This window comes from Escherichia sp. TW09308, from assembly GCF_000208565.1.
In the GTDB taxonomy this organism is placed as follows: domain Bacteria; phylum Pseudomonadota; class Gammaproteobacteria; order Enterobacterales; family Enterobacteriaceae; genus Escherichia; species Escherichia marmotae.
Genome location: NZ_AEME01000001.1, coordinates 3,449,814 through 3,679,618 on the forward strand (window position 1 = coordinate 3,449,814; position 229,805 = coordinate 3,679,618).

The 229,805-nt window shown below is 51.4% G+C and carries 224 protein-coding genes, 5 tRNA genes and 14 pseudogenes (1 of these 243 only partly in view); 119 read left to right on the plus strand and 124 right to left on the minus strand.

Features of this window, described 5'->3' with window-relative positions:
- Positions 1-128 precede the first annotated feature (128 nt).
- From essD to ESM_RS0116435, 5 genes are all read left to right on the plus strand, one after another.
- On the plus strand, positions 129-344 hold the full coding sequence (gene essD, locus ESM_RS0116415) for a phage lysis protein EssD (protein ID WP_000839582.1): 216 nt from the start codon (positions 129-131) through the stop codon (positions 342-344).
- Positions 344-841, plus strand: coding sequence for a lysozyme RrrD (gene rrrD / locus ESM_RS0116420; protein ID WP_001135309.1), 498 nt, complete (start codon positions 344-346; stop codon positions 839-841). Before essD ends, rrrD begins: the two co-directional genes overlap by 1 nt.
- Positions 838-1,296 (plus strand): lysis protein, encoded by a 459-nt coding sequence (locus ESM_RS0116425; protein WP_001082731.1) that lies wholly within the window; start codon positions 838-840, stop codon positions 1,294-1,296. Before rrrD ends, ESM_RS0116425 begins: the two co-directional genes overlap by 4 nt.
- 201 nt (positions 1,297-1,497) lie before the next feature.
- Positions 1,498-1,995 carry a KilA-N domain-containing protein gene (locus tag ESM_RS0116430; RefSeq protein WP_000839225.1) on the plus strand — a complete coding sequence of 166 codons (498 nt, stop codon included), beginning with the start codon at positions 1,498-1,500 and terminating at the stop codon, positions 1,993-1,995.
- Positions 1,992-2,267 carry a hypothetical protein gene (locus tag ESM_RS0116435; RefSeq protein ID WP_001283922.1) on the plus strand — a complete coding sequence of 92 codons (276 nt, stop codon included), beginning with the start codon at positions 1,992-1,994 and terminating at the stop codon, positions 2,265-2,267. Before ESM_RS0116430 ends, ESM_RS0116435 begins: the two co-directional genes overlap by 4 nt.
- A 588-nt stretch (positions 2,268-2,855) precedes the next feature.
- On the opposite strand, the gene ESM_RS0116440 is transcribed toward ESM_RS0116435, so the two are convergent.
- Both ESM_RS0116440 and ESM_RS01000000125115 read right to left on the minus strand, forming a co-directional pair.
- Entirely contained in the window at positions 2,856-3,266 is a 411-nt protein-coding gene (locus ESM_RS0116440; RefSeq protein ID WP_000079508.1) for a DUF1398 domain-containing protein, read from the minus strand.
- A gap of 57 nt (positions 3,267-3,323) precedes the next feature.
- On the minus strand, positions 3,324-3,557 hold the full coding sequence (locus ESM_RS01000000125115; protein ID WP_001331705.1) for a YlcI/YnfO family protein: 234 nt from the start codon (positions 3,555-3,557) through the stop codon (positions 3,324-3,326).
- A 388-nt stretch (positions 3,558-3,945) separates the two neighbouring features.
- Here ESM_RS01000000125115 and ESM_RS0116455 point away from each other — a divergent pair, with 388 nt between their 5' ends.
- The 18 genes and pseudogenes from ESM_RS0116455 to ESM_RS0116540 form a co-directional block, all read left to right on the plus strand.
- Positions 3,946-4,491: a DNA-packaging protein gene (locus ESM_RS0116455; RefSeq protein ID WP_000453587.1), complete on the plus strand. Its 546-nt coding sequence runs from the start codon at positions 3,946-3,948 to the stop codon at positions 4,489-4,491.
- Positions 4,466-6,391 (plus strand): phage terminase large subunit family protein, encoded by a 1,926-nt coding sequence (locus ESM_RS0116460; RefSeq protein ID WP_001027307.1) that lies wholly within the window; start codon positions 4,466-4,468, stop codon positions 6,389-6,391. The genes ESM_RS0116455 and ESM_RS0116460 overlap by 26 nt, the downstream gene beginning before the upstream one ends.
- Positions 6,388-6,594, plus strand: a complete 207-nt coding sequence (locus ESM_RS0116465; protein ID WP_000198149.1) for a phage head-tail joining protein — start codon at positions 6,388-6,390, stop codon at positions 6,592-6,594. Before ESM_RS0116460 ends, ESM_RS0116465 begins: the two co-directional genes overlap by 4 nt.
- A complete protein-coding gene (locus ESM_RS0116470) occupies positions 6,591-8,192 on the plus strand; it encodes a phage portal protein (RefSeq protein WP_010379329.1) in 1,602 nt (533 codons plus the stop codon). The genes ESM_RS0116465 and ESM_RS0116470 overlap by 4 nt, the downstream gene beginning before the upstream one ends.
- The gene (locus ESM_RS0116475) at positions 8,173-9,492 is read left to right on the plus strand and encodes a S49 family peptidase (RefSeq protein ID WP_000123305.1); all 1,320 of its coding nucleotides are present in this window, start codon (positions 8,173-8,175) and stop codon (positions 9,490-9,492) included. Before ESM_RS0116470 ends, ESM_RS0116475 begins: the two co-directional genes overlap by 20 nt.
- Positions 9,493-9,501: 9 nt before the next feature.
- Positions 9,502-9,834: a head decoration protein gene (locus tag ESM_RS0116480; protein WP_001299443.1), complete on the plus strand. Its 333-nt coding sequence runs from the start codon at positions 9,502-9,504 to the stop codon at positions 9,832-9,834.
- Between the two features lie 55 nt (positions 9,835-9,889).
- Positions 9,890-10,915: a major capsid protein gene (locus ESM_RS0116485; RefSeq protein WP_000063216.1), complete on the plus strand. Its 1,026-nt coding sequence runs from the start codon at positions 9,890-9,892 to the stop codon at positions 10,913-10,915.
- 41 nt (positions 10,916-10,956) lie between these two features.
- Positions 10,957-11,352, plus strand: coding sequence for a DNA-packaging protein FI (locus tag ESM_RS0116490; RefSeq protein ID WP_000158917.1), 396 nt, complete (start codon positions 10,957-10,959; stop codon positions 11,350-11,352).
- A gap of 11 nt (positions 11,353-11,363) precedes the next feature.
- Positions 11,364-11,717 (plus strand): head-tail joining protein, encoded by a 354-nt coding sequence (locus ESM_RS0116495; RefSeq protein WP_000753001.1) that lies wholly within the window; start codon positions 11,364-11,366, stop codon positions 11,715-11,717.
- Between the two features lie 11 nt (positions 11,718-11,728).
- Positions 11,729-12,307, plus strand: coding sequence for a phage tail protein (locus ESM_RS0116500; RefSeq protein WP_000975067.1), 579 nt, complete (start codon positions 11,729-11,731; stop codon positions 12,305-12,307).
- Positions 12,304-12,699, plus strand: coding sequence for a phage minor tail U family protein (locus ESM_RS0116505; RefSeq protein WP_000683106.1), 396 nt, complete (start codon positions 12,304-12,306; stop codon positions 12,697-12,699). Before ESM_RS0116500 ends, ESM_RS0116505 begins: the two co-directional genes overlap by 4 nt.
- Before the next feature lie 7 nt (positions 12,700-12,706).
- Positions 12,707-13,447: pseudogene (locus tag ESM_RS01000000125130) on the plus strand (phage tail protein).
- A 15-nt stretch (positions 13,448-13,462) separates the two neighbouring features.
- On the plus strand, positions 13,463-13,885 hold the full coding sequence (gpG, locus tag ESM_RS0116515) for a phage tail assembly chaperone G (protein WP_000479155.1): 423 nt from the start codon (positions 13,463-13,465) through the stop codon (positions 13,883-13,885).
- Entirely contained in the window at positions 13,867-14,301 is a 435-nt protein-coding gene (locus tag ESM_RS0116520; RefSeq protein ID WP_000459457.1) for a phage tail assembly protein T, read from the plus strand. The genes gpG and ESM_RS0116520 overlap by 19 nt, the downstream gene beginning before the upstream one ends.
- Complete coding sequence (locus ESM_RS0116525) at positions 14,294-16,855, plus strand: phage tail tape measure protein (RefSeq protein WP_000840339.1); 2,562 nt, start codon at positions 14,294-14,296, stop codon at positions 16,853-16,855. The genes ESM_RS0116520 and ESM_RS0116525 overlap by 8 nt, the downstream gene beginning before the upstream one ends.
- Positions 16,852-17,181, plus strand: a complete 330-nt coding sequence (locus tag ESM_RS0116530; protein WP_000847332.1) for a phage tail protein — start codon at positions 16,852-16,854, stop codon at positions 17,179-17,181. Before ESM_RS0116525 ends, ESM_RS0116530 begins: the two co-directional genes overlap by 4 nt.
- Positions 17,181-17,879 carry a phage minor tail protein L gene (locus ESM_RS0116535; protein WP_001152574.1) on the plus strand — a complete coding sequence of 233 codons (699 nt, stop codon included), beginning with the start codon at positions 17,181-17,183 and terminating at the stop codon, positions 17,877-17,879. Before ESM_RS0116530 ends, ESM_RS0116535 begins: the two co-directional genes overlap by 1 nt.
- Positions 17,880-17,884: 5 nt before the next feature.
- Positions 17,885-18,172 (plus strand): annotated as a pseudogene (locus ESM_RS0116540) (C40 family peptidase); the annotation flags it as partial.
- 16 nt (positions 18,173-18,188) lie between these two features.
- On the opposite strand, the gene ybbP reads toward ESM_RS0116540, so the two are convergent.
- Complete coding sequence (gene ybbP / locus ESM_RS0116545; protein WP_000561802.1) at positions 18,189-20,603, minus strand: putative ABC transporter permease subunit YbbP; 2,415 nt, start codon at positions 20,601-20,603, stop codon at positions 18,189-18,191.
- On the minus strand, positions 20,600-21,286 hold the full coding sequence (ybbA, locus tag ESM_RS0116550; RefSeq protein WP_001515917.1) for a putative ABC transporter ATP-binding protein YbbA: 687 nt from the start codon (positions 21,284-21,286) through the stop codon (positions 20,600-20,602). The genes ybbP and ybbA overlap by 4 nt, the downstream gene beginning before the upstream one ends.
- Between ybbA and tesA the strand changes: the two genes are divergently transcribed.
- The 3 genes from tesA to cnoX are packed head-to-tail and all read left to right on the plus strand — an operon-like array spanning position 21,257 to position 23,594.
- Positions 21,257-21,880, plus strand: a complete 624-nt coding sequence (tesA, locus tag ESM_RS0116555; protein WP_024191847.1) for a multifunctional acyl-CoA thioesterase I/protease I/lysophospholipase L1 — start codon at positions 21,257-21,259, stop codon at positions 21,878-21,880. The genes ybbA and tesA overlap by 30 nt on opposite strands.
- On the plus strand, positions 21,870-22,679 hold the full coding sequence (gene ybbO, locus ESM_RS0116560; protein ID WP_000148946.1) for an NADP(+)-dependent aldehyde reductase: 810 nt from the start codon (positions 21,870-21,872) through the stop codon (positions 22,677-22,679). Before tesA ends, ybbO begins: the two co-directional genes overlap by 11 nt.
- Positions 22,680-22,739: 60 nt before the next feature.
- Positions 22,740-23,594: a chaperedoxin gene (cnoX, locus tag ESM_RS0116565; RefSeq protein ID WP_001515914.1), complete on the plus strand. Its 855-nt coding sequence runs from the start codon at positions 22,740-22,742 to the stop codon at positions 23,592-23,594.
- 75 nt (positions 23,595-23,669) lie between these two features.
- On the opposite strand, the gene fetB is transcribed toward cnoX, so the two are convergent.
- A complete protein-coding gene (gene fetB, locus ESM_RS0116570; RefSeq protein ID WP_010379356.1) occupies positions 23,670-24,449 on the minus strand; it encodes an iron efflux ABC transporter permease subunit FetB in 780 nt (259 codons plus the stop codon).
- On the minus strand, positions 24,436-25,113 hold the full coding sequence (gene fetA / locus ESM_RS0116575) for an iron efflux ABC transporter ATP-binding subunit FetA (RefSeq protein WP_001114841.1): 678 nt from the start codon (positions 25,111-25,113) through the stop codon (positions 24,436-24,438). The genes fetB and fetA overlap by 14 nt, the downstream gene beginning before the upstream one ends.
- 145 nt (positions 25,114-25,258) lie before the next feature.
- Between fetA and ESM_RS0116580 the strand changes: the two genes are divergently transcribed.
- Complete coding sequence (locus ESM_RS0116580; protein ID WP_000904499.1) at positions 25,259-26,176, plus strand: SPFH domain-containing protein; 918 nt, start codon at positions 25,259-25,261, stop codon at positions 26,174-26,176.
- Positions 26,173-26,631: an NfeD family protein gene (locus ESM_RS0116585; protein WP_000561077.1), complete on the plus strand. Its 459-nt coding sequence runs from the start codon at positions 26,173-26,175 to the stop codon at positions 26,629-26,631. The genes ESM_RS0116580 and ESM_RS0116585 overlap by 4 nt, the downstream gene beginning before the upstream one ends.
- Positions 26,632-26,835: 204 nt before the next feature.
- On the opposite strand, the gene ESM_RS0116590 is transcribed toward ESM_RS0116585, so the two are convergent.
- Positions 26,836-27,198: a hypothetical protein gene (locus ESM_RS0116590; protein WP_001001646.1), complete on the minus strand. Its 363-nt coding sequence runs from the start codon at positions 27,196-27,198 to the stop codon at positions 26,836-26,838.
- A gap of 485 nt (positions 27,199-27,683) precedes the next feature.
- Here ESM_RS0116590 and ESM_RS0116595 point away from each other — a divergent pair, with 485 nt between their 5' ends.
- Genes ESM_RS0116595 through ESM_RS0116605 form a run of 3 tightly spaced genes read left to right on the plus strand, consistent with a single transcriptional unit; the run spans position 27,684 to position 29,618 of the window.
- Positions 27,684-28,943 (plus strand): YadA C-terminal domain-containing protein, encoded by a 1,260-nt coding sequence (locus ESM_RS0116595; protein WP_237708220.1) that lies wholly within the window; start codon positions 27,684-27,686, stop codon positions 28,941-28,943.
- Positions 28,944-28,995: 52 nt separating this feature from the next.
- Positions 28,996-29,418: a hypothetical protein gene (locus ESM_RS0116600; RefSeq protein ID WP_010379366.1), complete on the plus strand. Its 423-nt coding sequence runs from the start codon at positions 28,996-28,998 to the stop codon at positions 29,416-29,418.
- Positions 29,415-29,618, plus strand: a complete 204-nt coding sequence (locus ESM_RS0116605) for a hypothetical protein (RefSeq protein WP_000787079.1) — start codon at positions 29,415-29,417, stop codon at positions 29,616-29,618. Before ESM_RS0116600 ends, ESM_RS0116605 begins: the two co-directional genes overlap by 4 nt.
- Before the next feature lie 4 nt (positions 29,619-29,622).
- Here the strand turns inward: ESM_RS0116605 and cueR are convergent, their stop codons facing one another.
- The 4 genes and pseudogenes from cueR to ESM_RS1000000127880 all read right to left on the minus strand — a co-directional run.
- The gene (gene cueR, locus ESM_RS0116610) at positions 29,623-30,030 is read right to left on the minus strand and encodes a Cu(I)-responsive transcriptional regulator (protein WP_001026744.1); all 408 of its coding nucleotides are present in this window, start codon (positions 30,028-30,030) and stop codon (positions 29,623-29,625) included.
- Positions 30,027-31,202: an HlyD family type I secretion periplasmic adaptor subunit gene (locus tag ESM_RS0116615; RefSeq protein WP_001014334.1), complete on the minus strand. Its 1,176-nt coding sequence runs from the start codon at positions 31,200-31,202 to the stop codon at positions 30,027-30,029. The genes cueR and ESM_RS0116615 overlap by 4 nt, the downstream gene beginning before the upstream one ends.
- A pseudogene (locus ESM_RS01000000125135) lies at positions 31,199-33,360 on the minus strand (type I secretion system permease/ATPase). The gene ESM_RS0116615 and the pseudogene ESM_RS01000000125135 overlap by 4 nt, the downstream one beginning before the upstream one ends.
- 3 nt (positions 33,361-33,363) lie before the next feature.
- Positions 33,364-40,787: pseudogene (locus ESM_RS1000000127880) on the minus strand (Ig-like domain-containing protein); the annotation flags it as partial.
- A 217-nt stretch (positions 40,788-41,004) separates the two neighbouring features.
- Here ESM_RS1000000127880 and ESM_RS0116635 point away from each other — a divergent pair.
- Positions 41,005-41,439: an ECs1072 family phage-associated protein gene (locus ESM_RS0116635; protein ID WP_000016390.1), complete on the plus strand. Its 435-nt coding sequence runs from the start codon at positions 41,005-41,007 to the stop codon at positions 41,437-41,439.
- Here ESM_RS0116635 and ESM_RS0116640 read toward each other — a convergent pair.
- Both ESM_RS0116640 and ESM_RS0116645 read right to left on the minus strand, forming a co-directional pair.
- Complete coding sequence (locus ESM_RS0116640; protein WP_000549623.1) at positions 41,411-41,617, minus strand: hypothetical protein; 207 nt, start codon at positions 41,615-41,617, stop codon at positions 41,411-41,413. The two genes, ESM_RS0116635 and ESM_RS0116640, sit on opposite strands and share 29 nt — an antisense overlap.
- A gap of 234 nt (positions 41,618-41,851) precedes the next feature.
- Positions 41,852-42,526 carry a LexA family protein gene (locus ESM_RS0116645; RefSeq protein WP_000848750.1) on the minus strand — a complete coding sequence of 225 codons (675 nt, stop codon included), beginning with the start codon at positions 42,524-42,526 and terminating at the stop codon, positions 41,852-41,854.
- Positions 42,527-42,616: 90 nt separating this feature from the next.
- On the opposite strand from ESM_RS0116645, the gene ESM_RS0116650 reads away from it, so the two are divergent.
- The 11 genes and pseudogenes from ESM_RS0116650 (at position 42,617) to ESM_RS0116700 (ending at position 49,280) form a co-directional block, all read left to right on the plus strand.
- Positions 42,617-42,817, plus strand: coding sequence for a YdaS family helix-turn-helix protein (locus tag ESM_RS0116650; protein ID WP_000649477.1), 201 nt, complete (start codon positions 42,617-42,619; stop codon positions 42,815-42,817).
- A gap of 43 nt (positions 42,818-42,860) precedes the next feature.
- Entirely contained in the window at positions 42,861-43,412 is a 552-nt protein-coding gene (gene ymfL / locus ESM_RS0116655) for a protein YmfL (protein WP_000515826.1), read from the plus strand.
- 175 nt (positions 43,413-43,587) lie between these two features.
- On the plus strand, positions 43,588-43,767 hold the full coding sequence (locus tag ESM_RS1000000127005) for a DUF4222 domain-containing protein (RefSeq protein ID WP_001250269.1): 180 nt from the start codon (positions 43,588-43,590) through the stop codon (positions 43,765-43,767).
- Complete coding sequence (locus tag ESM_RS0116665) at positions 43,757-44,698, plus strand: helix-turn-helix domain-containing protein (RefSeq protein WP_000104968.1); 942 nt, start codon at positions 43,757-43,759, stop codon at positions 44,696-44,698. The genes ESM_RS1000000127005 and ESM_RS0116665 overlap by 11 nt, the downstream gene beginning before the upstream one ends.
- A complete protein-coding gene (locus ESM_RS0116670) occupies positions 44,695-45,189 on the plus strand; it encodes a PerC family transcriptional regulator (RefSeq protein ID WP_001332382.1) in 495 nt (164 codons plus the stop codon). Before ESM_RS0116665 ends, ESM_RS0116670 begins: the two co-directional genes overlap by 4 nt.
- A complete protein-coding gene (locus tag ESM_RS0116675) occupies positions 45,189-45,515 on the plus strand; it encodes a LexA family transcriptional regulator (RefSeq protein ID WP_000210145.1) in 327 nt (108 codons plus the stop codon). Before ESM_RS0116670 ends, ESM_RS0116675 begins: the two co-directional genes overlap by 1 nt.
- Complete coding sequence (locus tag ESM_RS0116680; RefSeq protein WP_000767113.1) at positions 45,512-45,901, plus strand: RusA family crossover junction endodeoxyribonuclease; 390 nt, start codon at positions 45,512-45,514, stop codon at positions 45,899-45,901. Before ESM_RS0116675 ends, ESM_RS0116680 begins: the two co-directional genes overlap by 4 nt.
- Before the next feature lie 19 nt (positions 45,902-45,920).
- Positions 45,921-46,157: pseudogene (locus ESM_RS01000000125145) on the plus strand (KilA-N domain-containing protein); the annotation flags it as partial.
- Positions 46,147-46,476, plus strand: a pseudogene (locus ESM_RS01000000125150) (hypothetical protein); the annotation flags it as partial. The pseudogenes ESM_RS01000000125145 and ESM_RS01000000125150, both read left to right, overlap by 11 nt.
- A gap of 135 nt (positions 46,477-46,611) precedes the next feature.
- Positions 46,612-46,932, plus strand: coding sequence for a DUF5375 domain-containing protein (locus tag ESM_RS0116695; protein WP_000856729.1), 321 nt, complete (start codon positions 46,612-46,614; stop codon positions 46,930-46,932).
- Positions 46,933-46,946: 14 nt separating this feature from the next.
- The gene (locus tag ESM_RS0116700; protein ID WP_000783691.1) at positions 46,947-49,280 is read left to right on the plus strand and encodes a primase-helicase zinc-binding domain-containing protein; all 2,334 of its coding nucleotides are present in this window, start codon (positions 46,947-46,949) and stop codon (positions 49,278-49,280) included.
- 364 nt (positions 49,281-49,644) lie between these two features.
- On the opposite strand, the gene pbpG is transcribed toward ESM_RS0116700, so the two are convergent.
- Both pbpG and ESM_RS0116710 read right to left on the minus strand, forming a co-directional pair.
- The gene (gene pbpG, locus ESM_RS0116705) at positions 49,645-50,574 is read right to left on the minus strand and encodes a D-alanyl-D-alanine endopeptidase (protein ID WP_001516701.1); all 930 of its coding nucleotides are present in this window, start codon (positions 50,572-50,574) and stop codon (positions 49,645-49,647) included.
- A gap of 173 nt (positions 50,575-50,747) precedes the next feature.
- Positions 50,748-51,335: a Yip1 family protein gene (locus ESM_RS0116710; protein ID WP_010379386.1), complete on the minus strand. Its 588-nt coding sequence runs from the start codon at positions 51,333-51,335 to the stop codon at positions 50,748-50,750.
- A gap of 169 nt (positions 51,336-51,504) precedes the next feature.
- On the opposite strand from ESM_RS0116710, the gene ESM_RS0116715 reads away from it, so the two are divergent.
- On the plus strand, positions 51,505-52,074 hold the full coding sequence (locus ESM_RS0116715; protein WP_000365434.1) for a DedA family protein: 570 nt from the start codon (positions 51,505-51,507) through the stop codon (positions 52,072-52,074).
- Positions 52,075-52,100: 26 nt separating this feature from the next.
- On the opposite strand, the gene mdtQ is transcribed toward ESM_RS0116715, so the two are convergent.
- Positions 52,101-53,540, minus strand: a complete 1,440-nt coding sequence (gene mdtQ / locus ESM_RS0116720) for a multidrug resistance outer membrane protein MdtQ (protein WP_001078174.1) — start codon at positions 53,538-53,540, stop codon at positions 52,101-52,103.
- 223 nt (positions 53,541-53,763) lie between these two features.
- Between mdtQ and yohP the strand changes: the two genes are divergently transcribed.
- Positions 53,764-53,847, plus strand: a complete 84-nt coding sequence (gene yohP / locus ESM_RS1000000129140; protein ID WP_000691708.1) for a small membrane protein YohP — start codon at positions 53,764-53,766, stop codon at positions 53,845-53,847.
- Between the two features lie 180 nt (positions 53,848-54,027).
- Here the strand turns inward: yohP and dusC are convergent, their stop codons facing one another.
- Entirely contained in the window at positions 54,028-54,975 is a 948-nt protein-coding gene (gene dusC / locus ESM_RS0116730) for a tRNA dihydrouridine(16) synthase DusC (protein ID WP_001264859.1), read from the minus strand.
- A gap of 273 nt (positions 54,976-55,248) precedes the next feature.
- Between dusC and ESM_RS0116735 the strand changes: the two genes are divergently transcribed.
- The 7 genes from ESM_RS0116735 (at position 55,249) to preA (ending at position 61,180) form a co-directional block, all read left to right on the plus strand.
- Positions 55,249-55,647: a CidA/LrgA family protein gene (locus tag ESM_RS0116735; RefSeq protein WP_001516704.1), complete on the plus strand. Its 399-nt coding sequence runs from the start codon at positions 55,249-55,251 to the stop codon at positions 55,645-55,647.
- Positions 55,644-56,339, plus strand: a complete 696-nt coding sequence (locus tag ESM_RS0116740; RefSeq protein WP_000968214.1) for a CidB/LrgB family autolysis modulator — start codon at positions 55,644-55,646, stop codon at positions 56,337-56,339. The genes ESM_RS0116735 and ESM_RS0116740 overlap by 4 nt, the downstream gene beginning before the upstream one ends.
- A 129-nt stretch (positions 56,340-56,468) precedes the next feature.
- Entirely contained in the window at positions 56,469-57,353 is an 885-nt protein-coding gene (gene cdd, locus ESM_RS0116745; RefSeq protein WP_000553575.1) for a cytidine deaminase, read from the plus strand.
- 201 nt (positions 57,354-57,554) lie between these two features.
- Entirely contained in the window at positions 57,555-58,274 is a 720-nt protein-coding gene (gene sanA, locus ESM_RS0116750; protein ID WP_000920076.1) for an outer membrane permeability protein SanA, read from the plus strand.
- A 2-nt stretch (positions 58,275-58,276) separates the two neighbouring features.
- Positions 58,277-58,516 carry a DUF2542 family protein gene (locus ESM_RS0116755; RefSeq protein WP_000383084.1) on the plus strand — a complete coding sequence of 80 codons (240 nt, stop codon included), beginning with the start codon at positions 58,277-58,279 and terminating at the stop codon, positions 58,514-58,516.
- A gap of 196 nt (positions 58,517-58,712) precedes the next feature.
- A complete protein-coding gene (locus ESM_RS0116760) occupies positions 58,713-59,951 on the plus strand; it encodes an NAD(P)-dependent oxidoreductase (RefSeq protein ID WP_001136301.1) in 1,239 nt (412 codons plus the stop codon).
- A complete protein-coding gene (gene preA, locus ESM_RS0116765) occupies positions 59,945-61,180 on the plus strand; it encodes an NAD-dependent dihydropyrimidine dehydrogenase subunit PreA (RefSeq protein ID WP_000956081.1) in 1,236 nt (411 codons plus the stop codon). The genes ESM_RS0116760 and preA overlap by 7 nt, the downstream gene beginning before the upstream one ends.
- 104 nt (positions 61,181-61,284) lie before the next feature.
- Here the strand turns inward: preA and mglC are convergent, their stop codons facing one another.
- The 6 genes from mglC to folE form a co-directional block, all read right to left on the minus strand.
- Positions 61,285-62,295: a galactose/methyl galactoside ABC transporter permease MglC gene (gene mglC / locus ESM_RS0116770; RefSeq protein ID WP_001275110.1), complete on the minus strand. Its 1,011-nt coding sequence runs from the start codon at positions 62,293-62,295 to the stop codon at positions 61,285-61,287.
- 15 nt (positions 62,296-62,310) lie between these two features.
- Entirely contained in the window at positions 62,311-63,831 is a 1,521-nt protein-coding gene (mglA, locus tag ESM_RS0116775; RefSeq protein WP_000255047.1) for a galactose/methyl galactoside ABC transporter ATP-binding protein MglA, read from the minus strand.
- 60 nt (positions 63,832-63,891) lie between these two features.
- The gene (mglB, locus tag ESM_RS0116780; RefSeq protein WP_001036961.1) at positions 63,892-64,890 is read right to left on the minus strand and encodes a galactose/glucose ABC transporter substrate-binding protein MglB; all 999 of its coding nucleotides are present in this window, start codon (positions 64,888-64,890) and stop codon (positions 63,892-63,894) included.
- A gap of 278 nt (positions 64,891-65,168) precedes the next feature.
- Positions 65,169-66,209 carry an HTH-type transcriptional regulator GalS gene (gene galS, locus ESM_RS0116790; protein ID WP_000628623.1) on the minus strand — a complete coding sequence of 347 codons (1,041 nt, stop codon included), beginning with the start codon at positions 66,207-66,209 and terminating at the stop codon, positions 65,169-65,171.
- Positions 66,210-66,350: 141 nt separating this feature from the next.
- Positions 66,351-67,508 carry a DUF418 domain-containing protein YeiB gene (gene yeiB / locus ESM_RS0116795; protein WP_000440941.1) on the minus strand — a complete coding sequence of 386 codons (1,158 nt, stop codon included), beginning with the start codon at positions 67,506-67,508 and terminating at the stop codon, positions 66,351-66,353.
- A gap of 16 nt (positions 67,509-67,524) precedes the next feature.
- A complete protein-coding gene (gene folE / locus ESM_RS0116800; RefSeq protein WP_001139613.1) occupies positions 67,525-68,193 on the minus strand; it encodes a GTP cyclohydrolase I FolE in 669 nt (222 codons plus the stop codon).
- Positions 68,194-68,450: 257 nt separating this feature from the next.
- On the opposite strand from folE, the gene yeiG reads away from it, so the two are divergent.
- Positions 68,451-69,287 (plus strand): S-formylglutathione hydrolase, encoded by an 837-nt coding sequence (gene yeiG, locus ESM_RS0116805; RefSeq protein ID WP_000425472.1) that lies wholly within the window; start codon positions 68,451-68,453, stop codon positions 69,285-69,287.
- Between the two features lie 31 nt (positions 69,288-69,318).
- Here the strand turns inward: yeiG and cirA are convergent, their stop codons facing one another.
- From cirA to yieE, 3 genes are all read right to left on the minus strand, one after another.
- Positions 69,319-71,310, minus strand: coding sequence for a catecholate siderophore receptor CirA (gene cirA / locus ESM_RS0116810; RefSeq protein WP_000489220.1), 1,992 nt, complete (start codon positions 71,308-71,310; stop codon positions 69,319-69,321).
- A 291-nt stretch (positions 71,311-71,601) separates the two neighbouring features.
- Positions 71,602-73,071 (minus strand): lysine-specific permease, encoded by a 1,470-nt coding sequence (gene lysP / locus ESM_RS0116815; protein WP_000253267.1) that lies wholly within the window; start codon positions 73,069-73,071, stop codon positions 71,602-71,604.
- 205 nt (positions 73,072-73,276) lie between these two features.
- A complete protein-coding gene (gene yieE, locus ESM_RS0116820; RefSeq protein WP_000548304.1) occupies positions 73,277-74,158 on the minus strand; it encodes a DNA-binding transcriptional regulator YeiE in 882 nt (293 codons plus the stop codon).
- A gap of 98 nt (positions 74,159-74,256) precedes the next feature.
- Between yieE and ESM_RS0116825 the strand changes: the two genes are divergently transcribed.
- The 3 genes from ESM_RS0116825 (at position 74,257) to ESM_RS0116835 (ending at position 77,328) form a co-directional block, all read left to right on the plus strand.
- The gene (locus ESM_RS0116825) at positions 74,257-75,306 is read left to right on the plus strand and encodes a YeiH family protein (RefSeq protein ID WP_000182053.1); all 1,050 of its coding nucleotides are present in this window, start codon (positions 74,257-74,259) and stop codon (positions 75,304-75,306) included.
- Positions 75,307-75,379: 73 nt separating this feature from the next.
- Positions 75,380-76,237: a deoxyribonuclease IV gene (nfo, locus tag ESM_RS0116830; protein ID WP_000873880.1), complete on the plus strand. Its 858-nt coding sequence runs from the start codon at positions 75,380-75,382 to the stop codon at positions 76,235-76,237.
- A gap of 2 nt (positions 76,238-76,239) precedes the next feature.
- Complete coding sequence (locus ESM_RS0116835) at positions 76,240-77,328, plus strand: sugar kinase (protein ID WP_001064961.1); 1,089 nt, start codon at positions 76,240-76,242, stop codon at positions 77,326-77,328.
- Positions 77,329-77,434: 106 nt separating this feature from the next.
- On the opposite strand, the gene ESM_RS0116840 is transcribed toward ESM_RS0116835, so the two are convergent.
- On the minus strand, positions 77,435-78,685 hold the full coding sequence (locus ESM_RS0116840; protein ID WP_000382959.1) for a NupC/NupG family nucleoside CNT transporter: 1,251 nt from the start codon (positions 78,683-78,685) through the stop codon (positions 77,435-77,437).
- Between the two features lie 99 nt (positions 78,686-78,784).
- On the minus strand, positions 78,785-79,726 hold the full coding sequence (gene rihB, locus ESM_RS0116845) for a ribosylpyrimidine nucleosidase (RefSeq protein WP_000415437.1): 942 nt from the start codon (positions 79,724-79,726) through the stop codon (positions 78,785-78,787).
- A gap of 129 nt (positions 79,727-79,855) precedes the next feature.
- Here rihB and ESM_RS0116850 point away from each other — a divergent pair, with 129 nt between their 5' ends.
- Positions 79,856-80,554: a transcriptional regulator YeiL gene (locus tag ESM_RS0116850; protein ID WP_000658566.1), complete on the plus strand. Its 699-nt coding sequence runs from the start codon at positions 79,856-79,858 to the stop codon at positions 80,552-80,554.
- Positions 80,555-80,625: 71 nt separating this feature from the next.
- Here the strand turns inward: ESM_RS0116850 and ESM_RS0116855 are convergent, their stop codons facing one another.
- The 6 genes from ESM_RS0116855 to fruB all read right to left on the minus strand — a co-directional run bounded on the left by ESM_RS0116855 (position 80,626) and on the right by fruB (position 87,958).
- Positions 80,626-81,798 (minus strand): NupC/NupG family nucleoside CNT transporter, encoded by a 1,173-nt coding sequence (locus ESM_RS0116855; protein ID WP_010379405.1) that lies wholly within the window; start codon positions 81,796-81,798, stop codon positions 80,626-80,628.
- A 92-nt stretch (positions 81,799-81,890) separates the two neighbouring features.
- Complete coding sequence (gene psuG / locus ESM_RS0116860; protein WP_001292482.1) at positions 81,891-82,829, minus strand: pseudouridine-5'-phosphate glycosidase; 939 nt, start codon at positions 82,827-82,829, stop codon at positions 81,891-81,893.
- Positions 82,817-83,758, minus strand: a complete 942-nt coding sequence (locus ESM_RS0116865) for a pseudouridine kinase (protein ID WP_001208187.1) — start codon at positions 83,756-83,758, stop codon at positions 82,817-82,819. The genes psuG and ESM_RS0116865 overlap by 13 nt, the downstream gene beginning before the upstream one ends.
- A 423-nt stretch (positions 83,759-84,181) precedes the next feature.
- Positions 84,182-85,873 (minus strand): PTS fructose transporter subunit IIBC, encoded by a 1,692-nt coding sequence (fruA, locus tag ESM_RS0116870; RefSeq protein ID WP_000854437.1) that lies wholly within the window; start codon positions 85,871-85,873, stop codon positions 84,182-84,184.
- A gap of 16 nt (positions 85,874-85,889) precedes the next feature.
- Positions 85,890-86,828 (minus strand): 1-phosphofructokinase, encoded by a 939-nt coding sequence (gene fruK, locus ESM_RS0116875; protein ID WP_000091270.1) that lies wholly within the window; start codon positions 86,826-86,828, stop codon positions 85,890-85,892.
- On the minus strand, positions 86,828-87,958 hold the full coding sequence (gene fruB / locus ESM_RS0116880; protein ID WP_000487268.1) for a fused PTS fructose transporter subunit IIA/HPr protein: 1,131 nt from the start codon (positions 87,956-87,958) through the stop codon (positions 86,828-86,830). The genes fruK and fruB overlap by 1 nt, the downstream gene beginning before the upstream one ends.
- 367 nt (positions 87,959-88,325) lie before the next feature.
- Here fruB and setB point away from each other — a divergent pair, with 367 nt between their 5' ends.
- On the plus strand, positions 88,326-89,507 hold the full coding sequence (gene setB, locus ESM_RS0116885; RefSeq protein WP_000551958.1) for a sugar efflux transporter SetB: 1,182 nt from the start codon (positions 88,326-88,328) through the stop codon (positions 89,505-89,507).
- On the opposite strand, the gene ESM_RS0116890 is transcribed toward setB, so the two are convergent.
- Positions 89,504-89,758 carry a YkgJ family cysteine cluster protein gene (locus ESM_RS0116890; RefSeq protein ID WP_010379410.1) on the minus strand — a complete coding sequence of 85 codons (255 nt, stop codon included), beginning with the start codon at positions 89,756-89,758 and terminating at the stop codon, positions 89,504-89,506. The genes setB and ESM_RS0116890 overlap by 4 nt on opposite strands.
- Before the next feature lie 154 nt (positions 89,759-89,912).
- On the opposite strand from ESM_RS0116890, the gene yeiP reads away from it, so the two are divergent.
- The 10 genes from yeiP to yejF all read left to right on the plus strand — a co-directional run bounded on the left by yeiP (position 89,913) and on the right by yejF (position 102,355).
- Positions 89,913-90,485, plus strand: coding sequence for an elongation factor P-like protein YeiP (gene yeiP / locus ESM_RS0116895; RefSeq protein ID WP_001136827.1), 573 nt, complete (start codon positions 89,913-89,915; stop codon positions 90,483-90,485).
- 221 nt (positions 90,486-90,706) lie between these two features.
- On the plus strand, positions 90,707-92,173 hold the full coding sequence (locus tag ESM_RS0116905; RefSeq protein ID WP_010379413.1) for a mannitol dehydrogenase family protein: 1,467 nt from the start codon (positions 90,707-90,709) through the stop codon (positions 92,171-92,173).
- A 118-nt stretch (positions 92,174-92,291) separates the two neighbouring features.
- Positions 92,292-93,278 (plus strand): zinc-binding GTPase YeiR, encoded by a 987-nt coding sequence (gene yeiR / locus ESM_RS0116910; protein ID WP_000198840.1) that lies wholly within the window; start codon positions 92,292-92,294, stop codon positions 93,276-93,278.
- Positions 93,279-93,316: 38 nt separating this feature from the next.
- Positions 93,317-94,021 carry a phosphatase PAP2 family protein gene (locus ESM_RS0116915; protein ID WP_010379417.1) on the plus strand — a complete coding sequence of 235 codons (705 nt, stop codon included), beginning with the start codon at positions 93,317-93,319 and terminating at the stop codon, positions 94,019-94,021.
- A 421-nt stretch (positions 94,022-94,442) separates the two neighbouring features.
- Positions 94,443-95,009, plus strand: coding sequence for a bifunctional murein DD-endopeptidase/murein LD-carboxypeptidase (gene mepS, locus ESM_RS0116920; protein WP_000241011.1), 567 nt, complete (start codon positions 94,443-94,445; stop codon positions 95,007-95,009).
- A gap of 182 nt (positions 95,010-95,191) precedes the next feature.
- Positions 95,192-96,748, plus strand: coding sequence for a cyclic di-GMP phosphodiesterase (locus tag ESM_RS0116925; RefSeq protein ID WP_000470617.1), 1,557 nt, complete (start codon positions 95,192-95,194; stop codon positions 96,746-96,748).
- 81 nt (positions 96,749-96,829) lie between these two features.
- On the plus strand, positions 96,830-98,644 hold the full coding sequence (locus ESM_RS0116930; protein WP_010379418.1) for an extracellular solute-binding protein: 1,815 nt from the start codon (positions 96,830-96,832) through the stop codon (positions 98,642-98,644).
- Positions 98,645-99,739 carry a microcin C ABC transporter permease YejB gene (locus tag ESM_RS0116935; RefSeq protein WP_000501591.1) on the plus strand — a complete coding sequence of 365 codons (1,095 nt, stop codon included), beginning with the start codon at positions 98,645-98,647 and terminating at the stop codon, positions 99,737-99,739. It begins immediately after the preceding gene.
- Entirely contained in the window at positions 99,739-100,764 is a 1,026-nt protein-coding gene (locus ESM_RS0116940; RefSeq protein ID WP_001135897.1) for an ABC transporter permease, read from the plus strand. Before ESM_RS0116935 ends, ESM_RS0116940 begins: the two co-directional genes overlap by 1 nt.
- A 1-nt stretch (position 100,765) precedes the next feature.
- Entirely contained in the window at positions 100,766-102,355 is a 1,590-nt protein-coding gene (yejF, locus tag ESM_RS0116945) for a microcin C ABC transporter ATP-binding protein YejF (protein ID WP_000194945.1), read from the plus strand.
- Between the two features lie 3 nt (positions 102,356-102,358).
- Here the strand turns inward: yejF and ESM_RS0116950 are convergent, their stop codons facing one another.
- The 3 genes from ESM_RS0116950 to rsuA form a co-directional block, all read right to left on the minus strand.
- Positions 102,359-102,703 (minus strand): YejG family protein, encoded by a 345-nt coding sequence (locus ESM_RS0116950; RefSeq protein ID WP_000202798.1) that lies wholly within the window; start codon positions 102,701-102,703, stop codon positions 102,359-102,361.
- Between the two features lie 332 nt (positions 102,704-103,035).
- Positions 103,036-104,226: a multidrug efflux MFS transporter Bcr gene (bcr, locus tag ESM_RS0116955; RefSeq protein WP_000213385.1), complete on the minus strand. Its 1,191-nt coding sequence runs from the start codon at positions 104,224-104,226 to the stop codon at positions 103,036-103,038.
- Between the two features lie 27 nt (positions 104,227-104,253).
- Positions 104,254-104,949: a 16S rRNA pseudouridine(516) synthase RsuA gene (gene rsuA / locus ESM_RS0116960; RefSeq protein ID WP_001234858.1), complete on the minus strand. Its 696-nt coding sequence runs from the start codon at positions 104,947-104,949 to the stop codon at positions 104,254-104,256.
- Between the two features lie 148 nt (positions 104,950-105,097).
- Here rsuA and ESM_RS0116965 point away from each other — a divergent pair, with 148 nt between their 5' ends.
- Both ESM_RS0116965 and rplY read left to right on the plus strand, forming a co-directional pair.
- The gene (locus ESM_RS0116965; protein WP_000578097.1) at positions 105,098-106,858 is read left to right on the plus strand and encodes a DEAD/DEAH box helicase; all 1,761 of its coding nucleotides are present in this window, start codon (positions 105,098-105,100) and stop codon (positions 106,856-106,858) included.
- 124 nt (positions 106,859-106,982) lie between these two features.
- Positions 106,983-107,267, plus strand: a complete 285-nt coding sequence (gene rplY, locus ESM_RS0116970; RefSeq protein ID WP_000494188.1) for a 50S ribosomal protein L25 — start codon at positions 106,983-106,985, stop codon at positions 107,265-107,267.
- 163 nt (positions 107,268-107,430) lie between these two features.
- Here rplY and yejK read toward each other — a convergent pair whose 3' ends face one another.
- Positions 107,431-108,438, minus strand: a complete 1,008-nt coding sequence (gene yejK, locus ESM_RS0116975) for a nucleoid-associated protein YejK (protein WP_000050774.1) — start codon at positions 108,436-108,438, stop codon at positions 107,431-107,433.
- Positions 108,439-108,619: 181 nt separating this feature from the next.
- Between yejK and ESM_RS0116985 the strand changes: the two genes are divergently transcribed.
- The 4 genes from ESM_RS0116985 (at position 108,620) to narP (ending at position 111,607) form a co-directional block, all read left to right on the plus strand.
- On the plus strand, positions 108,620-108,847 hold the full coding sequence (locus tag ESM_RS0116985; protein ID WP_001135667.1) for a YejL family protein: 228 nt from the start codon (positions 108,620-108,622) through the stop codon (positions 108,845-108,847).
- Between the two features lie 19 nt (positions 108,848-108,866).
- The gene (yejM, locus tag ESM_RS0116990; protein ID WP_000256124.1) at positions 108,867-110,627 is read left to right on the plus strand and encodes an LPS biosynthesis-modulating metalloenzyme YejM; all 1,761 of its coding nucleotides are present in this window, start codon (positions 108,867-108,869) and stop codon (positions 110,625-110,627) included.
- A gap of 74 nt (positions 110,628-110,701) precedes the next feature.
- Positions 110,702-110,778: transfer RNA gene (locus ESM_RS0116995), tRNA-Pro, on the plus strand.
- A gap of 181 nt (positions 110,779-110,959) precedes the next feature.
- Positions 110,960-111,607, plus strand: a complete 648-nt coding sequence (gene narP, locus ESM_RS0117000; protein ID WP_001516729.1) for a nitrate/nitrite response regulator protein NarP — start codon at positions 110,960-110,962, stop codon at positions 111,605-111,607.
- A 34-nt stretch (positions 111,608-111,641) separates the two neighbouring features.
- Here narP and ccmH read toward each other — a convergent pair whose 3' ends face one another.
- The 15 genes from ccmH to napF are packed head-to-tail and all read right to left on the minus strand — an operon-like array spanning position 111,642 to position 123,781.
- Positions 111,642-112,694, minus strand: coding sequence for a cytochrome c-type biogenesis thiol:disulfide oxidoreductase CcmH (ccmH, locus tag ESM_RS0117005; RefSeq protein ID WP_001211603.1), 1,053 nt, complete (start codon positions 112,692-112,694; stop codon positions 111,642-111,644).
- Positions 112,691-113,248 (minus strand): thiol:disulfide interchange protein DsbE, encoded by a 558-nt coding sequence (dsbE, locus tag ESM_RS0117010; protein ID WP_000824445.1) that lies wholly within the window; start codon positions 113,246-113,248, stop codon positions 112,691-112,693. Before dsbE ends, ccmH begins: the two co-directional genes overlap by 4 nt.
- Positions 113,245-115,188, minus strand: a complete 1,944-nt coding sequence (gene ccmF / locus ESM_RS0117015) for a cytochrome c-type biogenesis heme lyase CcmF (RefSeq protein ID WP_000982437.1) — start codon at positions 115,186-115,188, stop codon at positions 113,245-113,247. The genes dsbE and ccmF overlap by 4 nt, the downstream gene beginning before the upstream one ends.
- Complete coding sequence (ccmE, locus tag ESM_RS0117020) at positions 115,185-115,664, minus strand: cytochrome c maturation protein CcmE (RefSeq protein WP_001026411.1); 480 nt, start codon at positions 115,662-115,664, stop codon at positions 115,185-115,187. Before ccmE ends, ccmF begins: the two co-directional genes overlap by 4 nt.
- Positions 115,661-115,870 (minus strand): heme exporter protein CcmD, encoded by a 210-nt coding sequence (ccmD, locus tag ESM_RS0117025; RefSeq protein ID WP_000186540.1) that lies wholly within the window; start codon positions 115,868-115,870, stop codon positions 115,661-115,663. Before ccmD ends, ccmE begins: the two co-directional genes overlap by 4 nt.
- The gene (gene ccmC, locus ESM_RS0117030) at positions 115,867-116,604 is read right to left on the minus strand and encodes a heme exporter protein CcmC (protein WP_010379429.1); all 738 of its coding nucleotides are present in this window, start codon (positions 116,602-116,604) and stop codon (positions 115,867-115,869) included. Before ccmC ends, ccmD begins: the two co-directional genes overlap by 4 nt.
- A gap of 41 nt (positions 116,605-116,645) precedes the next feature.
- Positions 116,646-117,308 (minus strand): heme exporter protein CcmB, encoded by a 663-nt coding sequence (gene ccmB / locus ESM_RS0117035; RefSeq protein WP_000971724.1) that lies wholly within the window; start codon positions 117,306-117,308, stop codon positions 116,646-116,648.
- Positions 117,305-117,928, minus strand: a complete 624-nt coding sequence (ccmA, locus tag ESM_RS0117040; RefSeq protein WP_000525579.1) for a cytochrome c biogenesis heme-transporting ATPase CcmA — start codon at positions 117,926-117,928, stop codon at positions 117,305-117,307. Before ccmA ends, ccmB begins: the two co-directional genes overlap by 4 nt.
- A gap of 12 nt (positions 117,929-117,940) precedes the next feature.
- Positions 117,941-118,543, minus strand: coding sequence for a cytochrome c-type protein NapC (gene napC, locus ESM_RS0117045; RefSeq protein WP_000528371.1), 603 nt, complete (start codon positions 118,541-118,543; stop codon positions 117,941-117,943).
- 9 nt (positions 118,544-118,552) lie between these two features.
- A complete protein-coding gene (napB, locus tag ESM_RS0117050; protein WP_000835174.1) occupies positions 118,553-119,002 on the minus strand; it encodes a nitrate reductase cytochrome c-type subunit in 450 nt (149 codons plus the stop codon).
- Entirely contained in the window at positions 118,999-119,862 is an 864-nt protein-coding gene (gene napH, locus ESM_RS0117055) for a quinol dehydrogenase ferredoxin subunit NapH (protein WP_000013486.1), read from the minus strand. Before napH ends, napB begins: the two co-directional genes overlap by 4 nt.
- Positions 119,849-120,544 (minus strand): ferredoxin-type protein NapG, encoded by a 696-nt coding sequence (gene napG, locus ESM_RS0117060; RefSeq protein ID WP_000091299.1) that lies wholly within the window; start codon positions 120,542-120,544, stop codon positions 119,849-119,851. Before napG ends, napH begins: the two co-directional genes overlap by 14 nt.
- A 6-nt stretch (positions 120,545-120,550) precedes the next feature.
- Positions 120,551-123,037 carry a periplasmic nitrate reductase subunit alpha gene (gene napA, locus ESM_RS0117065; protein WP_000778071.1) on the minus strand — a complete coding sequence of 829 codons (2,487 nt, stop codon included), beginning with the start codon at positions 123,035-123,037 and terminating at the stop codon, positions 120,551-120,553.
- Positions 123,034-123,297, minus strand: coding sequence for a chaperone NapD (gene napD, locus ESM_RS0117070; RefSeq protein WP_000557372.1), 264 nt, complete (start codon positions 123,295-123,297; stop codon positions 123,034-123,036). Before napD ends, napA begins: the two co-directional genes overlap by 4 nt.
- Positions 123,287-123,781, minus strand: a complete 495-nt coding sequence (napF, locus tag ESM_RS0117075) for a ferredoxin-type protein NapF (RefSeq protein ID WP_000687310.1) — start codon at positions 123,779-123,781, stop codon at positions 123,287-123,289. Before napF ends, napD begins: the two co-directional genes overlap by 11 nt.
- 108 nt (positions 123,782-123,889) lie before the next feature.
- Between napF and ESM_RS1000000129420 the strand changes: the two are divergent.
- Both ESM_RS1000000129420 and eco read left to right on the plus strand, forming a co-directional pair.
- A pseudogene (locus ESM_RS1000000129420) lies at positions 123,890-123,988 on the plus strand (hypothetical protein); the annotation flags it as partial.
- Between the two features lie 199 nt (positions 123,989-124,187).
- Positions 124,188-124,685 carry a serine protease inhibitor ecotin gene (gene eco, locus ESM_RS0117080; RefSeq protein ID WP_000849208.1) on the plus strand — a complete coding sequence of 166 codons (498 nt, stop codon included), beginning with the start codon at positions 124,188-124,190 and terminating at the stop codon, positions 124,683-124,685.
- A gap of 1 nt (position 124,686) precedes the next feature.
- Here the strand turns inward: eco and coaA are convergent, their stop codons facing one another.
- On the minus strand, positions 124,687-125,637 hold the full coding sequence (gene coaA, locus ESM_RS0117085; RefSeq protein ID WP_000023077.1) for a type I pantothenate kinase: 951 nt from the start codon (positions 125,635-125,637) through the stop codon (positions 124,687-124,689).
- 361 nt (positions 125,638-125,998) lie between these two features.
- On the opposite strand from coaA, the gene ESM_RS0117090 reads away from it, so the two are divergent.
- The 6 genes and pseudogenes from ESM_RS0117090 to faeH all read left to right on the plus strand — a co-directional run.
- A tRNA-Thr gene (locus tag ESM_RS0117090) sits at positions 125,999-126,074 on the plus strand.
- An 8-nt stretch (positions 126,075-126,082) separates the two neighbouring features.
- Positions 126,083-126,167 (plus strand) — tRNA-Tyr (locus ESM_RS0117095).
- A 115-nt stretch (positions 126,168-126,282) separates the two neighbouring features.
- Positions 126,283-126,357 (plus strand) — tRNA-Gly (locus ESM_RS0117100).
- Positions 126,358-126,363: 6 nt separating this feature from the next.
- A tRNA-Thr gene (locus tag ESM_RS0117105) sits at positions 126,364-126,439 on the plus strand.
- 178 nt (positions 126,440-126,617) lie between these two features.
- On the plus strand, positions 126,618-127,421 hold the full coding sequence (locus tag ESM_RS0117110) for a hypothetical protein (RefSeq protein WP_000751754.1): 804 nt from the start codon (positions 126,618-126,620) through the stop codon (positions 127,419-127,421).
- A 224-nt stretch (positions 127,422-127,645) separates the two neighbouring features.
- Positions 127,646-128,359, plus strand: a pseudogene (faeH, locus tag ESM_RS0117115) (F4 (K88) fimbria minor subunit FaeH); the annotation flags it as partial.
- A 60-nt stretch (positions 128,360-128,419) separates the two neighbouring features.
- Here the strand turns inward: faeH and istB are convergent.
- From istB to phoB, 5 genes and pseudogenes are all read right to left on the minus strand, one after another.
- Complete coding sequence (gene istB, locus ESM_RS0117120; RefSeq protein ID WP_000544828.1) at positions 128,420-129,217, minus strand: IS21-like element IS21 family helper ATPase IstB; 798 nt, start codon at positions 129,215-129,217, stop codon at positions 128,420-128,422.
- The gene (istA, locus tag ESM_RS0117125; protein ID WP_000952339.1) at positions 129,217-130,389 is read right to left on the minus strand and encodes an IS21-like element IS21 family transposase; all 1,173 of its coding nucleotides are present in this window, start codon (positions 130,387-130,389) and stop codon (positions 129,217-129,219) included. The genes istB and istA overlap by 1 nt, the downstream gene beginning before the upstream one ends.
- A gap of 82 nt (positions 130,390-130,471) precedes the next feature.
- A pseudogene (locus ESM_RS0117130) lies at positions 130,472-130,759 on the minus strand (branched-chain amino acid transport system II carrier protein); the annotation flags it as partial.
- Positions 130,760-131,165: 406 nt separating this feature from the next.
- A complete protein-coding gene (phoR, locus tag ESM_RS0117135) occupies positions 131,166-132,461 on the minus strand; it encodes a phosphate regulon sensor histidine kinase PhoR (protein ID WP_000893630.1) in 1,296 nt (431 codons plus the stop codon).
- 57 nt (positions 132,462-132,518) lie between these two features.
- A complete protein-coding gene (phoB, locus tag ESM_RS0117140; protein ID WP_000113928.1) occupies positions 132,519-133,208 on the minus strand; it encodes a phosphate response regulator transcription factor PhoB in 690 nt (229 codons plus the stop codon).
- Positions 133,209-133,397: 189 nt separating this feature from the next.
- On the opposite strand from phoB, the gene sbcD reads away from it, so the two are divergent.
- From sbcD to araJ, 3 genes are all read left to right on the plus strand, one after another.
- Positions 133,398-134,600 (plus strand): exonuclease subunit SbcD, encoded by a 1,203-nt coding sequence (sbcD, locus tag ESM_RS0117145; RefSeq protein ID WP_001221330.1) that lies wholly within the window; start codon positions 133,398-133,400, stop codon positions 134,598-134,600.
- Positions 134,597-137,740 carry an exonuclease subunit SbcC gene (gene sbcC, locus ESM_RS0117150; RefSeq protein WP_000698971.1) on the plus strand — a complete coding sequence of 1,048 codons (3,144 nt, stop codon included), beginning with the start codon at positions 134,597-134,599 and terminating at the stop codon, positions 137,738-137,740. Before sbcD ends, sbcC begins: the two co-directional genes overlap by 4 nt.
- A gap of 125 nt (positions 137,741-137,865) precedes the next feature.
- The gene (gene araJ, locus ESM_RS0117155) at positions 137,866-139,050 is read left to right on the plus strand and encodes an MFS transporter AraJ (RefSeq protein WP_010379446.1); all 1,185 of its coding nucleotides are present in this window, start codon (positions 137,866-137,868) and stop codon (positions 139,048-139,050) included.
- 178 nt (positions 139,051-139,228) lie between these two features.
- Here the strand turns inward: araJ and mak are convergent, their stop codons facing one another.
- Complete coding sequence (gene mak, locus ESM_RS0117160; RefSeq protein ID WP_001219347.1) at positions 139,229-140,137, minus strand: fructokinase; 909 nt, start codon at positions 140,135-140,137, stop codon at positions 139,229-139,231.
- Positions 140,138-140,261: 124 nt separating this feature from the next.
- Here mak and rdgC point away from each other — a divergent pair, with 124 nt between their 5' ends.
- Complete coding sequence (gene rdgC / locus ESM_RS0117165) at positions 140,262-141,173, plus strand: recombination-associated protein RdgC (protein WP_010379449.1); 912 nt, start codon at positions 140,262-140,264, stop codon at positions 141,171-141,173.
- 357 nt (positions 141,174-141,530) lie between these two features.
- Here the strand turns inward: rdgC and ppnP are convergent, their stop codons facing one another.
- The 5 genes from ppnP to ESM_RS0117190 all read right to left on the minus strand — a co-directional run bounded on the left by ppnP (position 141,531) and on the right by ESM_RS0117190 (position 144,228).
- Positions 141,531-141,815: a pyrimidine/purine nucleoside phosphorylase gene (ppnP, locus tag ESM_RS0117170; RefSeq protein ID WP_000941942.1), complete on the minus strand. Its 285-nt coding sequence runs from the start codon at positions 141,813-141,815 to the stop codon at positions 141,531-141,533.
- 71 nt (positions 141,816-141,886) lie between these two features.
- Positions 141,887-142,564 (minus strand): AroM family protein, encoded by a 678-nt coding sequence (locus ESM_RS0117175; RefSeq protein WP_001276430.1) that lies wholly within the window; start codon positions 142,562-142,564, stop codon positions 141,887-141,889.
- Between the two features lie 257 nt (positions 142,565-142,821).
- Positions 142,822-143,013, minus strand: a complete 192-nt coding sequence (gene yaiA, locus ESM_RS0117180) for a protein YaiA (protein WP_001142443.1) — start codon at positions 143,011-143,013, stop codon at positions 142,822-142,824.
- 49 nt (positions 143,014-143,062) lie between these two features.
- Positions 143,063-143,587, minus strand: coding sequence for a shikimate kinase AroL (aroL, locus tag ESM_RS0117185; protein ID WP_000193402.1), 525 nt, complete (start codon positions 143,585-143,587; stop codon positions 143,063-143,065).
- A 182-nt stretch (positions 143,588-143,769) separates the two neighbouring features.
- Positions 143,770-144,228 carry a YaiI/YqxD family protein gene (locus ESM_RS0117190; protein ID WP_000158170.1) on the minus strand — a complete coding sequence of 153 codons (459 nt, stop codon included), beginning with the start codon at positions 144,226-144,228 and terminating at the stop codon, positions 143,770-143,772.
- Between the two features lie 121 nt (positions 144,229-144,349).
- Between ESM_RS0117190 and proC the strand changes: the two genes are divergently transcribed.
- Complete coding sequence (gene proC, locus ESM_RS0117195) at positions 144,350-145,159, plus strand: pyrroline-5-carboxylate reductase (RefSeq protein WP_000412183.1); 810 nt, start codon at positions 144,350-144,352, stop codon at positions 145,157-145,159.
- Positions 145,160-145,175: 16 nt separating this feature from the next.
- Here proC and adrA read toward each other — a convergent pair whose 3' ends face one another.
- The 4 genes from adrA to iraP all read right to left on the minus strand — a co-directional run bounded on the left by adrA (position 145,176) and on the right by iraP (position 148,609).
- A complete protein-coding gene (gene adrA / locus ESM_RS0117200) occupies positions 145,176-146,291 on the minus strand; it encodes a diguanylate cyclase AdrA (protein WP_000484071.1) in 1,116 nt (371 codons plus the stop codon).
- A gap of 101 nt (positions 146,292-146,392) precedes the next feature.
- On the minus strand, positions 146,393-146,713 hold the full coding sequence (gene psiF / locus ESM_RS0117205; RefSeq protein WP_000705171.1) for a phosphate starvation-inducible protein PsiF: 321 nt from the start codon (positions 146,711-146,713) through the stop codon (positions 146,393-146,395).
- A gap of 121 nt (positions 146,714-146,834) precedes the next feature.
- Entirely contained in the window at positions 146,835-148,247 is a 1,413-nt protein-coding gene (gene phoA / locus ESM_RS0117210) for an alkaline phosphatase (RefSeq protein WP_000814409.1), read from the minus strand.
- Positions 148,248-148,348: 101 nt separating this feature from the next.
- The gene (gene iraP, locus ESM_RS0117215) at positions 148,349-148,609 is read right to left on the minus strand and encodes an anti-adapter protein IraP (protein WP_000792967.1); all 261 of its coding nucleotides are present in this window, start codon (positions 148,607-148,609) and stop codon (positions 148,349-148,351) included.
- Between the two features lie 460 nt (positions 148,610-149,069).
- Between iraP and ddlA the strand changes: the two genes are divergently transcribed.
- Positions 149,070-150,164: a D-alanine--D-alanine ligase gene (gene ddlA, locus ESM_RS0117220; protein ID WP_000413695.1), complete on the plus strand. Its 1,095-nt coding sequence runs from the start codon at positions 149,070-149,072 to the stop codon at positions 150,162-150,164.
- 203 nt (positions 150,165-150,367) lie between these two features.
- Here ddlA and ESM_RS1000000128505 read toward each other — a convergent pair whose 3' ends face one another.
- Positions 150,368-150,580, minus strand: a complete 213-nt coding sequence (locus ESM_RS1000000128505; protein WP_001515864.1) for a DUF2754 domain-containing protein — start codon at positions 150,578-150,580, stop codon at positions 150,368-150,370.
- 258 nt (positions 150,581-150,838) lie between these two features.
- Between ESM_RS1000000128505 and ESM_RS0117230 the strand changes: the two genes are divergently transcribed.
- On the plus strand, positions 150,839-151,147 hold the full coding sequence (locus ESM_RS0117230) for a DUF2755 family protein (protein WP_000763136.1): 309 nt from the start codon (positions 150,839-150,841) through the stop codon (positions 151,145-151,147).
- Positions 151,148-151,204: 57 nt separating this feature from the next.
- Here ESM_RS0117230 and yaiW read toward each other — a convergent pair whose 3' ends face one another.
- Together yaiW and sbmA are read right to left on the minus strand one after the other, a co-directional pair.
- Entirely contained in the window at positions 151,205-152,299 is a 1,095-nt protein-coding gene (yaiW, locus tag ESM_RS0117235) for a surface-exposed outer membrane lipoprotein YaiW (protein WP_000077454.1), read from the minus strand.
- A 12-nt stretch (positions 152,300-152,311) separates the two neighbouring features.
- A complete protein-coding gene (gene sbmA, locus ESM_RS0117240; protein WP_000477031.1) occupies positions 152,312-153,532 on the minus strand; it encodes a peptide antibiotic transporter SbmA in 1,221 nt (406 codons plus the stop codon).
- A 351-nt stretch (positions 153,533-153,883) separates the two neighbouring features.
- Between sbmA and ampH the strand changes: the two genes are divergently transcribed.
- Complete coding sequence (gene ampH / locus ESM_RS0117245; RefSeq protein WP_000830760.1) at positions 153,884-155,041, plus strand: D-alanyl-D-alanine-carboxypeptidase/endopeptidase AmpH; 1,158 nt, start codon at positions 153,884-153,886, stop codon at positions 155,039-155,041.
- Here ampH and iprA read toward each other — a convergent pair whose 3' ends face one another.
- Together iprA and ehaB are read right to left on the minus strand one after the other, a co-directional pair.
- The gene (iprA, locus tag ESM_RS0117250) at positions 155,042-155,665 is read right to left on the minus strand and encodes a hydrogen peroxide resistance inhibitor IprA (protein WP_010379475.1); all 624 of its coding nucleotides are present in this window, start codon (positions 155,663-155,665) and stop codon (positions 155,042-155,044) included.
- An 85-nt stretch (positions 155,666-155,750) separates the two neighbouring features.
- Positions 155,751-158,699 carry an autotransporter adhesin EhaB gene (gene ehaB / locus ESM_RS0117255; RefSeq protein WP_000556449.1) on the minus strand — a complete coding sequence of 983 codons (2,949 nt, stop codon included), beginning with the start codon at positions 158,697-158,699 and terminating at the stop codon, positions 155,751-155,753.
- 527 nt (positions 158,700-159,226) lie between these two features.
- Here ehaB and hemB point away from each other — a divergent pair.
- Positions 159,227-160,201, plus strand: coding sequence for a porphobilinogen synthase (gene hemB / locus ESM_RS0117260; protein ID WP_001515859.1), 975 nt, complete (start codon positions 159,227-159,229; stop codon positions 160,199-160,201).
- A 40-nt stretch (positions 160,202-160,241) separates the two neighbouring features.
- On the opposite strand, the gene tauD is transcribed toward hemB, so the two are convergent.
- Genes tauD through tauA form a run of 4 tightly spaced genes read right to left on the minus strand, consistent with a single transcriptional unit; the run spans position 160,242 to position 163,656 of the window.
- The gene (gene tauD, locus ESM_RS0117265; protein ID WP_000004076.1) at positions 160,242-161,093 is read right to left on the minus strand and encodes a taurine dioxygenase; all 852 of its coding nucleotides are present in this window, start codon (positions 161,091-161,093) and stop codon (positions 160,242-160,244) included.
- Positions 161,090-161,917, minus strand: a complete 828-nt coding sequence (tauC, locus tag ESM_RS0117270) for a taurine ABC transporter permease TauC (RefSeq protein ID WP_000117704.1) — start codon at positions 161,915-161,917, stop codon at positions 161,090-161,092. Before tauC ends, tauD begins: the two co-directional genes overlap by 4 nt.
- Positions 161,914-162,681 (minus strand): taurine ABC transporter ATP-binding subunit, encoded by a 768-nt coding sequence (gene tauB, locus ESM_RS0117275; RefSeq protein WP_000939336.1) that lies wholly within the window; start codon positions 162,679-162,681, stop codon positions 161,914-161,916. The genes tauC and tauB overlap by 4 nt, the downstream gene beginning before the upstream one ends.
- 12 nt (positions 162,682-162,693) lie before the next feature.
- Positions 162,694-163,656 (minus strand): taurine ABC transporter substrate-binding protein, encoded by a 963-nt coding sequence (gene tauA / locus ESM_RS0117280; protein WP_000156046.1) that lies wholly within the window; start codon positions 163,654-163,656, stop codon positions 162,694-162,696.
- Positions 163,657-164,263: 607 nt separating this feature from the next.
- Between tauA and ESM_RS1000000129680 the strand changes: the two are divergent.
- A pseudogene (locus tag ESM_RS1000000129680) lies at positions 164,264-164,689 on the plus strand (PIG-L deacetylase family protein); the annotation flags it as partial.
- Between the two features lie 177 nt (positions 164,690-164,866).
- On the opposite strand, the gene ESM_RS1000000129685 reads toward ESM_RS1000000129680, so the two are convergent.
- Complete coding sequence (locus ESM_RS1000000129685; RefSeq protein WP_420842033.1) at positions 164,867-164,935, minus strand: hypothetical protein; 69 nt, start codon at positions 164,933-164,935, stop codon at positions 164,867-164,869.
- A gap of 24 nt (positions 164,936-164,959) precedes the next feature.
- Between ESM_RS1000000129685 and ESM_RS0117290 the strand changes: the two genes are divergently transcribed.
- From ESM_RS0117290 to frmA, 5 genes are all read left to right on the plus strand, one after another.
- Positions 164,960-166,156 carry a glycosyltransferase gene (locus tag ESM_RS0117290; RefSeq protein ID WP_000860451.1) on the plus strand — a complete coding sequence of 399 codons (1,197 nt, stop codon included), beginning with the start codon at positions 164,960-164,962 and terminating at the stop codon, positions 166,154-166,156.
- The gene (locus ESM_RS0117295; RefSeq protein ID WP_232015672.1) at positions 166,122-166,715 is read left to right on the plus strand and encodes an acetyltransferase; all 594 of its coding nucleotides are present in this window, start codon (positions 166,122-166,124) and stop codon (positions 166,713-166,715) included. The genes ESM_RS0117290 and ESM_RS0117295 overlap by 35 nt, the downstream gene beginning before the upstream one ends.
- Position 166,716: 1 nt before the next feature.
- Positions 166,717-167,490, plus strand: a complete 774-nt coding sequence (locus ESM_RS0117300) for a YaiO family outer membrane beta-barrel protein (RefSeq protein ID WP_000596077.1) — start codon at positions 166,717-166,719, stop codon at positions 167,488-167,490.
- Positions 167,491-167,687: 197 nt separating this feature from the next.
- On the plus strand, positions 167,688-167,963 hold the full coding sequence (gene frmR / locus ESM_RS0117305) for a formaldehyde-responsive transcriptional repressor FrmR (RefSeq protein ID WP_001515852.1): 276 nt from the start codon (positions 167,688-167,690) through the stop codon (positions 167,961-167,963).
- Between the two features lie 35 nt (positions 167,964-167,998).
- Entirely contained in the window at positions 167,999-169,108 is a 1,110-nt protein-coding gene (gene frmA, locus ESM_RS0117310) for an S-(hydroxymethyl)glutathione dehydrogenase (protein ID WP_000842111.1), read from the plus strand.
- Positions 169,109-169,275: 167 nt separating this feature from the next.
- Here frmA and ESM_RS0117315 read toward each other — a convergent pair whose 3' ends face one another.
- From ESM_RS0117315 to ESM_RS0117350, 8 genes are all read right to left on the minus strand, one after another.
- Positions 169,276-169,815 (minus strand): DUF2058 domain-containing protein, encoded by a 540-nt coding sequence (locus ESM_RS0117315; protein ID WP_010379484.1) that lies wholly within the window; start codon positions 169,813-169,815, stop codon positions 169,276-169,278.
- A 100-nt stretch (positions 169,816-169,915) separates the two neighbouring features.
- The gene (gene mhpT, locus ESM_RS0117320) at positions 169,916-171,127 is read right to left on the minus strand and encodes a 3-(3-hydroxy-phenyl)propionate transporter MhpT (protein WP_024257695.1); all 1,212 of its coding nucleotides are present in this window, start codon (positions 171,125-171,127) and stop codon (positions 169,916-169,918) included.
- Positions 171,128-171,341: 214 nt separating this feature from the next.
- The gene (gene mhpE / locus ESM_RS0117325) at positions 171,342-172,355 is read right to left on the minus strand and encodes a 4-hydroxy-2-oxovalerate aldolase (protein WP_001013520.1); all 1,014 of its coding nucleotides are present in this window, start codon (positions 172,353-172,355) and stop codon (positions 171,342-171,344) included.
- Complete coding sequence (mhpF, locus tag ESM_RS0117330) at positions 172,352-173,302, minus strand: acetaldehyde dehydrogenase (protein WP_000044307.1); 951 nt, start codon at positions 173,300-173,302, stop codon at positions 172,352-172,354. Before mhpF ends, mhpE begins: the two co-directional genes overlap by 4 nt.
- Positions 173,299-174,108, minus strand: a complete 810-nt coding sequence (gene mhpD, locus ESM_RS0117335) for a 2-keto-4-pentenoate hydratase (RefSeq protein WP_000160746.1) — start codon at positions 174,106-174,108, stop codon at positions 173,299-173,301. The genes mhpF and mhpD overlap by 4 nt, the downstream gene beginning before the upstream one ends.
- Positions 174,109-174,117: 9 nt before the next feature.
- The gene (mhpC, locus tag ESM_RS0117340) at positions 174,118-174,984 is read right to left on the minus strand and encodes a 2-hydroxy-6-oxonona-2,4-dienedioate hydrolase (protein ID WP_000121912.1); all 867 of its coding nucleotides are present in this window, start codon (positions 174,982-174,984) and stop codon (positions 174,118-174,120) included.
- A 17-nt stretch (positions 174,985-175,001) separates the two neighbouring features.
- Positions 175,002-175,946, minus strand: a complete 945-nt coding sequence (gene mhpB / locus ESM_RS0117345) for a 2,3-dihydroxyphenylpropionate/2,3-dihydroxicinnamic acid 1,2-dioxygenase (RefSeq protein WP_000543454.1) — start codon at positions 175,944-175,946, stop codon at positions 175,002-175,004.
- Position 175,947: 1 nt separating this feature from the next.
- Positions 175,948-177,612: a bifunctional 3-(3-hydroxy-phenyl)propionate/3-hydroxycinnamic acid hydroxylase gene (locus ESM_RS0117350; RefSeq protein ID WP_001007397.1), complete on the minus strand. Its 1,665-nt coding sequence runs from the start codon at positions 177,610-177,612 to the stop codon at positions 175,948-175,950.
- Between the two features lie 190 nt (positions 177,613-177,802).
- Here ESM_RS0117350 and ESM_RS0117355 point away from each other — a divergent pair, with 190 nt between their 5' ends.
- From ESM_RS0117355 to lacA, 7 genes are all read left to right on the plus strand, one after another.
- Complete coding sequence (locus ESM_RS0117355) at positions 177,803-178,636, plus strand: DNA-binding transcriptional regulator (RefSeq protein ID WP_001168073.1); 834 nt, start codon at positions 177,803-177,805, stop codon at positions 178,634-178,636.
- Positions 178,637-178,750: 114 nt separating this feature from the next.
- Positions 178,751-179,527: an MBL fold metallo-hydrolase gene (locus ESM_RS0117360; RefSeq protein ID WP_000705450.1), complete on the plus strand. Its 777-nt coding sequence runs from the start codon at positions 178,751-178,753 to the stop codon at positions 179,525-179,527.
- A 19-nt stretch (positions 179,528-179,546) separates the two neighbouring features.
- Positions 179,547-180,500, plus strand: a complete 954-nt coding sequence (locus tag ESM_RS0117365) for a GlxA family transcriptional regulator (protein WP_001247693.1) — start codon at positions 179,547-179,549, stop codon at positions 180,498-180,500.
- 36 nt (positions 180,501-180,536) lie between these two features.
- Positions 180,537-181,619 (plus strand): LacI family DNA-binding transcriptional regulator, encoded by a 1,083-nt coding sequence (locus ESM_RS0117370; RefSeq protein WP_000805867.1) that lies wholly within the window; start codon positions 180,537-180,539, stop codon positions 181,617-181,619.
- 122 nt (positions 181,620-181,741) lie between these two features.
- Entirely contained in the window at positions 181,742-184,816 is a 3,075-nt protein-coding gene (locus ESM_RS0117375; RefSeq protein WP_000177966.1) for a beta-galactosidase, read from the plus strand.
- 51 nt (positions 184,817-184,867) lie between these two features.
- Positions 184,868-186,121: a lactose permease gene (gene lacY, locus ESM_RS0117380; RefSeq protein WP_000499565.1), complete on the plus strand. Its 1,254-nt coding sequence runs from the start codon at positions 184,868-184,870 to the stop codon at positions 186,119-186,121.
- Positions 186,122-186,186: 65 nt separating this feature from the next.
- Positions 186,187-186,792 carry a galactoside O-acetyltransferase gene (gene lacA / locus ESM_RS0117385; RefSeq protein ID WP_001515838.1) on the plus strand — a complete coding sequence of 202 codons (606 nt, stop codon included), beginning with the start codon at positions 186,187-186,189 and terminating at the stop codon, positions 186,790-186,792.
- A 90-nt stretch (positions 186,793-186,882) separates the two neighbouring features.
- Here lacA and codA read toward each other — a convergent pair whose 3' ends face one another.
- Both codA and codB read right to left on the minus strand, forming a co-directional pair.
- Positions 186,883-188,166, minus strand: a complete 1,284-nt coding sequence (codA, locus tag ESM_RS0117390; RefSeq protein WP_010379490.1) for a cytosine/isoguanine deaminase — start codon at positions 188,164-188,166, stop codon at positions 186,883-186,885.
- Positions 188,156-189,415: a cytosine permease gene (gene codB, locus ESM_RS0117395; RefSeq protein WP_000076244.1), complete on the minus strand. Its 1,260-nt coding sequence runs from the start codon at positions 189,413-189,415 to the stop codon at positions 188,156-188,158. Before codB ends, codA begins: the two co-directional genes overlap by 11 nt.
- A gap of 100 nt (positions 189,416-189,515) precedes the next feature.
- On the opposite strand from codB, the gene ESM_RS1000000128720 reads away from it, so the two are divergent.
- Entirely contained in the window at positions 189,516-189,665 is a 150-nt protein-coding gene (locus tag ESM_RS1000000128720) for a hypothetical protein (protein ID WP_157944864.1), read from the plus strand.
- An 80-nt stretch (positions 189,666-189,745) separates the two neighbouring features.
- Here the strand turns inward: ESM_RS1000000128720 and prpE are convergent, their stop codons facing one another.
- The 4 genes from prpE to prpB all read right to left on the minus strand — a co-directional run bounded on the left by prpE (position 189,746) and on the right by prpB (position 195,644).
- Positions 189,746-191,632, minus strand: coding sequence for a propionate--CoA ligase (prpE, locus tag ESM_RS0117405; protein WP_000010243.1), 1,887 nt, complete (start codon positions 191,630-191,632; stop codon positions 189,746-189,748).
- A 39-nt stretch (positions 191,633-191,671) separates the two neighbouring features.
- Positions 191,672-193,123: a bifunctional 2-methylcitrate dehydratase/aconitate hydratase gene (locus ESM_RS0117410; RefSeq protein WP_001275887.1), complete on the minus strand. Its 1,452-nt coding sequence runs from the start codon at positions 193,121-193,123 to the stop codon at positions 191,672-191,674.
- 33 nt (positions 193,124-193,156) lie between these two features.
- Positions 193,157-194,326: a bifunctional 2-methylcitrate synthase/citrate synthase gene (gene prpC, locus ESM_RS0117415; protein ID WP_001285922.1), complete on the minus strand. Its 1,170-nt coding sequence runs from the start codon at positions 194,324-194,326 to the stop codon at positions 193,157-193,159.
- 427 nt (positions 194,327-194,753) lie between these two features.
- The gene (prpB, locus tag ESM_RS0117420; RefSeq protein WP_000052213.1) at positions 194,754-195,644 is read right to left on the minus strand and encodes a methylisocitrate lyase; all 891 of its coding nucleotides are present in this window, start codon (positions 195,642-195,644) and stop codon (positions 194,754-194,756) included.
- A 236-nt stretch (positions 195,645-195,880) separates the two neighbouring features.
- Between prpB and prpR the strand changes: the two genes are divergently transcribed.
- Entirely contained in the window at positions 195,881-197,467 is a 1,587-nt protein-coding gene (gene prpR / locus ESM_RS0117425; protein ID WP_000941013.1) for a propionate catabolism operon regulatory protein PrpR, read from the plus strand.
- A 110-nt stretch (positions 197,468-197,577) separates the two neighbouring features.
- Here prpR and yahO read toward each other — a convergent pair whose 3' ends face one another.
- Positions 197,578-197,853: a DUF1471 family periplasmic protein YahO gene (gene yahO / locus ESM_RS0117430; RefSeq protein ID WP_000848012.1), complete on the minus strand. Its 276-nt coding sequence runs from the start codon at positions 197,851-197,853 to the stop codon at positions 197,578-197,580.
- A gap of 582 nt (positions 197,854-198,435) precedes the next feature.
- Here yahO and ESM_RS1000000128835 point away from each other — a divergent pair.
- Both ESM_RS1000000128835 and ESM_RS1000000128840 read left to right on the plus strand, forming a co-directional pair.
- Positions 198,436-199,986: pseudogene (locus ESM_RS1000000128835) on the plus strand (autotransporter outer membrane beta-barrel domain-containing protein); the annotation flags it as partial.
- A gap of 30 nt (positions 199,987-200,016) precedes the next feature.
- Positions 200,017-201,084, plus strand: a pseudogene (locus ESM_RS1000000128840) (IS4-like element IS4 family transposase); the annotation flags it as partial.
- A gap of 14 nt (positions 201,085-201,098) precedes the next feature.
- Here ESM_RS1000000128840 and ESM_RS01000000125195 read toward each other — a convergent pair.
- The 7 genes and pseudogenes from ESM_RS01000000125195 to rluE all read right to left on the minus strand — a co-directional run.
- Positions 201,099-201,776: pseudogene (locus ESM_RS01000000125195) on the minus strand (two-component system sensor histidine kinase PhoQ); the annotation flags it as partial.
- Positions 201,776-202,447 carry a two-component system response regulator PhoP gene (gene phoP, locus ESM_RS0117445; RefSeq protein ID WP_001265481.1) on the minus strand — a complete coding sequence of 224 codons (672 nt, stop codon included), beginning with the start codon at positions 202,445-202,447 and terminating at the stop codon, positions 201,776-201,778. The gene phoP and the pseudogene ESM_RS01000000125195, both read right to left, overlap by 1 nt.
- Positions 202,448-202,606: 159 nt before the next feature.
- On the minus strand, positions 202,607-203,977 hold the full coding sequence (purB, locus tag ESM_RS0117450) for an adenylosuccinate lyase (protein WP_000423722.1): 1,371 nt from the start codon (positions 203,975-203,977) through the stop codon (positions 202,607-202,609).
- A 3-nt stretch (positions 203,978-203,980) separates the two neighbouring features.
- Positions 203,981-204,622, minus strand: coding sequence for a high frequency lysogenization protein HflD (gene hflD, locus ESM_RS0117455; RefSeq protein WP_001516208.1), 642 nt, complete (start codon positions 204,620-204,622; stop codon positions 203,981-203,983).
- Between the two features lie 34 nt (positions 204,623-204,656).
- Complete coding sequence (mnmA, locus tag ESM_RS0117460) at positions 204,657-205,763, minus strand: tRNA 2-thiouridine(34) synthase MnmA (protein ID WP_001516209.1); 1,107 nt, start codon at positions 205,761-205,763, stop codon at positions 204,657-204,659.
- A gap of 53 nt (positions 205,764-205,816) precedes the next feature.
- Positions 205,817-206,278 (minus strand): phosphatase NudJ, encoded by a 462-nt coding sequence (gene nudJ / locus ESM_RS0117465; RefSeq protein ID WP_000476079.1) that lies wholly within the window; start codon positions 206,276-206,278, stop codon positions 205,817-205,819.
- Positions 206,279-206,287: 9 nt separating this feature from the next.
- Complete coding sequence (rluE, locus tag ESM_RS0117470) at positions 206,288-206,941, minus strand: 23S rRNA pseudouridine(2457) synthase RluE (protein WP_001248718.1); 654 nt, start codon at positions 206,939-206,941, stop codon at positions 206,288-206,290.
- 171 nt (positions 206,942-207,112) lie between these two features.
- Here rluE and icd point away from each other — a divergent pair, with 171 nt between their 5' ends.
- On the plus strand, positions 207,113-208,363 hold the full coding sequence (gene icd, locus ESM_RS0117475; RefSeq protein ID WP_000444487.1) for an NADP-dependent isocitrate dehydrogenase: 1,251 nt from the start codon (positions 207,113-207,115) through the stop codon (positions 208,361-208,363).
- 113 nt (positions 208,364-208,476) lie between these two features.
- On the opposite strand, the gene ESM_RS0117480 is transcribed toward icd, so the two are convergent.
- From ESM_RS0117480 to ESM_RS0117550, 15 genes are all read right to left on the minus strand, one after another.
- Positions 208,477-209,619, minus strand: a complete 1,143-nt coding sequence (locus tag ESM_RS0117480; RefSeq protein ID WP_000741339.1) for a site-specific integrase — start codon at positions 209,617-209,619, stop codon at positions 208,477-208,479.
- A complete protein-coding gene (locus ESM_RS0117485) occupies positions 209,609-209,845 on the minus strand; it encodes an excisionase (RefSeq protein WP_000088653.1) in 237 nt (78 codons plus the stop codon). Before ESM_RS0117485 ends, ESM_RS0117480 begins: the two co-directional genes overlap by 11 nt.
- Before the next feature lie 139 nt (positions 209,846-209,984).
- Positions 209,985-210,224 (minus strand): DUF4222 domain-containing protein, encoded by a 240-nt coding sequence (locus tag ESM_RS0117490; protein WP_000490217.1) that lies wholly within the window; start codon positions 210,222-210,224, stop codon positions 209,985-209,987.
- Positions 210,202-210,534, minus strand: a complete 333-nt coding sequence (locus ESM_RS0117495; protein ID WP_000002140.1) for an ASCH domain-containing protein — start codon at positions 210,532-210,534, stop codon at positions 210,202-210,204. Before ESM_RS0117495 ends, ESM_RS0117490 begins: the two co-directional genes overlap by 23 nt.
- Positions 210,534-210,755 carry a TraR/DksA family transcriptional regulator gene (locus tag ESM_RS0117500; RefSeq protein WP_000763374.1) on the minus strand — a complete coding sequence of 74 codons (222 nt, stop codon included), beginning with the start codon at positions 210,753-210,755 and terminating at the stop codon, positions 210,534-210,536. The genes ESM_RS0117495 and ESM_RS0117500 overlap by 1 nt, the downstream gene beginning before the upstream one ends.
- A gap of 98 nt (positions 210,756-210,853) precedes the next feature.
- The gene (locus ESM_RS0117510) at positions 210,854-211,069 is read right to left on the minus strand and encodes a hypothetical protein (protein WP_000188880.1); all 216 of its coding nucleotides are present in this window, start codon (positions 211,067-211,069) and stop codon (positions 210,854-210,856) included.
- Between the two features lie 76 nt (positions 211,070-211,145).
- Positions 211,146-211,337: a DUF1382 family protein gene (locus tag ESM_RS0117515; protein ID WP_000548537.1), complete on the minus strand. Its 192-nt coding sequence runs from the start codon at positions 211,335-211,337 to the stop codon at positions 211,146-211,148.
- Positions 211,310-211,492, minus strand: a complete 183-nt coding sequence (locus ESM_RS01000000125205; RefSeq protein ID WP_000149539.1) for a DUF1317 domain-containing protein — start codon at positions 211,490-211,492, stop codon at positions 211,310-211,312. Before ESM_RS01000000125205 ends, ESM_RS0117515 begins: the two co-directional genes overlap by 28 nt.
- Positions 211,489-212,169 (minus strand): lambda exonuclease family protein, encoded by a 681-nt coding sequence (locus ESM_RS0117520; protein WP_000186789.1) that lies wholly within the window; start codon positions 212,167-212,169, stop codon positions 211,489-211,491. The genes ESM_RS01000000125205 and ESM_RS0117520 overlap by 4 nt, the downstream gene beginning before the upstream one ends.
- Positions 212,166-212,951: a phage recombination protein Bet gene (bet, locus tag ESM_RS0117525; RefSeq protein WP_000100847.1), complete on the minus strand. Its 786-nt coding sequence runs from the start codon at positions 212,949-212,951 to the stop codon at positions 212,166-212,168. Before bet ends, ESM_RS0117520 begins: the two co-directional genes overlap by 4 nt.
- A 5-nt stretch (positions 212,952-212,956) precedes the next feature.
- A complete protein-coding gene (locus ESM_RS01000000125210) occupies positions 212,957-213,253 on the minus strand; it encodes a host-nuclease inhibitor Gam family protein (RefSeq protein WP_000995439.1) in 297 nt (98 codons plus the stop codon).
- Between the two features lie 74 nt (positions 213,254-213,327).
- Entirely contained in the window at positions 213,328-213,534 is a 207-nt protein-coding gene (locus ESM_RS0117535; protein WP_000233576.1) for a phage encoded cell division inhibitor protein, read from the minus strand.
- Between the two features lie 483 nt (positions 213,535-214,017).
- A complete protein-coding gene (locus ESM_RS0117540; RefSeq protein ID WP_000933177.1) occupies positions 214,018-214,899 on the minus strand; it encodes a hypothetical protein in 882 nt (293 codons plus the stop codon).
- The gene (locus ESM_RS0117545; protein ID WP_000621692.1) at positions 214,886-215,650 is read right to left on the minus strand and encodes a hypothetical protein; all 765 of its coding nucleotides are present in this window, start codon (positions 215,648-215,650) and stop codon (positions 214,886-214,888) included. The genes ESM_RS0117540 and ESM_RS0117545 overlap by 14 nt, the downstream gene beginning before the upstream one ends.
- 120 nt (positions 215,651-215,770) lie before the next feature.
- Positions 215,771-216,463, minus strand: a complete 693-nt coding sequence (locus tag ESM_RS0117550; protein WP_000712399.1) for an XRE family transcriptional regulator — start codon at positions 216,461-216,463, stop codon at positions 215,771-215,773.
- A 111-nt stretch (positions 216,464-216,574) separates the two neighbouring features.
- Between ESM_RS0117550 and ESM_RS01000000125215 the strand changes: the two genes are divergently transcribed.
- From ESM_RS01000000125215 to ESM_RS1000000129530, 10 genes and pseudogenes are all read left to right on the plus strand, one after another.
- The gene (locus ESM_RS01000000125215) at positions 216,575-216,802 is read left to right on the plus strand and encodes a helix-turn-helix domain-containing protein (protein WP_000182697.1); all 228 of its coding nucleotides are present in this window, start codon (positions 216,575-216,577) and stop codon (positions 216,800-216,802) included.
- 30 nt (positions 216,803-216,832) lie between these two features.
- Positions 216,833-217,372, plus strand: coding sequence for a toxin YdaT domain-containing protein (locus ESM_RS0117555; protein WP_001182904.1), 540 nt, complete (start codon positions 216,833-216,835; stop codon positions 217,370-217,372).
- The gene (locus ESM_RS01000000125220) at positions 217,369-218,388 is read left to right on the plus strand and encodes a replication protein (protein WP_000147879.1); all 1,020 of its coding nucleotides are present in this window, start codon (positions 217,369-217,371) and stop codon (positions 218,386-218,388) included. Before ESM_RS0117555 ends, ESM_RS01000000125220 begins: the two co-directional genes overlap by 4 nt.
- Positions 218,385-219,086, plus strand: coding sequence for a replication protein P (locus tag ESM_RS0117565; protein ID WP_000788889.1), 702 nt, complete (start codon positions 218,385-218,387; stop codon positions 219,084-219,086). The genes ESM_RS01000000125220 and ESM_RS0117565 overlap by 4 nt, the downstream gene beginning before the upstream one ends.
- Positions 219,083-219,385, plus strand: a complete 303-nt coding sequence (locus ESM_RS0117570; protein WP_000145915.1) for a protein ren — start codon at positions 219,083-219,085, stop codon at positions 219,383-219,385. Before ESM_RS0117565 ends, ESM_RS0117570 begins: the two co-directional genes overlap by 4 nt.
- 67 nt (positions 219,386-219,452) lie before the next feature.
- Positions 219,453-219,785, plus strand: a complete 333-nt coding sequence (gene emrE, locus ESM_RS0117575; RefSeq protein WP_001070451.1) for a multidrug efflux SMR transporter EmrE — start codon at positions 219,453-219,455, stop codon at positions 219,783-219,785.
- Positions 219,786-219,832: 47 nt separating this feature from the next.
- A complete protein-coding gene (gene ylcJ / locus ESM_RS1000000128510) occupies positions 219,833-219,982 on the plus strand; it encodes a protein YlcJ (protein WP_001299444.1) in 150 nt (49 codons plus the stop codon).
- Positions 219,983-220,039: 57 nt separating this feature from the next.
- Entirely contained in the window at positions 220,040-221,566 is a 1,527-nt protein-coding gene (locus ESM_RS0117580; RefSeq protein WP_000709082.1) for a recombinase family protein, read from the plus strand.
- Positions 221,567-222,030: 464 nt separating this feature from the next.
- Positions 222,031-222,447, plus strand: a pseudogene (gene ybcL / locus ESM_RS1000000127100) (Raf kinase inhibitor-like protein YbcL); the annotation flags it as partial.
- A 41-nt stretch (positions 222,448-222,488) separates the two neighbouring features.
- Complete coding sequence (locus ESM_RS1000000129530) at positions 222,489-222,620, plus strand: hypothetical protein (RefSeq protein ID WP_032195848.1); 132 nt, start codon at positions 222,489-222,491, stop codon at positions 222,618-222,620.
- Between the two features lie 43 nt (positions 222,621-222,663).
- Here the strand turns inward: ESM_RS1000000129530 and ESM_RS0117590 are convergent, their stop codons facing one another.
- From ESM_RS0117590 to traI, 7 genes are all read right to left on the minus strand, one after another.
- A complete protein-coding gene (locus tag ESM_RS0117590) occupies positions 222,664-222,918 on the minus strand; it encodes a replication regulatory protein RepA (RefSeq protein WP_000083830.1) in 255 nt (84 codons plus the stop codon).
- Between the two features lie 284 nt (positions 222,919-223,202).
- The gene (locus tag ESM_RS1000000127110) at positions 223,203-223,409 is read right to left on the minus strand and encodes a Hok/Gef family protein (protein ID WP_001558272.1); all 207 of its coding nucleotides are present in this window, start codon (positions 223,407-223,409) and stop codon (positions 223,203-223,205) included.
- A 656-nt stretch (positions 223,410-224,065) separates the two neighbouring features.
- Positions 224,066-224,665 carry a PIN domain-containing protein gene (locus ESM_RS0117605; protein WP_001141975.1) on the minus strand — a complete coding sequence of 200 codons (600 nt, stop codon included), beginning with the start codon at positions 224,663-224,665 and terminating at the stop codon, positions 224,066-224,068.
- A 384-nt stretch (positions 224,666-225,049) separates the two neighbouring features.
- Positions 225,050-225,259, minus strand: a complete 210-nt coding sequence (locus ESM_RS1000000127120) for an ANR family transcriptional regulator (RefSeq protein WP_071985600.1) — start codon at positions 225,257-225,259, stop codon at positions 225,050-225,052.
- Between the two features lie 137 nt (positions 225,260-225,396).
- On the minus strand, positions 225,397-225,954 hold the full coding sequence (locus tag ESM_RS0117615; protein WP_000139379.1) for a fertility inhibition protein FinO: 558 nt from the start codon (positions 225,952-225,954) through the stop codon (positions 225,397-225,399).
- Between the two features lie 74 nt (positions 225,955-226,028).
- The gene (traX, locus tag ESM_RS0117620) at positions 226,029-226,787 is read right to left on the minus strand and encodes a type-F conjugative transfer system pilin acetylase TraX (RefSeq protein WP_000431204.1); all 759 of its coding nucleotides are present in this window, start codon (positions 226,785-226,787) and stop codon (positions 226,029-226,031) included.
- Positions 226,787-229,805, minus strand: partial view of a conjugative transfer relaxase/helicase TraI gene (traI, locus tag ESM_RS0117625; protein ID WP_000948642.1) — the 3' portion only. Its footprint extends 2,198 nt past the window's final position; 3,019 of the gene's 5,217 nt are visible here — the last part of the coding sequence; its start codon lies off the right edge, out of view; its stop codon occupies positions 226,787-226,789. The genes traX and traI overlap by 1 nt, the downstream gene beginning before the upstream one ends.

The following is a 229,805-nucleotide window of genomic DNA, read 5'->3' on the forward strand; positions in this document are numbered from 1 at the left end:
TACGCCAGAATAATCGCTGGCGTTTTTCTTTTTGAATAGATGTTCAAGCCTTACGCTAATGTAACTTCTATACCTTTCCTCTTCGTTCCGAACCGTGTACACCATCCGTTATTTGCGGAGGTGAGGCTATGAAATCCATGGATAAGTTAACAACGGGCATTGCCTACGGCACCTCCGCAGGCAGTGCTGGCTACTGGTTTTTACAGCTGCTCGATAAAGTCACGCCCTCACAGTGGGCAGCAATAGGTGTGCTGGGTAGCCTGGTATTTGGCCTGCTGACGTACCTGACAAACCTTTATTTCAAGATTAAAGAAGATAAGCGCAAGGCTGCGAGAGGTGAATAATGCCTCCATCATTACGAAAAGTCGTTGCTGCTGCTATTGGTGGCGGAGCAATTGCTATAGCATCAGTGTTAATCACTGGCCCAAGTGGTAACGATGGTCTGGAAGGTGTCAGCTACATACCATACAAAGATATTGTTGGTGTATGGACTGTATGTCACGGGCATACAGGAAAAGACATCATGCTCGGTAAAACGTATACCAAAGCAGAATGCAAAGCCCTCCTGAATAAAGACCTTGCCACGGTCGCCAGACAAATTAACCCGTACATAAAAGTTGATATACCGGAAACAATGCGCGGCGCTCTTTACTCGTTCGTTTACAACGTGGGCGCTGGCAATTTCAGAACATCGACGCTTCTTCGCAAAATAAACCAGGGCGATATCAAAGGCACATGTGATCAGCTACGTCGCTGGACATATGCTGGCGGTAAGCAATGGAAAGGTCTCATGACTCGTCGTGAGATTGAGCGTGAAATCTGTTTGTGGGGTCAGCAATGAACAGAGTAACCGCGATTATCTCCGCTCTGGTTATCTGCATCATCGTCTGCCTGTCATTGGCTGTTAATCATTACCGTGATAACGCAATCGCCTACAAAGAGCAGCGCGATAACAAGGCCAGTGAACTGGAGAAGGCGAACGCCACCATCGCTGACATGCGGAAGCGTCAACGTGATGTAGCAGAACTCGACGCAAGATACACAAAGGAGCTTGCTGATGCTAACGCGACTATCGAAAGTCTCCGTGCTGATGTTTCTGCTGGGCGTAAGCGCCTGCAAGTCGCCGCCACCTGTGCAAAGTCAACGACCGGAGCCAGCGGCATGGGCGATGGAGAAAGCCCAGGACTTACAGCAGATGCTGAACTCAATTATTACCGTCTCCGAAGTGGAATCGACAAGATAACCGCGCAGGTTAACTACCTGCAGGAATACATCAGGACGCAATGCCTGAAATAATTTTTTTGCAAATCACAAAGTCCATTTAATGAGCCTCGCGATGCGGGGCTTTTTGCAATAAATGCGTACCGCAACGCATGTTTTTTACACCGAACCTGCCCCTTTGGAATGGGCCTTTGAGGATACCAGTTAGTGCTGGCGAGCCTCGGTGGGCTGGTTTCCTGTGCGGCAAAGGTTCATTTCAAAGAGTAGGTACACGCTATGAAATCATTAACCCTCTTCAATCAACCAATTCGTATCGGTGAAGATGGCATGATCTGCCTCACTGATATGTGGAAAGCCAGTGGTAAAAGTGAATCTGAATCGCCTTACCACTACCTGCGAAACAAGCAGACCAAAGAGTTCTTAGCCGAGCTGGAGAAAAACCACGAATCTGTGGTTTTTACTGAGCGCGGTGTACACGGTGGAACATATGGCGGGAAGTTTGTTGCTTACGATTATGCGGCTTGGTTAAACCCCGGGTTCAAGTACGCGGCCTATAAAGTCCTCGATGACTACTTCACCGGAGAACTTCAGCATCGCAACAGCTTAAGTGCGCAGCTCAACATGAAATGTCATGAGTTTGACCAGAAGAAAGACATGGCGAGCTTCTGCGGACAAGGGCTGGCAGCATGGCGCTATACGAAGCCAGTGTTGGTCGCTGAGATTAACTCCCTGGCTAACCAGCTGCAGATTACGATCCCCGGGCTTCCGGGATGAGTGATCGGGTTATTGAATGCGCCTCCAGAGCGGGGCGCGACTTCTCAGAGTTCATGAAAGGCGAGAAGGGCATGATGGAAGCATTGGCCTCGGTGGATGAGTTTGGCGAGCAGCTGCGCCTCAACGGCTGTGTCAATCATCACTTTGTTAGCTACATGATGCGGAACTCGATCATGCAGGCATTCATGGACATGGCAAAAGCCGAGAGGAAAGAAGAGCGCCGGCGTAAGCGAGCGGAAGCAAAAGCAAAAGCAAAAGCAAAAGTGAAGTAGCCATTACAAAGCCCATTTACGGGTGGGCTTGATAATGAAACCGGAATTTATTCTGGGCCACCAGTTAACGGCAGTACCACGAAACAACCCAAGCCAGTAAGTGGAGAAATAACACCGGCAGCCACTGAAAGATGAACCTCCTGCCTTATGGCAAAAAAGATTCTTTGTGGTGGCGGACTGATGGAAAGACATCCTAATTTCAGCCAAACATTGAAGGAGTTGTTATGTCAGCAGAAGGTTTCAATAACCCATCAAAATTCCGGGATGAGTGGGATAGCAGCGTAAAGAGTAAGTGATGCCATCACAAAAGCCATTCCCTACAGAGTGGCTTTGATAATGGCTTATACCCTACACGGGATAACTTAACTGATATCCCTTTTAAAGGATAAAGGTATTCAAGCCTGACACATCATGCGCTGTATCGTCGCCGTATTCCCGTATTAACAGAGACCGTAGCCCGACGGGGAATTCCTTCTGCGTGAGTGTGCGGGAATAATCAAAAACGATGCACACCGGGGTTACCGGGTACACATATTTCATCATGCCAGCGAGTCCGGTTCTGGCGCGGAAGAAACCGGACGTTATGATTTAGTGCGGAAATATTTGTGTAGTGTTCTGAATGTTCTCAGTAAATAGTAATGAATTATCAAAGGTATAGTAATACCTTTTGTTTTCGTGGATATTTGTAATCCATCTGAAAACCCCTGCTGTAGCAAGATTTTTCCTGTATTCGTAAAATGATAACTCTCCTGATTTGAATCCTTTTAAGGTGGCTTCTATAAGGCATTTATTTTTTGAAAATCTTACATTTACAACCTTACCCTGTCCTTTTATTAAAACCGTATTATCGTTTTCAAGAACAAGATGAATATTCTCTGTGGCTAAATAGTAAATGTAATGTGAGACATTGTGACGTTTTAGTTCAGAATAAAACCAGTGATAGTTTAAATTATTTCGCACTTTATCGAATATTTGTTTAAAAATGGCAACCTGAGCCATTGTAGTACCTTCCATGTGATATGATGGGGCGTAGTCTGCACGATTATCTAAATTGCTTCAATCTGGTCTGACCTGTTTTCTGAGCAATTCAGTAATGTCACTCTTTTCTTTGTTTGCTTCAGGCGAAACTCTTTTTTCTGAGCACAGTCTCCGGCGGCAGGCTTCAATGACCCAGGCTGAGAAATTCCCGGACCCTTTTTGAACAAGAGCGATGTTAATTTGTTCAATCATTTGGTTAGGAAAGCGGATGTTGCGGGTTGTTGTTCTGCGGGTTCTGTTCTTCGTTGACATGAGGTTGCCCTGTATTCAGTGTCGCTGATTTGTATTGTCTGAAGTTGTTTTTACGTTAAGTTGATGCAGATCAATTAATACGATACCTGCGTCATAATTGATTATTTGACGTGGTTTGATGGCGTAGATGCACGTTGTGACATGTAGATGATAATTATTATCATTTTGCGGGTCCTTTCCGGCGATCCGACAGGTTACGGGGCGGCGACCTCGCGGGTTTTCGCTATTTATGAAAATTTTCCGGTTTAAGGCGTTTCCGTTCTTCTTCGTCGTAACTTAATGTTTTTATTTAAAATACCCCCTGAAAAGAAAGGAAACGACAGGTGCTGAAAACGAACTTTTGGGCCTCTGTCGTTTCCTTTCTCTGTTTTTGTCCGTGGAATGAACAATGGAAGTCAACAAAAAGCAGCTGGCTGACATTTTCGGTGCGAGCATCCGTACCATTCAGAACTGGCAGGAGCAGGGAATGCCCGTTCTGCGAGGTGGCGGGAAGGGTAATGAGGTGCTTTATGACTCTGCCGCCGTCATAAAATGGTATGCCGAAAGGGATGCTGAAATTGAGAACGAAAAGCTGCGCCGGGAGGTTGAAGAACTGCGGCAGGCCAGCGAGACAGATCTGCAGCCAGGGACTATTGAGTACGAACGCCATCGACTTACGCGTGCGCAGGCCGACGCACAGGAGCTGAAAAATGCCAGAGACTCCGCTGAAGTGGTGGAAACCGCATTCTGTACTTTCGTGCTGTCGCGGATCGCAGGTGAAATTGCCAGTATTCTCGACGGGATCCCCCTGTCGGTGCAGCGGCGTTTTCCGGAACTGGAAAACCGACATGTTGATTTCCTGAAACGGGATATCATCAAAGCCATGAACAAAGCAGCCGCGCTGGATGAACTGATACCGGGGTTGCTGAGTGAATATATCGAACAGTCAGGTTAACAGGCTGCGGCATTTTGTCCGCGCCGGGCTTCGCTCACTGTTCCGGCCGGAGCCACAGACCGCCGTTGAATGGGCGGATGCCAATTACTATCTCCCGAAAGAATCCGCATACCAGGAAGGGCGCTGGGAAACACTGCCCTTTCAGCGGGCCATCATGAATGCGATGGGCAGCGACTACATCCGTGAGGTGAATGTGGTGAAGTCTGCCCGTGTTGGTTATTCCAAAATGCTGCTGGGTGTTTATGCCTACTTCATAGAGCATAAGCAGCGCAACACCCTTATCTGGTTGCCGACGGATGGTGATGCCGAGAACTTTATGAAAACCCACGTTGAGCCGACCATCCGCGATATTCCGTCGCTGCTGGCGCTGGCCCCGTGGTATGGCAAAAAGCACCGGGATAACACGCTCACCATGAAGCGTTTCACCAATGGGCGTGGCTTCTGGTGCCTGGGCGGTAAAGCGGCAAAAAACTACCGTGAAAAGTCAGTGGATGTGGCGGGTTATGATGAACTTGCTGCCTTTGATGAGGATATTGAACAGGAAGGCTCTCCGACGTTCCTGGGCGATAAGCGTATTGAAGGCTCTGTCTGGCCAAAGTCCATCCGTGGCTCCACGCCCAAAGTGAGAGGCACCTGCCAGATTGAGCGTGCAGCCAGTGAATCCCCGCATTTTATGCGTTTTCATGTTGCCTGCCCGCACTGCGGGGAGGAGCAGTATCTTAAATTTGGCGACAAAGAGACGCCGTTTGGCCTCAAATGGACGCCGGATGACCCCTCCAGCGTGTTTTATCTCTGCGAGCATAATGCCTGCGTCATCCGCCAGCAGGAGCTGGACTTTACTGATGCCCGTTATATCTGCGAAAAGACCGGGATCTGGACCCGTGATGGCATTCTCTGGTTTTCGTCATCCGGTGAAGAGATTGAGCCGCCGGACAGTGTGACCTTTCACATCTGGACGGCGTACAGCCCGTTCACCACCTGGGTGCAGATTGTCAAAGACTGGATGAAGACGAAAGGGGATACGGGAAAACGTAAAACCTTCGTGAACACCACGCTCGGTGAGACATGGGAAGCGAAAATCGGCGAACGTCCGGATGCTGAGGTGATGGCGGAGCGGAAAGAGCATTATTCAGCGCCCGTTCCTGACCGTGTGGCTTACCTGACTGCCGGTATCGACTCCCAGCTGGATCGCTACGAAATGCGCGTATGGGGATGGGGGCCGGGTGAGGAAAGCTGGCTGATTGACCGGCAGATTATTATGGGCCGCCACGATGATGAACAGACGCTGCTGCGTGTGGATGAGGCCATCAATAAAACCTATATCCGCCGGAATGGTGCAGAAATGTCGGTATCCCGTATCTGCTGGGATACTGGCGGGATTGACCCGACCATTGTGTATGAACGCTCGAAAAAGCATGGGCTGTTCCGGGTGATCCCCATTAAAGGGGCATCCGTCTACGGAAAGCCTGTGGCCAGCATGCCACGTAAGCGAAACAAAAACGGGGTTTACCTTACCGAAATTGGTACGGATACCGCGAAAGAGCAGATTTATAACCGCTTCACACTGACGCCGGAAGGGGATGAACCGCTTCCCGGTGCCGTTCACTTCCCGAATAACCCGGATATTTTTGATCTGACCGAAGCGCAGCAGCTGACTGCTGAAGAGCAGGTCGAAAAATGGGTGGATGGCAGGAAAAAAATACTGTGGGACAGCAAAAAGCGACGCAATGAGGCGCTCGACTGCTTCGTTTATGCGCTGGCGGCGCTGCGCATCAGTATTTCCCGCTGGCAGCTGGATCTCAGTGCACTGCTGGCGAGCCTGCAGGAAGAGGATGGTGCAGCAACCAACAAGAAAACACTGGCAGATTACGCCCGTGCCTTATCCGGAGAGGATGAATGACGCGACAGGAAGAACTTGCCGCTGCCCGTGCGGCACTGCATGACCTGATGACAGGTAAACGGGTGGCAACGGTACAGAAAGACGGACGGCGAGTGGAGTTTACGGCCACTTCCGTGTCTGACCTGAAAAAATACATTGCGGAGCTGGAAGTGCAGACCGGCATGACACAGCGACGCAGGGGACCTGCAGGATTTTATGTATGAAAACGTCCACCATTCCCACCCTTCTGGGGCCGGACGGCATGACATCGCTGCGTGAATATGCCGGTTATCACGGCGGTGGCAGCGGATTTGGTGGGCAGTTGCGGGCGTGGAACCCACCGGGTGAAAGTGTGGATGCAGCCCTGCTGCCCAACTTTACCCGTGGCAATGCCCGCGCAGACGATCTGGTACGCAATAACGGCTATGCCGCCAACGCCATCCAGTTGCATCAGGATCATATCGTCGGGTCTTTTTTCCGGCTCAGTCATCGCCCAAGCTGGCGCTATCTGGGCATCGGGGAGGAAGAAGCCCGTGCCTTTTCCCGCGAGGTTGAAGCGGCATGGAAAGAGTTTGCCGAGGATGACTGCTGCTGCATTGACGTTGAGCGAAAACGCACGTTTACCATGATGATTCGGGAAGGTGTGGCCATGCACGCCTTTAACGGTGAACTGTTCGTTCAGGCCACCTGGGATACCAGTCCCTCGCGACTGTTCCGGACACAGTTCCGGATGGTCAGCCCGAAGCGTATCAGCAACCCGAACAATACCGGCGACAGCCGGAACTGCCGTGCCGGTGTGCAGATTAATGACAGCGGCGCGGCGCTGGGATATTACGTCAGCGAGGACGGCTATCCTGGCTGGATGCCGCAGAAATGGACATGGATACCCCGTGAGTTACCCGGCGGGCGCGCCTCGTTCATTCACGTTTTTGAACCCGTGGAGGACGGGCAGACCCGCGGTGCAAATGTGTTTTACAGCGTGATGGAGCAGATGAAGATGCTCGACACGCTGCAGAACACGCAGCTGCAGAGCGCCATTGTGAAGGCGATGTATGCCGCCACCATTGAGAGTGAGCTGGATACGCAGTCAGCGATGGATTTTATTCTGGGCGCGAACAGTCAGGAGCAGCGGGACAGGCTGACCGGCTGGATTGGTGAAATTGCCGCGTATTACGCCGCAGCACCGGTCCGGCTGGGAGGCGCAAAAGTGCCGCACCTGATGCCGGGGGACTCACTGAACCTGCAGACGGCTCAGGACACGGATAACGGCTACTCCGTGTTTGAGCAGTCACTGTTGCGGTATATCGCTGCCGGGCTGGGTGTCTCGTATGAGCAACTTTCCCGGAATTACGCCCAGATGAGCTACTCCACGGCACGGGCCAGTGCGAACGAGTCGTGGGCGTACTTTATGGGGCGGCGAAAATTCGTCGCATCCCGTCAGGCGAGCCAGATGTTTCTGTGCTGGCTGGAAGAGGCCATCGTTCGCCGCGTGGTGACGTTACCTTCAAAAGCGCGCTTCAGTTTTCAGGAAGCCCGCAGTGCCTGGGGGAACTGCGACTGGATAGGCTCCGGTCGTATGGCCATCGATGGTCTGAAAGAAGTTCAGGAAGCGGTGATGCTGATAGAAGCCGGACTGAGCACCTACGAGAAAGAGTGCGCGAAACGCGGTGACGACTATCAGGAAATTTTTGCCCAGCAGGTCCGTGAAACGATGGAGCGCCGCGCAGCCGGTCTTAAACCGCCCGCCTGGGCGGCTGCAGCATTTGAATCCGGGCTGCGACAATCAACAGAGGAGGAGAAGAGTGACAGCAGAGCTGCGTAATCTCCCGCATATTGCCAGCATGGCCTTTAATGAGCCGCTGATGCTTGAACCCGCCTATGCGCGGGTTTTCTTTTGTGCGCTTGCAGGCCAGCTTGGGATCAGCCGCCTGACGGATGCGGTGTCCGGCGACAGCCTGACTGCCCAGGAGGCACTCGCGACGCTGGCATTATCCGGTGATGATGACGGACCACGACAGGCCCGCAGTTATCAGGTCATGAACGGCATCGCCGTGCTGCCGGTGTCCGGCACGCTGGTCAGCCGGACGCGGGCGCTGCAGCCGTACTCGGGGATGACCGGTTACAACGGCATTATCGCCCGTCTGCAACAGGCTGCCAGCGACCCGATGGTGGACGGCATTCTGCTCGATATGGACACGCCAGGCGGAATGGTGGCGGGGGCATTTGACTGCGCTGACATCATCGCCCGTGTGCGTGACATAAAACCGGTATGGGCGCTTGCCAACGACATGAACTGCAGTGCAGGTCAGCTGCTTGCCAGCGCCGCCTCCCGGCGTCTGGTCACGCAGACCGCCCGGACAGGCTCCATCGGCGTCATGATGGCTCACAGTAATTACGGTGCTGCCCTGGAGAAACAGGGTGTGGAAATCACGCTGATTTACAGCGGCAGCCATAAGGTGGATGGCAATCCCTACAGCCATCTTCCGGATGACGTCCGGGAGACACTGCAGTCCCGGATGGACGCAACCCGCCAGATGTTTGCGCAGAAGGTGTCGGCATATACCGGCCTGTCTGTGCAGGCTGTGCTGGATACCGAGGCTGCAGTGTACAGCGGTCAGGAGGCCATTGATGCCGGACTGGCTGATGAACTTGTTAACAGCACCGATGCGATCACCGTCATGCGTGATGCACTGGATGCGCGTAAATCCCGTCTCTCAGGAGGGCGAATGACCAAAGAGACTCAATCAACAACTGTTTCAGCCACTGCTTCGCAGGCTGACGTTACTGACGTGGTGCCAGCGACGGAGGGCGAAAACGCCAGCGCGGCGCAGCCGGACGTGAACGCGCAGATCACCGCTGCGGTTGCGGCAGAAAACAGCCGCATTATGGGGATCCTCAACTGTGAGGAGGCTCACGGACGCGAAGAACAGGCCCGCGTGCTGGCAGAAACCCCCGGTATGACCGTGGAAACGGCCCGCCGCATTCTGGCCGCAGCACCACAGAGTGCACAGGCGCGCAGTGACACTGCGCTGGATCGTCTGATGCAGGGGGCACCGGCACCGCTGGCTGCAGGTAACCCGGCATCTGATGCCGTTAACGATTTGCTGAACACACCAGTGTAAGGGATGTTTATGACGAGCAAAGAAACCTTTACCCATTACCAGCCGCTGGGCAACAGTGACCCGGCTCATACCGCAACCGCGCCCGGCGGATTGAGTGCGAAAGCGCCTGCAATGACCCCGCTGATGCTGGACACCTCCACCCGTAAGCTGGTTGCGTGGGATGGCACCACCGACGGTGCTGCCGTTGGCATTCTTGCAGTTGCTGCTGACCAGACCAGCACCACACTGACGTTCTACAAGTCCGGCACGTTCCGTTATGAGGATGTGCTCTGGCCGGAGGCTGCCAGCGACGAGACGAAAAAACGGACCGCGTTTGCCGGAACGGCAATCAGCATCGTTTAACCTTACCCTTCATCACTAAAGGCCGCCTGTGCGGCTTTTTTTACGGGATTTTTTTATGTCGATGTACACAACCGCCCAGCTGCTGGCGGCAAATGAGAAGAAATTTAAGTTTGATCCGCTGTTTCTGCGTCTCTTTTTCCGTGAGAGCTATCCCTTCACCACGGAGAAAGTCTATCTCTCACAAATTCCGGGACTGGTAAACATGGCGCTGTACGTTTCGCCGATTGTTTCCGGTGAGGTTATCCGCTCCCGTGGCGGCTCCACCTCTGAATTTACACCGGGATATGTCAAGCCCAAGCATGAGGTGAATCCGCAGATGACCCTGCGTCGCCTGCCGGATGAAGATCCACAGAATCTGGCGGACCCGGCTTACCGCCGCCGTCGCATCATCCTGCAGAACATGCGAGACGAAGAGCTGGCCATTGCTCAGGTCGAAGAGATGCAGGCAGTTTCTGCCGTGCTTAAGGGCAAATACACCATGACCGGTGAAGCCTTCGATCCGGTTGAAGTGGATATGGGGCGCAGTGAGGCAAATAACATCACGCAGTCCGGCGGTACGGAGTGGAGCAAGCGTGACAAGTCCACGTATGACCCGACCGACGATATCGAAGCCTACGCGCTGAACGCCAGCGGTGTGGTGAATATCATCGTGTTTGATCCGAAAGGCTGGGCGCTGTTCCGTTCCTTCAAAGCCGTCAAGGAGAAGCTGGATACCCGTCGCGGCTCTAATTCCGAGCTGGAGACAGCGGTAAAAGACCTGGGCGAAGCGGTGTCCTATAAGGGGATGTATGGCGATACGGCGATCGTCGTGTATTCCGGACAGTACGTGGAAAACGACGTCAAAAAGAACTTCCTTCCGGACAACACGATGGTGCTGGGGAACACTCAGGCACGCGGTCTGCGCACCTATGGCTGCATTCAGGATGCGGACGCACAGCGCGAAGGTATTAACGCCTCTGCCCGCTACCCGAAAAACTGGGTGACCACCGGCGATCCGGCGCGTGAGTTCACCATGATTCAGTCAGCACCGCTGATGCTGCTGGCTGACCCTGATGCGTTCGTGTCCGTACAACTGGCGTAATCATGGCCCTTCGGGGCCATTTTCTCTCTGTGGAGGAGTCCATGACGAAAGATGAACTGATTGCCCGTCTCCGGTCGCTGGGTGAGCAACTGAACCGTGATGTCAGCCTGACGGGGACGAAAGAAGAACTGGCGCTCCGTGTGGCAGAGCTGGAAGAAGAGCTTGATGACACGGGCGACACTGCCGGTCAGGATACCCCTCTCAGCCCGGAAAATGTGCTGACCGGACATGAAAATGAGGTTGTATCAGCGCAGCCGGATACCGTGACTGATACGGCTGATCTGGTCACGGTTGTGGCACTGGTGACGCTGCATACTGATGCACTTCACGCCACGCGGGATGAGGCTGTGGCATTTGTGCTGCCGGGAACGGCGTTTCGTGTCTCTGTCGTTGTGGCAGCCGAAATGACAGAACGTGGCCTGGCCAGAATGCAATAACGGGAGGCGCTGTGGCTGATTTCGATAACCTGTTCGATGCTGCCATTGCCCGCGCCGATGAAACGATACGCGGGTACATGGGAACGTCAGCCACCATGACATCCGGTGAGCAGTCCGGCGCAGTAATACGTGGTGTTTTTGATGACCCTGAAAATATCAGCTATGCCGGACAGGGCGTGCGCGTTGAAGGCTCCAGCCCGTCCCTGTTTGTCCGGACTGATGATGTGCGGCAACTGCGGCGTGGAGACACGCTGACCATCGGTGAGGAAAACTTCTGGGTAGATCGGGTTACGCCGGATGATGGCGGAAGCTGTCATCTCTGGCTTGGGCGGGGGGTACCGCCTGCCGTTAACCGTCGCCGCTGAAAGGGGGATGTATGGCCATAAAAGGTCTTGAGCAGGCCGTTGAAAACCTCAGCCGTATCAGCAAAACGGCGGTGCCTGGTGCCGCCGCAATGGCCATTAACCGCGTTGCTTCATCCGCGATATCGCAGTCGGCGTCACAGGTTGCCCGTGAGACAAAGGTGCGCCGGAAACTGGTAAAGGAAAGGGCCAGGCTGAAAAGGGCCACGGTCAAAAATCCGCAGGCCAGAATCAAAGTTAACCGGGGGGATTTGCCCGTAATCAAGCTGGGTAACGCGCGGGTTGTCCTGTCCCGACGCAGGCGTCGTAAAAAGGGGCAGCGTTCAGCCCTGAAAGGTGGCGGCAGCGTGCTTGTGGTGGGAAACCGTCGTATTCCCGGCGCGTTTATTCAGCAACTGAAAAACGGCCGGTGGCATGTTATGCAGCGTGTGGCCGGGAAAAACCGTTACCCCATTGATGTAGTGAAAATCCCGATGGCGGTGCCGCTGACCACGGCGTTTAAACAGAATATTGAACGGATACGGCGTGAACGTCTTCCGAAAGAGCTGGGCTATGCGCTGCAGCATCAACTGAGAATGGTAATAAAGCGATGAAACATACTGAACTCCGTGCAGCCGTACTGGATGCACTGGAGAAGCATGACACCGGGGCGACGTTTTTTGATGGTCGCCCCGCTGTTTTTGATGAGGCGGATTTTCCGGCAGTTGCCGTTTATCTCACCGGCGCTGAATACACGGGCGAAGAGCTGGACAGCGATACCTGGCAGGCGGAGCTGCATATCGAAGTTTTCCTGCCTGCTCAGGTGCCGGATTCAGAGCTGGATGCGTGGATGGAGTCCCGGATTTATCCGGTGATGAGTGATATCCCGGCACTGTCAGATTTGATCACCAGTATGGTGGCCAGCGGCTATGACTACCGGCGCGACGATGATGCGGGCCTGTGGAGTTCAGCCGATATGACTTATGTCATTACCTATGAAATGTGAGGACGATATGCCTGTACCAAATCCAGCAATACCGGTGAAAGGGGCCGGGACCACCCTGTGGGTTTATAAGGGGAACGGTGACCCTTATGCGAACCCGCTTTCAGACGTTGACTGGTCGCGTCTGGCTAAAGTTAAAGACCTGACGCCCGGCGAACTGACCGCTGAGTCCTATGACGACAGCTATCTCGATGATGAAGATGCAGACTGGACCGCGACCGGGCAGGGGCAGAAATCTGCCGGAGATACCAGCTTCACGCTGGCGTGGATGCCCGGAGAGCAGGGGCAGCAGGCGCTGCTGGCGTGGTTTAATGAAGGCGATACCCGTGCCTATAAAATCCGCTTCCCGAACGGCACGGTCGATGTGTTCCGTGGCTGGGTCAGCAGTATCGGTAAGGCGGTGACGGCGAAGGAAGTGATCACCCGTACGGTGAAAGTCACCAATGTGGGACGTCCGTCGATGGCAGAAGATCGCAGCACGGTAACAGCGGCAACCGGTATGACCGTGACGCCAGCCAGCGCTTCCGTAGTGAAAGGGAAGAGCACCACGCTGACCGTGGCATTCCAGCCGGAAGGACGCAACCGACAAGAGCTTCCGTGCAGTGTCAGCGGATAAACAAAAGCCACCGTGTCGGTCAGTGGTATGACCATCACCGTGAATGGCGTTGCTGCAGGTAAGGTCAACATTCCGGTCGTATCCGGTAATGGTGAGTTTGCTGCGGTTGCAGAAATCACCGTCACCGCCAGTTAATCCGGAGAGTCAGAGATGTTCCTGAAAACCGAATCATTTGAACATAACGGTGTGACCGTCACGCTTTCTGAACTGTCAGCCCTGCAGCGTATTGAGCATCTCGCCCTGATGAAACGGCAGGCAGAACAGGCGGAGTCAGACAGCAACCGGAAGTTTACTGTGGAAGACGCCATCAGAACCGGCGCGTTTCTGGTGGCGATGTCCCTGTGGCATAACCATCCGCAGAAGACGCAGATGCCGTCCATGAATGAAGCCGTTAAACAGATTGAGCAGGAAGTGCTTACCACCTGGCCCACGGAGGCAATTTCTCATGCTGAAAACGTGGTGTACCGGCTGTCTGGTATGTATGAGTTTGTTGTGAATAATACCCCTGAACAGACAGAGGACGCCGGGCCTGCAGAGCCTGTTTCTGCGGGAAAGTGTTCGACGGTGAGCTGAGTTTTGCCCTGAAACTGGCGCGTGAGATGGGGCGACCCGACTGGCGTGCCATGCTTGCCGGGATGTCATCCACGGAGTATGCCGACTGGCACCGCTTTTACAGTACCCATTATTTTCATGATGTTCTGCTGGATATGCACTTTTCCGGGCTGACGTACACCGTGCTCAGCCTGTTTTTCAGCGATCCGGATATGCATCCGCTGGATTTCAGTCTGCTGAACCGGCGCGAGGCTGACGAAGAGCCTGAAGATGATGTGCTGATGCAGAAAGCGGCAGGGCTTGCCGGAGGCGTTCGTTTTGGCCCGGACGGGAATGAAGTTATCCCCGCTTCCCCGGATGTGGCGGACATGACGGAGGATGACGTAATGCTGATGACAGTATCAGAAGGGATCGCAGGAGGAGTCCGGTATGGCTGAACCGGTAGGCGATCTGGTCGTTGATTTAAGTCTGGATGCGGCCAGATTTGACGAGCAGATGGCCAGAGTCAGGCGTCATTTTTCCGGTACGGAAACTGATGCGAAAAAAACAGCGGCAGTCGTTGAACAGTCGCTGAGCCGACAGGCGCTGGCTGCACAGAAAGCGGGGATTTCCGTCGGACAGTATAAAGCCGCCATGCGTATGCTTCCTGCACAGTTCACCGACGTGGCCACGCAGCTTGCAGGCGGGCAAAGTCCGTGGCTGATCCTGCTGCAACAGGGTGGTCAGGTTAAGGACTCCTTCGGCGGGATGATCCCCATGTTCAGGGGGCTTGCCGGTGCGATCACCCTGCCGATGGTCGGGGCCACCTCGCTGGCGGTGGCGACCGGTGCGCTGGCGTATGCCTGGTATCAGGGCAACTCAACCCTGTCCGATTTCAACAAAACGCTGGTCCTTTCCGGCAATCAGGCGGGACTGACGGCAGATCGTATTCTGGTCCTGTCCAGAGCCGGGCAGGCGGCAGGGCTGACGTTTAACCAGACCAGCGAGTCACTCAGCGCACTGGTTAAGGCGGGGGTAAGCGGTGAGGCTCAGATTGCGTCCATCAGCCAGAGTGTGGCGCGTTTCTCCTCTGCATCCGGTGTGGAGGTGGACAAGGTCGCTGAAGCCTTCGGGAAGCTGACCACAGACCCGACGTCGGGGTTGACGGCGATGGCACGCCAGTTCCATAACGTGACGGCGGAACAGATTGCGTATGTTGCTCAGTTGCAGCGTTCCGGCGATGAAGCCGGGGCATTGCAGGCGGCGAACGAGGCCGCAACGAAAGGGTTTGATGACCAGACCCGACGCCTGAAAGAGAACATGGGCACGCTGGAAACCTGGGCAGACAGGACAGCACGGGCATTCAAATCCATGTGGGATGCGGTGCTGGATATTGGTCGTCCTGATACCGCTCAGGAGATGCTGATTAAGGCAGAGGCTGCGTTTAAGAAAGCGGACGACATCTGGAATCTGCGCAAGGATGATTATTTTGTTAACGATGAAGCGCGGGCGCGTTACTGGGATGACCGTGAAAAGGCCCGTCTTGCGCTTAAAGCCGCCCGAAAGAAGGCTGAACAGCAGAGTCAACAGGACAAAAATGCGCAGCAGCAGAGCGATACCGAAGCGTCACGGCTGAAATATACCGAAGAGGCGCAGAAGGCTTACGAACGGCTGCAGACACCGCTGGAGAAATATACCGCCCGTCAGGAAGAACTGAACAAGGCACTGAAAGACGGGAAAATCCTGCAGGCAGATTACAACACGCTGATGGCGGCGGCGAAAAAGGATTATGAAGCGACGCTGAAAAAGCCGAAACAGTCCGGCGTGAAGGTGTCTGCGGGCGATCGTCAGGAAGACAGTGCTCATGCTGCCCTGCTGACGCTTCAGGCAGAACTCCGGACGCTGGAGAAGCATGCCGGAGCGAATGAGAAAATCAGCCAGCAGCGCCGGGATTTGTGGAAGGCGGAAAATCAGTTCGCGGTACTGGAGGAGGCGGCACAACGTCGCCAGCTATCCGCACAGGAGAAATCCCTGCTGGCGCATAAAGATGAGACGCTGGAGTACAAACGCCAGCTGGCTGTACTTGGCGATAAGGTCACGTATCAGGAGCACCTGAATGCGCTGGCGCAGCAGGCGGATAAGTTCGCACAGCAACAACGGGCAAAACGGGCAGCCATTGAGGCGAAAAACCGGGGGCTTACTGACCGGCAGGCAGCGCGGGAAGCCACAGAACAGCGCCTGAAGGAACAGTATGGCGATAATTCGCTGGCGCTGAATAACGTCATGTCAGAGCAGAAAAAGACCTGGGCGGCTGAAGACCAGCTTCGCGGGAGCTGGATGGCAGGCCTCAAGTCCGGCTGGAGTGAGTGGGAAGAGAGCGCCACGGACAGTATGTCGCAGGTTAAAAGTGCAGCCACGCAGACCTTTGATGGTATTGCGCAGAATATGGCGGCGATGCTGACCGGCAGTGAACAGAACTGGCGCAGCTTCACCCGCTCCGTGCTGTCCATGATGACAGAAATTCTGCTTAAGCAGGCAATGGTGGGGATTGTCGGGAGTATCGGCAGCGCCATTGGCGGGGCTGTTGGTGGCGGCGCATCAGCGTCAGGCGGTACAGCCATTCAGGCAGCTGCGGCGAAATTCCATTTTGCGACCGGAGGATTTACGGGAACCGGCGGCAAATATGAGCCAGCGGGGATTGTTCACCGTGGTGAATTTGTCTTCACTAAGGAGGCAACCAGCCGGATTGGCGTGGGGAATCTCTACCGGCTGATGCGCGGCTATGCCACCGGCGGTTATGTCGGTACACCGGGCAGCATGGCGGACAGCCGCTCGCAGGCGTCCGGGAAGTTTGAGCAGAATAACCATGTGGTGATTAACAACGACGGCACGAACGGTCAGATAGGGCCACAGGCGCTGAAGGCGGTTTATGACGTAGCCCGTAAGGCGGCAATGGATGTTGTGACCGGGCAGATGCGCGATGGTGGTCTGTTCTCCGGAGGTGGACGATGAAAACCTTCCGCTGGAAAGTGAAACCCGGTATGGATGTGGCTTCGGCCCCTTCCGTAAGAAAGGTGCGCTTTGGTGATGGCTATTCTCAGCGAGCGCCTGCCGGGCTGAATGCCGACCTGAAAACGTACAGCGTGACGCTTTCTGTTCCCCGTTGGGAGGCCACGGCGCTTGAGTCGTTTCTGGCTGAGCACGGGGGCTGGAAATCCTTTCTGTGGACGCCGCCTTATGAGTGGCGGCAGATAAAGGTGACCTGCGCAAAATGGTCGTCGCGGGTCAGTATGCTGCGTGTTGAGTTCAGCGCAGAGTTTGAACAGGTGGTGAACTGATGCAGGATATCCGGCAGGAAACACTGAATGAATGCACCCGTGCGGAGCAGTCGGCCAGCGTGGTGCTCTGGGAAATCGATCTGACAGAGGTCGGTGGAGAACGTTATTTTTTCTGTAATGAGCAGAACGAAAAAGGTGAGCCGGTCACCTGGCAGGGGCGACAGTATCAGCCGTATCCCATTCAGGGGAGCGGTTTTGAACTGAATGGCAAAGGCACCAGTACGCGCCCCACGCTGACGGTCTCTAACCTGCACGGCATGGTCACCGGTATGGCGGAAGACCTGCAGAGTCTGGTCGGCGGAACGGTGGTCCGGCGTAAGGTTTACGCCCGTTTTCTGGATGCGGTGAACTTCGTTAACGGAAACAGCGACGCCGATCCGGAGCAGGAGGTGATCAGCCGCTGGCGCATCGAACAGTGCAGCGAACTGAGCGCGGTGAGTGCCTCTTTTGTACTGTCCACGCCGACTGAAACGGATGGTGCTGTTTTTCCGGGGCGCATCATGCTGGCTAATACCTGCACCTGGACCTATCGCGGTGATGAGTGCGGTTATCACGGTCCGGCTGTCGCGGATGAATATGACCAGCCGACGTCCGATATCACGAAGGATAAATGCAGCAAATGCCTGAGTGGCTGTAAGTTTCGCAATAACGTCGGCAACTTTGGCGGCTTCCTTTCCATTAACAAACTTTCGCAGTAAATCCCATGACACAGACAGAATCAGCGATTCTGGCGCACGCCCGGCGATGTGCGCCAGCGGAGTCGTGCGGCTTCGTGGTAAGAACGCCGGAGGGGGAAAGATATTTTCCCTGCGTGAATATCTCCGGTGAGCCGGAGGAGTATTTCCGGATGTCGCCGGAGGACTGGCTGCAGGCAGAGATGCAGGGTGAGATTGTGGCGCTGGTCCACAGCCATCCCGGTGGTCTGCCCTGGCTGAGTGAAGCCGACCGGCGGCTGCAGGTGCAGAGTGATTTACCGTGGTGGCTGGTCTGCCATCTAACGCCTCTCATCACCCCGTAAACTGCCTGAACAGTGCCTTCCCCTTAACCAGTCGCGCACCCAGCCAGCCGCCGCACAGGGAAAGAAGCAACGCACCGCTGCACGGCAGCACAATCCACAATCGCCAGTCTGGCTCCCACGGGAAATCAAACACTTTCGCCTGCAACACCGCCAGCGCCGTTTCCGCGCCGATTGCGGCTACCAGGCCGGAAACAAACCCGAGCATGGCAAACTCACACCACAATGTTGTGCGCAGCAGCTTTTTGCCCGCGCCGAGTGTGCGCCACACCACCAATTCCTGATGCCGCTGACGCATTCCCACCTGCACCTGTGCCAGCAACAGCAACATACCGCAGGCAGTGACCAGCACCACCATCACTTCCAGCGCCCGACTTACCTGCTCCAGCACCTGGCCGACCTGTTTTAAGATCGCACCAATGTCCAACAGGCTAATGGTCGGGAACTGGCGGTTGAGTTGCGTCAACATGCCGTTGCCGTTCTCCCAACGGAAACTGGTGAGCCAGCTTTGCGGTTGCCCGTCCAGTGCCCCTTCAGGGAAAATAAAATAGAAATTCGGACGCAGACTTTCCCAGTCCACTTTGCGCAGGCTGGTAACTTTGGCGCGAAACTCCTGGGTGTCACCCATAAAGGTGACGGTATCGCCCAGACCAACGTTCAGGCGTTTTGCCAGCCCCTCTTCCATCGACACTTCATCGGCTTTTGGCGGCCAGCTACCGGCGACAATCGGGTTATGATCCGGCCGCGTATTTTGCCAGGTGAGATTCAGCTCGCGATTAAGCGCTTCATCCTCATTGCCTTCTGTCGCTTTGCCATTGATTGCCGTCAGCCGCGCCCGCACCACCGGATAAAACGATTCCGGGACTATCTGATATTCCGCGAGGAACGCTTTTAGCGGCGTTACCTGTTCCGTGGCGATGTTGATTAAAAAGTAGTTCGGGCTTTCTGGCGGCAACTGCTGCTGCCAGCGGTCAAGCAGATCGCCACGCAACACCAGCAGCAGTGCCAGCAGCATAAAGGAGAGCGAAAATGCCGAAAGCTGGCTTAACGTTGACCACGGCTGACGTAACAGGCGGCTAACCGCCAGGCGCAGAGGCAGCGATTTCAGCGTCATACTGCGTAATACATTGAGCAGCATCCAGCCCAGCACACCGCACAGCAAAGCCAGCACTATCGCGCCCGCCAGCACCGCCCACAGCAGCATACTGCCACCCATCAGCCCGGCGAGCAGCAGCACAACCACCACACTGACAATCGGCAGATAAAACTTCAGCGGCCAGACGTTGGCGACCACATCATTACGTAATACGCGTAAAGGCTGCGTTGCCAGCAACAGTCGGTACGGTCGCAGCCCCACCAGCAACGAGATAACCGTCATGGTGCCGAGCGCCCACAACCACGGCCAGAAGCTGGCAGGCGGCAGCGCGGCGGGCAGAACAGGCTTAAGCAAAACCATCAACACGCTTTCGAACAACAGGCCAATCGCTCCACCGGTAACGGCTGAAAGTATCAGTACCATCAGCCACTGACCGACGATTAACTTACGCAGTTGCGCCCGCCCAGCCCCCAGCGTTTTGAGGATCGCCACCAGATCGTAGCGGCTGCGGCAATAATGATTCATCGCCACCGCGACCGCCGCCACCGCCAGCAGCAAGGTCAGCAACGCCGAAAGCAGCAGGAACTGTTGCGAGCGTTCCATCGAACGCCCCAGCGCACCTTCGTCTTGTTCCAGACCGTACCAGCGTTGTTCGGGTTTAAGCTGGGGTAACAACCATTTCTCATAGCCGTCGAGCTGGTTCTCGTTGCCGCCGAATTTATAACGCCAGGTGACCCGACTTCCCGGCTGTATGGCTCCTGTTTTATCGACATCTGCCAGATTCATCATCAGGCGTGGGGCTATCTGGAAGGGATTAAAACCGGAATCCGGCTCCTGAATCACTTCTCCGGCAATGCGCAACGTGGCATCACCCACGTCGATGGTATCGCCCGTTTTCAAATTCAGGAGCGCCATCAGCCGTGGAGCCAGCAATACGCTGCCCGGTTGCGGTTTTAGTCCAGAAGGATTGGTCTGTAGCTCGCCATACATCGGGTAGATATCATCAACCGCTTTGACGTTCGCCAGTTGCGGCGTGTCACCCGCAAAGGTCATGGTGGCAAAGGTAAGCTGCTTGCCGACTTTCAGGCCGCGCTTTTGCGCCTCTTCCAGCCACGCTGGCGGTACTTCGCGCGAACTGCGCAACGCCCGATCGCCCGCCATAAACTCACGGCTTTGCTGGCTTAAACCTTTCTCCATCCGATCGCTGATATTGCCCAGCGCCAGCACGCAGGCCACCGCCAGGCTTAACGCCAGCCAGACAATCAACAGCGACGGCGAGCGCCATTCGCGCCAGAACCAACGTGCAATCATGCTTCCTCCTGCAACTGTCCGTTCACCAGCCGTAAGCAGCGGTCGCAGCGTGCCGCCAGTTGCAGGTCGTGGGTCACCATAATCAGGGTGGTGCCATGCTCACGGTTGAGGGAAAACAGCAGGTCGGCAATTTTATCGCCCGTCTGGCGGTCAAGGTTGCCGGTGGGTTCATCGGCAAACAGCACATCAGGCCGACCGTTAAAAGCTCGCGCCAGCGCCACCCGTTGCTGTTCTCCACCGGAAAGCTGTGCCGGAAGATGATCAAGACGTTTACCCAGCCCCAACTGTTCGAGCAACGCTTTCGCACCGTTACGACTTTCCGCGCTACTCTCACCGCGCAGCAGCGCCGGAAGTTCGACATTTTCCAGTGCATTAAGGGTAGGAATTAACATAAATGACTGAAAAACAAAGCCGACATGCTTCGCGCGTAACGTTGCCCGCGCTTCTTCATCCATAGTATGTAGCGGTTGCCCCACCAGATTCACTTCACCACTACTACCGTCATCCAGCCCGGCGAGGATCGCCAGTAAGGTTGACTTACCCGACCCTGACTCGCCCACCAGCGCGATGGTTTCGCCGCGTTTGACAACCAGCTCAACTCCGGTGAGGATGGAGAGTTCATGCTCCCCCTGACCGACGGACTTCTTAAGATGATGAACTTCAACAATGTTTTCCGCTGGCATTTGCCCTTCCTGTTCCTGGTCCTGTTAACTTTCCGTGCCGCCGCAGCGGACACGTTATTAATTCTGGGTGATAGCCTGAGCGCCGGGTATCGAATGTCTGCCAGCGCGGCCTGGCCTGCCTTGTTGAATGATAAGTGGCAGAGTAAAACGTCGGTAGTCAACGCCAGCATCAGCGGCGACACCTCGCAACAAGGGCTGGCGCGCCTTCCGGCTCTGCTGAAACAGCATCAGCCGCGCTGGGTGCTGGTTGAACTGGGCGGCAATGACGGTTTGCGTGGTTTTCAGCCGCAGCAAACGGAGCAGACGCTGCGCCAGATTTTGCAGGATGTCAAAACCGCCAACGCTGAACCATTGTTAATGCAAATACGTCTGCCTGCAAACTATGGTCGCCGTTATAATGAAGCCTTTAGCGCCATTTATCCCAAACTCGCCAAAGAGTTCGATGTCCCGCTGCTGCCCTTTTTTATGGAAGAGGTCTACCTCAAACCACAATGGATGCAGGATGACGGTATTCATCCCAACCGCGACGCCCAGCCGTTTATTGCCGACTGGATGGCGAAGCAGTTGCAGCCTTTAGTAAATCATGACTCATAAAGCAACGGAGATCCTGACAGGTAAAGTTATGCAAAAATCGGTCTTAATTACCGGATGTTCCAGTGGAATTGGCCTGGAAAGCGCGCTCGAATTAAAACGCCAGGGTTTTCATGTACTGGCAGGTTGCCGGAAACCGGATGATGTTGAGCGCATGAACAATATGGGATTAACCGGCGTGTTGATCGATCTGGATTCACCGGAAAGTGTTGATCGCGCAGCCGACGAAGTGATCGCCCTGACCGATAATTGTCTGTATGGGATCTTTAACAATGCCGGTTTCGGCGTGTATGGCCCCCTTTCCACCATCAGCCGCACGCAGATGGAACAGCAGTTTTCCGCCAACTTTTTCGGCGCACATCAGCTCACCATGCGTCTGTTACCCGCCATGTTGCCGCATGGTGAAGGGCGTATTGTCATGACCTCATCGGTGATGGGATTAATCTCCACGCCGGGTCGCGGCGCTTATGCGGCCAGCAAATATGCGCTGGAGGCGTGGTCAGACGCGCTGCGCATGGAACTGCGCCACAGCGGAATCAAGGTCAGCCTGATTGAGCCAGGCCCTATTCGTACTCGTTTCACCGACAACGTCAACCAGACGCAAAGCGATCAACCGGTCGAAAACCCCGGCATTGCCGCCCGTTTTACATTGGGGCCGGAAGCAGTTGTGGCTAAAGTGCGCCATGCTTTTATCAGCGAGAAGCCCAAAATGCGCTATCCGGTGACGCTGGTTACCTGGGCGGTAATGGTGCTTAAACGCCTGCTGCCGGGGCGCGTGATGGACAAAATATTGCAGGGGTGAGTTGAAGCGCGCGCTTAAGCCCCCATGTCAAAGAAAATATCGACAACAGAGAGTGACTCCATGTCCGTACAAAATATTGTCAACATTAACGAATCTAACCTGCAACAGGTTCTTGAACAGTCGATGACCACGCCGGTACTGTTCTATTTTTGGTCTGAACGTAGCCAGCACTGTTTGCAGTTAACCCCGATTCTGGAAAGCCTCGCGGCGCAGTACAACGGGCAATTTATTCTGGCGAAGCTGGATTGTGACGCGGAGCAGATGATTGCTTCCCAGTTTGGTCTGCGCGCTATTCCGACCGTGTATCTGTTCCAGAACGGTCAGCCGGTAGACGGCTTCCAGGGGCCGCAGCCGGAAGAAGCGATCCGCGCCCTGCTGGATAAAGTGCTGCCGCGCGAAGAAGAACTGAAAGCGCAGCAGGCGATGCAACTGATGCAGGAAGGAAATTACACCGACGCACTGCCGCTGCTGAAAGACGCCTGGCAGTTGTCGAATCAGAACGGGGAAATCGGTCTGCTACTGGCAGAAACGCTGATTGCACTGAACCGTTCAGAAGATGCAGAAGCGGTGCTGAAAACCATCCCGTTGCAGGATCAGGACACCCGCTACCAGGGGCTGGTGGCGCAAATCGAACTGCTGAAGCAGGCGGCTGATACGCCGGAAATTCAACAGTTGCAACAACAGGTGGCAGAGAATCCAGAAGATGCTGCACTGGCGACGCAACTGGCGCTGCAACTGCATCAGGTTGGGCGCAATGAAGAGGCGCTGGAGTTACTGTTTGGGCATCTGCGTAAAGATTTAACCGCCGCAGACGGTCAGACACGTAAGACGTTCCAGGAGATCCTCGCCGCACTAGGTACAGGTGATGCGCTGGCGTCGAAATATCGCCGTCAGTTGTATGCGTTGTTGTATTGATATTTCGTTGAGATGCGACGCTTGCCCGGATTTGTAGGCATGATAAGACGCGCCAGCGTCGCATCAGCCATCGCATTATTTATTCTTCAATTGCGCCACCACCAACTGGTGGCGCGAATTATAAAACTTACGATAAGTTAAATAGCAGGCAATAATGGTCGACAGACTGGCGGTCGAGAGCAACATAAAAGTCACCATAATCTGATATTTAATCGCCTTCACCGGATCAATCCCGGCAAATATCAACCCGGACATCATTCCCGGCAAACTCACTAAGCCAACCGTTTTTGCTGAATCGACCGTCGGAATTAAAGCCGCGCGAATACTGTCGCGTATTAATATTGCAGACGCCTGCTTCGGCGTCGCACCAAGACTCAATTTTTCCTGGATTTGCTGCTGTTCGCTGATAAACCGCTGCCCGAGATTGTTATAACACAGCCCCACAGCAACCATCGCATTACCAGCAATCATCCCGGCGATAGGGATCACCTGCATCGGGATAAACTCAATCGAACCCGATAAAATCAGCACCGCCAGAGTAATTCCCGCCCCCACCGTAATGGCAATAAACGACGAAACAAAGGCTTTAGTAATATATTTGCTCCGTTTTTGCGCATTCCACGCCGCATTAAAGCAGATAAATAACACCATCAATAATGTCAGGCTGGCATCATCAACACTGAATATATATTTCAGTACATAGCCAACGATGAACAGTTGGAATATCGCCCGCCCGACGCTCCAGAGAATATCTTTCTCCAGCGCCAGTTTTTCTTTATGGCTAATTAAGATTGCCACCACCACCAGCATTAATGCCAGCGCCAACGACTCGTTAGTAATATTATGCGTGTTCATAGCGTTCTTCCTGCATTTCTCCGGCATTCGGTTGCAGCATAATTACCTTATCCGCATGATTAATTTCATCTTTGTCGTGTGTCACCCACAGCACAGCAATATTTTGCTCGCGTACATAACGGTGGATCATCTCATTGACGTTACGTTTGTTGCTTTCGTCCAGCGCGCTGGTAATTTCGTCGAGTAATAATACCTTCGGCATAAATTGCAGATTGCGAATCAACGAGATGCGCTGTTTTTCACCACCGGAAAGCTCGGAGACATTTTTAGTCAGGATGGTATCCGGCAAAGCAAAGCGTTCGAAAAAATCGAGAAAAATGGCCGGATCAGGCTGCTGGTTACGGATCTGCCAGGGAAAAATCAGGTTATCGTATACTGTGTCGCCAAACAGAGTCGGCGTCTGGGCACAGTAAGAAACTTGTTGGCGGTAGATTTCCGGCTTTAGTGTGCTGACATCCTCGCCTTCAAACAGTAACGTTCCGCTGGTCGGACTGATTAATGAAGCAACTATTTTTAGCAGCGTACTTTTGCCGCAACCGGAAGGGCCGGTAATTAACTTAAATTCGCCAGCTCGCAGCGAAAAATTAATGTTATTAAGAATCTTCGTATCACCCGCCAGATATCCGACGTTGTGTAACTGAAGCAAAAGACTATTTTCCGGCATTACCCATCCCTTTTTCTGATTTTTACTAAAAACAGTTTATCCTCCACAGTAATAAGGGGGAACTCCCTTTCAGTAATCAGGTATAATTTGTTTAATCAAGCAGCAACTTTGCTCATTATGGACGGTACAACAGGAGGTTTTTCCGATGCTTATCTTTATCCCGATTCTTATTTTTGTCGCGCTGGTGATTGTTGGCGCAGGCGTCAAAATCGTGCCGCAGGGCTATCAGTGGACGGTGGAACGTTTTGGCCGCTATACCAAAACATTGCAACCGGGGCTAAGCCTGGTGGTGCCGTTTATGGATCGCATTGGTCGCAAGATCAATATGATGGAACAAGTACTCGACATTCCTTCCCAGGAAGTTATCTCGAAAGATAACGCCAACGTGACTATCGACGCAGTCTGTTTTATTCAGGTGATTGATGCCCCACGCGCAGCTTATGAGGTCAGCAATCTGGAGCTGGCAATCATTAACCTGACCATGACCAACATCCGTACCGTACTGGGTTCGATGGAACTGGATGAAATGCTCTCCCAGCGCGATAGCATTAACTCGCGCCTGCTGCATATTGTCGATGAAGCCACTAACCCGTGGGGGATAAAAGTCACCCGCATCGAAATTCGTGATGTACGCCCACCGGCAGAGCTGATCTCTTCGATGAACGCGCAGATGAAAGCGGAACGTACCAAACGCGCTTACATCCTTGAAGCGGAAGGGATACGCCAGGCGGAAATTCTCAAAGCGGAAGGTGAAAAACAATCGCAAATCCTGAAAGCGGAAGGCGAACGTCAGTCGGCTTTTTTACAGGCCGAAGCGCGTGAACGTTCCGCCGAAGCGGAAGCCCGCGCCACCCAAATGGTGTCTGAAGCCATTGCCTCTGGCGATATTCAGGCGGTGAACTACTTCGTGGCGCAGAAATACACCGAAGCGTTACAGCAGATCGGGTCGTCCAGTAACAGCAAAGTGGTAATGATGCCATTAGACGCCAGTAGTCTGATGGGGTCGATTGCCGGGATTGCCGAACTGGTGAAAGACAGCGCCAGCGAGCGGGCTAAATCATGATCGCGTTGCTGGTAGTCCACCCGCATATTTTCTGGCTGAGTCTCGGTGGTTTGCTGCTGGCGGCCGAGATGCTGGGCGGCAATGGTTATCTGCTGTGGAGCGGTGTCGCGGCGGTGATTACTGGTCTGGTGGTCTGGCTACTGCCGCTGGGTTGGGAATGGCAAGGGGTGATGTTTGCTGTTCTGACGTTACTCGCCGCCTGGCTGTGGTGGAAATGGCTGTCGCGGCGGGTACGCGAACAAAAGCACAGCGATAGTCATCTAAACCAACGCGGACAACAGTTAATTGGTCGTCGTTTTGTGCTGGAAACGCCGCTGGTCAACGGGCGTGGCCATATGCGCGTTGGCGACAGTTCATGGCCGGTCAGCGCCAGCGAAGATTTAGGTGCAGGCACGCATGTTGAGGTGATTGCGATTGAAGGGATAACGTTGATCATCCGTGCGGTCATCGCCTGATGCGACGCTGACGCGTCTTATCAGGCCTACAAAAATATGCCCGAATCGTAGGCCGGATAAGGCGTTTACTCCGCATCCGGCAGTCGTGCACCGACGCCTGATGCGACGCTGACGCGTCTTATCATGCCTACAAATCTGTGCCTAAATCGTAGGCCGGATAAGGCGTTTACGCCGCATCCGGCATATAGCCGAGTAGAGGCAAAATTACTCTTCCCGGCCTTTACTCATACTTTTTTGGTCTTCATCCGGATAGTGTTTTTTTAGATATTCCAGGACGTTTTTATTGACCTTATGTTGGGTATACACCCACCCTTTCCAGTAATCAGGCTGGTCCAGGTACACTTCTGGCGGAATGGTAAAATCAGAAAGCGTTAACCATTCGGCTAACAGATCGGGGTTTCTCTTCTGGATCAACTGCAACAGCATGATCAGCGACATAGCAGAGGCAGGAGCCGTACTATCGCCGCTTAAATACTTCCACACCGTGGAACGATTCGAACGAAAAAGGATGGGGAGTAGCGCCCTGTCCAGATTCATTTCATTAAAAATCTTCTCAAATTCATTCATTTAATTTCCTTGCCTGGCGTAAACCTCTTAAAAATTGAGATTTATCAAAGAAACGCATTCTAGCACACATCAGGAACCTCTTCACGTTTAGCCCAGAAACGGAATTTATTTCGCTTATAAAAACAAGTCGTTACTCTTTTTTACAAGGAAATAGCACGAAATGAACTTCATAATTATTTATATAAGAAACAACCAATGTTTCTTTTGGCTAGTGTTTACGCTTACATCGCATAAAAATGCGCTTTACATCACACAAATGGCGGCGTAGATTTCGTTCAAATTGCAACGCATATTATTTCTTATAGAAACAATATTTGTTTTCTTTAGAACAATAAACGTGACTTACTTTGATCGAGAAAAAATGCATGAAATCTGTAAAGTTGTCTTTACTGGCTGTTGTTGTTGCTACCGCGGTAAGTCCATCTGCGTTTGCGGGTGATACTGTTGAGGCAGCAGCGACAGAATTAGCGGCAATCCAGCCAGGAATGTCGCAAATGGAAATTGATCAGAAAATTGGTCGATTTTTAGAAAGGACAGGGAACAGTGCTGCTACACAAAATTATCTAATTGCACATAATTACAAAACTACAACGCCTCAGAAAGCCGATGATACAGCCGCCTCTCCCGTACAGCCCACCAGTACGCTGAACCCGATAACCAATCAAGCGCAGCTCGACCGCGACAACGGGCAGGATACCGCCATTCAGAACGCGCAGCACACAGCCAACTGGGCATCGCTGAAAGCCGATGACGCACATCATGCCATTATGGTGGCGCAGACGGATATTGATGCTAATAAAGTCGCCATTGCTGACACCCGCAATGATGTCTCGGTCGTGCAGTCAGATGTCAGCACCTTGAAAGGCGATGTCGTACATGCTCAGTCAGCGGCTGACCATGCCAACATTAACGCCAACACCGCACTGATGAACGGCGTCAAACTTTCTGGTGCCGTGACTGAAAACAAAAACAATATCGAGCAGAACCGTAACGATATTGCCGTTCAGCAGCAACAACTCGGCAAAACCCAGAAAACCGTTGCCGACACTGGCGATGTACAGACTGCCGCCCGTTATCAGAGCATGATCGACGCCAGACAGACAGCCGCTACCGATGCACAGCAGCAACAACTCGACACTACACAAAAAACGGTTTCCGCACTTGGAGATGCCCGCACCAGCGCACATTATCAGGAGATGGTTAACGCCAGGCTGGCCGCACAAAATGACGCTAATACACGTACCACAGCAGAACAAAAACAAAGAATAGATACCCTCACAACCAACCAGGCAACGCAGCAGCATATCGACAGCGTGCAATACGGGGAGCAAATTCAGCGTCTGGCACAAGACTCAACCCAAACACATGAACAAATTGACAGCCTGACACAAGACGTAACCCAAACGCATCAGCAGTTAACAAATACCCAAAAACGTGTCGCAGATAACAGCCAACAAATCAATTCACTCAATAACAATTTCAGTTCGTTGAAACATGAGGTGGAAGATAACCGTAAAGAAGCTAATGCAGGTATCGCGTCAGCCGTCGCTATTGCTTCACAGCCTCAGGTTAAGACAGGTGATTTTATGATGGTGTCTGCCGGAGCGGGTACATTTAATAATGAATCTGCGGTATCTGTCGGTGCTTCGTTTAACGCTGGAATTCATACAGTAATTAAAGCGGGTGTCTCTGCAGACACACAATCTGATTTCGGCGCGGGTGTCGGCGTGGGATATTCTTTCTAAATTTTATAGCGATTTCTTATTCGCAATATTTCTCAATTCTTTAAGGTTAATAATGATGAATAGCACCATTAAATCGTTTTCCCTGCTGACTATTATCTTACTGGCTGGCTGTAGCTCCTCCACTTCCCGTATCGCAGATTGCCAGGCGCAGGGCGTCAGCCATAACACCTGTTATCTTGCAGAACAGCAGCGCCAGGCGGCTATTTTAAGTGCATCCGAGGCGCAGGCTTATAAAAACGCAGAAGCCGCACAACACGCCCAGGCCGCTAAAAAATCCATTTATAAAGGTTTTGGTCTCACCTTTAGAATGAGCAGTAAAAACTTTGCTTATCTCAATGATTCATTATGCGCGATTGATGAAGATAATAAAGATGCCACCGTATACCAGTCTGGTCTTTATAACGTGATTGTTTATCACCATACAGGGAAAGTCGCATTAATGAAGGAAGGCCAGTTTGTGGGCTATTTAAAATGAAGAATGAAAAAAAACCAACTCTGATGCATATTATGATTATTGGTGCATTTATCTTTGCGTTCTTACAAGTTGTTTTATTAGCCTCCCTGGTTCACGCTGTTAATGCCAGCAACGCAATCCAGGAAGGTTTATTTCAGTCGGGACGCATTATGGTAGAAAGTTTGCAGCATATTCTTTCTGTGCAAACGGGGATTAACTGATTTTTCACCCCGCCCGATGATGGCAGCAGCCGGAGAGATTTTCGATAATCGGGCAATCGGCGCTGTCATCGCCGGGGCAGGCGTTTGCCAGCGCCAGCAACTGGTCGCGCATGGCTTGCAATTCCTCAATATGCCGTTCGATCTCCGCCACTTTCTCCAGCGTGCGCCGTTTTACGTCGGCGCTGTGTCGCTGCGGATCGTTAAACAGGTTCACCAGCTCTCCGCTCTCTTCCAGGTTAAAGCCCACCTGGCGCGCCTGGCGCAGTAACGTCAGTTCGTTGAGATGTTGCTGCGTGTAGGTGCGATAGCCGTTTTCGCTGCGCATTGGCGGTGTCACCAATCCCTTCTCTTCATAGAAGCGGATGGCTTTGCTGGTCAGGCCGGTAATTTTTGCCACATCGCTAATGTTCATCGTTCGCGCAACGCCTCCTGTGCTTTGTTAAAGGGTTTCAACAGATAATCCAGCACGCTCTTTTTGCCCGTGCGGATATCTACTGTCGCGACCATACCTGGGAATATCGGAAACTGTTGTTTATGTTTATTTTCCAGATGGTTGCTGAAGGTGCGAATGTACACCCGATAGTAATAAACATCGCGCCGCACTTCATCCTGAATGGTGTCCGGTGAGATCACCGCCACTTCTCCTGGCAAGCCGCCGTAGATGGAGTAATCGTAAGCGGTTATTTTCACCAGCGATTTTTGCCCCGGATGGATAAATGCCACATCGCGCGGGGAGATTTTTGCCTCAATCAGCAGTTGCTCATCCAGCGGCACGATAGTCATCAGTTTACCACCGGGGGCGATGACGCCGCCAACTGTGGTAACGTCAATGTCCTGGACAATGCCACGTACCGGCGCGGTAAAGTTGAGCCTGGTGAGAGAATCTTCCCGCCCACGGATCACCGAGCGCTGGGTTTCCACTTCCGCATTGGCTTTTGCTAACTCTTCCCGCGCCTGAACGTAATACTGTGTACGCACATCGTTAAGTTTGTTTTCCAGTTCATTAGCCTGGCGCTGTAAACGCAGCACTTCCACGTTGCTCGCCGCCCCTTGTTTCACCAGCGGCTGGGTCATTGCCAGTTCACGATTGACCAGACTAATCCCTTGCGTCAGTCCGGTGGTGGCTTTGCTTAACCCTTCACGGCGGGTGTTGTATAACGCCGTTTCGGATTCGATAAGTTCGGGAAATTTATTCAGTTCGTCAGGGAACACCAGCGGTTTATTGCTGACTTCCGCCCGCAACCGCGCCGAGGTTGCCAGCGCTGCGTACAGCCGCGACATCGCTTCCTGTACGTCGGATTCAGTTTTGGTGCGGTTAAGCTGCGCCAGTGGCTGACCCTGTTCGACAATATCGCCCACCTTCACGTCGAGATGATACAAAATGCCGCCTTCCAGCGACTGCACCACCTGTTCGCGCCCGGAAGGTTCTACGGTGCCGCTGCCGGTAGTCACTTCATCAAGCTGGAAATACCACGCCCAGCCGAGAAAACAGAGCAGCATCACTGCGGTAACGCGAACTGCCAGCGCCGATCGCGGCAGATGCGGTTCATTAAGGCCACGGTTGTATTGCATTTGTCCGTTCATGCGGCAGACCCCTTATTCTTCTCCTGTAACACCACGCGTCGCGCCGTGGGTTCGCCCTGCTCACGCAAAATGGCCTCTTTCGCACCGTCCATGACAATCCGCCCCTGATCCATCACGATTATCCTGTCCACCAGTTGCAGCATCGCCGTGCGGTGAGTGGCGATGACCAGCGTGCGATGGCCAATCCACTGTTTCAGTTGTTCGATTAAGTGCGCTTCCGCCATTCATCCAGCGAGGCGCTGGGTTCGTCGAGCAGGACAATATTGGGTTGAGAGATGAGGAGCCGCGCCAGCAGCAGCGTTTGCCGCTGACCGCCAGAAAGGCCAAATCCCCCTTCCTGAATCATGTAGTTGAGGCCGTTTTTCTGCTTCTGCACAAAAGGCAGCGCCCCGCTGAGGATTAACGCGCGTTCGATATCTTCATCGCTGGCCTCTGGCATCCCCATGGTGAGGTTTTCCCGCAGCGAGCCGAAGAACAGTCGCCCGGTCTGGCTGAGTAGCCCCATGTCGCGACGCAAATCCGCCGGATCAAGCTGCCCGATGCTGATGTTATCCAGCAGCACCTGCCCCTGCTGGGCGATACGCATTCCGGCGAGCATTTGCAGCAGCGTCGATTTACCCGCGCCGTTGCGCCCGAGAATGGCGATTTTCTCTCCGGCCTGAATGTTGAGTTTGCCGATTGCCACATCGGCAATCTTCTCTTCTTCGTCGTAATAAAACACCGCGTTGCTGAACTGATAATTACCGTGCAGCACCGCTTTATGCACCAGTTTGCCGTGTTCCGGCTGATCCACCGGGCGCTTCATCAGTTCATCGAGGCCATTACGCGCCACTTTCGCCTGCTGCCAGCGCGACAGCACGCCGGATATCTGCGACAGCGGCGCAATGGTGCGCGAAGCCAGGATCGTCGTCCCGACCAGTGCGCCGGTGGTCATGTCGCCGTTCATCACCATAAAGCAGCCCACCAACAGCACCACCACGTAAACGATGGACTGCACTTCCTGAGTCCAGGTAAGCAGCAACCCGGTGAGAAAGCGTTGCTTCATGCTGATGGACGAGGCCACGTCGTTGGTGTGGTTCCACTGATTCTGGAAACGCTGTTCGGCGCGCAACAGTTTAATGTCTTCAATCGACTGCACGGCTTCCACCAGCGTCGCGTTGCGTACCGCCGATTCGCGCATCCCTTCGTTCGCCAGCCGCGCTAACGGGCGTTGTACCAGCAGGCCGGGGATCACCAGCAACGGCAGCGCCAACAAAACCACCAGCACCAGCCAGCCGCCAATCATCCACAGAATAAAGACAAACAGCAGAAAGAACGGCAGGTCTGCCACCGCGCCGATGGTGGTGGAAGTAATAAGCTCCCGCACCGATTCCAGTTCACGGATCTGCGAGATAAACGAGCCGGTGGATTTCGAACGCACGTTATTTTTCAGCCGTAATGCGTGGCCAAAAACGCGATCCGAAATACGCAGATCCGCCCGCTTGCCAATCACATCGGAAAGATGTGTGCGCACCATGCGCATACAAAACTCAAACAGGATCGCCATCATCACCCCGGCGAACAGCACCCATAGCGTCGGGTACGACTGCGCCGGAACCACGCGGTCGTAAACCTGCATCGAGAAAATCATCGCCGCCAGCGCCAGCACGTTCGCCACCAGTGACGCCAGCATAATATCGCCGTAGCGCCGCCAGTCTTTCAGCGACAGATTCCAGAACCAGTTCGCCTGATACGGGCGAATATAGTCATCTACCCGCGCATCAGGGATGGCGCTAAGTGGTCGCAGCAGCGCCAGTTCGACGATTTTGTCTTCAACATCCGCGACGTTAAGCGTAGTTTCCAGCCCTTCGTCACCGCTGAACTGAATGCTGATATTGTCGTGGTTGTCGCGCCGGGTGATCACGCCGACCTGCTGATTATCAAACACTGCAATCAACGGCAGCCGCCAGGGGTTAAGCGAATCGGCGGAAAACTCGACCAGCCGCAGCCCCATCCCCAACTGCCGCGCCATGTCGGTGAGTAACTCCTCCCGTTTACTGTCGCGCTCCCAGTTGACGGTCGCGCGCACGTTCTCCTGAGAAAAATCAAGTCGATAATAGCGCGCCACGGCGATCATCGCCTCCAGCCAGGCTTCCACGGACTGGGCATTTTTTTTCATTATCTACACCACCATCAATTGATGATTCGCCAGCAAAGTGGCAAGGTCGGTATGCACGCCCGTCAGCGTGACCACGTTAGCTGTCGCAAAGCCGCCGCCCGTGCCGTCGCGGTCGATCTGCACGATGGTGTCGCTGCCGCTCTGGGTAACTTTGACAAAATCACCGATGTTTCCGGCCTGTGCATCCAGCGTCGCCACACCGTTGACGTAGCTGGCTTTGCCGTTTCCGGTGTAGCCGCTACCCTGTAACAGTTCACGAATATCAATGCGATCGGTGTCGGCGGTACCTTCCCATGTCCCTACCGTAAAGCCATTCACCACGTCCGAACCGTTGCCGCCGGTGGCGTCGCTGGCGTTGAGCAGTTTATAGAGCAAGGTGTCGTGACCGCCGTTGCCGATATTGAGCGTGTCGTTACCGCCGCGCCCTTCCAGTTGGTTATCGCCTGTGCTGCCGGTCAGGGTGTCGTTAAAATTCGATCCAGAAATGCCTTCGATATTGGTAAATGTCGAGGTGTTAAAACCGGTGGCCTGCGCGGCGGTGCTGCTTAAGTTAGCGGTCACGCCCACCGTCGAAAGCCGGAAATCAACCACGTCCATCCCGCCGTTCGCCAGCCAGGTTCCGGTGCCGGAGCTGTACACCCAGCCGCCGGAGCCGTCGTAAGTGTCGGTGCCTGCGGTGGCGAAGAAAGTGTCGTTATAGCCGGTGCCGACAAATTTGCCGTTGTTGCTCGCAGTGCCTGCTTCGGCGCTGAGATCGTAAGCATGGGTAGCATCAGTGGCATGTAAACCGCCCCAGGTGGTGTTTACCGTCTGGTCGATATTGCTGGCGGTGGCACCGGTGGATTTGATCAACACCGCGTTGTAGGTTTCTCCGGCATTCAGCCCGTAGAAATTGACCAGCGCCGAGGTGTCGTTAACCCCCATCCCCGACTGCGGGTTGATGATTTGCGTGGCGACCAGCACACCCGCCGAGTTGTACAGCTTCACGGTGTTACCGTAATAGACGTTAATACCGTTGGGATCGGTAATACGCAGGTGCAGCGAAGTGCCGTAGCTCACCGTGTTGGTGTTACGGATCAGGAACACGCTGCCCGACTGTTTGGTCACCAGTACATCCACCGCGCCATCCCAGTCGTAGTCCATTGCCGCCACACCGCTGGTGGTGCCACTCTGGCTGCCGCCGAGTACCGACTGTGTCCAGTTGCTGGCACCGCCAACGTTGGTGTAAAGATACGACTGTCCGGTCTGGGCAATACGGGCGATATCCATTAACCCGTCATGATCCCAGTCCACCGCTACGCTGAACTGGCTGGCATAGGTTGTGCCCGTTGCGCCCACCGCAACCGGACTCCCCAGTACGCCGTTGGTGTTGAATAACAGCGAGCCGAAGTTTGCCCTCCCCTGACTGGCAGGCAGGAAGAGATCCATATCGCCGTCACCATCGAAATCTGCCCAGGTCATGGAGACAGACGTCGAGTTACCACCGCTGCCTGCAACGCTGAGGAAGGTGTTGATAGTGTTCTGCCCCCAGACAAACGTGCCGTTGCCCTGGCTGATGAGCGATGAAAGGGTGTAGAAGTTATTCAGGTTGAAGGTGTGTTGAACCAGATCTACCCTGCCGTCATTGTTAAGATCGACGCCGGAACCTTCGTTAAGTGAAAGATAGCCGTTTACCAACCCGCCGACCGTGGCGCTCCCGCCGTTGTTGGCGGTGGTGGAGTTGCCTACCAGGGTGCCCGCGTTATTCCACAGGAAGGTGTTGGAGTCCGGCCCGCCAGCGTCGCCAATCCAGAAATCGAGATAGCCGTCGCCCTCTTTATCAAACGCCACAATCGAGCCATACCACGTCAGCGTGCCAACGTTCACCTGAATCGCGCTGGAAAAGGTGCCGTCGCCGTTATTGGTAAAGCCGTTGATATAGCCCGTACCGTAGTCATCGCGGGTAATAAACAGATCGCCCGTGCCGTTGCGGTCGTAATCGGCAATGGAACTGGTGGCGTAGTTGTTGCCGCTTTGCACCAGCGTCAGTGCGGTCTTCGACCAGGTGAGCGGATCGGTTGATTGCATAATTTGCTGGTTCGCCAGCACCGTCCACATCCCGTGGTTGTCGAGGCCGTAGGTCAGCCCCCAGGCGGTTGTTTTATTGGCGGTCGTCCAGGCTGGCGTGTAATCAATTGCCGCGTTGACCGTCACCGTGCCGTTGCTGACGTTAGCGGTGTTGCCGTTGCCCGCCGAGCTTTTCACCTGCGCGGTGACGTTATAAGCGGTTGCGGACGCTGCCAGTGCATCGGTATCCGGCAGTTGCACATACCAGGTATTGTGTGCCGGGTCGACTACCACCGCGCCGCCCGGCTGCGAGGTGTAGGTTTTGCCGTTGATCACCACTTCGACGTACTGCCCGCTGGCAAGCGCAGCGGTGATTACGCCGCTGATAATCGGCGTGGTGTCACGCGTGGTTTGGTTGGTGATTTGCGCCAGCGTGGTCGGAATAGAGGTATCCACCGTCAGAACAAAATCACTGGAGGAGGTGATATTCCCTGCCAGATCCACCACTCGCGCACTGTAGGTGTACGCGCCACTGACCAGACCGCTGTCGCTGTAAGTCCAGTTCAGTGCGCCGACCATCGTCACCGCGCCTAACAGCAGGCCATTGCGGTAGAGATAAACCACTTCGCCGCTGGCCAGCGGGCCGGAGAGCACGCCGTTCAGCAGCGGCGTGGTGTCGTCGGTGGCCTGCGAACTGCTTAACGTCCCCTGACGCTGCCCGACATCATCGGTATACGACACAATAGTCGGCGTGGCGGTGGGGTTAATCGTATCGACCACCACCGTTTTCGACACCACCGGGCCGGTATTCCCCGCCAGATCCAGCACCCGCACCTGATAAACGTAGCTGCCATCGGTCAGCGTGCGGCTGTCGGTGTAAGTCCACTGCGTGCCGTTGGTGGTGAGCGTGGTCCAGGTCGCGCCGCCGTCGAGGCTAATCTGCGCCACTTCGCCGCTGGCAAGCCCCGCCCCCAGCGAACCGGTCAGCGTGAGCGTGGTATCACTGGTGATAAAGTCGGTGGCCGAACTCCCCGTGTCGGTGCTGATGCTGGCGATGGTCAACACCTGCGCCGGATTAACGGTATCAATCTGCGCCGTCTGGCTGCCCGTTGCGCCGACGTTGCCTGCCAGATCGACCACCCGCACCTGCCAGGTGGTGGTGCCGTTGGTCAGCGTGCGCCCGTCAACGTAACTCCAGTTAAGGCCGTCTGCGGCAACGATCACGTTCACCCAGGTTGCGCCGTTGTCGGTGCTGATTTGCGCGAACTCGTTAGCACCGAGCGCCGCGCCCAGTACGCCGCGCACGGTAAGCGTGGTGTCGCTGGTAATAAAATCGCTGCTGCTGGCTCCGGTGTCATCGCTGATGCCGGTAATGGTGATGCTTTTTGCCGCTTCCGGGCTGGTGGTGTCAACCACCACGTTTTGCGTCGCGGTCTGCCCGACGTTTCCCGCCAGATCCACCACCCGCACCGTGTAGTTCCAGGTGCCGTCGGTCAGTGTGCGACCATCGGCATAGCTCCAGTTGGTGCCGATAACGGTTAAAGTGGCCCAGGTAACGCCGCCGTCGAGGCTGATTTGCGCCCGTTCATCGGCGGCAAGCGTTGCGCCGAGCGTCCCGCGCACGGTCAGTGTGGTGTCGCGGGTAACAAAATCGCTGCTGCTTAAACCGGTGTCATCGCTAATGCCCGCAATGGTGATGGTTTTGCTCGCCAGCGGCGCGCTGGTGTCCACGGTGACTATCTGGCTGGCGGTCGCGCCGATATTTCCGGCGGTGTCGATAACCCGCACCTGGTAGTTGTAGTTGCCGTCGGTCAGCGTGCGCCCGTCAAGGTACGTCCAGGTCAAACCGCTTACCGACAGGTTCTGCCAGGTGGTGCCGCCGTCGATGCTGATTTGTGCGAACTCACCGGCAGAAAGCGTCGCCCCCAGCGTGCCGCTCACCGCAAGCGTCGTGTCGCTGGTGACAAAATCGTTAGTGATCAAGCCGGTATCGGTGGTGATCGCGCTAATGGCGATGGTTTTCACCGCTGGATCTGGGGCGATGGTATCGATCACCACGTTCTGGCTGTCGGTCGCGCCGACATTGCCCGCCGCATCAATGACCCGCACCTGATAGAGATAGTTACCATCGGTCAGCGTGCGGCTGTCGTTGTAGCGCCAGGTCGTGCCGGTCACAGTGAGCGTGCTCCAGGTTACCCCGCCGTCGATACTGATTTGCGCCGTCTCGTTACTGGCAAGCGCAGCGGTCAGCGAGCCGTTGACCGCCACCGGGCTGACGCTGGTGATAAAGTCGCTGGCGCTAAGGCCTGTGTCGGCTTGCAGGGAATCGATATTAATGCCCATCGCCGGGGCGCTGAGATCGACGGTAATGGTGTGATTGCTGCTGCCGGTATTGCCGATAGAGTTGCTCACCGAGGCGTTAATCACGTAGGCGTTGCCATCTGCCAGCGCAGTGACATCGGCGCTGCCGAGGGTGTAGCTCCAGCTACCGCCGGTCTGCACGGTGGTGGTGTAGGTTTTACCGTTTAAGGTCAGGGTCAGCGTCTGCCCGACTGGGGCGGTGGTGGTGCCGCTGATCACCAAAGACGAGCCGTGTTCCGCTGCATTCACCACATCATCGCCCGCAAAGGTGTTAATAGTGACGGTAGGCACATCGCCGTTCAACGTCACGCCACGGCTGGCGCGGGGTTTCCGGCCTGATCGGCGACCGTCGCGCTGATGGTGTAGCTGCCGTCGCTTAATCCGGCAAACTGCTGCGCCGGAATAAAAACGGACCAGCTTCCGCCGCTGCCGACCGTGGCGGTCCAGGTTTGCCCGTTAAAGGTGACGGTCACCGTCTGGCCCACTTCGGCGGTGGTGGTGCCGCTGATGGTTTGTCCTGCAAGCTGCTCGGCGTTGTTGATAATATCGTCGCCCGCCACCGTGGCGATGGTGATCGTCGGCGCAACGGTGTCGACAGTCAGTGCGTGCGTGGTCTGTCCGGGGTTACCGGCGCGGTCGTTCACGCTGGCGGTAATGGTCTGTGCGCCCTGCCCAAGTGTTGCCAGATCTGCCGCTGGCACGTTCAGCGCCCAGGTGCCATTGGCGGCAACCGTGGCGGTGTAGGTTTTACCGCCAAAGGTCACGGTGACCGTCTGTCCCACTTCCGCGCTGGTCGAGCCGTTAAGGGTTAACGGCTGCTGCTGTTCAGCGGCGTTGAGTCGGTCGTCCGTCGAAACGGTATTAATGCTGATCACCGGCGCGGTGAGATCTACCGCCACGCTGCGCGAAGCCGTAGCGCTGTTTCCGGCGCTGTCCTGGGCGGAGGCGCTGACCGTGTAGCTGGTGCCATCGGCTAGTGCGGCGACGTCTGCCGCAGGCACATTCACGCTCCAGCTCCCGTTGCTTTGAATGGTGGCGCTATAACCTTTGCCGTTAAGCAACACGGTGACTACGGTGCCAGTGGCAAAGTTCGTTCCGGTGCCACTCAGGGTCAGCGCACTGCCTGCTTCGGCGGCGTTAATGAGGTTATCGCCGCTGATGGTACTGACCGAAAGTGACACCGCCGCCGTATTCACCTGCACGTTGTGCGTCTGGGTGCTGCTGTTGCCTGCGCTGTCGGTGATGGTGGCGCTGATGGTTACCGTGCCGTCCGCAAGGCCGGAAATCACGCTGGCAGGCACGCCGACGCTCCAGTTGCCACTGGCATCGGTGCTGGTGACATACTGCTGCCCGGCGATGGTCACCACCAGGCGGTCGCCCGCTACCGCGCCCGTAGCGGTGCCGCTGATAATCTGCGCCTGAGTGTGTTCAACGTTGTTAATCACATCATCGCCCGCCACGGTATTAAAGCTAATCACCGGCGCGGTGGTATCGACGGTTACGCCTTTGCTGGCGCTGCCAGGATTACCCGCCAGATCGCTGACCGTGGCAGTCAGAGTGTAACCATTATTAGCAAGCGTGGTTAAGGCGCTGGCAGGCAGCGTTAAGCTCCAGCTACCATCCGCCTGCACCGTGGTCTGGTAGGTAGTGCCGTTAAGCGTGACGGTCAACGTTTGCCCCGCTTCCGCCGTACTGGTGCCGGAAACCGTTACGCCCGCCGCCGCTTCGCTGGCATTGATGATGTTATCGCTGGCAATGGTGTTGATGGTCACCATTGGCACGGCGCTATCGACGCTGTATTCATGCGTTGCCGTGGCGCTGTTGCCGTTGACGTTAGTCACCCGCACCAGGGCGCTGGCATCGCCATCACGCAGAGCCGCCATATCCGCGGCCGGAACGGTGGTGCTCCAGCTACCGTTTGCCGCCACCGTGGCGCTGTAAGTTTTGCCGCCAAAGGTAACGGTAACGATTTGCCCCGCTTCGACGCCGGAGGTGCTGCCGGAGAGCGTTAACGCCGCGCCTTTTTCGGCGGCGTTAATCACATCATCGCTGGTGATGGCGTTAATGCTGATGGCAACGGCGGTGAGATCAACGGTGACCGGATGGGTAATGCTGGTCTGGGTTCCGGCACTGTTCGCGCCGCTAACGCTAATGTTCAGCGCTCCCGCAGGCCAGTTGCTGACATCCGCCGCCGGAACGCCGACGCTCCAGTTGCCGTTCGCCAGCACCGTTGCAGCGTAAGTTTGATTATTAATCACCACCGTCAGCGCCGTGCCTGCGGCAAAGCCGGAGCTGCTGCCGGAAATCACCTGCGCCTGACCATGTTCGATGATATTGACCACATCATCGCCTGCAACGGTGTCGACTCGCAGACCTGGCAGACTGGCGTCAATGGTGATATCGCGCGTGCCGCTGCCGGTGTTGCCAACAGCGTTGGTGACCGAGGCGTTAACGGTTAACTCACCGTTACCCAGCGCCTGCCAGTCGGCGGCAGGCACGCTCACGTTCCAGCTTAAATCTGGCTGGACGGTGACGCTGTAGGTTTTGCCGCCCAGCGTAACGGTGACGGTGCTGCCCGCCGCCGCACCGGTTACCTGGCCGCTGATAGTTTGTGCACTGCCTGCTTCAGCGGCGTTGATAATGTCGTCCGTTGCCACCGGATTAATGGTTACGCCCGGCAGCGCGGTATTGACCTGCACGTTATGGCTGGCGGTGCTGCTGTTGCCCTGGGCGTTGGTGACGCTCGCCGTCACGCTGTAGGTGGCTTCGCCCAGCGCACTGACCGCCGAGGCGGGCACGGTAACGCTCCAGTTGCCGGAGGCATCGGTGGTGGCGCTGTAGTTTTGTCCATTCAGCGTAACGGTGATCGCCGTGCCCGCAGGTTGATCGCTGGTGCCGGAAAGCGCCAGATTCGATCCTTTTTCAGTGGCGTTGATCACGTCATCGCCCGCGATGGTGTTGATGCCAATCACTGGCGCGGTGAGGCTGACGGTCACGGTGCGGCTGGCGTCGTCGCTGTTACCCGCCCGATCGCTGACGCTGGCGGTGATGGTCTGTGCACCGCTACCCAGCGCCGTCACATCCGCCGCCGGTACAGGCTAAGAATTCTCTCTGGTTGAAAATACTTAGCTGTTATGTGCCTGCTTTTAGCCACATCAGGCGAGGTGGACCTGGTTATTCCCCAACAACAAGGATTCGGTTAATCTGGTTATCCCCAACAACGCAAAAGGAAAAGAAATGTCCGGTAATATCTATACGCTGTACAAATCCCACTGTGAAAATGTTGGAAAGTATCGGGGCATTGAAATCAGTGGGGTAGTGTCATCAGTCGAAATAAGCAAAGTTGAATCAAGGGCAACATTACTTACTCTTTTGGACCTTGTCTTACATGAGCACCGGAAGAAATTCGGCACTCCCTATAATCAGTTGAATGGGAAAAAGGCTCTGGTTCACCTTATTCTGATGAAGCATCACTGGATGCCAAAACAGATTAATGAGATGAAATTTGATGAACTTCTTCTTTCAATTCAGGATGAACTCACACTTGATAAAATAAGCGTAACCGCCCAGAAATTTTTAGATTATCGAGACTGGAGATCACAAATTCATCACTTTGATGATTTTGACGAAAATGAATGGGAGCCTAATTTGTCTGCACAATATCTAAAGTAACATCCTGTGATAAAACCGTGATTTCCTGATCCAGTTTTTTTAAGGAGTCTATTGTTTCCTGTCGATAAGACAGCACTTCACGAAGCTGGTTTATAGCTGCCAGCTTCTTTGTCATCCACTCATAAATTTCCTCATCTGTGTAGCCAGGCGCGACGATTTTGGGTTCTGTTTTGTGCATTTCACATCTCCTCAAGTTATCAGTTACTTGTTGATGGGGACCAGATTGTTAAAGAGCGAAGCGTCCGGTAGGGCGCTTTTTTGTTGCTAACGAATCATCCTGGACTTCATATGCCCCAGGCGGCTACTTCGTGGGCGTCCTGCCTGTTCGTTGTTTCGCTTGGGTACATTATGTATCTCATAGGTACATTGTCAAGTATAAAAAAACCTGCCGAAGCAGGTTCATAAACATTGATTAGGCTTTGATTTTGTATCTTCTTGGTTTTCCTGAGAAAATCACTGTACCAATTATAGAGCAATTACCGTTGATCTTAATGTAAGGCTCAGGCCAGTTTGGGTTTAACGCTTTGAGATAACGCTGTGTCCCATCTTCTATCAACCTTTTGAAGGTGGTTTCACCTGTATCGTGCATCAATGCAATAACGTCGTCACCGTGGCAGGCAGGTACTTCAGGATCGACAAAAATCATGTCTCCCGGGCGGTACTCATCAATCATTGAATCACCTATCACCCGCAAGATATAAGTCATTTCCCCGCAGGGTACAGGGCAGGGATATGTTTCTGCTGTGCTCAAATCAACCTCAGAATATCCAACTTCTTTCCATGCTCCGGCCTGTACCCATGATATGACAGGGACTAATGTGATTTGTTTATTAGTGATTGAAACATCAGGTTGTTTTGTGATGTTCGTTGTCTGGTGTTCTTGATCGAGCCATCCGACAGGCAGGTCGAAACATTTTTCGATGTGTCGTGCCATGCTGTCACCGATATTTTTAGTAGCACCATCTCCCATAAACCTGCTGGTCTGGGTTGGCTCGCGATCAATCATAGTGGCAAAGGAAGAATTCCCGCCAACACCATCTCTCAGTTTTCTGGCGTTAGACCGCCGGATGTCATGGATTGTTTTCATAACGAAATTAAAACCCTTGTACCGTTAAGGTACAAGTATCTTGAAGGTTCATTTCAATCATGTAATATGTACACCGGAGGTACATATTGTATGAAAGCGTATTGGGACTCTTTAACCAAAGAACAGCAGGGCGAGTTGGCCGGAAAAGTTGGCTCAACACCTGGCTACTTACGGCTGGTTTTCAATGGTTATAAAAAAGCCAGTTTTGTGCTGGCTAAAAAACTTGAGCAATGCACGTCAGGTGCAATTACGAAATCTGACTTAAGACCGGATATCTATCCGAAAGATTAGCAGAACACTTTCAATTTTTAACCACAGAACGATGAGGCTAATCGTGGGTAAGCATCACTGGAAAATAGAAAAACAGCCTGAGTGGTACGTGAAAGCTGTCAGAAAAACTATCGCGGCGTTGCCGGGTGGTTACGCTGAAGCGGCTGACTGGCTCGATGTAACAGAAAACGCTTTATTCAACCGCCTTCGTGCAGATGGCGATCAGATTTTCCCGCTGGGATGGGCAATGGTTTTACAGCGTGCTGGTGGCACTCACTTCATTGCTGATGCTGTGGCGCAGTCTGCAAATGGCGTCTTTGTGTCTCTTCCTGACATCGAGGATGTGGACAACGCCGATATCAACCAACGCCTGCTGGAGGTCATTGAACAGATCGGCAGTTATTCAAAACAGATTCGTTCAGCAATTGAAGACGGTGTAGTGGAACCGCATGAGAAGACAGCAATTAATGACGAGCTGTACCTCTCAATTTCGAAGCTGCAGGAGCATGCAGCACTGGTCTACAAAATTTTTTGCATTTCAGAAAGTAATGACGCCCGCGAGTGTGCAGCTCCGGGCGCCGTGGCGTGTCGTGACTGTGGAGAAACTAACGCATGAACAGTTTAACAACACACTACCGTCGCTCGCAACTGATTGCACTTCCTGTACCGGGTGGAAAAGCGAAGGTGGAGTATTGCTATGCAGTAAATGTACCAGGTGACAGGGAAATTGTAACCCACAGCTTTGCAGAGTGGGCTGTGGGTGATTTCAACCGGCAGAAGGAGACAGTCCTTTGCGACAAGTTAACCGCTGGTTCAAAGATCACTACGGAGTGCCCGTCAGAGTCATTCGTTGGGAGCCGGAAACACAACGTGTTATCTACCTCCGCGAAGGCTATGAGCATGAATGCTTCAGTCCGCTCGAACAGTTTCGTCGTAAATTCAGGGAAATAGAGGTCGGTCATGAGCACTAAATTAACCGGCTATGTATGGGATGGTTGCGCTGCGTCAGGCATGAAATTATCCAGCGTGGCAATTATGGCCCGCCTGGCTGATTTCAGTAATGACGAAGGTGTGTGCTGGCCATCAATTGAAACCATTGCCCGCCAGATTGGTGCGGGGATGAGTACCGTCAGAACGGCTATCGCACGGCTGGAAGCAGAAGGCTGGTTAACGCGTAAGGCGCGTCGCCAGGGTAACCGCAATGCGTCGAATGTTTATCAGCTTAACGTTGCGAAGCTTCAGGCTGCGGCTTTTTCTCAACTGTCAGATTCTGACCCGTCAAAATCTGACGCATCAAAATCTGACCCGTCAAAATTTGATGCGTCGAAATCTGGCAAAAAAGCGGGTTTTCACCCGTCAGAATCTGGCGGGGATCCGTCAGTAAAATCAAAACATGATCCGTCAGATAAAAAAACTTCTCGTCCGGACGCTTCGCAACCGGACACGCAGACGGCTGAACAGGAGTTTTTAACTCGCCATCCTGATGCGGTTGTATTCAGCCCTAAAAAGCGCCAGTGGGGAACGCAGGATGATTTGACCTGCGCACAGTGGCTCTGGAAGAAAATAATCGCCCTGTACGAGCAGGCTGCCGAATGTGACGGCGAGGTGGTTCGTCCCAAAGAACCGAACTGGACAGCCTGGGCAAACGAAATTCGCCTGATGTGTGTACAGGATGGGCGTACTCACAAACAAATCTGCGAGATGTACAGCCGTGTCAGCCGCGATCCGTTCTGGTGCCGTAACGTGCTCAGCCCGTCGAAGCTGCGGGAAAAATGGGATGAGCTTTCCCTGCGCTTATCGCCGTCCGTCAGCACGTACACCGAAAAACGCGAGGACCCGTACTTCAAAGCCAGTTACGACAACGTGGACTACAGCCAGATCCCGGTAGGATTCAGAGGGTGATCATGAGTCTGTTAAATGACGTTCAGAAATTCATTGAAGCCCATCCGGGGTGTACTTCCGGAGACATTGCGGATGCTTTTGCAGGTTACTCACGGCAGCGCGTTCTGCAGTCTGCAAGCAAGTTACGTCAGAGTGGGCGTGTGGCTCACCGTTGTGAAGGGGATACACGCAGACATTTCCCGCGCCTGACTGAGAGAGCGCAGGAGCCGGAACCACAACCAGTTCGTGAAACCAGACCTGTGCGCAATTTCTATGTCGGCACTAACGATCCCCGGGTGATTTTGTGCCTGACCCGCCAGGCTGAAGAACTGGAGTCAAGGGGCTTATACCGTCGTGCTGCAACCGTGTGGATGGCGGCATTCCGTGAAAGCCACTCCCAGCCAGAACGAAACAATTTTCTGGCGCGTCGTGAGCGGTGCTTACGGAAAAGCAGCAAGCGCGCTGCATCGGGTGAAGAGTGGTATCTGTCAGGGAATTACGTGGGGGCGTAATGACGACGTTAACTCAATGCCAGCAGCAGGTGCTGGATATGCTGATTTCTTATCAGAAAGAGCGTGGCTTTCCGCCAACCAATCAGGAGGTGGCAACCATGCTGGGATACCGTTCGGTGAATGCAGCGGTGGAGCATCTTCGCGCACTGGAGAAAAAAGGTGTCATCACGATAAAGCGTGGCGTGGCCCGGGGTATCACTCTTCATACCGCGGTGGAGGACGACGACAGCGAGGCGGTCGGGATTATCCGCGCACTGCTTGCCGGTGAGGCAAACGCCAGGCTGCGTGCAGCCCACTGGTTACATGAGAGGGGCCTGAAAGTATGAAGCTAATACTGCCTTTTCCGCCCAGCGTGAACACGTACTGGCGACACCCCAACAAAGGGGCGTTTGCAGGTAAGAGCCTGATAAGCGCGGCGGGGCGCAAATTCCAGAGCGCGGCGTGTGCAGCAATAGTTGAGCAGTTACGTCGTCTGCCAAAACCAACGTCGGCACCTGCTTCAGTGGAGATCGTGTTGTTTCCTCCGGATAACCGGATCCGCGATCTGGACAACTATAACAAGGCGCTGTTTGACGCCCTGACCCACGCGGGTGTGTGGGAAGACGACAGTCAGGTGAAAAGAATGCTGGTGGAGTGGGGACCGGTTATCCCGGAAGGGAAGGTCGAGATCACTATCAGTAAGTACGAGAAAACGGCGGGTGCAGCCGCCTGATCAAGAGGAGAAACGAAGTATGAATAATCTGATGGTCATTGATGGTATTGAAGTTCGTCGTGATGCTTATGGGCGTTACAGCCTGAACGATCTGCATCGCGCAGCAGTAGCATCTGGTGCAAATGCCAGAACCAAGGAGCCAGGAAAGTTTCTTTCCAGCCAACAAACTGTTGAACTTGTTCATGAATTGACCAACACCCAGAATTTGGGTGTTGACCCGGTGAGTGTGATTCATGGGGGAAATGAACGGGGAACGCCGTAAATTCAGTATCCTTGTGCGTATCCTCGCTGACGGGCGCACCACAGACATCCCGCTGGGGCGTTTTCTGCGGGAATTTACCTGTGACCGTCCTGACCTGTTTAAACGCAGCCCCGTAAACCGGCATGCGGTACTGAAAGAAATGGCCGGAGACCCGGAATTACAGAAATGGCGGGAGAAATATCTGGATATTTACCCGCAGGACCCTGTTCCGGTCAGCCGGGCGGCACCGGTGGCGCGGGAATGGCGGGAAATTCCCCGCACGGAGCCTGACCCGGAAATCACCCCGGATAACAGTTACCGCAATTATCTGTAATTAAAAAACGACACCCGAAAAATTAAATGTGCGTATTCGCGCAGGGATACGCACGTCTTCAGGAGACGCAGATATGCCTTATCAGTTAATGCAACCGGCACGGAATGCAGTCATCTGTCACAGGGAGGAAAGCAAATGAAAACCCCCTTACCGCCCGTCTTACGCGCAGCCCTTTACCGTCGCGCTGTCGCCTGTGCCTGGCTGACCGTGTGCGAACGTCAGCACCGCTACCCGCATCTCACCCTTGAATCACTGGAGGCGGCCATCGCCGCTGAGCTGGAAGGCTTTTATCTGCGCCAGCACGGTGAGGAAAAAGGGCGTCAGATAGCCTGTGCCCTGCTGGAAGATTTAATGGAATCCGGCCCCCTGAAGGCCGCGCCGTCGCTGTCCTTTCTCGGGCTGGTTGTGATGGATGAACTCTGTGCCCGTCACATAAAAGCGCCGGTACTGCACTGAAGGAGAACAACACCATGAAAATGAACGTAACCGCCACCGTCAGCCATGCACTCGGCCACTGGCCGCGTATTCTCCCGGCGCTGGGGATTCAGGTGCTGAAAAACCGTCATCAGCCCTGTCCGGTCTGTGGCGGGAGTGACCGCTTCCGTTTTGATGACAGGGAGGGGCGCGGCACCTGGTACTGCAATCAGTGTGGTGCCGGTGACGGCCTGAAACTGGTTGAAAAGGTGTTTGGTGTTTCCCCGTCCGACGCGGCCACAAAGGTGGCTGCCGTGACCGGCAGTCTGCCCCCGGCTGACCCGGCAGTGACGGCCGCCGCCGTTGCTGAAACAGAAGCCGCCCGGAAGAACGCCGCCGCACTGGCACAAACCCTGATGGCGAAAACCCGTCCCGGAACCGGTAACGCCTACCTGACCCGCAAGGGCTTTCCCGGCCGGGAATGCCGGATGCTGACCGGCACACACAGAGCCGGTGGCGTGAGCTGGCGCGCCGGTGACCTTGTGGTGCCACTGTATGACGACAGCGGCGAACTGGTTAACCTTCAGTTAATCAGTGCTGACGGCCGTAAGCGCACCCTGAAAGGCGGACAGGTCAGGGGCACCTGTCACATCCTTGAAGGACAGAATCAGGCCGGAAAACGTCTGTGGATAGCGGAGGGATACGCGACCGCACTTACCGTACATCACCTGACCGGTGAAACGGTGATGGTGGCGCTTTCTTCCGTGAACCTCCTTTCTCTGGCCAGCCTTGCCCGGCAGAAGCATCCGGCCTGTCAGATTGTCCTTGCCGCAGACCGTGACCTCAGCGGTGACGGCCAGAAAAAAGCCGCCGCAGCCGCAGATGCGTGTGAAGGTGTTGTTGCCCTGCCGCCGGTCTTCGGTGACTGGAATGATGCCTTCACGCAGTACGGCGGGGAAGCCACCCGTAAGGCCATTTATGATGCCATCCGGCCACCGGCTGAAAGCCCGTTCGACACCATGAGCGAAGCGGAGTTTTCCGCCATGAGTACCAGCGAAAAGGCCATGCGTATCTATGAGCATTACGGCGAGGCGCTCGCGGTCGATGCCAACGGCCAGCTTCTGTCCCGCTATGAAAATGGTGTCTGGAAGGTGCTGCCGCCACAGGACTTTGCCCGGGATGTGGCCGGGCTGTTTCAGCGGCTGCGCGCGCCGTTCTCCTCCGGGAAGGTGGCCTCCGTGGTGGACACCCTGAAGCTGATTATTCCGCAGCAGGAAGCCCCCTCCCGCTGCCTGATTGGCTTTCGTAACGGCGTGCTCGACACGCAGAACGGCACGTTCCACCCGCACAGTCCGTCACACTGGATGCGTACCCTGTGCGATGTGGATTTCACCCCGCCGGTGGAAGGGGAAACGCTGGAAACCCACGCCCCCGCGTTCTGGCGCTGGCTTGACCGTGCCGCCGGTGGCCGTGCGGAAAAACGCGACGTGATTCTGGCCGCACTGTTTATGGTGCTGGCAAACCGCTATGACTGGCAGCTCTTTCTGGAGGTGACCGGTCCCGGCGGCAGCGGCAAAAGTATCATGGCCGAAATAGCCACCCTGCTGGCCGGGGAGGATAACGCCACGTCGGCCACCATCGAGACGCTGGAATCCCCGCGTGAACGTGCCGCGTTAACTGGCTTCTCACTGATACGCCTGCCGGACCAGGAAAAATGGAGCGGCGACGGAGCCGGACTCAAGGCCATCACCGGCGGCGATGCGGTGTCCGTTGACCCGAAATACCGGGATGCGTACTCCACGCACATCCCGGCGGTGATTCTGGCCGTGAACAATAACCCGATGCGCTTCACCGACCGCAGCGGCGGCGTGTCACGCCGGCGGGTGATTATTCACTTCCCGGAACAGATAGCCCCGCAGGAGCGCGACCCGCAGCTTAAGGACAAAATCACCCGCGAGCTGGCGGTCATCGTGCGTCACCTGATGCAGAAGTTCAGCGACCCGATGCTCGCCCGGTCACTGCTTCAGTCCCAGCAGAACTCAGACGAGGCGCTGAACATCAAACGGGATGCCGACCCGACGTTTGATTTTATCGGCTATCTGGAAACCCTGCCGCAGACCAGCGGCATGTATATGGGGAACGCCAGTATCATCCCGCGTAATTACCGTAAATACCTCTATCACGCCTATCTGGCCTACATGGAGGCAAACGGCTACCGGAATGTACTCAGTCTGAAAATGTTCGGGCTGGGGCTGCCGGTGATGCTGAAGGAATACGGGCTGAATTACGAGAAGCGCCATACCAAACAGGGGATACAGACCAACCTGACGCTGAAAGAGGAAAGCTACGGCGACTGGCTGCCAAAATGTGACGACCCTACAACAGCCTGACCCACCTGACCGGCATCTGCCGGTCTTTTTTTATCCCGACATCCCCCGAAGGTGAACAATCCACTGTTCACCCTTCACCGTATATTCACCCGTTATCACACTGAAATTAAAAGAGAAAAACGAAAGGTGAACAGTGTGAACAATCAAATCAAAAAAAACTTTTTTCTTCCTGAGTGATTTCAGTACGGGGGATTAATCACCGGTATGAGTCACACCGGCAGAATGCCGGAGGTGAAGAATCGAATGTTCACCCTTCACCCATTATTCACCACCTATCACTCTGAAATAAAAGGAGAAAAAAGAAAGGTGAACAGTGTGAACAGTTCTTTCGAAAAAAAATTTTTTTCCTTCATCCTGCCTACCCTTAATCGTTCTGAGCCATCTGCCCAGCCGCCATCTGGGCGGCTTTTTGTTTTTTATAGCTCAACGCCGCTGCCGGAACAGGCATCACTTTGCCGGTTTCAATCCACGTGCGTAAACGACTCGCATCGGCAAAATGGGTATATTTGCCAAATGCATCCATCACCACCAACGCCACCGGTTTATTATTGAAGACCGTACGCATTACCAGGCAATGCCCCGCCGCATTAGTAAAACCGGTTTTGGTTAACTGGATATTCCAGTTATCGCGATACACCAGGTGGTTAGTATTACGGAATGGCAAGGTATAAGCCGGGTTTGAGAAGGTCGCCATCTCTTCGCGAGTGGTACTTAACTGACCAATCAACGGATACTGTTTGGTGGCAATCAGCAGTTTGGTTAAATCACGGGCAGTTGAAACGTTATGCACCGACAATCCAGTCGGTTCAACGAAGCGCGTGTTGTTCATTCCGAGAGATTTCGCTTTCGCATTCATCGCATTAATAAATGCGTTATAGCCACCAGGATAATGGTGCGCCAGGCTTGCCGCTGCGCGGTTTTCTGAAGACATCAGCGCCAACAACAGCATCTCTTTGCGGCTGATTTCGCTGTTCAGTCGCACGCGCGAATAAACGCCTTTCATCTCTGGCGTCTGGCTGATATCCACTTTCAGTTTTTCATCCAGCGGCAATCGTGCGTCAAGCACCACCATCGCAGTCATTAATTTGGTAATTGAAGCAATCGGACGCACCAAATCCGGGTGGTTCGAATAGATCACTTTGTTGGTATTGAGATCAACAATCATCGCACTACCGGAGGCAATTTCCGGCTGCGAAGCTGTAGTCGCGGCTGCCGTTTTGGCAACGGCCTGAGGCGCAAAAGGCACAGCCAGCATCAGGGCCAGGCTAAATAAAGAAACTCGAAATTTCGGCATGATGAGCATTCAGATAGTGGTTCACGCGCATGGGTTGCGCACCGCCGGAGTAAGGATTTACTGAGGCTGGCGAGGCCATCATAACGAGCAAAAAGTGCGATCGTCAAAGGAGAATCGTGAGGAAATGCTGCATTGCTGATATTTACGCCAGCAATGCAGCACAAAAGAACTTTCTAGAACAGGCGATAACCGTAACCCCACAGAATAACGGTAATGGCGAGCAGCACTTCCAGCACCAGTACGCCAATCGCCAGTGTCGAACTGGAGAAGCTAAGACCTTCCTCTTTGTTGATATTCAGAAAGCTTGGAATACCGAGATAAAGCAGATAGCCGGTGTAAAACAGCGCCACCGTTCCCACCAGCGCACACAGCCAGACCAACGGGTAAAGCGCCACCAGGCCACTTAAAAACAGCGGTGTTGCAACGTAGCCCGCGAAAACCATACAGTGCGCAAGCGACGGGCGCTGTGGGTAATTGCGTGCCATCCACCAGATGACTCGTCCCATCACTGCCACCCCAGCCAGCATAACGCCATAAAACAAGACAGCCAGCGCCAGTCCGGTAAACCAGGATAACTTCAGGATAGTGCCATCGCCAAAATTCCAGCCGATTTGTGTAGTGCCAATAAAGGCGCAGATCACCGGGATCGCCGCCATCAGCAGAACGTGGTGGGTGTAGTGATGAGAAATCGTTTCGTTTTCACGATTAATCACCTGCATTTCACGATCGGGATGGGAAAACAGTCCCCAGACATGGCTCATACCGCCCCCTTGTTGTGAGTTCATGAACCTGACAGTTCAAGTATAAGTCAGCTTGTGGTTGTTTTTTGTTCTGACGCAAAATTTGCGTCGCGTGATAAAACGCCTTCTCCTGCGTAAACAATTCACAGGGTGTATGCTTACAGACAATCAAACGGAGACAGACCGACCTATGGATCTCAATACACTCATCTCACAATATGGTTATGCCGCGCTGGTGCTCGGTAGTCTGGCAGAGGGTGAAACCGTGACATTGCTGGGAGGCGTTGCGGCACATCAGGGATTATTAAAATTCCCACTGGTGGTTCTTTCTGTGGCGCTTGGCGGCATGATTGGCGACCAGGTGCTTTATCTGTGCGGACGGCGATTTGGCGGCAAACTGTTACGCCGTTTATCAAAACATCAGGACAAAATTGAGCGCGCACAAAAGCTGATCCAGCGCCATCCTTATCTGTTTGTCATCGGCACGCGTTTTATGTACGGCTTTCGGGTGATTGGCCCAACGCTAATCGGTGCCAGCCAGCTCCCACCGAAAATCTTTCTGCCACTGAATATTCTCGGCGCGCTGGCCTGGGCGCTGATTTTTACCGCTATTGGTTACGCGGGAGGCCAGGTGATTGCGCCGTGGCTGCACAATCTCGATCAGCATTTGAAACACTGGATTTGGTTGATTCTGGTCGTGGTTCTGGTGGTTGGCGTGCGCTGGTGGCTGAAACGGCGTGGGAAGAGAAACGCTGGATAAACCTAACGTCCCCACAGGCATACTCATCAGCTACGTTTATAACCACCACCCAGCGCACCGGTGAGCTGAATGGACGCATCCAGCCATTGCCCTTGCAAAAGCAGACCGTTCGCCCGTTCACGGAGCGCCGGGATTCGGGCTTCGCTGATGCGAGAACCTGCGATGATACCTGCGTTAAAACGCGCCTGCGCCAGACCAACTACCCGCAGGGCATCGCGCTCAATTTGCGCCTGATGCTGATTTTTCTCCGCCAGTGTCTGAACCTGAGTTGCTGCCCGCGCCACGTCATTCACCGCTTCAACCACCGCTTTGTTGTAACTGGCGATCGACAAATTGCTTTCGGCTTTCACAATATCAAGGTTGGCGTTAAGACGACCACTATCGAAAATAGGTAGCGTCAGACCTGCCGTAACGCCCATTTGCTGCGCAGAATGACGGAACAAATCGCTTAAGTGCAGCGCATCTTGTTGCAGAAAGGCCATCAGGTTGATGTCGGGGTAAAAAGCAGCTTTTGCCGCATCGATGGTGCTTAAGGATGATGCAACGTACCAGTGTGCCGCCTGTAAGTCTGCCCGGCGAGCCAGCAAAGAATAGCCCAGGTCGTCAGGAAGTTTGCTTTCCACTTTGGGCAGCGCAACCGGATGCAGTTTTAAGGCGTTCGTCTGGCTGTTAGTCAGCGCAGTTAGCCGCGCCTCAATAATTTTCATTTTCCCCGCGACATCGTTGAGCTGTTGCCGGGTTTTGCTGGCATTGATATCGGTTTCGACACCTTCAACCGACGAGGTAATGCCGCGCAGATATAACTGGCGGTCGGTCGCGATAATCGTGTTCTGCTCTTTTTCGATTTGCTGCAAGACAGTGTTTAAAGCTGCCAGGGTTTGCCACTCCCAGTACAAACGAGCCACACTGCCTGCCAGCAATTGCCGGGTCTGCTCGCGTTCTGCCGCCTGCGCTTTTACCGTACCGAGGCGCGCAGTCACTTCCGCCCGATTCTTTCCCCAGATATCGAGATGCCAGCCCGCCATTAAACCAAAGGTGCCGTTGGTGTACCAGGGGCCGGTAGTGCCTGCGGCAGGATCGTCCAGGGCAAACGGCCCCATTAACCCTTCTGCCGACATTTTTTGCCGTTCCATATCCGCAGAAAAATCGAGCTGTGGACCATCCTGGGCGGCGACGGCCTTCGCCTGTGCTTCAGCCAGTTGAATGCGCTGTTCAGCAACCTGCATATCCGGCGCGTTCTGTATGGCATTATTAATTAAGGAAGTGAGTTGATTATCGTGATATTCCAGCCACCACTGACTGTCCGGCCAGCCGTTTTTCAGAGATACCGGTAATGCGGTGTCAACATGTGTGGCGGGCGTTTGCTGGCTTAAAGCCTGGCGTGTTTCATGCATAGGCGCACACCCGGCCAGAGTAAGTAACAACGGAAAACAGGCGATTGCCGGATAAAAGGAATCACGATTCATGGGGGAGTAATCAGGTAAGAAAAGGTGCGCAGAGATTACCGTGTGTTGCGATATATTTTTTAGTTTCGCGTGGCAATACATCAGTGGCAATAAAGCGACATATTCAGAAAAATATAAAGTAAGTGAATGATATTCTCCGATTTATCTTAATTCTTTATGAATGGCGGCAAAGGGTTTTGTTTTTTCCTATACTTATTTAGCACTCACAAATAAAGGAACGCCAATGAAAATTATACTCTGGGCAGTATTGATTATTTTCCTGATTGGGCTACTGGTGGTGACTGGCGTATTTAAGATGATATTTTAAAATTAATTAATGTCATCAGCTCCGAAAATAACGAGGATATTTCAGTCTCTCATCCTGTTGCGCCCCTGTCATGTACATTGCTTCATATAATCACTGGCGCAAGGAGCACGCAGGGGGTGGATAATCACCTCCTCCCCCTGCCCCCCGGCTTATCCCTTATGGCTATCGGGTCGATGATTTTTAGAGTTTTTCTATATCAATCGCCTGAATAGCCCTTGCAATATCAGGGGAATTATTCAACACCCGAACATGATGAAATAAATCCGTTGCTTCATCATATTCTTTACGCAAATAACTCAACCACTGCTTAATCCGTGCGACGTGATATAACCCGGTATCGCCCTGTTTTTCCAGACGGGTATATTTTTGCAGCAATGCAACGACCTCCGGCCACGGCATCCGCGGTTCGTTATATTTCACCACTCGGCTCAGGTTAGGAATATTAAGCGCCCCACGCCCAATCATCACCGCGTCACAACCGCTGATAGCTATACATTGTTGCGCACTCTGCCAGTCCCAGATTTCTCCGTTGGCAATAACCGGAATGGCCAATCGCTGACGAATATCGCCTATCGCCTGCCAGTCGATATGCTCCGCACGGTAACCCTGCTCCTTTGTCCGCCCATGAACGACCAGTTCCGTAGCCCCAGCCTGCTGGACAGCATCGGCAATTTCAAACTTCTTATCACCGCTGTCCCAACCAAGCCGCACTTTCACACTGACGGGTAAATGCGCCGGTACAGCTTCGCGCATCGCTTTTGCACCCTGATAGATAAGTTCAGGATCTTTGAGTAACGTTGCCCCGCCGCCACTGCCGTTAACCGTTTTCGACGGGCAACCGCAGTTGAGATCCACACCCCAGGAACCCAACTCCACCGCACGGGCGGCGTTCTCTGCTAACCATTGCGGGAACTGACCCAGCAGTTGTACCCGCACCAGTGTCCCGGAAGGCGTTCGACTGGCGTTTTGCAGCTCAGGACAAATGCGATGAAAAACTTTTACCGGCAGCAGTTGATCCACCACGCGGACAAATTCGGTGATGCACAGATCGTAGTCGTTAACTTCGGTCAGTAATTCACGCACCAGGGAGTCAAGCACACCCTCCATCGGTGCCAGTAACACACGCATATCATCACCCGCAAAAAAATGAGGCGCTATGGTAGCGCCTCCGGTCAACGGATTAAAGGTCTGCAGAGAGGGATTGCTGCAAACTACAATCCCTCTCTATGCTTGATGTATGGCTGGCGCGCTTTCTGATCTGCAAAAGTATGGTATGCCTGAGTTCGCTGCTCACATCGTCATGCCCTGGCGCGAAAAATAAGCGATGTTTTCTTAATGTGATCGGTAGCACATTTTACAGATTAATTGTATGATGAATCCATCTCATCTGGGGTGTTGATTATGAGTAAGACACTGAACATTATCTGGCAATATTTACGCGCTTTTGTCCTGATTTATGCCTGCCTGTATGCAGGCATTTTCATTGCTTCCCTGCTACCGGTAACCATTCCGGGCAGCATCATCGGGATGCTAATCCTGTTTGTCCTGCTGGCCTTGCAAATTCTTCCGGCGAAGTGGGTCAATCCGGGGTGTTACGTACTGATTCGCTATATGGCACTGTTGTTTGTGCCAATTGGCGTAGGCGTAATGCAATATTTTGATTTGCTACGCGCACAGTTTGGCCCGGTGGTGGTTTCCTGTGCCATTAGTACGCTGGTGGTTTTTCTGGTGGTGAGCTGGAGTTCGCACCTGGTACACGGTGAACGTAAAGTCATAGGTCAGAAAGGATCAGAAAAATGATGGCGAATATCTGGTGGTCATTACCGCTGACATTGATTGTCTTTTTTGCCGCCCGCAAACTGGCAACACGGTATAAGTTTCCGTTGCTTAACCCGTTGCTGGTGGCAATGGTGGTGATCATTCCTTTTTTAATGCTGACCGGCATCTCTTACGACAGCTACTTTAAAGGTAGCGAAGTGTTAAACGATCTGTTGCAACCGGCGGTGGTCGCACTGGCCTATCCTTTATATGAACAACTGCACCAGATCCGCGCGCGCTGGAAATCCATCATCACTATCTGTTTTATCGGTAGCGTGGTCGCGATGGTGACGGGGACTTGCGTAGCATTGTTGATGGGCGCTTCACCGGAAATCGCTGCATCAATATTACCGAAATCGGTTACCACACCAATTGCGATGGCCGTTGGTGGCAGTATTGGCGGTATTCCGGCAATCAGCGCGGTTTGTGTGATTTTTGTCGGTATTTTGGGTGCGGTGTTTGGTCATACGCTACTCAATGCGATGCGTATTCGTACCAAAGCAGCGCGTGGCCTGGCGATGGGGACGGCCTCTCACGCCCTCGGAACAGCGCGCTGTGCCGAGCTGGATTATCAGGAAGGCGCATTTAGTTCGCTGGCGTTGGTGTTATGCGGGATTATTACCTCGCTGGTTGCACCATTTCTTTTCCCGATTATTCTGGCAGTAATGGGCTAAAATTTGCGATGCGTCGCGCATTTTTGATGTAAGTTTCACGCGTTGCATAATTAATGAGATTCAGATCACATATAAAGCCATAATGGGTTCGTAAACTGTTATCCCATTACATGATTATGAGGCAACGCCATGCATCCACGTTTTCAAACTGCTTTTGCCCAACTTGCGGATAACTTGCAATCTGCACTGGAACCCATTCTGGCAGATAAGTATTTCCCCGCGTTGTTGACCAGAGAGCAGGTCTCTTCGCTGAAGAGCGCAACGGGGCTGGACGAAGACGCGCTGGCTTTCGCACTGCTACCACTGGCGGCGGCCTGTGCCCGCACGCCATTGTCGAATTTTAATGTTGGTGCCATTGCGCGCGGCGTGAGTGGAACCTGGTATTTTGGTGCCAATATGGAATTTATTGGCGCAACAATGCAGCAAACCGTTCATGCCGAACAAAGCGCAATCAGCCACGCCTGGCTGAGCGGTGAGAAAGCGCTCGCGGCCATCACCGTTAACTACACACCTTGTGGTCACTGCCGTCAGTTTATGAACGAACTGAACAGCGGGCTGGATCTACGCATTCATCTGCCGGGCCGCGAAGCGCATGCGCTGCGTGACTATTTGCCGGATGCCTTTGGGCCGAAAGATCTGGAGATTAAGACACTGCTGATGGACGAGCAGGATCACGGCTATGCGCTGACTGGCGATGCGCTTTCTCAGGCGGCAATTGCCGCGGCCAACCGTTCGCACATGCCTTACAGCAAGTCTCCAAGCGGCGTGGCGCTGGAATGCAAAGACGGTCGTATTTTCAGTGGTAGCTATGCTGAAAACGCCGCATTCAACCCAACTCTACCGCCGTTGCAGGGCGCATTAATTCTGTTAAATCTCAAAGGTTATGATTACCCGGATATTCAGCGGGCGATTCTGGCAGAAAAAGCCGATGCGCCGCTGGTTCAGTGGGATGCAACCTCGGCAACGCTGAAAGCTCTCGGTTGTCACAATATCGACCGCGTGCTTCTCGCTTAAGCCCGGTGCCGGATGCGGCGTGAACGCCTGATCCGGCCTACAGAGTGCAAAATTTCGTAGGCCGGATAAGCGTAGCGCATCCGGCATTTCTACTCACCTTGGTGTCGAAAATCCCGGCAAACAGTTTGCCGTTTCTTGCGCAAAGCCCACAGGTAAAGTAGCCTGATTGAAATTCCCCAAGATCAAGATCGAGTTTTCAGCATGTTAAAGCGCGTGTTCTACAGCCTGTTAGTCCTGATCGGCTTGCTGCTGTTGACAGTGCTCGGCCTCGACCGCTGGATGAGCTGGAAAACTGCGCCTTATATCTACGATGAATTGCAGGATCTCCCCTACCGCCAGGTCGGCGTGGTACTTGGCACGGCAAAATATTATCGTACTGGGGTGATTAATCAGTATTACCGCTACCGTATTCAGGGGGCAATAAATGCCTATAACAGCGGTAAGGTGAATTATCTATTACTTAGCGGTGATAACGCATTACAGAGTTATAACGAACCGATGACCATGCGCAAAGATTTAATTGCCGCTGGCGTCGATCCGGCTGATATTGTTCTCGACTACGCCGGTTTTCGTACCCTGGATTCCATCGTGCGTACACGCAAGGTGTTCGATACCAACGACTTCATTATTATTACTCAGCGCTTCCACTGTGAGCGGGCATTATTTATCGCTCTGCATATGGGTATTCAGGCGCAGTGTTATGCCGTACCGTCACCAAAAGATATGTGGTCAGTACGTATTCGCGAATTTGCTGCCCGCTTCGGTGCGCTGGCTGACCTTTATATTTTTAAACGTGAACCGCGCTTTTTAGGACCACTGGTCCCTATTCCGGCAATGCACCAGGTGCCCGAAGATGCGCAGGGTTATCCCGCCGTCACGCCAGAACAGTTACTTGAATTACAAAAGAAACAAGGAAAGTAGTTATGGATGTTCAGCAGTTTTTTGTCATTGCCGTTTTTTTCCTTATCCCGGTATTTTGTTTTCGCGAAGCATGGAAAGGCTGGCGTGCTGGCGCAATTGATAAACGGGTTAAAAATGTGCCGGAACCGGTATATGTCTGGCGTGAAAAAAATCCCGGTCTCTTCTTTGCTTATATAGTGGCGTATAGCGGCTTCGGTATTTTATCCATCGGTATGATTATTTATCTTATTTTTTACCGATAATATTATTTCTCGCCCACTGTTAACTATTGAGAATAATTATTATTTCCCCCGCTAAGCTGCGGATATAACATTCTGAACCGCAGCTATTTGTGAATCTTTTCACAGTTTAAATTCCCCCGCACGCTTAGCCTTAATATCAGCACGTTATATTTACTATACGTTCGCCTTAATTACCCATAGCATTAAGGAAGATCACATGCCGCAACAAAATTATCTGGATGAACTCGCTCCGGCTTTTACGCCTTTACTGGCGATTAAAGAAGCCTCTCGTTGTTTATTATGCCACGACGCCCCTTGCAGCCAGGCGTGCCCGGCGCAAACCGATCCGGGAAAATTTATTCGCTCAATCTATTTTCGTAATTTTAAAGGCGCTGCCGAGACTATTCGCGAAAATAATGCCCTCGGTGCCGTTTGTGCCAGAGTGTGCCCCACAGAAAAATTATGCCAGAACGGTTGTACCCGCGCAGGTGTCGATGATCCGATTGATATTGCTCGCTTACAGCGTTTTGTTACTGATTTCGAACAACAAACCGGAATGGAAATTTATCAACCGGGCAGTAAGACGCTTGGTAAAGTAGCGGTTATCGGTGCTGGCCCTGCTGGGCTGCAGGCCAGCGTGACGCTAACCAACCTGGGTTACGACGTCACGGTTTACGAAAAAGAAGTACAACCAGGCGGCTGGTTGCGTAACGGCATTCCACAATTCCGTTTGCCGCAGTCGGTGCTGGATGCGGAAATCACCCGTATCGAAAAAATGGGTGTAACTATTAAGTGCAACTGTGAAATTGGCAAAACGCTCTCGCTGGAGCAACTGAAAGCAGAAAACCGCGCGGTACTGGTAACCGTGGGGTTATCGCGTGGTTCCACCCTGCCGCTGTTTGAGCATAGCGACGTTGAGATTGCCGTCGATTTCCTGCAACGCGCACGCCTGGCACAAGGCGATATCAGCATTCCACAAAGCGCATTAATTATTGGCGGCGGCGATGTCGCGATGGACGTTGCCAGTACGCTGAAAGTTCTCGGTTGTCCGGCGGTGACCTGCGTGGCGCGTGAAGAGTTAGATGTGTTTCCGGCAAGCAAGAAAGAGTTCACCGGTGCTCAGAAATTGGGGGTATCGATTATCGATGGCTTTACGCCTGTGGCGGTAGATGGCAATAAAGTGACGTTTAAACATGTTCGTTTACCGGGCGAGCTGACGATGGCGGCAGACAAAATTATTCTCGCCATCGGTCAACATGCCGAACTTACCGCTTTTGCTACACTGGAACCCCAACGTAATACCATCGAAACGAAAAATTACCAGACCCGTGACCCGCAACTGTTTGCCGCTGGCGATATTGTTGAGGGTGATAAAACCGTGGTCTATGCCGTGAAGACCGGGAAAGAAGCCGCCGAGGCGATCCATCACTATTTAGAGGGAGCTTGCTCATGTTAACGAAAGATCTTTCTATTACCTTTTGCGGCGTGAAGTTTCCCAACCCGTTCTGCCTCTCTTCTTCGCCAGTAGGCAATTGCTATGAGATGTGTGCCAAAGCCTACGACACCGGCTGGGGCGGCGTGGTATTCAAAACTATCGGCTTTTTTATCGCTAACGAGGTTTCGCCACGTTTTGATCATCTGGTGAAAGAAGATACCGGTTTTATTGGCTTCAAAAATATGGAGCAGATTGCCGAACATCCGCTGGAAGAGAATCTGACCGCTCTGCGTCGGCTGAAAGAGGATTACCCGGACAAAGTGCTGATCGCCTCGATCATGGGAGAAAATGAGCAACAATGGGAAGATCTGGCGCGTCTGGTGCAAGAAGCTGGCGCGGATATGATCGAATGTAATTTCTCCTGCCCGCAGATGACTTCTCATGCGATGGGTAGCGATGTCGGGCAAAGCCCGGAACTGGTAGAGAAATATTGTCGGGCGGTGAAACGTGGTTCAACGCTGCCGATGCTGGCGAAGATGACGCCGAATATCGGTGATATGTGCGAAGTGGCGCTGGCGGCTAAGCGTGGCGGTGCAGATGGCATTGCAGCGATTAACACCGTTAAATCCATCACCAATATCGATCTGAATCAGAAAATCGGTATGCCGATCGTTAACGGTAAATCGAGTATTTCCGGTTATTCCGGTAAAGCGGTGAAACCGATCGCCCTGCGCTTTATTCAGCAAATGCGCACGCATCCGGAGCTGCGCGATTTCCCGATCAGCGGTATTGGCGGCATTGAAACCTGGGAAGACGCGGCAGAGTTTTTATTGCTCGGCGCGGCTACACTGCAGGTGACCACCGGAATTATGCAGTACGGTTATCGGATTGTGGAAGATATGGCGAGCGGGTTATCGCATTATCTTGCCGATCAGGGATTTGACTCGTTACAGGAGATGGTGGGTCTGGCGAATCACAATATTGTCCCGGCGGAAGATTTAGACCGCAGTTATATCGTCTATCCCCATATCAATCTTGATAAGTGTGTCGGCTGCGGGCGCTGTTATATTTCCTGCTACGACGGTGGTCACCAGGCGATGGAATGGGATGAGAAAACACGCACGCCACATTGTAATACTGAGAAATGCGTCGGTTGTTTGCTTTGCGGTCATGTTTGCCCGGTTAGCTGTATTGATCTCGGGGAAGTGAAGTTTAAGAAGGGAGAGAAAGAACATCCGGTAACGTTGTAGGACGGATAGTAGGACGGATAAGACGCACCAGCGTCGCATCCGACATTTGACACCAACTGCCGGATGCGGCGTAAACGTCGCATCCGGTAATGCCCAAATTCACATCACTTCTTACGCGCGTACTTCAGGGAATCCAGCGCCACGGCGAAGATAATGATCGCCCCTTTGATGATGTACTGCCAGTACGGGTTGACGCCGATATAGGTCAGACCGTAGTTGATGACCGTAAAGATAATGACCCCGGTCACCACGCCAATGACCGTACCCACGCCGCCGCTAAACGATACACCGCCCACCACGCACGCCGCGATAGCATCCAGTTCATACATAAAGCCGAGGTTGTTGGTGGCGGAGCCGATACGTCCGGCTTCTAACATCCCACCAAAGGCATAGAACACGCCAGACAACGCATAAATCATCAGCAGATTCAGGCCGACGTTAACACCAGAAACTTTCGCCGCTTCCGGGTTGCCGCCAATAGCAAAAATATTCTTGCCGAAACGGGTTTTGTTCCACAGCACCCAGACAAACGCCACGGCAATCAGCGCGTAGAAGGTGATGTAAGATAGCCGGAAACTCCCCAGCGCAATAAACCCCTGGGCAAAGGTGGAGAAGCCGCTATCAAAACCGGAAATCGGTGACGCACCAACAAAGTCGTAATAGAGCGAGTTGATACCGTAGACGATAATCATCGTGCCGAGCGTGGTAATGAACGGCGTCACGTTGAGGTAAGCGATAATCAGACCGTTGATCAAACCGATAACCGCGCCAATGGCACAGACTATCAGAATAACCAGCGCAATCGGCATGGTCGCCATTTCGGGGAATACTTTGTTGGCGTTATCCATCGATTGTAACAAGGTAGCCGCCACCACCGCCGCCAGCCCTACCTGACGACCAGCAGAAAGGTCAGTTCCCTGGGTGACAATTAACCCTGCCACGCCGAGCGCGATAATAATACGCACCGATGATTGGGTAAGAATATTACTTAAGTTCAACAGACTTAAGAATGTTGGGTCCTGGAAAATAATAATAGCCAGCAAAACTAAAAGAACGACGTAAATACCACCTTCTTTCAGGTAAGTAAGAAAACTTTTCTTATTTAACGCACTCATGGGAAGCCCCTAATCTTAAAGGTGCAAAGACGCAAGACGCAGAATTTCGTTTTGCGTTGTTGTTTTTGTATCGACAATGCCGGAAACGAGACCATTGCTCATTACCAGAATACGGTCCGTTATCCCTAACAACTCTGGCATTTCAGAGGAGATAATAATTATCCCCTTGCCTTTTTTCGCCAGCTCGGCAATTAATTGATAAATTTCAAACTTCGCGCCAACATCAATGCCACGCGTCGGTTCGTCGAGCATTAATATTTCCGGTTGCGTTAGCAGCCAGCGCCCAATAATGACTTTTTGCTGATTACCGCCGGAGAGTGAACCAATTTGCGTACGATGACCCGGCGTTTTTACCCTCATCGAATCAATGACCCACTGGGTGTCGCTTTTCATCCGCGAATTATCCAGCAGCCCCACTTTGTTTTTGTAGTTGCGAATATTAGAAATTAACGAGTTAAAGCCAATATCCAGGTAAGCATAAATCCCCGTTGAGCGGCGCTCTTCGGTGACCAGCGCGAACCCATGGTTAATGGCTTCGTTGGCATTATGGTTATTAATCTTTTTGCCGTGCAGTGTAATGGTGCCGGAAGATTTCTCACGGATCCCAAACAAGGTTTCGACAATATCGGTACGTTTCGCACCTACCAGCCCGGCAATACCGAGGATCTCCCCTTTATGCAGATCAAACGAGACATCGCGAATTGACGGCTGACGCAGTGACGTCAGGTTACGCACTTCAAGGATCACTTCGCCAGGTTTGTTTTGCTTATCCGGGAAACGCTGATTAAGAGAACGGCCAACCATCATGGCGATGATCTTGTCCATCGTCAGCCCCGCCAGCGGCTCGGTAGCGATCCACTGTCCGTCGCGCAGTACGGTGACTTCATCACATAACTGGAATATCTCTTCCATTTTATGCGAGATATAGACAATACCGCAGCCGCGTTCTTTTAATTTACGAATAATGGTAAACAGATGATTGACTTCTTTTTCAGTTAATGAAGAAGTTGGTTCATCCATAATGACTATTTTCGCGTTATAGGAAAATGCTTTGGCGATTTCAATCATCTGCATTTGTGAAACGGACAACGTACCAACGCGCGCACGCGGATCGATATCAATATCCAGTTCGTCAAATATCGCTTTGGTTTCGCGGTACATTTTATCCTGGTCGACAAACATCCCTTTGGTGGGATATCGCCCCAACCACATGTTGTCCATGACCGAACGCTGTAATACCAGGTTTAACTCCTGGTGTACCATCGAAATACCATTTTCCAGGGCTTCTTTGGCTGAGTGAAAATCGATTTCCTTACCCTGGAATAAAATAGTGCCGGAGTCTTTTTGATAGATACCAAACAGGCATTTTAATAATGTCGATTTTCCTGCGCCATTCTCCCCCATTAACGCATGAATGGAGTGTGGTCGCACTTTTAAATTAACGTTATCAAGTGCCTTAACGCCGGGAAAAGACTTGTTGATACCGCTCATTTCCAACAAGTATTCTCCTGATGACGGAGTCGTTGAGCTGACCATATAATTTTACCTTGTTGGCCATACAATAAGGGCGCAGTGAATGACTGCGCCCAATCAGTCTTATTTCTTGCTGAATTCAGCCAGATTGTCTTTATCTACGCCAACATAAGGAACGCGGACAACTTTATTGTCGATTTTCCAGTTGGTGCCGTCAGCGGCTCCCTTGCCATCAGCCAGATTTTTCGCCAGATCAAAGGTCGCTTTCGCCTGGTTGTTAGCATCGTTCAGCACGGTGCCAGCCAGTGCACCAGATTTCACCAGTGCCAGAGCTTCTGGCAGCGCATCGACGCCAAACACCGGAATGCTGGACTTGTTGTGTGCTTTCAGAGCTTCAACCGCGCCCATTGCCATCGCATCGTTGTTTGCGATAACCACTTCGATTTTGTTGGCGTTCGGGCCAGACAGCCAGGCGTCCATCTTATCTTTCGCCTGAGCGGTATCCCACATTGCGGTATCTAACTGTAACTGTTCAGTTTTAATGCCTTTGTCGTTTAGCTCTTTGATGACATACGTAGTGCGCGCTTCTGCATCCGGATGACCCGGTTCGCCTTTCAGCAGTACGAACTGAATCTGACCGTCTTTGTTGAGATCCCAACCCTGATTCGCCGCCCAGTGTTTAGCAATCAAATCGCCCTGAATAATCCCGGATTCTTTCGAATCGGTGCCAACGTAGTAGGCTTTGTCGTAACTATCCAGCGCCTTACGGGAAGGTTCTTTATTGAAGAAAACGATTGGCACGTTTTGTCCGCGCGCTTTCTCAATCACCGTACCCGCAGCAGCCGGGTCAACCAGGTTGATTGCCAGCGCCTTCACCCCTTTCGCCAACAGCACGTCAATCTGATCGTTCTGCTTGGACTGATCATTCTGTGAATCATTCATCAGCAACTGGACGTCTGGCGCGGCTTTCGCATCTTGTTCGATAGCCTTACGCACTACAGACATAAAGTTATCGTCATATTTATAAATCGTCACACCAATACGGGTATCAGCAGCGTGTGCAGCGGCACCGAATAACATGCTGGCCATCACAGCAGACAGGGTTAACACCTTCTTATTCATGGTATCTCCGGTTTTTCTTATGCAGGGTAGTGCTTGAGATAAATGCTCGGCGGGGCAGTATGGTTAATGAAGTGTTACTGAACGCCGAAGCTCACGTTTTAAAATTCGTTCTTCCATGTCCGGTAACGCTCCAGAAAACAGCTTTAATTGTTGTTATGACGCTATACCTCGATAAAAGTGAATTTCCACTGTTACACATAGGTTACAACGTTAAAACGGTGCAATCATAACTACTGCATTGTTAACATACTGTGAAATCACTCACAGATTGAAAGCGGTTACATCGCGTGATTTGTTGAGTTAGTGATCGCCGCCGCATTCTGGCGTATAGCAACAGAATGACGACGCACTAACGTCGGCATAAAACAGTGACTGGCACGCAGATCAATGTTGCCTGCGGCCCCCTGTAATGCCAGTTCGGTGGCCATTTTCGCCATTGAAGCAATGGGATAACGTACGGTTGTTAACTGCGGGTCGGTGTAACGGGCGATGGGGATATCATCAAAACCGATGATCGAGAGATGTAACGGGATAGCAATACCATTGTCTTTTAACGCTGTCAGTGCGCCAGCGGCCATATTGTCGTTATAGGCGAACACCGCGGTGAGTTGCAGATTACGCCCCAGCAGTTCAACCATCGCAGCTTCGCCGCCGGGCATATCTGGCGTACCGGTGCCGATCCAACTCTCTGGCGGAACAATATCCTGCTCTTTCAGCGCGCTCATCCAACCGGCTTTGCGCATCGCGTCATCTTCAATACCGTGGCTGGAAGAAAGATAACCGATACGCTGATGACCGTTATTCAGTAACATGCGCGTCGCCATTCGGGCACCGCTGATATTATCCAGGCAGACGCAGCGATGGGCGTAACCCGGCACAACGCGATTGATTAACACCATGCCGGGAATGTTGTCCATAAACTGCACCAGTTCGTCGTCACTTAACGCTTTTGAGTGAACGATCAACGCATTACAACGCTGGCGGATTAACACCTCAATGGCGTGCCGCTCTTTTTCCGCTTCATGATAGCTATTGCCGATTAGCACATATTTCTGGTGTTGCTGGGCGACAAGATCAACGGCTTTCACCAGCGCACCGAAAAAGGCGTCGGAGACATCCATCACTACCACGCCAATAGTCTCGCTCACCTGAGTTGCCAGCGCCTGGGCATTGGCGTTTGGTCGGTAGTCCAACTCGCTCACTGCTTTCATAACCGCTTCACGCGTGTCCGCACTTACCAGAGCGCTGTTATTTAGCACCCGGGAAACCGTTGCCACAGAGACGCCAGCCTGACGCGCTACATCACGAATGGTGATCATATTCACTACCTGTTGTGAGATTGCAGTAAGTTACTGCTTGCTGGCGGCTATTTTGTCAGCACTGAATACAGGACTTCGTGAATCGAGTCACAGCAATGGAAACGGTTACAACCATTTTGTTAATGAATGTGATCCAGATCGTTATCTGGATGTTTTGGATAATGCAGGTCCGGCAGCGCGCAAGGTTAACTGACGCCATAACCATTCTACCGGCCCCTGGCGGAAGTAACGCAACCAGATAACAGAGAAGAGAATATTCGCCAGCCATACTGGAATAACAAACACCAGCAGTTCCAGACGGTCAAACTGCATAAACAAACCGAGGTGGTAAAACAGTGTGGTACAAATCAGCGTTTGCAGCAGGTAGTTGGTCAGCGCCATCCGCCCAACGCAAGCAATCGCCAGCACCAGCTTAAAGCGGCTTAATTGCGGCCAAAAGCCGAACAGTAACGAGGCATAGCCAATCGCCTGAAATGGCGCACTCAGTTCTCGTGGCATCTGGAGTAAGAAGGCGCACCAGCGATATGCCCAGTCCAGCCGCCATTGTAGTGCGATAGCAGGAAGGTTAATCATCACCCCAATTGCCACCAGCACAAAACCGGTACGGCGATAGTGGCGCAGGCTGTACTGCCCTTTCAGCCAACCACTACGCATCAATGCCGCGCCAATCAACATCATCCCCGCCAGTTGCCAGCCATACTGCGCTCCCAAGGCCAGCAAACTGTTCCCTACCCCGTCGGCGCGGTTACTGATGGCTTCAACGCCGCCGTGAAGTTTCCAGTATTTTTCATACAAAATGGCGGATGCATCCGGTGTCCAGGCACGGCTGGTCTGGCTATCGGAAATCACCCCCAACAACAGCAAAACACCAAGCCCTATCAGATAAAGCATGACGCCGGTGTTAAACAGGCTTTTTACCGATGGCGCATCGCGCACCAGTCGCCAACTGATTAAGCCCACCAACCCGTAAGCCAGCAGGATATCGCCGTCCCAGAATAATAAACCGTGAATAAAGCCCAGCAAGACCAGCAGTGTTAGACGTGACTGGATCCAACGTCTGCCACGCGGCAGCAACATTTGCAGACCGGCACCAAACAGCAACGCAAAAAGCGTGAGGAATTTCACCTGGCCGATAAGATCGAGAAAAGCCCAGCTCCAGGCATCCTGCGGTGTAATGGTGCCGTACCAGGCGGGATTGAGATAAGCCGCCTTTGGGAGTCCAAAGGCGCTAATGTTGAGAAGCAGGATCCCCAGAATGGCGACGCCGCGAACAAAATCGAGCGTGACGTTGCGCTCCATGGTTCCTGCCTTTTAATCAGTTGTGATGACGCACAGCGCGCAAAAATTCGTGGCGTGTATTCTGACTGGATTTGAACAAACCACCGAGGGAAGTCGTTGTCGTGGCGCTGGTCGCGTCGCGAATACCACGCGCTTTTACGCAGTAATGCACCGCGTCGATAGAGACCGCCACGTTATTGGTGCCCAGCAGCGTTTGTAGCGCAATGAGAATTTGCTGGGTCAGACGTTCCTGTACCTGCGGACGCTGGGCAAAGAACTGCACAATGCGGTTAATTTTCGACAGGCCGATGACCGAATCTTTCGGGATGTAGGCCACCGTCGCTTTGCCATCAATAGTGACAAAATGGTGTTCACAAGTGCTGGTCAGGGTGATATCGCGCACGGTGACCATTTCATCGACCTTCATTTTATTTTCAATGAGGGTGATTTTCGGGAAGTTGGCGTAATCCAGACCGGAGAAAATTTCATCGACATACATTTTGGCGATGCGATGCGGCGTTTCCATCAAACTGTCATCAGCCAGGTCGAGATTCAATAACTGCATGATTTCGGTCATATGACCGGCAATAAGGCTTTTGCGCGTTTCGTTATCCATTTCATGCACGGGCGGGCGTAGCGGTGTTTCAAGTCCTCGCGCAACCAACGCTTCATGAACCAGGGCCGCTTCTTTACTGAGTGATGGCATTTATGATTTCTCCTGCAGGTGTGACGCCTCCGCCCTGCGTGGGGGCAAAGTTATTAAGCTGATTCGCAGCCTGATTATTGTGCGTGAGGTGGCGCACATAATCCAGTATTCACAGCGATAATTATTGTAATTGCCGCTGCCTTTCAGCCGTAGATGTTAAAACATCGTTATGCATATGCGGAAGTGAAAGTTACTCACAACACACTGAATAAACGGTATGATGAAAAAATTGCAAACAACATAACAAGGAGCCACGCATGGAAATGCTCGAAGAGCATCGCTGTTTTGAAGGCTGGCAGCAACGCTGGCGACATGACTCCAGTACCTTAAACTGCCCGATGACGTTCAGTATCTTTCTCCCACCGCCCCGCGATAACGCCCCGCCGCCGGTGCTGTACTGGCTTTCAGGCTTAACCTGTAATGATGAAAACTTCGCCACCAAAGCAGGTGCCCAGCGCGTGGCGGCAGAACTGGGGATTGTACTGGTAATGCCAGACACCAGCCCGCGTGGCGAACATGTTGCCAATGACGACGGCTATGATTTAGGCCAGGGTGCCGGGTTTTATCTTAACGCCACGCAACCGCCGTGGGCGGCACATTACCGGATGTATGATTATCTGCGTGATGAATTACCAGCACTGATTCAGTCGCAATTTAACGTCAGCAATCGCTGCGCCATCAGCGGCCATTCGATGGGAGGTCATGGTGCTCTGATTATGGCGCTGAAAAATCCGGGCAAATATACCAGCGTTTCCGCCTTTGCGCCGATTGTGAATCCGTGCAGCGTTCCGTGGGGAATCAAAGCATTTAGCACCTATCTGGGTGAGGATAAAAATGACTGGGTGGCATGGGACAGTTGTGCGCTGATGTACGCCAGCAATGCGCAGGATGCGATCCCGACGCTGATTGATCAGGGTGATAACGATCAGTTTCTTGCCGACCAGTTACAACCCGCCGTGTTGGCAGAAGCCGCGCGCCAGAAAGCGTGGCCGATGACGCTGCGTATTCAGCCGGGTTATGATCACAGCTATTACTTCATTGCTTCTTTTATAGAGGATCATCTGCGCTTCCATGCGCAGTATTTACTGAAGTGACAGTCCGCCCGGTTCGCCGGGCATCTTCTCATCAGAAGCGATAATCCACCGCCATAAAGTAACGACGTCCGTCTTCGTTATAGCTGTAGTCATCACGGCTGAGATCTTTATCTGTCAGGTTCAGCACGCCCGCGCGCAGTTTGACGTCTTTGGTCACCTGCCATGCCGCACCGGTATTCCAGATCGTATAGCCACCCGGCGTTTTAGCCGTATCGCTATCGGCACGTTTCTGCCCGGTATAATGAGCAGAAACATAGAATGACCAGTCTTCCAGCACCAGTGGTTTCCAGTCCAGCGTACCGTTGGCGGTATGGAACGGCAGATCGGAAAGCGGTTTGTTTTCACCATTGCTGACATCACGACCATCGTTATAGGTGTAGTTGAGTGACAGTTTCCATTCGTCACTGAACGGGATTTTCAACTCGGTTTCCACGCCCTGAATGCGCGCTTTGTTAACGTTGTAGTAGCTGAATACCGGTACACGTCGACCATTAGCCCCGGTTTCAAAACCTACAAAGTTCTGGTAGCCCGGTGCAGCGTTGACGTCGGACGTGCGGCTGATACTGATGCGATCTTTCACATCGTTACGGAAAACAGTCACGCTGGATTCAACGCCTTCCAGCCAGCCTTCTTCCCCCATGTAGTAAAGCCCCAGCTCCCAACTTTCGCTGGTTTCTGGCTTCAGATCCGGGCTACCAACAATCTTACATGCGCCACGGCAGGAATTAGTCGTCCAGTCAGGGCTAAGTTGCAGTAAAGAAGGTGCTTTAAAAGCCGTCGCCCAGCCGCCTTTCACCGTTACGGTATCGGTGGCGTTATAGACCAGATAGGCACGCGGGCTCCAGTGATCGCCGTAGGTTTCGTGATCGTCCATACGCACGCCGGTCGTCAGCGCCAGCGGCTCGAAGATCCGCCATTCGTCTTCCACAAACAGTGCATACTGGCTGGCAGATGTTTTGGTGCTGGTGCCGCCGGTCAGGTTTACCGCATCGCTAAGTTTGTCGTGACGCCATTCACCGCCGACCGTGACAAACTGATTAATCGCCGTCAGCGGTAACGTGTATTTGCCATCAACAGTATTACTTTCTGAGGTAATCGGGCTGCTGTTACCAGGGTTTTTGTTTTCGACTTTCTCGCCATAGTATTTCAGCTCACTGGTGCCATAATCCCAGCGACCATTATGGCTGACAGAGTAGTTCTGGCGTTCCAGGCGGTTTTTGTCCAGCGAGTCGGAATCACGATCCTGACGGTCGAAACCGTAACCAGCGGTAAAATCGTGATTTTGATTCGGCGTCCAGGCAAATTCGACATTGCCATCGCGGCTGGAGAATCCTTCAATGCGCGGCGTTTCTCCGCTATCGGTGGTGGTTGAGTTCTGCGGGTCATCCTTTTCACGTTTCGCCAGGCTGCCGTAGGCTTTCATTCCCAGCACGCCGTCAATTAGTGGCCCACTGGTAAAAAACTGACCGTTGTAGGTGTCGCCGCGATCGCGATGCTCCTGAATGGTGGTATCGACCGTAACGGTTCCTGACCATTTCTGGCCAATTTTTTTGGTGATAATGTTGACCACCCCGCCGAGCGCATCAGAACCATATAACGAGGACATCGGGCCACGTACCACTTCAATACGTTCGATGGAATCAACCGGGATCCAATTCAGATCGAAGTCATTATGACGGAAGACAGCATTGCGGGAGTTCACGCGTTTACCATCGACAAGAATCAGGGTATAGCTGCTGTCCAGACCACGAATGCTGACGCCCTTGCGATTGTCCCCTTCGTTAGTCAGTTGTACGCCTGGCACTTCTTTGAGGACATCTTTCAGGTTCTGTACCGGTTTACGCTGCAAGTCTTCCTGGGTAATGACGCTGATACTGGCAGGTGCGTCTTTGAGGTTTTGTTCAACGGAAGAGGCGGTGACAACCATCGTTTCGCCATCATCATCAACCGCTAACACAGGCCATGCACAAGAAATCGCGGACAAACACAGCCCGACCCGTACGAAGGGGTTCAACCTAAACATTCCATATCTCCATGAGGTAACTACGAAAATAAAATGGGTTATCGCTCACATCTTCTTCACGTCCTCTTGCGCACGGCAGCATCGCAGTGGACTTTTTTTGTATGCAGGTGATCATCCCAGAGCGCCTGAACAGCCTCTGATTTGTCAGCCTTTTTCATTTCGCGTAACAATAATGCAAACGATAACAATTATCAATTCAATTGTTAAATTTTATATACTTATGATTTATATGGGAAATAGAATTGAAAAAGCCCTCTCAGGTGAGAGGGCTTAATAAGGAAGAGATAACGCTTATTTATTGTCGTTCTGTGGGAACTTCATTTCGCTGTAACGCACGAAGTGAGTTCCTTTAATCAACTTGTAACCAAACCAGATGGCCAGGAACAGCGGGATACCGATATACGTTGCCGCTACGCCGCCCCAGTCGATGGTATCTTTCAGGAACGCTTCGTAGTTCTGGCCCAGAGTGATAATCAGGCACAGCACAAAGGCGAAGATCGGTCCCAGCGGGAAGAAGCCCGAACGATACGGCAGGTCGTTAATATCGTGTCCCTGCAATACATAGCCGCGACGGAAACGATAGTGACTGATAGCAATCCCCAGCCAGGCGATAAAGCCGGTCATCCCGGAGGTATTCAGCAGCCACAGATACACCGTCTGGTTACCAAACATGGAGGTCAGGAAGCACAGACCGGCAATCACCGTCGTGGCATATAGCGCATTACGTGGTACACCGCCGCGCGACAGTTTAGAGAAAATACGCGGCGCTTTGCCATCGCACGCCAGGGTGTACAGCATACGGGTAGACGCGTACATACCGGAGTTACCCGCTGACAGTACTGCTGTCAGAATAACCGCGTTCATCACCGCCGCCGCAGAAAGCAGTCCTGCGTGCTGGAACACCAGCGTGAACGGGCTGACGCTGATGTCTTTCACATCATTGCGTAACAGACTTGGATCGGTGTACGGAATGATCAAGCTGATGATCAGGATCGCAAATACATAGAACAGCAGAATTCGCCAGAACACCTGACGTACCGCACGCGGAATATTTTTCCCCGGCTCTTCAGATTCACCCGCCGCAATACCAATCAGTTCGGTTCCCTGGAAGGAGAAGCCGACAATCATCGCCACACCGATCATCGCCGCAAAACCACCGGCAAACGGTGCCTCGCCTATCGTCCAGTTACTCCAGCCAGCAGGCTGTGCACCTTTGAAGATACCGAAAATCATCATCACGCCAACGGCGATAAAGATAATCACGGTCGTAACTTTGATCAGTGAGAACCAGTACTCCGCTTCACCAAAGCCTCTGACCGAAATGTAATTCAGCAGGAAGATAACGCCGAGGAACAGCGCACTCCAGATCCAACCAGGGACATCCGGGAACCACCAGCTCATTACCAACTGCGCGGCCACCAGATCAACAGCGATAGTTACCGCCCAGTTGTACCAGTAGTTCCAGCCCAGCGCGAAGCCAAAGCCCTCTTCTACATAGTTCTGACCGTAAGTCGCAAACGAACCAGAAACTGGCATATACGCCGCCAGTTCGCCAAGACTGGTCATCAGGAAGTAGACCATCAGGCCAATCAAAATATACGAGAGCAGCGCCCCGCCCGGACCTGCCTGAGAAATCGTTGCACCAGAGGCAACAAAAAGACCCGTACCGATGGAGCCACCAATGGCAATCATCGTCAGGTGACGCGCCTTTAATTCACGGCGTAAGCCCGGCGCTTCTGTGGTTTTAGTTTCGGAAACCATACGAAAATGCTATCCATCATTAAAAATGAGGCGCGATTGTAGCAGACGATTTGCAATCCTTCCGATAGAAATGCGCTTTTATAAGAGACCTTCATGATCGCCCAGGAATTATAAGTAAAGCAGCCAATCTCTTTTCTGGCGAATACCTGACGCTGGCGCTACGTCACGAAATCGACACAGCGCCAGCATATTCCTGTACAGCAACTTAACGCGGTAAATTGGCAGGATTGCAGTAGTCCAGAAAGCGCATTAACGCGTTGGAAAGGTGTTTTTGCCGATGATGAATACGCCACAGCGTGCGCATCAGGCGCGGCAGCGGGACAGCAACTTCACGTAAAGAGCCAGCCTGTAATTGCTCTTCAATCACCCGTCGCGACAGGCAGCTAATCCCCAGTCCGTGACGCACCGCATGTTTGATGGCCTCGGAGTTTCCCAACTCCATCGCCATCTCAAACTTCGGCAGATGCGACAGTAACAGGTAGTCGACAATCTCCCGCGTACCAGAACCGCGTTCACGCAGGATCCACGGTGCGGCAGCAAGCTGTTCTAAGGTGACCGGACCATGAGCAAGCGGCGAGGTTGGCGAGGCGAAAACCACCAGTTCGTCTTCCAGCCAGGGTTCAGAAATGATTTCAGTGCTGTGGCACGGCCCTTCAATAAAGCCAATATCAACGCGGAAATCCAGCACCGCCTGCATCACGTCCTGGCTGTTACCAACGCTAAGTTCAATCGGCAACTGCGGGTAATCATGGCGATAACGGGCGATAACAGCGGGTAAAATGTAATTGCCGATGGTGCTACTGGCATAGACACGAATCGCGCCGTTGTCTTCGCGAAACAGTTGTTCAATTTCAACAGCCTGTTCCAGCAGCGCCAGCGCGCGCGGATAAAGCAGCCGTCCGTGTTCATTAACAACCAGTCTTTTCCCCACGCGATCAAACAGTTGCACGCCAAGCTGCCCTTCCAGGTCGGTCAAGGCTGCGCTCACTGCTGATTGCGACAACGCCAGCATCACCGACGCCTGGGTGGTGGATCCACTTTTCAATACTTCTGCAAAAACTTCCAACTGTCGGAGGGTGATGTGCATAGTCGCTTACCACTTATAAAGATTAATTATAAATATATAATCAATTTTATTTTTAAACCAGTTAGACGTAACCTTATGCCCGGTTAAAGGAGAGGGTTATGACGAATATCACCTTACAGAAACAACATCGTACACTGTGGCATTTTATTCCGGGGTTAGCCCTGAGTGCAGTTATCACCGGGGTCGCCCTGTGGGGTGGTTCCATTCCCGCCGTTGCGGGTGCCGGGTTTAGTGCCCTCACCCTCGCAATCTTGTTGGGGATGGTTTTAGGCAACACCATCTATCCGCACATCTGGAAAAGCTGTGACGGTGGCGTGCTGTTTGCCAAGCAATATTTATTACGTCTGGGTATCATTCTTTATGGCTTCCGTCTGACGTTCTCGCAAATTGCCGATGTCGGTATCAGTGGGATCATCATTGACGTGCTGACGCTGTCCAGTACCTTCCTGCTGGCTTGCTTCCTGGGGCAGAAAGTGTTTGGCCTGGATAAGCACACCAGTTGGTTGATTGGTGCCGGTAGCAGTATTTGTGGTGCCGCTGCGGTACTGGCAACTGAGCCGGTAGTGAAAGCGGAAGCCAGTAAAGTAACCGTGGCTGTTGCAACCGTTGTTATCTTCGGGACCGTCGCGATTTTCCTCTACCCGGCGATATATCCGCTGATGTCTCAATGGTTTAGCCCGGAAACTTTCGGTATCTACATTGGTTCTACTGTGCACGAAGTGGCGCAGGTGGTGGCGGCAGGTCATGCCATCAGCCCGGATGCAGAAAACGCAGCAGTTATTTCCAAAATGCTGCGCGTGATGATGCTGGCTCCGTTCCTTATTCTGCTGGCTGCACGTGTTAAACAGCTATCTGGGGCGAACAGCGGCGAGAAAAGCAAAATCACCATTCCGTGGTTTGCCATCTTGTTCATCGTAGTTGCCATCTTTAACTCGTTCCACCTGTTACCGCAGAGCGTGGTGAACATGCTGGTAACGCTGGATACCTTCCTGCTGGCAATGGCGATGGCGGCGCTGGGTCTGACCACTCACGTCAGCGCGCTGAAAAAAGCCGGGGCGAAACCTCTGCTGATGGCACTGGTACTGTTTGCCTGGTTGATTGTTGGTGGTGGTGCAATTAACTATGTGATTCAAAGCGTCATCGCATAAACCACTACATCTTGCTCCTGTTAACCCGCTATGATTACCGTTTTCCTCCAGCGGGTTTAACAGGAGTCCTCGCATGAAATACATTGGAGCGCACGTTAGTGCTGCTGGCGGTCTGGCAAATGCCGCAATTCGCGCCGCCGAAATCGACGCAACCGCGTTTGCCTTGTTCACCAAAAATCAACGTCAGTGGCGTGCTGCACCGCTCACGACGCAAACCATCGATGAATTCAAAGCCGCCTGCGAAAAGTATCACTACACGTCGGCGCAAATTCTTCCCCACGACAGTTATCTGATTAACCTTGGCCATCCGGTCGCAGAAGCCCTGGAAAAGTCGCGCGATGCGTTTATAGATGAAATGCAGCGTTGCGAACAACTGGGTCTCTCTTTGCTCAACTTCCACCCCGGTAGTCACCTGATGCAAATTTCAGAAGAGGATTGCCTGGCGCGCATTGCCGAATCCATCAACATTGCGCTGGATAAAACACAAGGTGTGACGGCGGTGATTGAAAATACTGCCGGTCAGGGCAGCAACTTAGGATTTAAGTTCGAACATCTCGCGGCGATTATCGACGGCGTGGAAGATAAATCCCGCGTCGGCGTTTGCATTGATACCTGCCATGCTTTTGCTGCCGGATATGATTTGCGTACCCCTGCCGAATGCGAGAAAACGTTCGCAGATTTTGCCCGTATTGTCGGCTTTAAGTATCTGCGCGGGATGCACCTCAACGATGCGAAAAGCACCTTTGGTAGCCGCGTCGACCGCCATCACAGTCTTGGTGAAGGCAATATTGGCCATGATGCTTTCCGCTGGATCATGCAGGATGATCGCTTCGACGGTATTCCGCTGATCCTCGAAACCATTAACCCGGATATCTGGGCGGAAGAAATTGCCTGGCTGAAAGCGCAACAAACTGAAAAAGCGGTAGCCTGAAAATGAATAACCGGGAGAAGGAGATCCTTGCAATTTTGCGGCGTAACCCGCTGATCCAGCAGAATGAAATTGCTGATATGCTGCAAATCAGCCGTTCGCGCGTAGCGGCGCATATTATGGATTTAATGCGCAAAGGCCTGATTAAAGGCAAAGGTTACATTCTCACCGAGCAGGAATACTGTGTGGTGGTGGGGACAATCAATATGGATATTCGCGGGATGGCGGATATCCGTTATCCGCAAGCGGCCTCTAATCCCGGTACAATTCATTGCTCGGCTGGCGGCGTCGGGCGCAATATCGCCCACAATCTGGCACTACTGGGCCGTGACGTGCATTTACTCTCGGTGATTGGCGATGACTTTTATGGCGAAATGCTCTTAGAAGAGACGCGCCGTGCCGGAGTGAATGTCTCAGGCTGCGTTCGTTTACACGGTCAAAGTACGTCAACGTATCTCGCGATTGCCAATCAAGACGATGAAACCGTGCTGGCGATAAACGATACCCATCTTCTGGATCAATTGACGCCGCAATTACTGAACGGGTCGCGTGATTTACTTCGCCATGCGGGCGTGGTACTGGCTGATTGTAACCTGACTGCTGAGGCGCTGGAGTGGGTCTTTACCCTTGCCGATGAAATTCCGGTGTTTGTCGATACCGTTTCGGAATTTAAAGCAGGAAAAATCAAACACTGGCTGGCACATATTCACACCCTGAAACCGACTTTGCAGGAACTGGAAATTTTATGGGGACAGGCGATCACCAGCGATGCTGACCGTAATGCCGCAGTGAATGCGTTGCATCAGCAAGGTGTTCAGCAACTGTTTGTTTATTTGCCCGATGAGTCAGTTTATTGCAGCGAAAAGGATGGCGAGCAATTTTTACTGACTGCACCAAAACATACGACGGTAGACAGTTTTGGCGCCGACGATGGTTTTATGGCGGGACTGGTGTATAGCTTTCTGGAAGGAAGCAGTTTTCGCGATAGCGCCCGTTTTGCGATGGCCTGCGCGGCAATTTCGCGCGCCAGCGGCAACATAAACAACCCTACTCTGTCTGCCGATAACGCGCTTTCATTAGTGCCAATGGTGTAACAATGTTGCCGGATGCGACGCTTGACGCGTCTTATCCGGCCTACAAATCAGGCAATTTCAGCAAGTAAATGTAGGCCTGATAAGCTTGCGCATCAGGCAATGACACTCAAGCGAAACCAATAAAGAACCCGGCAATGGTCGCACTCATCAGGTTGGAGAGCGTCGCCGCCGCCAGCGCCCGTAAACCAAGTTGGGCGATTTCCGGCGCACGGTGCGGCGCAACCGCAGAAAATGCGCCAACCACCACGCCGATAGAACCAAAGTTAGCGAAACCGCACAGCGCAAAAGAAATAATCGCTACGGTTTTAGCATCCAGAGTGCCTGCGGTTTGCAAATACGGTGAGAAACTCAGGTAAGCGACAAATTCGTTAATCGCCAGTTTCTGCCCAATCAAACTTCCCGCAAGGTTGGCATCACTCCAGTCAACCCCCATCACCCACGCCAGCGGAGCCAGCAGGTAACCTAAAATGGACTCCAGCGAGGCATTTTCAAAACCAAACCAACCGCTAACACCGCCGATAATACCGTTAATCAACGCAATGATGGCGACAAATGCCATCACCACAGTCGCTACACCTGCGGCGATTTTCAGCCCGGTCATTGCCCCTGTAGCAGCGGCTTCAATAATGCTTTTTGGCGGTGTTTCGGTGAAAGAGAGGTTATTAAAGGAAACTTGCGAAGATTCCGTAGCCGGGCTTAACAAGCGAGCAAACAAGATCCCGCCGGGGATCGCCATTAACGATGCCGCCAGCAGATATTCCACTGGCACGCCCAGTGCAGCGTACCCAATCATCGTCGAACCGGCAATTGAGGCCATGCCACTACAAATCGCCGTAAATAATTCATTGCGATTCAGACGATCAATAAATGGCTTCACGATCGCCGGAATTTCGTTTTGCCCGAGGAAAATGGTGGTGACAGCAACAAATGACTCAATCTTGCTGATATGTAAAGCTTTCTGGAATATACCGCCAAGAATACGAATTAAGATCCCCATCACGCCAATGTAGTAAAGAATACTCACCAGTGCAGTAACGAAGATAATTGCCGGTAATACCCTGAAACCAAAGATAAATCCTGCGCCATCAAACAGGGTGTCCATTTTCGGCCCAACCAGAGAACCGAAGATGAAGGCACTACCCGCATCGCTGTACGCCATCACTTTATGGACACCAAAAGCGACCTTTTCTGCAACCCAACGTCCAGGCGGAAGCCAAAGCATAATACCGCCAATCACGACCTGTAATACCAGCGCCGCGCCGACGGTTCTCAGGCTGATCTTCTTCTTATTCACCGACAGCAAAAACGCAATCGTCAGCAATACCACCATTCCCAGAACACTTCTCATGACATCCATAGTTATTATCTCTTCATGTCATTTTGGGCGACGGCTTTCTGCCCATTATAAATAGCCGGGCTTGCACCTTGCGATACAGGCCCGACTTGCTATCAACACTTAATGGGTTTTGATGTAGCCGCGAACGCATTCTTCGACTAATCCCCAGAACCAGTCGGTATCAATTGTGATGCCGACTTTGGTATTAGCGGGCTTGCCGAGAACACCCAGTTCGTCGCAGACGGTACGCCCGTAACAAGGGCCGCTGTTGACGTCTACTTCGACATACATTTCCTGGGTTTTAATGCCATCAGGGTTAATCAGATAGCCAATGCAGGTGGCGTCATGCACCGGGCCACCAGCCAGACCATAATTTTCGAACTGAGTTTTGAGGGTGAAATTCATGATGTCACTGAACAGTTCACCGGCAGGGCCACCTGCCCTTTCCATCCGCGCAATCACATCCGGGGTGCAAACAGTCTGGTTAGTGAGATCGAGGCCCATCATCACCAACGGAACGCCGGAGGTGAACACTACGCGTGCGGCTTCCGGATCAGCAAAGATGTTGAACTCGGCAGACGGCGTAAAGTTACCTGTACCGTAAGCGCCGCCCATTAGCACAATTTCACGGATTTTCGGCAGAATTGCAGGCTGCATCCGCATTGCCACCGCGATGTTTGAAAGTGGACCAACCGGCACCAGAGTGATATCGCCATCGCTTGCCATCAGGGTATCGATGATGTATTTCACCGCATGGGTGCTTTCAGCTTTACGGGTCAGCGGCTCGAATACCGGGCCATCCAGTCCGGTTTCACCGTGAATATTATCGGCAACGATTTGTTTGCGCATAATCGGCTGCGGCATCCCCGCATAAACCGGAACATTAATCTCCAGTTTCTGACAAACATTCAGACCATTAATTAATGTCTTATTGAGGGTTTGATTACCGGCCACAATGGTAATACCTAATAAATCAATCGCCGGATGTTTCGCTGCCATCATTATTGCAATAGCGTCATCATGACCCGGATCACAATCCAGGATAATTTTTCTTTTTTCCATTGTTTATTCCCTCTGTTTCAAGTTGCGTTATTTTTTCTACAGCAAAGAAAATTCAATCGGGCCGATAATTGAATCTTAACAACAGCGTACGTATGCTAAATATGAGAAATCTCATAGCGGGTAAACATCGTGAAAGAAATCCACAATAATGATCTTAAGCAGCAATTAATTGACGAATCCGCATTTAAGGTGTGCTTTGCAACGGATGTTTCAGTGGACACTCGGCTGTTTCATTTTTTAGCGCGTGACTACATTGTGCAGGAAGGACAACAGCCGTCATGGCTGTTTTACCTGACGCGAGGCCGCGCCAGACTCTACGCCACGCTTGCTAATGGTCGGGTGTCGCTGATCGATTTCTTTGCCGCACCCTGTTTTATTGGCGAGATTGAGTTAATCGATAAAGACCATAAACCGCGCGCGGTGCAGGCTATTGAAGAGTGTTGGTGTATTGCGCTTCCCATGAAAAATTACCGTCCGCTGTTATTAAACGACACACTATTTTTACGAAAACTCTGCGTCACCTTAAGCCATAAAAATTATCGCAATATTGTTTCCTTAACTCAGAATCAATCATTTCCGTTAGTGAATCGCCTGGCCGCATTTATATTACTCTCGCAGGAAGGTGATCTTTATCACGAAAAGCATACCCAGGCGGCAGAGTATCTGGGTGTTTCTTATCGACACCTGTTATATGTTCTCGCACAATTCATTCACGATGGTTTATTAATTAAAAATAAGAAAGGATATTTAATTAAAAACAGAAAGCAGTTGTTAGAGCTGGCGCGGGAGATGGACCCGGAGAATAAACTCTCCGGGATGATGCAGTAAAAATTATTTGAATGCTGCGCGATTGCCGGATGCGACGCTTGATGCGTATTATCCGGCCTACGAATCGAGCATTACGCCAGACCAATAAAGAACCCGGCAATTGTCGCACTCATCAGGTTGGAGAGCGTCGCGGCTGCCAGCGCCCGTAAACCAAGCTGAGCGATTTCGGGCGCACGTTTTGGCGAAATAGCCGAGAACGCCCCAACGACAACACCGATAGAGCCGAAGTTAGCAAAACCACAAAGCGCAAAGGAGATAATCGCCAGTTTCTGCCCAATCAAACTCCCCGCAAGGTTGGCATCACTCCAGTCACCCCCCATGATCCACGCCAGCGGTGCCAGCACATAGCCAAAAATACTTTCCAGAGAGGCATTGGCAAAACCAAACCAGCCGCCAATACCGCCGATAATGCCATTGATCAGCGCAATAATTGCGACAAATGCCATTACTACCGTCGCCACACCTGCGGCGATTTTCAACCCGGTCATCGCACCGTTCGCCGCCGCTTCGATAAAGCTTTTTGGCGGCGTCTCGCTGAATGACAGGTTTTCAAATGTCACCTGCGAAGATTCCGTCGCCGGGCTAAGAATACGCGCAAACAAGATCCCGCCAGGGATAGCCATCAGCGATGCTGCTAACAGATAGTCAATCGGCACGCCCATTCCGGCATAACCAATCATCATCGAACCGGCAATAGATGCCATGCCGCTACAAATTGCGGTAAACAACTCGTTGCGATTCATGCGATCAATAAACGGTTTAACGATCGCCGGGATCTCATTTTGCCCGAGGAAAATAGTGGTAACCGCAACAAATGATTCGATTTTGCTGATGTTGAGGGCTTTCTGAAAAATACTACCAAGAATACGGATCAGCAGTCCCATCACACCAATGTAGTACAGCAAACTGATGAGTGCGGTAACGAAAATAATCGCCGGAAGTACGCGAAAGGCGAAAATAAAGCCTGCGCCATCAAACAGGACATCCATTTTCGGCCCCACCAGCGAGCCAAAAATGAAGGCGCTGCCGGCGTCACTGTAGGACATGACTTTATGTACGCCTAACGCCGCCTGCTCTACCGCCCATTTTCCCGGCGGAAAATAGAGCATAACGCCGCCAATGGCGATTTGCAGCAGCAGCGCGGCACCTACGGTGCGTAAACTGATGCTTTTTTTATTCACTGACAACAAAAACGCGATTGCCAGCAATACCACCATCCCCACAACACTTCTCATTATATCCATAATGATTTCCCTTCATGCCAGTAAACCCGGCGTCAACGCCAGGTTTCGGTATGTATGATAAGTACGGGCGACGGCTTTCTGCCCGTCAGAAATTAACCCACGAGACGTTGATATTCTTTGGCAATTTCGCTCGCCAGAATGGCATTGTTAAACACCAACTGGATGTTAGATTTCAGGCTATCGCCGCCGGTCAGTTCAGCAACTCGCGCCAGCAGGAACGGCGTACTCTCTTTACCGATTACACCTTGCTCTTCAGCTTCGGCAACGGCCTGATCAATTGCAGCGTTAATACTTTCTTCCGGCATCGCAAACTGTTCCGGGATCGGGTTCGCCACCACCAGGCTACCGTTCAGACCACTTTGCCATTTCACCGCCATCGCACGGGCAATTTCGCTGGCGCTATCGAGACGGATGCTGACCTCAAACGGACTGGTGCGGCAGAAAAATGCCGGTAATGCTTTGGTCTGATAACCAATTAACGGCACACCGAAGGTTTCTAAATATTCGGTGGTTAAACCTAAATCGAGAATAGATTTCGCTCCGGCACAAACCACGGTAACATTGGTATGCGCCAATTCCTGTAAATCGGCAGAAATATCGAATGTCTGTTCCGCGCCACGATGTACCCCACCAATACCGCCGGTGGCAAATACCTTAATTCCGGCAAGCGCCGCAATAATCATGGTTGAAGCAACAGTAGTAGCGCCATTTTTTCCGGCCGCAACAACAAAAGGTAAATCGCGACGGCTAACTTTGGTTACGTTATGTCCTTCACGCCCCAGTAATTCAATTTCTTCTTTGCTTAAGCCTACTTTCATCACACCGCCAATAATAGCGATAGTGGCTGGTACGGCTCCCTGTTGACGAATAGTTTCTTCTACTTCAATTGCAGTCTGGGCATTTTGTGGAAACGGCATACCGTGAGAAATAATGGTCGACTCCAGCGCCACAACCGGTTTTTTGTTTTTTAAAGCATCCTGCACTTCCGGGGAAATCTGTAATAACTCCGGGGAAATTTTTAATTCAGACATTCTGCGTTCTCCACTAACGATATAACGTTGGCAATCGATAAATCAGGGTTATTGGTGTATTCACAGGAGAGCGCCATTGACGAACAACCCTGTGCAAAACGAACGGATTCGGCAAACGGCATCCCGTCTACCCAGCACGAAGCAAGTCCCGCCATCATGGCATCGCCCGCTCCGGTAACATTGACGACATTGGTTTTAATCGGCGCAGACCAGCCGCTTTCACCGCGGATATCGCTGTAATAAACACCGTCACCGCCCATGCTCAGAACCAGTCGGTTCAGGCCATTTTGATGGAACCAGGCGGCAACTTTCGCCACATCTTCACGCCCCGAAAGGGCAATACCGCTCAGGGTTTCCGCTTCCAGACGGTTTGGCTTCAGTGTATGGATCTGCTTTAACCGTTCGCGTACTTTGACGCATTTCCATGCTGAAACAGGATCGACAAATACAGGTGCGTCGGCGGCGTTATCCAGGAGCCAGATCAGCGCCTCTTCACTGATATTACAGTCTGCGACAATGACCTTTGCCCCTTGAATAAAATCACGGTGCTGTGAGAGGAACTCCGCTGAAATACAGTTGCTAATATTCATATCATTTATAGCAACCAGCATTTCGCCGGTATTATCGAGTAGAGATAAATAACTTGAGGTATTTTCCCCTGGCACAATAAGGCATTTATCGACATAAACACCGGACTGATTAGTTTGTGTCAGGAGCGATTGACCATAAAAATCACTTCCTACGGCGCTCAGTAGCCAGGATTTTTTCCCCAGCAACGCCAGGTTTTGTGAAATATTGCGCCCTACGCCACCGGGGGTAAATTTTATTTTCCCAGGATTTGAATCCGCATAATTTAATGATCCATGTGAATATCCGGCGACATCAATATTAGCCGAACCTATAATTACGACATATTCCTTTTCGCGCATAGCACGTCCTCTGGTAAAAAATTACCAACCCTGTCAATCCACAAGAATATAGGTACTGCAAAGACCGTTTAAACATATGTTCATATTTAAACATGTGCTCATAGTATGCTTGTTTTACTTAAAGTAAATTACTGCCAGAGGGGCAAAATGAGCAGATTTGAGCAGGCTCACAAAACTCTATTATTGGCGGTTTTAGAAAAAGCGAAGAAATTGTGAAGTAATGCACAGAACTGAAACAATAAAAAAGGGCAGAAATTAATCTGCCCTTGAGAAAATGACGTTGCTGTTTGATGAGAGGTTCAGGTTTCTATTTGAAGTAAAAACCATTTAAATTCATAGAATTAATTTCAAACACTTTTCACTTATCTTGCGGTCATCAACGGATACAGGGCAGAAAATTCCTGCCCTGCAGTTCACGTTTTATTATGCTGTTTTCGCTACAGCGTCCACTTCCGGACGTTTCAGGAAAGCATAGGCCAAACCTGCCACCAGCGTACCGGCAATGATTGCCACCAGGTATCCCAGAACCGGCGTAATTGCGCCAGGGATCAGCAGAACAAACAGACCACCGTGCGGTGCCATCAGTTTCGCACCAATCGCCATAGAGATTGCACCAGTCAGCGCCCCACCAACGATACAGCACGGCAGTACTCGCATCGGATCGCGGGCGGCAAACGGAATTGCACCTTCAGAAATAAAGCACAGTCCCAGAACCAGAGCCGCTTTACCGCCTTCCTGCTGCGCTTTGTCGAATTTGCGACGTGCCACCATCGTAGCCAGCCCCATTGCCAGCGGTGGCACCATACCTGCCGCCATAATCGCCGCCATCGGGCCATAGGTTTGAGTACTCAGCAGACCCACACCAAACGCGTACGCCGCTTTGTTTACCGGACCGCCCATGTCAGTACACATCATTCCACCGAGGATCGCCCCCAGCAGAACCGCATTCGCAGTCCCCATAGTTTGCAGCCAGTGGGTCAGGCCTTCGAGGATGCCAGCAACCGGTTTACCGATCAGGTAGATCATCGCCAGACCCACCACCAGACTGGAAACTAGCGGAATGATCAGAATCGGTTTTAGCGCCTCCATACTCTGTGGCAGTTTCAGTTGCGTACTGATTAACTTCGCAATGTAACCGGCCAGGAAACCCGCAATAATACCGCCAATGAAGCCAGAACCGGTGCTGACCGCCAGCATACCGCCAATCAGACCCGGAGTAAGCCCCGGACGATCGGCAATAGAGAAGGCAATATAACCCGCCAGTACCGGAACCATCAGCGCAAAAGCTGAACCGCCGCCAATCTGCATCAGCGCCGCAGCAAGCGTCCCTTGCTCTTTAAATGCTTCAATACCAAAAGCAAAAGAAAGCGCGATACACAGACCGCCAGCAACCACCATCGGCAACATGTAAGAAACGCCCGTCAACAGGTGACGATACGCGCCTGCACTCTCTTTCTTAGCTTCAGAGCTTGCCGTTTGGGCTTTACCTGCTGGCTCATAAGGCGCCGCTTCAGCAACCGCTTTATCCAGCTCCTGCGCCGTTTTCTTCAGCGCCAGTCCGGTAGAAGTGCGGTACATGGGTTTACCGGCAAATTTTGCCAGATCGACTTCAATGTCTGCCGCCACAATCACCAAATCCGCTGCCGCCACTTCTTCAGGCGTGATGGCATTCCCCGCACCAACAGAGCCACGGGTTTCAACTTTCACCCACCAACCGCGTTTTTTCGCTTCAGTTTCAATGGCTTCAGCCGCCATAAAGGTGTGTGCCACGCCGGTTGGGCAAGCAGTAACCGCAACCACGCGTTTCGGGCCGCTGGCTGCAACCGGTGCTGTAGCAGCTACCGGCGCAGTGTAAGGTTTCGCATGGCCTTTGGCTTCGCTCAGGAACAGCTCCGGATGCGCGACGGCCCGGGAAATATCGCCCAGCCAGACATTTTTACCGTTCAGCGCGCTATCGTTCGGGATGGAATCACCAAGAACAATCGCCATTTCAGCGTCGTTAGGATTATCGATGATTTCCAGTTTTGCTTTTCGCGCCGCCGCGCCCAGCAGGGTCTTCGCCATATAGGCGCGTGCCTGACCGAGATTAGCGTCAATAATCAGCAGCGTTTTCATTATGCCTCTCCTGCTGTCAGTTAAAAGGTTGTAAGTCGACGCGCGCCATCATTGCGGCCAACTGCGGACGATCGGTAATACCTACATTACTTTGACTTACCGCCAGGGCTGCAACAGCCGTCGCCAGACGCAGTGTGTGTTCACTGGATTCACGCATTAGCAAGCCATAAATCAGGCCACCAACCATAGAATCCCCTGCGCCAACGGTGCTTACGACATCGACTGACGGTGGTTTGGCGATCCATTCGCCGGAGGCATTAACCCAAAGCGCGCCTTCGGCACCCAGTGAAATTACAACATGCGCGATACCTTGTTCACGTAGCGCATGTGCAGCTTCAATGACATCTTTCATTTCAGGCAGTTTACGACCCGCCCAGATTTCCAGCTCACGGCGGTTAGGTTTCACCAGCCATGGTGCCGCTTTCAAACCAGCCACTAACGCTTCACGGCTACTATCAAAGATAATGCAAGGACACTGACTACGCAGGCGAGTCATCCAGTCGGTGAATGCTTCCGGGCTGACACCTGACGGTAAACTACCGCTGACACAGACCATATCGAACTGACCAAGCCAGCTTAAAGAATCCGTCACAAAGCGTTCCCAGTCGGCTGGAGTAACTTCGAAACCAGAGAAGTTGAGATCGGTGACTTCACCGTCTTTTTCTGTCAGCTTGACGTTAATGCGGGTACGCCCCTGGACAACCTGGAAACGGTTGGCAATGCCCAGCTCGCTGAACAGTTGCTGAAAACCGTCCTGATTGTCTTTGCCGAGGAAGCCGCCAACGGTGACATCAATCCCCAGGTCTTTTAAAACTTTGGCCACGTTGATGCCTTTACCCGCTGCATGCAGACCGGTGGTTTTCACCAGGTTCACTTCGCCGCGTTCAATTTCCGGGCAGAAACCGACAAGGTCATAAGCCGGATTGAGGGTGATCGTAGCAACACGTCTGCTCATTACGCGCCCTCCCCAAGACCGGCGGCGATGGCGTCGCCAATGGCTTTCAGCGCCTGTTCAGCATCTGCTCCCTGGGCGGTAAAGCGTAGGCGATGACCTTTCTTAACGCCAAGTGCTACAACTTTCATTAGACTACGTCCATTTGCCGGTTTGCCGGTGCCATCAAGGTTTGTCACGGTAATATCACTGTTAAATTGTTTAATGGTATTGACCAGCATGGTGCCTGGGCGGGCATGCAGGCCGTGTTCATTGCGCACCACAAACTCCGCGCTTAACACGTCGTCGGTCGGCACATCATCGCTGGTCAGCAGCGCCAGCAACGTTGCTGCATCAGCTTTCAACAGACGTTCAGCCTTATTGTCGATCAGCAGGTCGCTCAGACGCTTAAGTACCGCGACTGGCTGATCGTCATTCATCGCCACACTCACCAGCATGGCTGCCGTTTCGCCTTCAACATCAAAAGCATTTGCCGCACGGCTTACCGCAATGGCGCTGCGCAGGTTGCCTTCGGCACTATCGTTCAGCCAGATCCCCTGCCCGAGGTTCAACGGCTGTTCATTGATGGCTTTGGTAACAAAAGCGGTATCAACCGCGCCCGCTTCTTTCAGACGAGCAGCATTCAGCGCCTGAAGAGTCAGCAAATCGCTGGCGACGATATCCAGCGTCAGCATTTCGTTATCAAGCTTCAACTGTTCACTCTGCTTTTCGCCCATCAGCAGTGCGCGCAGTTCTTCTGCAGTGGTGGCTGATTTCAGTTGTTCAGCAACGGAATCATCGCTCAGGACGTGCGTCAGTTGACGCAACAGCCCCAGATGTTCATCCGAGCTGGCGGCAATACCGATAGCAACATACGCCACCTGACCTTCACCCCATGTCACGCCTTCCGGGAACTGAAACACCTGAACGCCGGTTTTCAGTACCTGATCGCGGGTGTCGGTGGTGCCGTGTGGAATAGCAATACCATTGCCGAGGAACGTTGAGGTTTGCTGTTCGCGCGCCAGCATGCCATTGACGTAGCCTTCAGCGACATTACCGGCCTGCACCAGCGCCGCAGCGACCTGGCGAATCGCCTCTTCTTTGTCTCCGGCCTTTTCGCCCGGATGGATGTCCTGTACGGATAACTGGAACATAGTTCTCCTCTCTTGCTGAATTGAAACGATTCAGCTTCTATGAGAAAAAAAGCGCTAACCTGGCTTAGGGTTAAAGACAAGATCGCGCTGAAACGTTTCAAGAAAGCATAATACTTCTGTTTCAGCACGCAAGGGATGGCGCTAAATTATGTACAAAAGTTTGATGTGCTGCACATTTTTTTGCCGATAATCTGAATCGCTGATGGCGAAATTTGTTATCAACATGATCATTTCAGCAGCGTCAGCAAAGGTTCAACAAGAGTGAAATAGCATTTTGATTATTCATGGCGAGTTTGATTTCACTGACTGTTTATTTTCTGACAAGCGGCGTAAACTCCGCGTCTTCATCTTTCAGTGATCGACCAGCATGCATAACTCCCCCGCAGTCTCCAGCGCGAAATCGTTTGACCTGACATCAACGGCATTCTTAATTGTTGCCTTTCTCACCGGCATTGCAGGCGCTCTGCAAACCCCAACGCTCAGTATTTTCCTTACCGATGAGGTACACGCCCGCCCGGCAATGGTGGGATTCTTCTTTACTGGCAGCGCCGTCATCGGAATTCTGGTCAGCCAGTTTCTCGCCGGGCGCTCCGATAAGCGCGGCGATCGTAAATCACTGATTGTCTTTTGCTGCCTGTTAGGCGTGCTGGCCTGCACCCTTTTCGCCTGGAATCGCAACTACTTCATCCTGTTGTTTGTCGGCGTTTTTCTTAGCAGCTTTGGCTCTACCGCCAACCCGCAGATGTTTGCTCTTGCCCGTGAACATGCCGATAAAACCGGGCGTGAAGCAGTGATGTTCAGCTCTTTTTTGCGCGCCCAGGTTTCACTGGCATGGGTCATCGGCCCGCCGCTGGCTTATGCCTTAGCGATGGGTTTCAGCTTTACGGTGATGTATCTCAGCGCGGCGGTAGCGTTTATTGTTTGCGGCGTGATGGTGTGGCTGTTTTTACCGTCGATGCAAAAAGAGGTTCCGCTGGCGACCGGCACGGTTGAAGCACCGCGGCGTAACCGTCGCGATACGCTATTGCTGTTTGTCATTTGTACGTTGATGTGGGGTTCAAATAGCCTGTACATCATCAACATGCCGCTATTTATTATTAACGAACTACATCTTCCAGAAAAACTGGCGGGTGTGATGATGGGGACCGCCGCCGGGCTGGAAATCCCGACGATGTTAATTGCCGGTTATTTTGCCAAACGTCTGGGTAAGCGGTTCTTGATGCGCGTAGCAGCCGTGGGTGGCATCTGTTTTTACGCAGGTATGCTGATGGCACATTCACCTGTCATTCTGTTGGGCTTACAGATGCTGAATGCTATTTTTATCGGTATTCTTGGCGGTATTGGGATGCTCTATTTTCAGGATCTGATGCCCGGCCAGGCGGGTTCAGCAACCACGCTCTATACCAATACATCACGTGTGGGCTGGATTATCGCCGGTTCAGTAGCCGGAATAGTCGCAGAGATCTGGAATTATCATGCAGTGTTCTGGTTTGCGATGGTGATGATTATCGCCACCCTGTTCTGCTTACTGCGGATTAAAGATGTTTAAGGCGCGGTCAGTATTTCCAGATCGATAAGCCAGGTCATTGCCTGCTGACGCGTGTTGCCGCACATTTCTGCACTGGCTTGTAAGCCTGCGCAGACTCTCGGGCGCAGTGGCGAGGTAAAAATTTTACAGCGTTGCTGTTCATCGAGCTGAATGCAGGGTGTATTGGCAGGCTTGCCATCTGGCATACCCGGAATAGGGCTGGAGATTGAGGGGGCGGTACAACACGCCCCGCAACCCGGACGGCATTCCATACATTGTTCTCTTCAGGTTAACCACCGGATTGATGAGCGCGCACAGTACCACCTTTTTTGCACCAGCAAAAGTGCGAATACCTCTTGCCTGAAATGGCCGTCGCGAGTAGTTTGTCGCGATATTTTTGACATTTTCGACTACAGGAATTTTTCGATGCCAAGAGCGAACGAAATTAAAAAAGGTATGGTTCTGAATTACAACGGCAAATTGCTGCTGGTTAAGGATATTGATATTCAGTCCCCCACTGCCCGCGGTGCCGCTACGCTGTACAAAATGCGCTTTTCTGATGTCCGTACCGGGCTGAAAGTAGAAGAGCGTTTCAAAGGTGATGATATCGTTGACACCGTGACGCTGACCCGCCGCTATGTTGACTTCTCCTACGTTGATGGCAACGAATATGTCTTTATGGATAAAGAAGACTATACGCCGTATACCTTCACGAAAGATCAGATTGAAGAAGAACTGCTGTTTATGCCGGAAGGCGGTATGCCTGACATGCAGGTTTTGACCTGGGACGGCCAACTGCTGGCACTTGAACTGCCGCAGACCGTTGATCTGGAAATCGTTGAAACCGCACCAGGCATTAAAGGTGCTTCTGCCAGCGCACGTAACAAACCGGCAACATTAAGCACCGGTCTGGTGATTCAGGTGCCAGAATACTTAAGCCCGGGCGAAAAAATCCGTATCCATATCGAAGAACGCCGTTACATGGGGCGTGCTGACTAACTTCAGCCACATTCAAAAAGGGACTGCTCAGGCTGTCCCTTTTTGAATTTATTATACCAATCTGCTATTTTGTGCTTACTGAACGCCTTCCGCCCGTAAAATTTACTCGTTGATTGATCGCCCTCACACTTCATTGCATTAACAATCCAGACCAATTTCAATTGCTGTCATATAACTTTACACTGCCATTGTTAATTAATCGTTACTGAGACGTGACCTCTATGAATACTATTGCCTCCGTTACGCTCCCCCATCACGTACACACTCCATGCTACGATCGCCAGCAATTGAAATCCCGTATCGTTCATTTTGGCTTTGGAGCCTTTCACCGCGCACATCAGGCATTATTAACCGATCGTGTGCTGAATGCGCAGGGTGGCGACTGGGGAATTTGTGAAATCAGCCTGTTCAGCGGTGAGCAATTGATGAGCCAGCTTCGCGCACAAGACCATTTATACACTGTGTTAGAGAAAGGTGCAGACGGCAATCAGGCGATTATTGTCGGTGCCGTTCACGAATGCCTGAATGCAAAACTGGATTCATTAGCAGCGATTATTGAGAAATTTTGCGAACCGCAGGTGGCGATAGTTTCCCTGACGATTACCGAAAAGGGGTATTGCATCGACCCGGCCACCGGCACGCTCGACACCAGCAATTCGCGCATTATTCACGATCTACAAACGCCGGAAGAACCTCATTCCGCACCAGGCATTCTTGTCGAAGCACTGAAACGCCGCCGTGAACGCGGCCTTGCGCCATTTACCGTGCTCTCCTGCGACAATATTCCCGACAATGGCCATGTGGTGAAAAATGCGGTGTTGGGAATGGCAGAAAAACGCTCACCAGAACTCACCGAATGGATAAAAGAACACGTCAGCTTTCCGGGAACGATGGTTGATCGCATTGTTCCGGCAGCAACCGACGAATCGCTGGCGGAAATTAGCCAGCATCTGGCCGTGAATGATCCCTGTGCGATTAGCTGCGAACCGTTTATCCAGTGGGTAGTGGAAGATCACTTCGTTGCAGGACGTCCAGCCTGGGAAGTCGCAGGTGTACAACTGGTGGATGATGTTTTGCCCTGGGAGGAGATGAAACTGCGCATGCTTAATGGCAGCCACTCTTTTCTCGCTTATCTGGGTTATCTCGCAGGGTTTGCCCATATCAGTGATTGCATGCATGACCGCGCATTTCGCCATGCCGCCAGAACGTTAATGCTGGATGAGCAAGCGCCGACGCTACGGATTAAAAATGTCGATTTGACGCAATATGCGGATAAGTTAATTGAACGTTTTGCCAATCCCGCACTGAAACATAAAACCTGGCAAATCGCGATGGATGGCAGTCAGAAATTACCGCAACGCATGCTGGCGAGCATTCGCATTCATCTGGCGCGCGAAACAAACTGGCCGTTACTGGCGTTAGGAGTCGCAGGCTGGATGCGCTATGTGAGCGGCGTTGATGATGCCGGAAATGCCATTGATGTTCGCGATCCGCTCAGCGATAAAATTCGCGATCTGGTTGCGGAAAGTAGCAGTGAACAACGCGTTAGCGCCCTGCTTTCTCTGCGTGAAGTTTTCGGTGATGACCTGCCCAATAACCCGCATTTTGTGCAGACAATCAAAAATGCCTGGCAACAAATAGCGCAGTTTGGAGCGCATCAGGCACTGTTAAATACCCTCAAAATTTAACGATTTCTGCGGTTAAGGTGGACGGAGGCATGCTTCGTCCGCTCCTTCTCTTCTCTTTTCCAGCTTTTTTAGCCAGGATTAACGCACAGTTAACTAATCTGATTATTGCGGAGCCGTTGTGACCAGGACCAACCTCATCACCGGTTTTCTCGGCAGCGGGAAAACGACGTCAATTCTTCATCTATTAGCCCACAAAGATCCGCAAGAAAAATGGGCGGTGCTGGTTAATGAATTTGGTGAAGTCGGGATAGATGGTGCTTTGCTCGCTGACAGCGGTGCATTACTAAAAGAGATCCCCGGCGGCTGCATGTGCTGCGTTAATGGCTTACCGATGCAGGTGGGGCTGAATACCTTACTGCGCCAGGGAAAACCAGACCGCTTGCTGATAGAGCCTACAGGGCTGGGCCATCCAAAACAGATCCTCGATCTGTTAACCGCTCCGGTTTATGAACCGTGGATCGATCTGCGCGCCACGTTATGTATTCTCGATCCTCGCCTGCTGCTGGATGAAAAAAGCGTCAATAATGAAAATTTCCGTGACCAGTTGGCTGCCGCAGACATTATTGTCGCCAATAAATCCGACCGAGCGACGTCCGAAAGCGAGCAAGCGTTGCAACGCTGGTGGCAACAAAATGGTGGCGATCGGCAATTAATTCACAGCGAACATGGGCAAATTGATGGTCATCTTCTGGATTTACCCCGTCGCAATTTAATCAAATTACCCGCCAGCGCCGCCCATTCACATCAGCATACCGTGAAAAAAGGGTTAGCCGCGTTAAGCCTGCCAGAGCATCAACGCTGGCGTCGCAGTCTCAACAGCGGACAAGGGCATCAGGCCTGCGGTTGGATATTCGATGCTGATACGGTGTTCGACACCGTTGGCATTCTGGAATGGGCGCGGCTTGCACCAGTGGAACGCGTGAAAGGCGTGATGCGTATTCCTGAAGGACTGGTGCGAATCAACCGTCAGGGCGATGACTTGCACATTGAAACGCAAAACGTGGCACCACCGGACAGTCGCGTTGAGCTGATTTCCAGCAGCGAAACTGACTGGAATGCCTTACAGAGCGCGCTGTTGAAGCTTCGTTTAGTGACCAACGCGTAAGGTTGCTTGCGTTTTTCAGTAAGATGATTAGAGAAAATATGATTAAAAATTTGCCGCAAATAGCGTTGTTAAACGTTGTCGGCCTCGCGCTGTTTCTTTCCTGGTACATTCCCGTCAATCATGGATTCTGGTTGCCGATTGACGCGGATATTTTCTATTTTTTTAATCAGAAACTGGTCGAAAGCAAGGCTTTTTTATGGCTGGTCGCATTGACCAATAATCGCGCTTTTGACGGCTGTTCACTGCTGGCAATGGGACTGCTGATGCTGAGTTTCTGGCTGAAAGGAAACGCCTCCGGCAGACGCCACATCATGATTATCGGTCTCGTCATGCTGTTAACCGCAGTGGTATTAAACCAGTTGGGCCAGGCATTAATTCCGGTAAAGCGAGCCAGCCCGACATTAACATTTGCGAATATTAACCGCGTCAGCGAACTGTTATCTGTGCCAACAAAAGATGCCTCGCGAGATAGTTTTCCTGGCGATCATGGCATGATGTTGCTTATTTTTTCTGCATTCATGTGGCGTTATTTCGGAAAAGTCGCAGGCGTCATCGCCCTTATTATTTTTGTGGTATTTGCATTTCCCAGAGTGATGATTGGCGCACACTGGTTTACCGATATCATTGTCGGTTCCCTGACTGTGATATTGATTGGTTTGCCCTGGTGGTTGATGACGCCATTAAGTGATCGATTAATCACCTTCTTTGACAAATCATTGCCAGGAAAAAGAAAACATTCCTAAAACAAATAACTCACAGTAATTAACATCATCAGGTTTATTTTCATAGACCGGATAATCCTGATGATGCACTGCGTTGCTTTCGTTCATCGAGTAAAATAGTCATTCTCTAACGAAATGAATGGATTGCATGCTTTTTGCTCAATCGTTCTTTAATTGACCAATCCCGGTTATTAACTTTCTGTATCACTTTTTCTTATAAAAAATCATGTAAAACCCCTCGCCAAGACCGCGCCAATCGGGTAATCTCGAACTCGTTTTGCCTCGGCGGTAAATTATCCTCACAGCATATAATTTTGTGCGTTAGTCCACAGATTTGGCCTTAGGGAATTGTTTCAACATGCCCAGGTAATTAGTCTCGTCTCGCTTGGCATTTTTTTATAACGATATTTGTCGTTAAGGACTTCAAGGGAAAACAAACAACATGGTCAAATCTCAACCGATTTTGAGATATATCTTGCGCGGCATTCCCGCGATTGCAGTAGCGGTTCTGCTTTCTGCATGTAGTGCAAACAACACCGCAAAGAATATGCATCCTGAGACACGTGCAGTGGGTAGTGAAACATCATCACTGCAAGCTTCTCAGGATGAATTTGAAAACCTGGTTCGTAATGTCGACGTAAAATCGCGAATTATGGATCAGTATGCTGACTGGAAAGGCGTGCGTTATCGTCTGGGCGGCAGCACCAAAAAAGGTATCGATTGTTCTGGTTTCGTACAGCGTACATTCCGCGAACAATTTGGCTTAGAACTCCCTCGTTCAACTTATGAACAACAGGAAATGGGCAAGTCAGTTTCCCGCAGTAATTTGCGTACAGGTGACTTAGTTCTGTTCCGTGCCGGTTCAACGGGACGCCATGTCGGTATTTATATCGGCAATAATCAGTTCGTTCATGCTTCCACCAGCAGTGGTGTTATTATTTCCAGCATGAATGAGCCGTACTGGAAAAAGCGTTACAACGAAGCACGTCGGGTTCTTAGTCGCAGCTAATAAACCGTTTGGATGCAATCCCTTGGCTATCCTGACGAGTTAACTGAAGGCACTGCTTAAGCAGTGCTTTTTTATTTTCATCCATTATAGAAAATGATGTTTCCATGCCTTGATCCAGGCTATAGTCCCGTCATTCTCTTCTACTTCAGCGTTATCGTAATCTCAGGAATATTAACGGAACTATGTTCATACGCGCTCCCTCTTCCGGACGTAAGATCCTGCTTACCTGCATTATTGCGGGCGTGATGATCGCGATACTTGTCAGTTGCCTTCAGTTTTTAGTGGCCTGGCATAAACATGAAGTCAAATACGACACCTTGATTACCGACGTACAAAAATATCTCGACACCTATTTCACCGAGCTGAAGTCCACTACTGATCACCTCCAGCCACTCACCTTAGATACCTGTCAGCAAGCCAACCCTGAACTGACTGCACGTGCGGCATTCAGTATGAATGTACGAACGTTTGTGCTGGTAAAGGATAAAAAGAGTTTCTGTTCTTCTGCGACTGGTGAGATGGACATTCCGCTCAATGAACTGATTCCGGCGCTCGACATTAGTAAAAATATTGATATGGCAATGTTGCCTGGCACACCGATGGTGCCCAACAAACCCACGATCGTCATCTGGTATCGCAATCCTTTATTAAAAAATAGCGGCGTTTTTGCAGCATTGAACCTGAACCTGACGCCGTATCTTCTCTATAGCTCTCACCAGCAAGATTTCGATGGTATAGCACTCATTATTGGTAATACTGCGATATCGACCTTTACGCCGCATTTGATGAACGTCCGCGAGTTAACCGGCACGCCGGTACGTGAAACCAAAATCGCAGGCATTCCGCTGACTGTTCGACTTTATGCTAACGACTGGACATGGAGTGATGTGTGGTACGCGTTTTTACTGGGTGGAATGAGTGGAACTGTCGTTGGCCTGCTCTGCTATTACCTGATGAGCGTGCGTATGCGCCCTGGCAGAGAGATTATGATGGCCATCAAGCGTGAGCAGTTTTACGTGGTGTATCAACCGGTGGTTGATACACAAACGCTGCGGGTAACGGGTCTGGAAGTGTTACTGCGCTGGCGTCATCCGGTAGTGGGTGAAATCCCCCCGGATGCCTTCATTCATTATGCCGAATCGCAAAAGATGATTGTGCCACTGACCCAGCACCTGTTTGAGCTGATTGCTCGTGACGCGGCAGAATTACACAACGTACTGCCGGTGGGCGTAAAGTTTGGTATTAACATTGCGCCGGACCATTTGCACAACGAGAGCTTTAAAGCCGATATACATCGACTGCTTGCCTCCCTGCCCGCTCACCATTTCCAGATTGTGCTGGAAATTACCGAGCGCGATATGTTGAAAGAACATGAAGCGTCACAACTCTTCGCATGGCTGCATTCTGTCGGCGTGGAAATTGCCATTGATGACTTCGGCACCGGACACAGCGCGCTTATCTATTTGGAACGTTTCACGCTCGATTACCTGAAAATTGACCGCGGTTTCATCAATGCCATAGGTACGGAAACGGTCACCTCACCAGTGCTTGACGCGGTGCTGACGCTGGCGAAGCGTCTCAATATGCTGACAGTTGCTGAAGGGGTTGAAACGCCGGAACAGGCACGCTGGTTACGCGAACGTGGTGTTAATTTCCTGCAAGGTTACTGGATTAGTCGCCCTCTGCCGTTGGATGATTTTATCCGCTGGTTGGAGAAACCGCATACGCCGCAGTGGTAAGGAGTGCTTGTGTCCCTTATTATTCATAGAGAAAGCATGCCGGATTGCGGCTAATGATGAGTAAAAGGAAATCCATTGCAGATGATTGTGCGCATACTGCTGGTGTTTATCACCCTGTTCACCTTCGGTGTGCAGGCGCAGGCTATTAAGGAAAGCTATGCCTTTGCAGTACTGGGAGAACCCAGATATGCCTTTAATTTCAACAATTTTGATTATGTTAATCCTGCCGCGCCAAAAGGCGGGCAGATAACGTTATCCTCCATTGGCACCTTCGATAATTTCAACCGCTATGCACTACGCGGAAACCCCGGTGCACGTACCGAGCAGTTGTACGACACACTATTTACTACCTCTGATGACGAGCCGGGCAGTTATTACCCGCTAATTGCCGAAAGCGCGCGCTATGCCGACGATTATTCCTGGGTTGAAGTTGCTATTAATCCGCGCGCCCGTTTTCATGATGGTTCGCCCATTACTGCCCGCGATGTTGAGTTCACTTTTCAAAAGTTTATGACTGAAGGCGTGCCGCAATTTCGCCTGGTATACAAAGGCACCACAGTTAAAGCCATTGCGCCGTTAACCGTGCGCATCGAATTAGCTAAACCCGGCAAAGAAGATATGCTTAGCCTGTTTTCACTGCCGGTATTTCCAGAAAAATACTGGAAGGGTCACAAACTGAGCGACCCGCTCGCTACGCCTCCACTTGCCAGTGGTCCGTATCGCATTACGGCCTGGAAAATGGGGCAAAATATTGTCTATTCCCGCGTGAAAGATTACTGGGCGGCAAACTTACCGGTAAACCGTGGACGCTGGAATTTCGACACCATTCGCTACGATTATTACCTTGACGATAACGTCGCTTTTGAAGCATTTAAAGCTGGTGCCTTTGATTTGCGCATGGAAAACGACGCCAAAAACTGGGCCACGCGCTATACCGGTAAAAATTTCGACAAAAAATACATTATCAAAGATGAGCAAAAGAACGAATCAGCCCAGGATACACGCTGGCTGGCGTTTAATATTCAGCGCCCGGTATTCAACGATCGCCGGATTAGGGAAGCCATCACCCTCGCCTTCGACTTTGAATGGATGAACAAGGCCTTGTTTTACAATGCCTGGAGTCGCACTAACAGCTATTTTCAGAATACCGAATACGCTGCCAGAAATTACCCCGACGCTGCGGAACTGGTGCTGTTGGCACCAATGAAAAAAGATCTACCGCCAGAGGTGTTCACACAAATCTACCAGCCGCCAGAATCCAAAGGCGATGGCTACGACCGTGATAATCTGTTAAAAGCCGACAAACTTCTCAACGAAGCAGGCTGGGTACTGAAGGGTCAGCAACGCGTTAACGCTACGACGGGTCAGCTTCTCAGCTTTGAATTATTGCTTCCAGCCAGCAGTAATAGCCAGTGGGTATTGCCGTTCCAGCACAGCCTGCAACGGCTTGGTATCAACATGGACATTCGCAAGGTGGATAACTCACAAATCACCAACCGAATGCGCAGCCGCGACTATGACATGATGCCACGCGTGTGGCGGGCGATGCCGTGGCCCAGCTCCGATTTACAGATTTCCTGGTCATCGGAATATATCAACTCTACTTATAATGCTCCCGGCGTACAAAGTCCGGTCATCGACTCGCTGATCAACCAAATTATTGCCGCCCAGGGAAATAAAGAAAAATTACTGCCGTTGGGGCGCGCCCTGGATCGCGTATTAACGTGGAATTATTACATGTTGCCGATGTGGTACATGGCGGAAGACCGTCTCGCCTGGTGGGATAAATTCTCCCGCCCGGCAGTGCGTCCCGTTTATAGTCTCGGTATTGATACCTGGTGGTATGACGTCAATAAAGCGGCCAAACTGCCGTCAGCCAGACAACTGGGAGAGTAGATGGGCGCTTACCTGATTCGCCGTCTGTTGCTGGTGATCCCAACGTTATGGGCGATTATCACCATCAACTTTTTTATCGTGCAAATTGCGCCTGGCGGTCCGGTCGACCAGGCCATCGCCGCCATTGAGTTTGGTAATGCCGGAGTATTACCAGGTGCAGGCGGCGAAGGCGTGCGTGCCAGCCATGCACAAACGGGCGTCGGCAACATCAGCGACAGCAACTACCGCGGTGGACGCGGATTGGATCCAGAAGTGATCGCAGAGATCACCCATCGCTACGGTTTCGATAAACCGATCCACGAACGTTACTTCAAAATGCTCCGGGACTACATTTGTTTTGATTTTGGCGACAGCCTGTTTCGTAGCGCCTCAGTGCTGACATTGATTAAAGACAGTCTGCCGGTTTCCATCACCCTCGGATTGTGGAGCACGTTGATTATCTATCTGGTGTCAATTCCGCTGGGTATTCGCAAAGCCGTTTATAACGGTAGTCGCTTTGATGTCTGGAGTAGCGCATTTATTATCATCGGCTACGCTATTCCGGCCTTTTTGTTTGCAATCCTGCTGATTGTCTTCTTCGCGGGCGGCAGTTATTTCGACCTGTTCCCTCTGCGCGGCCTGGTTTCCGCTAATTTTGATTCACTACCGTGGTATCAGAAAATCACCGATTATCTGTGGCACATCACGCTACCCGTGCTGGCGACGGTGATTGGCGGCTTTGCGGCGCTCACCATGCTGACAAAAAACGCCTTTCTTGATGAAGTGCGCAAGCAATATGTGGTTACCGCGCGCGCGAAAGGAGTGAGTGAGAAAAACATTCTCTGGAAACATGTGTTCCGCAACGCCATGCTGCTGGTGATTGCCGGTTTTCCAGCGACTTTCATCAGCATGTTTTTCACCGGTTCGCTGTTGATTGAGGTGATGTTTTCACTCAATGGCCTCGGTTTGCTGGGCTATGAAGCGACCGTCTCGCGCGATTATCCGGTGATGTTTGGCACCTTGTATATTTTCACCCTGATTGGCCTGCTCCTGAATATCGTCAGTGATATCAGCTATACACTGGTCGATCCTCGTATTGATTTTGAGGGACGCTAATGCCGCAACTCAGCCCCGTCAATCAGGCCCGTTGGGCGCGTTTTCGTCATAATCGTCGCGGCTACTGGTCGTTATGGATTTTCCTCTTCTTATTCAGTTTGAGTTTGTGTTCTGAACTGATCGCCAACGATAAACCGTTGCTGGTACGTTATGACGGTAGCTGGTATTTCCCGTTGCTGAAAAACTACAGTGAAAGTGATTTTGGCGGCCCGCTGGCAAGCCAGGCGGATTATCAGGATCCGTGGCTAAAACAACGACTGGAGGATAAAGGCTGGGTACTGTGGGCACCGATTCGCTTTGGTGCTACCAGTATCAATTTTGCGACCGATAAGCCCTTCCCCTCCCCACCCTCACCGCAAAACTGGCTGGGGACGGATGCCAACGGCGGCGATGTGCTGGCGCGTATTCTGTATGGCACACGGATCTCGGTTCTGTTTGGTCTGATGCTGACACTCTGTTCCAGTGTGATGGGCGTGCTGGCGGGGGCGCTGCAAGGTTATTACGGCGGAAAAGTGGATCTCTGGGGGCAGCGCTTCATTGAAGTGTGGTCGGGGATGCCGACGCTGTTTCTGATAATTCTGCTTTCCAGTGTCGTTCAACCTAACTTCTGGTGGCTGCTGGCGATTACCGTCTTGTTTGGCTGGATGAGTCTGGTGGGCGTAGTGCGTGCGGAATTTTTGCGTACCCGTAATTTCGACTACATCCGCGCAGCGCAGGCGCTTGGCGTCAACGATCGCAGTATTATCCTGCGTCATATGTTGCCAAATGCAATGGTCGCTACCCTCACCTTTTTACCGTTTATTTTATGTAGCTCGATCACCACCCTGACCTCGCTCGATTTCCTCGGCTTCGGCTTGCCACTCGGTTCACCATCGCTCGGAGAACTACTGCTACAAGGGAAAAATAACCTTCAGGCACCGTGGCTTGGGATCACCGCCTTCTTGTCGGTGGCGATATTATTGTCATTGCTGATCTTTATTGGTGAAGCAGTCCGCGACGCATTTGATCCTAATAAGGCGGTGTAGCATGACGCAAACTCTGTTAGCGATTGAAAATTTGTCGGTGGGTTTTCGCCATCAGCAAACCGTTCGCACCGTAGTGAATGATGTTTCGCTACGCATTGAAGCTGGCGAAACACTGGCGCTGGTGGGTGAGTCTGGCTCCGGCAAGAGCGTTACTGCGCTGTCGATTTTACGTCTTCTCCCTTCCCCGCCTGTTGAATATCTCTCTGGCGATATTCGTTTTCATGGCGAATCGCTGCTTCATGCCAGCGAGCAAACGTTGCGTGGTGTGCGGGGAAATAAGATTGCCATGATTTTCCAGGAGCCGATGGTATCGTTAAACCCATTGCATACTCTGGAAAAACAGCTTTATGAAGTGCTTTCACTGCATCGCGGGATGCGTCGGGAAGCGGCGCGTGGTGAAATCCTTAATTGCCTCGATCGCGTCGGTATCCGCCAGGCAGCAAAACGGCTGACAGACTACCCGCATCAGCTCTCCGGCGGCGAACGTCAGCGGGTGATGATTGCAATGGCGCTACTCACTCGACCGGAATTATTGATTGCTGATGAACCGACTACCGCGCTGGACGTCTCTGTCCAGGCGCAGATTTTGCAATTATTACGCGAACTGCAACATGAACTGAATATGGGCATGTTATTTATTACTCATAACCTCAGCATTGTCAGAAAACTGGCCCACCGCGTGGCAGTGATGCAAAACGGTCGCTGTGTGGAGGAAAATCGCGCCACTGCGCTCTTTGCCTCCCCCGTTCATCCTTACACGCAAAAACTACTCAACAGCGAACCGTCAGGCAATCCAGTGCCGTTGCCAGAGCCAGCCTCAACGTTGCTTGATGTTGAACAGCTTCAGGTCGCTTTCCCCATTCGTAAGGGACTCCTGAAACGCGTCGTCGATCATAACGTGGTGGTGAAAAGCGTCAGTTTTACGCTTCGGGCGGGTGAAACGCTGGGTTTAGTGGGCGAGTCCGGCTCCGGCAAAAGCACCACAGGACTGGCGTTGCTACGATTAATTGACTCTCAGGGCAGCATCGTTTTTGACGGTCAGCCATTGCAAAATCTAACTCGTCGCCAGCTATTGCCCATTCGCCATCGCATTCAGGTGGTATTTCAGGATCCAAACTCCTCACTCAACCCACGACTCAACGTGTTGCAGATTATTGAGGAGGGGTTACGTGTGCATCAACCCACCCTTTCAGCCACGCAACGCGAAGAGCAAGTGAAAGCCGTAATGCAGGAAGTGGGGTTAGATCCTGAAACGCGCCACCGTTATCCGGCGGAGTTCTCGGGAGGTCAACGACAACGTATTGCGATTGCCCGAGCATTGATTCTGAAACCTTCGCTGATCATTCTTGATGAACCAACATCATCGCTCGACAAAACGGTACAGGCGCAAATATTGGCGCTATTAAAATCATTGCAACAAAAGCACCAACTAGCCTATTTGTTTATCAGCCATGATTTGCATGTTGTTCGCGCATTATGTCATCAGGTTATCGTGCTGCGACAGGGAGAAGTAGTGGAACAAGGACCGTGCGCGCGCGTGTTTGCCGCACCGCAGCAGGAGTATACGCGTCAGCTACTGGCGTTGAGCTGATGCTTAAAAAGGATTGTAGTTTGAGAAAGGTTCGGCAATTGCCACACCAAAATTTTTCAGTCGACAGGTGGCGGCGAACTCATCCTGCCGATTAACAAACAGACATGGCTCACCTTCACACTCCAGTACCGAGCACGGAACTTCAATATCGCTTAATGCCTGGCTAAGTTTGTACATCACCGACCATGCGTTATCGCCATCCGGGCTAAGCAATTTAAGCGCCACCAGGCTGTTGTCACCGCACGGTCCATTTTGCGGAATCGGTTCAACTTTTGAACCTGCGAAACCAGCAGACCAACGATAGTTCTGCGGCAGTCGATGGACGATTGAGAGTTGTAATGAAGTCACTTATTTTCCCCGGAAGCACATTTAATTCACAATTTATTTACATTAATTTTAACACATCATCAACAACCCGTCTTTAAACAGATCGTAAAGATTGATGCCTCGCCTGCGTGGCCTCTATGGCTCTGATTTAAATAATATCTGCGGGCGTGGTCACGTTTGCGGGGCTATATGTACCCGTTTCTGAGATCTAACTCAACCTTTTTAACTACAATGATGTGACTTTTTACATAAATTGATTTTACATAAAACAAACAAATGACGGGGGATTGATAGATTTGTGGTTGATATGCATCAACAAAGGAAGCCTTTTAGCTTCCCTGTTGAGCAATAGTTCACCGTTTTTTGGGTCTGCTGGCGTACAAACAGAAGAGAATTGAACTGGTTGCACAGAATGCGATTGACCAAATCATCGGCCATGCGGAATTAAAGGTCGCCAGCGAAAGCAGCGCGCCAACAATTGCGCCAATGCCAAAACGAAAAGTTCCTGCAAGCGACGACGCGGTTCCCGCCATATGAGGGAACTCATCCAGAATTACCGCCATCGCGTTAGAAGACACCATCGATACGCAGCCAACAAACGCCGCCACACCCACTACCAGCGACCAGAATCCTAGCCCCAGTAATGCGCTGATGACCATCCACGCCGCCATAATAAATTGAATCCACAGCCCCGAGCGGAACATATTCAGCGCGCCAATGCGGCGAACAAAGCGACTGTTAAAAATGGTCATCACAAACAGGAAAACAATGTTTAACGCAAAGTAATAACCGAAGTTTTCCGGTGCGACATGGTTAATTTCAATGTAGACAAACGGTCCGGCGCTTAAGAACGAGAACATCCCGGCAAAGCTAAAACCGCTGGCCAACATATAACTCAGGACACGCTTATGGCGGAACAACGCGGCAAAGTTACCAATGGTGGTACGGATGTGAAACGGCTGGCGACGCTCCGGCGGCAAGGTTTCTTTGATCAGGAAGAAGATCATTGCCGAAGCCAGAATCGCCGCTACAGCGAGGATCCAGAAAATATAATGCCAGCTCAACCACACCAGCACCCAGCCGCCAACAATCGGTGCCATCAGCGGCGCGATGGTGGTCACCAGCATAACGAACGACATCATCCGCGAGAACTCTTCTTTCGGGTAAATATCGCGCATCAGGGCATTGATAACCACGCTGGCCGCTGCCGCCGCCAGACCGTGAAAGAAACGCATCACAATCAACTGATCGATGGTTTGCGCCAGCGCGCACGCCACCGCCGCCGCGGCAAACACCAATGTACCACCGAGGACAACCGGCTTGCGCCCGAAGCTATCCGCCATCGGCCCGTAGATTAACTGCCCCAACGCAAACCCCAGAATATAAGTACTCAGAGTCATCTGCGTACTGCCCGCAGGCACACCAAACTGGGCAGAAATCACCGGCAGCGCAGGCAGATACATATCAATCGACAGCGGCATCAACATGGCCAGCAGGCCAAGGATAAAGACAATAGCAAACGACGAATGCTGTCGGGTGGTCACAACTGGCTCCTGAAAGTCATTAAAGTGTTAAACGACGCTGGCAATTTCTTCTTCAGTTAACGGACGATATTCACCGGGTGCTAAATCTGCATCCAGCGTAATGCCGCCAATACGTTCACGGTGCAGTTCAACCACGTGGTTACCCACAGCGGCAAACATACGTTTCACCTGATGATAACGCCCTTCACTAATGGTCAAACGAACCTGCGTTGGGGTAATCACTTCCAGCACCGCAGGCTTAGTGAGATCTTTTTCGTTATGCAGTTGTACACCTTTAGCAAATTGCTCTGCCGTGTCGTCCGCTACGGGTGATTCCAGCGTCACCAGGTACGTTTTCTCGCAATGATGACGTGGAGAAGTAATGCGGTGCGACCACTGACCATCGTCGGTCATCAGCACCAAACCGGTAGTATCGATATCCAGCCGCCCTGCCGCATGCAGTTTCCATGCTACAGGTTCATCAAGAAAATAGAGCACCGTTGGGTGATCCGGGTCATCCGTGGAACAAACATAGCCCTGAGGCTTATTGAGCATGAAGTAACGTGGGCCATGTTGCTGTACCAACGGGTTACCATCGTAAGCCACACTGTGTTCAGGAAGCAGTTTAAACGCTGCATTGCGGACGATTTCGCCATCGACGGTGACACGAGTGCCGCGGATTTCACGCCCGGCAATAGCACGGCTAACGCCGAGTTGCTGTGCGATAAATTTATCAAGTCGCATGTGTGTGATTTTGCCTGTAAAAACGGAGGTCGGGCATTGACCCGAAAATCTGAACTGTTGTCTGCCCAGTATAGCGGTCTAATAACTTCCCTCAAGGGAAAAAGATCCGTGGCATACTATTAGCAGAATAATCTACCTACGCGAGACCATGATTTTTACACTCCGTCCATATCAGCAAGAAGCCGTGGATGCCACGCTCAACCATTTTCGTCGTCATAAAACTCCTGCCGTTATCGTACTCCCTACCGGTGCGGGTAAAAGTCTGGTGATAGCGGAACTGGCACGGCTGGCGCGTGGTCGCGTGCTGGTGCTGGCACACGTCAAAGAACTGGTAGCGCAAAACCATGCAAAATATCAGGCGCTGGGGCTGGAAGCGGATATTTTTGCTGCCGGACTAAAGCGCAAAGAGAGCCACGGTAAAGTAGTATTTGGCAGCGTACAGTCGGTCGCCCGCAATCTCGACGCCTTTCAGAGTGAATTTTCACTGTTGATTGTCGATGAATGCCATCGTATTGGCGACGACGAAGAGAGCCAGTATCAGCAAATCCTTACTCACCTGACAAAAGTGAATCCCCACTTACGCCTGCTGGGGCTGACTGCCACGCCCTTTCGGCTGGGGAAAGGCTGGATCTATCAGTTTCATTATCACGGCATGGTGCGCGGCGACGAGAAAGCCCTTTTCCGGGACTGCATTTATGAGTTACCGCTGCGCTATATGATTAAACACGGTTATCTGACACCACCGGAACGGCTGGATATGCCGGTAGTGCAATATGATTTCAGCCGCTTACAGGCACAGAGCAACGGGCTGTTCAGCGAAGCTGATCTCAACCGCGAGCTGAAAAAACAGCAACGCATTACGCCACACATTATTAGCCAGATTATGGAGTTCGCCGCAACGCGCAAAGGGGTGATGATTTTCGCCGCGACGGTCGAACACGCAAAAGAGATCGTTGGTCTACTGCCCGCCGAAGATGCCGCGCTTATTACCGGCGACACGCCCGGCGCTGAACGTGATGTATTAATTGAAGATTTTAAAGCCCAGCGTTTTCGCTACCTGGTCAACGTTGCGGTACTGACCACCGGATTTGACGCGCCACATGTCGATCTTATCGCCATTCTGCGCCCTACCGAATCGGTAAGTCTTTACCAACAAATTGTCGGGCGTGGTCTGCGTCTGGCTCCGGGTAAGACCGATTGCTTAATTCTTGATTATGCAGGTAACCCTCACGATCTCTACGCCCCGGAAGTAGGTACGCCGAAAGGCAAAAGTGACAACGTCCCGGTGCAGGTTTTCTGCCCTGCCTGCGGCTTTGCCAACACGTTTTGGGGCAAAACAACCGCCGACGGCACATTGATTGAACACTTTGGTCGCCGTTGTCAGGGATGGTTCGAAGATGACGACGGGCATCGCGAACAGTGTGATTTTCGCTTCCGCTTTAAAAACTGCCCCCAGTGCAATGCAGAAAATGACATTGCCGCGCGCCGCTGCCGCGAGTGCGACACCATTCTGGTTGATCCGGATGATATGTTAAAAGCGGCGCTACGGTTGAAAGATGCTCTGGTGCTACGCTGTAGCGGCATGTCTTTACAGCATGGGCACGATGAAAAAGGCGAATGGCTGAAAATCACCTATTACGATGAAGATGGTGCTGATGTGAGTGAGCGCTTCCGTCTGCAAACACCCGCCCAGCGAACCGCCTTCGAGCAGCTTTTTATCCGCCCGCATACGCGCACACCGGGCATCCCTCTGCGCTGGATAACCGCCGCCGATATCCTCGCCCAGCAAGCGTTGCTGCGCCACCCGGATTTTGTCGTTGCACGAATGAAAGGCCAGTACTGGCAGGTTCGTGAAAAAGTGTTCGATTACGAAGGCCGTTTTCGTCGGGCGCACGAATTACGCGGTTAATGGTAGTTTTGATTGATGTGAAAGGCGTTTGAGTATAGAATCTCGCCCGCTTTTGCATACGCAAAGCAGATCACTTACCTGTTGCTGGGTCGCCTGTAGCAGGAATCAATTAAGAGAGAAAGAAATGTTTACTATCAACGCAGAAGTACGTAAAGAGCAGGGTAAGGGTGCGAGCCGCCGCCTGCGTGCCGCTAACAAATTCCCGGCAATCATCTACGGTGGCAACGAAGCGCCGCTGGCAATTGAGCTGGATCACGACAAAGTCATGAACATGCAAGTTAAAGCTGAATTTTACAGCGAAGTTCTGACCATCGTTGTTGACGGTAAAGAAATCAAAGTTAAAGCTCAGGATGTACAGCGTCACCCGTACAAACCGAAGCTGCAGCACATCGACTTCGTTCGCGCTTAATTGCTGAATAAGTTGTAAGAAACCCCGCTCCGGCGGGGTTTTTTGTATCTGCAGATTATGCCTGATGCGACGCTGCTCGTCTTATAAGGCCTACGGTATGGTTGTTTTTTGTCGGCCAGATAAAGCGTTCACACCGTATCTGGCATTCATAACACCAAACCGATTAATTGCTGCCAGAAGTCCGGCGCTGCAATTGATCGCGCAGATTCGGCGGTGTGCCCTTAATGGTCAGTGTATCGGTCGCCGGATCCCAAAAAATCCGTTCACCTAACAGCATCGCATCAAAGTTAATGGTCAAGCCACCGCCGCTACCGGCAAACTTCGTCAACTGACGCAGTGTGCTGCGGTCTGCCGGGAAGCTCTCTTCCAGTTCATACCCTTTTTCAGCCGCAAATTCCGTGAAGCTCACTTCGCTGACGCCCGCCAGCTCTTTTGACAGCGATTCCAGCTCGATTTCTTCGCCCGCCTGCAATTGCTCATTACAGTAGCTATAAACCTGCTGGCGAACATTTTGCCGTTCTGCTTTATCCAGTTGCGCTTCGGCAGTGAAATCATCAACCGCCTGCAACAAACCGCGGTTTTGCGCTTTCGCATTCAACCCTTCGCTGGCACCGAGGAAGTCCATAAAGAAATCAGCCACTTTGCGCCCTACTCGTCCTTTCAGGAAAGTCAGATAACGGGTCGATTCTGGGTTAGTTTCCCACTCGGTCAAATCGATACGCGCCACAATATCCGCATGATTGATATCAAGATAATGGGTCGGGTTGATGTCGAGGTTTTCGTTAACGCGCATACTGCTTAAATTGTTCAGCACGCAAATCAGCAGATACTCCACAGCCAGATAACGGTAGTGGCAAAACAGCACAAAACCGCCGTCAGCAAAGGGGTATTTCGCCAGTTCGTCACGCAGGCGACCTGTTGCCGCGCGGCTAAATGCCAGAAAATCTTCTTCGCCCTGGCGCTGCAAACGTAACGCCTGCGCCAGTTCACTCTCTTCGTTGAACAAGCCGTAGGCTTTATTTTTAGCGCTATAGACCCGATGCAGTTCTGCCACCATCTCAACGACGGTTTCCGTCGGCTCCAGCAATGAATCGCGCAACACCAGCTCAAGGTTCTGCTCATCACGCTTGATAAGCTGGTGCAGAGCAATCTGGTTGATATCCAGACTCATGATAAACTCTCCTTTAAGACCGGGCGGTATTCAATCACCGCCGGTAAAGCGACGCAATAAAAGATGGCAGCCATTTTACAGAAGGCAGCGTAACGCGAATGATTTAAAGTATAAAAAAGCAGAAAAAAAACCGTTGCTACGGTAATATGTTGCCCTTTCATCAACTAACTGATTTCGATTTATGCCACAAATTTCCCGCTACAGTGATGAACAGGTTGAACAATTGCTCGCAGAGCTGCTCAACGTACTGGAAAAACATAAGGCTCCGACCGACCTTTCCCTGATGGTGTTAGGCAACATGGTCACTAACCTTATCAATACCAGCATTGCCCCGGCTCAACGCCAGGCGATTGCCAACTCTTTTGCCCGCGCCTTGCAGTCCTCGATCAACGAAGACAAAGCGCACTAAGGGAAACAGATAACAGGTTATGGTAACTCATCATCAGCGCTACCGTGAAAAAGTCTCCCAAATGGTCAGTTGGGGGCACTGGTTTGCACTGTTCAATATTCTGCTTTCACTCGTCATAGGCAGCCGTTACCTGTTTATCGCTGACTGGCCGACAACACTTGCTGGTCGTATTTATTCCTACGTAAGCATTATCGGCCATTTCAGCTTCCTGGTGTTCGCCACCTACTTGCTGATCCTCTTCCCGCTGACCTTTATCATCGGCTCCCAGAGGCTGATGAGGTTTTTATCCGTCATTCTGGCAACGGCGGGAATGACGCTGTTACTGATCGACAGCGAAGTCTTTACTCGTTTCCATCTCCATCTTAATCCCATCGTCTGGCAGTTGGTTATCAACCCGGACGAGAATGAGATGGCGCGCGACTGGCAACTGATGTTCATCAGCGTGCCGGTTATTTTATTGCTTGAACTGGTGTTTGCGACGTGGAGTTGGCAAAAGCTGCGCAGCCTGACACGTCGTCGGCGCTTCGCCCGTCCGCTGGCCGCATTCTTATTTATCGCCTTTATCGCCTCGCACGTGGTGTATATCTGGGCCGATGCCAATTTCTATCGCCCAATCACCATGCAGCGCGCCAATCTGCCGCTTTCGTATCCGATGACGGCGCGACGTTTTCTTGAGAAGCATGGCCTGCTTGATGCACAGGAGTATCAACGCCGTCTTATTGAGCAAGGCAATCCGGACGCCGTTTCCGTACAGTATCCGTTAAGCGAACTGCGCTACCGCGATATGGGCACCGGACAGAACGTCTTGCTGATTACTGTCGATGGCCTGAACTATTCACGCTATGAGAAACAGATGCCTGCACTGGCGGGTTTTGCCGAGCAAAATATTTCATTCACACGCCATATGAGTTCGGGCAACACCACCGACAACGGCATCTTTGGCCTGTTCTATGGCATCTCGCCAAGTTATATGGATGGCATTCTGTCGACCCGCACGCCTGCGGCGTTAATTACCGCGCTTAACCAGCAAGGCTATCAGCTTGGGTTATTCTCATCCGATGGCTTTACCAGCCCGTTGTATCGCCAGGCATTGTTGTCAGACTTCTCAATGCCAAGCGTTCGCACGCAATCCGATGCTCAGACCGCCACGCAGTGGATCAACTGGCTGAGCCGCTACGCGCAAGAAGATAATCGCTGGTTCTCATGGGTATCTTTCAATGGCACCAACATTGACGATAGCAACCAGCAAGCATTTACCCATAAATATAGCCGGGCAGCAGGCAATGTTGATGAGCAGATCAACCGCGTGTTAAATGCGCTGCGTGATTCTGGCAAGCTGGACAATACGGTGGTGATTATTACTGCCGGTCGGGGTATTCCACTGAGCGAAGAGGAAGAAACCTTTGACTGGTCCCACGGTCATCTTCAGGTGCCGTTAGTGATCCACTGGCCGGGCACACCGGCGCAGCGTATTAATACCCTGACCGATCATACCGATCTAATGACCACGTTGATGCAACGCCTGCTGCACGTCAGTACGCCTGCCAGCGAATATTCGCAAGGTCAGGATTTGTTCAATCCTGAACGCCGTCATTATTGGGTTACCGCAGCGGATAACGATACGCTGGCAATCACCACGCCAAAAATGACGCTGGTGCTGAACAATAATGGTAAATACCGCACTTACAACTTACATGGTGAAAGAGTGAAAGACGAAAAACCACAGTTAAGTTTGTTATTGCAGGTGCTGACAGACGAGAAGCGTTTCATCGCTAACTGATTAATTATAAATCAGTTAGCAAAATATCTTACTTGCAATCGGTGTGGAAAACGGTAGTATTAGCAGCCACGAGTCGGCACGTAGCGCAGCCTGGTAGCGCACCGTCATGGGGTGTCGGGGGTCGGAGGTTCAAATCCTCTCGTGCCGACCAAAAATCCCTTAAGAACCAGCCTGTTATGGCTGGTTTTTTTATATCTACACGTGTCCCGCAACCCACACTTGCAGTTTTACTACATGCCCATACATAAAATGGGGTAACATTCACGCGCCTGGTAGCGTTTCCAACGCTACGCTCAAACATAATGATTCTAATAAAACCTCAGGAGACTACTATGCCTGAAGCAACGCCTTTTCAGGTGCTGATTGTGGATGATCATCCACTTATGCGACGCGGTGTTCGTCAGTTACTGGAACTTGATCCTGGCTTTGAAGTGGTCGCTGAAGCGGGCGACGGCGCAAGTGCTATCGATCTGGCGAATCGACTGGATATCGACGTGATCTTGTTGGATCTGAATATGAAAGGCATGAGTGGCCTGGATACCCTCAATGCCTTGCGCAGGGATGGCGTTACCGCGCAAATTATTATTCTGACCGTTTCAGATGCCTCCAGTGATGTGTTTGCGTTGATAGACGCAGGCGCTGACGGTTATCTGTTGAAAGATAGCGACCCGGAAGTACTGCTGGAAGCGATTCGCGCCGGGGCAAAAGGCAGCAAAGTCTTTAGCGAACGCGTCAATCAGTACTTACGCGAACGTGAAATGTTTGGCGCAGAGGAAGATCCCTTCAGTGTGTTGACGGAGCGTGAACTGGATGTTCTGCACGAACTGGCGCAGGGGCTGTCGAATAAGCAGATTGCCTCAGTGTTGAATATTTCCGAGCAAACAGTGAAAGTACACATTCGCAATCTGCTGCGTAAACTCAATGTCCGCTCACGCGTGGCAGCAACTATTTTGTTCCTGCAACAACGCGGGGCACAGTAAAAAAAGCCCGATGGCGTCACCATCGGGCCTCTTCTTATTTACTTTGTTGCGGCGACAAATGCTGCATCGCCTGCGCGATACTGCGTTCAATCACCGCTCGACGGGTATCGTTGGCGGGTAAGAGCTTCAACATCATCTCCCACGCAGCAACGGCTTCGCCAAATCGCTGCTGTTCAAAGGCGTTAAACGCATACATGCTTAACACACGAATATTGCTGTGGTCGCTTCTCACCAGTTGGCGTAACAACTCTCCACCTAGGCGGTTGTCGTTGGGATCAGAAGAACGCGTCAGTGCTTCAGCATAACCCAGCGCCGCATCACTATTTTTCGGGTCGAGGCGATACGCGTTAGCATACGCATCGGTCGCAATACTGGCATTACCCAGCGCCATCCCAATGCGACCCAGCATAATCCAGCCTTCAATATCTCCCGGATTTTTTTGCAGTTGAGTACGCATCCCCAGCGCGAGGCGCGACATCTCTTCTTCATTCAACGGTTCAGCTTTCGGATCCAGCGCCCTGTCCAGCAGTGCCGGAGCCTGCACCATGGCCTGCTGCCAGGCTTTTACCTGCTGATAATTGCCGGTCTGGTAGTAACTGACGCCAGCCACAACTAACGCCACCACAATACCCGGCAGATAAACAACATATCCGGCACGCTTACCTTCCGGCATGCTTTGTTCGGGAAACTCCTCCTGCGCCACATGCACCCGACGCCGCGAACGGGAGTAAATCACCCAGCCGCCAATGCCAATAGCCACCACCGGTAGCACCCACAGCAGCACGGTCAGCGGCGTTAACGGCGGATCGTAAGTAACGAAGTTGCCGTAACGCGCCACCATATAATCAACAATCTCTTTCTTACTCTTGCCTTCCTGCATCAGTTCGTACACTTTCTGTCGCAGGTCGGTGGCAATCATCGAGTTGGAATCGGCAATGCTGTTGTTCTGGCATTTCGGGCAGCGCAGTTCTTCAGTGAGCTGACGGAACTGTTGTTCCTGAGCTTCATCCTTAAACTGCAACACGTCGATGGTCGCCAGTGCCGAGCTGGAGATCATCAGCATCAGCACGCCCAATAAAAACCTCATTGTGCGGCCTCCTTACTGTATTTCTCCCATAGCGGCTTGATTTCTTCTTGCCAGACGCGGGGATTGAGATCGCCCGCATGGCGATAGCGAATGATGCCGTTGCCGTCGATGAGGAACGTTTCTGGCGCGCCATAGACACCGAGATCCAGCCCTAACATGCCGTCGCCGTCAAACAGACTTAACGCGTAAGGATTGCCCAGCTCTTTCAGCCAGCTAATCGCTTTCTGCCTGTCGTCTTTATAGTTCATACCGACCACGCGGATACCCTGCGCAGAAAGCTGATTCAGGTATTGATGTTCCGCACGGCAGGTCGGGCACCAGGTCGCCCAGACGTTCAGCAGCACCGGCTTGCCCTGAGTCAGCACGTCCGCCTGATAAAACTGACCTGGATTATCCAGTGATTCAAGGCGAAACTTCGGCACTGGCTTGCCAATAAGCGCCGATTCCAGATTGGTCGGATCATCTCCTTCAGCATTACGTGCCAATTGCCACAGCAACGCTGCAGCAATCGCCAGGAAGATAATCAAAGGAATTAACAATACTTTGCGCTTCATACAGCCTCCGGCGCAGTTTTTTGCGGGTTCACGCGCTTGCGATAACGAGGATCAAACAGGCACAGTAGCCCCCCCAACGCCATCATCAGTCCGCCCGCCCAGATCCAGCGAACAAACGGTTTGTAGTAAAGACGTACAGCCCACGCACCGTTTTCCAGCTCTTCACCGAGCGCCGCGTACAGGTCACGGGTGATGCCGCCATCAATTGCCGCTTCGGTCATCATCGAACCAGCGGTGTTGTAATAACGTTTTTCTGCATATAACACCGTTTCCGGTTTGCCGTCACGCGTCACGCCGATTGTCGCCACGCCGCCACGCCAGTTCGGACCGCTAACGTCTTTTACGTCGCGGAATGTGAAACGATACTCATGAATATCGACGCTATCGCCAGACTTCATGCGTACGTCACGCTCAACGCTATAGTTCTGACTGAAGGCGATACCAACAATTGTCACTGCAAGCCCCAGGTGAGCCGCCACCATTCCCCAGTAGCTGAAGGTTGTTTTGGTGCCACGCGAAATACGCTGCGCCGCTTCGGCAATCGCCAGCACACCAATCCAGCAGGCCATTGCCAGACCGAGTACCGTCATCGCCACGACTTTGCTTTCGAACAGCCACGGCAACAGCAACGACAACGCCAGCGTGCTAATAAAGGCGATAATCAACAAATTGCGGATTTTACGCGGACGATCGCGCCCCCAGCGCACCAGCGGGCCAACGCCAAGCAACAACGCAAACGGCACCATCAGCCAGGTAAACATGGTGTTGAAGAACGGTTCGCCAATCGAAATGCTGCCCAGCCCGAGTTGCTTATGCACCAGCGGCAGCAGCGTCCCCAGCAGTACCACCAGCATCGCGGCGACCAGCAAAACGTTGTTCGCTAACAACAGAGATTCCCGCGACCACAGCGCATTGTTTACGCGTGAGCGAACTTTGTGTCCACGCGCGGCAAACAGCAGCAGCGAACCGCCAATCACCAGCACCATAAAGGCGAGGATAAACATGCCGCGCGCCGGGTCAGACGCAAATGCATGTACCGATACCAGCACGCCGGAGCGCACAAGGAAAGTTCCCAGCAGACACAACGAGAAGGCACTGATTGCCAGCAATAATGTCCACGCTTTGAAGCTGGCACGTTGTTCAGTCACCGCCAGCGAGTGCATCAGCGCAGTACCCACCAGCCACGGCATAAACGAGGCGTTTTCTACTGGATCCCAGAACCACCAGCCGCCCCAACCAAGTTCGTAATAAGCCCACGCAGAACCAAGTACGATGCCAAGCGTCAGGAAGATCCACGCCGCCAGCGTCCAGGGACGGGTAAAACGTGCGTAGGTGCTGTCCAGACGTCCGCTCAATAAAGATGCAATGGCAAAAGCAAACGCCACCGAGAAACCGACGTAACCCATATAGAGCAGAGGCGGATGGAAGATCAGCCCTGGATCCTGCAACAGCGGGTTAAGATCACGCCCTTCAATCGGGAAGTTCGGCAGCGTGCGGGAGAACGGGTTAGAGGTAAAGAGAATGAACAGCAAAAAGCCGACGCTGACCATTCCCATTATCGCCAGTACGCGGGCAACGATATCCAGCGGAATACGCTGGCTAAAAATCGCTACCGCAAAGGTCCAGCCGCTCATCAGCAGCACCCACAGCAGCAGAGAGCCTTCATGCGCGCCCCAGGTAGCCGCCACGCGATACCACACCGGAAGCTGGGTATTAGAGTTGCTGGCCACGTAGGTGACGGTGAAGTCGTTCACCACGAACGCATTGACCAGCACCAGAAATGCGCCAGCCACAGACATAAACAGCAACCAGGCAAACAAGCGAGAAGAGGCCATCATGCGCGCATCTCCACGCGCCACGCCCCACAAAGGATAGACGGACAGCAGCAGCGCAATCCCTAATGCCAGGCACAGCAGTCCGTTACCAATTTCCGGCATCATGATGCTGGATCCTTATAAACACTGGCCGGGCGACGGTGATTAGCTTCCATCGCTTTCTCGACTTCTGGCGGTGTGTAGTTTTCATCGTGTTTCGCCAGTACTTCTTTCGCGAGGATATGATTGCCTTTTTCCAGTTCGCCCTGCACCACAACGCCCTGCCCTTCACGGAACAGGTCCGGCAGAATGCCTTCGTAAGAGACATCCACTGAGCCTTCAGCATCGTAAATGGTGAAGGTCACTTTCAGCGAGTCAGGATCGCGCTGCACGCTACCCGGCATCACCATCCCGCCGACGCGCAGACGCTGACCGACTTCCGGCATCTGCTGGGTTTCACGCTTGCCGTAGAGAATTTCCCCCGGCGTATAGAAAAGATCGATATTCGAGCGCAGCGCATACAGCACCAGACCGATAGTCAGCGCCAGCCCCGCCAGCACGGCACAGGCAATCCACAAGCGGTTTTTACGGCGAATATTCATGCAGCCTCCTGCTGTTGCGCAGCACGTAAACGCGCCTCACGCGCCCGTTGTTGCGCCACGCCACGCAGAATTGCGCGATGCTGCATCACCGAGTGCACGACCAACACCACCAGCGGAATAACAGTCATCACTACCGCCAGCCAGACAAAAAAGGCGTAACCGCCCATTGCGAAAAATTCATTCCAGGAAGCAAATGCAGGGGTCATTTACGGCCTCTTTTCAGTATCAGTTCACTCACCCACGGACGGCGTTTTTCCATCAGCAAAATCAAATTACGCATCCGCATTAGCGTCAGCGTGGCAGACAGCAGCAGGAAACCAAAAATCGACCAGCGCAGCGGCGAACGCATCGCCGGATCGATACTTTGCTGCATCCGCGTTGATCCCTGATGCAGGGTGTTCCACCACTCCACGGAGTAATGAATAATCGGCAGGTTTACTACACCAATCAGCACCAGGATCCCCGCCGCACGCCCCGCCAGACGGCGGTCGTCGAAAGCGTGCCACAGCGCAATCACACCAACATACAGAAACAGCAACACCAGTTCAGAGGTCAGACGTGCGTCCCATACCCACCAGGTCCCCCACATCGGTTTTCCCCATGCGGAACCGGTAACCAGGGCAATAAAGGTAAACACGGCACCAATGGGAGCCATCGCCGCCACCGCCAGATTGGCCATTTTCATCTGCCAGACAAGGCCGATAAACGCCGCCACCGCCATTGAGGCATAAATGCCCATCGACCAGATCGCCGCAGGCACATGCAGATAGATAATGCGGTAGCTATTTCCCTGCTGATAATCAGCCGGAGCGAAGCCGAATCCCCAGATCCAGCCAACGATAAGCACGACCACACTGGCGATTGCCAGCCACGGTATAAACCAGCCACAGATTTGGTACAGCCGTGGTGGGATCGCCAGTTGATGCAGTGTTTTCCACATAGTTTCGATACCAGACTCGAACAAAAATCAGTAATCCAGCGTTATTGAATGCTGATTCGTAACGCTGCCGCCGTCGCAAAAGGACTTAATGTCGCGGTGCCTGCCAGCAACGCGCCTAAAATTGCCAGATACCCGTCAACGGGCAAATGCATCGAAGCCGCGTCCATCGCGGCGGTAGCAAAGATGAGTAATGGGATGGTCAGCGGTAACACCAGTATGCTGAGCAGCACGCCACCGCGCTTAAGTCCCACTGTCAGCGCCACGCCCGGAGCACCGAGAAATCCCAGCGTTGGAGTTCCCAACAGCAGCGTCAGCGCCATCACTTGCCAGCCATAAACGTCCATTCCCAGTAGCAATGCCACCAGTGGCGAGAGGATAAGTAACGGTAAACCGGTTACCATCCAGTGCGCCATCACCTTCGCCAGCACAACGGCGGGCAAAGGTAACGGCAACAACATCAGTTGTTCAAGACTGCCGTCCTGCAAATCGTCACGGAACAGTCGCTCCAGCGCCAGTAAGGAAGAAAGCAGCGCTGCCACCCAAATAATGCCCGGTGCAATACGTGCCAGCAGTTGCGGCTCCGGACCGATACTGAGCGGAAAAAGGGTAATAACAATCAGGAAAAACCACAGCGGGTTGGCGATTTCGGCGCTATGGCGAAACGCTACGCGCAGCTCAAGACGGAAAATGCGCCAGAACATCATACGCCCCTCGTTTTCGTCAGAGATATGCGGCGGATTTTACTTTCGGCAACGTTGAGCGGTTGGTGAGTAGTAAGAATCACAATCCCCCCCTGCTCCGTATGCTGTGCCATACGCTGGGTCAGACGATCGACGCCGTTAACGTCAATCGCGGTAAACGGTTCGTCGAGGATCCACAAGGTGGCACGGGTCAGCCACAGACGCGCCAGCGCAACGCGGCGTTGTTGCCCGGCAGAGAGTTGATTCACGGGAATATCTTCGAATCCGGCAAGCCCGGCCTGCGCCAGAGCGTCCAGACAGTGTGCGGTATCACCATCGCGATGATAAAAGTGCAGATTTTCTAACGCCGTCAGCCGGGTTTTGATCCCCGGCTGATGGCCTATCCATAACAGGTTTTGATGGTAGCTATCGCGTACCTGATGCAAGGGCTGCCCTTGCCAGAGAACTTCACCCGCATCAGGGCGAGACAACCCCGTCAGCAAACGGAGAAGCGTTGTCTTCCCCGCGCCGTTGCTGCCGGTGATTTGTACCCACTCTCCTGCATTCAGCGTAAATGACAAACCACTAAATAAAGTGCGTTCATCCCGCTCGCAGAGTAATTCTCTGGCTTCAAGCATACCCACGCAATAACCCTGTTAAAAACCTGGTTCGACTTCACGCATATCAGGCAGCTTGTGCGCTATCCCTTTATGGCAGTCAATACAGGTTTGCCCGTCTTTCACCGCCTGAGCGTGCATCTTCGCGGCAACACCTTTCTGGGCGGTTGTATCCATATACTCGAAGTTGTGACAGTTACGACACTCCTGCGAGTTATTGTCCTTCATCCGCCGCCACTCATTCTGTGCCATAGTCAGGCGATGAGCTTCAAACTTTTGCGGCGTGTCAATAACGCCAAAAATTTTACCATACAGCTCTTTACTTGCTTTGAGCTTGCGTATCATTTTCGGCACAAACTCGTGCGGAACGTGACAATCCGGACAGGTCGCACGCACGCCACTACGGTTGTTGTAATGCACGGAATCCATGTATTCCTGATACACCGTATTGCGCATTTCGTGGCAGCTAATGCAGAACTCTTCGGTATTGGCTTTTTCCATTCCGGTGTTAAAGCCGCCCCAGAAGACAATACCGCCAACAAAACCGATCAACAGCAGCGTACCCAGCGCCAGACGACTGGGAGTACGCCACCATTTCCACAGGCGCTTAATCAGGCCAGGCTTACGGTCAGAATTTCCCATAATAACCTCTTATTTCCCGTAACCTTTTGATGGGGTGAAGGTATTCCCCACGATTGGCGCGGTATCGGCCTGCGGCACGTGACATTGCAGACAGAAGTAACGACGCGGAGCCACTTCCGCACCTACCTTGCCATCGCTGTCCATAAAGTGAGTTGGACTGATGCGCGGCGCGCCAGTGGTGCGATAGCTCTCGACACCGTGGCACTGTAAGCAGCGGTTGGTATTGGTCGTTACCTGATAACCTTCAACGCTATGCGGGATCATCGGCGGCTGATTCACATAGTTCAGCGGCATCCGATCCTGCTCTTTTGGCATCCGAATGGCCCCTTCCTGCGTCCCGGATACTTCCGGCGACTGGCTAAAATCGACGCCATTAGCCGCCCAAACCGCGCCGCTCACCACCAGGGCCAGCATCGCCGTCCATTGACACAGCGCTTTCTTCAGGTCATGGCTTTTCATGATTTCGCTCCCGAACTCCATCGTGTAGTTATTGTAAATACATCCTCAGAACAGACATCCACGCAGCGACCGCACGTCATGCAATCGCGGCTGGTGACCTGCACCGGGCTTTGTTCATCCAGCACCGGGGCACGTAGTACATGCGGTTCCGGGCAAACATGAAAACAATCCATACAGCGGTTACATTTCTGCCGATCGGTAGCCGCAACGGTAACAATACCTTTGCTACCCAACACGCCATACAGCGCACCGACCGGGCAAATGTGACCGCACCAGCCGTGTTCAACGACCAGTAGATCAAATAAAAACAGCGCGAGAATAAGCAGCGCGCCGCTGCCGAATCCCATTACCAGGCTGCGCCCCATCAGGGAAACAGGGTTAATCCATTCCCAGATGAGTGTGCCGGTTAAGGCCGATCCCACCAGTATGACGACCAGCAGCACGTAGCGAATGTGCCGCGGGATCGTCGCAGACTGATTGAGGTCAAATCGCCTGCGTAACCAGTTTGCTAAATCGGTAATCGGGTTCAGCGGACAGACCCAACTGCAAAATAATCGCTTTCCTGCCAGGGCGTAGAGCACAGTGATAATCACTGCGCCGGTCAACGCCACTGTGGCAGGTAGATGACCGCTGGCAAGGCTTTGCAGCGTCATCAGCGGATCGGTCAGCGGAATGGTGTCGAGTAACAAGCTACTGCTATAGTTGCCGTGCAAGATCCACACACCAAACCACGGGCCGCTCAAAAACATTCCCAGTACGAAGAACTGACAAAGGCGACGCAACACCAGCCAACGGTGACTACGCCACCAGCCTTTTTTCGCCAGCGCCTCGCGCCCGGCGTCACGTTTACGATTTGCCATCGTTCCCCTCCAGCCAGCCGAAGCGGTAATGGTGACCTAACTCCCCTTTCGCCAGTGACAGCGGTAACACCTTGATTGCCGGTTGCTCCAGTACGCACACTTTTTCGCACTTACCGCAGCCGGTGCAGGCATCGCTGTGAACCGTTGGCAGAAAACGGGCGTGTTTACCGGTACGCGTGTTGCGCTCCAGTTCCAGGGTAATCGCCTCATCAATTTTCGGGCATTCGCGATAACAGACATCGCAGCGCAGCCCCTGAAAGTTGAGGCAGTTCTCCTGATCCACCAGCACTGCCAGTCCCATCCGCGCGTCGTCGATCGATTCGATTTCACGATCCAGCGCACCACTCGGGCACACTTTGGCACACGGTACGTCCTCACACATTTCGCAAGGAATATCGCGCGCCACAAAGTACGGCGTGCCCGCCGACAGGCCAGAGGCCAACGTCGCCAGCTTTAAGGTGTCGTAAGGGCAAGCCTGAACACACTGCCCGCAACGCACACAGGCACTGGCAAAGGCGTTCTCGTTTATGGCTCCGGGCGGGCGCAACCGCACGCCAGATGCACGTGCGGTTTGCTGTTGTAACCCCAGCGCCACACCCACGGCAGCCAGCCCGCCTGCTGTGCGAACGACATCGCGCAGAAAGCGGCGGCGACCATTTTGAGGTTTCGCTGACCGGGACATAATGGCTTACACCTTCTCCAGTTTGACCGCGCACTTCTTAAAGTCCGTCTCTTTCGAGAGCGGATCGGTCGCGTCCAGCGTCAGTTTGTTAACCAACTGTGCGGCGTCGAAGAACGGCATATACACCAGGCCCTGCGGCGGACGGTTACGACCGCGCGTTTCGACAATCGAGATCACTTCACCACGACGAGAAACCACTTTCACTTTGTCACCACGACGCAGGTCACGCGCTTTCGCATCCAGCGGGTGAATAAACAGGACCGCTTCCGGGAAGGCACGGTGCAGTTCTGGTACACGGCGAGTCATACTGCCGGTATGCCAGTGCTCCAGTACGCGCCCGGTAGAGAGCCACAGATCGTATTCTTCATCCGGAGCTTCCGCCGCCGGTTCAAACGGCAGTGCGAAGATCACCGCTTTGCCATCCGGTTTACCGTAGAACTTGTAGCCTTCGCCCGCTTTCACATACGGGTCGTTGCCTTCACTGTAACGCCACTGCGTTTCTTTACCGTTAACTACCGGCCAGCGCAGGCCGCGTGCTTTGTGGTAGTCATCGAACGGTGCCAGATCGTGACCGTGACCGCGGCCAAACCATGCGTACTCTTCGAACAGCCCTTTTTGCAGATAGAAGCCCAGCTCGCGGGATTCATCATTAAGTTGATCTTCTGCCAGTTCGGATACCGGGAATTTGCTCACTTCCGGGGTGGCATACAGTACCTCGTACAGCGTTTTGCCACGCAGCTCCGGTTTCTTCGCCAGCAGCTCTTCCGGCCACACTTCTTCAGTTTTGAAGCGGCGGGAGAACTGGACTAACTGCCAGAGATCCGATTTTGCTTCGCCCGGTGCCTGTACCTGTTGACGCCAGAACTGAGTACGGCGTTCTGCGTTACCGTAAGCCCCCTCTTTCTCTACCCACATTGCTGTCGGCAGAATCAAGTCCGCGGCCAGCGCACTGACTGTCGGATATGGATCGGAAACGATGATAAAGTTGCGCGGATCGCGCCAGCCCGGCATACGCTCTTCATTAATGTTCGGCCCGGCCTGCATGTTATTAGTACACATGGTCCAGTAAACATTCAGCGTGCCGTCTTTCAGCGCACGGTCTTGTGCTACCGCGTGCAGACCGATTTTTGCCGGAATGGTGCCGCTCGGGATATTCCACTTCTTCTCGCAGATATCACGGTGTTTCTCGTTGGTCACCACCATGTCCGCTGGCAGACGGTGAGAAAAGGTGCCCACTTCACGCGCAGTACCACACGCGGAAGGCTGACCCGTAAGGGAGAACGGACCGCAACCCGGCTGGGAAATTTTGCCGGTCAGCAGATGCAGGTTGTAGACCAGGTTGTTGGCCCACACGCCGCGGGTATGCTGGTTGAAACCCATCGTCCAGTAGGAGATGACTTTCTTGTTCGGATCGGCATACAGTTGCGCCAGTTGTTCCAACTGATCTTTTGGCACGCCGGTCATTTCAGCGGTTTTTTCCAGCGTATATTCGGCAACAAAGGCTTTGTAATCTTCAAAGCTCATCGGCTCGGAAGCATCGGAACCCGGATTTTTCGCCGCTTTTTCCAGCGGATGGGTTGGACGTAAACCGTAGCCGATGTCCGTCGCCCCTTTACGCAGGTTGACGTGTTTGCTGAAGAAGTCCTGATTTATCGCATTGTTTTGAATGATATAGTTGGCGATATAGTTCAGGATCACCAGGTCAGACTGCGGCGTAAAGATGATGCCGTTATCCGCCAGTTCAAAGCTACGATGCTGGTAAGTAGAAAGCACCGCCACGGTGACGTTCTGGTTAGAGAGACGACGGTTGGTAATGCGCGACCAGAGGATCGGGTGCATCTCCGCCATGTTCGCGCCCCACAGCACAAACGCGTCAGCCTGTTCGATGTCGTCATAGCAGCCCATCGGCTCATCCATACCAAAGGTACGCATAAAGCCAACGACCGCCGACGCCATACAGTGGCGTGCGTTCGGGTCGATGTTGTTAGAACGGAAGCCCGCTTTGAACAACTTGGACGCGGCATAACCTTCCCAGATAGTCCACTGACCAGAACCGAACATACCGATCGACTCCGGCCCTTTTTCTTTCAGGGCGGTTTTGAATTTCTCTTCCATCACATCAAAGGCTTGATCCCAGGTGATTGGGGTGAACTCGCCTTCTTTGTCATATTTACCGTTTTTCATACGCAGAAGCGGCTGCGTCAAACGGTCTTTACCGTACATAATTTTGGGCAGGAAATAGCCCTTAATGCAGTTCAGACCACGGTTAACCGGTGCGTCCGGGTCGCCCTGACAGGCCACCACACGCCCCTGTTGCGTTCCGACCAGAACGCCACAACCAGTACCGCAAAAACGGCATGGCGCTTTATCCCATTTAATGGCTTCCTGCTGACCAACAACGGCGCGGGCAACGCCCGGCACGCTGAGACCGGCAGCCGCCGCAGCGGCCGCAACGGCGTTAGCTTTCATAAAGCTACGACGACTGAGTTTCATGGTGTTTCCTCACCTTGCTCTTCCTGCTGGTGATAAACCAGCGACACCGCCAGCACGCCTTCTACGTTGCGTACTGACTCAATGGTTTGAATTAGCGTTTCGCTGTCTTCTGCTTCCACCACCACTATCAACTGACCACTCGGCGCGTCGCTGACAGCGACTTCACAGCCATCAAAGGCGTTCAGTTGGGTGCTGATGTCTGAAATTCGTTCGCTTTTGGCCTGAACGACCAGGCTGCAAACTTGCCAGTTAGTGTGCATGGAGATACTCCGCAGTAATGGCTGATACCGGACAACTAGCTGCACATGCTCCACATCCGTTGCAAAGTTGGCTATTAAGTTGCGGCTGGTAGATCCCGGAAAGCGTCGGGCGAAAGATAATGGCCATTGGTTCACAGCTATCCTGACAGCGACGGCATTCGACTGCCTGATACGCCAGGCACGTCTCCCCGATGGTGAACAGCAAATCCCAGGCCCTGGTGTGGCGCGGAGAAAATAGTGATTCGGGGCAAGCCTGCGCACAGGCATAACAGAAACTGCACTCGTTGTTTTTGAAATTAACGCTCGGATAGCCGCCCGCACCACGTTGCAGAATGTTGTTTTCACAAGCATTAATACAGGCGTCGCAGCGGGTACAATGGGTCAGAAAATGAGATTCATCACCAGACCAGGGCGGACGGATACCGTTACTGGCTTTGCGCCAGCGACCAGTGAGTATGCCCCGACGGGATACATCAATCTTCACATTGACCTTCCATCATTAACGCGCTCTGAAAACGGAGAGCGACCAAATAAACCGCATAATTAATAAGCCATTTTTATAGCCGCTAAGATATTAAAGGATGTGTCAAAGATGCATACCCCGATCGGGGTAAAACCTGTAGTAGGATCAAAAGAGTGGTGGGAAGGCTGGCAAAAACGGTCTTTTGCTCACATTTCAAATGGTTATAAATAAATTTATATAGCGATAAATTCACCAAATATATTTCTTCAGGCTTAACCATTCATCAGCATATAACACCAAAAGAGAAGGTAAAGTTGTCTGAATATTCCTTAAGTTATTCATAAAGCAAATTAATAAATTTGATGAATATGTTAACCTTCAGCGACATCATCGGTGAAAAACCTATAAATGAAGAAAGGAAAACAAAATGAAGACCATTCTACCTGCAGTGTTGTTTGCCGCTTTTGCCACGACCTCTGCCTGGGCGGCAGAAAGCATCCAGCCGCTGGAAAAAATTGCCCCTTATCCGCAAGCCGAAAAAGGGATGAAGCGTCAGGTGATTCAGTTAACCCCGCAAGAAGATGAATCTACCCTGAAAGTAGAACTGTTGATCGGTCAGACGCTGGAGGTCGATTGCAATCTGCATCGTCTTGGCGGAAAACTGGAAAGCAAAACGCTGGAAGGCTGGGGCTATGATTATTATGTCTTTGATCAAGTTAGCTCCCCGGTTTCGACGATGATGGCCTGTCCGGATGGCAAGAAAGAGAAGAAATTTGTTACCGCGTATCTGGGTGATGCCGGAATGCTGCGTTACAACAGCAAGCTGCCGATCGTGGTGTATACACCAGACAATGTGGATGTGAAATACCGCGTCTGGAAGGCAGAAGAGAAGATTGAGAACGCGGTAGTTCAGCTCCCCCTTTAAATTATTTGCGTAGTCTGACTTCTTCTACCGCATGATTAGCACTTTTGGTCAGGATCAGGCTGGCACGTTCGCGAGTAGGAAGAATATTTTGCTTTAAGTTCAGCCAGTTGATTTCCTTCCAAAGCGTCAAGGCAGTATTGATCGCTTCTTCTTTTGTTAATTTAGCGTAGTTATGGAAATAGGAATCCGGATCTGTAAAAGCGCCTTCACGGAATTTCAGGAAGCGGTTGATATACCATGTCTGCAGTAAATCTTCAGGAGCATCAACATATATCGAAAAATCGACAAAATCAGAAACAAAAACATGATGCGGATCGTGTGGGTAATCCATACCGCTCTGTAAGACATTTAATCCTTCAAGAATTAAAATATCAGGCTGCACGACAGTTTTATCGCCATCCGGGATCACATCATAAATAAGATGCGAGTAAACCGGTGCTGTAACGTTTGGCACTCCCGATTTTAGATCGGAAACAAACTTCACCAGACGATGCATATCGTACGACTCCGGGAAGCCTTTCTTCTTCATCAGACCACGTTCTTTAAGCACTTTGTTGGGATGAAGAAAACCATCGGTGGTGATCAGTTCAACACGACGGTGTTCCGGCCAACGGCTTAATAGAGCCTGTAATACACGGGCGGTCGTACTTTTCCCCACCGCAACGCTACCCGCGATGCTGATAATGTAAGGAATGCGTTGTCCGTTAGTACCAAGAAATTGTTCCAGAACTGCCTGACGGCGCAAGTTTGAGCTTATATAGAAGTTCAGCAAACGCGATAAAGGCAAATAGATCTCGGCAACTTCTTCTAACGAGAGATCCTCATTTATACCTTTGAGACGGGCGATCTCATCCTCCGATAACGTCATAGGTACGGAATCACGCAGAGCTGCCCACTGGTTGCGGTCAAACTGTAGGTAAGGCGTCATTAACGTTTGCTCTTTTATACTCATAAGCATGTTTCTGGCGATCATAGCTCTATCGGCAAAGCGATATTTGCCATGGCGCGTCACAGTTCTGTTGAATGGGTTAATGGGCAGGAGGGTAACACCAGATTGGGAGGAATAATAAGAAAAAATCTCTTTCGACAAGCTATCGTTGAAAAGCAATGTGACAGATATTCCATCTACTAAAAAGAATTGTGTTTTATCTTGAGTGCATTGTTAAACAGAATGATGCTGAAAAAGTATGCTAATCTGTCCCCTGTTTGACTGTTTCTTCATCGCGTTGTGCAAAATGTGACCAATAAAACAAATTATGCAATTTTTTAGTTGCATGAGCGCGCATGTCTCCATAGAATGCGCGCTACTTGATGCCGACTTAGCTCAGTAGGTAGAGCAACTGACTTGTAATCAGTAGGTCACCAGTTCGATTCCGGTAGTCGGCACCATCAAGTCCGGTGGGGTTCCCGAGCGGCCAAAGGGAGCAGACTGTAAATCTGCCGTCACAGACTTCGAAGGTTCGAATCCTTCCCCCACCACCAATTTCGGCCACGCGATGCGTAGCCCGAGACGATAAGTTCGCTTACCGGCTCGAATAAAGAGAGCTTCTCTCGATATTCAGTGCAGAATGAAAATCAGGTAGCCGAGTTCCAGGATGCGGGCATCGTATAATGGCTATTACCTCAGCCTTCCAAGCTGATGATGCGGGTTCGATTCCCGCTGCCCGCTCCAAGATGTGCTGATATAGCTCAGTTGGTAGAGCGCACCCTTGGTAAGGGTGAGGTCGGCAGTTCGAATCTGCCTATCAGCACCACTTCTTTTCTCCTCCCTGTTTTTTCCTTCTGTTTATTGCATTCAACAAGTCGGGCATGTTGCCTGGTTGATGTGGTGATATCACCGATTTATCCGTGTCTTAGAGGGACAATCAGAGGAATTACTGATACATAAAGTGTATTTCTTGATATTTATAAATTTGAAAGGAACTTATTTTTATGAAAAAGACTCTGATTGCACTGGCTGTGGCTGCCTCTGCTGCAGTATCTGGTTCTGCATTCGCTGCTGCCTCCTGGACTCCGGGTGATTTTAATGGTTCTTTTGAAATGGGCGGTCAGTTAACACCACCAACTCAAACCAATAATCCGTGGTCTGTTGCTGTAGGTAACAAAGTATCAGATCTGAATGCGACTCTCACTGCCGGACAAAAAAATGTCACAATTAATGTGTCCAGCCCAATTGGTGTATTAGGCATTCGCCCGACAGAGAAGAAGATGTTCGCTAGCCAGGCAGGTATTTCTCCTCAAATTAGTTATGGTAGTGCAGTTGATCTGGATTCTTTTGTCGGAGGAACCGGGACATTGACGCTGCCAGTTAAATCTGGCGAACAAATCATTGGTTCATTGACCGCAAAAATCTATGCTGGCGGCATGGCCTCCTGGTTTAAAGATTATGGTGATACCACCGATGGTATTGGTTTTCCTCTGTATGCATCTGTTGCAGGGAAAGCCTTCTTCGGGGGACTAGGAAAATCTGAAAATGCTGTAGATAACGATGGCGACCATGTTGTTGCGGAAGCGTTTAAGTTTTTCCCGGAGATTGCAGATACCTATCTGTCTCCTGAGGGGAATTATGGATCTCTGGGGGAAACAACTTTTGCCGATCTATCTAATAAAGACATGAGTGGTTTATATGCTTCAGGTATTCCGGCGGGAGAAACACTTAACATCACTCTCACCAATTCATTATCCGATGCTACTAACTGGACTGCTTCTTTGCCAGTTACTGTTAGCTATATGTAATTTAGCAGGTAACAGCAGTAAGTGTGTTTGCCTTACTGTCTGTTAAAAATTCGAATTACTGTTTTCGGTGATCTGAATATACGGAACCGGGATGTCGGAGCAGATGTTTTTCTGTCGGAATGCGTTGTGACGCATGTCGGTTCTGTATTGTTTTCAGTGGGAACACGTTTGAATGTTCTGGTTTTTATTTTTATGTACTCCGGAACAGAGCAGAGTAAATAACAATGAAAATAGCGCATCATTATAAATCCCTTCTTTCTGCCATTATTTCGGTGGCTCTGTTTTATTCAGCAGCATCACATGCAGATATTCTTGATGGTGGCGAAATTCAGTTTAATGGTTTTGTCACTGACGAAGCCCCCAAATGGACCTGGCAGATCAGCTCACCGGACCAGACCTGGTCAGTGGATACTGCAGATGCACGTGCAGAGAACGGGCAACTGGTTTTTAATTTACGTGATAAAGGAGTATTGCCGTTTCTTGAAGGGCATTTGTATGAGGTGGCTGAGCGCGGTGGTCCCGGATTCACGCCATTTATTACCTTCAGCAGTAACGGACAGCCTTTCGCCGTAAAGGAAGGCAGTGGCACTACGGCGCAACGTTTTCGCGCCTCTGTCCCGGTGCGTGACCCGGAAACGGGTAATGTATCGGGGCAGCTTTCTTTCACCCTGAATCAGGGGATGGCAGTCAGTGCCGGTGCACAGGAGGAGGGGGCTACAGTACCGACAGGGATGTCGCTGGTCGGCGGACAAAGCGTGACGGAGGTACAGTCAGGAACGCTGCCACAGGGGCTGAAAGCCCGGCTCTCTTCCCTGTTACTGATGAATCAGAATTTTGGCAATGGCATGAATGCGGTGGATAACGGACAGGTTATCAGCCAGGGGGTACTGGCTGACGGTCGGGTGATGAATCTGGCTGCGGCCTATGCTTCAGCGGTATGTCAACGCCACGATTTTTAACCGTTATTTGCCATTTTCATGCCCGCTAAGATACTTTCGTTACTGATGCTGTCCGCTTTCCACCATTTCATCATCACTGATTGGCGTTGTGTTTTTGGTCAGCACTCCTGCTTTACGTTTCTCTTTTAACCGGTAACTCTCTCCTTTGATATTCAGCGTAGTTGAGTGATGTAGCAGCCGGTCCAGGATCGCTGTTGCCAGCACGTGATCTCCGAACATTTCTCCCCAGTCTGCGAACCCTTTGTTTGACGTCAGTATGATGCTCGCTTTTTCATATCGACGGTTCAGTAGCCGGAAGAACAGGCTGGCTTCCTCTCTGTTCATCGGCAGATAACCTATTTCATCCAGGATCAACACCCGGGCATAACTCAGTTGCTGTAGCTGACGCTCCAGCCGGTTTTCCTGTTTCGCTTTCATCAGTGTCGCGATCAGTCTGTCCAGTGGCATAAACAGTACCCGATGTCCCGCATCCACCGCTTTTACGCCAAGAGCTATGGCCAGATGCGTTTTTCCGACACCAGGAGGTCCCAGCAGGATCACGTTTTCGCTGCGCTCCACGAACGCCAGACCAGCCAGTTCCCGGACAACCTTACGGTCGATGCCCGGCTGGAAGGTAAAGTCGAACTGCTCCAGCGTTTTGACCCACGGCAGACGAGCCTGCTTCAGCCGGGACTCCATACCGCGCTGATGCCTGCCGTTCCATTCCTGCTGTAGCGCCATGCACAGGAACTCCCGGTAGTTCAGCTCTTTTTTAGCTGCCTGTTCCAGCAGGCTTTCAACGTGATAACTCAGATGCTCCATTTTCAGGCGGCTCAGCAGGACTTCCAGCTCATGCATCACAACAGCTCCTCATAGGCACTCAGTGGTCGATGTTCCACCTGACTGACCTGCTGCCAGAGCGGGGCGTGATGCTCCGGCACTGTCTGCCAGCCAGACGATGCCGAACAGAGGCGATGTGAGGCCACCAGTTTCTCATTACTGTAGATCCGCAACTCGTCATCCAGCGATATTCGTATCGATACCGGCTGACCACACAGCGCTTCGGGAACGCTGTAACGATTACCGCCAACCTCGATATAGCTGTCCCAGGACACATGGCGGATGTCGAAGTAACTGGTATCGAAGTCCGTATCCGGTAACGGCTGCAGATGTTCCTGCTCCAGCGCGAAGCGCTGTTCCGGCGTTTCTTTGAACTGGCGAAGTTCCCGTTTGTCAGCCACATCGGCTATCCATTGCTCCAGTTGTTGATTGACATGAGTGAAGCTGTCGAACCTGCGGTACCGGACGAAGAAGTTCTCCTTGAGGTATTTCACCATCCGCTCAACCTTACCTTTTGTTCTGGCCCTGCGTGGACGGCATGCCCGTGGCAGGAAGTTATAGTGGTCGGCCAGTAACAGGAATCCGGAGTTGAACACGACTTTCCCGTTGTTATTCTTCAGCACCGCAGCCTTCTGGTTATCAACCAGCACCGTTTTCACACAACCACCGAAGTAGCGGAAGGCGCGAACCAGTGATTCGTAGGTATGCTCAGCATCCTGTTTTGGTGCGGCGAAGACATGGAAGCGGCGGGAGAACCCCAGCGTATTAACCGCAAAGTTAACTTTGCACCGTTGCCCGGCAACCTCCACCTCAACTTCGCCCCAGTCGTGCTGGAGCTGGTATCCAGGCTGAGTTTCGAAGCGAACTGTTCTTTTTGACGGACGCATTTTACGTTTGGGCTGGATGTAGTAACGCAGCATGGAACGTCCGCCCGTATAGCCCATTGCCTTAATCTCCGCGAAGATAACCTCGCTATTCCAGACATTCTCTGCCAGGCGCATGTCGATGTAATCCATAAACGGTTTCAGCTTAACCATTTTGTGGCGGGTTTTTCTGGCTGGCGGTTCAGGGTATTTGAGATAGCGTCTGACCGTTCGTTCAGAGCAACCAATCTGAGCCGCAATATCGACAATGTACGCGCCCTGCTGGCGCATTTGCTTTATCATGTAAAAGTCCTCTCTGCTCAGCATGTTGATGTCCTTTTGGGTGTGAGAACCTTAAGGAAACAACATGTTGGGTGGAGCGGACAATCCAAATGGTGAATTACCGTCTTATATCACTGGCGCTAACATAGCAGACGGTTGCCAGTAACACGCCAGCAACTTTACCGATGGGGGTGCTCAGGCTATCAACGCCGCCGCCAACTTTCGCCAGCGCCACTACCGTTAATACCGGCAGACCAACGGCGGTAATGAGAAAGCCAAACGCAGCAGTCCAGACGTGTTCGCCCGCCTGTAAGCCGACCATAGGAGGGAAAATAATGTTACCTGCGCCGACGAACAACGCAAATGTCATAAAGCCCAGAGCGATAATATCGCGCGATCTTAATTGATGGGTCATAAATCATACTGCCTGTGGATGTGGTGTTGTAACGTTAAATTTTTGTGCCAATCCCTGGGGATGATACAGCGGTATTTTTAAACAATTTCAGCGGGAAATACTCCCAACCTGACGCGGCGAAGAATAGTTTTTCGATTTACCGCTTGAATGCAGTCAGTATGACAGCACCTGAAGCGCAATTTAAACGCTTATAACGTTTTAAAGCAAGATGGGATCTAAAAACCAGAGGGATATAACGATAAGAAATCACTAACCAGTATAAAACGCTATTTCAGCGAAAAAGTCATGGCTAATCATGCGAACAAAAAATCACCAACCCTTGTAAGGTTTAGCGCTTATTTTTTGGCTGCAAAGAAAAAAAGCCAGCGTCGGCTGGCTTATGGCAACAAAAAATGACAAAGGCAGATTAATCGTTGTTTTTGGCAATTAAACGTTCCGGCAGAACAAAACTGAAACGCGTACCTTTGCCCACCGTACTGTCAATATTCAGGCGGCTTTCGTGGTGATTCACCGCATGTTTAACAATTGCTAACCCCAGTCCACTACCACCGGTTTGTCGGGAACGCGCTTTATCAACACGATAAAAACGCTCGGTCAGCCGTGGAATGTGCTCCGGTGCGATACCCGGCCCATTATCTTCAACACTAAACTCGGCACCGTGCGGCACTCGCTGCCAGCGCACCGTGATATGTGTACCTTCTGGCGTATGATTCACCGCGTTATAGACCAGATTCGAAATCGCACTGCGTAGCTGATCTTCATTGCCAGACACTTTTAGGTCATTATCTATTTCAAAGGTAAATGTCTGTTTGTGCTGACTCAGAGTCTGGGCTTCACGCTCAACGACACGCAGCATCATAGGTACATCAACCTTTTCATTGAGTAACTGTGTTGGCGCAGCTTCAATTTTCGACAGCGTCAGCAACTGCTTCACCAGTCCTTCCATTCTCTGGGTTTGCTCGCGCATTGTGTGCAACGCTTTTTCACGTACCGCACCTTCCAGCGGCTGCTCATGCATCATTTCCAGGTAACCCTGCAACACAGTCAATGGCGTGCGTAACTCATGGCTCACGTTGGCAAAAAAGTTGCGCCGAGCCCCTTCCAGTTGATGCATTTGCGTGACATCACGCGCCACCATTAACAGTTGTTTATGCGTATAAGGCATGACGCGAATTTCCAGATGCCGCCCGGTGTTGAGCACCAGATTGAGCGGGCGAGAAAAATCACGCGTTTTCAGATATTGCGTAAATTCCGGATAACGCAGCAGGTTAAGGATGTTCTGCCCGTTATCTTCCGGCCAGCGCAGGCCAAGAGTTTGTTGCGCCAGCCCGTTACACCAGAAGATCCCGCCCTCTTCCGTGGTCAGCACCACCGCATCGGGCAGCGACTCCGCGCCGCTACGAAAGCGTTTGATGAGATTGCCCAGTTCGCGGCGGCGTTTTTTATTACGCAACTGCATCTGGTGTAAGCCATACAGCAGAGGTTCCCAGCTTCCACGCCCGGGTGGCGGCGTCATACTGCGATCCACCCACAGCCACCATGAGAGGCGTAATAAATTCCAGAAATGCCAGATAAGCAGTCCCGTTACCGATGCCAATAAAAACCAGGGCAGATAACCCAAAAAAGCACCCAGGATGAAGGCCGGGAGGCAGCAAAGTAGCAGCTCCAGCACCAGCCTTTTCCACGACAGCCGTTCCAGCACGTAAGATACTCCAGTTATGAACAAACAAGCCTTGCTCTGCGTCCGACGAGCAAGGCGTTAAAAGCGGGTTGAAAAACGATATCCTGTACCGCGCACGGTCTGTACCATGCGGTCATGCCCGCCAGGTTCCAGTGCTTTACGCAGGCGACGAATGTGGACATCAACCGTACGATCTTCTACATAAACATTGGTTCCCCAGACGTGGTTTAATAGCTGTTCGCGACTGTACACACGCTCGGGGTGAGTCATAAAAAAGTGCAGCAGCTTAAATTCAGTCGGTCCCATCTCCAGCGGTTCTTCGCCCGCCATCACCCGATGAGACGTCGGGTCCAGACTTAGCCCCAGCATCTCGATCACCTCTTCCACCGCCATCGGTGAAATACGGCGCATCACCGCTTTAATACGTGCCACCAGTTCCTTCGGTGAAAACGGCTTGGTGATATAATCATCCGCGCCGGTTTCAAGACCGCGCACACGATCTTCTTCCTCCCCTCTGGCGGTCAACATCACCACCGGTATATCCCGGGTCATCGACTCACGCTTCAGATGTTTGATGAACTGGATACCGGAGCCGCCGGGTAACATCCAGTCGAGGAGAATTAAATCCGGCCAGGGTTCATTCAGTTGGTTCACAGCACTGTCATAATCTTCCGCTTCGACCGGCTGAAAGCCATTTTGCTCGAGCACGAAGCAGACCATTTCGCGAATTGGAGCTTCATCCTCTACGACCAGAATACGTCTCGCCATGATTTGCCCTGTTGTAATAAATAGATTGCGATCATCAATGCGACGTCATTATGCGTCAGATTTATGACAGATTTATGAAAAGAACGTCGCACACCCCTTCAGGTTATTGATTTCCGTGGCGCAGAAAAAAGCAAATAAGACACCTGATTGGGTATAATCGCGCCTATGCTTTTTCGCCAGGGAATTGTTATGCGCATCCTTCACACCTCAGACTGGCATCTCGGCCAGAACTTCTACAGTAAAAGCCGCGAAGCTGAACACCAGGCCTTTCTTGACTGGCTGCTGGAGACAGCGCAAACCCATCAGGTGGATGCAATTATTGTTGCCGGTGATGTTTTCGATACCGGCTCACCGCCCAGCTACGCCCGCACGTTATATAACCGTTTTGTTGTCAATTTACAGCAAACAGGCTGTCATCTGGTGGTACTGGCAGGAAACCATGACTCAGTAGCCACGCTGAATGAATCGCGCGATATCATGGCGTTTCTCAATACCACCGTGGTCGCCAGCGCCGGACATGCGCCGCAAATATTGCCTCGTCGCGACGGAACGCCTGGCGCGGTACTGTGCCCCATCCCTTTTTTACGCCCGCGTGACATTATTACCAGCCAGGCGGGACTTAACGGTATTGAAAAACAGCAGCATTTGCTGGCAGCAATCACCGATTATTACCAACAACATTATGCAGATGCCTGCAAACTGCGCGGCGATCAACCTCTGCCCATCATCGCAACGGGGCATTTAACGACCGTTGGCGCGAGTAAAAGTGACGCCGTGCGTGACATTTATATTGGCACGCTGGACGCGTTTCCGGCACAAAACTTTCCGCCGGCCGACTACATCGCGCTCGGGCATATTCACCGCGCGCAGATCATTGGCGGCATGGAACATGTCCGCTATTGCGGCTCTCCCATCCCACTGAGTTTTGATGAATGCGGCAAGAGTAAATATGTCCATCTGGTGACATTTTCAAATGGCAAATTAGAGAGCGTGGAAAACCTGAGCGTACCGGTAACGCAACCGATGGCAGTGCTGAAAGGCGATTTGGCATCGATTACCGCGCAACTTGAACAATGGCGTAATGTGCCACAGGAGCCGCCTGTCTGGCTGGATATTGAAATCACTACCGATGAGTATCTGCATGATATTCAGCGCAAAATCCAGGCATTAACCGAATCACTGCCTGTCGAAGTATTACTGGTGCGTCGCAGTCGGGAGCAGCGCGAGCGTGTGTTAGCCAGCCAACAGCGTGAAACACTCAGCGAACTTAGCGTCGAAGACGTTTTTAATCGTCGTCTGGCACTGGAAGAACTGGATGAATCGCAGCATCAACGCCTGCAACATCTTTTCGCCACGACGTTGCAGACCCTCGCCGGAGAACACGAAGCATGAAAATTCTCAGCCTGCGCCTGAAAAACCTGAACTCATTAAAAGGCGAATGGAAGATTGATTTCACCCGCGAACCGTTCGCCAGCAACGGTCTGTTTGCCATTACCGGCCCAACCGGCGCGGGTAAAACCACGCTGCTCGATGCCATTTGTCTGGCGCTGTATCACGAAACGCCGCGCCTCTCCAACGTTTCGCAATCGCAAAATGACCTGATGACCCGCGATACTGCCGAATGTCTGGCGGAAGTGGAGTTTGAAGTGAAAGGCGAGGGCTACCGCGCATTCTGGAGCCAGAACCGGGCGCGTAACCAGCCGGACGGTAATTTGCAGGTGCCACGCGTAGAGCTGGCGCGCTGCACAGACGGTAAAATCCTCGCTGATAAAGTGAAAGATAAGCTGGAAATGACGGCGACGTTAACCGGGCTGGATTACGGACGTTTCACCCGTTCGATGCTGCTTTCGCAGGGGCAATTTGCTGCCTTCCTCAATGCTAAACCGAAAGAACGCGCAGAATTGCTGGAGGAGTTAACCGGCACCGAAATTTACGGGCAAATCTCCGCGATGGTCTTTGAACAGCACAAATCGGCCCGCACTGAGCTGGAGAAACTGCAAGCGCAGGCCAGCGGCGTCGCGTTATTAGCGCCTGAACAGGTGCAATCATTAACAGAAAGTTTGCAGGTACTCACTGACGAAGAAAAGCTGTTACTCGCCGCACAGCAGCAAGAGCAACAATCGCTTAACTGGTTAACACGTCTGGATGAATTACAGCAGGAGGCCAGCCGTCGTCAGCAGGCTCTGCAACTGGCGTTGACCGAAGAAGAAAAAGCGCAACCTCAACTGGCGGCGCTTAGTCTGGCACAACCCGCACGAAATCTCCGTCCGCACTGGGAACGTATTGCAGAACACTCTACGGCGCTGGCGCATACTCGCCAACAGATTGAAGAAGTAAATACTCGCCTACAGAGCACAATGGTGTTTCGCGCGAGCATTCGTCACCAGGCGGCGAAGCAGTCGGCTGAATTACAGCACCATCAACAAACCCTGAATGCGTGGTTACAGGAACACGACCGCTTCCGTCTGTGGAACAACGAGCTGGCGGGTTGGCGTGCGCAGTTCTCCCAACAGGCCAGTGAACGCGGGCATCTGCGACAGTGGCAACAGCAATTAACCCATGCCCGGCAAAAACTTAATGCCCTTCCGGCTATCTCTTTAGCTTTAACCGGCGATGAAGTTGCTGTCGCACAAGCGCAACATGCTGAACAACGCCCGCTACGTCAGCGCCTGATTGCACTGCATGGGCAAATTGCTCCCCAGCAAAAACGGCTGGCGCAGTTACAAGCCACTATCCAGAGCGTCACGCAGGAACAGACGCAACGTAACGCCGCACTGACCGAAATGCGCCAGCGTTATAAGGAAAAAACGCAACAGCTTGCCGACGTCAAAACCATTTGCGAGCAGGAAGAGCGCATCAAAACGCTGGAAGCACAGCGCGCACAGTTACAAGCAGGTCAACCTTGTCCACTTTGTGGTTCCACCAGCCACCCGGCGGTAGAGGCGTATCAGGCACTGGAGCCTGGCGTTAATCAGGCCCGATTACTGACGCTGGAAAACGAAGTGAAAAAGCTCGGTGAAGAAGGCGCGGCATTACGTGGACAACTGGACGCATTAACCAGGCAGCTTCAGCGGGATGAAAACGAAGCACAAAGCCTCCGGCAAGATGAGCAAGCACTTACTCAGGAATGGCAGACACTCACTGCCAGCCTCAGTATCACCTTGCAGCCGCAGGACGATATTCAACCGTGGCTTACCGCCCAGGAAGAGCATGAAAAGCAACTGCAATTACTCAATCAGCGTCAAGAATTGCAGGCGCAAATTGCCGCGCATAATCAGCAAATTATCCAGTATCAACAGCAAATTGAACAACGCCATCAGCAACTCTCTACGGCATTAGCGGATTACGCGCTGGCATTGCCGAAGGAAGATGAAGAAGAGAGCTGGTTATCGGCACGTCAGCAAGAAGCGCAGATCTGGCAACAGCGCCAGAACGAATTAAGCGGGCTGCAAAACCGCATCCAGCAACTGACGCCGATTCTGGAAACGCTGCCGCAAAGTGATGAACTTCCGCACAGCGAAGAAACGGTGACGCTGGAAAACTGGCGGCAAATTCACGAGCAATGCCTCGCGTTACAAAGCCAGCAACAGACGTTGCAGCAACAGGAAGTTCTGGCGGCGCAAAGTCTGCAAAATGTCCAGGCACAGTTTGACGCTGCCCTACAGGCCAGCATTTTTGCCGATCAGCAAGCGTTTCTTGCGGCACTGATGGATGAACAAACACTAGCGCAACTGGAACAGCTCAAGCAGAATCTGGAAAACCAGCGCCGTCAGGCACAAACGCTGGCAACTCAGGCGGCAGAAGCTCTGGCACAGCATCAGCAACACCAGCCTGACGGGTTGGATCTCACTTTGACAGCGGAACAGATTCAGCAAGAGTTAGCACAAACTAACCAAAAACTGCGTGAAAATACCACCCATCAGGGCGAGATTCGCCAGCAACTGAAACAGGATGCAGACAACCGTCAGCAACAACAAACCTTAATGCAGCAAATTACTCAAACGACACAGCAGGTTGAGGACTGGGGTTATCTTAATTCGCTGATTGGCTCCAAAGAGGGTGACAAATTCCGTAAATTCGCCCAGGGGCTGACGCTGGATAATCTGGTCCATCTCGCTAATCAGCAACTGACCCGTCTGCACGGGCGCTATCTGTTACAGCGCAAAGCCAGCGAGGCGCTGGAAGTCGAGGTTGTCGATACCTGGCAGGCCGACGCGGTGCGCGATACCCGCACCCTTTCCGGCGGCGAAAGTTTCCTCGTCAGTCTGGCGCTGGCGCTGGCGCTTTCGGATCTGGTCAGCCATAAAACGCGTATTGACTCACTTTTCCTTGATGAAGGTTTCGGCACGCTGGATAGCGAAACGCTGGATACCGCCCTTGATGCACTGGATGCCCTGAACGCCAGCGGTAAAACTATCGGCGTAATTAGCCACGTTGAAGCGATGAAAGAGCGTATTCCTGTGCAAATCAAAGTGAAGAAGATCAACGGTCTGGGCTACAGCAAACTGGACAGCGCGTTTGCAGTGAAATAACTATTCAGCAGGATAATGAATACAGAGGGGCGAATTATCTCTTGGCCTGATTGGTCGTTATCCTGCAAGCTATCACTTTATTGGCTACGGTGATTCGTAGCCGTCCTGTTGGTTGTGATGGTGGTATGAATAAAGTTATTTTATCTTTGGCTCTCGGCACGTTTGGTCTGGGGATGGCCGAATTTGGCATTATGGGCGTGCTCACGGAGCTGGCGCATAATGTGGGGATTTCTATTCCCGCCGCCGGGCATATGATTTCGTATTATGCGCTGGGCGTGGTGGTCGGCGCGCCGATAATCGCCCTCTTCTCCAACCGCTACTCGCTCAAACATATCTTGTTGTTTCTGGTGACGTTGTGCGTCATTGGCAACGCCATGTTTACGTTATCTTCGTCTTACCTGATGCTCGCCATTGGCCGACTGGTTTCCGGCTTTCCGCATGGCGCATTTTTTGGTGTCGGAGCGATTGTATTATCGAAAATTATCAAACCCGGTAAAGTCACCGCCGCCGTGGCGGGTATGGTTTCCGGGATGACGGTCGCCAATCTGCTGGGTATTCCGCTGGGAACGTATTTAAGCCAGGAATTTAGCTGGCGTTACACCTTTTTATTAATCTCTGTTTTTAATATTGCAGTGATGGCATCGGTCTATTTTTGGGTGCCAGATATTCGCGACGAGGCGAAAGGAAACCTGCGCGAACAGTTTCATTTTTTGCGAAGCCCCGCGCCGTGGCTAATTTTTGCCGCCACCATGTTTGGTAACGCGGGGGTATTCGCCTGGTTCAGTTACGTAAAACCTTACATGATGTTTATTTCCGGTTTTTCGGAAACGGCGATGACCTTCATTATGATGCTGGTCGGGCTGGGGATGGTACTGGGGAATGTGCTAAGTGGCCGGATTTCAGGACGTTACTCTCCGCTGCGCATTGCGGCAGTGACTGACTTCATTATTGTGCTTGCATTGCTGATGCTCTTTTTCTTCGGCGGTATGAAAACAACGTCGCTGGTTTTTGCTTTTATTTGTTGTGCGGGATTATTTGCCCTCTCTGCACCGCTGCAAATTCTGCTACTGCAAAATGCCAAAGGTGGAGAGTTATTAGGTGCTGCAGGTGGGCAAATAGCGTTTAACCTCGGTAGCGCAGTTGGCGCATATTGCGGTGGTATGATGCTGACGCTGGGGCTGGCATATAATTACGTGGCGCTGCCCGCCGCCTTGCTTTCGTTTGCTGCGATGTCGTCGTTGCTGCTGTATGGTCGCTATAAGCGCCAGCAAGCGGCGGATAATCCGGTGCTGGCGAAACCATTGGGGTAGGTCGCGGTCACGGTGAACGTTGCTTGTTGCCGGATGCGGCGTACAGATATGCTCATTTTGTAGGCCTGATAAGACGCGGCAAGCGTCACATCAGGCATCGGAGTACGATGTCGGATGCGGCGCGAGCGCCTTATCCGACCTGAGCATCAGGCATGATGCACCAATGGCCTAACTGTTTTTACTCTTGCGGCCATAACCACGCGGCACCGCGTACGCCGCTCGAATCACCATGCTTCGCCTTACGTACCGGCGTTTCACATTCTCCACCGAAGACAAATTGTTTAATCAACGGCGGAACCGTTTGATATAAACGGTCAACATTGCTCATTCCACCGCCCAGCACAATCACATCCGGATCGAGAATATTCACCACATGTGCCAGCGATTTTGCCAGTCGTAGCTCGTAACGACGCAATGCCAGCTCTGCAACGGGATCTTTCTCTTCAACAAGACGAACAATTTCGCGGCCTTTCAGCGCATTTCCACTTAAACGATGATAATCCGTGGCAAATCCAGTGCCAGAAATAAAGGTTTCAATACAACCTTGTTTACCGCAATAACAAGGGACTTCCTCGCGATAACGCAGTTCATCTTCGTCCATCCACGGTAGCGGATTATGTCCCCACTCGCCTGCCGTGCCATTGCCGCCGATATGCGCCCGACCATTGAAGGCTACCCCCGCGCCGCACCCCGTGCCGATAATCACGGCAAAGACCGTTTGCGCTCCTGATGCCGCACCATCTACCGCTTCTGAAACCGCCAGGCAGTTGGCGTCATTGGCCAGACGGACTTCCCGCTGCAGTCGCGCACTTAAGTCTTTATCGAATGGCTGACCGTTAAGCCAGGTTGAATTGGCATTTTTCACCACGCCGGTGTAGGGCGAAATCGAGCCTGGAATGCCCATGCCTACCGTTCCGCGCTGCCCTGTCGCCTGCTCCGCCATCTCTACCAACGTGGCGATCGTTTCAATGGTCTGCTGGTAATCATCGCGCGGCGTGGGCAGACGATGACGGTACAACTGCTCCCCGGCCTCGCCCAGTGCAATCACTTCAGTTTTAGTGCCGCCTAAATCGATACCTATACGCACAGAACTCTCCTTATTTTTTTCAATATCAATAGCGTAGAGACGGACACCCGGATTGACAATGCAAGGCCGCCGACAATTCGTTATTATGCCCGCTAAATTTAACGACAAGGCCGTGGAAATTATCATGCTGTGGTTCAAAAATTTAATGGTTTACCGTCTTAGCCGCGAAATTTCGCTGCGTGCGGAAGAGATGGAAAAACAGCTAGCCTCGATGGCATTTACCCCATGCGGCAGCCAGGACATGGCGAAGATGGGCTGGGTTCCTCCGATGGGATCGCACAGCGATGCATTAACGCACGTTGCCAATGGTCAAATTGTTATCTGTGCGCGTAAAGAAGAAAAAATTCTCCCGTCTCCGGTCATTAAACAGGCGCTGGAAGCGAAAATCGCCAAACTGGAAGCGGAACAGGCGCGTAAGCTGAAGAAGACCGAAAAAGATTCCCTGAAAGATGAGGTGCTGCACTCTCTGCTGCCGCGCGCATTCAGCCGCTTTAGCCAAACTATGATGTGGATCGACACGGTTAATGGTTTGATCATGGTGGACTGCGCCAGCGCCAAAAAAGCGGAAGATACGCTGGCGCTGCTGCGTAAAAGTCTGGGGTCGTTACCGGTTGTGCCGTTGAGCATGGAAAACCCGATTGAACTGACGTTGACCGAATGGGTACGCTCCGGTAGCGCGGCACAGGGATTCCAGTTGCTTGATGAAGCCGAGCTGAAATCGCTGCTGGAAGATGGCGGCGTGATCCGTGCGAAAAAACAGGATCTGACCTGCGAAGAGATCACCAATCATATTGAAGCCGGAAAAGTGGTGACTAAACTGGCGCTCGACTGGCAGCAGCGCGTTCAGTTTGTGATGTGTGACGATGGTTCGCTTAAGCGCCTGAAGTTCTGCGACGAACTGCGAGATCAAAACGAAGACATCGACCGTGAAGATTACGCCCAGCGTTTTGATGCCGATTTCATCCTGATGACCGGCGAACTGGCAGCATTAATTCAAAACCTGATCGAAGGATTAGGTGGCGAAGCACAACGTTAATTGCTGATTTTTCTTCAACGCCAGATAAGACGCCTGCGCGTCTTATCTGGCATGTGACGCCATACCAGGCATTAATATAATCATTCGCTACATCGAGCAATGATTTTTATAACATGGCAAACCGGAGCTTCCACTATTTTAATTGCGCATCAGGTAGCGGTAGCAATGAATTAGAGATTGAACGTCATGGCCAGCAATACAAGCACCTAACCCTTTGATTTAAATGTTAACGTTCAATAAAGCCAATTGATTTGAATATATCAAAAATATAAAAATCAGCAGCCTTTGAAATTTTTAATTATAAAAACAAATTACTTTTCAGAAAAATGCCCTCCCAATCAACGGGAAGGCGAGATATTACAGATAGCGGCACAAATAAGAGGTCGGTTCAGCAACTTGCAAATGAAATTCACTGTGGCCGGGAACATTGAATACGGAACCGGCTTCATACACTTGCCAGTCGGTCGCATCAGGCAGCAACACATTCAGCGCCCCGCTGATTACCGTCATCTCTTCAGGTTCAGCGGTGCTGAAGGTATATTCGCCTTCAACCATGACACCAACGCTGGCGCGACCAGTGCTGCTGCTGGAAAAGCCGATCGATTTCACTTTGCCGGAAAAGTACTCGTTACTTTGAAGCATAAACTGGCCCTGTCTGGTAGTTAAACATCCACTTCACTATAGGGGTCAGAGGCGCTGACTGTCACGCAAAATTAAACCAGTAATTCTGCCGCCAGCCTTGCAATCAATACGTTAGAGAGCAAAACAGGAACATCGAGCTGTTTTTGCAGTAAATCGCGGTGACGTTGGTTAAATCCCAAACAATCCAGCATGATGACATCTGCGCCGTTTTCCAGTAATTCTTTCCCGGCATCGATGATTTTCTGTTCAGAATCGTGAATGGGATTGCCCAGAGAAAGCAAGGGGGGTTTTTGCAGGATTTGCCATTTTTGCGCCTGAACGTGCAACAGTTCTTCTACCGGTACAATAACACCGACCTGATGACCTTCGACAATGGAGGAAACCAGCGGTGGTAATATACGTAACGGTTCGAGAAAGATTGTATTACGCGCCGTCATACAGCTAATGTTTGCCGTACTCATCAGCAAAATGACGTCGTACCCCTGATTATCAAGCACTTCAACCACGCTTTGCAGATCTCGCTCCACTTTACGACGCGAAATGTGGGCCAGTTGATTATCATTTAATAAAGTGAGAATCGTTTCTTCACCTGCTTCTGGCGCATACTCCGCCATCACTTCTTCGCGGCTTAACTTCCCCAGCAGGCTATGATGGGAAATGTTATTTTCGTCAATGTACTCAGTCAGGAGCGGCAAAACTTCCTGCATAGGTACAATGCCGATGGTCAGGATCGCCAACGACGCACTCATTGTTCTTCCACCTTACTTTTATTTCGTCGTTAATTACCGGGCAAATGCTAAGCACCACTGCTGACACTTACCTGTGCTACAAATGACAAAAAGCGTAGCAGCAGACGCATCCGGCATAATGTAAAGATTCCAAATGATTCCAGTAATGGATTGTTATTGTTTAATATTCTAATTATTAGGAAAACATGGATTGCGAAAAATGTGACGCAAGTCCGTTGTGGTAGCACTCAGAGTCCTTTCCGAGCAGTCTGATACGGTCACTCTTTGTCAGGATCCTCATAGCGTTTTTTCGCATCCATCGCTTCCAAAGCTGTCGGATGTTCGCTGATTAAAGAGTCAGGTTTGGGATGATCGGCTCTAAGCTGATACCAGGTTACGGTCTGCCCTGGTTTTCCTTTTTCAATCGTCACAACATATGCTTCACGAGGATAAGGTGGTTTCGTTGGCATCGTTCTTCCTTATTTCACGGGATGAACGTTAAGTATAGGCACTCGGGAATCAACAATTGATCGTCTGTGCCAGGGCGCAACGAATTTCAGAAATCACCTGGCTGGGTTCGTTGTTAGCGTTAATGATAATATGCGCAACTTCGCGATATAACACATCGCGTTCTTCCAGCACTTCCTGAACTTCTTCACTTAGCGGTTTTCCGGTTAAGGCTGGTCGCAAATCCTCTTCGGGTGCAGCTTGCAGACGATTAACCAGTACCGCTACTGGCGCACACAAATAAACCACAATCCCGTTATTGCGCATGTAGTGACGATTAAATTCCGTCAGAATAATGCCGCCGCCCGTGGCAATAACAGTGGATGGCGCAGTCACCGCTTCCAGTGCTGCGGTTTCTCTGGCGCGAAATCCGCCCCACTCTTCCCTTTCGACGATCTCTGCGACCGTCATATTGAGTTGTGATTGCAGCCATTGATCGGTATCGACAAACCGATAGTTGAGCGAATCGGCAAGGGCCATTCCGACCGTTGTTTTACCACAGCCCCGAGGCCCGATCAGAAAAAGAGGTTGTGTCATCGTGGGTTTTCCCCAAAAGGCCGCAATGCGGCGAAAGCCGGTTTCGTGAGAATAGCGATCATACCATTAAACTAGTACAATTTCGATTGTAAAGAAATAATTCCACTTAAGGTAAAAATTTCAATCTACACCTTACTATACCAAGAAATTAGCGAGAAAGAAGTGTAAATAATAAATTACATTTATGCGCGACTACGTTGCACTTCCAGCCACCACTTTTCCAGCTCAGCGGCAAAGGCCTGGCGGTCACGTTGTGAAAGGCTATCTGGCCCCCCGGTTTGAATACCACTGGCGCGTAAGGTGTCCATAAAATCGCGCATTGTCAGGCGTTCGCGAATGGTCGCCGTCGTGTAACGTTCGCCACGTGGATTAAGTGCCGCAGCCCCCTTCTCGATGACTTCAGAAGCCAAAGGAATATCAGCAGTGATCACCAGATCGCCCGGCTCACACTGACGTACAATTTCATTATCGGCAACATCGAAGCCTGCCGCGACGCGTAGCGTGCGAATAAACCGCGATGGCGGCACGCGTAAACTCTGATTTGCCACCAGCACCAACGGCACCTGCATACGTTCTGCTGCACGATACAGAATCTCTTTAATTACATTGGGACACGCATCGGCATCCACCCATATCGTCATAAGCCCCTCCTTTGTTGGGTAATCCTCTATTGTGTCGCGCTTTTGCCTTCCGGCATAGTTCTGTTTATGCTTCTGACCAGGCGCTTTCCAAAACAATGAATTTCACGGCAGGAGTGAGGCAATGGAAAAGAAAATCGGTTTTATTGGCTGCGGCAATATGGGAAAAGCCATTCTCGGCGGTCTGATTGCCAGTGGTCAGGTTCTTCCAGGGCAAATCTGGGTCTATACCCCCTCCCCGGATAAAGTCGCCGCTTTGCATGATCAGTTTGGCATCAACGCCGCAGAATCGGCGCAGGAAGTGGCACAAATCACCGACATCGTTTTTGCCGCTGTTAAACCTGGCATTATGATCAAAGTGCTTAGTGAAATCACTTCCAGCCTGAATAAAGACTCGCTGGTGGTTTCTATTGCTGCGGGCGTCACACTCGACCAACTTGCCCGGGCACTGGGCCATGACCGGAAAATTATCCGCGCCATGCCGAACACTCCCGCGCTGGTCAATGCCGGGATGACCTCCGTGACGCCAAACGCACTGGTCACGCCAGAGGATACCGCCGATGTGCTGAATATTTTCCGCTGTTTTGGCGAGGCGGAGGTGATTGCCGAACCGATGATCCACCCGGTGGTCGGCGTGAGCGGTTCTTCACCTGCCTATGTTTTTATGTTTATCGAAGCGATGGCCGACGCCGCCGTACTAGGTGGGATGCCACGCGCGCAGGCGTATAAATTTGCCGCCCAGGCGGTAATGGGATCTGCAAAAATGGTGCTGGAAACCGGAGAACATCCGGGCGTATTGAAAGATATGGTCTGCTCACCAGGAGGCACCACCATTGAAGCAGTACGCGTGCTGGAAGAGAAAGGTTTCCGTGCCGCAGTGATCGAAGCGATGACGAAGTGTATGGAAAAATCAGAAAAACTTAGCAAATCCTGATGAACCACTCCGGACGTCAGGCCGCCACTTCGGTGCGGTTACGTCCGGCTTTCTTTGCTTTATAGAGTGCCATATCGGCCGATTTCAGCCACTCGCGATAGTGACTCATTTGCGGACTCAGCGGCGCGACACCAACACTTATCCGCAACATCACCTGCGGCGTACTTGGTAAGCGTAATGTATTTAGCCCATCATGTACGCGTAACATGGCGGTAATGGCGTTTTCTGCTGGCGTACCAGACATAATCACCGCAAATTCATCGCCCCCAAAACGACCAATCACATCACTGCCGCGCAGAGTGATTTGTAACTGTCGGGTCAGTGCCACAATCGCTTCATCACCCACATCGTGGCCCCAGGTGTCGTTGATGCTTTTGAAATGGTCGATATCGATGATTAATAACGTCGCATCGCGGTTATGCCGCCGACAATTATCAAACTCATTACGCAGCATAATTTCCCAGTGACGCCTGTTATAAACCCCCGTCATGCCATCACGAGTGCTCATTACCTGCAATCTGCGTTTATGTTCTGCAAGTTTTGTTGCCGTCTGGTAGCTGACCCAGCCAAACAGCAGAGGATAAATAACGATAATGGGAAGGGAAAGCCACCACTCCAGCGGTGCACTATTTAGCGACACCGTGATACCCGTTAGTTCAAGCGTGACAAGGCAGGAAACTACCATTAACACCAGACCAGCGACAAACAGACGAGGGCCACCAGCCCCCATCAAATTCAGACACATAATCATTAACATCGCGATCGAAGGCAGCACGTTTACGCCCATCACGCCTACCCACATCCCCGCTAATACTGCATCAGTTTTTAAGTTGTAAATTTCCCGGCTAAGTGGATCAATGGCCCTGCTCGCTAACTGCCAGGCTAAATGCGGCCAGACAAAAGCCCAGCCGACCAACACCAGCCACCACCACCCCGGCGGCGGGTGCGAAACCAGCGTTGATGCAATCGGTAAGAACATCCCAGCCAGCCCAACCATACGGGGCAACCTGACGCGACGGGCAAAGCGCAGCCCGGAACGCTGATGTTCGTTTTGAGGAGTTAATGGTGGTTCCTCCCCGTGCGCCGCCGCTTTTTTGAAAAAGTTTTCATCATTCATTATTTTTGGGAACATTTAGAAACAATTTGCCCAAATTATAGAGACGGGATTAAGAGCGGGAGTATGATATTTCGGGTGAGCCATTTTCTTAGCTCACCCGTTAGCACTATCAGGTATTACGCGGCGTTCTTGAGGCAGGTGCTCATAAACTTATTGCGATCATCACCTTTCAGAGATTGCTGCGTCGCCTGACCATTGCATTCGCGCATCTTCTGCTGTTGCGGCGTCAAACTCTTCTCGCCGGGCGCAGACTTACTGTTCTTCAGGCAATCACTCATGTACGTCTTACGGGCATCCCCTTTCAACGCCTGCGCCGTGGCCTGTTGATTACAGGAAGTCATACGCTGTTGTTGCGGGGTTAACGTCCTCTCGGCAGCGCCAACTGTGGTTAAAAAAACTAAACCGAATAGCAGGGTAACCAGTAATGTTATTTTCATAGCACCATCCCTCTTAACATTTTAACCAGGAGCGTTTGCGCCCGTGATCTGCCTTTAAGTCTGGTTGCTAACAGCAAAAAAACCACCCGACGACACAAATTCATCGTCGGGTGCGGTTTAATTACAGGCCCAATGCGGCTTTCATGGTGTAGAAGAGATCGGTCTGATCGGTCAGGCCAACGACGTTTGCAGCGTGCGGGCCATAAGCAGCAATACGCAACTGGCTGCCAGTATGCTCTTGCGAATCCTCTTCAGAGTTACCGTAGCTCATCACCATTACTGCGCCATCTTTGGTATTTAACGCCTGAGTCAGACCCGGTGCTTTGGTATCCGGCGGGACAATTTGGCTGGCGTGAGCATGGTCAGCCGTTACCACTACCAGGGTGTTACCATCTTTTTTGGCAAATTCCAGCGCCCGTTGTACAGCTTCATCAAGGTCAACCGTCTCACCAATTTGCCCACAAGGATTCGCGGCGTGATCCTGTTTGTCGATCGATGCACCTTCGACTTGCAGGAAGAAGCCTTTTTCATTTTTACTTAATAACTCAATGGCCTTGTCGGTCATCTGCGCTAACGTCGGTATGCTGTCATTACGCTGCGGATTCGGAGTACAAGTTACCGCAGGCTTATCGATATTGCCGTGATAAGACGCCTTTGGACCTTTCCAGCGTACCGGCATATTGCCATCGGAAAATAATCCGAGCAGTGGTTTATCCTGATTTGCCTCCGTCACCGCTTCTAACGAGGCTGTATCAGTCACTAACTGATAACCACGCGCCTGTGCTTGTTCACGCAGCGTTTTTCCCTGCCATTCACCGGCGGTTGCTGTTTCTGCAAACGTTTTTGCACCGCCGCCAAGCGTTACATCGGCACGAGCGTTAAGCAGTTGTTCAGTGATGGAGCCTTTACCGCCTTTTTCCAGCGCATTACTCGGGCATTTTTCACTGGTAACGCTCGGTCCGTAGCATTTGCGCGACGTCACATGCGCCACCAGCGCGGCAGGTGTGGCATCCTGCAATTCAGCCGTTGAAACGTTGCCAGTGGCCAGGCCTGCGGCTTTTGCCATCTCCAGTATCGTTGGATGATCTTTTTCATGAATATCGACGCCCAGCGCGCCGTTATAGGTTTTGACGCCAGTTGACCAGGCGGTTGCTGACGCAGCGGAGTCGGTTACGTAGTCCGGTTTACCGGTTCTTTTATCCAGAGAATAGTGAGTGTATTGCCCGGTAAGCGGTAACGCATCGATTCCTTTAAAAAAACCGCCCGCACCTTCGGCATAATTTCGTGCGGCAGTAATTTCCGAATCCCCCATCCCATCGCCAATCAGTAATATAATATTTTTTACCGGCTTATCGCTAAGTGAATCACGCAAGGCGGCGGTCTGATCGCCTGTTAAACGGCGGGCACCGCCGGGCGTAGTAATATCTCCCTGTGCAGCCCGGTTTTCCAGAATGGGTGTCTGCGGCGTCTGGGCGTTTGTTACAGGGGTAAACAATAACGGTAAGAGAGCCAGTGCAATAGTGCTTTGTTTCACTTTATTTTCTCCATGTACAAATACAGTAAAAAATAAAAACAAAGCGACTATAAGTCTCTGGCGTGACAGCTTTATGACAATCGTTGAAAAGGCTTAATTTTTTACTGACGAGGATACCTCAATAACTTCTTTACGTAATCGCGCAGCAGCTCCGTGTCGTCATCAGGAATGCTGGCATCGGGCTTTACCGCATACAACGCCCCCTCAACCTGATCAATCAACCGCTGTTGGTCTTTTTGCGCCATATTGCGAAGCATCGCGGTGACAATAATCTCCAGTGCCTCAACCTGCGCGCACAGTTCCTTCGACTCTTCTTCTTTTTGGGCAAGCTTAAATAACAACTCAGCAATGAGATTTTTCATGTCTGTATTTCCTTATCCAAAGTATGGAGAAGTTAACATTATGCTTCATAACTGCATAGGGGCTGGAAGTAGTATTTTTATGACGAAGGAAATACTTTGCACAAATATTTCCACATATTTATCAGCGAAACGTTTCTCTTATTTAAATAATTACCTTACAAATAAAACAGCTATTCAATTATAAATCATTAATATAATAAAAAGTTATGAAATATATTTAGTTCGTTAACTTATTATTAAGTTATTCACAAGCCGAGTCATGGTTAATGCCAGCAACAAATTAGCTTCCCGTTCATCATTTTTGTGATCTGTAGAACATAATTTAATCGATGATATTTCACAGTCAGTACGCTGAGCGCTTTGTGACCAGAAGATTGCAACATTCTGTCAGAAGGCCGCGAATCAACCGTTTTGTCGTGGTAATGTATGTTCTTTATGTTCGACGGGATAGGTTTTTAAGATGGAAAAACTGCGGGTAGGTATCGTTTTTGGTGGAAAATCAGCGGAACATGAAGTGTCTCTGCAATCGGCAAAAAACATTGTCGATGCCATTGATAAAAGTCGTTTCGACGTTGTGCTGCTGGGCATTGATAAACAAGGGCAATGGCACGTCAGTGATGCCAGTAATTATCTGCTAAACGCAGACGATCCTGCCCATATCGCGTTGCGCCCTTCGGCTACCAGCCTCGCGCAGGTGCCGGGTAGACATGAGCATCAACTTATTGATGCACAGAACGGCCAACCATTGCCGACGGTAGATGTCATTTTCCCGATTGTCCACGGTACGCTGGGTGAAGATGGCTCCCTGCAGGGGATGTTGCGGGTCGCTAATTTACCGTTTGTCGGTTCCGATGTGCTGGCCTCTGCCGCCTGTATGGATAAAGACGTCACCAAACGTCTGCTGCGTGATGCCGGGTTGAACATTGCGCCATTTATTACCCTGACACGCGCCAATCGTCACAAAATCAGTTTTGCCGAAGTGGAGTCTAAACTGGGTTTACCGCTGTTCGTTAAACCCGCTAACCAGGGCTCTTCTGTTGGCGTCAGCAAAGTGACTAACGAAGAACAGTACGCGATTGCCGTCGATCTGGCGTTCGAGTTCGATCACAAAGTGATCGTTGAACAAGGGATCAAAGGGCGTGAGATCGAATGCGCGGTTCTGGGCAACGACAATCCGCAAGCCAGCACCTGTGGCGAGATCGTCCTGACCAGCGATTTCTACGCCTACGACACCAAATACATTGACGAAGATGGTGCGAAAGTGGTGGTTCCGGCAGCCATTGCGCCAGACATCAACGATAAGATCCGGGCGATTGCCATTCAGGCTTATCAGGCGCTGGGCTGTGCTGGCATGGCGCGTGTTGACGTCTTCTTAACGCCGGAAAACGAGGTGGTGATCAACGAGATCAACACGCTGCCGGGCTTCACTAATATCAGCATGTATCCGAAGTTGTGGCAAGCCAGCGGTCTGGGCTACACCGACCTGATCACGCGTTTGATTGAACTGGCACTGGAACGTCACGCTGCGGATAACGCGTTGAAAACCACAATGTAATTTTCAATCGCCCGGTAATATTTTTATTGGGCGTTTAAGACTGGTGACAAGCGTAAGATTGCCTGATGCGCTACGCTTATCAGGCCTACCAGACAATTTCAATATATTGATTTTGCAAGATTTTGTAGACAGGCTAAAGCGTTAATGCCGCATCCGGCATGAACAGCGAGTACTTTGCCATCCCCTGAACGCCCAATCATATGTTATTGGGCGTTTTCAGTTTCGTCATCGCGACGACGAATAATCAGCCCCGCCAGCCAGAAACTAATTACCCACGTCACCAGACCGACTGCATATGTCTGCCAACCTTTTGCTTCAAATCCCAGCAAACCCACCACACCGTTAAGAATGAAAATGAGACCAATGGCGAACGCATAGTAGTGCCAGTCGCGGCGGATTTTTACAGGCAAATTCATGGCAGCTCCGATAATGAAAAACAGCATCCTCGCATATTCTGTAACATCCGTCTGTGGCGTAGACAGCATTTCCAGTGTCGTTAAAAAATTCAGCTTAAAGTTACCATTTTGTGACTCGCGACGAATATTCACGCTTCGGGAATATTCCCACCATCAATTTACCATGATTCTGATATTGACAATCTCAATGACCTGTCAGACTTGCCATAGCCGCTGGTATCACACCAGAAGAGAAGCAAATGACTTCCGGAGGTTTTTATGGCTGATTTCACCCTATCAAAATCGCTGTTTAACGGAAAATATCGCAACACCTCTTCAACGCCTGGCAACATTGCCTATGCGCTGTTTGTACTGTTTTGCTTTTGGATTGGGGCGCAATTACTGAATCTGTTGGTGCATGCGCCTGGCGTCTATGAGCGTTTAATGCAGGTTCAGGATACAGGCCGCCCACGAGTGGAAATCGGCTTAGGTGTCGGCACCATTTTTGGGCTAATCCCATTTTTGGTTGGTTGCTTCATTTTTGCCGTGGTTGCTTTATGGCTGCACTGGCGACATCGTCGCCAGTAAGATTTGCTGTGCCAGATGCGGCGTAAACGCCTTATCTGGCCTACGATTCCCCATTGATCACGGTTTCATACAACGCGCCCGTCGCTCATCAACGCGCTTCGCAAACCATGCTGTTGTAAGGTTACGAGTGATTTTCGGGCTTTCCAGTTGGATACCGGGCAACATTTCACGTGGTAGCGATTTACCCGTTTTCGCTTCTGCAAGCTGATAAACTTTCTGGTACAGCGCCGTCTCTTCAAAAGAGAAGCGGTCCCCTTTCTCTAACTGACGGCGAATTTCGCTGTCACTCATACCCAGTTTGCCTGCCAGTTTGCGCGTTGCCAGTTCTGTTTTACCGGGTTCTTTGCTGTCATAGCGAATCAAATCCCCATCCAGCGCCAGTTTCACGCCGCTGGCTTTGCTGACCGCGTTCTGAAACGCGGCGTTCCGACTGGCATACCAGCCGGCATTAAAGTCAGCAAAACGATATATCGGCGCGCTGTAACTGGCGGGATAATTCAGTAAATGGTAAGTACCAAACCATAATCCGCCGCGACGACTAAAGACTTCCTGACGGACAGTACCGTCCATTTTCCACGGATAGCCTTTGGTATGCTGTTCGGCAAAAGCAATGCTGACTTGCATCGGCCCACCCGTGCGCACCGGGTTAAGCGAACCAAACAGCGTCTGGCCCATCGGCACCATGCTGATCAGATCGTCAAAAATCGCGCTTAACTGCTTTTCTGTACGCACGGAATCTAACCGTTCGCTGTAACTTTTGCCGTTTGGTGATTTAATTTTCAGCGCGGTATGAACCAAAAAAGCGGGGATATGCATCCGTTCGGCGCGACGGTCAATCTCTTGCCAGGCAATTTTACTTAAGCCCGGAACGGCCGGATCCGCCTGATAATTAGACTCCTGCTGTGCCACCGCCAGCACCGAGCAGACGTTTTCCAGCGTCGGTGCCAGCCCCTGACTTTCAAAAGTGGTGGCAATATCTTTCGCCCAGGCATCGCGGTCTTTCACGCTGGCGGGCAACTTCTGCCGCACGACGCTCGCTACATCTATCGCTTTTTCGCCCTTTTTCAACGGTTGCGGAGCCTGACTACTACACCCCGCTAAAACCAGAACCGCCAACAATGAAAGCGAAGAAAGACGAGTGAACTGCGACATTACCTCTCCTTTTTAACTCAACGTATGGGTTACTTCCTGAATTTTGTCACCATCCAGCTCATGTTCAAAGCTGCGCAGACGTTTGTAGATAGACATTAACTCTACCAACGTAGTCCATGAGTTAATCAGATACTGGAAAGCACCGCGCACCTGATCGAAAACGTTGGTAATTTGCGTCATCAGGCCGAGCGTAATCGTACCGGCAACAATCGACGGAAACAGCAAGAACAAACCGAAAACGTTATCAACCTGCAAATAGAGAATGCGGGCAATATTGAAATACATATAGTGAAAATAGAGACGAAAATAGTTCTTCCGCACGGCGCTGAACAGCTCGCGTACCGTTGGCGGCGTCGCGCGCGATGCATCGTCTTCACCATAAACCAACTCTTTACGATAAGCCGCTTCTACGCGCTGGTTTTTAAATTCCAGTCCCGGCAGTTTGATCCCCACCACCGCCAGCAGCCCGGTGCCCATCAGCGACCAGACGATGGCAGCAATCACCAGGCCATACGGAATATGTCCAATAATCGGCAATTCCGGCACATGCGCGGAGAGCGTCACCAACACCGGCAAGAAGGCGATCAACGTCATGATAGCGTTGATAAAACTTACCCCCATATTTTCCAACGTAGAGGCAAAACGCATAGTGTCTTCCTGCACACGCTGGGCGGCACCTTCGATATGACGGAGTTGTTGCCAGTTTGCCATGTAGTACTCGTTCATCGCTGTACGCCAGCGGAACACGTAGTGGCTAACAAAGAAATTGTTCAACACACTGATCACTACCGCAATCAGCGCAATCCCCAGAAAGACGCCCACTTCGCGATAAAACTGTTCAATGGTCACTTTATGCGGCGAACTTAGCGCGGTTTGGATCAGATCATAGAACGGCGCATACCAAGCGTTGACGGCAACCCCAACTTCCACCAGAAACCAGGTAACGAAGATAATCAGCGCAGTACCGAGTATTGACCAGTATTGCCAACGATGCGGGCTGTATATAAACCAGAACAGCGCAAAGAGTCCTACACAAACAATGTAGTAAGCATAAAAAACCAGGAAGTCTAATGACCAGAAACGGGCGGCGCTAATCGGGATCTGCCCGGAAGCCCCGGTGATACGAGCCACCCAATCACCACCACCGGCTTGCCAGAAGATCACGGCAATCAATGCCCAAACAAAGGCCGAGAGGAAAAACGTACCCGGCTTTGGGAAAAAAGACTTAAACATATGCTCTCCTGCTAACTTCTTATCATTTTAACAACTGCTGTGCATAAACCGCATGACCACTCCAAAGAGCAAGCCAAATGAAACCGCCCATTGTGACCAATGGCAAGCTACTTAGTTCGTCAACCTGAACGTAAGAATTGTTTCGACGGATTTCACAAACAAAGGATTGTTTACATTAGCGGATTAACACGCGCAGGATCACAAATGCAGGCATTGGTGAGCAGGAAAAAGAACGTGTTTACGCGCCGTTACGTTTTTAACACTATTATTGCACTAATTCGCCCTTTGCAATCCATCTATGAGTAGTATAAATACGCTTAGTTACCTTCATTTAATTTATGGACACCACCGTTGAAACGTAGTCTGCTTTTTTCTGCCGTGCTGTGTGCGGCGTCATTGACCTCCGTCCATGCGGCGCAGTCGATCACCGAACCGGAGTTCGCCTCTGATATTGTCGATCGCTATGCCGATCATATTTTTTACGGCAGCGGTGCCACGGGGATGGCCCTGGTTGTTATCGATGGTAATCAGCGCGTCTTCCGCAGTTATGGGGAAACGCGTCCCGGTAATAACGTTCGCCCACAATTAGATTCTGTCGTGCGAATTGCGTCGCTCACTAAGCTGATGACCAGTGAGATGCTGGTGAAATTGCTCGATCAAGGGACGGTGAAATTAAACGATCCGCTAAGTAAATATGCGCCGCCAGGCGCACGCGTGCCGACCTACAATGGAACGCCCATTACGCTGGTGAATCTGGCAACCCATACCAGCGCCCTGCCGCGTGAACAGCCCGGCGGCGCAGCAAATCGTCCGGTGTTTGTCTGGCCGACTCGCGAGCAACGTTGGAAATACCTTTCTACCGCCAAACTAAAAGCCGCACCGGGTAGTCAGGCTGCATATTCCAACCTCGCATTCGACTTACTGGCAGATGCGCTGGCGAATGCTTCCGGCAAACCATATACGCAGTTGTTTGAAGAGCAGATTACCCGTCCGCTGGGGATGAAAGACACCACATACACACCATCACCGGACCAGTGCCGTCGTTTAATGGTTGCCGAGCGCGGGGCCAGTCCTTGTAATAATACCCTGGCGGCAATAGGCAGCGGCGGTGTTTATTCCACGCCTGGCGATATGATGCGCTGGATGCAGCAGTATTTGTCGTCTGATTTTTATCAGCGCAGCAACCAGGCGGATCGTATGCAGACGCTGATTTATCAACGCGCGCAGTTTACGAAAGTGATCGGCATGGATGTACCCGGTAAAGCAGATGCGCTCGGTTTAGGCTGGGTATATATGGCACCGAAAGATGGGCGTCCGGGAATTATTCAGAAAACAGGCGGCGGTGGCGGATTCATTACCTATATGGCGATGATCCCGCAAAAAAATATTGGTGCTTTTGTGGTCGTCACGCGTTCGCCGTTGACACGCTTTAAAAATATGAGTGATGGCATCAATGATTTGGTGACCGAACTTAGCGGGAATAAACCATTGGTCATCCCCGCGTCCTGATTAATACTCTGAAGGCAAACGGTTGATAGCAATCAGTTTGCCTTTATTCATTTCGATATAGCCGCCCTTGCGTAAAGCCGCGAGAACTTCTGCCACGACAGAACGTGATATGCGTGTACGTTGATGGATATAATTCATAACACCAATACGTGAACGCAATTCGTCATTCCAGTCAATCATTGATAATAAAGTAGCGCGGATTTGTTCATAGGAATTGTGACCAATGAGCTGAACGTCACGTAATTCCAGAATTCGATTTTGCCAGGCTAACCAATAGAAAGCGTCACGCCAGAGTTGATGTTGTTCAATAAGAGCAATGGTTTGTTTGGCAGGCAGATGATATCCCATACAGTTTCCTTCTGATATTAATTTGTATGGTATATCGTTTTTCATTAATCCATCAGCCAGACCCATAATATAAGGAGCCTGGGTAATACCGATAAGTACGTTTTCTTCTCTACGCAGAGAGATAACACCTTCTAAAATAACGAATGTATCTTCGCTATTAACATCACTTGAAAATATAACTTGTTTTTCATTATTAAACTCGAAGCGCGTGCCGTATCTGGACAAACATTTATCGAGCTTACCAAATTCCTGAAGAGGTTTAACTACAGATAACATTTGCGCGTCCTTTGCAGTAATGCCCGTCAAATCCTTGACGGGCATTATTTAGATTAAATTACCTATTTCTTCAGAATGAAGAATATTACCAGGTATATTTAACACCCACATTCGCGGACCAGTCTTGATCTACGTCACCGCCACCGAGGTAGTTAGCATCGGTATAGGCACTGAAGTTCTTGGTAAAGCTGAACTGAGTACCCAGACCAACACGTACCGCAGACCCTTCAGTACCGTTATCGATGGAATCGCCGTTCACATCGTTATCGTTGTTAGAGTCGTCGTAGACGTAAGCCAGTTTGAAGTACGGAGTCAGAGCCTGGTCTTCGCTGTAAGTGAAGGTATAACCTGCATCTACACCCAGCTCATAACGCATGCTGTCGTAAGACTGACCGTCAACTTTCATGTCGTTGCTCAACTGGTAGTCATCACCAGACTGGAACAGACCAGAAACGCTGCCGTAAGGCGTTACGTAACCAGCATCACCCAGTTTGAAGTCGTAACCGGCTTTCAAACCGAAGCCCCACGCGTCAGAGTTGGTGCTACCGTCAACGTAAGTACCGTTGCTCATGGTTGCAGACAGATCGTTGTTGAAGTGAGAGTAGCTCAAGCTACCATCAACAAAGATGTTGTTCGCGAAGCGAGCAGAAGAGTAGATGTAGGCAGACTGGCTGTCTTGATCCACCTGACCAGAACGGTCATTCATGTCACCTTTACCGAAGCCTGCAGCCGCACCGACGATCCACTTAGCGTTATTACCGTCAATTTTGGTATCAACACCGACCATGATGCCGTTAACATCCTGATCGTAGTCAATGGTGCCGTTGTTGCCGTTGAAGTTACCACCGAAGTAGCTTACCCACGCGCCACCGTTATCAGCCAGGCCATGACGAGAGTTGGTCAGACGAGTACCAACGGTGTCTTGTTCCAGGTTCCAGATATTGGTGTTTGCAGACGGAATGCTCAGCGCCATGTTCGCGTAGTCGGTCAGCTCGGTCTGATGCAGAACAACGGTGTTACCTTCCTGGCGGGCTTCGTAGGTGTAAGCACCCAGGTCAGCTTTGTTAGCAGCAGAGAAGGTAGCATTGCTGTTTTTATCGTTAACGTAAATCAGCTCGTTACCGTTGTAGTCAGCGATTGAACCAGCACCAGTAGCGTTGTCGATACGAACTTTGTAGTTACCGGTTGCAGCGGCAACATGGTCACCGCTGTTATCAACTTCGTTCTGACCTGCTTCGATAGAAGCAGTGTTATCGTTATCGCCGTTACCATTAATGGTCAGGTGACCATCAGAGTTCATTGCGATTACGCCATAACCGTAGTTTGACTTGGTAGTGTCGTTGGTACGGTCGTTGGTCAAGTCTGCATCAAGTACGAAGCGGTTGCTTTCGATGTTGAATACACCAGCATGAATGTTGCCACTGGTATCAGTGGTGCTGGTCAGGTTCAGTGTATCAACCTGAAGAGCATTCGCCGCAGTGTTACCAACATCCAGGATACCGTCGTTAGTCACTTTGATGTTGTTCGCATACAGAGCTGCATCACCTACAGCCCAACCAGCAGAAACTTCATCAGAGATGGTTACGGTACTGTTGTCGATAGTCAGTGAATCAGTTGCAACATGACCATCTTCGTTGATGTTCAGCGCAGAAAGACCTGTCAGAGAGATAGAGTCAGAAATCAGCGTTGAATCAGCAACATTAACAGTTGAACCACTGTTGATGCTCAGAGTATCGATCAGAGAAGTTTTGGTGGTATCCCACTGTGAACCAGTGTTCAGGGTCACATTGAACAGACCGCTCTGGTAAACTTCGTTACCGATGATGTGATCAAATTCGCTGTATTCAGAGTCGATGTTTTCTACACCAACCGTTGATAAAGGCCACAGGCTATTAGCAGCGATGTCGATCAGAGTTGCAGTAGCTTCGGTATTGACGCCATAGGTATAAGAGTCATTTACACCATCACTATCAGTATCAACACCAACCTGATGCGCAGACATTGCTGCACCAACCCACTTGCTGCCATTGTTCAGGGTCAGATCCAGACGATCAGTACCATCCCAACCGTTAGTATCTACATCACCGTCAGCATCACGATAGCTATCACGGCCATGTGGGAAGAAGTTCTCATCAAAGTTGCTTGAGAAGAACACATCGCCCATCAGCGTGGAGTTATCGAATGTTGCAGTAGTCTGCATGGCGTTATCAGCATCAGGATGTGCAATAACGGCTAATGCGATATCATCAGCGTTCCAGCCATTACCATTGTAATCACTGGCATTACCGGTATTACCAAACCAACCAGTAGTTCCTTCATCAGTCCATGAACCTGAGGTCACGGTAGAATCTTTAACAGTAATAGTGTTATTAAACACTTCACTGCTGTTTACGCCAGTGCTGACCGTGTTGTCGTCAATATCTTCCCACTCATAACCCTGAGTCAGCGTAATACCTGCCACGTGAGAGTTATTAGAGATGGACAGATCAACTTCTTGATCCAGAGTAATGGCAGTACCAATGTTATAAACGTCTACAACATGAGTATCAGCGGCATTATTGTAGGTGCCGTTATAAGTATAGTGTTCGTAGTTGTCGTCGATTGTTGAATTATCAACAGTCAGCGCCAGACGATCATGGTAGTAGTCATCCGCACGATCAACACAATCAGTTGTCATGCACTCGGAATAAATCATACCGTGGATAGTGCTGTTTTTGATTGTCAGACTATTGGCGTTGGTATTGGTAGAAATACCATCGTCCAGATAGTAGGTAGAGATTACGCCATTAACGGTAGCTTTATTGATGACGGGATAAATATCGCCGTTGTAATAGCTGTCAGCTGCGTAGTTGTTCCAGCCTGCATAACCATCATAGTAAACGTCATCAGCATAGGTGGCGTCATTGTAGTGATGGAAAGTATTGTAAGTTTGACCAGAAATATCGTTGGTCGCTGCATTAGCCTGAGAGGTGATAGCCAGAGTGCAAGCCAATGCTAATTGTGATACTACAAGTTTCTTTTTCCAGGAGTGCATTTGTCATCCCTCCTCAGGGACGTAATAAGTTGATCCATCAATTATCAATGCATAGAAAACATATTATGTTTCGCGCTAACGATTATGCTGCGTTACAGACGAATGGTTCAATTATTCTTTCCCCTAAGTCCGAATGTGGACATATATAAATCACACGTGCACACTTATTACAAAAATAGATAAAAACGCAGTATTTCAATATGTTAATGATGGCCTTAATTTTAACTCATACACTTTGCAATATATTACAAAAACAAATCAGACAAATAATGTATCAATAACCAAAATAACTTTTAATCATTCTGTTTTTGACAGTGCAATCAAATAACCAAAAACAATAACCAATAGCTATAAATAAAAATTAAAAATATTTTCAATGAATATGAAATTATTGCTATTTCTATTAAAAAGATGTCATGGCCTCTCTTTCATTCCCTTCTTAACAACATCGCGACAACTTTCGTAAAACACTCCTGCCCCGCTTCAGGTATACTGTGCACCTTAATTCCACAAACATCAGGCAGACCATGACAGACTTAATCCAACGCCCTCGTCGCCTGCGCAAATCTCCTGCGCTGCGCGCCATGTTTGAAGAGACAACACTTAGCCTTAACGACCTGGTGTTGCCGATCTTTGTTGAAGAAGAAATTGACGACTACAAAGCCGTTGAAGCCATGCCAGGCGTGATGCGCATTCCAGAGAAACATCTGGCACGCGAAATAGAACGCATCGCCAACGCCGGCATTCGTTCCGTAATGACTTTCGGCATTTCTCACCATACCGATGAAACGGGCAGCGATGCCTGGCGGGAAGATGGTCTGGTGGCGCGTATGTCACGCATCTGCAAGCAGACCGTGCCAGAAATGATCGTCATGTCAGACACCTGCTTCTGTGAATACACTTCTCACGGTCACTGCGGAGTGCTGTGCGATCACGGCGTCGACAACGACGCAACCCTGGAAAATTTAGGCAAACAAGCGATAGTTGCTGCTGCTGCGGGTGCAGACTTCATCGCCCCTTCCGCTGCAATGGACGGTCAGGTGCAGGCAATTCGCCAGGCGCTGGACGCCGCAGGTTTTAAAGATACTGCGATCATGTCGTATTCGACTAAATTCGCCTCCTCCTTTTATGGCCCGTTCCGCGAAGCTGCCGGAAGCGCATTAAAAGGCGACCGCAAAAGTTACCAGATGAACCCAATGAACCGTCGCGAGGCGATTCGTGAGTCACTGCTGGATGAAGCCCAGGGCGCAGACTGCCTGATGGTTAAACCAGCCGGAGCGTACCTCGACATCGTGCGTGAACTGCGTGAACGTACTGAATTGCCGATTGGTGCGTATCAGGTCAGCGGTGAGTACGCGATGATTAAGTTCGCCGCGCTGGCAGGTGCAATAGATGAAGAGAAAGTGGTGCTCGAAAGCTTAGGTTCAATTAAGCGTGCGGGCGCGGATCTGATTTTCAGCTACTTTGCGCTGGATCTGGCTGAGAAAAAAATTCTGCGTTAATGACCATGGATGCCGGGTAATCCCTACCCGGCACTTCACCTTACTCTGCCCGATAAAACGGTTTATCCCCGAGAATTGTCGCCCGATGCATAATCCGCCGCTGCGGCAGATAATCAGCATTCGCATAGTGCTGAGTCACACGGTTATCCCAAATCGCCACGTCATTTGGCTGCCAGCGCCAGCGCACCTGAAATTCCGGTTTGGTGATATGGGCGAATAAAAAGCCCAGCAACGCTTCGCTCTCTTTCTCGCTGACATCGATAATTCGCGTAGTAAAACCTTCATTAACAAACAGCGCCTGTTTACCGCTCACCGGATGCGTACGCACCACCGGATGGAACAACGGTGGATTTTTCGCAGCAGCCTCGCGCCAGCGTTGATGTTCCTCCTCGGTTTTACGATATTTGTATTCCGGAAACGATTTACGGAAATCATGCTCCGCACGCAGCCCGCTCAACAGTTGGCGGAAGGGAGTTGAAAGCGCCTCATACGCTGCAATACCGCTGGTCCATAGCGTGTCACCGCCGGTCGAGGGCAACTCTTTCGCCGCCAGAATCGCCCCAGCGGGTGGCGTCTCAATAAACGTCACATCGGTGTGCCAGTTGTCGTTATCTGGCGGATTATCGTTATGGGTATCCAATACGATAATCTCCTCAACCCCTTCGGCATGAGGATAAACAGGGTGAATATGCAGCTCGCCAAAACGCTGGGCCAGCGCGCGTTGCTGCTGCGGCGTAATGGCTTGTTCACGCAGAAAGACTACCTGATGGCGCAGCACCGCATGGTAAAGCTGTTCAAACTGGTTATCGCTTAACGGACGCGTCAGGTCGGCACCCGAAATTTGTGCGCCAATATACGATCCCAGCGGGGTAATGCTCAGACGTTCACTCATTGTATTTCTCCATGCCAGGGCGTCAGGCGGCGCTGTAACGCGCGCAACCCCAGTTCTAAAAGAAAGGCGATAATCGCGATCACCGCAATCCCCGCCAGTACCACGTCAGTCGCAAGAAACTCCCCCGCAGACTGAACCATAAAGCCCAAACCACGCGTCGCTGCAATCAGTTCCGCCGCCACCAGCGTAGACCAACCCACCCCCAAACCAATACGTATTCCGGTGAGAATTTCTGGCAGCGCGCCAGGCAGAATAACAAACCACAGCACCTGCGCACGGCTTGCGCCTAGCGACTGCGCGGCACGAATGCGAACCTGCTGCGCGCTTTTCACTCCCGCCAGCGCCGACATCGCCACCGGTGCAAAAATCGCCAGATAGATCAGTAAGATCTTCGAGGTTTCACCAATACCAAACCAGATCACCATCAGCGGCAAATAGGCCAGCGGCGGCACCGGGCGATACAGTTCGATTACCGGATCAAGAATGCCGCACACCGTCGGGCTTATCCCCATCGCGATCCCGACCGGAATGCCGATCAATACCGCCGCAAGTAACGCCAGCAAAATGCGCGTCAGGCTGGCTGCCAAATGCTGCCAAAGTGTGGCGTCCATAAATCCTTGCGGCCCGGCAATGGTGAGCAGTTTTTCCAGCACCTGCTGCGGCGGTGGTAAAAACAGCGGGCTAATCAGTTGCAGCGCCGCCACTACCCACCATACAGAAAGTAAAACGGCTAACGTGCCAATGCTTAAAGTCACCCGACCTGAGAGCGGCCAGCGCCATTTCAGCCGACGCGAATGCAGTTTTTCATTAATGACCACGCTCATGAGAACGCCTCCCGTTGCTCAAATACGCGGCTTAAGACATATTCGCGCATGGCGATAAACTGTGGATCAGACTTAATGCTGCGACTCGACTCCCCCGCAACAAAGCGGCGGGCGAAGTTGAGCGGCAACCGCTCCAGCACATGACCAGGAGCGGATGAAAGCAGAACCAGTTCAGTTGCCATAAACACCGCTTCTTCTATATCGTGGGTAATCAACAGCACCTGCTTGTCGGTCTCCTGCCAGAGTTTCAGCAGTAAGGTTTGCATCTGGTCGCGGGTAAAGGCATCCAGCGCGCCAAACGGTTCGTCGAGTAATAACAACTGAGGATTAGCCGCCAGCGCGCGGGCAATTCCCACCCGTTGACGCTGACCACCGGAAAGCTGCCAGACATATCTTTTTTCTGCGCCTTCCAGACCTACTTTTTTCAGCATCTGGCGCACGATTTCCAGACGTGGCGTTTTCTCCATCCCCGCCAGTTGCAGGCCAAACGCCACGTTATCCTGCACATTGCGCCACGGCAGCAATCCTTCATTCTGAAAAACCACGCCGCGCTCAGCCCCCGGTCCCTGAATACGCTTGCCCGCCAGTTGAATGCTGCCGTGCTGATAAGGCACAAAACCAGCTATCAAATTTAACAAGGTAGTTTTGCCGCAACCGGACGGCCCCAGCACTACCAACAATTCGCCGTTTTCCAGCGCCAGGTTGATATCTTCCAGCGCCGGTTTGCCGCCATAATCGGCGTAAAGATGAGAGATTTGCAGCATTCGCGCCTCCTTTTATTGCACGAAGCGCGAGGTGACAAACTGGCTGTAATCATTCGCCACGGCGGGAACTTTGCCCTGCTCTTTCAAAAACTGGGCGGTATCGATGATCGCTTTGTTCACCGGCCCGGTCAGTTCTACCGTCTGTTGCTGCGGCGTCAGATAGGTATTCCCCTTCACCAGCCCTGGTACATCGCCTTCCGGCACGCCGCTTAAGCGCGCCAGCTTGCTGATATTTTCCGGCTGTTTCAGCCACGCGTCAGGATTAGCAATATACGGTTGCTGGGCATCGATAGCGCTTTTAGCAAACGCTTTCACTACCTCCGGATATTTCTCGGCAAAATCTTTACGCACTACCCAGACATCCAGCGTCGGCGCGCCCCACTGGCCGACCTGTTCAGAATCGGTCAGCACCTTGCCGTCTTTTTCCAGGGCGTTAACCGCAGGTGCCCAGACATAAGCACCATCAATATCTCCCCGTTGCCATGCGGCGATAATCGCGGGCGGCTGCAGGTTCACAATTTCCACTTGTCCGGGTTTTATGCCCCAGTGTTTCAGCGCCGCCAGCAGACTGTAATGCGTGGTGGAGATAAACGGCACGGCGATACGTTTGCCAATCAGATCTTCCGGTTTGCTGATGGTTTTCTTCACCACCAGCGCTTCGGAGTTACCCAGTTTTGAGGCTAAAAGAAAGACTTCAATCGGCACCTGTTGGCTGGCAGCCACCGCTAATGGGCTGGAGCCGAGGTTGCCGATTTGCACATCGCCAGAAGCCAGCGCCCGCACGATGCTGGCTCCGCTGTCAAACTTACGCCAGTCCACGCTCGCCCCGCTCTCTTTGGCAAAGGTGCCATCAGCCTGAGCCACTTTCGCCGGTTCAGCGGAGGTTTGATACGCCACGGTGACGTTCACCGCCTGCGCCTGAAAAGCGATGAATGCCAGTGCGGCAAGAAGTGTGTTACGCGATGAAATTGTCATGATTATCTGCTCCCCTGTCTTGTTATGGGTGCAGTATTCGCGGGTAAAGACATTTATTAAAAGAATTAATCATTATGGGCAATATGTTTTTATTCTTAGCAAAAAAACGGCAAACGATAGATTAGTTATGCATTTGCTAACCGTTTCCCTACAAAGTAATGCCATATTTCTTTTTATATACGAATAAAAATTCGAACTACGCTACTTTATTTCTCCAACCTACTGACTAAGTAAACCAATAACAAATGCATATATCATTCTAATTTTATATAATGCAAAGCATAGAAACCACTTTATCATACAAATTCATTCATAATGCGAATGTAAAAACCAGTTTTTCACAGAAGATATTTTTTAAATGCAATTAATTGACAAACTAAATCACATCTAAATACAATATATAAAAAATATAAACACATTCACAAAACACACAAACAGTTAACATATGACACACACAATTCAAACTTATACCGCTTACGGCCCTCCGGGCATTAAATAATCCCGTTCTCAGGATTATTCTTTTTTACAGCGTGCCATTTTTAACATCTGAGTATGTTGCAGAGGATTGCAGCTCTGCATTCGCCGCGCTTTCAGCATAATAATTAAAATGGAGTGTCATGAATTGGACAAGGTTTTAAATTCTGCGTTGCATTCTTCAGCAGAAAAGAGGAAAGGTATCCTTGCGATTGGCGCACATCCTGACGATATAGAATTAGGTTGTGGTGCATCGCTTGCTCGTCTTTCGCAGAAAGGAATTTATATCACTGCTGTTGTCATGACTGCCGGCAATTCGGGTGTTAGCGATGTCATCGATCGTTGTGAAGAATCTCGCGAAGCATTAAAGATGTTGGGTTGTCAGCAAACTATTCATCTTAATTTTGCAGACACCCGTACACATCTGCAACTCAATGATATGATTTCTTCCCTGGAAGATATTATTAAAAATCAAATTCCCTCTGATGTAGAAATCATACGGGTATATACCATGCATGATGCTGACCGCCATCAGGATCATCTGGCAGTTTATCAGGCGTCAATGGTTGCCTGCCGCACTATTCCACAAATTCTCGGCTATGAAACCCCAAGCACCTGGCTTTCATTTATGCCTCAGGTTTTTGAATCCGTGAAAGAAGAATATTTCACCGTCAAACTTGCAGCATTAAAAAAACATAAAAGCCAGGAGCAACGTGATTATATGCGTCATGAACGTTTACGTGCTGTTGCACAATTTCGCGGACAACAGGTCAATAGCGATCTGGGTGAAGGCTTTGTTATTCATAAAATGATTCTTTGAGCAGATAAAATGAAAACCTGGATCTTTATATTTATGGCCGTCGCAATATTGCTATGGTTTTTGAGTACGTTAAGGCGTAAGCCCAGCCAAAAGAAAGGCTGTATTGACGCAATTATTCCTGCCTATAACGAAGGCCCTTGTCTGGCACAGTCGCTGGAAAATCTACTGCGCAACCCTTATTTTTGCCGTGTGATTTGCGTTAACGACGGCTCTACGGATAACACAGAAGCAGTAATGGCGGAAGTCAAACGCAAATGGGGCGATAGGTTTGTTGCTGTTACACAAAAAAACACCGGCAAAGGCGGTGCTCTAATGAACGGCCTCAACTACGCCACATGTGACCAGGTTTTTTTAAGCGATGCCGATACTTACGTCCCTCCAGATAAAAATGGCATGGGGTATATGCTGGCGGAAATTGAGCACGGCGCTGACGCCGTAGGCGGCATTCCCTCGACAGCCTTAAAAGGCGCAGGCCTGTTGCCGCACATCCGCGCGACCGTAAAGTTGCCGATGATCATTATGAAACGCACGCTACAGCAACTCCTGGGCGGCGCACCGTTTATTATCAGCGGTGCGTGCGGGATGTTCCGTACTGATGTATTGCGTAAATTCGGTTTTTCGGACCGAACGAAAGTTGAAGATCTTGACCTCACCTGGACGTTGGTCGCCAATGGTTACCGCATTCGTCAGGCGAATCGCTGCATCGTTTACCCACAAGAGTGCAATAATCCACTTGATGAATGGCGACGCTGGCGGCGTTGGATTGTGGGCTATGCCGTCTGTATGCGCCTGCATAAAAAGCTTTTATTTAGCCGTTTCGGCATCTTCAGTATATTTCCTATGCTTTTGGTTGTGCTTTATGGCGTTGGAATTTATCTCGCTACCTGGTTTAATGAATTCATCACCACCGGGCCACATGGCGTGGTATTGGCAATGTTTCCGCTTATCTGGGTCGGCGTAGTTTGTGTTATTGGTGCTTTTAGCGCCTGGTTTCATCGTTGCTGGTTGTTGGTGCCTTTAGCGCCACTTTCCGTTGTGTATGTATTATTAGCTTATGCCATCTGGATTATTTATGGACTTATTGCCTTTTTTACTGGACGCGAGCCTCAACGCGACAAACCTACACGTTATTCCGCACTGGTGGAAGCGCCAATCGCTTATTCCCAACCTTCTGTCACCGGAACTGAAAAGCTATCTGAAGCTTAATATTAAAGAGAAAAATATTCAGATTGCAGACCATGTAATTATTGATGAAAGTGCTGGTGAGGTTATTATCGGCGCGAATACACGTATTTGCCACGGCGCAGTTATTCAGGGACCAGTAGTGATTGGCGCAAACTGTCTGATAGGTAATTATGCATTTATTCGCCCAGGCACAGTAATCAGCAATGGTGTAAAAATTGGTTTTGCTACTGAAATAAAAAATGCAGTTATTGAATCGGAAGCAATGATTGGACCGCAATGTTTTATTGCCGACTCGGTAATTGCAAGCCTGGCATATTTGGGCGCACAAGTGCGTACCAGTAATCATCGTCTGGATGAACAGCCAGTGTCTGTGCACACTCCAGAAGGTATTATCGCTACCGGATGCGATAAATTAGGGTGTTATATTGGACAACGTTCACGTCTTGGCGTGCAGGTTATTATATTGCCAGGACGAATTATTTCCCCGAACACACAACTTGGCCCGCGTGTGATTGTAGAACGTAATTTACCTACCGGAAGTTATTCACTCCGGCAAGAACTTATCCGTACAGGAGATTAAAATGATAAAACGGACGTTATTAGCAGCGGCAATTTTTAGTGCATTTCCTGCTTGTGCCGGGTTAACTTCCATTACCGCAGGCTACGATTTTACCGATTATTCTGGCGATCACGGTAACCGTAATTTGGCGTATGCTGAACTGGTGGCGAAAGTTGAAAACGCAACGCTGCTTTTTAATCTTTCCCAGGGACGTCGTGATTATGAAACTGAACATTTCAATGCCACACGCGGTCAGGGGGCTGTCTGGTACAAATGGAATAACTGGCTGACAACCCGAACGGGTATTGCCTTTGCAGATAATACACCGGTCTTTGCTCGCCAGGATTTTCGTCAGGATATTAACCTGGCCCTGCTGCCAAAAACGCTGTTCACGACCGGTTATCGCTACACTAAATATTATGATGATGTTGAAGTCGATGCCTGGCAAGGCGGCGTATCGCTCTATACTGGCCCGGTGATCACCAGCTATCGCTATACTCATTATGACTCCAGCGATGCAGGTGGCAGTTACAGCAATATGATTTCCGTGCGCCTGAATGATCCGCGCGGCGGTGGCTATACCCAGCTTTGGCTAAGCCGCGGAACAGGCGCTTACACCTATGACTGGACGCCAGAGACGCGCTACGGCAGCATGAAGAGCGTAAGCTTGCAACGTATCCAGCCGCTGACAGAACAACTTAATCTGGGTCTGACGGCAGGTAAAGTGTGGTACGACACACCAACCGATGATTATAACGGTCTGCAACTCGCAGCCCATCTGACCTGGAAATTCTGATTCCTTCCGCCGCCCACTTCCCGGGGCGGCAATCTCACTTGATTAGCGCACAAACACTTTCCTCTTCATTTTCTCCAGATATCTCTCATATTCAGCAGATAAATTTTATTCGCCAATGTTATATACTATAGGGGGGTATGCATTGACTCATAACATACCCCCCTATAGTATATTGCGTGCAGATGATGAGGTGCGAAATGCCCAGTACTCCGGAAGAGAAGAAAAAGGTTCTTACTCGAGTTCGTCGTATTCGGGGGCAGATTGATGCTCTGGAACGGTCGCTGGAGGGTGATGCCGAATGCCGTGCCATACTCCAACAGATCGCCGCCGTTCGGGGCGCGGCTAACGGGCTAATGGCAGAAGTGCTTGAAAGCCATATCCGGGAAACGTTTGACCGAAATGACTGCTACAGCCGCGAAGTCAGCCAATCCGTTGACGACACTATTGAATTGGTTCGCACCTATCTTAAGTAGCTGAACCTATTTACCTTATTGAGGAAGAACGAGATATGAAATCACGTGCTGCCGTTGCATTTGCGCCCGGTAAACCGCTGGAAATCGTTGAAATTGACGTCGCACCACCGAAAAAAGGTGAAGTGCTGATTAAAGTCACCCATACCGGCGTCTGCCATACCGACGCTTTTACCCTCTCTGGCGATGATCCAGAAGGTGTATTCCCGGTGGTTCTCGGTCACGAAGGGGCTGGCGTCGTGGTTGAAGTCGGTGAGGGCGTGACCAGCGTTAAACCTGGCGACCATGTGATTCCGCTTTACACCGCAGAGTGCGGCGAGTGTGAGTTCTGTCGTTCCGGCAAAACCAACCTCTGTGTCGCCGTTCGCGAAACCCAGGGCAAAGGCCTGATGCCAGATGGCACCACGCGCTTTTCTTACAACGGGCAGCCACTTTATCACTACATGGGGTGCTCTACATTCAGTGAATACACCGTAGTCGCGGAAGTTTCTCTGGCAAAAATTAATCCAGAAGCAAACCATGAACACGTCTGTCTGCTGGGCTGTGGCGTAACCACCGGAATTGGCGCGGTACACAACACCGCAAAAGTCCAGTCAGGGGATTCCGTTGCCGTGTTTGGGCTTGGTGCAATTGGTCTGGCGGTTGTTCAGGGCGCTCGTCAGGCGCAAGCAGGACGAATTATCGCTATCGATACAAACCCGAAGAAATTCGATCTGGCGCGTCGCTTCGGTGCCACCGACTGCATTAACCCGAACGACCACGACAAACCGATTAAAGATGTCCTGCTGGATATCAACAAATGGGGCATCGACCATACCTTTGAGTGCATCGGTAACGTCAACGTGATGCGTGCGGCGCTGGAAAGTGCTCACCGCGGCTGGGGCCAATCGGTGATCATCGGTGTCGCGGGTTCCGGTCAGGAAATCTCAACCCGTCCATTCCAGTTAGTCACCGGTCGCGTATGGAAGGGTTCCGCGTTTGGCGGCGTAAAAGGTCGTTCTCAGTTACCGGGGATGGTTGAAGATGCGATGAAAGGTGATATCGACTTGGAACCGTTTGTCACTCATACCATGAGCCTGGATGAAATTAATAACGCCTTTGATCTGATGCATGAAGGCAAATCCATTCGAACCGTAATTCGTTACTAATTTCCCGCTGGTTTTACCCCGTCCGGTTCGGGCGGGGAGTCGCGTTTTCTTTTGAGACTGATGACAAACGTAAGATGACCTGATGTGCAAGCGTCGCATCAGGCATCTGTGTGCAATTGCCGGATGCGGCGTGAATGCCTTATAAGGCAATTTAGCCTTTGGTATTATCACCACATCAAATCATCAGGCACTTTGAAATCGGCATACGGATCTTCTTCATCCTGCTCTTCAGCGCTGAGTGCGCAGTGTAATACGATACTGCTGGCATCGCGCTGGGCGATCTTATCGGCAACGCTTGCCGGAATAATCGCATATTCACTTTCGCTATTGTTATCGACCTGCAATCGGGCAATCGCCAGGCGTCCATTAATCAACTGCGTTTGCGTAAGCTTATCGACAAAAATCTTCTTAATCAGATTACCGTCAGTGAAGTTAAAACCGATATCGCCATTGGTAATGGTGATACGATTCATTTCAATGAGCTGCTTCACCTGGGCTTTATATTCTTTCGCTAACGCCGCTTGTTTTTGTTGTTCGCTAAGTTGTTTATCGCGCTCAAGCTGTGCCTTTTTATTTTCTTCTACCGCCGCCCGCGCTTCACGCGCCTGAACACGCGATTTTTTCGCCGTTCTCTCAACCTTCGCTGCTTTTTTGCTGGTGACTAATCCCGCTTTGAGCAACTGCTCCTGTAAGGTAAGTTTTGCCATCTTTGTTTCCAAACCCGATGAATAATTTTTAGCGAGTATACCTGTAAACGCCGTGGGTGTATTGGGGGAAGTCCCTTTCTCCCCTGCTTGATAAAGCGCGTCAGGCATCAGTGCACGCCTGCATTCGTGTTTTCCGGCTCATCAAAATAAACACCGCTAACCCAGCAACAAGAATGCCCGGTGCAGAAGCTACCATTACGCCGACCGTGCCGGTACCTAAGGCCAGCATTTTCCCGGCCAGCAACGGACCACTCATTGCTCCAAGACGCCCAACCGCCACGGCGGTTCCCACACCGGTTGCGCGGATCTGCGTGCTATAAAACAACGGTGCCAGCGCATACAAAACGCTTTGCCCACCTGTCGCAAACAACCCAGCGCCGAACCCCGCCAGCAACATACCGCTAAACGACGACACCGTTCCCAGCGCCAACAGCGAAGCTAACATGCCGCTATAAATCAGTAGCGACATGGTCATTGGACGCAGCTTATCCATCAATGCGCCCAACATTAACGTCCCGCTTGCCGCCCCCATTTGCAGTGCAAGCATCACCCCTGCCGCCTGCGACGGCAAGAATCCTTGCTCCACCAAAAGCAGCGGTAGCCAGTTGATCAACATGTAGACCACCAGCAGCGTGAAGAAATAACACAACCACAACAGTAGGGTCGCGGTTGCCGTGGCTGGCGCAAATAACGCACGCAGCGGCGGCGCGGCCTGTTTTTCACCAGCGAAAACCGCCGACTCCGGCAGCCAACGCATTAACAGCGGCACCAGAATCAACGGCACCACACCGCCTACCCAAAATACCGTCTGCCAGGCTAAATTTGCTCCAGCGAAACCCAGCGTAGCCGCCAGCGCCGCGCCAATGGGGACACCGCAATACATCAGGCTCACCGCCGTCCCGCGAAAACGTGGCCCTGCCGCTTCAGACGTCAGGGCGATGAGATTCGGCAACGCCGCCCCCAGCCCGATACCGGTCAAAAGCCGCGCAAAGACCAGAGAGGGAAAATCCCATGCCATAGCGGTCGCTAGCGAGAACAGACCAAACAGCGCAACTGCACCAATCAAAATACGTTTACGACCGTAACGGTCCGCCAGCATCCCGCCAACCAACGCGCCGGGTAGCAAACCGAGTATTCCGGCGCTGAAGATCCAGCCCATTTGCATTTTATCGAGTGCGAAGGCCTGGGCGATACCTGCCGCCGCAATGCCAGCCGCCTGAAGATCCAGCCCTTCCATCAGGGCAACCAAAAAACAAAGCCCAATGGTAAGCATCAGGCGGGATGAAGATGATAAAGGGGTACGAGTCGACATAAGATGAACCTCGTTGCGGGTGCAGGTGAATCGCGGCTGATGCATTGCCAACCGCGTAATCAGAACCATTTAATGACAGCCTCCGGGCGAAATGTAGGCCGGATAAGGCGTTCATGCCGCATCCGGTAGTCGTGCACAGATGCCTGATGCGACGCTGACGCGTCTTATCATGCCTGGGATGGGCATACAAAATGCACGTTGTCGGCAGTCATCATTATTTGTTGTTGCGCAGATCCAGCGCCACGTCGACGATCATATCCTCCTGGCCGCCAACCATCCGGCGTTTGCCCAGCTCAACGAGAATATCCACCGCACTTAAGCCGTAACGCGCCGCTGCCGTTTCACAGTGACGCAAGAAACTGGAGTAAACGCCAGCGTATCCCAACGCCAGCGTTTCGCGATCGACACGTACCGGACGATCCTGCAACGGACGCACCAGGTCGTCAGCGGCATCCATTAACGCATAGAGATCGGTCCCATGCTGCCAGCCCAGTTTATCCGCGGCGGCAATAAACACTTCCAGCGGCGCGTTACCTGCACCCGCGCCCATCCCCGCGAGGCTGGCGTCGATGCGGTCACAGCCCTCTTCCACCGCCACGATAGAGTTCGCCACGCCAAGACTCAGGTTATGGTGAGCATGCATGCCGGTTTGCGTTTCCGGTTTCAGCACCGCTTTCAGGGCGCGGAAACGGTCACGGATATCGCTCATGTTCATCGCACCGCCAGAATCCACCACATAAATACAGGTCGCACCGTAGCCTTCCATCAGCTTTGCCTGCTTCGCGAGATTCTCCGGCGTGGTCATGTGGCTCATCATCAGAAAGCCAACGGTATCCATTCCCAACTCACGGGCATACTGAATATGCTGGGCGGAAACATCAGCTTCGGTGCAGTGGGTCGCCACGCGCACCACCCGCGCGCCAGCCTGCCAGGCATTTTTCAGATCGTGAATAGTGCCAATTCCTGGCAGCAACAACGTCGCGATTTTGGCGTGCTTCACCACATCCGCCGCTGCTTCAATCCATTCAAGGTCGCTATATGCACCGAAACCATAGTTAAAACTGGAACCCTGCAAACCATCACCATGAGCCACTTCAATCGAATCCACGCGAGCATCATCCAGTGCTTTGGCAATCTGGCGGACATTTTCCAGCGAATACTGATGACGAATGGCGTGCATACCGTCACGCAACGTGACGTCCGAGATATAAAGTTTTTTACCGTTCATGCCGCTTCTCCTGCCTTGCGCGCCAGTAACTGGGCCATTTTTTCTGCTGTCGCCAGCGCACTGGAAGTCATAATGTCGAGGTTGCCTGCGTAGGCAGGCAGATAATGCGCTGCGCCTTCGACCTCCAGCCAGACCGCCGTTTTCAGACCGGAGAACTGACCAACGCCCGGTAAATTAACCGGTGTATCCTGCGGGATGACTTCAAACTGCACGCGCTGTTTCAGGCGATAACCCGGTACGTAAGCCTGCACCGCCTCAGCCATTTCATTGATTGAGGCTTCGATATCATCTTGTGAAGCTTCATCGCTCAATACATACACCGTGTCGCGCATCATCAACGGCGGCTCTGCCGGATTAAGCACAATAATCGCCTTCCCTTTTGCCGCACCGCCCACGACTTCAATGGCTCGCGAGGTGGTTTCCGTAAATTCATCGATATTGGCACGCGTGCCGGGTCCGGCAGATTTACTGGCGATAGAAGCGATAATTTCGGCGTAATGAACACGCGCCACACGTGAAACAGCCGCCACCATCGGAATAGTTGCCTGGCCGCCGCAGGTGACCATATTGACGTTCAGTTGATCGACGTTTGCATCGAGGTTAACCACCGGCACACAGTAAGGGCCGATGGCAGCCGGCGTCAGGTCGATTAAGCGAATATCCGGTTTCGCTTCGCGCAGAGCGGCATCGTTTTTCACATGCGCGCCCGCGCTGGTAGCATCAAAGACAATGTCGATATCAGCAAATTCAGGCATGTTCATCAGCCCGATCACCCCTTCATGGGTGGTGGCGACGCCCATACGTCTGGCACGTGCCAGACCGTCGGACTGAGGGTCAATGCCGACCATCACCGCCATCTCCAGATGCTGACCGTGACGCAAAATTTTAATCATCAGATCGGTGCCAATGTTGCCAGAACCGATAATGGCGACTTTACGCTTACTCATGACAGACTTCCTTTTGGGGCCGCATTTGAAAATGTCGCAGCAACTGAGCCTATGCCTTCGATATGGGCTTCAAAACGATCGCCCGCATTTACCGCCACCATCGGACCTAATGCCCCGGTAAGAATGATATCTCCGGCGCGCAGCGGTTCACCCAGGCTGACCATTTTGCGTGCCAGCCAGACGGCGGCATTAAGTGGATGCCCCAGGCATTCGCTGCCGCGCCCGCTGGAAACCTCTTCGTTATTACGCGTCATCGTCATAGCGCAGTTTTTCAGGTCTAACCCTGCCGGACGTTGCGCCGGACCGCCGATGACATACACCCCGCAGGAGGCGTTATCTGCCACGGTATCGACAAACTGAATCGACCAGTCGCGAATACGGCTGCCCACCACTTCCAGCGCCGGAAGCACCCATTCAATGGCGTTATACAGTTCGTTAAACGTGGTATCGGTCGCGGGCAAATCGCGGTTTAGCACCAGTGCGATCTCCGCTTCAATGCGGGGTTGCAAGACGCGGGAAAAAGGAATGGTTTCGTTATCGCCATAACACATGTCGGCAAATAATGTTCCGAAATCCGGTTGATCAACCCCCAGTTGTTGCTGCACTTTCGGATGCGTCAGTCCCACTTTACGCCCCACAACGCGACGCCCCTGCGCGACATCATGTTGCACATTGATGCGCTGAATCGCGTAGGCGGCTTTCGCGTTTTCAATACCAATCAAATCGCGCAGCGGCGCAATCGCTTCGCCCTGCTCTGCGGCGCGGCGTAAATCCGCCGCCAGTTGCTCAAGAGTATGCTTCGTCATGACCGTTCCTTAAGGACGTGCGAGGAAATTCAGCACCAGTTGATTGAAAGCGTCGGCATGTTCCCACTGCGCCCAGTGACCACAGTCGCGGAAGATATGCAGTTCAGAACCGGCGATACCGGACAGCAAACGCAGCCCCGCATCCATCGGCACAAAACGGTCGTTACGCCCCCAGACAATCAGGGTTTGCGCTTTAATTTCCGCCAGACGTGGACCAAAATCCGGGAACTGTTTCGGATTGGCTTCCAGGCTCTTAACGAAGTTATCCAGGTGATCGCGGCGCGACAGCATATTATTCAGGCGTGCTTCAAACAGAGCGTCGGTCAAATCGCTGGTATCGAAAACGAAGATATCCATCATCAGCTTCAGGTTTTCGATAGTCGGCTGACGATAAAGCTGATTCAGTCGCTTAATGCCTTCAGTTGGCATTGGCGTAAACAAACTCATGCCACCTGTACCGCCGCCCATCAGCACCAGTTTGCCGACGCGCTCCGGCCAGTTAAGAGTAAACGCAACAGAACTGTGCCCACCCATCGAGTTGCCCAGTAGGTGGATTTTGCCGATATCCAGTTGATCCACGACGCTTTTCAGGATGCGCGCATTGAGATCCGATCGCGAACCACTGTTAACGATCGAATCACTCTTACCCCATCCAGGACAATCCAGCAGGATCACCCGATAGCCCGCCTCTACCAGCGGATCGATATTGCGGCTGAAGTTCGCCCAGCCAGTAGCCCCCGGGCCGGAACCGTGCAGCAGGACAACGGTTTCGTCGCCTTGTCCGCTGTCATTAAAATGGATGCGTAGCGTTTTACCCGCTTCTTCTACATTCAGAAAACGGCTGGTGGCGGCTTCGGTTTGTGGCTGATAACTCATCATCTTCTCCTGCATATTCAGTTCTGTGTTCTGGCGCTTAACGAGCCAAATCCGGCAATCCACTCCGGGATTGGGCGGTAATAACGCCCTTCGCTACGCCAGTTGCCAAACGCAGAAATAGCGGCAAAAGCAGCGACCCAGGTTTTGATTTCATGTGTCGACTTTCCGGCAATGGCGGAAAGCTCTTCGTTACTGACGGCATCCAGTTCCTGTATGCGTCCCTGCTCCAGCAAAGTCATGAACTGGTTATCCCAAATCGGGTTAAGCGGATGCAGAGTTCTCTGATCCTCAACAAACTTCTCAGCGGCGTTAATCACCCGTTGCTGGCGCATTTCGCGCTCATTGGCGGGCAAATATTTCCCACTACCCAACAGACGATCGCGCATATGGGCATCGGCTTTTGCCAGTTCGGGCACCGGCGGCTGATGGGAAAGCCCACCGGAACCAAGAAACAGCACGCGTTTATTCAGACTACTGGTGAAACGACCAATCGCTTCGCCCATCATTCGGGTTCGCTGAAAACCGGGCAGCGGCGTGGCGACGCCGTTGATGAATACAGGCAGGACCGGCACCTTATCCAGCCCACCGAGCAAAAACTCCAGCGGCTGGGCGAACCCATGATCCACCTGCATACAGTAAGAAACGGCAAGATCGATCCCGTTCTTCATTACGGCATGCGCACAAGCCTCCGCCAGCTCCACAGGCACGGGTAGCTCTCCCGCCGCACTGCCGAAATCACCAATTGCCGTCGCTCCTACGCCTAAACAGAACGGTGGCATCACGTCATAGAAAAAACCGTTGTAATGATCTGGCGCAAACAGCACCACCAGTTCAGGGGAGAAAGCCGCAATGCGCTCGCGGGCACTGGCAATCACGCCATTGACCTCATCGAGTACCTCTTGCGCCGGGTCGACATACCCCACCAGCGGCGAGTGGGAAAGACAGTGAAGATAAGCGTGCATATCAGGCTACCTTTTCGACAGAAACGTCGGCATCAGGGCGGTTCAGTGTCATCACCGACGCCAGTTTATTCAGCGTATTACCCAGAGTTTGCGGAATGGCGATGGCGGCAACAAAGCGATCCGGGCGCATCACCACCAGCGAAGCATTATGTTGTGCGAACCAGCTACGCAGGCGACCTTGCATATCACCCAGGCGCAGCACTCCGTCGTGGTTATCCTGCGCGATATGAATTTGCACTTCTGGCACCACCTGAATGAAGCGTGTGCCCAGCGCGCGCCACTGCTGGATTTGCTCATCGCTCATCCCCCACAACGGATTGCATCCCCAGCCAATCACCACGAAGTTCGCGCCGATCGCATTATCGAGCAGTGTTACGTCACCGTTTTCCAGCGTGACTTTCGGCTGAATAAACATCTTGCCGACCGGAGAGTGCTTCGCCTCGCCCTCACGTACCAGCGCACCGGCGTAGTATTGCGGCATCGGCTTGAAGCGCATTTCGAGGAAGTAGCGTTTTACTGGCGGCAAGTAATTCAGCAGCCAGGAAACGCCGTCACGCAAGCTGCCCTGCCAGCGTTTCGGCGGAGCCAGTACGTTGCCCGCCGTCACCGACAGGTCAATCATCGCTTTGGCGTGATCGCGACGTTCTTGTTGATAGGTATCGAGCAGCGCATCGCGAGCTTTCCCCTGGATAACCAACGCCAGTTTCCAGGCGAGGTTAAAGGCGTCGCGCATACCACTGTTATAGCCCTGCCCCTGCCATACCGGCATGATGTGCGCGGCATCGCCCGCCAGCAGTACGCGGTCAATACGAAAACGTTGCGCCAGCCGCGCGTTGTGGGTGTAAACACGCTGGCGAATCAATTCGACGTTGTCCGGATTAGGCAGCACTTTGCTTAACAGCTCGCGCATATTTTGCGGCTCGCAGAGCTGTTCTTCGGTTTCTCCCGGCATCACCATAAATTCAAAGCGACGTACCGCATGAGGCAGAGCCGCAGAAACATACGGGCGCACCGGATCGCAACACAAATAGATATGCGGCGTACTTAACGGATCGTTGGCGATATCCACCACAATCCACTGATTTGGTGCTGTTTTACCTTCAAACGGTACATTCAGGGTACGGCGGACAAAACTTGCTCCACCGTCACAGGCTACCAGCCACTGGGCTTTGACGGTTTCCCGCTGCCCTTCTGCCGTTTTCAGATGCAAGGTCACTTCGTCATCTTGTTGGTTGAAGGCCTCCAATTCGCGGGAAAACAGGCAGCGCACATTCGGAAAACGCGACAACCCTTCCAGCATCACTGCATCGACCTGCGGCTGAATAAAGGCGTTACGGCGCGGCCAGCCAAATTCATCGGTCATTGGCTGAATATCGGCAAAACAGCGACCTTTTGGGGTGAGGAAACGCATCGCGTGCCACGGCGTAGTATGCGGTAAAACATTATCAACGAGGCCGACCGACTGCATGGTGCGCAGCGCCTCGTCATCAATACCAATCGCACGGGGATAATCGATCAGTTTGTCGAGTTTCTCCACCACCAGCACGTCAATGCCCATCTGGCCGAGATAGTTCGCCATCATCAACCCGACCGGACCGGCACCAGCGATCGCCACCTGAACGCAATGGTTAACAGCAGGCTGGATGTCAGGGTGTTGTATTGCCATTTCAGTACCTCACGACTCGGACAAAATGCCGTTGCGCGCACAGTACAGCGCAACTCATTTTGTTAAAAACATGTAAATGATTTTTTATTGTGCGCTCAGTATAGGAAGGGGGTTTTCGGCTACAATCAAAACATGTCTGAGTGTGCACCAAGTGCACAACGTTGTTTTAACTATATAAATGTCAATTAATATGCAGAAAGATGAGCAGGCGGAATACAAAACCGTGCGCGGCTTAACCCGCGGTCTAATGTTATTAAATATGTTAAATAAACTCGATGGCGGTGCCAGCGTCGGGCTGTTGGCGGAGCTCAGCGGCCTACATCGCACCACTGTGCGGCGACTGCTGGAAACGCTGCAGGAAGAGGGATATGTCCGCCGCAGTACCTCCGATGACAGTTTTCGTCTGACCATCAAAGTGCGGCAATTAAGCGAAGGATTTCGTGACGAACAATGGATTTCTGCACTGGCGGCCCCGCTACTGGGCGATCTGTTGCGCGAAGTGGTATGGCCGACAGATGTGTCCACGCTGGATGTTGACGCAATGGTAGTACGCGAAACCACCCACCGTTTCAGCCGGTTATCCTTTCACCGGGCGATGGTCGGGCGACGTTTACCGCTGCTGAAAACCGCCTCAGGACTGACCTGGCTGGCCTTTTGCCCGGAACAAGAACGCAAGGAGTTAATCGAAATGTTAGCCGCCCGCCCCGGTGATGACTATCAACTGGCACGAGAACCGTTAAAGCTGGAAGCCATTCTGGCACGCGCGCGCGAAGAGGGTTACGGACAGAACTACCGCTGCTGGGATCAGGAAGAGAAGATCGCCTCCATTGCCGTGCCCCTACGCAGTGAACAACGGGTGATTGGCTGTCTGAATCTGGTGTATATGGCGAGCGCAATGACCATCGAACAGGCAGCGGAAAAGCATCTTCCGGCGCTGCAACGGGTGGCAAAACAGATCGAAGAAGGTGTGGAATCGCAGGCTATTCTGGTGGCCGGACGGCGAAGCGGCGTGCATTTACGCTAGCGACGTCAATGTGTAATTTGGCCCATTCTCATCGTTATTCGCCCATTTGCCCACATGCACAGTACGGGCTGCACGCTACGCTAATGACATCAATACTGTGATGTGGAGCAAATCATGAAAATTACTCAAATTCGTAATGCCACCCAAATTATCCAATACGCTGGCAAAACATTTCTTATCGACCCGTTACTCGCGCCAAAAGGAAGTTATCCGGGTTTTGCCGGAACGGCACGCGCAGAAATCCGCAATCCAACGGTAGAATTACCGTGTGATTTAACAACGTTACTCAACGTTGACGCCCTAATCGTGACCCATTTGCATGAAGATCACTGGGACGAAACAGCCTCCCGCGTTGTCCCCAAAGATAAACTGATTTATGTGCAAAATGAGCAAGATGCTGAATCACTGCATAAACAAGGATTTACGCATCTTACCGAACTTACCGACGAGACTAAATTTGGCGATATAACTCTGCATAAAACGACAGGGCAGCACGGCTCCGATCGCACCTATGCCGACCCGGCTATGGCGAAGCGTTTAGGCGCAGCCTGCGGCGTTGTTTTCCGGCATCCGACAGAGAAAACGCTCTATCTGGCTGGCGATACCCTCTGGCGTGACGACGTCGAGGCTACAATGCTAACTTTCCAACCAGAAGTGGTTGTGTTGAATGCCGGATTTGCGCATGTTCTGGGGCATGGTGCGATAATTATGGGAGCAGAAGATATTCTCAAAACACATTTTACCCTGCCAGAAGCGCAAATTGTCGCGACACATATGGAGGCCGTAAACCACTGTTTGCTGACGCGTGATGCGCTCAAGGAATACGCCAGAGATAATCAAATTATCGAATTTGTGAACGTACCAGAAGATGGTGAAACGTTGACATTCTAATTCGGAGATAAAGAGTGTTATGCGCCCGCTGACTGTTGCCATTATCGCCGTTGCCGGTTTTAGTCCTTTTCACCTTTCCGTACCGTTTATCGTGTTTAGCGAAAAAATGGCGGAAAAAAAACGCTTTCACGTGATTATCTGCGCTGAAAAGCCGGGAAACGTGGACTCTGCCGATGGGTTTTCCGTAACCGCCACCCATGACTATACCGCAGTCATACAAGCGGATATTGTGATAATTCCTTACTGGGGAACAATTACACAAAAACCGCCACAAAAACTGCTGGAAGCCTTAACGACCGCACAGGATAACGGGGCACAGATTGTCGGGCTTTGCCTGGGCACGTTTGTGCTCGGCTATGCAGGTTTACTGAAAAATAAGCGTGCAGCCACGCACTGGGAGTTCGAACGTGAATTTCAGGCACGTTTTCCAGAAACACATCTGGATATTAACGCGTTGTATGTAGACGATGACGGCATTATTACCTCTGCCGGTACTGCCGCGGCGCTGGATTGCTGTTTGTATATTGTTCGGCAACATTTTGGCAGCGACTATGCTAACCACATTGCCCGACGGATGGTCGTACCGCCATATCGCACCGGCGGTCAGGCGCAGTTTATTGAGCAACCGGTGCCGAAAAATACCCATGATGAACGCATCAACCTCCTGCTGGATTACCTGCGGCAAAACATTGCGCAACAGCATGATCTCGACTCGCTGGCGCAGCGAGTAATGATGAGTCGCCGCACACTAACCCGCCATTTTATGAAAGCGACCGGTTCGAGTATCGCTGAATGGCTCATCACTGAACGCTTACGCCGTAGCCAGGAACTGTTGGGTTCCAGTCAGTTGCCCGTTGAGCGGATAGCGGCTGAGGTGGGCTTCCTCTCACCTGTGACGTGGCGTCAGCATTTTAAATCTCACTTCGGCGTCAGCCCCGCCGAATGGCGCAAAACCTTTCGTGGTATGGCATGATAGCGCCCGGAAGAGAGTCATTTCAGGGTGGTGAATGTGAAACCAGTAACGCTATACGATGTCGCTGAGTATGCCGGTGTGTCTTATCAGACCGTTTCCCGCGTGGTGAATCAGGCCAACCACGTTTCTGCGAAAACACGGGAAAAAGTGGAAGCGGCAATGGCAGCGCTGAATTACATTCCCAACCGCGTGGCACAGCAACTGGCAGGCAAACAGTCGTTGCTGATTGGCGTTGCCACGTCCAGTCTGGCTCTGCATGCACCGTCACAAATTGTCGCGGCAATAAAATCCCGCGCCGATCAACTGGGAGCTAGCGTCGTAGTCTCGATGGTGGAACGAAGCGGCGTCGAAGCCTGTAAAGCGGCGGTACACAATCTTCTCGCGCAACGCGTCAGCGGTCTTGTCATCAACTACCCGCTGGATGAGCAAGATGCCATTGCTGTGGAAGCCGCCTGTGGTAACGTGCCCATTTTGTTTCTTGACGCCTCTGACAGGTCACCCGTCAACAGTATTATTTTTTCCTATGACGACGGTACGCGGCTGGGCGTGGAGCATCTGGTCGAGTTGGGTCACCAGCAAATCGCGCTGTTAGCCGGTCCATTAAGTTCTGTCTCGGCGCGTCTGCGCCTGGCTGGCTGGCATAAATATCTCGGCCACAATCAACTTAAGCCAATAGCAGAGCTTGAAGGTGACTGGAGCGCAATATCGGGTTTTCAGCAAACCATGCAGATGCTGAATGAGGGCATCATCCCTACCGCAATGCTGGTTGCTAACGATCAGATGGCGCTGGGCGCAATGCGCGCCATTACCGAGTCCGGGCTGCGCGTCGGTGCGGATATCTCGGTTGTGGGATACGACGATACCGAAGATAGCTCGTGTTATATCCCACCGCTCACCACCATCAAACAGGATTTTCGCCTGCTGGGACAAACCAGCGTGGATCGCTTGCTGCAATTCTCCCAGGGCCAGGCGGTGAAGGGAAATCAGCTATTACCCGTGTCACTGGTTAAACGAAAAACCACGCAACCTCCGAACGCGCAAGCAGCCTCTCCCCGCGAATTGGCCGATTCTTTAATGCAACTGGCGCGACAAATTTCCCGACTAGAAACCGGACAGTGAGCGCAACTCAATTAATGTGAGTCAGCTCACTCATTAGGCACCCCAGGCTTTACACTCTGTGCATCTGGCTCGTATGTTGTGTGAAATTGTGAGCGGATAACAATTTCACACAGGATACAGCTATGACCATGATTACGGATTCACTGGCCGTCGTATTACAGCGTCGTGATTGGGAAAACCCAGGCGTTACCCAACTCAATCGCCTTGCAGCACATCCCCCTTTTTCCAGTTGGCGCAATAGCAAAGAAGCCCGTGATAATCACCCTTCCCGTCAATTGCGCAGTCTGAATGGTGAATGGTTATTTACCTGGTTTCCGGCACCGGAAGCGGTGCCGGAAAGCTGGCTCGAACGCGATCTCCCAAAAGCAGATAATATTCCGGTGCCGTCAAACTGGCAGATGCTCGGTTACGACGCCCCCATTTATACCAACGTGACCTACCCCATTACGGTGAATCCGCCGTTTGTTCCCGCAGAAAACCCAACGGGTTGTTACTCGCTCACATTTAATGTTGATGAAAGCTGGCTCCAGGATGGCCAGACGCGGATTATCTTTGATGGTGTTAACTCGGCGTTTCACCTGTGGTGTAACGGACGCTGGGTTGGCTACGGCCAGGATAGCCGCCTGCCGTCTGAATTTGACCTGAGCGCCTTTTTGCACGCCGGAGAAAACCGCCTCGCGGTGATGGTGCTGCGCTGGAGTGACGGCAGTTATCTTGAAGATCAGGATATGTGGCGAATGAGCGGCATTTTCCGCGACGTCTCGTTGCTGCACAAACCGACCACGCAAATCAGCGATTTCCATGTTGCTACCCATTTTAATGACGATTTCAGCCGCGCCGTGCTGGAGGCTGAAGTGCGCATGGGTGGCGAGTTGCGCGACTTTCTGCGGGTAACGGTTTCTTTGTGGCAAGGTGAAACCCTGGTCGCCAGTAGCACCGCACCTTTCGGCAGCGAAATTATCGATGAGCGCGGCAGTTATACCGATCGCGTCACGCTACGTCTGAGCGTCGAAAATCCGGCGCTGTGGAGCGCAGAACTCCCGAACCTTTACCGTGCAGTTGTTGAACTGCACACCGCCGACGGTACGCTGATTGAAGCGGAAGCCTGTGATGTTGGCTTCCGTCAGGTACACATTGAAAATGGTCTGCTGTTACTGAATGGCAAACCGTTGCTGATTCGCGGCGTTAACCGCCACGAGCATCACCCTCTGCGCGGTCAGGTCATGGATGAGCAGACGATGGTGCAGGATATCCTGCTAATGAAGCAGAACAACTTTAACGCCGTGCGCTGTTCGCATTATCCGAACCATCCGCTGTGGTACACGCTGTGCGACCGCTACGGCTTGTATGTGGTGGATGAAGCTAATATCGAAACCCACGGCATGGTGCCGATGAATCGCCTGACGGATGATCCGCGCTGGTTACCGGCGATGAGCGAGCGCGTAACGCGGATGGTACAGCGCGATCGCAATCACCCGTGCGTGATTATCTGGTCGCTGGGTAATGAATCCGGTCACGGCGCTAATCACGACGCGCTCTATCGCTGGATAAAATCCGTCGATCCCTCCCGTCCGGTGCAGTATGAAGGTGGCGGAGCAGACACTACGGCTACCGATATTATTTGCCCGATGTATGCCCGTGTGGATGAAGATCAGCCCTTCCCGGCAGCACCGAAATGGTCAATCAAAAAATGGCTTTCACTGCCTGGTGAGTTGCGCCCGCTGATCCTTTGCGAATACGCCCACGCGATGGGTAACAGCCTCGGCGGCTTTGCCAAATACTGGCAGGCATTTCGTCAGTATCCGCGTTTACAAGGCGGCTTCGTCTGGGACTGGGTCGATCAGTCACTGATTAAATATGATGAAAACGGCAACCCGTGGTCGGCTTATGGCGGTGATTTTGGCGATACACCGAACGATCGCCAGTTTTGCATGAACGGTCTGGTCTTTGCCGACCGCACGCCGCATCCGGCGCTGACGGAAGCAAAACACCAACAGCAGTTTTTCCAGTTCCGCTTATCCGGGCGAACAATCGAAGTCACCAGCGAATACCTGTTCCGTCATAGCGATAACGAAATCCTGCACTGGTCGCTGGCGCTGGATGGCAAGCCGCTAACGAGTGGTGAAGTGCCTCTGGCTGTCGCGCCACAAGGAAAACAGTTGATTGAATTGCCTGAACTGCCCCAGCCGGAGAGTGCCGGGCAACTTTGGCTCACGGTACAGGTGGTGCAACCAAACGCGACCGCGTGGTCAGAAGCCGGACACATCAGCGCCTGGCAGCAATGGCGACTGGCAGAAAACCTCCGCGTAACGCTCTCGTCTGCGCCCCACTCCGCCCCGCAACTGACCACCAGCGAAACGGATTTTTGCATCGGGCTGGGTAATAAACGTTGGCAATTCAACCGCCAGTCAGGTCTTCTTTCACAAATGTGGATTGGCGATGAAAAACAACTGCTGACCCCGCTGCGCGATCAGTTCACCCGAGCGCCGCTGGATAATGACATTGGCGTAAGCGAAGCGACTCGTATTGACCCGAACGCCTGGGTAGAGCGCTGGAAAGCAGCAGGCCATTACCAGGCAGAAGCAGTGCTGTTGCAGTGTACCGCAGATCGGATTACCGACGCGGTACTGATTACGACTGCCCACGCGTGGCAGTATCAGGGGAAAACCTTATTTACCAGCCGGAAAACCTACCGGATTGATGGACACGGTGAGATGGCCATCAGCGTGGATGTTGAAGTAGCAGGTGATACGCCGCATCCGGCGCGGGTGGGCCTGACCTGCCAACTGGCACAAGTCGCAGAGCGGGTTAACTGGCTCGGATTAGGGCCGCAAGAAAACTATCCCGACCGCCTTACTGCGGCCTGTTTTGACCGCTGGGATATGCCGTTGTCAGAGATGTATACCCCATACGTCTTCCCGAGCGAAAACGGTCTACGCTGCGGAACACGCGAATTGAATTATGGCCCACACCAGTGGCGCGGCGACTTCCAGTTCAATATCAGCCGTTACAGCCAACAACAACTGATGGACACCAGCCATCGCCATCTGCTGCACGCGGAGGAAGGGAGCTGGCTGAATATCGACGGTTTCCATATGGGGATTGGCGGCGACGACTCCTGGAGTCCGTCAGTTTCGACGGAATTCCAGTTGAGCGCCGGTCACTACCATTACCAGTTGATCTGGTGTCAAAAATAATAATAACCGGGCAGGCAATGTCTGCCCGTATTTAGCGTAAGGAAATCCATTATGTTCTATCTAAAAAACACAAACTTTTGGATGTTCGGCTTATTCTTTTTCTTTTACTTTTTTATCATGGGGGCCTATTTCCCGTTTTTCCCGATTTGGCTACATGACATCAACCATATCAGCAAAAGTGATACCGGCATTATTTTTGCTGCTATTTCTCTGTTCTCCCTGTTATTTCAACCGTTGTTTGGTCTGCTTTCTGACAAACTCGGGCTGCGCAAATATCTGCTATGGATTATTACCGTCATGTTAATGATGTTTGCGCCGTTCTTTATTTTTATCTTTGGCCCACTGTTACAATACAATATTATATTAGGTTCGATTGTTGGCGGCATTTATCTTGGCTTCTGTTTTAACGCGGGTGCACCGGCAGTAGAAGCATTTATCGAGAAGGTCAGCCGTCGCAGTAATTTCGAATTTGGTCGCGCGCGGATGTTTGGTTGCGTTGGCTGGGCGCTGTGTGCCTCAATTGTCGGCATCATGTTCACCATCAATAACCACTTTGTCTTCTGGCTGGGTTCCGGCTGTGCGCTCATCCTCGCCGTTCTGCTTTTTTTCGCCAAAACAGATGCACCTTCTTCCGCCACGGTTGCCAATGCCGTAGGTGCTAATCATTCCGCATTTAGTCTTAAACTGGCGCTGGAGTTGTTCAAACAACCGAAACTGTGGTTTTTATCGCTGTATGTTATTGGTGTTTCCTGCACCTACGATGTTTTTGACCAACAGTTTGCTAATTTCTTTACTTCGTTTTTCACCACTGGTGAACAGGGTACGCGAGTATTTGGCTATGTCACAACAATGGGTGAATTACTTAACGCTTCGATTATGTTCTTTGCACCACTGATTATTAATCGCATCGGTGGGAAAAATGCCCTGCTGCTGGCTGGCACCATTATGTCTGTGCGTATTATTGGCTCATCGTTCGCCACCTCGGCGCTGGAAGTGGTTATTCTAAAAACGCTGCATATGTTTGAAGTACCGTTCCTGCTGGTGGGCTGCTTTAAATATATTACCAGCCAGTTTGAAGTGCGTTTTTCGGCAACAATTTATCTGGTCTGTTTCTGCTTCTTTAAACAACTGGCGATGATTTTCATGTCTGTTCTGGCGGGCAATATGTATGAAAGCATCGGTTTCCAGGGCGCTTATCTGGTGCTGGGTCTGGTGGCGCTGGGCTTTACCTTAATTTCCGTATTCACGCTTAGCGGCCCAGGCCCGCTTTCCTTGCTGCGTCGGCAGGTGAACGAAGTCGCTTAAGCAATCAATGTCGGATGCGGCGCGAGCGCCTTATCCGACCAACATACCAGAGCGGAATAATCGTAATGAACATGCCAATGACCGAAAGAGTAAAAGCAGGAAAGTTATTTACCGATATGTGCGAAGGTTTACCTGAAAAAAGACTTCGTGGGAAAGCGTTGATGTATGAGTTTAATCACTCACATCCATCGGAAGTTGAAAAAAGGGAAAGCCTGATTAAAGAAATGTTTGCCACGGTAGGAGAAAATGCCTGGATAGAACCACCTGTTTATTTCTCTTATGGTTCCAATATCCATATAGGCCGCAATTTTTACGCAAATTTTAATTTAACCATCGTCGATGACCACACAGTCACTATCGGTGATAACGTACTGATTGCCCCCAACGTTACCCTTTCCGTTACCGGGCACCCTGTACACCATGAATTGAGAAAAAACGGAGAGATGTACTCTTTTCCGATAACGATTGGCAATAATGTCTGGATTGGGAGTCATGTGGTCATTAATCCAGGCGTCACCGTCGGAGAAAACTCTGTTATTGGCGCGGGCAGTGTCGTAACAAAAGACATTCCACCAAATGTTGTTGCTGCAGGCGTTCCCTGTCGGGTTATTCGCGAAATAAACGAGCGTGATAAACAGTATTATTACAAAGATTATAAAGTTGAATCTTAAGGTTAAATAAGCACAGGAACAAAAGAAGGTAGCAGAGTAATGAATCATGGTAGCCACTGACACAAGTCAGTGGCTGTTCACCCCAGACGATTACCGTTTGTAGTTAATGGCTTCCGGCTGATCCAGATATACAGTGGTTTGTGCCGGTTGTGTACTGGCAATCACCTTACCGCCACGTACCGAATAACGTACCGGAACCTGACGACGCAGCGCGTCAAACCCATTTTCTGCAGGCAGGATAATCAGGTTGGCGCTGTTTCCAGCGGAAACACCATAATCCTGTAAATTGAGCGTTCTGGCACTATGATGGGTGATTAAATTCAGACCATCGTTAATCTGCCCGTAGCCCATCAACTGGCAAACATGCAGCCCCATATGCAGCACTTGCAGCATATTCGCCGTTCCCAGCGGATACCACGGATCGAAGACATCATCGTGACCAAAGCAGACGTTAATGCCGGACTCCAGCATCTCTTTGACGCGCGTAATGCCGCGACGTTTTGGATAAGTATCAAAACGTCCTTGCAGATGAATATTGACCAGCGGATTGGCAACAAAGTTAATGCCGGACATTTTCAGCAAGCGGAACAAGCGCGAAGTATACGCCCCGTTATAAGAGTGCATTGCGGTGGTGTGGCTGGCGGTGACGCGCGCGCCCATTCCTTCACGGTGCGCCAGCGCGGCAACAGTTTCGACAAAACGCGACTGCTCATCGTCTATCTCATCGCAGTGAACGTCGATCAGGCGGTCGTATTTTTGCGCCAGCGCGAAGGTTTTATGCAGCGACTCCACGCCGTATTCGCGGGTAAATTCAAAATGCGGAATCGCCCCCACTACGTCAGCTCCCAGGCGTAGCGCCTCTTCCAGCAACTCTTCACCGTTGGGATACGACAAAATCCCTTCCTGCGGGAAGGCGACGATTTGCAGGTCAATCCACGGCGCGACTTCCTGCTTCACTTCCAGCATCGCTTTCAGTGCAGTCAGGGTTGCGTCGGAGACATCTACATGGGTACGCACATGTTGAATGCCGTTGGCAATCTGCCATTTCAGCGTTTGCCAGGCGCGTTGCTTAACGTCGTCATGGGTTAATAACGCTTTGCGCTCGGCCCAGCGTTCAATGCCTTCAAACAGCGTGCCGGACTGATTCCAGTTCGGTTGCCCGGCAGTTTGCGTGGTGTCCAGGTGAATATGCGGTTCCACAAACGGCGGTAAAACTAAACCTTTCTCAGCATCCAGACTGTTTTCAGTCACGGGCATGACGCCGGATTGCGCATCAATGGCGCTGATTTTTCCGTCCTGCAGATGAATCTGCCACAGCCCCTCTTTGCCGGGTAACCGGGCGTTAATAATTGTCTGTAAAGCGTTATTCGACACTGTTAGCCTCCACATGCGTCATTGCTGCTGTCGTTCTGCGATTCAAAATCGGGTTAAGGATCAGATAGCTCAGCGCGCCACCTAATACAGCGTTGACCGGAACAATCCCCGGTAACCAGTGGCCTGCGGCAATCCCCAGCGCGACAGCCAGAATCGCCACCCAATTGACACTCATCATACGCGTGGTCGCAAAGTGCTCATAGCGGCGACGGTTCATCAGATAGTCCGCGATGATTACGCCGCCAACGGGAGGGATAGCTGCCGAAAGAAAGGTCAGCCAGCCGACAAAATTGTTGTACAGCCATAATGCGCAGACCGTACCGATAATACCGTTGATGACCGAAAGGGTTTTGCTCGACATACCGGTAATGTTGGCGAAACCTAAACCCGACGCATAGAGCGCGTTATCGTTGGTGGTCCAGATATTCAACCCCAGCACCACAATCGCAGGCAGCAGCAGGCCCTGAGCAATCATCACATCTGAGATATCTGCCATGCCCAATGCCGCAGCACCTGCCGCACCGAAAATAAACATCAACGAGTTGCCGAGGAAAAAGGCCACCATCGCCACCAGCACCGCCAGTTTGGCATTGCGACCAAAACGGACAAAGTCGGCAGTGAGCGTACCTGCACTGATAAATGAACCGACAACCAGCGCCAGCGCGACATTGAAATCTAGCGGTTGTGCGGGAACGACCGCTTTTAATGCCTCCAGACCGCCCATGCCGTTAACGGCCAGCCACACGGAATAACCGCCAAGACAGGCGATCGCCGGAACCGCAATTACAGAAAGAACTGTCAGCGCCGAAATGCCAAAGAACACGGTGACGGTCATCAGTAAACCAGAGACGGCGATGAGCAGATTAATATCCAATCCCGTCGCCTTGCCCACCGGAATGGCAAACATCGCCACGCCAACACCAAACCAACCAACCTGGGTGCCGCCCAGCAGCAGTGAAGGTAGCCATGAACCTTTAACACCAAAAGAGAAGCGAGCAAGAAGATGGGTCGTCAGGCCGGTTTTTGCGCCAATGTAGCCAAGAAATGAAGTGTAAATACCGAGGAGAAGATTACCGATGAGGACTGCGAGGAAGAAATCATGATAGCTAAGACCGGTTCCGAGAGTGCCGCCGGTCCACATACTGGCGGAAAAGAAGGTTAATCCCAGCATGACGAACGTCAATGCCAATACCCCTTTCCGCGCCGACTGCGGGACTGGCCCCTGGCTAAAGTTGTTATCTTGCGACACGAAATTCCTCCGTTTGCTGTTTGAAACCCAAAAAATCCGCCGCATTCTATTCATCTGAAAATAAAAAGCAATCGTTTCCGTGGAGGAATATATTTTTTATATGAATGAGTGCGAAAAAGTGGATAAAAAATTATCTCTGGAAAAACAGTGGGTAGACTTGATAAGACGCGCCAGCGTCGCATCAGGCATCAAAGCACGGTTGTCGGATGCGGCGCGAGCGCCTTATCCGACCTACGGTTCAGACCTGTAGGCCTGATAAGACGCGCCAGCGTCGCATCAGGCATCACAGCACAGTTGTCGGATGCGGCGCGCGACGCGTCCGACAATACCTTACTCTTCCATCGCCTGGCGGATCTGATCCAACGACGCGGGATCATCAATGGTCGTCAGATCCCCCGGATCGCGTCCTTCGCAAATGGCCTGGATCGTGCGGCGCAACATTTTTCCGGATCGCGTTTTCGGCAACTGCGAGACAAACCAAACGTGCGCCGGGCGGCCAAAGTTGCCAATCTGGCTGTCCACCAGCGCCATAATTGCCTTTTCTTCGGAGTGTGCCACCTCGCGGTCTTCCAGACTGTCGCTCTCTTTCGGAATAACAAACGCCACCGCCACCTGCCCTTTCAACGCATCTTTCACCCCTACCACCGCCACTTCGGCAACGCCAGGATGACTGGAGATACTCTCTTCAATCTCGCGCGTGCCCAGCCGATGCCCGGCAACGTTAATCACATCATCAGTGCGCCCGAGAATAAAGTGATAGCCGTCAGCATCGCGGATACCCCAGTCAAAGGTGGCATATACCGGACGGGAAAACAGCGACCAGTATGTCTTCACAAAGCGGTCGTCGTCACCCCAGATAGTCTGAATACAGCCCGGCGGCAGCGGCCCTTCCACCACCAGCATCCCTTTCTCATTCACGCCGCACGGTTCGCCAGTAGCTTCGTTGAGCAACTGCACATTGTAGCCATACATCGGCACGCCGGGGCTTCCCAGACGCGTCGGCCTGTCGTCCAGGCCTCGAGCAATCGCCATAATCGGCCAGCCGGATTCGGTCTGCCAGTAGTTGTCGATGACCGGCACATCCAGCGTATTGCTCACCCAACTGGCGGTCGGTTCATCCAGCGGTTCTCCTGCCAGATAGAGCACTTCCAGCGACGAGAGATCGTGTTTACGAATTTCAGCAGTAGGAAATTTTTTCAGCACGCGAATAGCGGTCGGCGCTGAGAACATTCGGCTCACCTGATATTTCTCGACAATTTTCCACCACACGCCACAGTCCGGCCAGGTCGGCAACCCTTCGTAAACAATGGTCGCCATCCCCGCCAGCAGCGGTGCGTAGACAATATAAGAATGCCCCACCACCCAGCCGATATCCGACGCGCAAAAGAACACACCGCCCGCTTTGCCACCAAAAATGGTTTCCATTGAGGTTGCCAGCGCCACCGCATAACCGCCGACGTCACGCTGCACGCCTTTAGGTTTTCCGGTCGTGCCGGAGGTGTAGAGAATGCAGGAAGTTTCGTTAGATTCCAGCCAGGCGACCGGCACCCGCGCGCCGATGTGCTGATGACGCAACGAAGCGAAATCAACATCCCGCCCGCTGACGCGCGCCATTTTCGCCAGCCCGCGATCCACCAGCAAAACGTGGCGCGGTTGGTGCTGCGCCTGCTTTATCGCATCATCGAGCAATTTTTTATAGGGAATGATTTTGCCGCCACGCGCCCCGGCATCTGCCGAGACAATCAGCACCGGTTTGGCGTCGTCGATTCGCGCCGCCACGCTGTGCGAAGCAAATCCACCAAATACCACCGAGTAAATAGCACCAATCCGCGCGCAGGCCAGCAGGGTAATGTGCGCTTCGGCAATCATCGGCATATACACCAGCACCCGATCGCCGCGCTGCACGCCCAATGAGCGCAACATTGACGCCACCGCGTTCACTTCGTCATATAACTGCCGAAAGGTAAACGTGCGCTCTTCTTCTGTTTCCGAAGAGACGGCAATCAGCGCCAGCGCCTCTGGCTGTTTCTCCAGCCAGCGGTCGACGGCGTTGTGGCACAAATTGGTTCGGCCTTCACAAAACCAACGGGCAAACGGCGGATTGCTGTGATCGAGCGTTTGCGTAAAGGGCGTCTGCCAGTCGATACGCAGGGCCTGCTCGGCCCAGAACTGCTCCGGTTCGTTAATCGAACGCTGATAAAATTCGCTAAAAGACATAATGCTCTCCTGTTGAACTTACGCCTTACCGCCGTTTGCTTAAATCACGTACAGGTCGAGATACTCATTGACCGGCATCTGCTCGAGGCGAGTTCTGTCGAGAGAAACCGCCAGAATGTGCTGCTGCTGGCGAGTCGGAAACTGGCGCGCAAGGTTGATTTTGAATTTATCGACCAGCTTCGGAATGCCATCCTGACGGCGGCGGGCATGACCAATTGGGTACTCCACCACCACTTCTTCAAAGCGCGTACCGTCGGTGAACTCAAGGGTAATGGCGTTGGCAATAGCGCGTTTTTCCGGGTCGTGGTAGTCGGCAGTAAACGCCGGATCTTCAAAGCAAGTGATCTTCTCGCGCAGGGCGTCGATGCGTTTATCTTGCGCAACCTTGTCTTCGTAATCTGCCGCCGTTAAGCGCCCAAACAGCAGCGGGATCGCCACCATGTACTGAACGCAGTGGTCGCGGTCAGCCGGGTTATTGAGCGGCCCTTTTTTGTCGATGATGCGAATACAGGCTTCGTGGGTGCGGATGGTCACTTTTTCGATATCCGCCGCTGTTTTACCTGCAGCCTGCATCTGTTCATAGAGCGTCATCGCCGCTTCAACTGCCGTCTGGGAGTGGAACTCCGCCGGGAAGGAGATTTTGAACAGCACATTTTCCATAACGTAGGAACCGTACGGACGCTGGAAGCGGAACGACTCACCTTTGAAGGAGACGTCGTAGAAGCCCCACACCGGCGCAGTCAGGGCTGACGGATAACCCATTTCGCCGGTTTTCGCCATCAGCGCCAAACGTACCGCGCGGGATGTGGCATCGCCCGCCGCCCAGGATTTACGCGTGCCGGTGTTCGGCGCATGACGATAGGTGCGCAGCGACTGACCGTCCACCCACGCCAGCGAAACAGCGTTGAGAATTTCCTCGCGGGTCAGGCCGAGCATTTCGGCCACCACGGCGGTGGAAGCCACTTTCACTAACAAAACGTGGTCGAGGCCGACGCGATTAAAGGAGTTTTCCAGCGCGATGCAGCCCTGAATTTCGTGGGCTTTGATCATTGCGGTCAGCACGTGCTTCATGGTCAATGGCGCTTTGCCGCTGGCGACTGCGTTGCGGGATAACCAGTCCGCCGTGGCGAGAATACCGCCGAGGTTGTCGGAAGGATGGCCCCACTCCGCTGCCAGCCAGGTATCGTTGAAATCGAGCCAGCGGATCATCGCACCGATGTTAAACGCAGCCTGGACAGGGTCGAGCTGGAACTGAGTTCCGGGGACACGCACGCCGTTAGGTACGACGGTGCCGGGGACAATTGGCCCCAGCAGTTTTTTACAGGCTGGATATTCCAGCGCTTCCAGACCACAGCCGAGGGTATCGAGCAGGCAGTAATGGGCGGTGTCGTAGGCCACTCTGGAACTGATTTCGTAATTCATGACGTAATCGACGATATCAACGATTTCACGGTCGAATTCCGGGCGAATGTTGTTGATTTGAGCTGACATTGGGTACGTTTCCTTATTGTTATTCGTAGAGGTTTACTGGCGCTTATCCAGCGCAACAAACTGACGGTCTTCCGGTCCAACGTAATTCGCGGAAGGACGGATAATTTTGTTGTCCTGACGTTGTTCAATAATGTGCGCCGCCCAGCCGGTAACGCGAGCGATGACAAACAGCGGAGTGAACATCTCAGTGGGGACGCCCATCATGTTGTAGGAAACGGCAGAGAACCAGTCGAGATTGGGGAACATCTTTTTCGTCTCCCACATCACCGTTTCCAGACGATCGGCGATGTTGTACATCTTCAGTGAACCGCCTTCCTGCGAGAGCTGCTTCGCCACACGTTTGATCACCTGATGGCGCGGATCGGCAATGGTATAAACCGGGTGCCCGAAACCAATGACCACTTCTTTGTTTTCCACGCGTTTACGAATATCCGCTTCGGCTTCATCCGGCGTTTCGTAGCGTTGTTGGATCTCCAGCGAAACTTCATTCGCCCCGCCGTGTTTCGGCCCACGCAGTGCGCCGATTGCGCCGATAATGGCTGAATACATGTCAGAACCGGTGCCCGCAATAACCCGGCTGGTGAAGGTGGAGGCGTTAAACTCGTGCTCGGCGTACAGCACCAGCGAAATTTGCATCGCCTTTTCCCAACTTTGCGACGGCTTTTCGCCATGCAGCAGATGCAGGAAGTGGCCGCCGATGGAGTCGTCATCGGTTTCCGGCTGGATGCGTTCGCCGTTGTGGCTGTAGTGATACCAATAGAGAAGAATCGAACTCAGCGACGCCAATAATTTGTCAGCAATATCCCGCGCGCCTGAGACGGTGTGCCCCTCTTTTTCCGGCAGCGTACAGCCGAGCGCAGAAACGCCTGTGCGCATGACATCCATCGGGTGCGACGCCGCAGGTAAGGCCTCCAGCACGGTACGCACGTTAGCCGGTAAACCACGCAGGGCTTTCAGTTTCGTTTTGTAGGCGGCGAGTTCGTCACGGGTTGGCAGCTTGCCGTGGATCAGCAGATGCGCCACTTCTTCAAATTCGCAATGTTCTGCGAGGTCGAGAATATCGTAACCACGGTAGTGCAGGTCATTGCCGCTTTTACCCACCGTGCAGAGCGCCGTATTGCCCGCCGGAACGCCGGAAAGTGCCACAGATTTTTTCGGTTTAATGACATGGGTACTGTTTTGCAGGATCGTTGTGTCGCTCATGTTGTCCTCGTCATTGTTATCATTTGTAGGGTCGGGATTGTTGTCGGATGCGACGCCATGCGTCTTATCCGACCTACAGTTCAGCACGCCTCGTAGGCCTGATAAGTCGCGTCAGCGGCGCATCAGGCATCGGTTGTCGGATGCGACGCCATGCGTCTTATCCGACCTACAGTTCAGCGCCCCGTAGGCCTGATAAGTCGCGTCAGCGGCGCATCAGGCATCGGTTGTCGGATGCGACGCCATGCGTCTTATCCGACCTACAGTTCAGTGCATCCCGTAGGCCTGATAAGTCGCGTCAGCAGCGCATCAGGCATCGGTTGTCGGATGCGACGCCATGCGTCCAGTTCAGCACGCCTCGTAGGCCTGATAAGTCGCGTCAGCGGCGCATCAGGCATCGGTTGTCGGATACAACCAACGGGCGTTTGTTTTATTTCGCCTGACTACGGGCAAACAGATCGTCGAGCTTCTCTTCGTACTGGTAGTAGTTGATGCTTTCGTACAGCTCGTTGCGGGTTTGCATGGTGTCGATGACGCTTTTCTGCGTGCCTTCCTGACGCAGGACGTTGTAGACATGTTCGGCAGCGCGGTTCATGGCGCGGAACGCTGACAGAGGGTACAGCGCCATTGCGACATGAGCGCTGCGTAATTCATCGGTGGTAAACAGCGGCGTAGCGCCAAATTCGGTAATGTTGGCAAGGATCGGCACCTGCACCGCATCGGCAAACTGGCGGTACATGGCGAGTTCGGTAATCGCCTCCGGGAACAACATCTCGGCACCGGCTTCAACGTAAGCCTGCGCACGCTCAATCGCCGCGTCCAGCCCTTCAACCGCCAGCGCATCGGTGCGCGCCATGATCACAAAATCAGGATCGGTTTTCGCATCCACCGCCGCACGGATCCGATCCACCATCTCCTCTTTCGAGACGATCGCTTTATTCGGACGATGACCGCAGCGTTTCGCACCAATCTGATCTTCAATATGCAATCCCGCCGCACCGGCTTTAATCATCGATTTCACCGTACGCGCCACGTTAAAGGCCGAAGAGCCAAAACCAATATCAGCATCGACCAGCAACGGCAGCGAGCAAACGTCGGTAATACGGCGAATATCGGTCAGTACATCATCAAGAGTAGAAATACCGAGATCTGGCAGCCCCAGCGAACCTGCCGCCACGCCACCGCCGGAGAGATAAATTGCCTGATATCCGGCACGCTGTGCCAGCAACGCATGGTTAGCGTTAATGGTGCCGACAATTTGCAACGGGGTTTCTTTGGTGAGTGCGGCGCGAAACGCTTTACCTGGAGAGTGTAGAGACATAGCCCATCCTTTGTTATCAACTTGTTATTTCGTTGATAAACACAAAGCAAGGGCTGTGCCACAATTACTCAAATCAAACTAAGCATTAAATTTCAACGAGTTATTAAAATCACGCTTAATTAATCCGCAAATATGCGTTTCAGTTAACGTTTCAGACAATGTTTCACTGCGTTTCATTGCAACAATGATGAAACAAGTCTAAACCCAATATTCGGTTTCTTGATTTATGGCGCGCAATGGCACATCCACCTCGACTTAACGACGATAAACCGGTTATCTGGACAGTATCGGTGACGCGCTTGTTCGAGCTGTTTCGCGATATCAGCCTCGAGTTTGATCACCTGGCGAACATTACCCCTATCCAGCTTGGCTTTGAGAAAGCGGTGGCTTACATCCGTAAGAAACTGGCAAGCGAACGCTGCGACGCCATCATCGCCGCAGGCTCTAACGGCGCGTACCTGAAAAGCCGCCTGTCGGTGCCGGTGATTCTGATTAAACCCAGCGGCTTTGACGTATTACAGGCGCTGGCAAAAGCGGGAAAACTCACCTCGTCTATCGGCGTCGTCACCTATCAGGAAACTATCCCGGCGCTGGTGGCTTTTCAAAAAACGTTTCATTTGCGCCTCGACCAACGCTGCTACATCACCGAAGAAGACGCACGTGGGCAGATCAACGAACTGAAAGCCAACGGCGCCGAAGCGGTAGTTGGTGCTGGGCTAATTACCGATCTGGCAGAAGAAGCCGGGATGACCGGCGTTTTTATCTATTCTGCCGCCACCGTGCGCCAGGCATTCAGCGATGCGCTGGATATGACGCGCATGACGCTACGTCATAACGCCCACGATGCGACCCGCAACGCGCTGCGTACTCGTTACGTTCTGGGCGATATGCTCGGTCAATCGCCACAGATGGAACAGGTGCGACAAACCATTTTGCTGTATGCCCGATCAAATGCTGCGGTGCTGATTGAGGGAGAAACAGGAACCGGCAAAGAGCTGGCAGCGCAGGCAATTCATCGGGAATACGTTGCCCGCCACGATGCACGACAGGGGAAAAAATCGCATCCGTTTGTTGCCGTTAACTGCGGGGCGATTGCTGAATCACTGCTGGAAGCGGAGTTGTTTGGCTATGAGGAAGGGGCATTTACCGGCTCGCGACGCGGAGGCCGCGCCGGGCTGTTCGAAATTGCCCACGGCGGCACGCTGTTTCTGGATGAGATAGGCGAAATGCCGCTGCCGTTGCAGACTCGCCTGCTGCGGGTACTGGAAGAAAAAGAGGTCACCCGCGTCGGCGGGCATCAACCGATTCCGGTGAATGTGCGAGTTATCAGCGCCACCCACTGCAATCTGCAAGAGGATATGCAGCAAGGGCGGTTTCGCCGTGATCTGTTTTATCGGCTGAGTATTTTGCGCCTGCAGTTACCCCCACTACGCGAGCGGGTTGCGGATATTCTGCCGCTGGCGGAAAGCTTTTTGAAAGTGTCACTGGCAGCACTTACCGCCCCGTATTCTGCTGCGTTACGCGAGGGGTTAAATACCTGCCAGGCGGTGTTATTGCACTATAAGTGGCCGGGGAATATTCGCGAACTACGCAATATGATGGAACGACTGGCGCTATTTTTAAGCGTGGAACCGATGCCAGATTTAACGCTGCAATTTCTGCAGCGATTATTGCCAGAACTGGCCAAAGAATCGGTTAACGTTATCGCCGCCACCGTGCTGACACCACGGCAGGCGCTGGAGAAATTTAACGGCGATAAAACAGCAGCAGCGAATTATTTAGGCATCAGCCGCACGACGTTCTGGCGGCGATTAAAAAATTAAATTGCCGGACGCGGCGTGAACGCCTCATCCGGCCTGCAAAACTATGAATATCAATATGTTGCATTTACTGATAAACGTGCGCATTAGGCATGTTTACATGGACTTAAGAATTACTTCTTCTTATAAATATTTGCCGTGCCGTGGATCTTATTGTCAGTCTGACCGGAGGTCAGCACTAACACATCAGCCCCTTTTTCATCCGCTTTTTTGATCAAATCTTCTTTCGCATCTGCGGTCGACATTTCATTACTGGTTGAAATATCACCTATTTTTTCATATTGCGATTCAACCTTTTCAAATTCCGCTTTGGTCATCAATTCCGCTGCATAAACGTTTGTGACAACAAAAGCTAACGCACCAACTAAGAGCTTAGTTCCAGTTTTCATCGGTGAACTCCATGATGTGTGATTAGGCTAATACCCTGAAGCTAACAGTCATCATCAGGGTTGATTAATAAGTAGTTCAGCGATTAAGAAAAATCTATAGCAAAAGAGAATATATTTGTATTATTCTTAATGTGAATCCCACTTCTCCTGCCAGTTAATAACTCTTCCTGCAATTGTCGCTGGTATCATTTGAATTATTTTTTATAATAATCTCAAATTTTCACCCTGCCAGAAACTCAATGTAAAAATCATGAAGTCCACATCATTTTTCTTAATAAAAAACTTTAACCATCTATTTAATTGATTTATATAAGCTTTACTTATTGCACTTTTATAGTTCTTAAGACGATTTATTATTATTTTTTTCAAAAATACCATGTTAACATATTGACATCGATGACAAACCACAAAAAGCTATCAATGCAATAAATAACTAACACTTTAATATATTTATTGCAGCCTCTGTTACAGATATTCTTATTTAGAGAATTGCATGCTTACGCCTTGCAAGGTTTCAGGAAGAAAAGATGTGCAATAAAAAAGCATTCCGCCATTTAATTTTTAAGGATAAAAGTGAGTGATATGAAACCAGCAAAAAAAAGCTTATCGACACGGGCGATAGCCATTTATACCATATTATTTACGCCAGTATCCTTGGCTATCACCCCACCTGTAAATTCAGATAGTAATGTTGTCATTAATAATAATGAAGAGATAAAACTCATTGCGTCAGAAGGCTACGATCCCGGATGGGAGCATTTTAACTCATTGAAAGTAGGTGAAGACTCTAATGGTTCATTACTCATTGATAATCTTTCACTTACCACTTCAGCAGCCAGCATTGGTAATAATGCTGAAGGCTCCATCACTTTAACAAACCATACCAACTGGCAGTTCGACACACCTTCCTCCAATATTTTTTTAGGCACTAACGAAGGCTCCGGTACGTTATATGTGTTAGAAGGTAGTAAGATAAGTGGCCTGCAATCAATAAGAGTTGGTGAGTTTTATGGTGATGCCAGGGGGACGTTGGTTATTGATGGGGAAAGCTCATCAGTCACCTCTAAAATTGCTATTGTTGGCGATCAGGGAACAGGGAAAGTATCTGTTACTAATGGCGGAACACTCACTTCCCTGACTCAAATGAATATTGGGTATGTTGACGCCCATTCTTCTCTGTCAGCTAACCAGAGTAGCTATGGAGAAGTTCTGGTTGCCGACAAAAATTCAACAGTAAATGCCCCATATATACTTCTTGGCGGATATAATACATCTTCCGTTTCTGATACTACCGGAATTCTCACTGTCAGCAACGATGGTGTAATCAATGCGAATTCATATATCTGGGTTGGTGTCTCCTCTAACGGAACAGGAATGTTAAATATTGGAGGTGCGCAAGGTGAGGCTGCGCAGCCTGCTGGTTCAATTAATACACCCCGAATTTATTTAGGGGGGACAAATGCGTCAACCACTTCAATATTAAACTTTAATCACACCAACGCTGATTTTGTTCTGACCTCATACATAGACGGTAAAGGCCAGGTTAACCAGGTAGGCTCCGGAACAACCACATTATCCGGCTCGAATATCTATACTGGTGATACCTATATAACTAAAGGCAGCCTACGCGCTGGTAAAGTAGATACCTTCAGCCCCAACTCCGATTATATTGTCGACAGCGGTGGAGATCTCGATTTAAACGGTTATTCACAAACGTTAAAAACGCTGGCACTGGCTGGAACAGCAACGTTGTCTGCGTATGAAAATGGCCACGAGTTCACGCCGACCACACTGACCATTAACGGTAACTATACTGCCAATGATGGTTTGTTAGTCATGCATACGGTATTAGGCGATGATAATTCCGTAACGGATAAACTCATCGTAAAAGGTGATACTTCCGGTAGTACCCGCGTCATGGTCAACAATGCGGGCGGTCTGGGCGCGGATACTCTGGAAGGGATAAAAATTGTGGAGGTTGACGGCCTGTCAGAGGGCGTTTTCAGTAAAGAAGGTCGTATTGTTGCCGGTCCCTATGACTACAACGTGGTAAAAAGCGACAACCAGAACTGGTTTTTAACCAGTGAAATTCCCGCAGGACCGTATACCCCACCGGAACTGCCCGTCATCCCGGAACCAGATCCTGAGCCACCTGTAACACCAGCCCCCAGTGCCGTTATTCAGGCCCGCCAGCGCCTGGGAAGTGAGGCTGTCCGCCGCGTGTTCACGAAAACAGCGCAGCTCTGGCATAACGCCACGCCGCATCCGCACTGGTGCGGCCTGACCCTGCTGGCCATCGATGGTGTGTTCTGGCGCACACCGGATACACCAGAGAACGATGCAGCCTTCCCCCGCCAGACACATGCCGGGAACCCGGCGCTCTACCCGCAGGTCAAAATGGTCTGCCAGATGGAACTGACCAGCCATCTGCTGACGGCTGCAGCCTTCGGCACGATGAAGAACAGCGAAAATGAGCTTGCTGAGCAACTTATAGAACAAACCGGCGATAACACCCTGACGTTAATGGATAAAGGTTATTACTCACTGGGACTGTTAAATGCCTGGAGCCTGGCGGGAGAACACCGCCACTGGATGATCCCTCTCAGAAAGGGAGCGCAATATGAAGAGATCAGAAAACTGGGTAAAGGCGATCATCTGGTGAAGCTGAAAACCAGCCCGCAGGCACGAAAAAAGTGGCCGGGACTGGGAAATGAGGTGACAGCCCGCCTGCTGACCGTGACGCGCAAAGGAAAAGTCTGCCATCTGCTGACGTCGATGACGGACGCCATGCGCTTCCCCGGAGGAGAAATGGCGGATCTGTACAGTCATCGCTGGGAAATCGAACTGGGATACAGGGAGATAAAACAGACGATGCAACTGAGCAGGCTGACGCTGAGAAGTAAAAAGCCGGAGCTTGTGGAGCAAGAGCTGTGGGGTGTCTTACTGGCTTATAATCTGGTGAGATATCAGATGATTAAAATGGCAGAACATCTGAAAGGTTACTGGCCGAATCAACTGAGTTTCTCAGAATCATGCGGAATGGTGATGAGAATGCTGATGACATTGCAGGGCGCTTCACCGGGACGTATACCGGAGCTGATGCGCGATCTTGCAAGTATGGGACAACTTGTGAAATTACCGGCAAGAAGGGAAAGGGCCTTCCCGAGAGTGGTAAAGGAGAGGCCCTGGAAATCCCCCACAGCCCCGAAAAAGAGCCAGTCAGTTGCTTAACTGACTGGCATTACTTTTGCCAGGGCTTCGATGGGGCGTAAACTCCACCAGGCGGCGACCCATAACAGAGGGATCACTAACAGCAGGTTGGCTGAGAGCACGTAGACAAACCAGCTCCACACCATATAGGAACTTTTAAGCTCCACCGGAATAGTATCCACCACCACAATGGTTAACTTCGGCATCCGCGACGTTGCCGGGTAGATGTTCACCGCCACCGAGTGGGTCATCTCTGCGTCGTCGTCATCTTCTCGTACTTCCTGTAACTGTTGCTGTATCGAATGATCTTCACTCAGCAAGATGCTGGTGTCGTTAACATCCGCTTCGATTTCATGGAAGCCATTTGATTTCAGCCAGTCAGGCTGGATCATTTTCATCAGCCAGGGAACGTCACGCTGCGCCCATAAAAGTTGCCCGTTCTCATCATAAATTAGCGTCATGGTGGGGCTTTGCTTGTCGATATTTTCTGGTAACTCGACATGCAACTTATTGTTTTCCCACTTTGCGAGGGTATAGAACAAATTGCTCTCGCCGCGTAACAGGCGAAACGTGGTTTTATCGAAACTGACGCTATAACCGATCAGCGCGACCATTCCGTAGGCCAGCGAAAGCACCAGTACTACCGCCGCCGTCGCTAACAGAAAACGTACCCGCAGCGAAAGCGGGAAAAAAAGACGCAGTAATTTTTTCATCAGCGCAATTCGAACAAATAACCCTGGCCGCGAACGGTGGTAATCACTTCTTGCGGATATTGCGCCTGAATTTTTTTGCGCAGACGCCCCATGAGTACATCAATGGTATGGCTTTCCCGCAATTCGGCGTCCGGGTAGAGTTGTAACATCAACGAATCTTTGCTGACCACTTTGCCATTATTACGAATCAACGTTTCCATAATGGTGTATTCAAACGCGGTCAGTTTGATCACTTCGTCATTAATCGATAGTTCACGGCGGGAAAGATCAACCTGAAACGGTGGCAGCGAAATAACCTGTGAAGCCAGACCACTATTACGACGCATTAATGCCTGCATCCGCGCCATCACCTCTTCAATATGAAACGGTTTAGTCACGTAATCGTCAGCGCCGGCGCTTAATACTTCGACTTTGTCCTGCCAGCTTTCACGGGCGGTTAATACCAGAATCGGTAGTGAAACATCATTGCTGCGCCAGCGGCGGATCAGTGACAGACCGTCTTCGTCAGGCAAACCGAGATCGACAATTGCAATATCTGGCAAATGTTCATTGAGATAATAATCTGCTTCTTTGGCATCTTCTGCGTCATCGACCTGATGACCAGCGTCCTGAATCTGAACTTTAAGATGGTGACGTAACAACGCATTGTCTTCGACAACCAGTACGCGCATTTTTATTTCTCCCTGTCTTAATTATTAAAATAGTGTAACGCGATTATGTGTTTATGGGAGTAAACATTAATTAAACCAGCGGGTAGGGGAGATAATACGGGAAAAGATCAGCTTAAGAAGCAGGCCGGACAGCATCGCCATCCGGCATTGATATGGGTGTTATTTCAGCTCATCCACCATTGTGATGGCGCGACCAATGTAGTTAGCAGGGGTCATCGCTTTCAGGCGCGCTTTCTCTTCTTCCGGCAGCGCCAGACCGTCGATAAATTGCTTCATGCCTTCGGCGTCAACGCGTTTACCGCGAGTCAGTTCTTTCAGCTTCTCGTACGGTTTTTCGATGCCATAGCGACGCATAACTGTCTGGATCGGCTCAGCCAGCACTTCCCAGTTGTGATCCAGTTCATCCAGCAGATGGTCACGGTTCACTTCCAGTTTGCTCACGCCTTTCAGGGTGGACTGGTAAGCAATTAGCGCATAACCGATACCCACTCCGAGGTTACGTAGCACGGTAGAGTCGGTCAGGTCACGCTGCCAACGGGAAACCGGCAGTTTGCTGGCCAGGTGCTGCAACACCGCGTTGGAAAGCCCCAGGTTACCTTCGGAGTTTTCGAAGTCGATTGGGTTAACCTTGTGCGGCATGGTGGAAGAACCAATCTCACCGGCGATGGTTTTCTGTTTGAAATGGTTAAGGGCGATATAACCCCAGACGTCACGGTCAAAGTCGATCAGAATGGTGTTAAAGCGCGCGATGCAATCAAACAGTTCGGCAATGTAGTCGTGTGGTTCAATCTGGGTGGTGTACGGGTTCCACTGAATACCCAGTGAGGTGACAAACTCTTCACTGAACTGATGCCAGTCAACTTCCGGATACGCGGCGATGTGGGCATTATAGTTACCGACCGCGCCGTTGATTTTGCCGAGGATTTCCACCTGATTAAGCTGGCGGAACTGGCGCTCCATACGATAAGCGACGTTAGCCATCTCTTTACCGATGGTTGACGGTGTCGCTGGCTGACCGTGGGTACGGGATAGCAGCGGAATATCGCGATACTGAACAGCCAGATCTTTAATGCCGTCAATCAGTTGACGCCAGTACGGCAGGATCACTTCATCACGCGCGGTTTTCAGCATCAATGCGTGGGAGAGGTTGTTGATGTCTTCTGAGGTGCAGGCAAAGTGAATAAATTCAGAAACTGCGTGCAGTTCTGGGATCTCAGCCACTTTTTCTTTCAGGAAATACTCAACCGCTTTAACGTCGTGGTTAGTGGTACGCTCAATGGTTTTGATTCGCGCCGCATCTTCTTCACTGAAATTAGCGACGATTGCATCAAGGTAACCGATTGCGTCGGCAGCAAAAGCAGGAACTTCCTTGATCGCTGCGTGCGCGGCCAGTTTTTGCAGCCAACGTACTTCAACTTGTACACGGAATTTCAGCAAACCATATTCGCTGAAAATCCCGCGCAGCGCGCTGACTTTATCGCCGTAGCGTCCGTCGACAGGGGAAACGGCGGTCAGTGAGGATAATTCCATAGATCACAACTCCGGGGTTAAATGAGCAAGAATTTGTTTTGCCTGAGTGGTCAGGCGATTACGAGAAAACATCAGTTGTAGACGTCCGCCGCCAACCTGGTGCCAGAGCACGGCGGCGCGAATGCCTGCCAGCAGGGTAGCGCGAACTTTCGCCTGCACCTGTGGGCTTTGCAGTACGGCAGGGGAACCGGTGACCTGAATACGTGGGCCAAGTGGGCTGATAACATCAACATAAATAGCAGCCATTGCGCTCATCAGCGTTTCCGACTGTAAATCGAAATGTTCGAGCTGGCGTTGCAGGCCGTTAATCCGGTTACCCAGAGTGTCGAGCGCACCTTTGGCAGACGAGAGTTTGCGCTCAAGCACCATCAGGCTAAGGGTGTAGCGGGTTAACTCAGCGTTTAAGCCCTGGCGACTGCTGGCATTGAGCACGCCGAGCAGGGTTTCCAGCCCGACGCGCAAGTTGGCTTCGCTGCCGCCAAAAACCGCCAGCGTGGAGCTGGGGTTCACATCGATAATACTGTTGAGTGAGACGTGTAGCGCATCGGCATCACAATGCCCCTGGTGAGCAAGCTGTTGTACCAGGCGTGCCGCCTGACAAATACCGGCCAGGGCGAGGGTGATGTCATAGTAATTCTTTGCCACGTTCACTGCTTCCTTGTTTTAAGTAAGAAAATAATCAGACTGGCAGCGGCAGACGCTGCTCAATGATGCCGCCGCCGAGGCACACTTCACCGTTATAGAAGACGGCGGATTGACCTGGAGTGACGGCCGCAACCGGCTCATCGAAAATCACTTCAATGCGATCATCATCCAGCGCCTTGACGGTGCATGGAATGTCAGTCTGGCGGTAGCGGGTTTTCACCGTGCAACGCATAGTGCCGGTGAAAGGTTCGCGATCGACCCAGTGCAGTTGCTGGGCAATCAATCCGACAGACATCAGACGTGGGTGTTCATGACCCTGCGCAACAATCAGAATGTTGTTCTCGACGTCTTTATCCACCACGTACCACGGCTCTTCAGTGCCGTCTTTGGTGCCACCGATGCCCAGGCCTTTACGCTGTCCGAGGGTGTGATACATCAGCCCCTGGTGCTCGCCAATCTCATCACCATCGACAGTAATGATTTTTCCCGGTTGCGCCGGGAGATAACGGCCAAGAAACTCGCGGAATTTACGTTCACCGATAAAGCAGATCCCGGTAGAATCTTTTTTCTTCGCGGTGACCAGACCGAGATCTTCCGCAATCTTACGTACCTGCGGTTTTTCCAGTTCGCCAACCGGGAACAGGCTTTGCGCTATCTGCTCATGGCTAAGTGTATAAAGGAAGTAGCTCTGGTCTTTGTTGCTGTCCAGACCACGCAGCAGGCGGCTCTTGCCATTGACATCTGCACGACGAACGTAATGGCCGGTAGCGATATAATCGGCACCTAAATCTTCGGCGGCAAATTCGAGGAAGGCTTTAAATTTGATCTCTTTGTTGCACAGAATATCCGGGTTCGGCGTGCGACCCGCTTTATATTCAGCAAGGAACAGTTCAAAGACGTTGTCCCAGTACTCGGCTGCAAAGTTGACAGTGTGCAGTTCAATGCCGAGCTTATCGCAGACAGCCTGGGCATCAGCCAGATCCGCTGCCGCCGTGCAATATTCCTCACCGTCGTCTTCTTCCCAGTTCTTCATAAACAGGCCTTCGACCTGATATCCCTGTTGTTGCAACAGCCAGGCAGAAACGGAGGAATCGACGCCGCCGGACATGCCGACGATCACTTTTTTTGCGGTTTCAGACATTGGATTACTCACGACATTGAACTTCAAGGCGGCGTATTCTATCACGCAGCCTTTTAGATGACACCCTTTGTAAAAGGCCAGTTAAACTCGCCAATCATCTCCAGCGGATAATGTTGCCCGCTTTGATAACAACGAATACTTTCTGCCACTAATGGCGAGCGCAGATTTGGTGCCTGTAAAATCTCTTCAGCACTGACCCAACGGCAACAGTCGATATCACTGTCATGAGGGTGTGTTGGGCATATTTGCTCAAGCTCAATGGCAAACAGGAAGCGCAAAAATGGCGTCTTATCCGGCGCAATCCACTGATGCATACGGATGAAATATTGCGGTTGCGCGCTGATGCCGGTTTCTTCCCACAGCTCACGCGCCGCTGCTTCTGTTAATGTTTCATCCGCCTCCAGATGCCCGGCGGGTTGGTTCCATAACGCTTTACCATTAATCGTCTCTTCAACGACTAAAAATTTGCCTTCTGCGTGCACCACGCAGGCAACGGTAACGTGCGGTTTAAACATTTTGCGTCCTTATTCTGTCGCTTCTCGCCATTCGCCATTGGCAAGATTATCCAGCGTGTAATTACCCATCGCATAGCGAATCAGTCGCAGCGTGGGGAAACCAACATGGGCGGTCATGCGGCGCACCTGGCGATTACGTCCTTCATATAAGGTGATCTTAAGCCAGGAGGTAGGAATACTTTTACGCTCACGAATTGGTGGATTACGTGGCCATAACCACTCCGGTTCTTCAACCAGTTCCACACCTGCGGGCAGGGTAGGGCCATCATTTAAGGTTACGCCATTGCGCAAGGCTTTAAGTGCGTCTTGCGTGGGAATGCCTTCCACCTGCACATAATAGATTTTTCCGGTGCGTTTGCCCGGCTGGGTTAAACGCGCCTGTAACGCGCCATTATTCGTCAGCACCAGTAACCCTTCGCTATCTCTGTCGAGACGACCTGCCGCATAAACGCCCTGAACAGGGATGAATTCTTTTAATGTTTTGCGCCCGGCTTCATCGGTGAACTGCGGAAGAACATCGTAGGGTTTATTGAACAGGATCACGCGCGTGGGCTGGTTTTCAGGTTTGCGCCTGGTGGAACGTTGCGAGCTGAATCGCTTAACCTGGTGATTTCTAAAAGAAGTTTTTTGCATGGTATTTTCAGGGTTTATGAATTGCCGCATTATAGCCTAATAACGCGCATCTTTCATGACGACAAACAATAGGGTAGTATTGACAAGTCAATTACAAATCATTAACAAAAAATTGCTCTAATGCATCCGTGTGGCAGGACGCAAACGCATGTGCAACGTGGTGGCAGACGAGCAAACCAGAAGCGCTCGAAGGAGAGGTGAATGGAAAGTAAAGTAGTTGTTCCGGCACAAGGCAAGAAGATCACCCTGCAAAACGGCAAACTCAACGTTCCTGAAAATCCGATTATCCCTTACATTGAAGGTGATGGAATCGGTGTAGATGTAACCCCAGCCATGCTGAAAGTGGTCGACGCTGCAGTCGAGAAAGCCTATAAAGGCGAGCGTAAAATCTCCTGGATGGAAATTTACACCGGTGAAAAATCCACCCAGGTTTATGGTCAGGACGTCTGGCTACCTGCTGAAACCCTTGATCTGATTCGTGAATATCGCGTTGCCATCAAAGGCCCGCTGACTACTCCGGTTGGTGGCGGTATTCGTTCTCTGAACGTAGCACTGCGCCAGGAACTGGATCTCTACATCTGCCTGCGCCCGGTTCGTTACTACCAGGGCACTCCAAGCCCGGTTAAACACCCTGAATTGACTGATATGGTCATCTTCCGTGAAAACTCGGAAGACATTTATGCAGGTATCGAATGGAAAGCTGACTCTGCTGACGCTGAGAAAGTGATCAAATTCCTGCGTGAAGAGATGGGGGTGAAGAAAATTCGCTTCCCGGAACATTGCGGTATCGGCATTAAGCCGTGTTCTGAAGAAGGCACCAAACGTCTGGTACGAGCAGCAATCGAATACGCAATTGCCAACGACCGTGACTCAGTGACCCTGGTGCACAAAGGCAATATCATGAAGTTCACCGAAGGCGCGTTTAAAGACTGGGGTTACCAGTTGGCGCGTGAAGAGTTTGGCGGTGAACTGATCGACGGCGGCCCGTGGCTGAAAGTCAAAAACCCGAACACCGGCAAAGAGATCGTCATTAAAGACGTGATTGCTGACGCATTCCTGCAACAGATCCTGCTGCGTCCGGCTGAATACGACGTTATCGCCTGTATGAACCTCAACGGTGACTACATTTCTGACGCACTGGCAGCACAGGTTGGCGGTATCGGTATCGCCCCTGGTGCAAACATCGGTGACGAATGCGCACTGTTTGAAGCCACCCACGGTACAGCACCGAAATATGCCGGTCAGGACAAAGTAAACCCAGGCTCTATCATTCTCTCCGCGGAGATGATGCTGCGCCATATGGGTTGGACTGAAGCCGCAGACCTGATTGTTAAAGGTATGGAAGGCGCAATCAACGCCAAGACCGTAACCTATGACTTCGAACGTCTGATGGAAGGCGCTAAACTGTTGAAATGTTCAGAGTTTGGTGACGCGATCATCAAGAACATGTAATCTCTACATGTGTTAAATATTGAAACGGGCGTGTTATACGCCCGTTGTTTTATGAAGATGTAAAATCTTCCCCAAAACTTTCCCCAAAACCCTTCCCCAAAACTGGCTATTTTCTATGCTGTTTTAATATCTACGATAACCCAGTCTTTACCACGATCATCATTGTATCGGTCGGTCATTTTTCTGGATTTATGACCTAACAACTTTTGCGTATCCAGACCCTGTTCCCGATATAACCGTTCTGACAGAGATCGCTGCTCATGAAATGTGGGCGCAGTTCCTTGCTCCCATTTTATGCCACATTTTTCCCGGGCCTTTTTAAAAGCCGTTGTCAGAGTATTTGCAGAAACCTGGTCTCCTCTGTTTGCTTGAGAGGTAGTGTGACGGTAATGGACCAGATATTTACTAACAACAGCATCCCTGCACTGAGATATAACTTCACGAAGGGTAATATTCAGAGCATCGCATTTCAGGTTAAGCGGAATAGCAAGTTTTGAACCGGTTTTTTCCTGAGTAATGTGCAACATGTCGTCCCATATATCAGAGAATTTCAAATTGCAGATATCGCCTAAACGTTGTCCAGTAACAAGAGCAAGTAGCATGCCGCATTTTAAATAGGGCTGCCGTCTGCTTACGCTTTCAAATATTGCCTGCCATTCGGGCAGTGACAATCTTTGGCGGTTTACTCGATTTCGCGGTTGTTTTGTTGCCTGCGCTGGGTTAAATCCTGGCGGAACATGTCCTGCGTGTTGTGCTTCTTTGAAGACGTCGATCAACACCATTCTCACGACTTGCGCCATCCTGTTATGACCTTCAGCCTTTACAGCATCAATTATTTCGGCAATATCAAGTGCGGTAATATCCTTGAGGTGTTGCATTCCACAATGCTCACGGAAAAGACGAATGGGTTTGCCTTTTTGCCGATAGGAGTTGGGTCTTAGTTCATTATGTTGCAGCCTGTCCTCCTGGATAGAAATATATTTATCAAGCCATTCTGTCACCGTAATGTCTGAGCGCCTGCCTTTCATTCTTTCCAGACGCTCATTGACGCTTAATATTTGTCGGGTACGTTGTTCAGCAATAATGGTATTTGCTTCAGTAGCAACTTGTTTTGCTTCATTCTCATCAGTTCCTAAGCTATGAAAACGACCGGATAGTGGATGTTTGTATTGCCAATATACCTTTCCGGTTCGCTTATCTAATTTGCAATATAAATTGGGTATAGAGATTTTGTGAGATCGGGGTCTAGCAGCCATCAGCGATTATCCGTTGGAGTTTTGGGTTTGCGTTTATTGGGAGTTGCGGTTCTGCAAGCGTTCCTACAAAACGGGAATTTCGGTCAATCATCCAGTAGCGACCAACTTTTATAGCGGGTGGGGCCATCATTTTCCCTTGCGCGTATTTTTTCAGAACTCGCTCACTTGGTGCTAAGTCCCCAAATTCTTCTTTAGCCCAGTCCTGTAAAGTGATTAGTCGAGACATTTGTCCTCCTCTTAGCTGCTGAGGGAGTTTGTGACCGATATATCTGACATGATATTAAGCTCATGGCAGGTACATCTCTTGACTGGTCATAGAGATAAATTTAATGCTGAGAAATGCAGTATTGAATTTATCAATTTTTCTATTTCCTGCGTATGGCACGTAACTTCTTAATGTGTTCTGCTGTATCGATCTCTTCGGCTATCCGCTCTGATTCCACTTTACTCACAGGTTCAAAGTCATGATTAAAGCGGAACATGCTGGCGATACATGTTCTGCCTTTTCGGATGTAGTGAACTTTGTTGTGGGTAGAACGCAGGATTTTGCAGGGAGTGCCGTGGTGGTCGACGTACCAGGTGTTAGGGTAAATCACTCTGAACATTCTTGACCTTGTGTTGTGCGGATTGATATTCAGTGCTGATATTCACCTTTATAGCGAACACCTTTACCGGTTTATCGCCAAAGTGCGGATGTGTGATTGTCTTCACTTCATATCCGTCATACGGAACATCAATTCTGCGACTGGAATCGTCGCGCTTCGGATATCCCTTTGTGATAATCAGGCGGTCATATTCCCGGAACATAATTCGCTTATTCCAGTAGTCATTACACAAGCGATACTCTTCTGTTTTCTCTCCGCGAATCATGGCATCGAAGTATTCACTTTTAACAGCAAGTTGCAGGTTAGCCATCACTTAATCCCCCTTTGTTTGCGGATAAGCTCCAGATCTTGCTGGCAACTGGCGCAAGTACGACAACCCTGAACGGCCAGTCGTCTTCGTTCATCTATCGGATCGCCACACTCACAACAATGAGTGGCAGATACAGCCAGGTAGTTCAGGCGGCGCATTTTTATTGCTGTGTTGCGCTGTAATTCTTCTATTTCTGATGCTGAATCAATGATGTCTGCCATCTTTCATTAATCCCTGAACTGTTGGTTAATACGCTTGAGGGCGAATGCGAATAATAAAAAAGGAGCCTGTAGCTCCGTGATGATTTTGTTTTTCATGTTCACCGTTCCTTAAAGACGCCGTTTAACATGCCGATCGCCAGGCTTAAATGAGTCGGTGTGAATCCCATCAGCGTTACCGTTTCGCGGTGCTTCTTCAGTACGCTACGGCAAATGTCATCGACGTTTTTATCCGGAAACTGCTGTCTGGCTTTTTTGATTTCATAGTTAGCCTGACGGGCAATACTGCGAAGGGCGTTTTCTTGCTGAGGTGTCATTGAACAAGTCCCATGTCGGCAAGCATAAGCACACAGAATATGAAGCCCGCTGCCAGAAAAATGCATTCAGTGGTTGTTATACCTGGTCTCTCTCATCTGCTTCTGCTTTCGCCACCATCATTTCCAGCTTTTGTGAAAGGGATGTGGCTAACGTATGAAATTCTTCGTCTGTTTCTACTGGTATTGGCACAAACCTGACTCCAATTTGAGCGAGGCTATGTGCCATCTCGATACTCGTTCTTAACTCAACGGGAGATGCTTTGTGCATACAGCCCCTCGTTTATTATTTATCTCCTCAGCCAGCCGCTGGGCTTTCAGTGGATTTTGGATAACAGAAAGGCCGGGAAATACCCAGCCTCGCTTTGTAACGGAGTAGACGAAAGTGATCGCGCCTACCCGGATATTATCGTGAGGATGCGTCATCGCCATTGCTCCCCAAATACAAAACCAATTTCAGCCAGTGCCTCGTCCATTTTTTCGATGAACTCCGGCACCATCTCGTCAAAACTCGCCATGTACTTTTCATCCCGCTCAACCACGACATAATGCAGTCCTTCACGCTTCATACGCGGGTCATAGTTGGCAAAGTACCAGGCATCTTTTCGCGTCACCCACATGCTGTACTGCACCTGGGCCATGTAAGCCGATTTTATGGCCTCGAAACCACCGAGCCGGAACTTCATGAAATCCCGGGAGGTAAACGGGCATTTCAGCTCAAGGCCGTTGCCGTCACTGCATAAACCATCGGGAGAGCAGGCGGTGCGCATACTTTCGTCGCGATAGATGATCGGGGATTCAGTAACATTCACGCCGGAAGTAAACTCAAACAGGGCTCTGGCGTCGTTCTCGTACTGTTTTCCCCAGGCCAGCGCCTTAGCGTTAACTTCCGGAGCCACACCGGTGCAAACCTCAGCAAGCAGAGTGTGGAAGTAGGACATTTTCATGTCAGGCCATTTCTTTCCTGATCGGGGCTTTGCTATCACGTTGTGAACTTCTGAAGCGGTGATGACGCCGAGCCGTAATTTGTGCCATGCATCATCCCCCTGTTCGACAGCTCTCACGTCGATCCCGGTACGCTGCAGGATAATGTCCGGTGTCATGCTGCCACCTTCTGCTCAGTGGCTTTCTGTTTCAGGAATCCAAGAGCTTTCACTGCTTCGGCCTGTGTCAGTTCTGACGATGCGCGAATGTCGCGGCGAAATATCTGGGAACAGAGCGGCAATAAGTCGTCATCCCATGTTTTATCCAGGGCGATCAGCAGAGTGTTAATCTCCTGCATGGTTTCATCGTTAACCGGAGTGATGTCGCGTTCCGGCTGACGTTCTGCAGTGTATGCAGTATTTTCGACAATGCGCTCGGCTTCATCCTTGTCATAGATACCAGCAAATCCGAAGGCCAGACGGGCACACTGAATCATGGCTTTATGCCGTAACATCCGTTTGGGATGCGACTGCCACGGTCCGGTGATTTCTCTGCCTTCGCGGGTTTTGAATGGTTCGCGGCGGCATTCATCCATCCACTCGGTAACGCAGATCGGATGATTGCGGTCTTTGCGGTAAATCCGGCATGTGCAGGATTCGTTGTCCTGTTCAAAGTCCATGCCGTCAAACTGCTGGTTTTCGTTGATGATGCGGGACCAGCCATCAACGCCCACCACCGGAACGATGCCGTTCTGCTTATCAGGGAAGGCGTAAATTTCTTTCGTCCACGGATTAAGACCGTACTGGTTGGCGACGATCAGCAATGCGATGAACTGCGCATCGCTGGCATCACCTTTAAATGCCGTCTGGCGAAGAGTGGTGATCAGTTCCTGTGGGTCGACAGAATCCATGCCGACTCGTTCAGCCAGCTTCCCAGCCAGCGTTGCGAGTGCTGTACTCATCCGTTTTATACCTCTGAATCAATATCAACCTGGTGGTGAGCAATGGTTTCAACCATGTACCGGATGTGTTCTGCCATGCGCTCCTGAAACTCAACATCGTCATCAAACGCACGGGTAATGGCTTTTTTGCTGGCCCCGTGGCGTTGCAAATGATCGATGCATAGCGATTCAAACAGGTGCTGGGGCAGGCCTTTTTCCATGTCGTCTGCCAGTTCTGCCTCTTTCTCTTCTCGGGCGATCTGCTGGTAGTGACGCGCCCAGCTCTGAGCCTCAAGACGATCCTGAATGTAATAAGCGTTCATGGCTGAACTCCTGAAATAGCTGTGAAAATATCGCCCGCGAAATGCCAGGCTGATTAGGAAAACAGGAAAGGGGATTAGTGATTGAGGCCGTTACCGCGTCCGTCGAGAAAAACTTCCACGAGCAAATCACGGGTATAAGTGCGCTCGATGCCGCGATGCAGATAAAGCCGTCCGCGTAAATTAGCTGATGCAGTCCAGGTACCATCTTTGTGTTTGACCAGCATGCCTGGCATGACCGCACCGCGATTAACGGTCTGCGTTCCGTAATGTTGATGAACCATAAAAACTCCTGCCCGTAAGCTGGGCTGCTGAACATATAGAGACTTCTGCGCGTATTCAGGCGGTGGATGGCCGCCGGTTGTCATAACTAAGCCGCCTCGTTGAAGCGACTGAGGTATAAAGTGTTGAGTTGATTTCAGCTGGTCACACCGACGTTCACGCGTCCGCTTCACCCCTCGCACTCCCCGGAGCCTGCTGAAATTCAAGCTGCGGATCTAAGCGGTCATCGCAACAGTGAATCAGGTGGTTGCCGTATCGTTGTGTTGTTGCGATATGGTAATAATAGCTATTGCTATTGGTGACATCAATACTTATTGCTATTAATTAATGTGTTTTGATATCAAATGTTTGATAGCAAAAAGAATTTATTTTGTGACTTGCATCGCATAGCGATAACTGAAGCGAGGTTGTGGTGGTTTTTTGAACGGTGTGTGATGAGGGGAGGCAAAAAAAACCCGGCACGGTGGCCGGGTTAGTTGTGAGCATTAGGCTGCTGTGTTTAAAATAATACTTGCAGCTTGTTCTACAGAGTTTACAGCTGTAATAGATATATCGTAAGTATAAGCAAGATCTTGAAGTGCTAAGAAAGCACTCTTAATGGATGCAATGTTTTTATCAGTATAAGCAGGGTTATCATCCTCAGGTTTATAGATTATAAGTTTATGAGTATCGCGAGGGAATATATCGCCATGTTTTTTTATCATTGATAAATCAGAGATTTTTGCCTTTCCATCTTTTACTTGTTCGGTTAAGTTATGCGGAAGTAATTTTCCAGTGTTGATGGCCGCATGGTCGCTCAGATAAAATATCTTTGCAGGTCGATGCCCATCGCTAAAACTAAATTGTCGATTGAAGAATATATTTCTTCTGTTATCTTTATTTATGACAGCATCGAGTAGTTGCGTTGACCATCGATCTTTTTCCCTCGAATTACTAGAGCGTTTTTTTACATGATTATTTTCAATTTCTAGAAGCGAGGATAAGCTAGATGATAGAGCAACCGCCTGTCGCAATATACCTGTAACACTAGCAGACACGGCTTGTCGAGGAGTGCTCAATGTAATGCCTGAGATAGGAGGAACCCATCCGGAAAAATTTTTATTATTTTCAAGGTGATATTGAAGGCTGTTTGAAATAACCTCAATCATGCGATTGAAAGAAGACGCTCTGAATCCGTACATGGCTTCGATAACTTCTTTCCTTATTGCTGGCTTTACGAGAACATCTCCGTTGGACGTTACCACAGCGACTATGACAGTCAGTCTTTCACCCGAACCTACCATTGGCTCAAGATATACAGACGCCCAGCTACCTGTTGAGGTTGGCATCGCTGGTGCTGATTTCAAGAGTTGATCAAGGTTTAGCATTGTAATTTATCTGTGTCTGTTTCGGTTTTATCTGCTCATATAGTATGTCACCAAGTACCTCTATTCTAGCAGAAAGGAATGATAACATCTGGTTCTTGGGTTTAGTGTGAACACTGGCATAAATCTCTTCATCTAATTTTTCGATAGAATCTTGTTTACAAGATGATGCCCATGCTCGAGCATCATTTGCTGCCATTTGGATAGCAATTTCATTGTTGCGATCTATTAAGTCATTTGCAAGTTGAAGCAGTTGATTTGAATAGTAATCTATACCAGTTTGGTCTGGAGATAATCCAGGAGGGATTGCAGTTTCGTGATCAATCAGAATAAAGTCGTCACCATTAAATAGTAAATTTCCATTATGACGATCATCCATTGCAATCCATTCATCAAAATAGGCTGCTTTTTGCAATAGAGGCCATGATTCCAGTGCCTTAAGAACTCCAGAATCAGATGAATTGCTGATGAACTGCGTAAAGCTGGGGTAAGCGGTATCAATACTCCCAAAAAAAGGTTGGTTGTTATTATCAAATAGTAATACTGGTTCTGGAATCGGAAGAGAGAGCAACCTACCAAGTGCAGCACAAGTAATTTCGGTGGCGATACCTCTGTTTGAAAGTTGCTTCGCAAAAACAATGACTTCTTCTACATCTCCAGACTCAGACTGAAGAATTGCAGCACCTTTAATTGGGCGATGGTGTCCTTCTTCAATAACAATTCCGCCAGGAAGCAGTCTTCCTACTCTAATCACGGATATTACCTCAACTCAATCTATCGTAATGTATCAAAAAATTCTGTAACATTGCCTTTATGGGCTTTCAAAAAACTATCTATCAGTCCATGCTCAATTAAGCCATCGCGAATTACATTTTCATCCATGCTTTCTGTATGTCTGCGGCATGCTCCCAATAACCTTACCGAATATGAATACCCGGTTCATCTCATCTTTCTCGATCGGGTCCCACGGTGAGTAGCTTTTGTTATCAGAGATAACCAGCAGCTTATCCTTCATCATTTGCAGGCGCTTTACATGGGCTGTGTCGTCGTACAGAAACGCATAGATACCATCACCGTCGAAAGATTTAACCGTGATATCAACGAATAGAAGATCACCAGGTTCAATCGTTCCTGACATGCTGTCACCGCGTACGTTAATGATGCGGATATTTTCTGCCTTCCTACCATCGAACATGTGACGAGCATCGTCAAACGAGTACTCAACCGAGCGTAGAACTTCTACAAACTCACGGTTGATGACTCCCGGCCCGGCACTGACTTCTATATCAAGAACGTCAATCTTGAAGTATTTGGAGTGGTTGACAGCAGGCTTTCCTGATTGTTGACCGTCATTTCTCATCGGGCCTATGCCTGATGAAAGCCACTCTGTTCGAACACCCAATGCATTAGCTATTTCAACAATTTTTGTTGAGCCGCGCGCGTTGCCGCTTGTCAGTCTCCAGATAGTGGGTTGAGCTACGCCAGACGCCTTTGCAAGAGCGCCTTGAGACATTCCAGATTGTTCCATCGCTAGGTTTAAGCGATCAGCAAGAGTTTCTTTTTTCATAAGTTTTAATTTATACGCTTGCGTATTGATGGTCAAAACACGTTTTGCTATTGATTTTGGTTAATACGCATTGCTATTATTCATTCATTTCAATACCAATAGGAATTGATAATGACAAATAAAACCATTCAACTCGCAATCAGTATTACAGGTAGTCAAAAACGACTGGCAGATCTATGCGGTGTAGCCCAACCCACTGTTTGGCGTTGGCTACACGGTGGCGGAATTGATGCCCGCTATGTAATGAAAATTGTCTCAGCCACTGGTGGAAAGATTAAACCAGCAGATATTCGTCCCGACCTCGCACCATTGTTTAACGCGAGTAATTCTGCCGCCTAATCTGCGGCGTGAACTGATAAGGCAATGACTATGCAACCACTTACATACCAACAGACTAGCGGATTTAGCCCGACTGCGGTGATAAATCGTTCTCAAACAAAACAGGTGCCAGGCCACGAAAAAATCCGTGATGCCGTCCGCGCCTGGTCGGCTGTAGATAATCAGGATGTCGTTGCCACACTCATTGTGAATGAGTATCGGGAGCAGGGCGGCGGCACCATCGATTTCCCTGATGATGTCAGCCGTGCACGCCAGAAGCTGTTCCGCTTCCTCGATAACAAATTCGATTCTGAAAAATACCGAAATAACGTGCGTGAACTGACCCCGGCAATTCTGGCGGTACTACCGCTGGAATATCGCGGTTACCTGGTTGAGCAGGATAGCTTCATGGTTAGGTTGGCTGAAATGGAAAAGGAACTCAGTGAGGCAAAACAGGCTGTCATTCTCAACGCACCACGCCACCAGAAACTGAAGGAAATTAGTGAAGGTATTGTGTCGATGTTTCGTGTGGACCCAGATCTGGCTGGTCCATTGATGGCGATGGTTACTACCATGCTGGGGGCGATATGACAGGTTCAGAAATGGCGAAAGCCGGTCTGCTGGAACAGAACCGACTTTCAGGTGCAAATCGTAACACACTCATTGCGGGAGGAATTATGGCAAACACTGCTGAGATATTCAATTTTCCAGTGCCGGATGCGGCACAAAAGGAGCCGCGCGTGGCAGATCTCGATGATGGTTATACGCGCATTGCAAATGAGTTGCTGGAAGCTGTGATGCTGGCCGGATTAACACAGCACCAGCTTCTGGTCTTTCTGGCTGTCATGCGCAAAACATATGGCTTTAATAAAAAACTGGATTGGGTTAGCAACGAGCAACTTTCCGAATTAACCGGGATATTGCCGCACAAGTGTTCTGCTGCAAAAAGTGCTCTGGTAAAGCGTGGGATTTTTATTCAGAGCGGGCGGAATATAGGCATTAATAATGTGGTCAGTGAATGGTCAACATTACCCGAATCAGGTAAGAAAAATAAAGTTTACCTGAAAGAGGTAAATTTACCTGAATCAGGTAAGAAAAGTTTACCCAAATCAGGTAAAGGCACTTACCCGAATCAGGTAAACACAAAAGACAAACTAACAAAAGACAATATAAAACCTTATTCGTCCGAGAATTCTGGCGAATCCTCTGACCTGCCAGAAAACGACCTTCCTGTGGTGAAAGCGGATGCTGCGATTCAGAGCGGCAGCAAGTGGGGGACAGCAGAAGACCTGACCGCCGCAGAGTGGATGTTTGACATGGTGAAGACCATCGCGCCATCAGCCAGAAAACCGAATTTTGCAGGGTGGGCTAACGATATCCGTCTGATGCGTGAACGTGACGGCCGTAACCACCGCGACATGTGCGTGCTGTTCCGCTGGGCATGCCAGGACAACTTCTGGTCCGGTAACGTGCTAAGTCCGGCCAAACTCCGCGACAAGTGGACCCAACTCGAAATCAACCGTAACAAGCAACAGGCTGGCGTGACAGCCGGAAAATCAAAACTCGACCTGACAAACACTGACTGGATTTACGGGGTGGATTTATGAAAAACATCGCCGCACAGATGGTTAACTTTGACCGTGAGCAGATGCGCCGGATCGCCAACAACATGCCGGAACAGTACGACGAAAAGCCGCAGGTACAACAGGTAGCGCAGATCATCAACGGTGTGTTCAGCCAGTTACTGGCAACTTTCCCGGCGAGCCTGGCTAACCGGGACCAGAACGAACTGAACGAAATCCGCCGCCAGTGGGTTCTGGCTTTCCGGGAAAACGGGATCACCACGATGGAACAGGTTAACGCAGGAATGCGCGTAGCCCGTCGGCAGAATCGACCATTCCTGCCATCACCCGGGCAGTTTGTTGCCTGGTGCCGGGAAGAAGCATCCGTTACCGCCGGGCTGCCAAACGCCAGCGAGCTGGTTGATATGGTTTACGAGTATTGCCGGAAACGTGGCCTGTATCCGGATGCAGAGTCTTATCCGTGGAAATCAAACGCGCACTACTGGCTGGTTACCAACCTGTATCAGAACATGCGGGCCAATGCGCTGACTGATGCGGAATTACGGCGCAAGGCTGCCGATGAACTGGCCTGTATGACAGCGCGAATTAACCGTGATGAGGCGATACCTGAACCAGTAAAACAACTTCCTGTCATGGGCGGTAGACCTCTAAATCGTGCACAGGCTCTGGCGAAGATCGCAGAAATCAAAGCTAAGTTTGGGCTGAAAGGAGCAAGTGTATGACGGGCAAAGAGGCAATTATTCATTACCTGGGGACGCATAAGAGCTTCTGTGCACAGGACGTTGCCGCGGTAACAGGCGCAACCGTAACCAGCATAAATCAGGCTGCGGCTAAAATGGCGCGGGCAGGAATCCTGGTCGTTGATGGTAAGGTCTGGCGAACGGTGTATTACCGGTTCGCTACCAGAGAAGAACGGGAAGGAAAGGTGAGCACGAATCTGATTTTTAAGGAGTGTCGCCAGAGTGCCGCGATGAAACGGGTATTGAGGGTATATAAAAGAACATCAATGGGTACACAATGATGAAACAGGTGAGTTGAGTTCAAACTGTAGTACAATTCTCTCCAGTTTGAACAGGAAAGAATATGCTATGAACCCTTATATTTATCTTGGTGGTGCAATACTTGCAGAGGTCATTGGTACAACCTTAATGAAGTTTTCAGAAGGTTTTACACGGTTATGGCCATCTGTTGGTACAATTATTTGTTATTGTGCATCATTCTGGTTATTAGCTCAGACGCTGGCTTATATTCCTACAGGGATTGCTTATGCTATCTGGTCAGGAGTCGGTATTGTCCTGATTAGCTTACTGTCATGGGGACTTTTCGGCCAACGGCTGGACCTGCCAGCCATTATAGGCATGATGTTGATTTGTGCCGGTGTGTTGGTTATTAATTTATTGTCACGAAGCACACCACATTAAAATAATTTGTTTCTAAACGACTAAAATATGGAGGCTCTTATATTTATATGAGCCTCGTTTTATGCTTTTTGTTAATGTCTTTATTTTTTATGTATTCTTTTGTGCTTTCAAGATTATGGCGTAAGAAAATTGCAATACGATTATTGTTGTATATTCAAGATAATGTGACCTTAATTGTCTTTTTAAATAAAAATTAAACAAAAATTATATCCCACCACTAAGGTTTATAAAAGCATACGTTAGCAGGTGTCACCATGAAAAAAGCCATAGCATATATGCGATTTTCATCACCAGGTCAGATGTCTGGTGACTCATTAAACCGACAGAGAAGACTTATTGCTGAATGGTTAAAGGTAAATAGTGATTATTATCTTGATACCATAACATATGAAGATTTAGGATTAAGTGCATTCAAAGGAAAGCATGCACAATCAGGAGCTTTTTCGGAATTTTTAGATGCTATAGAGCATGGTTATATATTGCCAGGAACTACATTGTTAGTTGAAAGTCTGGACAGACTTTCAAGAGAAAAAGTCGGTGAAGCGATTGAACGTCTGAAATTGATTTTGAATCACGGTATTGATGTTATAACTCTTTGCGACAATACAGTCTATAATATTGACTCTTTGAATGAGCCATATTCATTAATAAAAGCCATACTTATAGCACAAAGGGCAAATGAAGAAAGCGAGATAAAGTCAAGTCGGGTTAAATTATCATGGAAGAAAAAACGGCAGGATGCACTGGAATCAGGTACGATTATGACGGCGTCTTGTCCGAGATGGCTCTCCTTAGATGACAAAAGAACGGCTTTTGTTCCAGACCCCGACAGGGTGAAAACTATTGAGCTAATTTTTAAACTCAGGATGGAAAGGCGCTCATTGAATGCAATAGCCAAGTATTTAAATGATCATGCTGTAAAGAATTTCTCAGGAAAAGAAAGTGCATGGGGACCTTCTGTAATTGAAAAATTATTAGCGAATAAAGCTCTGATAGGTATATGCGTACCTTCATATCGTGCAAGAGGGAAAGGGATAAGTGAAATCGCTGGCTATTATCCCAGAGTCATATCAGATGATTTGTTTTACGCTGTACAGGAAATTCGGTTGGCACCTTTTGGTATTAGCAATAGTAGCAAGAATCCTATGCTAATAAATCTACTTCGAACAGTTATGAAGTGTGAGGCTTGTGGTAATACCATGATTGTTCATGCGGTATCTGGAAGTTTGCATGGCTATTATGTTTGTCCGATGAGAAGATTACATCGATGTGACAGGCCATCAATAAAAAGAGATTTGGTTGATTATAATATCATTAATGAATTGCTTTTTAATTGTAGCAAAATTCAACCAGTTGAAAACAAGAAAGATGCTAATGAAACTTTAGAGTTAAAAATTATTGAGCTTCAGATGAAAATTAATAATTTAATCGTTGCATTGTCTGTCGCGCCTGAAGTTACCGCTATAGCAGAGAAAATAAGACTATTAGATAAGGAATTACGAAGGGCTTCGGTATCATTGAAAACTTTGAAGAGTAAAGGTGTAAATTCATTCAGTGATTTTTATGCTATTGACTTAACCAGTAAAAATGGACGAGAGTTATGCCGTACACTTGCCTATAAAACATTCGAAAAAATCATAATTAATACGGATAATAAAACCTGTGATATCTATTTTATGAATGGCATTGTTTTTAAACACTATCCTTTAATGAAAGTAATATCCGCCCAGCAGGCGATAAGTGCTCTCAAATATATGGTTGATGGTGAGATTTATTTCTAAATAATGATCTCGGATTTTAAGTTATGCTATGGTGATAAAGTGCAAGACAGAATTAATTATCTTTGACGAAACTTAATGGGTAATTACTTTGTTTGCTCCCACAAGCGAGTTTTGTACGGCTGTATTGGGGTAGTAAATGAGCTATACAATCTTAATCATTTGTTAGGTGAGAACTCTTGGTCGCAGATTCAAATACTGAAAATACGTGACAAATTATTATGAGCAAAATGGTGTATGTCACGTATTTTGAATGGTAGGTTAAAAAATAACACCGACTTTCGTAGGTATTACTAATAATAAAGCAGAGTTTTTAGATAGTATCAATGTGCTTTGTGTATATTGTGGCAAATAATTGGGTTGGGGGTACAATTGTGATTGCTTTTGCATAAACATTGCGCCTTTATGCATAATGAGATAAAGGAATATCAAATAAAATAACGATAGGTCATAACAAAGAGGTTTTTATGAAAACACTTATCGTTTCAACTGTATTGGCATTCATAACATTTTCTGCGCAGGCTGCAGCATTTCAGGTCACTAGTAATGAAATAAAAACAGGAGAGCAACTTACAACGTCTCATGTCTTTTCTGGATTTGGGTGTGAAGGTGGTAATACATCGCCCTCATTAACCTGGTCTGGTGTTCCTGAAGGTACCAAAAGCTTTGCCGTAACTGTATATGATCCAGATGCACCTACAGGCAGTGGTTGGTGGCATTGGACTGTTGTTAATATTCCAGCAACAATAACATATTTGCCCGTTGATGCAGGGAGACGTGATGGAACAAAACTGCCGACTGGTGCTGTTCAAGGCCGAAATGATTTTGGCTATGCTGGGTTTGGTGGCGCATGTCCTCCTAAAGGAGATAAACCACATCATTACCACTGAATTGTTGGCTATGCGGTTTCTTGTTAGCCCCGGTAATCTTCTTCGTCGCCAAACATAGAAAGATTATCGGGGTTTTCGCTTTTCTGGCTCCTGTAAATCCACATCAGAACCAGTTCCCTGCCACCTTACGGCGTGGCCAGCCACAAAATTCCTTAAACGATCAGTAATCTAGCACTAATCTTCTGAACACTCAAGAATGTAAGCCCATCATCACATGCATCGTTTTTGCGCTTCACTTTTTATCAGTGCGGTCAGAACTTCAGCCTGAGTCAGGCCATCTTCATGACACATTTGCATGAGCATGGCCTTATACTTTGGTTCAAGAAATACTTTTACTTCCTTGAACGAAGCTCTTTTACGGGCCACTGATAATCTTTGTTTCTCTGCATCAGAAAGCGGATTCCCCTTTCTGTATGCTCGTTTTGCGCCAGATGAGGAAGTCACTGCATTTTCTGTCTGCGACATCTCGCCTCCTCAATACTCAAACAGGGATCGTTTCGCAGAGGATACTACAGTTTTTTGAAATCAGCGACTTGAGAATTGTGATGAAGATCTGTGTTGGCGCACAAATCAACGGGGATTACTGTCATTTAGTGTGAATTTTGTTGCGAAATGGCTGAAAAACAGGAAATGCCTTAACCTGGATGCCGGCCCCGGGCGGGACCGGCTGTTTCTGGCATGTCGGGTGTCTGCCCCCTGAAATACCTCACACTTCCGGAAAGCGGGGACTTCCGTCCCCGCCCGGCAGCTTACTTCCGTGCTTCGTAGGCCAGAGTTACCTGCACCACTGTATTTCCCCTGTGAATATTCAGCTCACATAACCGTTCCCTGAATATCAGTGAAAAACACAACACCGTGGCGCACACGGCGAGCAACCCGATAAGGGCATATTTCGTCATAAACTTTGACCTCTCTGCAAGGAAGAGGCTACAATCAGTAGTGTCGAGATACTTCATGCAGACCTCACGAGTTAATGGATTAACGAGTGGGGTCTTCGCATTTCTGGAACCTGCGTCTTGCCTGAACCAGAAAGGCTCAGACACCCGCCGCGATAATACCACATTCCTGTCTGGTTACGACGACCTCCATGCCCCTGCTTTTTATTGCAGAAACGCCGGAAGCGGGGAAAACTTGCTTTTTCCCGTTTCCGGGGTTGGACAACTGAGCAACGCGAAGGCGTCAGTGTTACATTTGCACGGGGTTTTGCCCCGTATCAGTAGCTCCCATACCACCAGTCATCGTCGCTTTTTTTCAGAAGAATGGTAATACTCCGGACGTCATCCGGCAGTATTTCCCTGCAGAATCTGGCCGGAAGCGTAAACGTACCTGAAGACAACTTTACCCCTTCTTCATACGAGTCCGTCAGTTTCAGCCTGATTTTCCGGATTTCTGAATCAAGTTCCGCAATAATAAATTCCTGCTTCACCCGAACGGCAACCGTCACATAACACCCGGCAGAGCCTGAGTCTGTTCGTCTTATCGATAACCGGGTCTTGCTTGCATATCTGTACGGCGTTTTCTGTCTTGTCATGGAAATAAATGCCATTATTGATTTTCGACCTTTCTGTTTTTATAAATAAAATAAATATCATTTTATTTTATTCTGGCAGTCTTACCAGATGATTTTATTCCCCTGAATTTTCATTACCCCGCGACGGACCAGTTCATCCCGGATACCTCTGGTCAGGACATCACGCCATTCATCGCGCATCTGTGATTTTAAATAATTATTAAATGTCTCTTCTGTTACCGGCATATTACGAACCTCCCGCGCTGCCTGTTGAATTTTGTTTGCCCACCGGATAACGATATCCATGTCGGGTGCAGCCATCTTTACTGATGACGCCTTATCCGGGGAGACGCGACGGCAGCAAATCCCGCGCGCCTGCAGTGTCCGGACAATACCGTCATATCCCTTGTCAGCGGAAACAATATGGTATTCCTTCTCCGGCCCGTAGTGGCATACACACTGCCCCAGCTCCAGTACCAGATGAAAATCAACATTGTTCCTGGAGACTTCGCTGACATGCCGGAGTGTGACTTTTACTGCTTCAGGGAAAGCGTTTACTGGCAGTGCCACATTATTCTGTTTCGCGCCCGCGAATATAATTAACTCCGTATATATATTTAAGGAAATTTCTGTCAGGTTACTGCAGTTCTCGTAATCGATAAAGGCAATCACCTGTTGCTTCTCTGATTTTCCGGTCGGCATTTTCTTTTCCTGATTAACAGACTTCACAACCAGATAAAAGAGTCATAAATAACACTTAACACCGCCTGATATTAACAGCCGGGCAACGTGATGTTATTATTTTGCTCTCCTTACTGAATGCATTTGTCCCTGACCGGACAGCGTTGACCGTCGCATGGCGGTCTTTTTTTATTCACCTGACGCTCTCCGGTCACAAAAACATCCCCACGGGTATTAACCATGTAATTACTGTGTGTTATCTTTCTTTCCCGCAACCTCCCGGCATTAACCGGTGGTAGCTTCACAGGGTTGATGTACAGAGCATTCATTCAATGCCAGTGATACGTCATGAATGATTTTTGGCCTCCCTTGCTCAGGGGAGGTCTTTTTTTTGCCGTTTTTTCATTATCCCCGCCGCTGGCGCCGCTGGCAGCGTTCAGCTCTCTGTCGGGCAAACTGCTGCCAGTCTGTACGGGGCGCCACACGGGCAGCCTGGAGCCATGCTTCAGCGGCCTCCTTCCAGAATCCCCTGAGCTCCAGACTGACGGCCCGGTTTCCGGTGCGCTGGTAACGCCAGACCTGAGCGTCCCGTGAATGGCTTCTGAATCCGTTCATTTGTATCCGCCCTCCTCTTTGCCCTGTCAGTATTTCTGTGTTAAATAATTCAGTGGACTGGCTTCTTTTCGGGAAGGGAAGCTATTTCCTTTTAAGCCTTATTGTTGCCTCCCTTGCTTCTGAGGGAGGCCTTTTTATTACTCATCAAGCACAGCCCGAAGTTCAGCTTTTCTCCGGTTCTGACGGCGGATTTTTGCCAGACGCTCTGCCGCATACGCTTCCTCCTCCTGAGAAATATGCTCCGTCACATACCCTTCCGTGTCATACCGGCAGGCACCGGCTTTCATTGCACCAAGATAGCGTTCTGAACGGGTAATGGCCTTCAGCGCCCGGCGCAGTTTTTTATGCGAAAGCGGGATATTCCGCTGCGATATGTCTTTCAGTAACACGTCCCGGATACCGCAGGCCAGAAGCCGGGGGGTGTCACCGTCAAATAATCCCGGCCACCAGGGCTTCAGGGTAGTCACGGCCTCATCCAGTGTGGGCAGTGTCAGATAAATGGACAGCGCCTGTCTGGCCTGCGTTTTTTTTGCCGCCAGCTCTGCTTCCCGGGCCGCTTTCTCGGCCAGCTTCTGCTTTTTCACCCTCCACTTTGGTGGCGTGGTGACATTGATGATGGTTTTCCTGCTGCGGACAGGTGTTGTTCCCTCTGTTTTCCGCTTCAGTGTCAGTACCGGTCGTTTCTGCTCTGTCATTTGCGAATACCTGTCGTTATATCCTGCCGCTGGCGTTGCTTCAGCCTTTTTATGCCATATTTCATCACGGTATGTTAAGCATGCACCTGCAGTCCGTTAACCATTCCGGCAATAATCAGCAGATGCAGGGCATAACCTTCTGCAAACCACCGGCTTATCTGCAGGCGCTTTGATGATGCAGGTACATACTCATGCACAAGACACAATACCAGCAGCGTCATGCCCATACCTGCCAGCATGAGGACTGCCCCGTTTGCACCGTTCAGCCATACAACAGAACACAGCCACAGTAAAAATAACCGCCCCAGGTACTGCTCCGGCACCTGCCAGACGGATACGGCTGCCAGCAGCATCACCAGTCCCTGCCAGCCATAACTGGCAGTACTGAATGGCAGATAAAGTGCCAGCATGGTTCCGGTTATGGCACCTTTTATGGCATCAGGTCGTTGCCAGAAACAGACCGCCTGCATCACCACGGCAAAGCAGAACAGGATGTTCAGCTCCCACCACTGATTTCCTGTACCACAAAATGCCAGCCAGAACACGGGTTGCGCCAGCACAGCCATCAGCCACAAACGATTTACGGCAGCCTGTCGTATCTGCCGCCCCGCCATGTTACAGCCCGCCATCAGTGCGAAAAGCGGGAAGGCGCACCGCCCGGTCAGGTTAAGCCAGGGGCTCCCCACATGAAATGCTGTGGCAATGTGGTCACCTGCCATCGCCAGAAATGCCACGATTTTGATAATGTCACGCTGTAATGGCGACAGAGATAACAAAGGCAAAGCACCGGGACTCCGTACATCCCCCTTACAGGAACATTCCTGGTTTTCCATCAGAGCGTCTTCTCCCTGTCAATCACCAGTTCTTTCTCCATCTGCCGCAACTGCTCCTGTGCGTTTATACGTTTCAGTGCGGCCACTTCATGCTGAAGTAATTGTGCGTTTTCTTTCTCTTCACGGGCTGCCGCCTGTCCGGCTGCCCTGATTTCCTGTTCTGCCACCGCATTTTCTGCATCCTGCATAGCCTCATTCTCTGCCGGTAGTATGTTCTGCACCTCATCCTGCTGCAGGGTTTCCCAGGCTGCTTTTTCTGCTTCCTGGCGTGCCCGCTCTTCCGGCGTCTGCAGGCTGAGCAGTTCTGCGTCGCCATTCTGTGCTGCCTGTGTCGATTTCATGGCTTCAGGTGTCGTTTCTCCCTGTCCCTGCGTTAACTTCTGAAGCAGCCAGCCGGGAAGTGGCGCGGTATCCTGTTGCAGCACAACACCACTCTCAGGGTGCTGGCGGGCCAGCGCCAGTGCAGATGCCGGGTCTGATGCCGTCAGCGTTACGCCATTATGGCTCTGCTGCAGAACCACAACGCCGGCATCATCTCGCCCCAGCCATCTTCCCTGCTCATCCAGTCCCTGCATTCGCCCTTCTTCATCCATACGGATTTCCTGCAACCAGATACCCTGTTGTCTGCCGTTCCGGTCGTAAGCCGGCCAGGCCACATGCGGTGCAGGGTATTTGCGGCTGCCACTGATAAAACGGGCTTCACTGTGGTCCGGTAACCCGGTTTCCCGCAGCAACGCCCGCCCCAGCGCATTCTGATTAAGTGTCCGGGCGCTGTCCCACAGATTCTGTGCCGTTGTGGCATGAACATCCTGTTGAACGTCCAGCACATCATGCGCTGTCTTCCGGCTTTCACTGGCCGCCACGGATGCCAGCCATTTTCCGGTATCATCGGTATACACCTGCACATGCTGCTTCATCCTCGAGAGCGCCACATACGCATCACTGAGGGAAGCAAGCCGCTGGCGTGCGTCAGTTGCCCCGGCCAGGGCTATCACAAAGGCTTCGCTGGCCCCCTGTGCCCGGTGTGCCGTACCGGCATAGCCGTAATCCAGATGCATATCCGACATCTCACGTCCCGGCTGAATCAACCGGGTATTTTCACCGTGCTTCAGCGTGATATCACCGTTACCGGCTATCCGGGTAACTTCCCACAGTGTCTGGGTATCCCGTCCCTGCTCCCGGTCCTGGTGGGTGAAGCGCACCAGGTCACCTTCCGACAACCGGATTTCACGACGGGAAAATACCGCAATATCCCGCAGACTACTTTCAAAAGCGGAGAGCTGATGGTCCCGGCCTTCTGCATCACGCAGCATCACCACACCGTTTGCTGCATCAGGGTTGTGAATGGTGTAATACTGCTGATTTATCAGCGCCACACCGCCATTATGCTGTGCCAGTCCTGCAACGGATTTCAGGGCTTCCGTCTGCGTTTTCTCCCTGACCAGCACCGTTACCGGAAGTTCCTGCTCTCCGGTTTTTCCTGCCTCATGCAGACGGTCATGAATACCGGCATTTATGACCATTGCATCCGCGTTTGTCTGGGTGACAATCAGCGTCTGACGCCGGGCCTCTGCAGTACGTCCTGTGTAATCATCCACGATGGCAGATATCACCCTGTCTCCCTGCGTTTCTCTCTGTTCGCGGGTCTGGCGAATTTCAGTCACCGATGATGCCGGCACATATGCGCCATTATCCCGGGGCACCTGTTCCGGTGAAACGCGGCGTATCGTGCCCAGCGCCTCGCCGGTACGTCCTTCCAGCAGTGCATACACCGCTGGTCGCAGTTCCGGTGACTGACGCACAATGTCTTTCATCACCGCCACATCGATGGCGCTGCGCTGCTGCATCAGGGTAAAGGGCGCACCGCTGGCCACCGGCTGTAACTGCAGACTGTCACCGGACAGAACCGCACGACCACCTGCGGCCGCAATGCGGGCCAGTGTGTCAGCCATATCCCGGTTGCCCACCATGGAGCTTTCATCGATAAGAAACAGCGTTTTTGAGAAGTTAAGCTGTTCACCGCTCTGCTGACGTCGCTCTGTGTCCATCAGAAAAGAAGCGATGGTCTGCGCTTTCACCCCCACGCCCTGCATTTCACTGACGGCCCGGTGCGTGGGTGCCAGCCCCACCACAACAGGCCTGTCAGTTTCAGGCAGTGTTTCCAGCGCAGCCAGGACACTGCGAAACTGTGTGGTTTTCCCCACACCGGCATAGCCCTGAATGGCCACAAAACGGTCCGTGCTTTCAAGAATCAGCCGGCTGGCTGCCTGCTGGCCTGACGTCAGCCCCGACAGGAGAGACGGGGCCACAGTTTCCATCAGTGGACGCTGCGTGTTCTTTCCTTCTGCCATTGTGCGCAGAATGGCTTTTTCCTGCAGCCAGGTTTCAGCCGGCACATAACGACTGGCACTTCCGTCACCCGGTACAGACAGGATTTCCCCACGCTGAACCAGCTCTGCAAATGTGTGGTGAATACCGTATGGTGTCACTGACGGATGCGCCTTCAGTGCCTCCAGTACCACATCCTGACGGGAAAAGACCACACTGCTGCCCTGTGCCAGCGTTATGGCCTGACGTACTGCTTTTTCAGTCACCGGCATCACACTGTCCCGGGCCTGCTGCATGGCCGTATCCAGTGGCTTACCCTCCGGACTGACCTGCTCCCGGGCCTGCCGGTACAGTGGAGAACGGGCAAGACGCGCATGTGCGTCTTCTTCTGACAGTGACGTATAAATCTGCACCCGGTCGCCACTGGTGGCCAGCGTGTTAAGCGTCTGTGCCTGCGTGTCACGGGCGGAGACAGCAGCCAGAACAACGCCCTGTTCACTCACCGTTTTTCCGGGCGTGGTCACGTATCCCTGACTGATTTTCAGTCCGTCAGCAACCGGAAGACGATGCCGACGCTCCCCCTGCCGGACCGTCAGCGTCCGGTCTGTGATGCGTTCAACCGTGACACTGTCACCTGCACGCAGTTTTCCGTGACTGCCGAGCAGCATCAGCTTTTCACCTTCAGCCACC

Excerpts from the sequence above, each read along its gene's own strand:
- yeiG (WP_000425472.1), top strand. The coding sequence starts at position 68,451 with ATGGAAATGCTCGAAGAGCATCGCTGTTTTGAAGGCTGGCAGCAACGC.
- essD (WP_000839582.1), top strand. The coding sequence starts at position 129 with ATGAAATCCATGGATAAGTTAACAACGGGCATTGCCTACGGCACCTCC.
- ESM_RS0117520 (WP_000186789.1), bottom strand. The coding sequence starts at position 212,169 with ATGACACCGGACATTATCCTGCAGCGTACCGGGATCGACGTGAGAGCT.
- psiF (WP_000705171.1), bottom strand. The coding sequence starts at position 146,713 with ATGAAAATAACATTACTGGTTACCCTGCTATTCGGTTTAGTTTTTTTA.
- ESM_RS0116985 (WP_001135667.1), top strand. The coding sequence starts at position 108,620 with ATGCCACAAATTTCCCGCTACAGTGATGAACAGGTTGAACAATTGCTC.
- psuG (WP_001292482.1), bottom strand. The coding sequence starts at position 82,829 with ATGTCTGAATTAAAAATTTCCCCGGAGTTATTACAGATTTCCCCGGAA.
- rrrD (WP_001135309.1), top strand. The coding sequence starts at position 344 with ATGCCTCCATCATTACGAAAAGTCGTTGCTGCTGCTATTGGTGGCGGA.
- ESM_RS01000000125205 (WP_000149539.1), bottom strand. The coding sequence starts at position 211,492 with ATGACGCATCCTCACGATAATATCCGGGTAGGCGCGATCACTTTCGTC.
- ESM_RS0116430 (WP_000839225.1), top strand. The coding sequence starts at position 1,498 with ATGAAATCATTAACCCTCTTCAATCAACCAATTCGTATCGGTGAAGAT.
- lacA (WP_001515838.1), top strand. The coding sequence starts at position 186,187 with ATGAACATGCCAATGACCGAAAGAGTAAAAGCAGGAAAGTTATTTACC.
- bet (WP_000100847.1), bottom strand. The coding sequence starts at position 212,951 with ATGAGTACAGCACTCGCAACGCTGGCTGGGAAGCTGGCTGAACGAGTC.
- napD (WP_000557372.1), bottom strand. The coding sequence starts at position 123,297 with ATGCACACTAACTGGCAAGTTTGCAGCCTGGTCGTTCAGGCCAAAAGC.
- ESM_RS0117495 (WP_000002140.1), bottom strand. The coding sequence starts at position 210,534 with ATGGCTAACCTGCAACTTGCTGTTAAAAGTGAATACTTCGATGCCATG.
- rluE (WP_001248718.1), bottom strand. The coding sequence starts at position 206,941 with ATGCGGCAATTCATAAACCCTGAAAATACCATGCAAAAAACTTCTTTT.
- emrE (WP_001070451.1), top strand. The coding sequence starts at position 219,453 with ATGAACCCTTATATTTATCTTGGTGGTGCAATACTTGCAGAGGTCATT.
- ESM_RS0116695 (WP_000856729.1), top strand. The coding sequence starts at position 46,612 with ATGAAAACCCCCTTACCGCCCGTCTTACGCGCAGCCCTTTACCGTCGC.
- ybbA (WP_001515917.1), bottom strand. The coding sequence starts at position 21,286 with ATGCCAGCGGAAAACATTGTTGAAGTTCATCATCTTAAGAAGTCCGTC.
- ESM_RS0117540 (WP_000933177.1), bottom strand. The coding sequence starts at position 214,899 with ATGCTAAACCTTGATCAACTCTTGAAATCAGCACCAGCGATGCCAACC.
- ESM_RS0117360 (WP_000705450.1), top strand. The coding sequence starts at position 178,751 with ATGAAAATTACTCAAATTCGTAATGCCACCCAAATTATCCAATACGCT.
- ESM_RS0117510 (WP_000188880.1), bottom strand. The coding sequence starts at position 211,069 with ATGACACCTCAGCAAGAAAACGCCCTTCGCAGTATTGCCCGTCAGGCT.
- yejM (WP_000256124.1), top strand. The coding sequence starts at position 108,867 with ATGGTAACTCATCATCAGCGCTACCGTGAAAAAGTCTCCCAAATGGTC.
- ESM_RS0116485 (WP_000063216.1), top strand. The coding sequence starts at position 9,890 with ATGTCGATGTACACAACCGCCCAGCTGCTGGCGGCAAATGAGAAGAAA.
- preA (WP_000956081.1), top strand. The coding sequence starts at position 59,945 with ATGTTAACGAAAGATCTTTCTATTACCTTTTGCGGCGTGAAGTTTCCC.
- ehaB (WP_000556449.1), bottom strand. The coding sequence starts at position 158,699 with ATGCACTCCTGGAAAAAGAAACTTGTAGTATCACAATTAGCATTGGCT.
- ESM_RS0116640 (WP_000549623.1), bottom strand. The coding sequence starts at position 41,617 with ATGCACAAAACAGAACCCAAAATCGTCGCGCCTGGCTACACAGATGAG.
- ESM_RS0116735 (WP_001516704.1), top strand. The coding sequence starts at position 55,249 with ATGAGTAAGACACTGAACATTATCTGGCAATATTTACGCGCTTTTGTC.
- ESM_RS0116505 (WP_000683106.1), top strand. The coding sequence starts at position 12,304 with ATGAAACATACTGAACTCCGTGCAGCCGTACTGGATGCACTGGAGAAG.
- ESM_RS0116835 (WP_001064961.1), top strand. The coding sequence starts at position 76,240 with ATGAATAACCGGGAGAAGGAGATCCTTGCAATTTTGCGGCGTAACCCG.
- ESM_RS1000000127120 (WP_071985600.1), bottom strand. The coding sequence starts at position 225,259 with ATGAACGGATTCAGAAGCCATTCACGGGACGCTCAGGTCTGGCGTTAC.
- yaiW (WP_000077454.1), bottom strand. The coding sequence starts at position 152,299 with ATGTCGCAGTTCACTCGTCTTTCTTCGCTTTCATTGTTGGCGGTTCTG.
- fetA (WP_001114841.1), bottom strand. The coding sequence starts at position 25,113 with ATGCCGGAAAATAGTCTTTTGCTTCAGTTACACAACGTCGGATATCTG.
- yieE (WP_000548304.1), bottom strand. The coding sequence starts at position 74,158 with ATGCACATCACCCTCCGACAGTTGGAAGTTTTTGCAGAAGTATTGAAA.
- yejK (WP_000050774.1), bottom strand. The coding sequence starts at position 108,438 with ATGAGTCTGGATATCAACCAGATTGCTCTGCACCAGCTTATCAAGCGT.
- ESM_RS0116715 (WP_000365434.1), top strand. The coding sequence starts at position 51,505 with ATGGATCTCAATACACTCATCTCACAATATGGTTATGCCGCGCTGGTG.
- folE (WP_001139613.1), bottom strand. The coding sequence starts at position 68,193 with ATGCCATCACTCAGTAAAGAAGCGGCCCTGGTTCATGAAGCGTTGGTT.
- pbpG (WP_001516701.1), bottom strand. The coding sequence starts at position 50,574 with ATGCCGAAATTTCGAGTTTCTTTATTTAGCCTGGCCCTGATGCTGGCT.
- mhpE (WP_001013520.1), bottom strand. The coding sequence starts at position 172,355 with ATGAACGGTAAAAAACTTTATATCTCGGACGTCACGTTGCGTGACGGT.
- tesA (WP_024191847.1), top strand. The coding sequence starts at position 21,257 with ATGAACTTCAACAATGTTTTCCGCTGGCATTTGCCCTTCCTGTTCCTG.
- ESM_RS0116675 (WP_000210145.1), top strand. The coding sequence starts at position 45,189 with ATGACGACGTTAACTCAATGCCAGCAGCAGGTGCTGGATATGCTGATT.
- ESM_RS1000000128505 (WP_001515864.1), bottom strand. The coding sequence starts at position 150,580 with ATGAATTTGCCTGTAAAAATCCGCCGCGACTGGCACTACTATGCGTTC.
- tauA (WP_000156046.1), bottom strand. The coding sequence starts at position 163,656 with ATGACAATTTCATCGCGTAACACACTTCTTGCCGCACTGGCATTCATC.
- ESM_RS0116590 (WP_001001646.1), bottom strand. The coding sequence starts at position 27,198 with ATGAATGAATTTGAGAAGATTTTTAATGAAATGAATCTGGACAGGGCG.
- narP (WP_001516729.1), top strand. The coding sequence starts at position 110,960 with ATGCCTGAAGCAACGCCTTTTCAGGTGCTGATTGTGGATGATCATCCA.
- mhpB (WP_000543454.1), bottom strand. The coding sequence starts at position 175,946 with ATGCACGCTTATCTTCACTGTCTTTCCCACTCGCCGCTGGTGGGGTAT.
- purB (WP_000423722.1), bottom strand. The coding sequence starts at position 203,977 with ATGGAATTATCCTCACTGACCGCCGTTTCCCCTGTCGACGGACGCTAC.
- ESM_RS0117300 (WP_000596077.1), top strand. The coding sequence starts at position 166,717 with ATGATAAAACGGACGTTATTAGCAGCGGCAATTTTTAGTGCATTTCCT.
- ESM_RS0116530 (WP_000847332.1), top strand. The coding sequence starts at position 16,852 with ATGAAAACCTTCCGCTGGAAAGTGAAACCCGGTATGGATGTGGCTTCG.
- rplY (WP_000494188.1), top strand. The coding sequence starts at position 106,983 with ATGTTTACTATCAACGCAGAAGTACGTAAAGAGCAGGGTAAGGGTGCG.
- phoP (WP_001265481.1), bottom strand. The coding sequence starts at position 202,447 with ATGCGCGTACTGGTTGTCGAAGACAATGCGTTGTTACGTCACCATCTT.
- ESM_RS0117550 (WP_000712399.1), bottom strand. The coding sequence starts at position 216,463 with ATGAAAAAAGAAACTCTTGCTGATCGCTTAAACCTAGCGATGGAACAA.
- frmA (WP_000842111.1), top strand. The coding sequence starts at position 167,999 with ATGAAATCACGTGCTGCCGTTGCATTTGCGCCCGGTAAACCGCTGGAA.
- ESM_RS0116435 (WP_001283922.1), top strand. The coding sequence starts at position 1,992 with ATGAGTGATCGGGTTATTGAATGCGCCTCCAGAGCGGGGCGCGACTTC.
- ESM_RS0116650 (WP_000649477.1), top strand. The coding sequence starts at position 42,617 with ATGAAAGCGTATTGGGACTCTTTAACCAAAGAACAGCAGGGCGAGTTG.
- ESM_RS1000000127110 (WP_001558272.1), bottom strand. The coding sequence starts at position 223,409 with ATGAAGTATCTCGACACTACTGATTGTAGCCTCTTCCTTGCAGAGAGG.
- ESM_RS0117535 (WP_000233576.1), bottom strand. The coding sequence starts at position 213,534 with ATGGTTCATCAACATTACGGAACGCAGACCGTTAATCGCGGTGCGGTC.
- rdgC (WP_010379449.1), top strand. The coding sequence starts at position 140,262 with ATGCTGTGGTTCAAAAATTTAATGGTTTACCGTCTTAGCCGCGAAATT.
- ESM_RS0117590 (WP_000083830.1), bottom strand. The coding sequence starts at position 222,918 with ATGTCGCAGACAGAAAATGCAGTGACTTCCTCATCTGGCGCAAAACGA.
- nfo (WP_000873880.1), top strand. The coding sequence starts at position 75,380 with ATGAAATACATTGGAGCGCACGTTAGTGCTGCTGGCGGTCTGGCAAAT.
- traX (WP_000431204.1), bottom strand. The coding sequence starts at position 226,787 with ATGGAAAACCAGGAATGTTCCTGTAAGGGGGATGTACGGAGTCCCGGT.
- ccmE (WP_001026411.1), bottom strand. The coding sequence starts at position 115,664 with ATGAATATTCGCCGTAAAAACCGCTTGTGGATTGCCTGTGCCGTGCTG.
- setB (WP_000551958.1), top strand. The coding sequence starts at position 88,326 with ATGCATAACTCCCCCGCAGTCTCCAGCGCGAAATCGTTTGACCTGACA.
- istA (WP_000952339.1), bottom strand. The coding sequence starts at position 130,389 with ATGCTGAGCAGAGAGGACTTTTACATGATAAAGCAAATGCGCCAGCAG.
- ESM_RS0117410 (WP_001275887.1), bottom strand. The coding sequence starts at position 193,123 with ATGTCAGCTCAAATCAACAACATTCGCCCGGAATTCGACCGTGAAATC.
- ESM_RS0117490 (WP_000490217.1), bottom strand. The coding sequence starts at position 210,224 with ATGTTCAGAGTGATTTACCCTAACACCTGGTACGTCGACCACCACGGC.
- ESM_RS0116925 (WP_000470617.1), top strand. The coding sequence starts at position 95,192 with ATGTTCATACGCGCTCCCTCTTCCGGACGTAAGATCCTGCTTACCTGC.
- ESM_RS0117350 (WP_001007397.1), bottom strand. The coding sequence starts at position 177,612 with ATGGCAATACAACACCCTGACATCCAGCCTGCTGTTAACCATTGCGTT.
- ESM_RS0117375 (WP_000177966.1), top strand. The coding sequence starts at position 181,742 with ATGACCATGATTACGGATTCACTGGCCGTCGTATTACAGCGTCGTGAT.
- ESM_RS0116740 (WP_000968214.1), top strand. The coding sequence starts at position 55,644 with ATGATGGCGAATATCTGGTGGTCATTACCGCTGACATTGATTGTCTTT.
- ESM_RS0116585 (WP_000561077.1), top strand. The coding sequence starts at position 26,173 with ATGATCGCGTTGCTGGTAGTCCACCCGCATATTTTCTGGCTGAGTCTC.
- yeiB (WP_000440941.1), bottom strand. The coding sequence starts at position 67,508 with ATGGAGCGCAACGTCACGCTCGATTTTGTTCGCGGCGTCGCCATTCTG.
- ESM_RS0117500 (WP_000763374.1), bottom strand. The coding sequence starts at position 210,755 with ATGGCAGACATCATTGATTCAGCATCAGAAATAGAAGAATTACAGCGC.
- adrA (WP_000484071.1), bottom strand. The coding sequence starts at position 146,291 with ATGTTCCCAAAAATAATGAATGATGAAAACTTTTTCAAAAAAGCGGCG.
- sanA (WP_000920076.1), top strand. The coding sequence starts at position 57,555 with ATGTTAAAGCGCGTGTTCTACAGCCTGTTAGTCCTGATCGGCTTGCTG.
- mdtQ (WP_001078174.1), bottom strand. The coding sequence starts at position 53,540 with ATGAATCGTGATTCCTTTTATCCGGCAATCGCCTGTTTTCCGTTGTTA.
- ESM_RS0116665 (WP_000104968.1), top strand. The coding sequence starts at position 43,757 with ATGAGCACTAAATTAACCGGCTATGTATGGGATGGTTGCGCTGCGTCA.
- istB (WP_000544828.1), bottom strand. The coding sequence starts at position 129,217 with ATGCATGAGCTGGAAGTCCTGCTGAGCCGCCTGAAAATGGAGCATCTG.
- napG (WP_000091299.1), bottom strand. The coding sequence starts at position 120,544 with ATGTCCCGGTCAGCGAAACCTCAAAATGGTCGCCGCCGCTTTCTGCGC.
- ESM_RS0116465 (WP_000198149.1), top strand. The coding sequence starts at position 6,388 with ATGACGCGACAGGAAGAACTTGCCGCTGCCCGTGCGGCACTGCATGAC.
- ddlA (WP_000413695.1), top strand. The coding sequence starts at position 149,070 with ATGGAAAAACTGCGGGTAGGTATCGTTTTTGGTGGAAAATCAGCGGAA.
- mnmA (WP_001516209.1), bottom strand. The coding sequence starts at position 205,763 with ATGTCTGAAACCGCAAAAAAAGTGATCGTCGGCATGTCCGGCGGCGTC.
- tauD (WP_000004076.1), bottom strand. The coding sequence starts at position 161,093 with ATGAGTGAACGTCTGAGCATTACCCCGCTGGGATCGTATATTGGCGCA.
- ESM_RS0117480 (WP_000741339.1), bottom strand. The coding sequence starts at position 209,619 with ATGGCTGCTAGACCCCGATCTCACAAAATCTCTATACCCAATTTATAT.
- ESM_RS0117315 (WP_010379484.1), bottom strand. The coding sequence starts at position 169,815 with ATGGCAAAACTTACCTTACAGGAGCAGTTGCTCAAAGCGGGATTAGTC.
- hemB (WP_001515859.1), top strand. The coding sequence starts at position 159,227 with ATGACAGACTTAATCCAACGCCCTCGTCGCCTGCGCAAATCTCCTGCG.
- phoB (WP_000113928.1), bottom strand. The coding sequence starts at position 133,208 with ATGGCGAGACGTATTCTGGTCGTAGAGGATGAAGCTCCAATTCGCGAA.
- ESM_RS01000000125115 (WP_001331705.1), bottom strand. The coding sequence starts at position 3,557 with ATGTCAACGAAGAACAGAACCCGCAGAACAACAACCCGCAACATCCGC.
- fruB (WP_000487268.1), bottom strand. The coding sequence starts at position 87,958 with ATGTTCCAGTTATCCGTACAGGACATCCATCCGGGCGAAAAGGCCGGA.
- cnoX (WP_001515914.1), top strand. The coding sequence starts at position 22,740 with ATGTCCGTACAAAATATTGTCAACATTAACGAATCTAACCTGCAACAG.
- prpB (WP_000052213.1), bottom strand. The coding sequence starts at position 195,644 with ATGTCTCTACACTCTCCAGGTAAAGCGTTTCGCGCCGCACTCACCAAA.
- eco (WP_000849208.1), top strand. The coding sequence starts at position 124,188 with ATGAAGACCATTCTACCTGCAGTGTTGTTTGCCGCTTTTGCCACGACC.
- ESM_RS0117615 (WP_000139379.1), bottom strand. The coding sequence starts at position 225,954 with ATGACAGAGCAGAAACGACCGGTACTGACACTGAAGCGGAAAACAGAG.
- ESM_RS0117230 (WP_000763136.1), top strand. The coding sequence starts at position 150,839 with ATGGCTGATTTCACCCTATCAAAATCGCTGTTTAACGGAAAATATCGC.
- mhpC (WP_000121912.1), bottom strand. The coding sequence starts at position 174,984 with ATGAGTTATCAGCCACAAACCGAAGCCGCCACCAGCCGTTTTCTGAAT.
- ESM_RS0116755 (WP_000383084.1), top strand. The coding sequence starts at position 58,277 with ATGGATGTTCAGCAGTTTTTTGTCATTGCCGTTTTTTTCCTTATCCCG.
- aroL (WP_000193402.1), bottom strand. The coding sequence starts at position 143,587 with ATGACACAACCTCTTTTTCTGATCGGGCCTCGGGGCTGTGGTAAAACA.
- cirA (WP_000489220.1), bottom strand. The coding sequence starts at position 71,310 with ATGTTTAGGTTGAACCCCTTCGTACGGGTCGGGCTGTGTTTGTCCGCG.
- gpG (WP_000479155.1), top strand. The coding sequence starts at position 13,463 with ATGTTCCTGAAAACCGAATCATTTGAACATAACGGTGTGACCGTCACG.
- cueR (WP_001026744.1), bottom strand. The coding sequence starts at position 30,030 with ATGAACATTAGCGATGTGGCAAAAATTACCGGCCTGACCAGCAAAGCC.
- ESM_RS0117365 (WP_001247693.1), top strand. The coding sequence starts at position 179,547 with ATGCGCCCGCTGACTGTTGCCATTATCGCCGTTGCCGGTTTTAGTCCT.
- ESM_RS0117570 (WP_000145915.1), top strand. The coding sequence starts at position 219,083 with ATGACGGGCAAAGAGGCAATTATTCATTACCTGGGGACGCATAAGAGC.
- coaA (WP_000023077.1), bottom strand. The coding sequence starts at position 125,637 with ATGAGTATAAAAGAGCAAACGTTAATGACGCCTTACCTACAGTTTGAC.
- ESM_RS0116915 (WP_010379417.1), top strand. The coding sequence starts at position 93,317 with ATGATTAAAAATTTGCCGCAAATAGCGTTGTTAAACGTTGTCGGCCTC.
- ESM_RS0116710 (WP_010379386.1), bottom strand. The coding sequence starts at position 51,335 with ATGAGCCATGTCTGGGGACTGTTTTCCCATCCCGATCGTGAAATGCAG.
- yahO (WP_000848012.1), bottom strand. The coding sequence starts at position 197,853 with ATGAAAACTGGAACTAAGCTCTTAGTTGGTGCGTTAGCTTTTGTTGTC.
- ESM_RS0116635 (WP_000016390.1), top strand. The coding sequence starts at position 41,005 with ATGTCCGGTAATATCTATACGCTGTACAAATCCCACTGTGAAAATGTT.
- fetB (WP_010379356.1), bottom strand. The coding sequence starts at position 24,449 with ATGAACACGCATAATATTACTAACGAGTCGTTGGCGCTGGCATTAATG.
- iraP (WP_000792967.1), bottom strand. The coding sequence starts at position 148,609 with ATGAAAAATCTCATTGCTGAGTTGTTATTTAAGCTTGCCCAAAAAGAA.
- ESM_RS01000000125215 (WP_000182697.1), top strand. The coding sequence starts at position 216,575 with ATGACAAATAAAACCATTCAACTCGCAATCAGTATTACAGGTAGTCAA.
- ESM_RS0116600 (WP_010379366.1), top strand. The coding sequence starts at position 28,996 with ATGATGAATAGCACCATTAAATCGTTTTCCCTGCTGACTATTATCTTA.
- prpC (WP_001285922.1), bottom strand. The coding sequence starts at position 194,326 with ATGAGCGACACAACGATCCTGCAAAACAGTACCCATGTCATTAAACCG.
- ESM_RS0117605 (WP_001141975.1), bottom strand. The coding sequence starts at position 224,665 with ATGCCGACCGGAAAATCAGAGAAGCAACAGGTGATTGCCTTTATCGAT.
- ESM_RS0117555 (WP_001182904.1), top strand. The coding sequence starts at position 216,833 with ATGCAACCACTTACATACCAACAGACTAGCGGATTTAGCCCGACTGCG.
- ppnP (WP_000941942.1), bottom strand. The coding sequence starts at position 141,815 with ATGCTTCAAAGTAACGAGTACTTTTCCGGCAAAGTGAAATCGATCGGC.
- galS (WP_000628623.1), bottom strand. The coding sequence starts at position 66,209 with ATGATCACCATTCGTGATGTAGCGCGTCAGGCTGGCGTCTCTGTGGCA.
- ESM_RS0116440 (WP_000079508.1), bottom strand. The coding sequence starts at position 3,266 with ATGGCTCAGGTTGCCATTTTTAAACAAATATTCGATAAAGTGCGAAAT.
- lacY (WP_000499565.1), top strand. The coding sequence starts at position 184,868 with ATGTTCTATCTAAAAAACACAAACTTTTGGATGTTCGGCTTATTCTTT.
- sbcD (WP_001221330.1), top strand. The coding sequence starts at position 133,398 with ATGCGCATCCTTCACACCTCAGACTGGCATCTCGGCCAGAACTTCTAC.
- ESM_RS0116500 (WP_000975067.1), top strand. The coding sequence starts at position 11,729 with ATGGCCATAAAAGGTCTTGAGCAGGCCGTTGAAAACCTCAGCCGTATC.
- ESM_RS0117110 (WP_000751754.1), top strand. The coding sequence starts at position 126,618 with ATGAAAAAGACTCTGATTGCACTGGCTGTGGCTGCCTCTGCTGCAGTA.
- mglB (WP_001036961.1), bottom strand. The coding sequence starts at position 64,890 with ATGAATAAGAAGGTGTTAACCCTGTCTGCTGTGATGGCCAGCATGTTA.
- ccmC (WP_010379429.1), bottom strand. The coding sequence starts at position 116,604 with ATGTGGAAAACACTGCATCAACTGGCGATCCCACCACGGCTGTACCAA.
- rihB (WP_000415437.1), bottom strand. The coding sequence starts at position 79,726 with ATGGAAAAAAGAAAAATTATCCTGGATTGTGATCCGGGTCATGATGAC.
- ESM_RS0116905 (WP_010379413.1), top strand. The coding sequence starts at position 90,707 with ATGAATACTATTGCCTCCGTTACGCTCCCCCATCACGTACACACTCCA.
- ylcJ (WP_001299444.1), top strand. The coding sequence starts at position 219,833 with ATGAGCCTCGTTTTATGCTTTTTGTTAATGTCTTTATTTTTTATGTAT.
- araJ (WP_010379446.1), top strand. The coding sequence starts at position 137,866 with ATGAATAAAGTTATTTTATCTTTGGCTCTCGGCACGTTTGGTCTGGGG.
- napA (WP_000778071.1), bottom strand. The coding sequence starts at position 123,037 with ATGAAACTCAGTCGTCGTAGCTTTATGAAAGCTAACGCCGTTGCGGCC.
- proC (WP_000412183.1), top strand. The coding sequence starts at position 144,350 with ATGGAAAAGAAAATCGGTTTTATTGGCTGCGGCAATATGGGAAAAGCC.
- ESM_RS0116455 (WP_000453587.1), top strand. The coding sequence starts at position 3,946 with ATGGAAGTCAACAAAAAGCAGCTGGCTGACATTTTCGGTGCGAGCATC.
- ESM_RS0116865 (WP_001208187.1), bottom strand. The coding sequence starts at position 83,758 with ATGCGCGAAAAGGAATATGTCGTAATTATAGGTTCGGCTAATATTGAT.
- ESM_RS0116930 (WP_010379418.1), top strand. The coding sequence starts at position 96,830 with ATGATTGTGCGCATACTGCTGGTGTTTATCACCCTGTTCACCTTCGGT.
- ccmF (WP_000982437.1), bottom strand. The coding sequence starts at position 115,188 with ATGATGCCGGAAATTGGTAACGGACTGCTGTGCCTGGCATTAGGGATT.
- ESM_RS0116615 (WP_001014334.1), bottom strand. The coding sequence starts at position 31,202 with ATGAACGGACAAATGCAATACAACCGTGGCCTTAATGAACCGCATCTG.
- ESM_RS0116700 (WP_000783691.1), top strand. The coding sequence starts at position 46,947 with ATGAAAATGAACGTAACCGCCACCGTCAGCCATGCACTCGGCCACTGG.
- dusC (WP_001264859.1), bottom strand. The coding sequence starts at position 54,975 with ATGCGTGTGTTACTGGCACCGATGGAGGGTGTGCTTGACTCCCTGGTG.
- mhpF (WP_000044307.1), bottom strand. The coding sequence starts at position 173,302 with ATGAGTAAGCGTAAAGTCGCCATTATCGGTTCTGGCAACATTGGCACC.
- ESM_RS0117290 (WP_000860451.1), top strand. The coding sequence starts at position 164,960 with ATGAAAACCTGGATCTTTATATTTATGGCCGTCGCAATATTGCTATGG.
- iprA (WP_010379475.1), bottom strand. The coding sequence starts at position 155,665 with ATGTTATCTGTAGTTAAACCTCTTCAGGAATTTGGTAAGCTCGATAAA.
- fruK (WP_000091270.1), bottom strand. The coding sequence starts at position 86,828 with ATGAGCAGACGTGTTGCTACGATCACCCTCAATCCGGCTTATGACCTT.
- ESM_RS0116965 (WP_000578097.1), top strand. The coding sequence starts at position 105,098 with ATGATTTTTACACTCCGTCCATATCAGCAAGAAGCCGTGGATGCCACG.
- yohP (WP_000691708.1), top strand. The coding sequence starts at position 53,764 with ATGAAAATTATACTCTGGGCAGTATTGATTATTTTCCTGATTGGGCTA.
- sbcC (WP_000698971.1), top strand. The coding sequence starts at position 134,597 with ATGAAAATTCTCAGCCTGCGCCTGAAAAACCTGAACTCATTAAAAGGC.
- mglC (WP_001275110.1), bottom strand. The coding sequence starts at position 62,295 with ATGAGTGCGTTAAATAAGAAAAGTTTTCTTACTTACCTGAAAGAAGGT.
- ESM_RS0117190 (WP_000158170.1), bottom strand. The coding sequence starts at position 144,228 with ATGACGATATGGGTGGATGCCGATGCGTGTCCCAATGTAATTAAAGAG.
- ESM_RS0117580 (WP_000709082.1), top strand. The coding sequence starts at position 220,040 with ATGAAAAAAGCCATAGCATATATGCGATTTTCATCACCAGGTCAGATG.
- yaiA (WP_001142443.1), bottom strand. The coding sequence starts at position 143,013 with ATGCCAACGAAACCACCTTATCCTCGTGAAGCATATGTTGTGACGATT.
- ESM_RS0117485 (WP_000088653.1), bottom strand. The coding sequence starts at position 209,845 with ATGTCTCGACTAATCACTTTACAGGACTGGGCTAAAGAAGAATTTGGG.
- ESM_RS0116680 (WP_000767113.1), top strand. The coding sequence starts at position 45,512 with ATGAAGCTAATACTGCCTTTTCCGCCCAGCGTGAACACGTACTGGCGA.
- yejF (WP_000194945.1), top strand. The coding sequence starts at position 100,766 with ATGACGCAAACTCTGTTAGCGATTGAAAATTTGTCGGTGGGTTTTCGC.
- dsbE (WP_000824445.1), bottom strand. The coding sequence starts at position 113,248 with ATGAAGCGCAAAGTATTGTTAATTCCTTTGATTATCTTCCTGGCGATT.
- napH (WP_000013486.1), bottom strand. The coding sequence starts at position 119,862 with ATGGCAAATCGTAAACGTGACGCCGGGCGCGAGGCGCTGGCGAAAAAA.
- ESM_RS0116580 (WP_000904499.1), top strand. The coding sequence starts at position 25,259 with ATGCTTATCTTTATCCCGATTCTTATTTTTGTCGCGCTGGTGATTGTT.
- ccmB (WP_000971724.1), bottom strand. The coding sequence starts at position 117,308 with ATGATGTTCTGGCGCATTTTCCGTCTTGAGCTGCGCGTAGCGTTTCGC.
- sbmA (WP_000477031.1), bottom strand. The coding sequence starts at position 153,532 with ATGTTTAAGTCTTTTTTCCCAAAGCCGGGTACGTTTTTCCTCTCGGCC.
- ESM_RS0116940 (WP_001135897.1), top strand. The coding sequence starts at position 99,739 with ATGCCGCAACTCAGCCCCGTCAATCAGGCCCGTTGGGCGCGTTTTCGT.
- napC (WP_000528371.1), bottom strand. The coding sequence starts at position 118,543 with ATGGGAAATTCTGACCGTAAGCCTGGCCTGATTAAGCGCCTGTGGAAA.
- ESM_RS0116760 (WP_001136301.1), top strand. The coding sequence starts at position 58,713 with ATGCCGCAACAAAATTATCTGGATGAACTCGCTCCGGCTTTTACGCCT.
- ESM_RS0117175 (WP_001276430.1), bottom strand. The coding sequence starts at position 142,564 with ATGAGTGCGTCGTTGGCGATCCTGACCATCGGCATTGTACCTATGCAG.
- lysP (WP_000253267.1), bottom strand. The coding sequence starts at position 73,071 with ATGGTTTCCGAAACTAAAACCACAGAAGCGCCGGGCTTACGCCGTGAA.
- ESM_RS0117355 (WP_001168073.1), top strand. The coding sequence starts at position 177,803 with ATGCAGAAAGATGAGCAGGCGGAATACAAAACCGTGCGCGGCTTAACC.
- ccmH (WP_001211603.1), bottom strand. The coding sequence starts at position 112,694 with ATGAGGTTTTTATTGGGCGTGCTGATGCTGATGATCTCCAGCTCGGCA.
- frmR (WP_001515852.1), top strand. The coding sequence starts at position 167,688 with ATGCCCAGTACTCCGGAAGAGAAGAAAAAGGTTCTTACTCGAGTTCGT.
- ESM_RS0116605 (WP_000787079.1), top strand. The coding sequence starts at position 29,415 with ATGAAGAATGAAAAAAAACCAACTCTGATGCATATTATGATTATTGGT.
- napB (WP_000835174.1), bottom strand. The coding sequence starts at position 119,002 with ATGAAAAGCCATGACCTGAAGAAAGCGCTGTGTCAATGGACGGCGATG.
- cdd (WP_000553575.1), top strand. The coding sequence starts at position 56,469 with ATGCATCCACGTTTTCAAACTGCTTTTGCCCAACTTGCGGATAACTTG.
- ESM_RS0116890 (WP_010379410.1), bottom strand. The coding sequence starts at position 89,758 with ATGGAATGCCGTCCGGGTTGCGGGGCGTGTTGTACCGCCCCCTCAATC.
- prpE (WP_000010243.1), bottom strand. The coding sequence starts at position 191,632 with ATGTCTTTTAGCGAATTTTATCAGCGTTCGATTAACGAACCGGAGCAG.
- ESM_RS0116425 (WP_001082731.1), top strand. The coding sequence starts at position 838 with ATGAACAGAGTAACCGCGATTATCTCCGCTCTGGTTATCTGCATCATC.
- ybbO (WP_000148946.1), top strand. The coding sequence starts at position 21,870 with ATGACTCATAAAGCAACGGAGATCCTGACAGGTAAAGTTATGCAAAAA.
- icd (WP_000444487.1), top strand. The coding sequence starts at position 207,113 with ATGGAAAGTAAAGTAGTTGTTCCGGCACAAGGCAAGAAGATCACCCTG.
- ESM_RS0116490 (WP_000158917.1), top strand. The coding sequence starts at position 10,957 with ATGACGAAAGATGAACTGATTGCCCGTCTCCGGTCGCTGGGTGAGCAA.
- fruA (WP_000854437.1), bottom strand. The coding sequence starts at position 85,873 with ATGAAAACGCTGCTGATTATTGACGCTAATCTCGGTCAGGCACGCGCC.
- ESM_RS0117515 (WP_000548537.1), bottom strand. The coding sequence starts at position 211,337 with ATGCACAAAGCATCTCCCGTTGAGTTAAGAACGAGTATCGAGATGGCA.
- ESM_RS0116535 (WP_001152574.1), top strand. The coding sequence starts at position 17,181 with ATGCAGGATATCCGGCAGGAAACACTGAATGAATGCACCCGTGCGGAG.
- mhpT (WP_024257695.1), bottom strand. The coding sequence starts at position 171,127 with ATGTCGACTCGTACCCCTTTATCATCTTCATCCCGCCTGATGCTTACC.
- mglA (WP_000255047.1), bottom strand. The coding sequence starts at position 63,831 with ATGGTCAGCTCAACGACTCCGTCATCAGGAGAATACTTGTTGGAAATG.
- ESM_RS0116840 (WP_000382959.1), bottom strand. The coding sequence starts at position 78,685 with ATGGATGTCATGAGAAGTGTTCTGGGAATGGTGGTATTGCTGACGATT.
- ESM_RS0116595 (WP_237708220.1), top strand. The coding sequence starts at position 27,684 with ATGTCGCAAATGGAAATTGATCAGAAAATTGGTCGATTTTTAGAAAGG.
- ESM_RS0116480 (WP_001299443.1), top strand. The coding sequence starts at position 9,502 with ATGACGAGCAAAGAAACCTTTACCCATTACCAGCCGCTGGGCAACAGT.
- ESM_RS0116525 (WP_000840339.1), top strand. The coding sequence starts at position 14,294 with ATGGCTGAACCGGTAGGCGATCTGGTCGTTGATTTAAGTCTGGATGCG.
- prpR (WP_000941013.1), top strand. The coding sequence starts at position 195,881 with ATGGCACATCCACCTCGACTTAACGACGATAAACCGGTTATCTGGACA.
- ESM_RS0116470 (WP_010379329.1), top strand. The coding sequence starts at position 6,591 with ATGAAAACGTCCACCATTCCCACCCTTCTGGGGCCGGACGGCATGACA.
- rsuA (WP_001234858.1), bottom strand. The coding sequence starts at position 104,949 with ATGCGACTTGATAAATTTATCGCACAGCAACTCGGCGTTAGCCGTGCT.
- yeiP (WP_001136827.1), top strand. The coding sequence starts at position 89,913 with ATGCCAAGAGCGAACGAAATTAAAAAAGGTATGGTTCTGAATTACAAC.
- ESM_RS0116935 (WP_000501591.1), top strand. The coding sequence starts at position 98,645 with ATGGGCGCTTACCTGATTCGCCGTCTGTTGCTGGTGATCCCAACGTTA.
- ESM_RS01000000125220 (WP_000147879.1), top strand. The coding sequence starts at position 217,369 with ATGACAGGTTCAGAAATGGCGAAAGCCGGTCTGCTGGAACAGAACCGA.
- mepS (WP_000241011.1), top strand. The coding sequence starts at position 94,443 with ATGGTCAAATCTCAACCGATTTTGAGATATATCTTGCGCGGCATTCCC.
- ESM_RS0116825 (WP_000182053.1), top strand. The coding sequence starts at position 74,257 with ATGACGAATATCACCTTACAGAAACAACATCGTACACTGTGGCATTTT.
- ybbP (WP_000561802.1), bottom strand. The coding sequence starts at position 20,603 with ATGATTGCACGTTGGTTCTGGCGCGAATGGCGCTCGCCGTCGCTGTTG.
- mhpD (WP_000160746.1), bottom strand. The coding sequence starts at position 174,108 with ATGACGAAGCATACTCTTGAGCAACTGGCGGCGGATTTACGCCGCGCC.
- ESM_RS01000000125210 (WP_000995439.1), bottom strand. The coding sequence starts at position 213,253 with ATGAACGCTTATTACATTCAGGATCGTCTTGAGGCTCAGAGCTGGGCG.
- ESM_RS0116645 (WP_000848750.1), bottom strand. The coding sequence starts at position 42,526 with ATGAAAACAATCCATGACATCCGGCGGTCTAACGCCAGAAAACTGAGA.
- ccmD (WP_000186540.1), bottom strand. The coding sequence starts at position 115,870 with ATGACCCCTGCATTTGCTTCCTGGAATGAATTTTTCGCAATGGGCGGT.
- nudJ (WP_000476079.1), bottom strand. The coding sequence starts at position 206,278 with ATGTTTAAACCGCACGTTACCGTTGCCTGCGTGGTGCACGCAGAAGGC.
- tauB (WP_000939336.1), bottom strand. The coding sequence starts at position 162,681 with ATGCTGCAAATCTCTCATCTTTACGCCGATTATGGCGGCAAACCGGCG.
- ESM_RS0116855 (WP_010379405.1), bottom strand. The coding sequence starts at position 81,798 with ATGGATATAATGAGAAGTGTTGTGGGGATGGTGGTATTGCTGGCAATC.
- ESM_RS1000000128720 (WP_157944864.1), top strand. The coding sequence starts at position 189,516 with ATGAATGAGTGCGAAAAAGTGGATAAAAAATTATCTCTGGAAAAACAG.
- ESM_RS0117565 (WP_000788889.1), top strand. The coding sequence starts at position 218,385 with ATGAAAAACATCGCCGCACAGATGGTTAACTTTGACCGTGAGCAGATG.
- tauC (WP_000117704.1), bottom strand. The coding sequence starts at position 161,917 with ATGAGCGTGGTCATTAATGAAAAACTGCATTCGCGTCGGCTGAAATGG.